Raw genomic sequence first — 227,990 nt, 5'->3', positions numbered from 1 at the left:
ACAGGAGCATAGGAGGCAGAGAAGGACTATGGGAACTGCGGTAGAGGGGGGCAGGTCCGGGCCTCGGTACGTGCAGATCGCGGACGAGATCGTGCAGCAGATCCGGGCGGGTGTGCTCAAGCCCGGTGACATGGTGCCGAGTGAATCGGAGCTGGTGGACCGCTACGGCGTGTCCGGTGGCACGATCCGCAAGGCCATGGTCGAGGTGCGGGCGAGCGGGCTGGTCGAGACCCGGCACGGCAAGGGGTCGATCGTGAAGGACCGGCCGCCGGTGCGGCACCGTTCCTCCGACCGTTTCCGGCGTTCGCTCCGTCAGGGCGGCAAGGCCGCGTACCTCGCGGAGTCCGCGCAGTCCGGAGCCACGGCCAAGGTGAGCGTCCTCTACATCGGGCCCATGGAGGCTCCCGCGGATGCCGCTCAGCGGCTCGGCGTTCCCGTCGGCACTCAGGTGCTCGCCCGGCGGCGCCTCTACTTCCGCAACGGCACCCCGGTCGAGACGGCCTCCTCCTACCTCCCGTGGGACGTCGTCAAGGACATCCCCGAGCTGTTCGCCGAGAACCCCGGCGGCGGTGGCATCTATGCCCGACTCGAAGACCATGGACATGAGTTCGCGGAGTTTGTCGAGACGCTGCAAGCTCGGCCGGCCTCCAAGGCGGAAGCGTCCGAGCTGGCGCTGAGCCCGGGTGCGCCGGTGGTTCATCTGATCCGGGAGGCTCGTACGACGGCTGGAGTCGTGGTGGAGGTCTGCGACACGCTCATGGCTGCTGACCAGTTCGTTTTCGAGTACCGGATCCCTGCCGCCGACTGACGCTCGCTCAAGTTCCCGCAACCCGTCGTGACTTCGATGTCGCGGCGGGTTGACTCATGTACAGGAGCGATGCACTCTTCTTCATGTAACTCATATACATGAGTGACGGAGTTCGGCATCTATAGAGGAGTGTTCTGCTGTGCGTCAGATCCCCGTCGACACCTCCGCCGCGACCGTGATGGTCGCTAAGACCCCGCAGCCCAAGGTGCGTGACCGCCGTACCGGCGAGATCGCCACCGACGCCGAGACCGGCGCGAAGCTGATGACCGTGGACGTGATGTTCGCGGCCAACGACGAAGTCGAGATCCTGTCCGTCACCGTCCCGGAGACCGGCATCTCCGGTGACCTGACCATGGGCACCCCGGCCGCGCTCACGGGGCTGGTCGCCCGGCCGTGGGAGAACGAGTTCAACGGCCAGAAGCGGCACGGCATCGCCTTCCGCGCGGTCGCCGTCACCTCGCTGGCCACCACGGGCACGGGCTCGAAGGCGGCCTGAGCCATGACGTGGCCGACGGTATTACTGCTGGTGGTCGTCGCCGCTGCGGGTCTCCTGCGGTGGCGGCGTCCCGCCTGGTACTGGCTGACCTTCGGGGTCACCTTCGCTGTCGTGCGAGTCTTGGTCCGCTACACCTCCGTCATGGAGGCCTGCGGGCTGACGGTCCCACCCTCGCGCTGGCGCCTCATGCTGGCCCGGATGACCAACCGCCCGGCGCCGGAGTCCCGCGCGCCGCGCATCCTGCGGCTGCGGCCCACCCACACCGGTCTGGTCCTGAGGCTCAAACTCCGACCGGGACAGGACGCCTTCGACGTCGCCGCCGCCTCGGACCGGCTGCGCCACTCCTTCGGGATGTACGGCGTCACCTCCCGTGAGCTGCGCTCCGGTGTGGTCGAGATCCGGATGACCGGCTACGACGTGCTCAAGCGGGTGCAGATGCCGGCCAAGACCGACACCCGACTGATGAGTGTCCCAGTCGCGCTGCGGGAGGACGGCTCGGTGCACTACCGCGACTACCGCGCCGTCCCGCACGGTCTGACCCTCGGCGCCACGGAGTCCGGCAAGTCCGTCTATCAGCGCAACCTCGTCGCCGGGCTCGCCCCGCAGCACGTCGCGCTGGTCGGCATCGACTGCAAGCAAGGGGTCGAGCTGTTCCCGCTGGCCCGCCGGTTCTCCGCGCTCGCTTACAACCCCGATACCGCGCTGGAGCTGCTGGAGGCGCTGGTGTCCCACATGCAGGACGTGTATCAGCTCATCCGCGCCGAGCAGCGGATCAGCGCTGCCGTGCCGGATGCGGAGATCGCCGCCGACATCTGGGATCTGCCCGAGGGCCTGCGGCCGGTGCCGGTCGTCGTCCTGGTCGACGAGGTCGCCGAACTCGCGCTCTTCGCCAGCAAGGAGGAAGAGAAGCGCCGGGACCGGATCATCACCGCCCTGGTCCGTCTCGCCCAGCTCGGCCGCGCGGCCGGCGTCTACCTGGAGATCTGCGGGCAGCGCTTCGGCTCCGAACTCGGCAAGGGCATCACCATGCTCCGCGCCCAGCTCACCGGCCGCACCGCCCACCGCGTCAACGACGAGACGTCCGCGAACATGGCCTTCGGCGACATCGCCCCGGACGCCGTCCTCGCCGCCATCCAGATTCCCGCCGAGACACGCGGAATCGCCATCGCCGGGGACTCCACCGGCGGCTGGCACCGCATCCGCGCCCCGCACACCACGCTGCGCCAGGCCGTGAACGTCTGCAACAAGCACGCCGACCGCACCCCCGAGCTGCCTGCCCTCGCGCCCTTCCGGCCTGCGGTCGCTTCGCTGCCCTCGGCCCGTGTGCCGCTGTCCAAGACAGCCCCCGCCACAGCCTGACCCCACCCCCCTCCCACGGCAGACGCGACCGTCCTTCGCGCCGGGTCCCTACCCCCGTCATGCCTGATCACAGGAAGGAGCCGTGATGGCTCGCCCCGCTCTCCGTATCGACGCCGTACTCGTTCAGGCCGTCATCGCCGGGGCGCTGTCCTTCGCCCACCTGCACGACCTCGCCGCCGCTGCCGGACAGACCGGCTGGAAGGCTTGGGCCTACCCCGTCTCGGTCGACCTGCTCCTGGTCGCCGCCTGGCGAAGGCTGCGTGCCGACGGACCGTCCCGGCTGGCCTGGTGCTGGTTCGTCATCGCGCTGGTCGCATCGCTCGGTGCCAACGTCGCTACGGCCGGGCTCCTCGACCTCGGCGACGTTCCGGCCTGGCTGCGCATCCTCGTCGCCGCCTGGCCCGCCCTGGCCTTCATGGGCGGCACCCTCCTCACCCACTCACCCGCGGACCCCGCCCCGGCTCCGCCGGCGCCCTCTGTCCCGGCTCAGGGCCCCGTTGTCCCGGCTCAGGGCCCCGCGCCCGATACGGCCGCCGCTGAGCCGGACTCGACGCCCGAACCTCCCGCCGTCCCGCGGGTCGAGGAAGCCCCTGCCCTGCCCACAGCCGTGCCGGTCCCGGCCGCGCTCGTCGACCACGCCCGCAAGGTCGCCGACGACCACCACGCACGCACCGGCGCCCCGATCGACACCGACACCCTCCGCGCCCGCCTCGGCGTCCCGCCGCACCTCGCCAACGCCATCGCCGCCCAACTCACCTGACCCGCCCGCACCCCGACAGGAGACCGGCTGACATGCCCGCCCGCGACTTCTTCCACTCCGTCATGCGGATCGGCCCCGTGCAGATCGGCACCCACCGCGACCGCCGAGGCCAGACCAAACACGCCGCCGTGTGCACCAACGACCGCTGCGGCTGGTCCGCCGACTACTCCAGCCAGTCCGCCGCACAGCTCGCCGCCCGCACCCACCGCTGCCGCGTCAGCTAGGAGGCCAACCGATGGACGTTCCGCTCTGGCTCGCGCTCCTCGCCGTCGGCTACCTCGGCGTCAAGCTCATCCGTCCGCCCTGGTGGCTCATCGCCGTACTGCTCCTCGGCGGCTTCCTCATCGCCGACAGCGTGCTGGCCCCCGTCGTCAACGGCTTCGTCAAGTAGCACGACCTGAAGGGAGAACACCGATGTTCCGCCCGAAGATCCCGACCAACCCCACGCCCGCTGGCCACCTCACGCCGCCCGTGCTCGTGGAGCCGACCGCCGTCGTGCCGAGTGCGCAGGTCCCGCCTCCAGCTCCGGTCGCTGCCGCGTCGTCCCGGCCCACGGTGCAGCTCACCCCCGGCACCGCCCTCGCCCTCGTCGGCGGCGGAACGGCCGTCGTCCTGGTCGTCGGCGCAGTTCTCGTCTCGCTGCTCCTGGCCGTCGCCATCACCGGCGCCTCGGTCGCCGTCTGCGCCCTGGTGATCCGCTCCCTCGTCCACGCCGACGCCAAGCGACGCTGACCGGCCCCCGGGCGGCCTCGATACCGCCAAGCATCCGCCGCCCGGGCGCCGTCCCCAACCGATCTCACAACCGGAAGGAAGCACCCAGCATGGCGCACCGCGCCCCGACCGCGCATGCCCCGCTGCTCGACCCGACCACCCTCGGCGACCTCCTCCGCGTCGCCTCGGCCCCCGACTACACCCGCTGGGAAGACCAGATCCGCCGCACCGGCGGCTGCTCCGACCCCATCCACCTCACCGGCTGGACCCTCCACAAGGACAAGACCACCGGCGAAACCCTCCACCACTACACCACCGCCGTGGAACCCGGCGGACGCCTCCGCCTTGCTTGCGGCAACCGCCGCGCCTCCCGCTGCCCCTCCTGCGCCTGGACCTACGCGGGCGACACCTACCACCTCATCCGCGCGGGCCTGGCCGGAGACGACCGCCGAGACGTCCCCACCACGGTCCGGGATCACCCGCGCGTGTTCGCCACGCTCACCGCTCCCTCCTTCGGCCCGGTCCACAACCGGCCCGACCACGGCGCCTGCCGCTGCGGCACCCAGCACGCCCCGGACGCCCCGGAACTGGGCACGGCCCTCGACCCGGCGACGTACGACTACGCGGGCGCCGTCCTGTTCAACAACCACGCTGGGCAGCTCTGGCAGCGGTTCACCACTCGCCTGCGTCGCGAACTCGCCGCCCGCGCCGGCCTCACCCGCCGGGAACTCGCCGACCGCGTTCGTGTCTCCTACGGCAAGGTCGCCGAGTTTCAGAAGCGCGGTGCCCTGCACTTCCATGCGGTGATCCGGCTCGACGGACCGGACGGACCAGGAACGCCCCCACCTGCCTGGGCAACGGTCGGCCTCCTCGCCGACGCCATCCATGCCGCTGCGGCGCACTCCTACACGTCCGTCTCCGTTCCGGCTACCGGGGACCAACCGGCCCGGTCCTTCCGCTGGGGCACACAGCTCGACGTCCGCCCGGTCAAGGCCTTCGGCGACGGCTCCGACATCACCGAACAGGCCGTCGCCTCCTACGTCGCCAAGTACTCCACCAAAGCCGCCGAGAACACCGGCGCGCTTGACCGCCGTATCGGCGAACTCGCGGAACTCGACCGCCATCAGGTCCCGGACCACACCCGCCGACTCATCACCGCATGCCGGGACCTGGACCGCCTCTACCCGGACCGGCGCCTCTGGGCCTGGGCTCACATGCTCGGCTTCCGCGGCCACTTCTCCTCCAAGTCCCGCCGCTACTCCACCACCCTCGGCGCCCTGCGCCAGACACGCGCCGACTACCGCGCCGCCCAGGAACACGCCGCCCTCGCCCTGGACGACCGCGAGCCGGACACCGTCCTCGTTCTCACCGACTGGCAGTACGCCGGACACGGCCACACCCCCGGCGAATCCGCCCTCGCCGCCACCATCGCCCGGGACCTCCAGCTCAACCGAGAAACCGCACGCGAAGCACTGCAAGACCAACTGGCCCTGGAAGGAGCCGCAGCATGACCGCCGCCACTGCCACCGCCGAGCTGCTGACCGTGCCGGAAGTCATGGCGCGTCTCAAGGTCGGGCGCTCGAAGGTCTATGACCTGATCCGCTCGCGTCGACTCGCCTCGATCAAGATCGATGGGGCGCGTCGTATCCCCGCTACCGCTGTTCGGGACTTCGTCCTCGGCCAGATCGAGGAGGCTGCCTGATGTCTGGTCCGCGCAAGCGCAATCCTAACGGCGCCGGCACCATCACCAAGCGCAAGGACGGCCGATACCAGTGCGCCGTGTACGTCCTTCAGCCGGACGGCACCCGCGCTCGCAAGTTCGCCTACGGCAAGACCTGGGCCGAGTGCGACGTCAAGCGCCGGGAGCTGCTGGCCAAAGTGGATCAGGGCGTGCCCGTGCCCACCAAGTCGGCCAAGCTCTCCGAGTGGTTGCCTTACTGGCTGGACAACGTCATCAAGCCTCGGCGGAAGCTCAGCACGTACGACAAGTACGAGGCGCACGTCCGGCTCTACCTCGTGCCGCTGCTCGGCGCCAAGCGGCTCGAATCCCTCGGCGTCGCCGACGTACGCCGCTTCCTCGTCCGCCTGGAGAAGCAGACGACTGCGGCGACCGCCAAGGAATCCCACCGCGTCCTGCGGTCGGCACTGTCTTCCGCCTGCCGTGAGGAACTGATCACGCGCAACGTCGCCAAGCTGGTCGAGCCACCCCGCACCGACAACCGCGAACTGAAGCCCTGGACCCTCGACGAGACTCTGGACTTCCTCGCGGCCTCCCGTAAGGACCCGCTGTACGCGGCCTTCGTGCTTGCCATCGCCATGGGGCTCCGCCGGGGAGAGATCATCGGCCTGCGCTGGTCGGACCTCGACCTCGACAGCCGCGTTCTCTACGTCCGCCAGCAGACGCAGCGCCGTCGGGGCGTCCTCTACGACGATGATCCCAAGAGCCGCCGTCGCCGAGCCGTCCCGCTGCCCGCCCTCTGCATCGCGCCCCTGCGCTGGCACCGGATGCGGCAGGCGGCTGCTCGGATCAAGGCGGGGGAGCAGTGGCAGGAGTCCGGCTACGTCTTCACCACTAGCACCGGCCGTCAGGTCGAGCCGCGGAACGTCTACCGCTCCTTCACCCGCGTCGCCGAGTCCGCCGGCCTCCGCGTCATCCGGCTGCACGACGCTCGGCATGGCACCGCCACGCTCCTCACAGCGGCCGGAGTCGCGCCCCGCGTCGTGATGGAGATCCTCGGGCACTCCCAGATCAGCATCACCATGGACGTCTACACGCACGTCGTCCAGGACACGCAGCGGGAAGCCATGAGCCACATGGACCGGCTGCTCAGGAAACGGCGTCCCAGCCGGGAGTGACCGCGCCCGTTGATGTCAGACGTGGATGTCAAAGGCCACCTACGAAAATCCGTAGGTGGCCTTTTCCCTGGTGCCCCCGGCAGGATTCGAACCTGCGACACCCGCTTTAGGAGAGCGGTGCTCTATCCCCTGAGCTACGAAGGCGTGGCGGCAAGGTGTGGTGCCGCCGTCGACAGTGTAGCGGTTGGTCAGGTGAGGGGGACCGGGCGGAAGCGGCCGGCGACGTGTAGGTCGGCCTCGATGTGGGCGGCGGTTTCGCGCAGGGGCGGGAGGATGTCCGTCACGCAGGCCGCTGCCGTGCGGCGGGCGGCGTGCATCGCCACGTTCACCGCGGCGACCACCCGGCCGTCCCGGTCGTGGACCGGGACGGCGAGGGAGCGCAGGCCGGCCTCCAATTCCTCGTCGATCAGGGCGTAGCCCGCCGACCGGGTCTCCGGGAGGGAGAGGAGGACGCGGCCCGGGGAGGTCGTCCGGGCGGGGAGGCGGGTGCCGACCGTGATCCGGGCGCTGAGCACGCGGCTCACTGATGCCCTGGCCGTGTACTGGATCTCCTCGCCCGAGTCGGACAGGACGGCCAGCGCGGTCGACTCGTGGACGCGGTCGGCGAGGGCGGTCAGGTGGGGCTGGGCGATCTGGGGGAGGGAGGTGCGGGAGAGGGGCGGGAAGCCGAGGGAGAGGACCCGGGGGGTGAGGGTGAAGGCGTGGTCGGGGGACTGTCGTACCAGGCCCGCGTGTTCGTGGGTGATCAGCGCCCGGCGGGCCGTCGCCCTGGCCAGACCCGTCGCCTTCGCGACCTCCGAGAGGGTCAGCTCCGGGCGGTCCTCGCCGAAGGCGGTCAGTACGGTGAGGCCGCGGGCCAGGGATTCGACGAAGTCCCGGCCGAGTTCCTGCTTCGACGCGCCCGTCCAGGTGGCCAGGCCGGCCGGGGGCGGACCCGGTTGCGGGGGCGGGGCGGCGCGCAGGTCGTCCTCCATCGACCGCACCGCCTCGCGGAGGCGGGGGAGCAGGGTCGTGCGCAGGTCGTCCGCCGTGTGGCGGCTGGTGTGGCTCACCACGCTCGCCACGCAGGATGGGGCGCCGGTGCGGGGGTCCCGTACGGGGACGGAGACCGCGACCAGGCCCGGTTCGATCAGCTGGTCGTCCAGGGACCAGCCGTCGGTCGCCGCCTTGGCCGTACGGTGCTCGAAGTCCTCGTGGGGTGTGGGGTGTTCGGTCGGGGGGACGGCCGGGAAGGCGCGGTCCCAGGGGTCCGCCGCTCTGCGGGCGCGCCAATGATGCCACTCGGCCTGTGACCACTGAGTGGCGAACAGCGGGCCCGGCGCGGTGCGTTCGGCGGGGAGGAGGTCGCCGATGCGGAAGCTGAGGGACATCGCGCGGCGGCGCGTGGCCTGGTGGATGAAGCGGATGCCGTCGCGGTCGCCGACCGCCAGGGACACCGACTCGTCCAGTTCGTCGGCCAGGGCGTCGGCGCGGGCGGACAGCAGGGCGGGGAGGCGGAGGGCGGCGAGGTAGGCGTTGCCCAGTTCCATCAGGCGGGGGGCGAGGGTCACGTCGCGGCCGTCGAGGCGGACGTAGCCCATGCGGGCGAGAGTGGCGGTGAGGCGGTCGACCGTGGAGCGGGCCAGGCCGGTGGCCTTCTCCAGGGCGCTGAGGCTGAGGGCGCCGTCGTTCGCGTCGGTCAGGTGACGGAGTACCGCGATGCCGCGCAGCAGGGGGGCGACCGCCTCGGCCGGTACGTCCGCCCGCCCGGACGGTGCGGCGGCGGACCCGTCCTGCGGGATGTCGTTCGTGATGTCGGCGGGCATCGGGTCTCCGGTACGGGGTCGCGGCGGGCCCGCCTACGGTAATGCCGCCGGAAGCAGGTGCCGGTCCTCACCTGCGGGTGACGCTCACCCGGTGGTCGCCCTTCGCGCCCGCTCCGGAAACCGCGATCGTGATGCCGTGGCGCGGGTCCTTGAAGGTCTCGCCGGGGGTGAAGGCCGCGTCCGACAGCTCCGCGTGGACGTTCGGGGCGCGGGTGCAGCCGCCGCTGTCCCGGCGGGAGTCGTAGACGGTCACCGGGCCCATGCCCGTGTCCACGTCCGCGTCGACCTTGTAGACCAGGACGCCGGGCCGGCACACCACCTCGTCGTTGCCCTCGCGGGTGCGCAGTTCGATCGCGTACCCGGACTCGGCGTCCACCGGGACGACCACCAGTTTGTCGCCGCCCTTGCGGGCCAGCGGGGTCAGTGTGTACTCCGTCGTCCCCGGTGCCGAGGCGCAGTGCACCTGGGTGCGGTCCAGCCAGCCCAGCTTCCACTTGTGCCAGCCCAGGAGGTCGTTGTTGGCGCCCCAGTCCTCGCTCATGATGTCCCAGTGGCCGACCGCGCCCCCGCCCTCCTGGGTGTAGAGGTCCGGGAGTCCGAAGACGTGGCCGTTCTCGTGGGGGAGGACGCGGTAGCCGGTCTCGTCGTAGGAGCCGGAGCCGTCGTCCTGGCGGGAGTAGACGAAGGAGGCGTTGGCGACCGGGACGCCGTCGGCGATCGGCGCCTCGTGGTTGCCGGCGAAGGTGACGGACAGGACCGTGTCCAGGGCGGAGGGGCCGGCGTTGGGGGTGACCAGCACGTTCAGGAGGTCGTACGCGCGGAAGTCGACCTTCGCGTCGGCCTGGGTGACCAGGTCCTCGACCAGTTCGCGGTAGCCGGGCTCAAAGGGCGCGCCGCGTTCTATGCCGTACTCGGCGAACGACTTCGGCATGCGCAGCCAGTCCCGGACCGGTGTCTCGGGACGGTAGTCGAGGCGGCCGTAGGAGCTGGTGCGGAACCACTCCTCGGTCTGCGGGAAGAACTCCGCGTACCGGTCGAGCGCCTTGCCCTCGCCGGGGGCGTCGGAGAAGTCGATCATCAGGGTGAGGGCGCGGACGGTGCCCGTGGAGCGGGCGTAGCCGGCGGAGGTGGGGACGCCCTCGGACATCTGGGTCTCGGGGCCGCCGCTGATCATGCAGGGGCCGTGCGCGGAGGAGCGGGAGAGGGGGGCCGGGCCGGGGCCCGCCGCGGTGGTGCCGGGGGCGAGCCGGCCGGTGCCCGCCGAGGTGCTGACCGCGAAGGTCACGGCGGTGACGGTCGCGATCGCGGCCAGTCTGCGCGGGCGTATGCGGCGGCTCGGCTGCGGCTGCATGCGGACCTCCCGGGCCACGGCAGCCGCCCGACTTCGGCTGCACCCTTGCGCTCACCCTGTGCCGAGGGGTGTGCGGGCGCGCGCTGGAGGAGCCGATCGTGGGTTTCTCGCCGGTAGCCGCCGACCGGGGGACTGCGGGACACTCCGGGGCCCTCGCGTGTGATCCAGGTCACGGAAAGTTTCTTCGGGGGCGGGAAATAACCGGGGATCGTTTCCCCGTTTAGCCATGTGTCCGAGCGAAACGGGGACTCCCTCCCCGGATCGCCAACCCAACGTCCGAGGAGTACGCCGTGCAGACCGCAACCCCCGAGCAGCGGAAGGCGACCCGGCCCCGCGCCGACGCCCTGCGCAATCGGGAGCGGATCGTCGCCGCCGCCCGGGAGATGTTCGTCGAGCACGGGCCCGACGTGCCGCTCGACGACGTCGCCCGCCGGGCCGGCGTCGGCAACGCCACGGTGTACCGCAACTTCCCCGACCGAGACGCCCTCGTCCGCGAGGTCGTCTGCTCGGTCATGGACCGCACGGCACGGGCGGCCGAGCTCGCGCTCGCGGAGACCGGCGACGCGTTCGAGGCGCTGGAGCGCTTCGTGCACGTCTCCGCCGACGAGCGGATCAGTGCCCTGTGCCCCATGGTGTCCAGCACGTTCGACCAGCACCACCCCGACCTGGAAGCGGCGCGCGAACGGGTCGAGCGGCTCGTCGCCGAGGTCATGGACCGGGCGAAGGCGGCCGGTCAGCTCCGCGCCGACGTGGGCGTGGGCGATCTGATGATCGCCGCGGCTCAGCTCAGCAGGCCCCCGGCCGGTACGGGGTGCCTGAGTGCCGACCGGTTCGTCCACCGCCACCTGCAGCTGTTCCTGGACGGGCTGCGGGCTCCAGCCCGCTCCGCCCTGCCGGGAACGGTCGTGACCATGGAGGATCTGCGCCGGCCCTGCGACCCGTAGTTCCGCGAGGATCCGCCCAGTGGTTCCGCGAGGAACCGCCCAGTGGTTCCGCGAGGATCCGCCCGATGGTTCCGCGGGGATCCGCCGTCCGACGCAGGTGCTGACGGCACGGAAGCCACAAGAACCACCGTCTGACGCAGGCGCAGACGGCACGGAAGTCAGAAGACCAACCGTCTGACACAAGCGCAGACGGCACAGAAGCCACAAGACCCACCGTCCGACCGGAGGACGGCGGCTCCCGCAGCCGTCGCCCCGGGTCCAGTCGTCCCTTTACTCACCTTTTTCCGTCACGAAGTCCCGAAGTGGGTATCCCCATGTCTCAAACAGCCGTCAAGGCCTCCGGCGTCACCGACGCCCCGGACGCCGGCCGCTGGAAAGCGCTCGTCTTCATCGCGCTCGCCCAGCTGATGGTCGTCCTCGACGCCACCATCGTGAACATCGCCCTGCCCTCCGCCCAGCAGGACCTCGGCATCTCCGACGGCAACCGGCAGTGGGTCGTCACGGCCTACGCCCTCGCCTTCGGCGGTCTGCTGCTGTTCGGCGGCCGGATCGCCGACCTGTGGGGCCGCAAGCGCACCTTCGTCGTGGGCCTGGCCGGCTTCGCCGTCGCCTCGGCGCTCGGCGGTGCGGCCACCAACGAGGCGATGATGTTCGGCTCCCGCGCCCTCCAGGGCGTATTCGGCGCCCTGCTCGCGCCCGCCGCGCTCTCCCTGCTCGCCGTGATGTTCACGGACGCCAAGGAGCGTGCCAAGGCCTTCGGCATCTACGGTGCGATCGCCGGTGGCGGTGGTGCCGTGGGTCTGATCCTCGGCGGTTTCCTCACCGAGTACCTGAACTGGCGCTGGACGTTCTTCGTCAACATCCCGTTCGCCGTGGTCGCCGCGGCCGGTGCCTACTTCGTCATCCGTGAGCCGAAGGGCGGCCGCAACCGTTCGCCGCTCGACATCCCCGGCGTGTTCCTCTCCACCCTCGGTCTGGTCGCGCTCGTCTACGGCTTCACCCGCGCCGAGTCCGAAGGCTGGAGCGACGCGGTGACGGTCGGCATGTTCGTCGGTTCCGCCGTGCTGCTGCTCGCCTTCGTGATCGTCGAGTCGAAGGTCAAGGCACCGCTGTTGCCGCTGCGCGTGATCACCGAGCGCAACCGGGGCGGGATCTACCTCTCGCTGGGCCTGGCGATCATCGCGATGTTCGGCCTGTTCCTCTTCCTGACCTACTACCTGCAGATCGTGAAGGGTTACACGCCGGTCAAGACCGGCTTCGCCTTCCTGCCGATGATCGCGGGCATGATCACGGGTTCCACGCAGATCGGCACCCGCCTGATGACCCGGGTCGCGCCCCGGCTGCTGATGGGCCCCGGCTTCCTGGTCGCCGCCGTCGGCATGCTGCTGCTGACCCAGCTGGAGATCGACACCTCGTACGCCGCGGTGCTGCTGCCCGGCATGCTGCTGCTCGGTCTCGGCATGGGTACGGCCTTCATGCCGGCCATGTCGATGGCCACGCAGGGCGTCGAGCCGCGGGACTCCGGTGTCGCCTCGGCGATGGTCAACACCTCGCAGCAGGTGGGCGGTGCGATCGGTACGGCGCTGCTGAACACCATCGCCGCCTCGGCCACCACGTCCTACATCGCCGACCACATCGGCGGTGCGGCCACCCGGTCCCAGCAGCAGCTGGTGCAGCTGGAGGGTCAGGTGCAGGGCTACACCAGCGCGATCTGGTTCGCCGTCGGCATCCTGGTCGTGGCGGCCGTGATCGCCCTGACCTTCGTCAACGCCGGGCGTCCGGGCGGCAGTGCCGTCACGGGTTCCGGTTCGGGCGACGCGGCCGAGGAGGAGCTGCCGGTGCCGGTCGTCGCCCACTGACGACCCGGACGCGGTACCCCTCGGGCCCCTGTTCCATCCGTGCGCAGGGGAGGGGACGCCCCTCGCGCACGGTTCCCGGGACCTGCCCCGGCCGCGCGTTCAGCGCAGCCAGGGCAGGTCCGCCCCCGCTTCGCGGGGCTGAAGTCCCTCGGCGACGATCCGCATGATCTCGCCGAGGGACTTCTGCTGTTCCGGGGTGAGCCGGTCGAACACGGCCTGGCGTACGGCGTCCACGTGGCCCGGCGCGGTCCGGCGCAGCACCTCGTGCCCCTCGTCCGTGAGGATGGCGAACTGGCCCCGCTTGTCGGAGGGGCAGTCCTCGCGGCGCACCCAGCCGTTCTTCTCCAGCCGGGCGACCGCGTGCGAGAGGCGGGAGCGGGTGATCTTGGCGTACCTGGCCAGCTCCGTCATCCGCAGCCGTCGGCGCGGTGACTCGGCGAGCTTGACCAGCAGGCCGTAGTAGACGTGCGGCATGCCCGCGTCGCGCTGGAGCTGGCGGTCGAGGTGGTCCTCCAGGAGGGTGGCCGCCTCGATGTACGAGCGCCAGACGCGCTGTTCCTCGGTGGTGAGCCAGCGGGGTTCGCCGGTGGAGGGCGGGATGGGTGCCGTGTTCATGTATCCCATCGTACGAGTCCTTGAACTTTAAACAAGGAACCCTTAAATTCGACGGTAGACAGCTTGAGATTTCAAGTAACTGGAGCCGTATCGTGCCCGCCACCGCCCAGGAGCGCATGCCCGCCCTATACCTCAGCCACGGCGCCCCGCCCCTCGCCGACGACCCCGTCTGGCCCGGCGAGCTCGCCGCCTGGGCCGCCGCCCTGCCCCGCCCCAAGGCGATCCTCGTCGTCTCCGCCCACTGGGAGGAGGCCCCGCTCGCCCTCGGCGCCACCCGGACCGTCCCCCTCGTCTACGACTTCTGGGGCTTCCCCGAGCACTACTACCGGGTGCGCTACGAGGCCCCCGGCGCCCCCGCGCTCGCCGAGTCCGTGCGCAAGCTGCTGCGCGCCCCCGGCACGCCGGTGCAGGACGTGCCCGACCGCGGCCTCGATCACGGCGCCTACGTGCCGCTGGTCGAGATGTATCCCGGCGCCGACATCCCGGTCCTCCAGGTCTCCATGCCGACCCTCGACCCGGCGCGGCTCATGGAGATCGGCCGCAGGCTCGCGCCGCTGCGCGACGAGGGCGTGCTGATCATCGGCTCCGGCTTCTTCACCCACAACCTGGCCGCGCTGCGCCAGGCCGGCGTGCCCTCCTGGTCCGCCGAGTTCGACGACTGGGGCCGGCGCGCGCTGGATGCCGGTGACGTGGACGCGCTGCTCGACTTCGCCCGCAAGTCGCCGGCGGGCACGCTCGCCCACCCGCGCACCGAGCACTTCGCCCCGCTGTTCGTGACGATGGGGGCGGCGGACGCGGCCGGCGAGCTGGATCTGCGGCGATCGGTGATCGACGGGTTCTGGATGGGGCTGGCCAAGCGGTCGGTGCAGTTCGGCTGAGCCCCGTCCGGGGAGCGGGGCTAGAGCGGCTTCTCGTACCAGGCCACGTCCCAGTACCGGCCGAACTTGCGGCCCACCTCGCGGTACGTGCCGACGTGCCGGAAACCGAAGCGCTCGTGCAGCCGGGCGGAGGCCTCGTTCGGCTGGGCGACGGCCGCGTACGCGCGGTGCAGGTCCTGGCCGGCCAGGGCCTCGAAGAGGGCCGTGTAGAGCAGGGTGCCGATGCCGCGGCGGCCGGCGTGCGGGGCGACGTAGACGGTGGTCTCCACGGAGGTGCCGTAGGCGGGCTTCGCGCGATAAGGACTGGATGTGGCGTACCCGAGGATTTCCTGTGACTCGGCGTCCGTGGCAACCCTGAGCGGGTACGGGCCGTCTTCAGGGTGGGAGAGCAGCCAGGGGCGGCGCTCCTCCGGGGTGAACGGCTCGGTGTCGAACGTGACGGGCGTCTCACGTACGTAGTGGTTGTAGAGGTCGGTGAGGGCCTCGAGGTCCTCCTCGATTCCCGCCCTGACCTGGACCTCCGTACGTCCCGACCGCATCACGCCTCCTCGTGTGGCGGCACAGGGTACTGCATGATCAGAAAAATCGGGGGGCAGGTTGGGAATTCTGTCCGGATTCCAGTCGTTGTTTCCATCGGATGCAGGGCACCCGAGGAGAGTCCCGGGAGAGGCCGGAGAGCAGTTCCGGGACCGGAGACAACGCCGGACGGTGCCGAACGTCCACGGACCACCCGCTGAACCACCATCGCAAGGGAGCACGCATGGCAACCCGTGCCGTCGCCCGTCGTAAGTCCGCCACCGGCGAGACGGCCGACGCGGCAACCAGCGTCCGCGCAGGCAGCGGCGAGCTCGCCGACCGCGATCTGGTCGGCATGTACCTCGACGAGATCGCACGGACACCGCTGCTCGACGCCGCCAAGGAGGTCGAGCTGTCCCAGACCATCGAGGCGGGTGTGTTCGCGCGGCAGGTCCTCGAAGGCTACGAGGAGACCGGGGCGGATGCCACCCGGGAGGAGCTCCAGGCCCTGATCGACGACGGCGAGCGGGCGAAGGACGTCTTCATCCGCTCCAACCTCCGCCTGGTGGTGGCGGTCGCCCGCCGCTACCCGCGCAGCGGCCTGCCGCTCCTCGACCTGATCCAGGAGGGCAACGCCGGCCTGGTCCGCGCGGTCGAGAAGTTCGACTACCGCAAGGGCTTCAAGTTCTCGACGTACGCCACCTGGTGGATCCGTCAGGCCATCACCCGCTCGATCGCGGACCAGTCGCGCACCATCCGGCTGCCCGTCCACCTCGTGGAGGAGCTGGGCCGCATCCGGCGCGTGCAGCGCGAGTTCAACCGCGAGCACGGGCGCGAGCCGGAGCCCGCGGAGATCGCCGCCGAGCTCGGTTCGACGCCGGAGCGCGTCACGGACGTCCTCGACTGGGCCCGCGACCCCGTCTCGCTGAACATGTCGGTGGACGACGAGGGCGAGACCCAGTTCGGCGACCTGCTGGAGGACACCTCCGCCGTGTCGCCCGAGCAGTCCGTGATGACGCTGCTGCGCAGCGAGGAGCTCGACGACCTCATCGGCCGCCTCGACCCGCGCACGGCCTCCATCATCAAGATGCGGTACGGCATCGAGGACGGCCGGGAGCGCACGCTGACCGAGGTCGGCAAGGAGCACGGCCTCACTCGTGAGCGCATCCGGCAGATCGAGAAGCACGCGCTGCTCGAGCTGAAGAAGCTGGCCCGCGACACCGGCTTCGAGGCGGCGGCGTAGGCGGCGCGGCGGGCCGGTGACCGGCCCGCCGTGATGAGGGGGCGTGACGTGACGCGTGGGGCGTACGCCGGTGGCCGAACCCCGCGCAAACATGGCCGTACAACGCTGCTTCAACAGGCGGGGGCCCGGGAACAAGACCTCCGGGCCCAGTGATTCGGCCCGGGGCACCCGCTCCGGACGGACCCTCCGCCCCTATGGACCACGTCCCGACGCACTCCCCCCGGCGCCGGGACTTTCCCGAGCCGGGCTCGGCGCCTCTCCCCCCCGGGGCGCCGCAGCCCGGCTCCTTCTGTTCCCTGAGCGCCTGAGCGCCTGAGCGCCCGACCGCCTCCGCCGCTGAGTGCGGGGGCCCGGCGCGTGGCGAAGGCCGAAGAAGGAGGCGGGGCACCCCGGACCTGAACCCCGGGGTGTCCCGCCGAATGGCAGATTCTGTCACAGCGGCATAATCTGCCGAAGTGAGCAGCACCACCCCGGCCTCTTCCGCGCCCGAATCGTCCACGCCCGGTGCCGGGCACGTCTCCCTGACGGAGCGGCGCAAGGCCGAGACCCGGATGGACATCGCCCGCGCGGCGGCCCGCCTCTTCGTGAGCCAGGGCCTGCGTGCGACCCGGGCGGAGGACATCGCCCGGACCGCCGGAATCGCCCCGCGCACCTTCTACCGCTATTTCGCGACCAAGGAGGAGGCCGTCGCCCCGCTCTACGCCCTCGGCGCCGAGCGCTGGGCCGAGGCGGTACGCGGGGCCCCGCCGGAGCTGTCCGTGCCCGACGCCCTGGAGCACGCCGCACGGCACACGCTGACGCCCGGCGCCGGGGTCTCGGCGCCGTCCTGGGAGTGGGCCCGCACCCTGATCCGCCTGGCCGCGACCAGCCCGGCGCTGCGCAAGGTGTGGGCGGAGGTGTGCATGACCGCCGAGCGCGGGCTGGTGGAGGCGCTGGCGGCGCGGCTGTCCGGGGGTGACGACAACGTTGCCGAGCGGCTGGCGGGCTCTCCCGAGCTGCGCTTCGCGGCCGCGGTGGCGGGGGCGGCGGTGCGGGTGGCGGTGGAGTACTGGGCGGACGGACCGGAGGGGGCGGGGAGCCCCGTCGAAACGGCGCTGCGGAATCTGGCGGGCGTGCGGGAGTTCGCCTGGGGGGAGTGCGGGGCGCCCGGGTGACGGGCCGGGCGGGGCGGGCTGTTGCCGACGGGCGGAGTTGCGGGGCTGCTCGCCGGCGGTCGGAGTGGAGCTGGCTGGGCTGCTCGCCGACGGTCGAGGTCGAGCGGGACGGGGCTGTTCGCCGACGGTCGGAACCGGGCGGCGGACGGAGGGTGCCGTGGTCCGAGGCCCGGCGGCGGCGATGTGCCGAACGCGTCCACCGGCACGGCGCGCGGTCACTCACCGCCCGCCGCGCTCGCCAGCCGCGCCCCCAACCCCCGTACGCACTCCACCAGTTCCGCCGGCTCCCGGACCCGGAAGTCCACGCCCAGCATCGCGAGGCGTACCGCCATCCAGTCCACCGAGTCGGAGACGGTCGCGCGCAGCACGCACGACGTGCCGTCGTCCGACGGCTCCGGGGGCCCGAGCCACCGCGGCAACCGAGCGGCGACGACGTCGGCCGGCGCGTCGAAGGCGACCTCGATGTCGTACGAGTCGCCGTGCCGTTGCATCGAGCGCCGCAGGTACTCCGCCGCGCTCCCGGTCGGCAACTCCCGGGGTGCGAACCGCGCCCCCGTCGCGAACGGCTCGCTCACCCGGTCGACCCGGAAGGTCCGCCAGTCCTCCCGGTCGAGGTCGTAGGCGATCAGATACCAGCGGCGTCCCGTCGAGACCAGCCGGTACGGCTCCGTCACGCGCCGGGACTCGGTGCCGTCCCCCGCCCGGTAGGCGAAGCGCAGCCGCTCGTGCCCGGCCACGGTGGAGGCCATGACGGTCAGCGTCTCGGGTGCGATGCTCGGTCCGTCCCCGCTGGTCAGCGGGGTCGTCGCGGCCTGGAGGGTGGCCACCCGGTGCCGCAGCCGCGACGGCAGCACCTGCTCCAGCTTGGCCAGTGCCCGTACCGACGCCTCGTCCAGGCCCTCGACCGCGTGCCCGGCGCCGGCGCGCAGGCCCACCGCGATCGCCACCGCCTCCTCGTCGTCGAGGACCAGCGGCGGCATCGCCTTGCCGGCCACCAGCCGGTAACCGCCGTCGGCGCCCATGGTCGCCTGCACCGGGTAGCCCAGCTCACGCAGCCGGTCGATGTCCCGCCGGACCGTGCGGCGTGAGACCCCGAGCCGCTCGGCGAGCTCGCCGCCCGGCCACTCGCGGGGGGTCTGGAGGAGGGAGAGGAGCGTCAGGAGCCGGGCCGGAGTGTCCGTCGTCATGGTGCCCAGGATGGCGCACCAGTAGGACCGGATCTGTCCTACTGGGGTCATAGCTTCACCGCCATGACCTCAACGCACACCCCGCACGCGTCACCGGCGGCGCCCGCCGCGGGCGACCGCCGTCGCTGGTACGCCCTCGCGATCGTGATGACCGCGGCGTTCATGGACCTGGTCGACGTCACGATCGTCAACATCGCGATCCCGTCGATCCGGCAGAACGAGGGCGCCTCCTTCAGCCAGATCCAGTGGATCACCGCCGGTTACGCCCTCGCCTTCGCGGCCGGCCTGATCACCGGCGGGCGGCTCGGCGACATCCACGGCCGCAAGCGGGTGTTCCTCATCGGTGTCGCGGGCTTCACCCTGGCGTCCGCGCTGTGCGGTCTCGCCGTGAACCCGGAGATGCTGGTCGCCTCGCGCATCCTCCAGGGCGCCATGGCGGCGCTGATGGTGCCGCAGGTGCTGTCGATCGTGCACGCCACCTTCCCGGCGCACGAACGCGGCAAGGTGTTCGGGCTGTTCGGCGCGATCGTCGGACTGGGCGCGGTCTCCGGCCCGTTGCTGGGCGCCCTGCTCACCGAGTGGAACCTCTTCGGGCTCGAGTGGCGGCCCATCTTCCTCATCAACCTGCCGGTCGGCATCGCGGCACTCGTGCTCGGCGGCCGTTTCATCACCGAGTCCAAGGCGCCGCGCGCCCTGCGGCTGGACCTGGTCGGGGTCGCCCTGGTCACCCTCGGTCTGCTGATGCTGGTCTACCCGCTCACCCGGGGGCGCGAGCTGGGCTGGCCGCTGTGGGGGCACCTGTCGATGGCGGGCGCGTTCGTCGTGCTCGCGGTGCTGGTGGCGTACGAGAGGCGGAAGAGCGCGCGGGACGGTTCGCCGCTGGTCGAGCTGTCGTTGTTCCGGGTGAAGAGCTTCGCCGCCGGTATCGCCGTGCAGACCGTCTTCGGGGTCGCGCTCGGCATCTTCTTCCTGGTGTGGACCCTGTACATGCAGGTGGGGCTCGGCTGGAGTCCGCTGCGGGCCGGGCTGACCGGTGTGCCGTTCTCGGTCGCCGTGTCGGTGGCGGCCGGGGTGTCGGTGCAGAAGCTGGTGCCGCGCTTCGGGCGCAAGGTGCTCCAGGCGGGCGCGCTGGTGATGACGGCGGGAGTCCTGCTCTACCTCTGGGAGTCCGAGCACTACGGGCTCGGCATCACCTCCTGGCACATGGCGCTGCCGCTCGTCGTCATGGGCGTCGGCATGGGGCTGATCGTCGCGCCGCTGACGGACGCGGTGCTGTCCCAGGTGCCGCGCGAGCACGCCGGGTCGGCGTCCGGGCTCATCAACACCGTGCAGCAGATGGGCAACGCGCTCGGGCTCGGTCTGGTCTCCGTGGTCTTCTTCGGCACGATGAGCGACGACCTGGCACCGGCCCGCATCGGCCCCGCCTACGCGGACGCCTTCCAGAACGCGCTGGGCTGGGTGGCGGCGGTACTGGCCGTCATCTTCCTGCTGATGTCCGCGCTGCCGAAGCGGCCGGCGCAGCACGTGGAGGGAGCCGCGGAGGAGGAGCAGGCGGGAGGCGCGACGGAGGGCGCGGCGACGGAGAAGGAGGCCGCGCTCGCCTGAGGCCGCCGTACGGCGAAGGGGAGGGCGGGTCCGGTGCGTCGGCACCGGACCCGCCCTCCCGCGCGCTTCCGGGGACCAGCCACAGGATGCCCGTTCACGCCCGGTCGTGCCCGAGTGGTTTTGAATTGGTCCGGTTACTTGTTTACATTCCGGAAAACCGGGCGTAGCCTCCGTGAGAAACCACAGGTTCGGGCATGGCTCGGTACAGGTCGGAGGCGAACGCGTCATGTACGCACCGGAGCGTCAGCAGGAGATCCTCCGGCTCGCGCGGGACGGCGGCCGGGTGGACGTGGTGTCGCTGGCGGAGGAGTTCCAGGTGACGGCGGAGACCATCCGCCGCGACCTCAAGGCCCTCGACCGGGCCGGTCTGCTCCGCCGCGTGCACGGCGGCGCGATCCCCGCCGGGCGGCTCGACTTCGAGCCGGACCTCGCCGAGCGCGAGTCCACCGCGGCCGACGAGAAGGACCGGATCGCCAAGGCGGCCCTGGCGGAACTGCCCGCCGACGGCACGCTGATCCTCGACGCCGGATCCACGGTGGCCCTGCTGGCCGCCGCGATCCCGCGGGAGGCCTCGCTCACCGTCGTCACCCACAGCCTGCCCATCGCGGCCCGCCTCGCCGACCACCCCGGCATCCAGCTCCACCTGGTCGGCGGGCGCGTGCGGCACCGTACGCGCGCCGCCGTGGACGCCTGGGCGCTGCGCGCGTACGGCGAGATCCGCGCCGACGTGGTGCTGGTGGCGGCCAACGGCTTCTCCGCCGAGCACGGCCTGACCACCCCCGACCTCGCCGAGGCCGCGGTCAAGCGGGCCGCCGTCGCCGCCGCCCGCCGCGTGGTGCTGCTCGCCGACTCCTCCAAGTACGGCCAGGAGCACTTCGCCCGCTTCGGCTCCCTCGACGACGTGGACCTGCTGATCACCGACAGCGGGCTGACCCCCGAAGACGCCACCGCCATCGAGCGCGACGGCACGGAAGTAGTACGCGCATGATCCTCACCGTCACCCCCAACCCGTCCCTGGACCGCACCTACGAGGTGCCCTCCCTCGACCGCGGCGAGGTCGTCCGCGCCAGGGGCGAGCGCGTGGACCCGGGCGGCAAGGGCGTGAACGTCTCCCGCGCGGTGACGGCGGCCGGCCGGCGCACCGTGGCGGTGCTGCCGCTCGGCGGCCCCTCCGGCGCGCTCGTCTCCGAACTGCTCGACGCCCAGGGCATCGAGGTCGCGCCGGTGCCCATCGCCGGCGTCACCCGGGCCAACATCGCGCTCGCCGAGGCGGACGGCGTCCTGACGAAGATCAACGCACCGGGCCCCGAACTGTCGGCGGCCGAGCGGGAACTGCTCCTGGAGACCGTACGGCGCCAGTCGCCCGGCGCGGACTGGATCGCCTGCTGCGGCAGCCTGCCCCGCGGCCTCGCCCCCTCCTGGTACGCCGACCTGGTCGCCCGGGCGCACGCCGCCGGTGTCCGCATCGCCCTCGACACCTCCGGTCCCGCCCTGCTCCAGGCCCTGCGGGAGCGGCCCGACGTGGTCAAGCCGAACGCCGAGGAGCTCGCCGAGGCCGTGGGGCGTCCCCTGGTCACGGTCGGCGACGCGGTGAAGGCGGCGGAGGAACTGCGGGAGCTGGGCGCCCGGTCCGTGCTCGCCAGCCTCGGCGCCGACGGGCAGCTCCTCGTGGACGACGCGGGCGCCTGGTTCGGCGCCGCCCGGGTGGACGCCGTGCGCAGCAACGTCGGCGCCGGTGACTCCTCCCTCGCCGGTTTCCTGGTCGCCGGGGGTGCGGGGCCGGGTGCCCTCGCCTCCGCCGTAGCGCACGGTGCCGCGGCCGTCCGGCTGCCCGGCAGTGTGATGCCGACGCCGGCCGACCTGGACCCGGGCGCGGTGACGGTCACGGCCGAGGTGCCGGTGGACCGCGTACTGAAGGAGCCGGCGTCATGACTTCCGCACACCGAGCCGTCGGCCCGCTCACCCGGGCCGTACCCGATCCCCACCGCAGTGCCCCCGTCCCCCTCCCCGTTTCCGCCCCCGCACCCCCGCGTTCCGGGCGATACGCGAGCTAAGGAGCCCGCGATGAGCGAGATGATCACCGCGGACCTGGTCGACCTCGACCTGTCCGCCGACACCAAGGAAGCGGCGGCGCGCGCCCTCGCCGAGCGGATGGTGGCCCTGGGCCGGGTGACCGACCTGGAGGGCTTCCTCGCCGACGTGGCGGCCCGCGAGGCGCAGATGCCGACCGGCCTCGACGGCGGCATCGGCATCCCGCACTGCCGCAGCGAACACGTCACCGAGCCGACGCTGGCCTTCGGGCGCAGCGCGGCGGGCATCGACTTCGGGGCGGCGGACGGCCCGGCCGACCTGATCTTCCTGATCGCCGCTCCGGCGGGCGCGGACGACGCCCACCTGACGATCCTGTCGTCCCTGGCGCGGCAGTTGATGAACTCCGAGTTCACCGACGCGCTGCGCTCGGTGGGCGCCGCGACGGCCGCCGCGGCGCTGATCCGCGGGGAGGAGCCGGACGGTGCCGAGGGCGTTTCGGAAGGCCCCGAGGACTCCGTGGCGGTCCCGGCGGCGGCCTCCGCCGGGACCGCCACGGGCAGCCCCGACGAGGCTCCCGGCGAGCCGGAGCGCCCCTTCCGCGTCGTCGCCGTCACCTCCTGCCCCACCGGCATCGCGCACACCTACATGGCGGCCGAGGCGCTGGAGAACGCCGGCCGCGAGGCGGGCGTCGAGGTGGTCGTCGAGACGCAGGGCTCGGCAGGGTTCACCCGGCTCGACCCGGCGGTGATCGCGGCGGCGGACGGCGTGATCTTCGCCCACGACGTGCCCGTACGCGACAAAGACCGCTTCGCCGGGAAGCCCACCGTCGACACCGGCGTGAAGGCGGCCATCAACCGGCCCGGCGAGCTGATCGGCGAGGTCCGCGGCAAGGCGGCCAGCGGCGAGGTCACGGCGGCCGGTGCGGCGGGTGACGGCGGCGCTGGCGGTTCCTCCGGTGCGACGCCGGTCGAGCGCGGCGGCGGGTCCGGGGACGGGTACGGGACGAAGCTGCGCGTCTGGCTGATGTCCGGCGTCAGCTACATGGTCCCGTTCGTCGCCGCGGGCGGTCTGCTCATCGCCCTGGGCTTCGCGATCGGCGGCTACGAGATCAACAAGGCGCCCTCGGTGATGGACCACTTCGTGTGGTCGCAGGCGGACAGCTGGGCGGCGCTGCTGTTCCAGATCGGCGGTGTGGCCTTCGCCTTCCTCGTCCCGGTGCTGGCCGGCTACATCGCCTACGGCATGGCCGACCGCCCGGGTCTCGTCCCCGGCTTCGTCGGCGGCTCGATCGCGCTGACCATCAACGCCGGATTCCTCGGCGGCCTGGCGGCGGGTCTGATCTCCGGTGCCGTGGTGATGGCGATCCAGCGGATGCGCATCCCTGCTGCGCTGCGCGGGATCATGCCGGTGGTGGTGATCCCGCTGATCTCCTCGGCGGTCGTCGGTTTCCTGATGTTCGTGGTGATCGGCAAGCCCATCGCGTCCGCGCAGAAGGCGATGACCGACTGGCTGAGCGGCCTGTCCGGCGCCAACGCGGTCCTGCTCGGCGCCCTGCTCGGCCTGATGATGTGCTTCGACCTGGGCGGCCCGGTCAACAAGGTCGCCTACGCCTTCGCCACGGCCGGCATCGCGGTCACCGACCCGAGCGACTCGGCGATGAAGATCATGGCGGCCGTCATGGCGGCCGGTATGGTCCCGCCGCTGGCGATGGCCCTGGCCACGACCGTGCGCGGCAAGCTCTTCAACGCCGCCGAGCGCGAGAACGGCAAGGCCGCCTGGGTGCTGGGCGCCTCCTTCATCTCCGAGGGCGCGATCCCGTTCGCCGCGGCCGACCCGCTGCGGGTCATCCCGTCCTCGATGGTGGGCGGTGCGGTCACCGGCGCCCTGTCGATGGCGTTCGGCGCCACGCTGCGCGCCCCGCACGGCGGCATCTTCGTCGTCCCGCTGATCGGCAACCCACTGCTCTACCTGGTCGCCATCGCCGCGGGCGTCTGCGTCACCACGGCCCTGGTGCTCGTCCTCAAGGGTCTGCGCAAGCCGGCGTCGGGAGCGGCTGCACCGGGAACCGGCGGCGCGGACCCGTCGGCCTCGGCACCGGGGGCGAAGCAGCCGGTGGCCGCGTAGGGGACGGTCGCCGTCAACGGTCCACGGGCCGGGTTCCGCACGGGACCCGGCCCGGCGGCGTTCCCGCCGGACAGAGCGGAACCCGGCGAACCACTACGGGGATACCTGCGCCGCGCGACGCTCCATCGCCCGGCGGGCGGTGTCCTCGCTGACGTAGACCTCGCACATGTGCCGCCCGTCGGGCGTGGCCGTGTGCTCGACCTCCCAGAGCGAGACCTCCGCGCCGTCGCGCAGCAGGAACGCGTGCTCGTAGAGCGAGAAGCCGATCCGGGCGCTGCGAGCGCGGCCGGGGCCGCCGAAGGCCTGGGTGATCCGGTGCGCGGACGCCGTCGCCAGCCGGGCGGCGAGGTCGGCGCCGGGCCGGTCCGGGTTCTCCGCGCGGCGCAGCAACCGGCGGGCGTGGTCCGCCGACGCGTCGGGGACGTAGCTGTGCCGGGGGGCGGGGGCCGGGGACAGCTGCACCTGCACCGGCAGTTCGAAGTCGGGGGTGTCCGGTGGCAGGGCCAGGCGTGCGGTGGCGGTGCGCAGCTCCTCCTCGTCGACGTACACCTCGTGCTGCGGTTCGCCGCCCGGGGTGGTGTTGTGGACGAGCTCCCAGAGCGTGACCGCCGAGCCGTCGGCGAGCAGCCAGGTGTGCCGGTACGTCTCGCGGTGCAGCCCCGCGCTGTGGTGCGCGGAGTGCAGTGAACCGTCGTGCGCCAGCGCGCAGTCCAGCTGCCGTATCGTCTCGTCGGGCAGTTCGAACGAGTTCAGGGCGCGACCCAGCAGTCGCATGAGGTGCTCCTCCGGAGACTCGGGCGACTCGGGTGGTTCGTACGCTGCCGTCTCGTACGGAACGCTCAAGGTTTCTCCCGGCGTTGCTGCATGTCACCTTGTGGGTGCATACCGTAGCCCCTCGGTCGGACATCATGTCCGGGAACCGAGAAAACGTACGCACGAAAAACGCGCGGGCCGCGCGAAATGTTCCCGCGCGGCCCGACGAACCGTCAAAATCCGCTGCTCAAGAGGCTGATCGGCCGATCAGGCGGCGCTCCCGGCGACCCACTCGCTCCACGCCATGTTCCAGCCGTTGAGCCCGTTGTCCGGCGCGATCGTGCCGTCCGGGGAGTTCTTGACGACCACGATGTCCCCGATGAGCGAGTTGTCGTAGAACCACTTGCCGTCGGTGGCGCCCTGCCCGCCCTGGACGTCCCGCAGCCCGACGCAGCCGTGGCTGGTGCCCTGGGCGCCGAAGGGCGGATTGCCCTTGTTGTACCAGTAGTTGCCGTGGATGAAGGTGCCGGACCGGCTCAGTCGCATCGCGTGCGGCACGTCCGGGATGTCGTACTCGCCGCCGAACCCGACCGTCGAACCGTCCATGTGCGTCTCCAGGGACTTCTCGGAGATCACCATCTGTCCGTTGTACGTCGGGTTCTCCGCGCTGCCCGCCGAGATGGGGAGCGACTTGAGCGTCTCGCCGTCCCGCACGACGGTCATGGTCTGGGTGTTCGCGTCCACCGTGGAGACCTGGGCGCGGCCCACGGTGAAGGTCACCGTCTTCTTCTGCACGCCGTGGACGCCGTTCGCGCCTTCCACGCCGTCCAGGTCGATCTTCATGGTGACCTTCGAACCGGCCTTCCAGTACTCCTCGGGCCGGAAGTCGAGCCGCTGGTCGCCGAACCAGTGCCCGACCACCTCCTGCCCGCTGCTGGAGGTGACCGAGATGTGCGACTGCACGGTCTTCTTGTCGCTGATCGCCTTGTCGAACGTGAACGACACCGGCATCCCCACCCCGACCGTGGTTCCGCCGTCCGGGGTGTACGTACCGATGAAGCTGTTGGCGGCGGAGACCGTGGTGAAGACCGAGTCGGCGGCGGAGGTACGACCGTCGGCGTCCTTCGCGGTCGCGTGGATCCGGTACTTGGTGCCCCGCTCCAGCTGCTCCTTCGGCTTCCAGGTGCCGCCGTCGGCGGAGACCGCGCCCGGTACGGCCGCGCCCGTCTCCGCGACGGTCATCCTCACCTCGGTGAGCCGGCCGTCACTGACCTTCACGCCGGTCGTGTTGATCGAGGCGCCGGTCGATCCGTCTTTCGCCGAGATCACGACCTTCGCGACCGAGGTCTTCGCGGAGTCCGCGCCACCGTTGCCGCCCTTCTCGTCGTCGGCGCTGGCGCTGCCGCCGCAGGCGGTGAGGGTGAGGGCGCCGACCACCAGGGCGGCACAGGCCCCCAGTACGCGCCGCGATGCTATGACCGGCCTTGTCACGAGCTGCTCCAGGATGAGGTGTTGTGCGGTATTACCTTCAACCCTGTAGAGGTGAGCGGAGGTCGACCGGGTTCCCGCCGACCGCCCGGAACCCCGACGCGTGACAGAACCGGGACAATCGCCCGCGCACGCGGCTCAACCGGCCCCCGACGCACGCCCGTACAGCTCCTCGTACGACGGCCACGCCCCGCCCGGCCCGTCCACCGGCCCGGCGGTCCGTACGGCGCGCACGATCGCCCGCGTCACCACGTCGGCGCCCGCCGCCAGCACCTCGTTCAGCGCGAGCGGCTGCCCCGCGTCGAGCGGACGCTCCCCGGTCGCCAGGGAGAACACCGTGTCCCCGTCACTGAGCAGGTGCACCGGCCGCACCGCACGCGCGATGCCGTCGTGCGCGGTGCCGGCCAGCTTCTGCGCCTGCGCCTTGGACAGGTCCGCGTCGGTGGCGACCACGGCGAGTGTGGTGTTGAGCGGGGGCGGCGCGTTCCTCGCCGCGACCTCGGCGAGCCGCCGCCCGGCGGCCTCGTGCACCTCCGGCGCCGGATACCGCACCCGCCCGCCCCGGAACAACTCCCCGTACAGCACCCCCGTCTCCGGGTCGGTCACCGACCCCGCCGCGTTCGCCACCACCAGTGCCGCCACCGTGATCCCCGAGTCCAGCACGGTGCTCGCGGTGCCCACCCCGCCCTTCAACGTGCCGACCACCGCTCCCGTGCCCGCGCCGACGCACCCCTCGGCCACCGGCGCACCCGGCGTGCTCGCGTGCGCCGCCTCCACCGCCGCCCGGCCGGTGGCCGCGTCCGGCCTGGCCCGGAAGTCGCCACCGCGCCCCAGGTCGAAGACGCAGGCGGCGGGCACCACCGGCACCACGTGCGCGGGGTCCGGGCCCACCCGTACGCCGCGGCCCCGCTCCTCCAGCCAGGCCATCACCCCGGACGCCGCGTCCAGCCCGTACGCGCTGCCGCCGGTCAGCACCAGCGCCTGGACCCGCTGCACCAGGTTGCGCGGATCGAGCGCGTCGGTCTCCTTCGTGCCGGGACCGCCCCCGCGCACGTCCACGGCGGCGACCGCCCCGGCCTCCGGCGCGAGCACCACCGTGGTGCCCGTCAGCCACCCGTCGCCCCTGCGCGTCGCATGCCCCACCAGAACTCCGGCGACATCCGTCAATGCGTCGACTGTCATGCCGTCAGTCTGGTCCAGGCACGTTGCCTTCGGGGGCGGACAGCACCGGTGGAGGGCGGACAGCACCGGTGGGGGACAACACCGCGCGTGGCGGAGCGGGCCGCTCTGAGCCACTGCGTCGACATGGCCACGCGCATGATCACGTAGCCGATGACGACGGCCGTCCAGTCGTGGTCCTCGAAGGCTCGGGAGACTCCGGCCGCGAGGACCAGCACGCCGGCGATCTGCACCAGGGTGACGATCCGGTAGGGCACGTCGTCGTTGTCGTAGGCCGAGGCGAACCAAGTGAAGTTCATCCACGCCCACCAGATGGCGAAGAAGACCATCGCGTAGTCGAGGATGCCTTCGCCGGCGTGGTTCTCGGCGACGGAGTGCACCAGCTGGACGCCCGCCTGGGCGATGGCGACGACGAAACAGAGATCGAAGAAGAGCTCCAGCGGCGTGGCCGCGCGGTGCGACTCGTGCCGGCCGCGGGCCGTCAGTCTGCGCAGCGGAGGCTGGACGTCGGGCGGACCGGAGGGGGCCCCTGCGGAGGCCGGACTGGACAGCATGGCTCCCAGCACAGCAGAGACGACGCGGATCTGCTTGCGGACGGCCCCGCCCGCCGGGGCGAGCCGGGCGGGCGGAGCACCGTTCACACAGCGGGCCGTACCCTGGAGACATGAGCAGCACCCCCGAACCCGAGCCCCGCGCGCCCAGGCCGGCGCTGGTCTTCGACGACCCGCTGGACCAGCAGAGCTCGGACGACACCGACCGCGGCTGGGGCGGGCGCTCCGAGGGCGACAGCGCGGCCGACCTGAAGCGCTTCCTCGACGAGAAGCCGCCCCACCACCTGTGAGCCGCGGGGTGCGGCGCCCCTACGGGCGGTCGTGCCCCGACCCGCGCTGTGCGACCAGCGCGTCGCGGATCTCCTTGAGCACCTCCAGCTCGGAGACCTCGATGACCTCCTCCGCGCCCTCCTTCGCCTTGCGTCGGGCCTCCTGCCGGGCCAGGTACTTCGACATGGGCAGGACCATCAGGAAGTAGACGACGGCCGCGGTGATCAGGAACGTGAGGGTGGCGCCCAGCACCGAGCCCCACAGGATCCGCACGCCCGTCGCGCTGTCGCCGGTACCGGTGCACGGACCCTTGAGGCAGGAGCTGTAGCTGTCCAGGCTCTGGGTGCCGAACGCACCGACCAGAGGGTTGATGACCCCCTTCACCACCGAGTTGACGATGTTGGTGAAGGCGGCGCCGATGACGACCGCCACCGCCAGGTCGATGACGTTTCCGCGCATCAGGAAGGCCTTGAAGCCATCCCAGACGCTCGGCTCCTTCTTCTCGCTCACCTCGGGGGCACTCCTTGACTGAACCGGGTGTGGAACAAAACGCTCCGCAACCTACGTCAGCGTTGGGCCACCCTGTCCAATCCGGCACCTCCAACGAGGGACTTGACGGGCTCAGCACAGCGTCACCGCGAGCCGTGCCGTGGCCGCCGCGCCGGCCAGCCGGTGGGCGGTCGCGCGGGGCACCGAGACCACGACCAGCGCCCCACCCGCGGCGTCCCCGTCCACGGGCTCCGGCACCTTCGTCACCCGCGCCCCGCGCGCGAGGACGGTCGCCTCGCCCGAGCCGCCGTCCGTGGCCGCGACGACGTCAACCCGGTCGCCGGGCCTGAGCAGGCGCACCGTGGCCGCGTCGGCGATCCGCACCGGCGCCGACACCGGCCGCGCGCCGTGCCGCTCGCGTACCGGCTCGGCCACCGGATGCCCGCGGGCCCGCTGGGCGCCCGGGGCGCCGGCTCCCGGATGCGGGCCCGCCGCCACCAGCGCCGCGGCGGTGACCGCGAGTCCGGCGGCGACGGCTCGTCGTCGGTGGCGCAGGAGCCGGTGCAGTCGGTGCCGTCCGCCGCGCACCCGCACCGGGGTGAAGTGCGGCACCTCGCAGGTGGGCGGGGCGTCGGTGCCGAGCGGCAGGGGGGAGGCGAGGGCGGAACGGGACACGGTGACCACCACCTGTGACGAGGGATCGGCTTGCGGGTCCACGATGAGGCTTTTCGCCGATGTCCGCCGGAGCCCGTGCGCTACCGACCGGTTGTGGACAACTCCGCCACCCGAACGTGCCGCTCCGCCCCCGCCGGGGGACTGCTCATGCACGGCTTCACACGGTCGCGCGCACGGGCCGCACGGGTCCCGCAGGCCGTACAGCTTCCGCAGGCCGCACAGCTCCCGCAGGCCCCGGCCCGCACCGCACACACCTTCCCGGCCCGCACCACACGCCCCCCCCGGGCCCCCAGCCCCCCGCCGCCCGCCGCCCGCCCCAGGCTCTACGGCAGCGCGATCCCCGGATCCATCCCGCCCAGCGCCGTCGCGCACAGGCAGTCCCGGTCGGCGGTCGGCGGCAGCGCGGCCACCGCGTCGAACAGGACGCCCCGCAGCCGGTCCACGTTCGCCGCGAAGACCCGCAGGACCTCCTCGTGGGAGACGCCCTCACCGCTCTCCGCACCGGCGTCGAGATCGGTGACGAGGGTCAGCGAGGTGTAACAGAGCTCCAGTTCACGGGCGAGCGCGGCCTCGGGGTGGCCGGTCATGCCCACCACCGACCAGCCCTGCGCCCGGTGCCACAGGGACTCCGCCCGGGTGCCGAAGCGGGGCCCCTCGACCACGACCAGTGTGCCGCCGTCCACCGGTTCCCAGTCCCGCCCCCGGGCCGCCTTCAGCGCGGCGGCCCGCCCGGTGGGGCAGTACGGGTCGGCCAGCGACACGTGCACCACGTTGGGCACCGTGCCGTCCGGCGTCGGCAGCCCGTCGAAGTAGGTCGAGGGCCGGGACCGCGTGCGGTCCACGAACTGGTCCGGCACCAGCAGCGTGCCCGGCCCGTACTCGGGGCGCAGGCCGCCGACCGCGCAGGGGCCGAGGACCTGGCGCACGCCGGCCGAGCGCAGCGCCCACAGGTTGGCCCGGTAGTTGATCCGGTGCGGCGGCAGATGGTGGCCGCGCCCGTGGCGGGGGAGGAAGGCGACCCGTCGGCCGGCGACCTCGCCGAGGAAGAGGGAATCGCTGGGCGGCCCGTAGGGGGTGTCCACCTGTACCTCGGTCACGTCGTCGAGGAACGAGTAGAAACCGGAGCCGCCGATCACGCCGATCTCGGCATTCACCTTGTTCGCCATGCCCGCACCCTAGCCGCCCCGGCCGACGCCGAGGACCCCGTCGTCGGTCGACGACGGGGTCCCGCGAGAAGCTGTGGAGGCCCTACGCGGCGGTGGTGCCGGCGGAGGAGCTGCCGGAGCCCGACGACGAGCCCGAGCCCGACGAGGAACCGGATTCCGAGGACGAGGAGGACGCCGTGGACGACGCCGACTTGGCCGACGACGCCGGCGAGCTGCTGGACGAGCTGCCGCGGCTGTCGTTGCGGTAGAAGCCGGAGCCCTTGAAGACAATGCCGACTGCCGAGAAGACCTTCTTCAGGCGGCCCTGGCAGTTGGGGCACTCGGTCAGGGCGTCATCGGTGAACTTCTGCACCGCCTCGAGGCCCTCGCCGCACTCGGTGCACTGGTACTGGTACGTCGGCACTTGTCTTCCTCCTGGCACTCTCACTCGATGAGTGCTAACGACGGTCCATAGTGACGCATTCCCCGGGATCAGTCCACTGCGGCGTGCTCGCGGTGACCGACGCCACGCGCGACCGTACGTCCGCGCGGCGGGGTCGCCAACCGCGAACGCAGTGCCAGCAGCGTCGCCAGCGCGAGCACCGTGCCACCCATCGGCACCAGGAACCCGGCGCCGCCCCAGAGCCGGTCCTCCAGCTGGCCGGAGACGGTGACGGCCGCCGCCTGGCCGAGCGCGACCGCGCCGGTCAGCCAGGTGAACGCCTCGGTGCGGGCGCCCGCCGGGACCAGGTCCTCGACCAGCGTGTAGCCGGTGACGAGGGCCGGTGCGATGCACATGCCGACCAGGAGGCCGAGACCGGCCAGTACGAGCACGGAGTGAGCGGCCCACAGGCCGGACGCGGTCACGGCGAGGGCGGTGTAGCCGATCAGGAGGCGCCGCTGCGGGGCCACCTTCCAGGCGATCGCCCCGCAGGCCAGGCCGGAGAGCATGTTGCCCGCGGCGAAGACGCCGTACAGGACGCCGTTCAGCCCGGGCTCGCCGATCGACTCGGTGAAGGCGGCCAGCGAGACCTGCATGCCGCCGAAGACGGAACCGATGCCCAGGAAGACCACGATGAGGACGCGCACCCCGGGGACACGCAGTGCCGAAACGTGCTCCACGCGCGCGTGCCCGTCGGCGGCACGGCCGACCGTCGGCTGGGTGCTCTTCTGCGCGGCGAACAGCAGACCGCCCACCAGGGTGAGCGCGGCCTCGGTGACCAGGCCCGCGGCCGGGTCCACGGCCGTGCACAAGGCGGTCGCCAGGAGCGGGCCGAGGACGAAGGTCAGCTCGTCGGTGACGGACTCGAAGGCGGCCGCCGTGCTCATCAGCGGGGAGTCCTTGAGCTTCACGCCCCAGCGGGCCCGCACCATGGGGCCGATCTGCGGAACCGAGGCGCCGGTGGGCACCGCGGCCGCGAACAGCGCCCACAGGGGTGCGTCCGCGAGCGCGAGGACGGTCAGGGTCAGACCGGACGCCGCGTGCACGAGCACGCCGGGGAGCAGGACCGCACGCTGCCCGTAGCGGTCGGCGAGCCGCCCGCTGTAGGGGGCGAACACGGCCATGGAGACGCCGGTGACGGCCGCCGCGGCGCCCGCGACGCCGTAGGAACCGGTGGTGTGCTGGACCAGCAGCACGATGGAGAGCGTCAGCATGGCGAACGGCTGGCGTGCCGCGAAGCCGGGCAGCAGGAACGTCCAGGCGCCGCGGGTGCGCAGCAGTCGGCCGTATCCGGCGCGGGCGGAGCGGGACCCGGTGTGCCGCGTCCCGTCCGGCGACTTCTTCGACGAGGTGACCGTGGATGCCACGGCCCGTGCCTTTCTGCCGCCTGGTAGCGCGGTCCGCCTCGCGGCTGTCGCCGTGCGGGAGCGCCGAGAGCTGTCCTCTTGCGCGGACTGCGGTAGATGCCGGAGCCCGCGCGGAAGAGGGGCGATCCGGCCGCCATACGGTCGCGCCAGCTCTGCTTCAGGCAGAGTTGGTTCGATCAGGTGCCGCATTCATCGTACAGGGGGGAAGACGGGCGCAACCTGTGAAAGCGCGCACCCTTCTCACGTTCACCTGCGATTTCCGCGCCCGCCGCCCACCTGAGGCTGCCGCGTCCGATCACCTGCGATCCCGCACTCGTCACCCGCGGCTGCCGCGCACTCGTCTACCGACGCCCCCGCACTCGTCACCCTGCGGCTGCCGCACTCGTCCACCTACGCCCCGCACTCGCTCACCCGCGGCTGCCGCACTCGCTCACCTGCGGCTGCCGTTCGCCTCACCCGTGCCCAGCCAGCCGGCCAGCTTGCCGCCGTGGCCGACCGCGCGCAGCCGCGCCTCGGCGGCGTCCCGGACGGGGTCGGTGGCGACCACGAGGAGTTCGTCCCCGCGCCGCAGTCCCGTCGTGGGCAGCGGCACGAACGACTTCCCGTCGCGCACGACCAGCGTCACGGCGGACCCGGCCGGCAGCCGCAGCTCGCTGACCTCCACGCCGTGCATCCTCGACCCCTCGGGGATCGTCACGGACAGCAGGTGCCCGCGCAGCCGCTCCAGGGGCGCCGACTCGACGCCGAGGTCGGCGGCCTCGTCCCCCTTGCCCAGGTGCAGCTTGCGGGCCAGCCAGGGCAGCGTCGGGCCCTGGACCAGGGTGTAGACGACGACCAGGACGAAGACGATGTTGAAGATGCGGCGGCTTCCCTCGACGCCCTCCACCATGGGGATCGTGGCCAGGATGATGGGCACGGCGCCGCGCAGCCCGGCCCAGGACATCAGCGCCTTCTCCTGCCAGGGCACCCGGAACGGCAGCAGGCACAGCACGACGCTCAGCGGACGCGCCACCATGGTCAGCACCAGCCCGATGATCAGGGCGGGCAGGATGTCGTCGCCCAGTTCGTGCGGGGTGACCAGCAGGCCGAGCAGTACGAACATGCCGATCTGGGCGAGCCAGCCGAGCCCGTCGGCGAAGCCCCGCGTGGCGGGCCAGTGCGGCAGCCGGGCGTTGCCCATGACCATCGACGCGAGGTAGACGGCCAGGAAGCCGCTGCCGTGGACCATGGCGCCGGCCGCGTAGGCGGCGACGGCGATCGACATGACGGCGATGGGGTAGAGGCCGGAGGCGGGCAGCGCGACGTGCCTGAGCCCGAGGGACCCGAGCCAGCCGACCGCGAGCCCGATGGCGGCGCCGATGGCCAGCTCCAGCGCGATCTCGCCCAGCAGCACGTACCAGTGCTCGATCGGGCCGGCCGTGGAGAAGGCGACCACCAGGATGACCACCGGTGCGTCGTTGAAGCCGGACTCGGCCTCCAGAGTGCCCGTTATGCGTGCGGGCAACGGGATTCTGCGCAGCACCGAGAACACGGCCGCCGCGTCCGTGGAGGAGACCACCGCACCGACGATCAGTGCCTGCCGCCACTCCAGCCCGGTCAGGTAGTGCGCGCCCGCAGCGGTCACGCCGACGCTGACCGCGACCCCGGCCAGGGCCAGTGCGGAGGCGGCCGGCAGGGCCGGTTTCGCCTCCTTCCACTTCGTACCGAGACCGCCTTCGGCCAGGATCACGACCAGGGCCGCGTATCCGATGACCTGGACCAGTTCGGCGTTGTCGAAGTGGATGTCGCCGATGCCGTCCTGGCCCATGGCGACGCCGATCGCCAGGTAGACGAGCAGGCTGGGGAGCCCGCTGCGCGAGGAGATCCGGACCGCCGCCACGGCGATGAGGAGGACGAGCGAGCAGACGAGCAGGAGCTGGTTGAGGTGGTGGACAGTCAGCGGCCGTTCCCTTCCCTGACGCACAGCACGGATCACACGCGGACCCCACGGGGCACGTACGGGTACGCACGGATACGTACCAGCGCATACGCCCCACATACGGACCACATGAGGCCCGCAGCGCGGACGAGCGCGCCACGCGGCGCGCGAAAACACACCCCCATGGCACACGAGACCGCAGTGCTCTGCGGACAACTACTTCGTTACCTTACCTAACTCTTGACGAGTTCTTGACGCTCGGCTTGGCAGGATCGAACGCCCGTGCGTGCCAGTACCCGACTCCGCGTCAAGGCGGAGCCGGGCCTGCGCCTACAGTTGCTCCAGCGCTCGGTCGCTCAGTACGAAGCACAGCCCGCCCCTGCCGCTCGTGTTAGGACAGCAAGGACAGCGATGCCCCCCACCACCACCGCCTCTACGGGTCAGCAGCCCGGCACGTCCGGCAGGAAGAAGGGGAAGAAGGGGCGCAAAGGCCGCCTGCTCGTCCTCGTCCTGGTCCTGGCCGTCATCGGCGGCCTCGTCTACGGCGGGTACTGGTCCGTCAGCACGGTCCGCGCGTCCTTCCCGCAGACCACCGGCTCGCTCACACTGAAGGGACTGTCCGGCCCGGTCGACGTCAAGCGCGACGGCTACGGCATCCCGCAGATCTACGCGTCCTCCGAGGAGGACCTGTTCATGGCGCAGGGCTACGTCCAGGCGCAGGACCGGTTCTACGAGATGGACGTGCGCCGCCACATGACCGCCGGGCGCCTGTCGGAGATGTTCGGCAAGAGCCAGGTGGACAACGACGAGTTCCTGCGCACCCTGGGCTGGCACCGGGTGGCGAAGAAGGAGTACGACGAGAAGCTGTCGGACTCCACCAAGAAGTACCTCCAGGCGTACGCCAAGGGCGTCAACGCCTACCTGGAGGGCAAGGACGGCGCGGACATCTCCCTGGAGTACGCCGCCCTCGGCTTCACCAACGACTACAAGCCCCAGGAGTGGACCCCGGTCGACTCGGTGGCCTGGCTGAAGGCGATGGCCTGGGACCTGCGCGGCAACATGCAGGACGAGGTCGACCGCGCCCTGATGACCAGCCGCCTCGGCCCGAAGCAGATCGCCGACCTGTACCCGGCCTACCCCTACGACCGGAACAAGGCGATCGTCCAGGAGGGCCAGTACGACGAGCTCACCGAGACGTTCGAGGGCGGCGGCGCGTCCGGCGGCGACGAGGGGACCGGCACGGGCACCGGGACCGGCACGGGCACGGGCACCGGAACCGGTACAGGCGTCGGAACCGGGACCGGCACGGGCACCGGCAACGCCCTGCAGAGCCAGCTCTCGGGCCTCCAGGACGTCCTGGACGACCTGCCCACCGCCGTCGGCGTGAACGGCAACGGCATCGGCTCCAACTCCTGGGTCGTCTCCGGCGAGCACACCATCACCGGCAAGCCGCTGCTGGCCAACGACCCGCACCTGTCGCCGTCGCTGCCGTCCGTCTGGTACCAGATGGGCCTGCACTGCCGCACCGTCTCCGACAAGTGCCGCTACGACGTCGCCGGTTACACCTTCGCGGGCATGCCCGGCGTGGTCATCGGCCACAACCAGGAGATCGCCTGGGGCCTGACCAACTCCGGAGTCGACGTCACCGACCTCTACCTGGAGAAGATCACCGGCGACGGCTACCAGTACGACGGCAAGGTGGTCCCCTTCGAGACCCGCGAGGAGACCATCAAGGTCGCCGGCGGCGAGTCCAAGAAGATCGTGGTCCGTGAGACCAACAACGGCCCCCTGCTCTCCGACCGCGACGACGAGCTGGTGAAGGTCGGCAAGAAGGCCACCGTCGAGACCGCCGCCCCTGACCGCGGCGACGGCTACGGCGTCTCGCTGCGCTGGACGGCGCTGGAGGCGGGCACCACCATGGACGCCGTCTTCGCGATGGACCGGGCGCAGAACTGGAGCGACTTCCGTGAGGCCGCCGCCCTCTTCGACGTCCCCTCGCAGAACCTGGTCTACGCCGACAGCGAGCACATCGGCTACACGCTGCCCGGCAGGATCCCGGTGCGCGCCAAGGACCACGACGGCTCGGTCCCGGCGCCGGGCTGGGACCCCGACTACCGCTGGACCGGCGAGTACATCGACGACGACGAGCTGCCGTACGAGTACGACCCGGAGCGCGGCTACATCGTGACCGCCAACCAGGCGGTCGTCGACGAGGACTACCCCTACACGCTCACCACGGACTGGGGTTACGGCACCCGCAGCCAGCGGATCACCTCCCTGATCGAACAGAAGATCAAGGACGGCGGCAAGATCTCCACCGACGACATGCGCCAGATGCAGCTGGACAACAGCAGCGAGATCGCGAAGCTGCTCGTGCCCCAGCTGCTGAAGATCGACGTCGAGGACAAGGACGTCCGCGAGGCGCAGAAGCTGCTGGAGGGCTGGGACTACACCCAGGACGCCGACTCGGCGGCAGCCGCCTACTTCAACGCCGTGTGGCGCAACATCCTCAAGCTCGCCTTCGGCAACAAGCTGCCCAAGGAACTGCGCGTCAAGGGCCAGTGCCTGTGGGTCGACCCGGTCAACACCACCGGCCCGGCCGACGAGACCAACAAGGTCCGCGAGTGCGGCCAGCGCGACGCCGACCAGGCGCAGCCGGACGGCGGCGACCGCTGGTTCGAGGTCGTGCGGCAGCTGATGGACAAGCCGAAGAGCGACTGGTGGACGACGCCGGCGAACGGCACCCGCAAGGGCGCCGACCACAACCGCGACGACCTGTTCAAGCGAGCCATGGTCGACGCCCGCTGGGAGCTGACCGCCAAGCTCGGCAAGGACATCGACACCTGGAACTGGGGCAGGCTGCACCGCCTGTTCCTGAAGAACCAGACCCTGGGCACCGAGGGCCCCGGCTTCCTGAAGTACGCCCTCAACCGCGGCCCGTGGAAGCTCAGCGGCGGCGAGGCAGCGGTCAACGCCTCCGGCTGGAACGCGGCCGGTGGTTACGGGGTGGTGTGGGTGCCGTCCATGCGGATGGTGGTCAACCTCGGTGACCTCGACAAGTCGCGCTGGATCAACCTCACCGGCGCCTCCGGGCACGCCTACAGCGCCCACTACACCGACCAGACCGACAAGTGGGCCGACGGTGAACTGCTGCCGTGGGCCTTCACGGAGAAGGCGGTCGACGAGAGCACGAGCGACACGCTGGTGCTCAAGCCGTAGTCGGCCCGTACCGGCAGACGAGAAGGGCCTCCACGCGCGCGTGGAGGCCCTTCTCGCGCGCTGCCCCCGATTCCGTCCCCGCGCGGTCAGCGGAACCGGCGTACCCCCGACGGCGTCACCACCGCGTCCACCGGCCGGTCGTGCGGCTCCTCGGGGACGTGCGCGACGACCTCCGCGTCGTAGAGCAGCACCAGCAGCGCGGGACGCGCGCCCGCCCGCTCCAGACGCGCCAGGACCCGGTCGTACGACCCGCCGCCGCGCCCCAGCCGCATGCCGCGCCCGTCGACCGCCAGCCCCGGCAGCAGCACCACGTCCGCCTCCGTGACGGCGTCCGGCCCCAGGCGCTCGCCGGCGGGCTCGGACAGGGGCATCCGCCCGCCGTGCCGCACGCGCGTGAGAGATCCCTCACCGGTGTACTCGCCCCAGTCCAGGTCGTTGTCGGGCAGCAGGGCGGGCAGCAGGACGCGCACGCCCCGCGCGCGCAGCGCGTCCAGCAGCGCGCGGGTCCCGGGCTCGGCGCCCACCGAGACGTACGCCGCCACGGCGCGCGCCCCCGCGACCTCCGGCATGGAGAGCGCCCGCCCGGCCAGCGCGTCCGCCGCTTTCCGCACGGCATCCGTGGTCAGCGCGTTCCGCGCCGCGAGGAACCCCCGCCGCAGGCTTCGCTTGTCGGACCCCGCCGCGGGTGCGTTGTGACTCATGGACCGCTCCTGTAACGTCTAGGATGCTCATATGAGCATCCGGTATCCGGAGTCACAGATTCTCCCCATAGGTACCGGATATGGTGGCGCGCATGACTCAGTCCCACCCCAGGATCAGCAAGGCTGTCATCCCAGCAGCCGGACTCGGCACCCGGTTCCTGCCGGCCACCAAAGCCACTCCCAAGGAGATGCTGCCGGTCGTCGACAAGCCGGCGATCCAGTACGTGGTCGAAGAGGCCGTGTCCGCCGGCCTCGGTGACGTCCTCATGGTCACGGGCCGCAACAAGCGCCCCCTGGAGGACCACTTCGACCGCAACTACGAGCTCGAGTCCGCCCTCCAGAAGAAGGGCGACGCGAGCCGGCTGGCCAAGGTCCAGGAATCCAGCGACCTCGCCATGATCCACTACGTCCGCCAGGGCGACCCCAAGGGCCTCGGCCACGCCGTGCTGTGCGCCGCGCCGCACGTCGGCGACGAGCCCTTCGCGGTCCTGCTCGGCGACGACCTGATCGACCCGCGCGACCCCCTGCTCCAGCGGATGATCGACGTCCAGGAGCAGCACGGCGGCAGCGTCATCGCCCTCATGGAGGTCGCCCCCGAGCAGATCCACCTCTACGGCTGCGCGGCCGTCGAGGCCACCGGGGACGACGACGTCGTCAAGGTGAGCGGACTGGTCGAGAAGCCGGACCCGGCCGACGCCCCCTCCAACTACGCCATCATCGGCCGCTACGTCCTCGACCCGCACGTCTTCGACATACTCCGCAAGACCGAGCCCGGCCGCGGCGGCGAGATCCAGCTCACCGACGCCCTCCAGCAGCTCGCCGAGGACGAGAAGGTCGGCGGCCCGGTGCACGGCGTCGTCTTCAAGGGCCGCCGCTATGACACCGGCGACCGCGGCGACTACCTGCGTGCCATTGTCCGACTCGCGTGCGAACGTGAAGACCTGGGCCCGGACTTCCGGACCTGGCTTCGCAGTTACGTAGCCGAGGAGATGTAACGACGTTGAGCAGCGCCGCGCACCGTGACACCGGCCACGAGCACGCCACCGCGGACTTCGGTCCGGACCGGCTGTGGTCGGTGCAGGACCACCTGGACGACATCCTCGCGACCGTCCGCCCCCTGGAACCCATCGAGCTGAACCTGCTCGACGCCCAGGGCTGTGTCCTGGTCGACGACATCACGGTGCCGCTCTCCCTGCCGCCGTTCGACAACAGCTCCATGGACGGGTACGCGGTGCGCGTCGCCGACGTCGCGGGCGCGAGCGAGGAGTTCCCCGCCGTCCTGGAGGTCGTCGGGGACGTCGCCGCCGGCCAGGCCGACCCGCTGTCGGTGGGACCGGGTCAGGCCGCCCGCATCATGACCGGCGCCCCGCTCCCGCCCGGCGCCGAGACGGTCGTCCCCGTCGAGTGGACCGACGGCGGGCTCGGCGCGGGCCCGGTGGCCGGCATGTCCGCCCGCAGCCTGGCCCCGGAGGGAGCCGAGGGGCAGGTGCACGTGTACCGCCCGGCCGAGGCCCGCGCCCACGTCCGCGCGAAGGGCAGCGACGTCGCCGCCGGCGACCGCGCCCTGGAGGCCGGTACGGTCCTCGGCCCGCCGCAGATCGCCCTGCTCGCCGCGATCGGCCGCGGCAGGGTCCGGGTGCGCCCGCGCCCGCGCGTGGTGGTGCTCTCCACCGGCAGCGAACTCGTCCAGCCCGACGAGGAACTGGCGCCCGGTCAGATCTACGACTCCAACAGCTTCGCCCTCACCGCCGCCGCCCGCGACGCGGGAGCCATCGCCTACCGCGTGGGCGCCGTCGCCGACGACGCCGAGACCCTGCGGTCCACCATCGAGGACCAGTTGGTGCGCGCCGACCTCATGGTCACCACCGGCGGCGTGAGCGTCGGGGCGTACGACGTGGTCAAGGAGGCGCTGGCGCACGTCGCCGACGAGGACGAGCCGGGCAGCGGCGTCGACTTCCGCAAGCTCGCCATGCAGCCGGGCAAGCCCCAGGGCTTCGGCTCCATCGGCCCCGACCACACCCCGCTCCTCGCCCTGCCGGGCAACCCGGTGTCGTCGTACGTCTCCTTCGAGCTGTTCGTCCGCCCCGCGATCCGCACCCTCATGGGGCTCGCCGACCTCCACCGCCCGACGACCACCGCGACCCTGGCCGCGGACAAGGCGCTGACCTCGCCCAAGGGCCGCCGCCAGTTCCTGCGCGGCACCTGCGCCGACGGCACGGTCACCCCGGTCGGCGGCGCGGGCTCCCACCTCGTGGCCGCCCTCGCGCACGCCGACGCGCTGATCGTCGTCCCCGAGGACACCGAGTCCGTGGAGCCCGGCGCCGAGGTCGAGGTGGTCCTGCTCGGCTGACCCCGGCCTGTTGGCGGTACCGTGTCGCGCACAGCAGGCCCGCGCGCCGCACCGCGCCGGGCCCGGACCGGGAGCGCCACACGAGCATGAGTACGCAGGACCGACCCCCGCACGACGGCCCGAGCGCGCAGGGCCCGCAGGACCGGCTGACGCACATCGACGAGGCGGGCGCCGCCCGTATGGTCGACGTCTCCGCCAAGGACGTGACCGCGCGCACCGCCCGCGCCAGCGGACGCGTCCTCGTCGCGCCCCGCGTGATCGAGCTGCTGCGCGGCGAGGGGGTCCCCAAGGGCGACGCCCTGGCCACCGCGCGGATCGCGGGCATCATGGGCGCCAAACGCACCCCGGACCTGATCCCGCTGTGTCACCCGTTGTCGGTCTCCGGTGTGAAACTGGACCTGTCGGTCGCGGACGACGCCGTGGAGATCACCGCCACGGTGAGGACGACGGATCGCACGGGTGTCGAGATGGAGGCGCTCACCGCGGTCTCCGTCGCCGCGCTCACCGTGATCGACATGGTGAAGGCGGTCGACAAGGGAGCGGTCATCACGGACGTGCGGGTGGAGGAGAAGACGGGCGGCAAGTCGGGCGACTGGAGCCGGTCATGACGCTGGACGCGTCGGCCGGTGGCGTCCCGCGCGCCCCGTACAGCGCCCTGGTGGTCACCGCGTCCAACCGCGCCGCCGCCGGGGTCTACGAGGACAAGGGCGGCCCGCTGATCGCCGAGGGCCTGCGCCGCTTCGGCTTCGCGGTGGACGGCCCGCGGGTCGTACCCGACGGGGAGCCCGTCGAGGCGGCCCTGCGCGCGGGCGTCGCGGCAGGCTACGACGTGATCGTCACCACCGGCGGCACCGGCATCTCGCCCACCGACCGCACCCCCGAGGCGACCTCGGCGGTGATCGACCGCGAGGTCCCCGGCATCGCGGAGGCGATCCGGGCGTACGGCCGGGACAAGGTGCCGACCGCGGCGCTCTCCCGGGGCCTGGCCGGAGTAGCGGGCGGCACGCTGATCGTCAACCTGCCGGGCTCCTCCGGTGGGGTGAAGGACGGCCTCGCCGTGCTGGAGCCGCTGCTGACCCACGCCGTGGACCAGCTCCACGGCGGCGACCACCCCAGACCCGCCAGTGGTGGGGGTGCGAGCTGAACAGCCCATCCTGGCCCGTGGAACTGGTGGACGGCGACATCGTCCTCAGGCCGATAAGACTGCGCGACCAGCGGGCCTGGCGCGAGGTCAACCGGCGCAACCGCGACTGGCTGCGGCCCTGGGAGGCGACCATCCCGCCGCCCACGCCCGCCGGTCCGCTCGCGCACCGGCCGACCTACCGCCAGATGGTGCGGCACCTGCGCTCCGAGGCCAACGCGGGCCGGATGATGCCGTTCGTCATCGAGTACCAGGGGCGGCTGGCCGGACAGCTGACGGTGGCCGGGATCACCTGGGGCTCGATGTGCTCCGGGCACGTCGGCTACTGGGTGGACGAGGCGGTGGCGGGCCGGGGGGTGATGCCGACGGCCGTGGCGATGGCGGTGGACCACTGTTTCCGCACCGTCGGACTGCATCGCGTCGAGGTCTGCATTCGCCCCGAGAACGCGCCCAGTCGCCGGGTCGTGGAGAAACTCGGATTCCGGGAGGAGGGCCTCAGGCCGCGTTATCTCCACATCGACGGAGCATGGCGCGACCACCTCGTCTTCGCGCTCACCGCGGAAGAGGTCCCCGAGGGCCTGCTGCGACGCTGGCACCGGTCACGGGACCGGAGCCCGCGGAACACCGGTAATTGAATAAACGTTCGAAATTGGCCGGGCTGCGACCGTACCGGAACGGTTAAATGCGCAACCTCGGCAGTCTGTTGATCGCATCGATCACAAGAAAAGTTCGAAATATCAGCCAGATCGTGCGACACACCGGCCCAATTGGCGGATGGCCCCACGCAAACCCCTCTACCGTGTGAGGCGTGAGCAGCAGCGGCCTCATCTACGCAGTCATTGTCGGGGCCTGGGCCGCCTACTTGGTGCCGATGTGGCTCCGTAGGCAGGACGAGCTGAACGAGGCCCGTCCGACGGAACGCTTCAGCACCGCCATCCGGCTCCTGTCCGGACGGGCGGGCATGGAGCGCCGGTACGCCAAGGACCTGCGGTCGCGCTCCGCCGACGAGGCGGGGCCCGACACCGACGACCCGGACGCCGTCACCGACTCGGTGGACGTCCGGGCCTTCGCCGTGTCCAGGACCCGTCGGCACACCCGCCCGGCGGCCGACGGACACGCACCCGGCGCCAGACGCGGACAGGCCGCGGAACCCGGACAGTCCCCCGAACCCGCGCAGGCCCAGCAAGCGGGGCGGTCCTCGGAACCGGGGCGGACCCCGGACGCCGGGCGGTCCGGCGGAGCCGGCGCGGCAGCCGCGCGCGGGCGGGTTCCGCAGGCTCGGCGCGCCCCCGTCTCGCCCAGCGCCGCGGCCCGTGCCCGGCGCAGCAAGGTACTCGCGCGCCGCCGGCGTACGACCGTGCTCCTCTTCCTGGCCTTCACGCTCGGTTCGGTCGTCGCCGCCGTCGGCGGGCTCGCGTTCCTGTGGGCGCCCGGGGTCCCCGCGGTGCTGCTCAGCGCCTACATCGCCTACCTGCGCGCGCAGGAACGCCGCCGGTTCGCCTTCCAGATGGACCGCCGCCAGGCCGAGGCCGCCGCGCAGCGGCTGCGGGACCGCGACCGGCGTCCGCGCCGGCGCACCCCCGCCGACCCCGCCGACACCGTCGGCGACCCCGACGCGGAGGAGCCGGACGAGGGACCCGAGGCGGAGCCCGACTCCGGGCTGTCGGCCCTCGCCGCGGACCGGCGAGCCCTGGTCGAGCAGACCGACCACGCCGAGTGGGTCGACCAGCAGCGCGAACGTCGGCGCCGGCCGCAGGGCGACAGCTGGGACCCGGTGCCGGTCCCCCTGCCGACCTACGTCACCGCACCCGTAGCCCCCCGTGCCACTCCTGACGTGGACCTCGGGTCGCCGGACGCGTGGAGTTCGGCACGCTCCAGCGCCGTCGACCCCCACCGGGAGGACGCGGCGGCCGACCCGGCACCGGACCGCCCCGCCGACCGCGCGGAGCGTCGCGCCGAGGAGCGCGCCGAGGAGCGCCCGGAGGCCCCGGGCCGCAGTGACGTCCGCCGCGCCGCCTCCGCCCGTCGCGCCCGCGAGCGCGGCCGGACACCGCTCTTCGACCAGTACGAGGACGGCGACCGCCCCCGAGCGGCCAACGAGTAGCCCTCGTCGCGGCCCGCCCGCCCGGGTGCCCGGGAAGCGATTTTTGAGCAGGCCGGTCGGGGTGCTAAAGTTTCACTCGTTGCAAGGGCCTGTGGCGCAGTCCGGTAGCGCACCTCGTTCGCATCGAGGGGGCCAGGGGTTCAAATCCCCTCAGGTCCACGCACATTGGCGAAGGTCCCGTTCGATCATCACGATCGAACGGGACCTTCGTCGTTCTCGGAAGGCAAGGCCACCCGCCCGCCGCCGTGCCATCGCCGCGGCGGCGGCCGGGTGGCCCGTGTCTACGGGACCTGGAGCGCCTTCGCGTAGCAGAGGCTCTCCTCGTGGAACCGGTAGTAGCCGAACTTCTCGCACGGCTCGTAGCCGCTGGACGTGTACAGGGCCACGGCCTCCGGCTGCTTGGTGCCGGTCTCCAGCACCATGCGCCTCCGGCCGGCCGCACGGGCGTCCTCCTCCAGGGCCGCCAGGATGCGGCGGGCCAGCCCCCGGCCACGCATCTGCTCGATGACGAACATCCGCTTGAGCTCGGCGTCCCCGTCGAGGTTCCCCTCGTCGTTGGCGTCCTGGCTGCGCCAGCCGCCGGAGGCGACCGGGACGTCGTTCTCGTCGTACGCGATCAGGTACAGGCCGCTCGGCGGCGCGAAGTCCGACGCGGCCAGCTCCGTGGCGTCACCGCCGTCGCCGTAGCGGACGTCGTACTCCGCCTGGACCTCGTCGTTGAGCTTCACGGCGTCGGGGTGGTCGAAGGGGACCCGGCGAATGTTCATGCTACCTACCGTATATCGATGCGGGATCCGGGATCGGGGCACCGTCCAGTGTGCCGGTATCGTGCCCTGGTGCTCACCGTGACCTCCGTGAATGTGAACGGTCTGCGCGCCGCCGCGAAGAAGGGCTTCGTGGAATGGCTCGCGGACACCTCCGCCGACGTGCTGTGCCTCCAGGAGGTGCGGGCCGAGCCCCAGCAGCTGCCCGAACACGTCCGCACCCCCGACGGCTGGCACGTCACGCACGCCCCCGCCGCCGCCAAGGGCCGCGCCGGCGTCTCCCTCTACACCCGCCGCGAGCCCGACCGCGTCCAGGTCGGCTTCGGGTCGACGGAGTTCGACGCCAGTGGCCGCTACGTCGAGGCCGACCTGCCCGGTGTGACGGTCGCCTCGCTCTACCTTCCCTCCGGCGAGGTCGGCACCGAGCGCCAGGACGAGAAGGTCCGCTTCATGGGCGAGTTCCTCGGCTACCTCAAGGAACTGCGCGAGCGGGCCGCCGCCGACGGCCGCGAAGTCGTCGTCTGCGGCGACTGGAACATCGCCCACCGCGAGGCCGACCTCAAGAACTGGCGCGCCAACAAGAAGAACTCCGGGTTCCTGCCGGAGGAGCGGGAGTGGCTGAGCAGGGTCCTCGACCCGGCCGAGGGCGGCTACGTCGATGTCGTGCGGGCCCTGCACCCCGACGTGGAGGGGCCGTACTCGTGGTGGTCCTACCGGGGGCGGGCTTTTGACAACGACAGTGGATGGAGGATCGACTACCAGCTGTCGACCCCGGGGCTGGCGGCCAAGGCCGTCAAGGGGTACGTCGAGCGGGCCGCCACGCACGCCGAGCGGTGGTCGGACCACGCGCCCGTGACGGTCGTCTACGACCGTTAGCCCTCGGGCAGCTGTTCCTCTCCGGCTTTCTTCCGTATCCGCCGGTCCATCGCCAGCGACAGTTCCGCCTCCACCACGCTGCGGGCCAGCGGGCGCAGGCGGTGGAGGTCCCCTTCGGGGGCGTGGCGGAGGATCAGGTCGGCGAAGAGGTCGGCGAGGGCGTCGGCGTGTTCGCGGACGCGGGCGCCGGCCTGGAGGACCTCACCGAGGGGGATGCCCTCGCGGACCAGTGCGGAGGAGACCTCCAGCAGGCGGTGGCTGATGTGGACGATCTCGTCGCCGTCGGTGCCGACGTAGCCGAGGTCCATGGCGGCGGCCAGGTTCTCGGGGGTGACCTGGCCCTCGAAGCGGGCGGCGAGTTCCTCGGGGGTGAGGCGGACCGGGGTCTCCTCGGTGGGCTCGCCGTAGCCGAGCAGGTCGCCGACGTCGCGGCCGTGGTCGAAGGCGTCGGCGAGTTCCGCGATGCCGCTGAGGGTGTGGCCGCGCTCCAGGAGGGCGGCGATGGTGCGCAGGCGGGCCAGGTGGTGGTCGTCGTACCAGGCGATGCGGCCCTCGCGGCGGGGCGGCGGGATCAGTTTGCGTTCGCGGTAGAAGCGCAGGGTGCGCACCGTGATGCCGGCCAGCCGGGCCAGTTCCTCCATGCGGTATTCGCGCTTCTCGGTCACGTCGTCGACCCTACGGCGTACCGCCGGTAACTTTCCTGGCTCGACCCCTACCCATGAGTACGGTGCTGCTCTACTCTCCCCATTGCGCCAGTGTTCACTGGCAGAGTTCTAGGCGATGCGTGGAGGCTTCGGGATGGCCGAGCACGAGCAGGTTCAAGAACACGTGCGGGTGGCGGTGATCGGGTCCGGCTTCGGCGGGCTGGGGGCCGCCGTGCGGCTGCGGCGCGAGGGGATCACCGACTTCGTCGTCCTGGAGCGGGCGGGGAGCGTCGGCGGGACCTGGCGCGACAACAGTTACCCCGGGTGCGCCTGTGACGTGCCGTCCCACCTCTACTCGTTCTCCTTCGCGCCCAACCCCGACTGGCCCCGTACCTTCTCCGGCCAGGAGCACATCCGCGCCTACCTGGAGCACGTGACCGACACCTTCGGGCTGCGCCCCCACATCCGCTTCGACTCGGAGGTGAAGCGGATGGCGTGGGACGGCGAGCAACTGCGGTGGGAGATCGAGACGGCGAGCGGAAACCTCACCGCCGATGTCGTCGTGTCCGCGAGCGGGCCGCTGTCCGACCCGAAGGTGCCGGACATCCCGGGGCTGGACTCCTTCCCCGGCAAGGTCTTCCACTCCGCCCGCTGGGACCACGAGTACGACCTCACCGGCAAGCGCGTCGCCATGATCGGCACCGGCGCCTCCGCGATCCAGATCGTGCCGTCCATCCAGCCGAAGGCCGGGCACCTCACCCTCTTCCAGCGCACCCCGGCCTGGGTGATGCCCCGCATGGACCGGGCGATCAGCGGCGCCGAGCGCGCCCTGCACCGGGCGCTGCCCGTCACCACCAAGCTGCGGCGCGGGCTGCTGTGGGGCATCCGCGAGCTTCAGGTGCAGGCCTTCACCAAGCACCCGAACGAGCTGGGCTTCGTCGAGCAGATCGCCAAGCGCAACATGGCCTCCGCCATCAAGGACCCGGCCCTGCGCGCCAAGCTCACCCCCGACTATCGGATCGGCTGCAAGCGCATCCTGCTGTCGAGCACGTACTATCCGGCGCTCGCCCAGCCGAACGTGGACGTCGTCGCCAGCGGGCTGAGCGAGGTGCGCGGCTCCACCCTCGTCGCCGCCGACGGCACCGAGACCGAGGCCGACGTGATCATCTTCGGCACCGGCTTCCACGTCACCGACATGCCGATCGCCGAGCGGGTCGTGGGCGCGGACGGGCGGACCCTCGCCGAGACCTGGAAGGGCGGCATGGAGGCCCTGCGCGGCGCCTCGGCGGCCGGCTTCCCCAACTGGATGACGATCATCGGGCCCAACACCGGCCTGGGAAATTCGTCGATGATCCTGATGATCGAGTCGCAGCTCAACTACATGGCGGACTACCTGCGCCAGCTGAACGTGCTCGGCGGCCGGGTCGCCCTCGACGCCCGCCCCGCAGCCGTGCGCAGCTGGAACCACCGGGTGCAGGAGCGCATGAAGCGCACGGTGTGGAACACCGGCGGCTGCACCAGCTGGTACCTGGACGCGAGCGGCCGCAACACCACGGTGTGGCCCGGCACCACCGCCGAGTTCCGGCGGGCGACCCGGCGCGTGGACCTGGCGGAGTACGAGGTCCTGCGCCCGGCCGCCGCCGGGGCGGTCACCGGCTCGGACGCGGACGCGAACGCCGAGGTGAGCGCGTGAGCCGCCTGATGCACGTCGCCGCCGGGCCGTACGCCCCGCCCGTCCCCGCCCGCGAGCTGACCGTCACCTCCGCGGACGGCGCCCGCATACACGTCGAGGTGCACGGCCCCGAGGAGGCGCCCGCGGTGGTCCTCGCCCACGGCTGGTGCTGCTCGACCGCCTTCTGGGCGGCGCAGGTCCGCGCGCTGGCCGCCGACCACCGGGTCATCGCCTACGACCAGCGCGGCCACGGCCGCAGCCCGGTCAACCCTGCCTGCGGCACCGAGCCCCTCGCCGACGACCTCGAAGCCGTCCTCGCGGCCACGCTCGCGCCGGGCGAACGGGCCGTGATCGCCGGGCACTCCATGGGCGGCATGACGGTGATGGCCGCCGCGTCCCGGCCCGGCGTGCGCGAACACGCCGCGGCGGTCCTGCTGTGCAGCACCGGCAGTTCGCGGCTGGTGGAGTCCGCGACCGTGCTGCCGTTCGGGGAGGGCCGGCTGCGGACCTGGCTGACCCGGCGGGTCCTCGGCTCCCGGGCGCCGCTCGGGCCGGTCACGCCGCTCGCGCGCAGGATCCTCAAGTACGGGACGATGGGCCCGGGTTCGGCGCCGGACATGGTCGAGGCGTGCGCCCGTATCGTGCACGCGTGCCCGAGCCGGGTGCGGCACGCCTGGTCCGAGGTGCTGGACGCGCTCGACCTCGACCACGGGGTGCGGGAGTTGAGGATGCCGGTGGAGATAGTGGTCGGCACCGCCGACCGGCTGACCCCGCCCGTGCACGCCCGCTCGCTGGCCGCCGCGCTGCCGAACTGCGTGGGCCTGACGGAACTTCCGGGCCTCGGCCACATGACGCCGGTCGAGGCGCCCGATCTGGTCACCGGCAAGATACGCGCCCTGGCCGCCGCCCACATATCCACCGACCGCACCGAACCCGCCGTACACGCCGAGGAGATCGCATGAGCAGGGTGAGCCTGGAAGGGCGCGTCGCCGTCGTCACCGGAGCCGCGCGGGGCGTCGGGGAGCTGCTGGCCCGCAAGCTGTCCGCCCGCGGGGTGAAGGTCGCCCTGGTCGGTCTGGAGCCGGACGCGCTCAAGCAGGTCTCCGCCCGGCTGCACAGCGAGAGCGACCACTGGCATGCCGACGTCACCGACCACGAGGCGATGGCGGAGGTGGCGGCGCAGGTCAAGGAGCGGTTCGGCCGGGTCGACATCGTCGTCGCCAACGCGGGTGTCGCCACCGGCGGTCCCTTCGTCGAGTCCGACCCGGAGTCCTGGCGCCGGGTGATCGAGGTCAACCTGATCGGGTCGGCGGTGACGGCCCGCGCCTTCCTGCCCGCGCTGCTGGAGAGCCGCGGCTACCTGCTCCAGATCGCGTCCCTCGCCGCCATCACGCCCGCGCCGATGATGTCGGCCTACTGCGCCTCCAAGTCCGGTGTGGAGGCGTACGCGCACAGTCTGCGCGGCGAGGTCGGCCACCGGGGTGTGAAGGTCGGCGTCGGCTACCTGTCGTGGACCGACACGGACATGGTGCGCGGCGCCGACCAGGACGACGTGATGCGCGAGCTGCGGCAGCGGCTGCCCTGGCCGTCGAACAAGACCTACCCGCTGGGTCCGGCGGTGGACCGGCTCGTGGAGGGCATCGAGCGCCGCTCGGCGCACGTCTACGGGCAGTGGTGGCTGCGCGGCATGCAGGGCGTGCGCGGTTACCTGCCGGCCCTCATCGGCACCGTCGGGCAGCGCGAGATGCGGCGCTTCGGGGACCGGCTGGACGGGGTGCGCGTCGGCCTGGTCGGCGCGGGCGGAGCCGCCGACGAACAGCGGCGATCGGGGTCGGCTACGGTCCGTGATTGATCGACATGCGCACGGTCACCGCCCGTGTGAATCTGATCGAGCGCCCGGCCGATCCGGTCGGGCCCGATCACCACAGGAGTGAACCCACATGGGTATCAAGGACCAGTTCCAGGACAAGGCCGAGCGCATGCAGCAGCAGGGCAAGCAGCGTGCCGACCAGGCCAGGGAGCAGATGCCGAACCGCGACGACCGCGACCGCGACCGCCGCCGCGACGAGGACGAGATGGACCCCTCCTCGCGCCGCCGCCGCGACGAGGACGAGCGCTTCGAGAGCAGCTACGACGCCTGACGCGCTGCCGCTGAGCTGAAGGGGCGCCCCCCTGCCGGGAGGGCGCCCCTTTCGCGTGGGCTCGCGGTGCCTCAGGTCCTGGGCGGCAGCGGCGGACGGGACCGGTCGGGCACCGCGTCGTAACCGGGGGGCGTCGCGGGCGGGTTGGTCTCCAGCAGCTCCAGCGCCAGCCGGACCGCCTCGTCCAGCACCGGGTAGCGGCCCTCGGCCCAGTCCAGCGGGGTGCGCAGCGCCTCGACGTCGGGGGTGACGCCGTAGTTCTCCACGGACCAGCCGTAGGCGTCGAACCAGGCCGCGTTCATCGGCACGGTGATCACCGTGCCGTCGCCGAGGCGGTGCCGGCCGGTCATGCCGACCACGCCGCCCCAGGTGCGCTGCCCGACCACCGGGCCGAGCCGCAGCAGTTTGAACGCGGCCGTGATCATGTCGCCGTCGGAGGACGTCGCCTCGTCCGCGACCGCCACGACCGGCCCGCGCGGGGCGTTGGAGGTGTACGACACCGGCTGGGCGTCGCGCGTCAGGTCCCAGCCCAGGATGGTGCGGGTCAGCTTCTCGATGACCAGCTCGCTGATGTGCCCGCCCGCGTTGCCGCGCACGTCCACGATCAGCGCGGGCCGGGACACCTCCATGCGCAGGTCCCGGTTGAACTGCGCCCAGCCGGAGCCGCCCATGTCGGGGATGTGCAGGTAGCCGCAGCGCCCGCCGCTCAACTCCCGCACCACCTCGCGCCGTTTGGCCACCCAGTCCTGGTAGCGCAGGGGGCGCTCGTCGATCAGCGGCACGACGGCGACCCGGCGGGACGGTCCCGGGGCGTCGACCGAGGGCGCGAAGGTCAGCTCCACCGTCGTACCGCCCGCGCCCGCCAGCAGCGGGTACGGTCCCGTCACCGGGTCCACCGGCCGGCCGTCCACGTGGGTCAGCACCGCCCCCTCGCGGATCCCGGTGCCGGCCAGCGGGGAGCGGGCCCTGGAGTCGGAGGAGTCGCCGGGCAGGATGCGCTTGACCACCCAGTGGCCGTCCCGGCACACGAAGTTGGCGCCGAGCAGGCCCTGCCAGCGCTGGTAGTGCGCCGGGCCCTCGTTGCGGCGGGCGGCGGCGACGTAGGCGTGCGAGGTGCCGAGTTCGCCGAGCACCTCGCGCAGCAGGTCGGCGAACTCGTCGGGCGAGGCGACCCGTTCGACCAGCGGGCGGTACTGGTCCAGCACCGCGTCCCAGTCGATGCCGCACATGCCGGGGTCCCAGAAGTAGGCGCGGATCAGCCTGCCGGCCTCGTCGTACGCCTGGCGCCACTCGGCGGCCGGGTCGACCTCGTGCAGGATGCGGCGCAGGTCGATCCAGGTGGTCGAGTCGCTGTCGCCGGCCTCGGTGGCGGGTACGGCGCGCAGGTCGCCCTCGTCGAGCACGACCAGGCGGCTGCCGTCGCCGCTGACCCGGAACCAGTCCAGGTGGTCGACGAGTTCGGACTTCCTCGCCTTGGCGAGGTTGAAGTGCTCCAGGGTGGGCCGCTCGCTCGGGTCGGCCGGGTTGGCGAAGGTCTCGCCGAGCGCGCCCGAGATCGGCCAGCGCAGCCAGACCAGTCCGCCGCCCGCGACCGGGCACAGCGCCGAGTACTTGGAGGCGGTGACCGGGAACGGGGTCACCCGGGACTCCAGCCCCTCGATCTCGACGGTCACCGCGCCGCCCTCACCGGATTCGTCGTCCAGCGGGTCCAGACCGCCGGCGGCGGGACGGCCCTCCGGGTTCAGCGCGAAGGGGGAGGGGGTCGCGGAGGACAGCGGTACGAGGTAGGGGCGGCAGCCCAGCGGGAAGGACAGGTCGCCGGTGTGCACGTCGTAGACCGGGTCGAAGCCGCGCCAGGACAGGAAGGCGAGGTAGCGGCCGTCCCGGGTGAAGACCGGGTTCTCGTCCTCGAAGCGTCCGTCGGTGACGTCGACGACGAGCGGGCCCTCCTGGCCGTTCTTCCCGTCGATGCGGGCCATCTTGATCTGCCGCAGGGAACGTCCGATGCCCGGGTGGGACCAGGTGAGCCAGCTGCCGTCCGGGGAGAAGGCGAGGTCGCGGACGGGGCCGTTGACGGAGCGGATCAGCTCCATCGCCTCACCGGTCCGGCCGACGGGTGCCTCGGCCTCCGTGCCCTTCGTTCCCTCCGTCTGCTCCGTCTGCTCCGCGCCCGCGAGCGCCTCGGCGACCTCCGCGTCCTCGTCCGGCACGTCGAGGAGCAGCAGCCGGCCGTCGTGCGAGGCGATGGCCAGCCGCTCGCCCGCCGGGTCGGAGACCAGCTCCAGCACCCGGCCCAGTTTCCCGGAGGCCAGCCGCCGAAGGGCACGGGCGCCGGTCGCCCGGGGCAGGTGGCCGATCTCCACGGCGTCCTCGCCCTCCGCGTCCGTCACGTAGGCGATCCGCCCGCTCGCCCCGAGCATCTCCGGCAGCCGGACCCGTACTCCGGGTGCGTCGGCGAGGGTGCGGGCGGGGCCGTCGCGGTGGGTGAGCCAGTACAGGCTGCCGCGTACGACGACGGCGCTCGCCCGGCCCGTCTCGTCGACGGAGATGCCGCCGACGTGCTGGGCGGCCGGCACCTGGTACGTACGCCGTCCCGCGCGCGGCCCGCTCAGCCTGACGTCGAGCCGGCGCGGTGCGGAGCCCGGCGACAGGTCCTCGACGATCCACAGGTCGCCCGCGCACTGGTACACCACCCGGGTGCCGTCGCTCGCCGCGTGCCGGGCGTAGCAGGCGTCGTGGTCGGTGTGGCGGCGCAGGTCGGAGCCGTCGTGGGCGCAGGAGTAGAGGTTGCCGACGCCCTCGTGGTCGGAGAGGAAGGCGATCCGGCCGCCGACGAACATGGGGGAGTGCAGGTGGCCCTGGAGGTCGGGCAGCAGCCGCTCGCCGTGCAGCCAGAGCCGGCCCGTGGCGCCGCCCCGGTAGCGCTTCCAGGAGGCGGGTTCGTGGGGCGGGGTGCCGGTGAGGAGGAGGGTCTTGCGCTCGCCGTCGAGGTCGGCGGCCTGGATGTCGGTGACCGGCCCCCAGGGGAGCTTGCGGCCGGGGTCGCCGTCGGGGGTGATCTTGTAGGCCCAGGTGAGGTGGGAGAAGGGCTCGCCGTGCGAGGCGACGGCGAGGACGGCGGTGGTGCCGTCGGGGTCGGGTGGCGACCAGCCGCACACCCGGGTGTCGAGCCCGCCCCAGTGGGTGAGCCGCCACCCCGGACCGCCGTCCACCGACACGAGGTGGACCTCCGGCACCAGGCTCCGCCAGCTGGTGTACGCGATCTGGCGGCCGTCGGGGGAGAAGCGGGGGTGGCCGGTCTTGGCGCGGTCGACGGTGAGCCGCCAGGCGCGGCCGGGGCCGTCGAGGGGCGCGAGCCAGAGGTCGTCCTCGGCCACGAAGCACAGCTGGTCGCCGCTGAGGTGCGGAAGGCGCAGATAACTCACCCACCCCATGCTTTGCCGGTGACCGTGGCCCGGCAACTTATGGGTAACCGACAACCGTGACCCACACCACGAACGAAACCGTTTCGTTTCGCTAGGGGTGGGGGTACATTGGGCGTGTACGAAACGGTGTCGTTCCCGAGCGGAGCGACCGGAGAAGGAGAGGAGTGAGCGAGATGACCGAGGCCACCACCGCGCGTCGCAGCCGGATCACTCCCGAGCGCGAGGCCGAGCTGTACGAGGCCGTGCTCGACCTGCTCCGGGAAGTCGGCTACGACGCCCTCACCATGGACGCCGTGGCCGCCCGCACCCGGTCCAGCAAGGCGACGCTCTACCGCCAGTGGGGCGGCAAGCCCGAGCTGGTCGTCAAGGCCATCCGGCACAACAAGCCCGGCGAGATCGGCGACGTCGACACCGGGTCGCTCCGCGGCGACCTGCACGCCCTGCTGGCCCGCGAGGACGACTGCACCATGGAACAGAACTCCGCGCTGATGCGGGGTGTGGCCATGGCGCTCCATCAGAACCCGGACCTGCGCCAGGCGTTCCGGGACCAGCTCATCGACCCGGAGATGGCGGAGTTCCGCCGGGTGCTGCAACGCGCCGTCGACCGGGGCGAGATCAGAGCCGACTGTCCGGCGCTGGACTTCCTCGTCCACATGATGGTCGGCGGTTTCGCCACCCGCACGCTGCTCGACGACCAGCCGCCCACGCGGGCGTTCCTCGTCTCCTACATCGACGCCGTGATCCTCCCCGCCCTCGGCGTCTCCACCACCCCCTGACACGTCCCTGCAGCTGAGCCCCACCTGACGTCACCGCTCACGTCGTCGTCGGGCTGATCACCCCTGCCCTGAAGACCCCACGACCTGACCGGGAGTACGCCCCCGTGGCCACGTTCCTCTACAAACTCGGCCGGCTCGCCTTCCGCCGACGGCACTTCGTCGCCCTCATATGGGTGGCCCTGCTGACGCTCGCCGGCGTCGGCGCCGCCAGTGCCCCGCCCGCCGGCACCACCTCCTTCTCCATCCCCGGCACCGAGGCCCAGAAGGCCTTCGACCTGCTGGAGGAACGCTTTCCCGGCGCCGCCGCCGACGGGGCGACCGCACGCGTCGTCTTCAAGGCGCCGGACGGCGAGAAGATGACGGACCCCGACAACAAGGCGGCCGTCGAGAAGACCGTCGCCGACCTGGCCGACGGCTCCGAGGTCGCCTCGGTCGCCGACCCGTACACGGGCAACGCGGTCAGCAAGGACGGCACGATCGCCTACGCCTCGGTGAAGTACGACGTCTCCGGCATGGAGCTGGAGGACTCCACCAAGGACGCCCTGGAGGACGCCGCCCAGCAGGCGCGCGACGCCGGGCTGACCGTGGAGATCGGCGGTGACGCGCTCCAGGCCGTCCCGCACACCGGCACCACGGAGATCATCGGCATCGCGGTCGCCGCCGTGGTCCTCGTCATCACCTTCGGCTCGCTGGTCGCGGCCGGACTGCCGCTCCTGACCGCCCTGATCGGCGTCGGCATCGGCGTCTCATCGATCACGGCACTGGCCAGCGCGCTGGAACTCGGCTCCACCACCTCCATCCTGGCGATGATGATCGGCCTCGCGGTCGGCATCGACTACGCCCTGTTCATCGTCTCCCGCTACCGCGCGGAACTCGCCGAGGGCCGGGAGCGCGAGGAGGCCGCGGGACGGGCGGTCGGCACCGCGGGCTCGGCGGTCGTCTTCGCCGGCCTCACGGTCGTCATCGCCCTGGTCGGCCTCGCGGTCGTCAACATCCCGATGCTCACCAAGATGGGCGTCGCGGCCGCCGGCACCGTCGCCATCGCCGTCGTGATCGCCCTGACGATGGTCCCCGCGCTGCTCGGCTACGCCGGCCGCCGGGTCAAGCCGGCCGGCGCGAAGGGCAAGCTCCTGGGCCGCGGCCGCAAGAGCGCCGACCGGGCCGCGGAGAAGACCGGGGGCGCTCAGCCCAAGGCCAACCTCGGCACCCGCTGGGCGCGCTTCGTCGTCCGCCGTCCGCTCGCCGTGCTCCTGCTGGGCGTCATCGGACTCGGCGCGGCGGCCGTCCCCGCGGCCTCCCTCGAACTGGGCCTGCCCGACGACGGCTCCCAGCCGACGTCCACCACCCAGCGCCGCGCCTACGACCTGCTCTCGGAGGGCTTCGGCCCCGGCTTCAACGGCCCGCTGATGGTCGTGGTGGACGCCAAGGGCAGCGACGCGCCGCAGCAGGTGTTCACCGACGTCTCCGACGAGATCAAGGGCCTCGACGACGTCGTGGCGGTCACCCCGCCCCAGCCCAACAAGGGCGGCGACACCGCGACGATCACCGTCGTCCCGGACTCCAAGCCGTCCTCCGTGCAGACCGAGGACCTGGTGCACGCCATCCGCGACGCGGGCGCCGGCATCGAGGCGGACACCGGCGCGGAGACCCTGGTCACCGGCTCGACGGCGATGAACATCGACGTCAGCCAGAAGCTCAACGACGCGCTGCTGCCCTACCTGGTCCTGGTCGTCGGCCTGGCCTTCCTCCTGCTGATCGTGGTCTTCCGCTCGATCCTGGTCCCGCTGAAGGCGGCCCTCGGCTTCCTGCTCTCCGTCATGGCGGCGCTCGGCGCGGTCGTCGCGGTCTTCCAGTGGGGCTGGCTGTCCGGCCTGATGGGCGTCGAGGAGACCGGCCCGGTCATGTCGATGATGCCGATCTTCATGGTCGGCGTGGTCTTCGGCCTGGCGATGGACTACGAGGTCTTCCTGGTCACCCGCATGCGGGAGGCCTACGTCCACGGCGAGCAGCCCGACCAGGCCGTCGTCACCGGCTTCAAGCACGGCGCCCGGGTCGTCACGGCCGCGGCGGTCATCATGATGGCGGTCTTCGCCGGCTTCATCGGCTCCAGCGAGTCGATGATCAAGATGATCGGCTTCGGCCTCGCGATCGCCGTCTTCTTCGACGCGTTCGTCGTCCGCATGGCCATCGTCCCGGCGGTCCTCGCCCTGCTCGGCAAGAAGGCCTGGTGGCTGCCGAAGTGGCTGGACCGCGCGCTGCCCAACGTGGACGTCGAGGGCGAGGGCCTGCGCGACCTCGGCGACGACGACAAGGACGAGGACCGGGCGCTGGTACGCACCTGACCCGCCACCTCTGACAGGAGGACACAGACCAGCCGGTGAGGGCTCCGTGGGGACGGGGCCGCCCTCACCGGCTTCCTGTCGTCCGGACGTCGCGCGCGGCCCGTAACCCGGTCGCCCGCGGGCCGCACGTGCCGCTACGGTGCCGACCATGACGACCACCGACGACACCTCCGGAGCCTTCGCCGCCCACCCCCGTTTCGCCGCGGCCCTGCGCGAACTCGGCCTCGGGGACCTCATCGCCGAGGTGCGGCGCTTCCCGGAGGCCACCCGTACCGCCGCCGAGGCCGCCGCCGCGATCGGGTGCGAGCTGAGCCAGATCTGCAAGTCGCTGATCTTCGCCGCCGACGGCGTACCCGTGCTGGTCCTCATGGACGGCGCCTCCCGCGTCGACGTCGAGCGGGTCCGCGAGGAACTGGGCGCGCGGAAGGTGACGCGGGCCAAGGCCGACGTCGTACGGGAGACGACCGGATACGCCATCGGGGGCGTGCCGCCCTTCGGGCACCGGGAGCGGACCCGGGTGCTCGCCGACCGTTCCCTGCTCGCCCACGAGGTCGTCTGGGCCGCCGCGGGCACCCCGTACGCCGTCTTCCCGATGGAGCCCAAGGACCTCGTCGCCACCGCCGGCGCCACCCTCGTGGACGTGCGCGAGCGCTCCGCGTGACCCCGCTGGTCACCGGCGCCGTCCTGCTCGCCGCCGTGACGCACGCCGCCTGGAACGCCATCGCCCACCGGATCACCGACAAGCTGACCGGCTTCGCGCTGATCTCGGGCGGCGGCATGATCGTCGGGCTCGTCCTGCTGCCGTTCACGGCGTTCCCCGCGGCCGGCGCGTGGCCGTACCTCCTCGCCTCCGCCGCGATCCACATCGCGTACTACGCGCTGCTGATGCGGTCCTTCCGGCTGGGCGACTTCGGGCAGGCGTACCCCATCGCGCGCGGCAGCGCGCCGCTGCTGGTGACCGTCCTCGCCGCCGTCTTCGCCCACGAGGTGCCCGACGGCTGGGCCGCCACCGGCGTCCTGCTGTCCTGCGCGGGCCTGACCGGCGTCGCCCTGTGGGGACTGCGCGGGCGCCGGCCCGACTGGGCGGCGATCGGCGCGGCCCTGGCGACCGGCGTGACCATCGCCGCGTACACGGTCGTCGACGGGCTCGGCGTACGCGCCTCGGGCTCCTCCCTCGGGTACATCGCCTGGCTGATGGCCGTGCAGGGGACGGTCCTGCCCGCGTACTTCCTCTACCGCCACCGCGCCGGGGCGTGGACGCTGCTGCGCCCGCACGCCCGGCTCGGGCTGCTCGGCGCGGTGCTGTCCGTCGCCGCGTACGCGCTGGTCCTGTGGGCGCAGACCCGCGCCGAACTCGCCCCGATCGCCGCCCTGCGCGAGTCCTCGATCCTGGTCGGCGCGGCGATCGGCGCCCTCTTCTTCAAGGAGCGGTTCGGCGCGCCCCGGCTCGCGGCGGCGGGCCTCCTCGTCGTCGGCATCGGGCTGATGCTGCACACGGGTTGAACCGGACCGGCGGGATGATGCGTACGGCGCCCGCGAGGAGCACCCTGGAAGGAGGTGTTCCGGAGGTGATCGTCATGATGCACACCGCAGTGGGATGGCATGTCGAGCTGGAGTTCATGGAGGACGACCAGCACACGCGGGCGGTCGCGATGGTGCGGCTCCCCGACGGCACCGAGGTCCGCGCGCACGGCCACGCCAGCCGCCACCGCGTGGACCCCCAGCAGCCGAGGGTCGGCGAAGAGGTCGCCGGCGCACGCGCGTTGAACGAGCTGGCGATGCAACTGCTCACCAAGGCGCACGACGAGATCGACGCGGCGTCCGGGAGGACGTCCCACCCGATCCACGTGTGAACCGGGGCGGGTCCGTCAGCCGTCCGCGCCGAGCGACGTCCGCACCGCCCGCACCAGCGCCTGCGCCCGCGGGTCGGCGGTCACGGTCTTGCGGAAGCCGTTGGTGACGTAGCCGAAGGCGACACCGGCCTCCGGGTCGGCGAAGCCGAGCGCGCCGCCGCGGCCCGGGTGGCCGAAGGAACCCGGCGACAGGAACGGCGACGCGCTGCCGTGCAGCATGTAGCCGAGGCCGAAGCGGGTGCCGACGACCAGGACCCGGTCGGGGCCGGACGACTCCTCGGCGCGGGCCCGCCGCGTCGTCGCCGGGTCGAAGAGCCGCGGGTGCCGGGTCACGCCGTCGACCCCGCCGATCAGCGCCGCGTAGAAGCGGGCCAGCCCGTCCGCCGTCGCGATGCCGTTGGTCGCCGGGAGGGCCGCCGCGCGGTACGCGGGGTCGTTCTGGTCGGGGAACGGCGTGATCGCGGCGAAGGCGCGGCGGGTGAGGGAGTCCGGGTCCGCGTAGGCCTCGGTGACGGCGCGCTTGGGACGCAGGCGCGGCCCGCTGCCCGACGGCTCGGGGTCCTGGAGGCGCCCGACCCTTCCGGTCCGGCCCGCTGCCTCCTCCTCGGCCGGCAGCCCGAGCCAGAGGTCCAGGCCGAGCGGGCGGGCGATCTCGTCCGCGATCCACTCACCGGTGCTCCGGCCGCCCGTCACCCTGCGGACCAGCTCGTCCAGGAGCCAGCCGTAGGTGAGCGCGTGGTAGCCGTGGTCGGTGCCCGGCTCCCAGACGGGTGCCTGCGCGGCGACCGCCTCGGGGCCGCGCAGCGGGTCCAGCGCCTCCTGGGGGGTGAGCGGGCGATCGAGGACCGGCAGGCCGGCCTTGTGGTTCAGCACGTGCCGGACCAGCACGCGCTCCTTGCCGTGCGCCTTGAACTCGGGCCAGTACTCGGCCACCGGCGCGTCCAGGTCCAGCTCCCCGCGCTGGTGCAGCAGCAGCGGTACGGCGGCGGCGACGCCCTTCGTGGCCGAGCGGACCACCTGCGCGGTGCCCCGGCGCCACGGTTCGGTGCCGTCGACGTCCCTCGTGCCGCCCCACAGGTCGACGACCTTGCGCCCGTCCCGGTAGACGGCGACCGCCGCGCCCCGGTCCCCGAGCGCGGTGAAGTTCCGTGCGAACGCGTCCCTGACCGGCTCGAACCCCTCGGCCACCGTTCCGTGCACGTCCACGTCCGCGCTCACTTCTCCACCCGTCCCTTCGGATCGCCTGCGACAGTGGGTGCAACCGCCGGCGGCCACCTGCGATTCCTCAGCGCTCGCGCGGGCGCCGGTACCGACGGGCAGACGTGACATGCACCCCAAAAGGCATGAAAGGGAAAATATGGGACATTTGAGTGGGGGCGGAACGCACGGCTTTCGCACAGGTCACAGAGCGCTAGGGGCGATCCGATGTCCGTGGTCGAACAGTACGCACGAGCCCACATCCTGACCGACGCGGACCTCCCGGACTGGGACGACGGCGGAGCGATACCCGTCGTACTGCGCTACGACCCCGACCGCGACCCCCGCTCGGTGTGCGTCGCGCTGCCCGCGCGGGGACGCGCCCCCGCCTCCCGCGAATGGACCTTCTCCCGTGCGCTGCTGGAGCAGGGCCTGCGCGCGCCCGCCGGGACCGGCGACGTGCGGGTGTGGCCGTGCGGGCGGGTCCAGGCGGTCGTCGAGTTCCACTCCCCGCAGGGCTGCTCGGTGGTGCAGTTCGAGACCAAGGCGCTCATGCGGTTCCTGCGCCGCACCTACACGGCGGTGGCCCAGCCGGTGGCCCACTGAGCCACCGGCCGGTGACGCCCGTCAGCCCGCGTTCTTGAGCAGCGCCGCCACGATCGGGCCCGCGCTCTCGCTGCCGTGGCCGCCCTGCTGGACCACGCCCGCAGCGGCCAGGTCGCCCTTGTACGCGGTGAACCAGCCGTTCGGCTTCTCCTGGCCGTCCACCTCCGCCGAGCCGGTCTTCGCCCCGGCGTCACCGCCGACGCCGGCCATCGCCTCCGCAGCGGTACCGGCGGCCGCCGTGTAGGACATCATCTCGCGCAGTTGCGCCAGCGTGGACGCCGACATGGTGCGGGAGGCGGTGGCCAGCTCGCGCCCGTCGACCGACGGGGAGACCAGGTACGGCTGGTGGAAGGAGCCGGACTTCACGGTCGCCGCCACGGACGCCATGTTCAGCGGGTTCATCCGCACCCCGCCCTGACCGATGAGGGAGGCGGCCATCGGGGCGGCGCTCTGCACGGGCACCGAGCCGTCGAAGGTGGGCACGCCGACGGACCAGTTGTTCATGGACAGGCCGAACACTTCCTTGGCCTGCTTGGTCAGGTCGTCGTTCTCCAGCTCCGGGGCCTGGCTGATGAAGGCGGTGTTGCAGGAGCGGGCGAAGCTCGCCTTGAAGGTGCCGTCCTTGATCTCGAACTCGTCGTCGTTCTGGAACTTCCAGCCGCCGTAGCTGAAGTACTTCGGGCACGGGTGCTTCTCGTCCATCGACGCCAGGTTCTTCTCGATCAGCATCGAGGCGGTGACGACCTTCATCGTGGAGCCGGGCGCCAGGGAGCCCTGGAAGGCGGTGTTGAAGCCGTGGCCGCCGTTGGCGACGGCGAGGATCTCCCCGGTGGAGGCGCGCAGCAGCACCACCGACGCCCGCGCCTTGCCGGCCACCTGCTGTTCGGCGGCGGCCTGGAGGGCGGGGTCCAGGGTGGTCTTCACGGTGCCGGGCGTGCCCTCGCTCAGCTCCAGCAGGGTCTTGTCGGAGGCCTTCGCCGCCTTGGACTCCTTGCCGCGGACCACGCGCAGCTCGATGCCGGGGGTGCCGCCGGCCTTCTCGCCGTACTTCTCGCGCAGGCCGTCCAGGACGGTGCCGAGGGAGGGGTACTTCGCGGCGGTGAGCTCCGTGCCGTCCCGGTCCAGCGCCTTGACCGGCGGGTCCCCGGCCTCCCCGGTGACCAGCCTGTCGCCGTCCTTCAGCTCCGGGTGGACGACGGCGGCGTGCCAGTCGACGCGGGGCTCGCCGTCGCCGGCCCGGCGGACGACGGTCAGCGCGCTGTCGTACGCCAGCGGCTTGCTGGTCTCCTCGTGGGCGACGGTGGCCTTCACGGAGAACGGGACCCTCTCCCCGGCCGGGGTGCCCGGGGTGAGCGTGACGTCCTTGACGCGGGCGTCCTTGGTGTAACCGGTCAGCAGGGCCTTCGCGGCCTCGGCGTCGTCGGTGGCGGCGGCGGCGCCGGCCACGTCACCCTTCTGCCACGCGGTGAGGAAGCGTTGGGCCGTCGAGGTGACCTCGGCCGCCGTCAGCGGGCCGGACTTCACCTTCTCCCCGGCCGCGGCGGACGTGGTCCGGTCGGTGTCCCCGCCGCCGGCGCCGTACATCGCGTAGGCGCCGAATCCGGCACCGGCCACGACCACGGCGGCCACACTGCCGATCACGGCGGGTCTCGTCCTGCGCCGCTCGGCGGCGGCCCTTCTGCTGCTCACTGCGTCCCGTTCCTTCGCGCTGCCCGTCGGTGTCCCGGCCGTTGCTGTCGCACTGCCGCGCCTGCAACGACGGTGACCACCCTAGGGCCGGTTCCGGGCCCCCCGTCCGCGCCCGGGGGTACGCACCCTCGCCGTGCGGAAGGCGGAGGACCCGGAACACGCCGAGTCCCCGGCGGAGTCCCGCCGGCCCGGTTCAGCCGCCGGCGCGCAGCACGTCCGCGACGATCGGGCCGGCCGCGTCACCGCCGTGGCCGCCCTGCTGGACCATGGCCGCCGCCGCGACGTCACCGCGGAAGCCGGTGAACCAGCTGTCGGAGGTGGCGTTTCCGTCGACCTCCGCCGATCCGGTCTTCGCGCCGATGTCGCCGCCGAGCCCGGACATGGCCGCGGCGCCGGTGCCCTGGGTGGCGGTGAGCCGCATCATCTGCTTCAGCTGGGCGGCGGTGCTCTGCGGCAGGCCCTTGGCGGTGGCCAGCTGCCGGCCGTCCAGGTCGGGGGAGACCAGGTAGGGCTGGCGGAACTCACCGGTGATCGCGGTCGCCGTCACCGAGGCCATGTTCAGGGGGTTCATCTGGACCTGGCCCTGGCCGATGGCGTTGGCCGCGCGGTCCGGGCCGCCGGACGCGGGGACGCTGCCGTCGAAGGAGACGATGCCGGTCTGCCAGTCGTCGCGGCCCAGCCCGAAGCGCTCCTCGGCCTCCGTCGTCAGCGAGGAGTCGGTGAGCGGTTCCTCGTCGATGAGTTTGATGAAGCCCGTGTTGCAGGAGCGCAGGAAGGTGTTGGCGAGCGTGGCGCCCTCGTCGGGCTCCATGCCGGTGAGGTTCTTGAAGGTCTGGCTCTGCCAGGTCGCCGTGTTCGGGCAGGGCGCCGGGCCGTTCATCGAGGTCACGCCGTTGTCGATGAGCATGGCGGCGGTGATGATCTTCATGGTGGAGCCGGGGGCGACCCGCCCCTGGAACGCCGCGTTGAAGCCGTCCGCCCGGTTGTTCGCCACGGCCAGCACCTCGCCGGTGCTCGGCTCGACCGCGACCACGGAGGACTCGCCGTACCGCTTCACGGCCTTCTCGGCCGCCGCCTGCACGCTCGCGCTGAGCGTCGTCTCCAGCTTGCCCGGCTCGCCCTGGGTCAGGGTCAGCAGCGGGGTGTCGGGGGTGTTCGCGGCCGTGTGCCGGACCACCAGTTCGACGCCGGGGGTGCCGCCCGCCTGGTCGCCGTACTTCTCCCGCAGGGTGGCCAGGACCGGGCCGAGGGAGGGGTACTTCTCCTTGGTCAGCACGGTGCCGTCGCGGCCGACCGCCTGGATCTGCGGGGTCGCCGACTCCTCGGTGACCAGGGTGTCGCCGTCCTTCAGCTCCGGATGGACGACGGACGGCCGCCAGTCGACCAGCGCCCGCCCGGTGGTCTCCCCGCGCACCACCGTCAGCTCGCTCTTGTACGTCAGCGGCTTGCTCGCGCCCTCGTACGACACCTTCGCCTTCACCGTGAACGGCACGCTCGTGCCGGTCGCCGTGCCGGGCGTGATGTCCACGTCGGTGATGTGCGCCGCCTCGCCGTACGCCGTGAGCAGCGTCCCGGCCACCGAGGCGTTGTTCGTGTACGACGCCGCGGTGGCCGCGTCGCCCTTCTCCCAGGCCGTGAAGAACTTCTCGGTCGTCTCCCCGACCTCGTCCTCGCCGGGCGGCCCGCTCTTCTTCGCCGTACCGGCGCTTTCCGAGCCGCCCCCGCCGTCCAGCGCGGACACGATGTTGTAGGCGCCGTATCCGGCCCCGCCCACCATCACGGCGAACACGCCGCCTATGACGGCGGCCTTCACCCCCCTGCCCATCGGCAGTCCCCTCCCCGTCAGACCTTCCGCCCGCCTTCTTGAACGCGTTCAGAAGCAGTTGTGGGTTGCACTCTAGGTGCAGAGAGTGAACAGAGGTACGGATGTTTCCGTTTGGTGGCCCAAAGGAGACCCGCAGGACCCCTCAGACCCACGTGTCCAGCCACATCCGCGACCGCCAGTCCTCCATCGGGATCGCCGTCCCCGTGTAGAGCGGCCAGAAGTAGATGAAGTTCCAGGCGATCAGCAGCACCAGCACGCCCGCGCCCGTCGCCCCCGCGACCCGCCGGGCGTCGCCGCAGCCCGGCCGGCCGATGATCGCCCCCAGCAGCATCGCCACCGCCAGGCACAGGAACGGCAGGAAGACGACGGCGTAGAAGAGGAAGATCGTGCGCTCCTGGTACAGGAACCACGGCAGATAGCCGGCCGCGACACCGCACGCGATGGCGCCCGCCCGCCAGTCCCGGCGGAACGCCCAGCGCCACAGCACGTACAGCAGCGCGAAGCAGCCCACCCACCACAGCAGCGGCGTGCCCAGCGCCAGCACCTCGCGGGCGCACTTCTCGCCCGCGTCGGCCGGGCAGCCGTCCGAGCCGGGCGAGGGCGACTCGTAGAAGTAGGAGACCGGGCGGCCCAGCACGATCCAGCTCCACGGATTGGACTGGTACGTGTGCGGCGAGGTGAGGTGCGTGTGGAACTCCAGCACCTGCGTCTCGTAGTGCCACAGGCTGCGCCACCAGTCCGGGAACAGCCACGACCAGGAGCTGTTCCTGCCGTCGGTCGCCGCCCAGTCCCGGTAGTAGCCGCCGGTGCCGTCGGCAGGGGAGAGGATCCAGCCCAGCCAGGACAGCAGGTAGGTGCCGAGGGCCACCGGCACGGTCGAAAGGAACGCCCAGCCCAGGTCGTACCTCAGGACCGACAGGTGCGGCCGGTGCGCGCCCGCGACCCGGCGGGTGCCCACGTCCCACAGCACGGCCATCACGCAGAACGCCGCCATGATGTACAGGCCGTTCCACTTGGTGGCCGCCGCCAGGCCCAGCATCAGCCCCGCCGCCAGCCGCCAGGGCCGCCACCCGAACCGGAACGTCTCGGCGATGTCCGCGTCCGGACGGACCCGGCCGTCGGCGTCCACGGGCAGCGCGGCGGCGAGTCTGCCGCGGGCCCAGTCGCGGTCGGCGACCAGGCAGCCGAAGGCCGCCAGCACGAAGAACATCAGCACGCTGTCCAGCAGCGCGGTGCGGCTCATGACGAAGTGCAGCCCGTCCACCGCCATCAGGGCGCCCGCCAGGCACCCCAGGAACGTGGAGCGGAACAGGCGCCGGCCGATCCGGCACAGCAGCAGCACCGACAGCGTGCCGAGCAGCGCGGTCATGAACCGCCAGCCGAACGGGTCGAACCCGAACAGCAGCTCGCCGAGCCCGATGACGTACTTGCCGACCGGCGGATGCACGACGTACGCCGCGTCCGTCGGGATCGGCACGTCGCCGCCGGAGTTCAGGATCAGGTCGTTGGCGTCCTTGTCCCAGTTGACCTCGAAACCCCGGTGGATGAGCGCCCACGCGTCCTTGGCGTAGTACGTCTCGTCGAATATCACCGCCTTCAGGCTGCCCAGGTTCCAGAACCGCAGCACGCCCGCCAGCAGCGCCACCAGCAGCGGCCCGCCCCACGCCGACCAGCGCACCAGCCGCTCGGCGCGGGTCTTCGACAGGCCGAGGAAGACCCACAGACGCGGACCGGGGCGCGTGTACGGGGGCACCAGCCGGTCGCGGACGTCGTCGGCCGCGGGCGGCGCCGTGTAGCCGAAGCGGCGCAGCCGCTGCTGCCAGGCGGGCCGCTGCTCGTGCGGGGCCTGGTCCTGCCGGGTGTCCGTGGAGGACGCGGTACTGGTCACCGCGCCATCGTAGGGAACCGCGCTGTGCACGTCCCGCGCATGCCCCGGACCGGTCCTGACGCGTCCCTGGGAGGATGGGGGAGTGACTGGAACCCTTGTACTGGCGGGCACCCCCATCGGCGACGTGCGCGACGCGCCGCCCCGGCTCGCCGAGGAACTGGCCGGCGCCGACGTCGTCGCCGCCGAGGACACCCGGCGGCTGCGCCGGCTCACCCAGGCGCTGGGCGTCACCCCGCGCGGGCGTGTCGTGTCGTACTTCGAGGGCAACGAGTCCGCCCGCACCCCCGAGCTGGTCGAGGAGCTGGCGGGCGGCGCGCGCGTGCTGCTGGTGACCGACGCCGGGATGCCGTCCGTGTCCGACCCCGGCTACCGGCTGGTCGCCGCCGCCGTCGAACGGGACGTCCGGGTCACCGCCGTGCCCGGCCCGTCCGCCGTGCTCACCGCGCTCGCCCTGTCCGGGCTGCCCGTCGACCGGTTCTGCTTCGAGGGCTTCCTGCCCCGCAAGGCCGGCGAACGGCGGGCGCGGCTGCGCGAGGCGGCCGGCGAGCGCCGGACCCTCGTGTACTTCGAGGCCCCGCACCGCCTCGACGACACGCTCGCCGACATGGCCGAGGCGTTCGGCGCCGAGCGGCGGGCCGCCGTCTGCCGGGAGCTGACCAAGACGTACGAGGAGGTCAGGCGCGGCGGGCTGGGCGAGCTGGCCGCGTGGGCCGCCGAGGGCGTGCGCGGCGAGATCACCGTCGTCGTCGAGGGCGCCCCGGACCACGGCCCCGAGGAGGTCGACGCGGCGGAACTGGTGCGCCGGGTCCGGGTGCGCGAGGAGGCGGGGGAGCGGCGCAAGGAGGCCATCGCGGCCGTCGCCGCGCAGGCGGGCCTGCCCAAGCGGGAGGTCTTCGACGCGGTGGTGGCGGCGAAGAACGCGGGGTGACGCGGAGCGGCCCTTTCCGGCCGCGCTTGACTCGTTCCTGACGATTCGGCCCCAGCGCCAAGGGCGGCCCAAATCGGCTCAAACACTCGGCAGATCCAGTGCTTTCCCCCTGGTGGAGGAGTCCACTGGAGGAGGCAGCAGTCAGACGCCGAGCGAGCGGAGGAGCCGGAATGGGCATCAGTGAGAGCACGGCGCGGACCGGACTGCGCGCGGGCGCCACCGACGTCGTCCACGAGTCGTACTCGTTCGCGTGCATGCGCTGCGGGCACGGCTGGGAGCAGTCGTTCGAGATCGAGCACCACAGGGACGCCGACGGCCGCGAATTCGTGCTCTACGTCACGGACGGCCGCGTCGTACCCTCCCCGCTGACCCGGCCGACCTGCGCCAACTGCGACAACCACGTCGTGCGGATCATGCGGCCGGGGCGGGTCGCCTCGGTGCGCGGCGCCTCCGACGGCCTGCACCGGGTGCCGCCCGCCGGGCCCCTGGAGGTGCCGCGGGTGCCGGCCGGCCAGGTGGTGCACGAGGCGCCGGGACCGGGAGCGCCGGGCCTGACCGCAGGGCGCGGGCACCGGCACCTGGGCGGCCTCCTGCACGCCCTCCACCTCCACCGCGGGGCGAGCTGACCCCGCCGGAGCCCCGCGGGGCGTTCGCAGGGCTTTCGTAGGATCGAGGCATGCCTTCGAACGCCTCCGGCCGCTCCGACAAGAACGACGCGCCGCCGCTCCCCGAACCCCTGCGGGTACCGGTCGCCGACTCCCACACCCACCTCGACATGCAGGCGGGCACGGTGGCGGAGGGCCTCGCCAAGGCCGCGTCGGTCGGCGTCACCACGGTCGTCCAGGTCGGCTGCGACCTCGCCGGCTCCCGCTGGGCGGCCGAGACGGCGGCGGCCCACGACGCCGTCCACGCCACCGTCGCCCTGCACCCCAACGAGGCGCCGCGCATCGTCCACGGGGACCCCGACGGCTGGTCGAGGCAGGGGGCGCGCGAGCCCGGCGGGGACGCGGCGCTCGACGAGGCGCTGGCCGAGATCGACCGCCTAGCGGCACTCCCGCAGGTCAAGGGCGTCGGCGAGACGGGACTGGACTACTTCCGCACGGGCCCCGAGGGCAAGGAGGCCCAGGAGAGGTCCTTCCGCGCCCACATCGAGATCGCCAAGCGGCACGGCAAGACCCTGGTCATCCACGACCGCGACGCCCACGCCGACGTTCTGCGCGTCCTCAAGGAGGAGGGCGCACCCGAGCGCACCGTCTTCCACTGCTACTCCGGCGACGCCGAGATGGCCGGGATCTGCGCGAGCGCCGGCTACTACATGTCCTTCGCCGGGAACGTCACCTTCAAGAACGCCCAGAACCTCCGCGACGCCCTCGCGGTCGCCCCGCGGGAGCTGATCCTGGTGGAGACCGACGCGCCGTTCCTGACGCCGGCGCCCTACCGGGGCCGGCCCAACGCCCCCTACCTGATCCCGGTCACCGTCCGCGCCATGGCCGCCGTACGGGGCGTCGACGAGGACACACTGGCGACGGCACTGGCCGCGAACACCGCACGCGCCTTCGGCTACTGAGCCCCCCCCGCACTCGTTCGCCACGCTGGGTGTCCGCGCGACTTTGGAGAGTGACGGGCGCTCCGCTAGGTTCTGGTGGCCCGATCCGGACCCCTGGAGCGTGTCGGCGTGAGCGGAACGAAGACCGAGACCCACGAGAGCCGGGCGCCGTACGGCACCCGGGCGCCGTACGGCACGGAGGAGACGTACGACGTCCACAGCGCGCCGACCCTGCCGTACGGCGGCACCTACCGCCCCGCGCCGCCCCGGCAGGGCGGCGGTCCGGTGCCGGTCCCCGCACCGCGGGGCGCCCGTCCGGTGCCGGTCCCCGCACCGCAGGGCGGCCGGGCCGCGCGTCGGCGCCGGGAACGCCGCCCCGGACCCGCGGACGGCTCCCTGCGCCGGCTGGTGCCGCGCGCCCTGGTCCTGGCGTTCCTCGCGGGCGGCACCACCGCCTTCGTCGCCGAGGACAAGGCCGTCGAGCTGACCGTCGACGGCACCCCGCGCACCCTGCACACCTTCGCCGACGACGTGACCGAACTGCTCGCCGACGAGGGCGTCCGGGTGGGCACCCACGACGTGATCACGCCCGCCCCAGGCACCCGGCTGAGCAGCGGCGAGGAGGTCACCGTCCGGCGCGCACGCCCCCTCCTGCTCACCCTCGACGGCCGGCGCCACCAGGTGTGGACGACCGCGGACACGGTGGAGGAGGCGCTTCGGCAACTCGGCGTGCGCGTCCAGGGCGCGTACCTCTCCGCCCCCGCCTCCCGCCGCATCGGGCGCGAGGGCCTGGCCCTGGACGTGCGCACCGAGCGCGTGGTGACCGTCATGGCGGACGGCCGGGCCCGCACCGTCCGCACCAACGCCGCCACCGTGCACCGGGCCGTCGAAGAGGCCGGGGTCACGCTGCACGGCGAGGACACCACCTCCGTCCCCGGCACCGGCTTCCCCCGCGACGGGCAGACCGTCACCGTGCTGCGGATCACCGGCTCCCAGGAGGTCCACGAAGACCCGATCCCCTTCGCCGTACGCCGCTCCGAGGACCCCACCCTCTACCGGGGCACGGAGGTCGTCGACCAGGCCGGACAGCCCGGCCTGCGCCGGACCACGTACGCCGTGCGCACCGTCAACGGCGTCCGGCAGAGACCGCGCACGCTCCGTACCGAGCTGGTGCGCGAGCCCCGCCCGCAGATCGTCCGGGTCGGCACCCGCGCCCGGCCCGCGTCCGTGCGGGGCGCCGACCACCTGGACTGGCAGGCCCTCGCCGCCTGCGAGTCGGGCGGCCGCCCGCACGCCGTCGACCCGTCCGGCACCCACGGGGGCCTCTACCAGTTCGACACCGCCACCTGGCGCGGCCTCGGCGGCGAAGGACGCCCCGAGGACGCGACGCCCGCCGAGCAGACGTACCGGGCGAAGAAGCTCTACGTGCGCAGCGGCGCCGACGCCTGGCCGCACTGCGGCGCACGCCTGCGGGGCTGACCGGCGACGACCCCGCCGGCTCCGGGAGCGCCCCCGATCGGCCCGGACCGGCCCGCGCCCGCCCCCGGCTACCCTTGCGGGGTGAGCAGCCCCACCCCCGACGCCCTCCTGGGTCCCGCCGACGTCCGCGAACTCGCGGCGGCCCTCGGCGTACGCCCCACCAAGCAGCGCGGCCAGAACTTCGTCATCGACGCCAACACGGTCCGCCGTATCGTCCGCACCGCCGAGGTACGCCCCGACGACGTGGTGGTCGAGGTGGGACCGGGTCTCGGCTCGCTCACCCTGGCCCTGCTGGAGGCCGCCGACCGGGTCACCGCCGTCGAGATCGACGACGTCCTCGCCGCCGCCCTGCCGGCCACCGTCGCCGCCCGCATGCCCGAGCGCGCCGACCGGTTCGCGCTCGTCCACTCCGACGCGATGCACGTCACCGAGCTGCCGGGCCCCGCCCCGACCGCGCTGGTCGCGAACCTGCCCTACAACGTCGCCGTGCCCGTCCTCCTGCACATGCTCGACACCTTCCCGACCATCGAGCGCACCCTCGTCATGGTCCAGGCCGAGGTCGCCGACCGCCTCGCCGCCGGGCCCGGCTCGAAGGTCTACGGCGTCCCCTCCGTGAAGGCGAACTGGTACGCCGAGGTCAAGCGGGCCGGTTCCATCGGCCGCAACGTCTTCTGGCCCGCGCCCAACGTCGACAGCGGACTCGTGTCCCTCGTCCGGCGTACCGAGCCGCTGAAGACCACCGCCTCCAAGCGTGAGGTCTTCGCCGTCGTCGACGCCGCGTTCGCCCAGCGTCGCAAGACCCTGCGGGCCGCCCTGGCCGGGTGGGCCGGTTCGGCCGCCGCCGCCGAGGCCGCCCTCGTCGCCGCAGGCGTGTCGCCGCAGGCGCGCGGAGAGGCGCTGACCGTGGAAGAGTTCGCGCGTATCGCCGAACACAAGGAGTGACGAGCAAGTGAGCGTGACGGTCCGCGTCCCCGCCAAGGTCAACGTCCAGCTCGCGGTCGGCGCCGCCCGCCCCGACGGCTTCCACGACCTGGCCAACGTCTTCCTCGCGGTCTCGCTGTACGACGAGGTCACCGCGACCCCGGCCGCCGGTGGACTCCGCGTCACCTGCGAGGGCCCGGACGCCGACCAGGTCCCCCTGGACCGCACCAACCTCGCCGCCCGCGCGGCACTCGCCCTCGCCGAGCGGTACGGCCGCACGCCCGACGTGCACCTCCACATCGCCAAGGACATCCCCGTCGCCGGCGGCATGGCGGGCGGCAGCGCGGACTGCGCCGGCGCGCTGGTCGCCTGCGACGCCCTGTGGGGCACCGGCGCCTCGCGCGAGGAGCTGCTGGAGATCTGCGCCGAGCTGGGCAGCGACGTGCCGTTCAGCCTGGTCGGCGGGGCGGCGCTGGGTACCGGGCGGGGCGAGAGGCTGACGGAGCTGGAGGTCGGCGGCGACTTCCACTGGGTGTTCGCGCTGGCCACGCGGGGGCTGTCCACGCCGGCCGTCTTCCGTGAGTTCGACCGGCTGGGGGAGGGCCTGGACATTCCGGAGCCGGTCGCCGACCAGGCGGTGCTCGACGCCCTCGCCAAGGGCGACCCGGCCGCGCTGGCCGTGGCCGTCTCCAACGACCTCCAGCCGGCCGCGCTCTCCCTCTTCCCCGAACTGGGCGACACCCTCGCGGCGGGGCGGGCGGCGGGGGCGCTGGCGGCGCTGGTCTCGGGCTCGGGGCCGACCACGGCCTTCCTCGCCACGGACGCCGGGTCCGCGTCGGACATCGCCGGGGTGCTGCGGGCCTCGGGGACGTGCCGGGACGTGCGTACGGCGGTGGGGGCGGCGGCGGGGGCGTCGGTGGTGTGAGGAGCTACTGCCCGCCGAGCGCCGACAGATCGATGCCGATGGCGTAGGGGTGGTCCACCTTGAGGACGTCTCGATGCAGACCCGTGTGCACGTACGCCTTGGTCCTCGGTTCCAGCTCATAGACATGGACGACAGGCCCGCCGTTCGCCCCGCCCCGCTCGACGCGCCAGAAGCTCGGAATGCCGGCGGCCGCGTACTTGTGCGGCTTCGTCGTGCGGTCGGGGGACTCGGACTCCGGGGACACGACCTCGACGGCGAGGAGGACGTCTTCGGCCCGGAAACTGGTCTGATCCATTCCGGTGACCGTGTCGGCTCGCACCACGCTGATGTCGGGTTCGGGTCCATTGCGGTCGTCGAGGAGAACGGTCGTCTCCCGTTCGACGCTGAATTCCGGGGGCAGCGAGTTGCGCGGCCCGTTGAACAGTAGGTCGATCACCAGGTGTGGAAACGGCGCTGCGGACTCACGAAAACCAGGCTCCCGTCGATCAGCTCTGTGTGCGGCGGGAGATCCGGCAGCGTGAACAGGTCGTCCACGGTGTATCCGTCCTGCGGCGGCACCGGCCAGCGCGGGCGGCGGTGCTCTACGGACTCGGCGGTCATGGTTCCTCCCATGGGCGGGGTCCTGCTGCCTGCCTCCAAGGTAGCCGGACGGTCCGACACACGTCATCACAAAGAGTGACGACCCCCGTCCGCGTCACCCCACCCCCCGGAGGGCCTACGCTTGAAGGCTGATCGTCCCCCAGGCAGGAGAGAAATGGCCGTCAACCTGGTCAATGTCGAGAACGTCAGCAAGGTGTACGGCACCCGTGCACTCCTCGACGGCGTGTCCCTCGGCGTCTCCGAAGGGGACCGCATCGGTGTCGTCGGCCGCAACGGCGACGGCAAGACGACCATGATCCGGATGCTGGCCAGGCTGGAGGAGCCCGACACCGGCCGGGTCACCCACTCCGGCGGGCTGCGCCTCGGCGTCCTCACCCAGCACGACTCGCTGGACCCCGAGGCGACCGTCCGCCACGAGGTCATCGGCGACATGGCCGACCACGAGTGGGCGGGCAACGCCAAGGTCCGCGACGTACTGACCGGGCTGTTCGGCGGGCTGGACATGCCGGGCTTCCCGCAGGGGCTGGACACCGTCATCGGGCCGCTCTCCGGCGGTGAGCGGCGCCGGATCGCGCTGGCCAAGCTGCTCATCGAGGAGCAGGACCTGATCGTCCTCGACGAGCCCACCAACCACCTCGACGTCGAGGGCATCGCCTGGCTGGCCGGGCACCTGCGCGAGCGGCGCTCCGCGCTCGTGTGCGTGACGCACGACCGCTGGTTCCTCGACCAGGTCTGCACCCGCATGTGGGACGTGCAGCGCGGTGACGTGTACGAGTACGAGGGCGGCTACTCCGACTACGTCTTCGCCCGCGCCGAGCGCGAGCGCATCGCGGCCACCGAGGAGACCAAGCGGCAGAACCTGGTCCGCAAGGAGCTGGCGTGGCTGAGGCGCGGGGCGCCCGCCCGCACCTCCAAGCCGCGCTTCCGCGTCGAGGCCGCCAACGAGCTGATCGCCGACGTGCCGCCGCCCCGGGACAGCAGCGAGCTGATGAAGTTCGCCTCGTCGCGGCTGGGCAAGACCGTGTTCGACCTGGAGGACGTGACCGTCCAGGCGGGCCCCAAGGTCCTGCTCAAGCACGTCACCTGGCAGCTCGGCCCCGGCGACCGCATCGGCCTGGTCGGTGTCAACGGCGCCGGCAAGACCACCCTGCTGCGGGCCATGGCCGAGGCCGCCCGCAGCGAGGGCGAGCAGCAGCCGGCCGGCGGGCAGGTGCGCGTGGGCAAGACCGTCAAGCTGGCCTACCTCTCCCAGGAGGTCGCCGAGCTGGACCCGAACTGGCGGGTGCTGGAGGCCGTGCAGCGCGTCCGCGAGCGCGTCGACCTGGGCAAGGGGCGGGAGATGACCGCCGGGCAGCTGTGCGAGACCTTCGGTTTCGGCAAGGAGAAGCAGTGGACGCCGGTCGGGGACCTCTCCGGCGGTGAGCGGCGCCGGCTCCAGCTGCTGCGGCTCCTCATGGACGAGCCCAACGTCCTCTTCCTCGACGAGCCCACCAACGACCTCGACATCGAGACCCTGACCCAGCTCGAGGACGTGCTCGACGGCTGGCCCGGGTCGATGATCGTCATCTCCCACGACCGCTTCTTCATCGAGCGGACCACCGACCGGGTCTTCGCCCTGCTCGGCGACGGCGCCCTGCGGATGCTGCCGCGCGGCATCGACGAGTACCTGGAGCGGCGGCGGCGGATGGAGGAGGCCGCCGCGTCGAGCGCCCCGGCCGTGGCGGCCAAGCCCGCCGCCGCCGTGCCCGAGAAGAGCGCCGCCGACGTGCGTGCCGCGAAGAAGGAACTCCAGAAGATCGAGCGGCAGCTGGACAAGGTCTCCGAGAAGGAGACCAAGCTGCACGCACGGATCGCCGAGAACGCCACGGACTTCGCGAAGGTGGCCGAACTCGACGCCGAGCTGCGCGAACTGGCCGGTCAGCGCGAGGAGCTGGAGATGCGCTGGCTGGAACTGGCCGAGGACGCCTGAGCCCTGCGCGCAGAGGGCGCGCGTGGCGTGAAGAGGGCGTGAAGGCGCGTAACGGAGGCATCACGGGCCGGTCCTCCCTTGGGAACAGGGGAGGGCGCGGCCCGGTGTGCGCTTCGGCCCGGGTGATAGAAAGGCCGTCTGAGAACTGTCTGAACGACTGCCGTGAAACGACTCCGGGGCCAGCGCGTACCTCGGGACGTGGCTAAAAATCAGTGAGTCATAAGGGGGAACGCGCTGATGAGCCAGCCGCCCAACCAGCCGCCGCAGGGTGGCTTCGGAGCGCCGCAGGATCCACCGCCGGGAGGCTTCGGGGCACCGACCCCGCCGCCCCCGCAAGGTCAGCCGCAGACGCCGCCGCCCCCGCAGGGCGCGCCGTCCGGCCCGCCGCCGCAGCAGCCGGGGTACGGATACCCGCAGCAGCAGCCCGGTCAGCCGGGACCGTACGGGCAGCCCGGCCAGCCGGGTCCCTACGGCCAGCCCGGACCGTACAACTCCGGCCCGTACGCCCAGCCGCAGCAGCCCGGCCCGTACGGCCAGCCCCAGCAGCCCGGCCAGCCGGGATACGGCTACCCGCAGGCGCAGTTCCCGGGCGCGCCCGGCACCCCGCCGCCCGGTGGCCCGGGGTCCCGCAACCCCTTCAAGGGCAAGCCGGCCCTGGCGATCGGTGCCGCGGTCGCCGCCCTGCTCGTCATCGGCGGCAGCGTCTGGGCGGTCACGTCGACCGGCGGCGACGACAAGGACAAGAAGCCGGTCGCCGGCAAGAGTGACGACCCCAAGCCCTCCGGCTCCGGCGGCGGCGCCCCGGTCAACCCGGGTGACGGCAGCGGTGACGGAGGCGAGGACCCCGAGGACCTCAACGAGGGCCGCCAGGCGGGCGAGTCCAAGGTCCTCTGGTACAAGGAGGCGCCCGACGCCCCCGGTTCCGGTGCCGACGCCGACGGCATGTGGATCACCGACAAGGCGGCGGTGAAGGCGGCCTACAAGCAGGTCTTCGCCTACGACGTCGGCGACGGCAAGCCCAGCTGGGACCCGATCACCTTCCCCGAGAAGATCTGCGCGGTCACCCCGGAGAAGACGGCCGACGACAAGATCGTCGTCGCCTACATGAGCGGTTCCAGCGACCGCGCCAAGTGCAACAAGCTCCAGGAGATCGACCTCGCCACCGGCCAGAAGGGCTGGACGGAGGAGGTCGAGGACGGCGAGCTGTTCGACTCCACGCTCTCCGTCGAGCTCACCGTCAGCGGCAAGACTCTGATGGTCGGCCGCTCGCAGTCCGGCACCGCGTACGACGTCACCAGCGGCAAGAAGCTGTACGACAAAAAGAAGTACGGCGACGCCTGCTTCCCCGCCGGATTCGCGGGCAGCGCGAGCAAGCTGGTCCAGGTCGCCTCCTGCGGCGCCGGCGGCAACAACGCGCACGACGAGCTCCAGGGTCTCGACCCGAAGACCGGCAAGGTCCTGTGGACCTACAAGTACGAGAAGGGCTGGCGGGTCGGCCGCGCCTACTCCGTCGACCCGCTCGTCGTCTACGCCACCGACGAGGAGAAGAAGGTCTGGAACATCTCCACCTTCACCTCCGGCGGCAAGGTCCAGGAACAGGTCGGCGTCGACGAGGACTTCGCCCCCGAGTGCGGCTGGGCGATCCTCGAGCGCGACCTCCAGGGTTGCGAGGGCGTCGCCGTCGGCGGGGGGACCCTCTACCTGCCGACCGAGGCGACCACCGGTGCCAACGAGATCGTCGCGATCAACCTGAGCACCGGCAAGGAGAAGTGGCGCGCGAAGTCCCCCGCGGACGAGTCGATGATGCCGATGAAGGTCGAGGGCGACCAGCTCATCGCGTACGTCCAGCCGTCCTACGACGCGGGCGGCCAGGTCGTGTCGATCCCGACCGGCGGCAGCGACCACAAGCCGGCCGAGCTGCTGCGGAACCCGCAGGCCGTGGCGGACATCGAGAACAGCTTCTACTCCAAGGACATCGACTGGGTCGACGGGCGGTTCTTCATCTCCAGCACCCGCCTGACCGGGAACGACGAAGCGAAGGAGAAGTTGATGCTCGCCTTCGGCAAGTGACCTTCTTCTTCCCCTCGTTCCCGACGCCCTCCGTCGTCCCCGTCCCCGCTCCCGAGGTACTCACGCCATGACCCAGCCGCCGCCCCCGCCGCCCAACCAGCCCCCGCAGGGGGGCGGTTTCGGCCCGCCGCAGAACCAGCCGCCGCAGCCGCCCACCCCGCCGCCCGGCGGGCCGAACCTCGGCAAGACGCCCGAGCCGGGCTACGGCTACCCGCAGACGCCCCCGGCGGCCCCCCAGACGCCCCCGCAGACGCCCCCGGCGGCCCCGCCGTCCGGGCCGACGCCTCAGCCCGGGTACGGGTATCCGCAGACCCCGCCGCAGCCGCAGCCCGGTTACGGCTACCCCGGACAGCAGCAGCCGGGCGCGTACGGCCAGCAGCCGACGCCTCCGTACGGGCAGCCCGGGCAGCCGGGTCAGTACGGGCAGCCGGGTCAGTACGGGTACGGCTACCAGCCGCCGACCATGCCGATGCAGCCCCAGGCCGGCGGGCCGGGCGGCGGCGGCCGGAAGTTCAACGCCCAGATGGCGATCATCGTGTCGGCCGTCGTCGCGATCGCGCTGATCGTCGGCGGAGGTGTCTGGTACGCCAACTCCTCCGGCGACGACGGAGGCAAGGACGACACCGCGAGCTCCGGCGGCAAGGACGGTACGGACGGGAAGGGCGGCTCCGGCGGCAAGTCCTCCGGCGGCGAGGAGAAGGTGCCCTCGGACCCGTCGTCCAAGGTGCTCTTCCAGGTCCCGGCGCCCGCCGTCCCCAAGGACTCCTCGAGCATCCCCACCACCGGCTCCTGGCTCACCGACAAGGTGTACGCCAAGACCGGCATCGCGGAGGTCGTCGGCTACGACCGGGACAAGGGCGGCAAGGCCTGGACGATCGACCTGCCCGGCCCGGTGTGCGAGGCCACCCACCGGATCACCGAGGACGACAAGACGGCGATCATCTACAAGCCCGCCATGCCGACCAAGACCGAGCCGCAGTCCTGCTCGCAGATCGCCGTGCTCGACCTGGCGGCGGGCAAGACCGCGTGGACCAAGCCCGTCGAGACGGGCGGCCGGCCGATGTCCCTGGACAACGTGACCCTGAGCGGGGGCACCGTCGCCGTGGGCAGCACCGACGGCGGCATCGCCTGGGACATCGCCACCGGTGACGTGCTCTGGTCCCCCAAGCCCACCGACACCTGCTACGACGCCGGCTACGGCGGCGGCGAGAAGCTGGTCGCGGTGCGCAAGTGCGGTTCGTACGACGCCCGGCAGCTGAACATCCAGACCATCGACCCGAAGAGCGGGAAGGTGATCTCCGAGTACAAGATGGCCAAGGGCATCGAGTACGCCGCCGTCGTCTCCACCGAACCGCTCGTCGTCGCCGCCGACATCGGCGACTCCGCCGGCGACGGAAGCGGCATCTCGGACTTCTTCTCCATCGACAACAAGACCGGCAAGCTCCTGAACCGCATCTCCGCGCCGGGCGACGACTTCGGCGCCAGCTGCGAATCGATCACCGAGGTCGAGGACTGCCGTGGTCTGGCGGTCGGCAACAACCGGCTCTACATCGCGACCGAGGAGCACGAGAGCGGCGGCGAGTCCTACAGCCGCACCAACGAGGTCGTCGCCTTCGACCTGACCACCGGGAAGCAGACCGGTGAGCGCGCCGACGCCGGCGACGGCTACACCATCACCCCGCTGCGCATGGACGGCGGCAACGTGATCGCGTACAAGCGGCCGCCGTACGACAAGGGCGGCCAGGTCGTGAGCATCGACGGCGGGACGTTCAAGCAGACGACCCTGCTGGAGAACCCGGCGACCGAGGCGGTGCGGGACGTGGAGTCCAGGATGTCGCCGGACTACTCCGAGATCCGGTACGCGCAGGGCCACCTGTACATGTCGCAGGTGTACGCCAGCGAGCCGTCCAGTGCGGACGACAAGGAGTACCTGGCGATCGCGTTCGGCACGAGCGGCTGAGTTCCGCTGCCCGCACGGCCCCGCTCCCGACCCGGGAGCGGGGCCGTGTTGCATGGATTTTCGGTGATCCGGGGCGGTTCTTGCCGGTAGGGGCAGCGCGACGGAGCCCCAGCGTGTAGCTTCCGGGGGACTGGGGAGGGTGACTGGGGGGTTGCTCGATGGGTGTACGACTCATGGTGGTCGACGATCACCGATTGCTCGCCGAGGCGTTGGCCTCGGCGTTGAAGTTGCGGGGGCATCGGGTGCTCGCCGCGGCGGCGCCGGCGGCGGGGGCGGCGGAGCTGGTGATCAGCCGGGCGCCGGAGGTGTGCCTGATGGGCACGGCGACACCGGCCGAGCCGGGGATCTTCGATCCGGTGGTGCGGGTCAAGCGTGAGCGTCCGCAGGTGGCGGTGCTGGTGCTGGGCCCGGTGCCGAGCCCCCGCGGGATCGCGGCGGCGTTCGCGGCCGGGGCGTCGGGGTACGTGCGGCACGACGAGCGGATAGAGGGCGTCGAGCGAGCGATCATGAAGGCGCGGGCCGGGGAGGCGGCGGTGGCGCCGGCGCTCTTGCAGGGGGCGTTCGGCGAGCTGCTGAACCCGGCGGCCCAGCCCGACGACGAGGGGCAGCGGCTGTTGCAGATGCTCACGCCGAGGGAGGTGGAGGTGCTGGTGCGGGTCGCGGAGGGCGAGGACACCCGGCTGATCGCGGCGGGCATGGGCATCGCGCCGTCCACGGCCCGGACGCATGTGCAGCGGGTACTGATGAAGCTGGGCGTGGGGTCGAGACTGGAGGCGGCTGCGTTGGCGGCCAGAACGGGCTTGCTGGACCGGGCGGGCGCCTCCGGCGGTTGAGCGGGCGCCTCCGGCGATCGGCCGGGGCGCCTGCGGGGTGCCTGCGGCACACCTGCGGACGGCCGTCATGCCGCCGCACCCCCGTAGCTGCTGGCAGCGGCCATGCCGCCGCACCTCCGTAGCTGCGGGCAGTCGTGCCGCTGGGGCGGCACGGGTGGGCGCAGCGGCACCCCGTCACGCCGGGCTGCGCGACGCCCCCCCTGGCCCACACCCACGCCGGGTGCGGAGGAAACGCCGGGCAGCGCACCCAGCGCCCCCCCGGCACCCGCGCCCCCGGCACCCGCACCCCAGAGGCACGCGCCCCCGGGGCACCCGCACCCCCGTTCACGCCACCCGCGTCACTCCCCCGCCCCCTCCTCGCCAGAGGGCGGCGGCGGAGCCGTGGGCCGAAGCTTCAGCCACGCCAGGAAGAACAGCCCCAGCACCAGCATCCCCAGCCCGGTCCACAGGTTGATGTTCACCCCCTGCGCCTTGTCGATCTCGTCGTCGGACGCCACGAAGCCCGCGATCGTCACGATGACGCCGTAGACCACGAACAGCCCGCCGATGATCCGCCGGATGTCGAACAGCCGCGCGGCGGTGACGGACTTGGTCTCCAGCTCGGAGACCTCGTCCTGGACGTTCTTGTCGGAGTAGGAATCAGACATGCTCTCTCAATCCTCCCGCGATCAGAACGAGAACGGGACGTAGCAGGCGGCGGCCAGCACGACCGCTCCCCAGCCCAGCAGCGCCGGCTTGCGGTACCACGCGTCGTCGCCCTTGGCGGGCGCCTCGGACATGCCGGGGGAGGTGGTGCCGTAGACCAGGCCCTGGAGTTCGGCGGTGGGCTTCGGTGCGGTGAACAGGGACACGGCGACCATGACCACCGCGCCGGCCACGAAGCCCGCGATGGCGGAGACGAAGTTGGCGCCCTGGTCGGAGGGGATGTCGATGATGCCCTGCTTGTAGATGACGAAGTAGTTCACCATCGCGGCCGTGGTGCCCGCGATCAGGCCCCAGAAGCCGGACTTCATGGACGCCCGCTTCCAGAACATGCCGATGATGAAGACGACGAACATCGGCACGTTGAAGAAGGAGAAGAGCGTCTGGAGGTAGCTCATGATGTTCGAGAACGACGACGCCAGGAAGGCCGTGCCGATGGACGCGAGGACGCCGATCACGGTGATCAGGCGGCCGAAGCGCACGTAGTAGTCGTCCTCCCGGCCCTTGACGACGTACCGCGCCCAGATGTCGGTGGTGAAGACCGTGTTGAAGGACGACACGTTGGCCGCCATGCCGGCCATGAACGCGGCCAGCAGGCCGGTCACCGCGATGCCGAGGACGCCGTTGGGCAGCAGCTGCTGCATCAGGTACGGGATCGCGTCGTTGTACTGGAGGTCGGAGCCCGGCGTGCCGATCTTGGGGACGAGGACCGCCGCGACCAGGCCCGGGATCATGACGACGAAGACGATGAAGATCTTCGGGAAGGCGGCGATGAGCGGCGTGCGCTGGGCCGCCGAGAGGTTCTTCGCGGACAGGGCGCGCTGCACCTCGGCGAAGTTGGTCGTCCAGTAGCCGAAGGAGAGGACGAAGCCGAGGCCGAGCACGATGGTCAGCCAGTTGGCGCCGAGCGGGTTGTCGCTGCCGATGCCCGTGCCGCCCCACGCGGTCATGAAGTCGCCGCCGTGGCTCTTGGTGAGGGAGTCGGACAGGCCGTCCCAGCCGCCGACCTTCTTCAGGCCCAGGATCGTGATCGGGATGAGGCCGGCCAGGATCACGAAGAACTGGAGGACCTCGTTGTAGATCGCCGAGGACAGACCGCCCAGCGTGATGTACGCCAGGACGAAGAAGCCGGCGACCACGATGGCCACCCACTGCGGCCAGCCGAGGAGGGCCTCGACGACGATCGCGAGGGCGTAGAGGTTGACGCCGGCGATCAGGATGGCCGCGACCGCGAACAGGACCGAACTCAGCAGGTGCGACGCCTTGTCGAAGCGCAGGAGCAGGAACTCCGGCACCGAGCGGACCTTGGAGCCGTAGTAGAACGGCATCATCACCAGGCCGAGGAAGACCATCGCCGGGATGGCGCCGATCCAGTACCAGTGGGTCGTGTAGACGCCGTACTGGGCGCTGTTGGCGGCCATGCCGAGGATCTCGGTGGCGCCCAGGTTGGCCGCGACGAAGGCGAGGCCGGTGACCCAGGCGGGCAGCGAGCGGCCGGACAGGAAGAAGTCCAGGCTGGTCTTGACCGATCGGCGGGCGGCGAAGCCGATGCCGAGCACGACGACGAAGTAGATCCCGAGGATCGTGTAGTCGAGCCAGTTGGTCGGGAGTCGAAGCTCCGCGGCCAGATGTGTGGGGGTATGCATACGAACTCGCTTCGTTGCGCGAACTGATCCGCAGCGGAACCTACGCCTCCGCGTTCAGAAATTGAACACTTTTGGTGATGTTCTTTGTTTGATTGTGATGATCGGGCTGCTGGTTGGTTGTGAAGTGTTATGTTTGATTGTGTTGGATGATTGAGTGTGGGTACGGAGGAGTGCGGCTGTGAAGAAGACCTCGACCCGGCTGGCCGACGGTCGCGAGCTCGTCTACTACGACCTGCACGACGACGCGGTGCGCGACGCCGTGGACCGGCGTCCGCTGGAGCGGACCGTCACCACCTCCGAGGTCCGCCGCGACCCGCTGCGGGGCGACTCGGTCGCCATCGCCTCCCACCGCCAGGGCCGCACCTACCACCCGCCCGCCGACCAGTGCCCGCTGTGCCCGTCCCACGGGGAGCGGCTGAGCGAGATCCCGGACTCGTCGTACGACGTGGTGGTCTTCGAGAACCGTTTCCCCTCGCTGGCCGGCGACTCCGGCCGCTGTGAGGTCGTCTGCTTCACCTCCGACCACAACGCCTCCTTCGCCGACCTGAGCGAGGAGCAGGCCCGGCTGGTGCTCGACGCCTGGACCGACCGCACGTCGGAGCTGTCGCATCTGGCCTCCGTGGAGCAGGTGTTCTGCTTCGAGAACAGGGGTGCCGAGATCGGGGTGACGCTGGGTCACCCGCACGGGCAGATCTACGCCTACCCCTTCACCACGCCCCGCACCGCCGAGATGCTCCGTTCGCTCGCCGCGCACAAGGACGCGACCGGCGGGGAGAACCTCTTCGACGCCGTGCTGGAGGAGGAGCTGGCGGGGGAGCGGGTCGTCCTGGAGACCGAGCACTGGGCGGCCTTCGTGCCGTACGCCGCGCACTGGCCGTACGAGGTGCACCTCTACCCCAAGCGGCGGGTGCCCGACCTGCTCGGACTCGACGAGGCGACCCGCACGGAGTTCCCCCAGGTCTATCTGGAACTCTTGAGGCGCTTCGACCGGATCTTCGGGGAGGGTGAGCCTCCGACGCCGTACATCGCGGCCTGGCACCAGGCCCCGTTCGGACAGCTGGAGGACTTCGACGGCGTGGCGCGGGACGACTACGCGCTTCACCTGGAGCTTTTCACTATTCGCCGTACGTCCGGCAAGCTGAAGTTCCTCGCGGGCTCCGAGTCCGGCATGGACGTGTTCATCAACGACGTGCCCCCGGAGCGCGCGGCCGAGCGACTGCGAGAGGTAGCGAGTTCATGAGCGGGAAGTACCTGGTGACGGGCGGGGCCGGCTATGTCGGCAGCGTGGTCGCCCAGCATCTGCTGGAGGCGGGCCACGAGGTCGTCGTCCTCGACAACCTGTCGACGGGCTTCCGGGAGGGCGTCCCGGCGGGCGCCTCCTTCATCGAGGGCGACATCCGCGACGCCGCCAAGTGGCTGGACGCGTCCTTCGACGGCGTCCTGCACTTCGCCGCCTTCTCCCAGGTCGGCGAGTCCGTCGTGAAGCCCGAGAAGTACTGGGACAACAACGTCGGCGGCACCATGGCCCTCCTGGAGGCCATGCGCACGGCCGGCGTCCGCAGGCTCGTCTTCTCCTCCACGGCCGCCACGTACGGCGAGCCGGAGCAGGTCCCGATCGTCGAGACCGCGCCGACGAAGCCCACGAACCCGTACGGCGCCTCCAAGCTCGCCGTCGACCACATGATCAGCGGCGAGGCGGCGGCCCACGGCCTGGGCGCGGTGTCGCTGCGCTACTTCAACGTCGCCGGTGCCTACGGCGCGTACGGCGAGCGCCACGACCCCGAGTCCCACCTGATCCCCCTGGTCCTCCAGGTGGCGCAGGGCCGCCGCGACGCCATCTCCGTCTTCGGCGACGACTACCCGACGCCGGACGGCACCTGCGTGCGCGACTACATCCACGTCGCCGACCTGGCCGAGGCCCACCTGCTGGCCGTCGCGGCCGCTGTCCCCGGCGAGCACCTCATCTGCAACCTGGGCAACGGCAACGGCTTCTCCGTCCGCGAGGTCGTCGAGACCGTCCGCCGCGTGACGGGCCACCCGATCCCCGAGGTCGTGGCCCCGCGCCGGGGCGGCGACCCGGCGGTCCTGGTGGCGTCGGCGGACACCGCAAAGGAGAAACTGGGCTGGAACCCGTCCCGCGCGGACCTCGCGGGGATCGTGGCGGACGCGTGGGAGTTCGCGCAGCGGCGCGCGGGCTAGAGGACTGGACGAAGGGCGAGGGATCAGGGCATGGGCGAGGCTGTGGCGGAGGCCGTCGGCGAGCGGTTCCGGGAGCTGTACGGCGCGGAGCCGGAGGGGATCTGGGCCGCACCCGGCCGCGTCAACCTCATCGGCGAACACACCGACTACAACGACGGCTTCGTCATGCCGTTCGCCCTGCCCCACACCGTTGTCGCGGCCGTCTCCCGCCGGGACGACGGCATCCTGCGCCTGCACTCGGCCGACATCGACGCCGGTGTCGTCGAGCTGCGGGTGGCCGACCTGACCCCCGAGTCGGACAGGTCCTGGACCGCGTACCCCTCGGGCGTGGTCTGGGCGCTGCGCGAGGCCGGCCACGAGCTGACCGGCGCCGACATCCACCTGGCCTCGACGGTCCCCTCCGGCGCGGGCCTGTCCTCCTCGGCGGCCCTGGAGGTCGTCCTCGCCCTCGCCCTGAACGACCTCTACTCCCTCGGCCTGCGCGGCTGGCAGCTGGCCCGCCTGTGCCAGCGCGCGGAGAACGTCTACGTCGGCGCCCCCGTCGGCATCATGGACCAGACCGCCTCCGCCTGCTGCAAAGCGGGCCACGCCCTCTTCCTCGACACCCGCGACCTCTCCCAGCGCCAGATCCCCTTCGACCTCGCGGCCGAGGGCATGCGCCTCCTCGTGGTCGACACGCAGGTCAAGCACTCCCACAGCGAGGGCGAGTACGGCAAGCGCCGCGCCGGCTGCGAGAAGGGCGCCGCCCTGCTGGGCGTCGACGCCCTGAGGGACGTGCCGTACGCCGAACTCGACGCGGCACTGGAACGCCTGGCCGACGACGAGGAGGTCAGCCGCCTGGTCCGGCACGTCGTCACGGAGGACGAGCGCGTGGAGCGGGTGGTGGCACTCCTCGAATCCGGCGACACCCGCGCCATCGGCCCCGTCCTGGTCGAGGGCCACGCCTCCCTGCGCGACGACTTCCGCATCTCCTGCCCCGAACTGGACCTCGTCGTCGACACCGCCCTCACCTCCGGCGCCCTCGGCGCCCGCATGACCGGCGGCGGCTTCGGCGGCTCGGCGATCGTCCTGGCGGACGCGTCCGACGTCGACGCCATCACCAAGGCGGTCGAGGAGTCCTTCGCGGCAGCCGGCTTCACGGCACCGCGCGTCTTCGAGGCGGTGCCTTCGGCGGGGGCCCGGCGGCTGGCCTGAGCCGGCTACGCCAACCGCTTCACCAGCGTGTACTCCGTGACCCCGGGCGGATAGTCCGGGATCACGCACACCACCTCGTACCCCCGCCGCCGGTAGAAGTCCGGTGCCTGGAAGTCCCACGTCTCCACGCGGGCCGCGGCGCACGCCCGTTCGTCGCGGGCCGTTCGTTCCGCCTCGGCCAGGAGCGCGGAGCCCAGGCCGGTGCCCCGGTAACGGTCGTCCACCCACAGGTACGTCACGTGCAGCCAGGTCGCCCAGGTGTGGCCGACGAGGCCGCCCGCCAAGGCGCCCCTCTCGTCGAGGACCCAGACGTGCAGCGGGAATTCGCGTTCGTGAGGGGTGTCGCGCAGCGAGCGCAGGACGGAGGAGGCCGTCGTGTTCGTCTCCCGGAGGCGGGTGCGCAGCAGATCGCGCCGTGTCCTGTCCACTTCTGTCACGAGACGAAACATGCGGCACACCATAAACGCGCAGGGCTGTCAGTTCTGCAAATAGCCTTCCGCTCCCGGCGCCCGCCCGTACTCTGATGAACAGCACCGGTGGGGGCCGGTGCCGTTCAGGGGGCGAGACAGCCGGGTACGGCGCCCGGGGCGGGGGTGGCGGTACTGCACGGCGGCGGCCGTGCGGCTGCGGCGACCCGTCCCGGAGTACCGAGTGCACAGGTGGATACGGGGCTTCGGGCGTCGTACCCGTGCCGGTGTCGTCTTCCGAGGACGGACAGCCGATGGGTACCCCTGCTCCTTCGGGAGCTTGGGGGAGGGGGTTTCGTTCCGTGGTGCGTATCCGAGTCCTGGTCGTCGACGACCATCGCATCTTCGCCGAGTCGCTCGCCGCCGCCCTGGCGGCCGAGCCCGACGTGGAGGTCTCCGCGGCCGGCAGCGGCCCGGCCGCACTGCGCTGCCTGGAGCGGGCCGCTGCCGAGGGGGGGCGGTACGACGTGCTGCTGGTCGACGCCGACCTGGGAGGGCGTGTGCCCGGCGCGCGGCCCGCCGTCCCGGTGCGGGAGGGCGACGAGGACGGGCTGGTGGACGGGATCTCCCTGGTCACCGGGGTGCGCACGGCGCAGCCGGGGGTGCGGATCGTCGTCCTCGCAGAGAAGGACGATCCCCGGCGGGCGGCCCTCGCGCTGGGGGCCGGGGCCTCGGGCTGGGTGGCGAAGGACTGCTCGCTGTCGCGGCTGCTCAGTGTGATCCGGGGTGTGCTGCGGGACGAGACGCATCTGCCGCCCGCCCTGCTGACCGGCGTCCTGCGCGAGCTGACCGCCGCCCGCAAGCACCGCAGCGAGAGCGAGCGGCTGGTGGAGTCGCTGACCCCGCGGGAGCGGGAGGTACTGCGCTGCATGGTCGCCGGGCTCGGGCGCAAGGCCGTCGCCGAGCGGCTGTACCTGTCCCCGCACACCGTGCGGACGCACATGCAGAACGTGCTGGGCAAGCTGGGCGTCCACTCCACCCTCGCGGCCGTGGCACTGGCCAGGCGGGCGGGGGTGGGCCCGGCGGACCTAGCCGGGGATGTTGTCGAACGGGGCGGTCAGCTGGCGTAGCAGGGCGGCCAGCTCGCTGCGCTGGGCGCGGGAGAGCTCGGCCAGGATCGCGCGCTCCTGCGCGAGGAGGCCCGCCAGTGACCGGTCGGCGCGGTCCCGGCCCTCGTCCGTGAGCCGGACCAGCACGCCCCGCCGGTCGCTGGGGTCGGGCAGGCGTTCCACCAGGCCCTTCTTCGCGAGCCGGTCGATGCGGTTGGTCATCGTGCCGGAGGTGACCAGGGTCTGGGTCAGGAGCTGTCCGGGCGAGAGCTGGTACGGGGTGCCCGCGCGGCGCAGCGCCGTCAGGACGTCGAACTCCCAGGGCTCCAGGTTGTGTTCGGAGAAGGCGAGACGGCGTGCGCGGTCCAGGTGCCGGGCGAGCCTGCTGACCCGGCTCAGCACCTCGAGCGGTTCCACGTCGAGGTCCGGGCGCTCCCGGCGCCACGCTGCGACCAGCCGATCGACCTCGTCCTCCATGACGATCAGTGTAGTGGTTGTGTCGACGTGAAGTCTCTTGATGTCGACTGTCTTGACGTCGAGATAGTGGCGGGTGACGCTGGGTACCCGGCCCGGACAGCCAGCCCCTGGAGGCCCCATGCCCGCCACCGCCCCCACCTGGGACCCCGCCCAGTACCTGCGTCACGCAGGCCCCCGCACCCGCCCCTTCACCGACCTCCTCGCCCGCGTACCCGACCTCCCCGCACCCGCACCCCGCATCGCCGACCTCGGCTGCGGCCCCGGCAACGTCACCGCCCTCCTCGCCGACCGCTGGCCCACCGCCCGCATCACCGGCTACGACAACTCACCCCACATGCTCGAACGGGCCGGCCGGCACGCCGGCCCCACCCCCGGCGGCGGCCACGTCGACTTCGCCCCCGCCGACGCCCGCACCTGGAGCCCCGCCGAACCCCACGACCTCGTCATCAGCAACGCCACCCTCCAGTGGGTCCCCGACCACGTCGCACGCTTCCCCGACTGGATCGCGGGCCTCGCCCCCGGCGGCACCCTCGCCTTCCAGGTCCCCGGCAACTTCGCCGCCCCCAGCCACCGCCTGATGCGCGAACTCGCCGACTCCCCGCGCTGGCGAGGACGCCTCGCCGGCGTCCTGCGCCACGACGACGCCGTCCTCACCCCCGAGGCCTACCTCGCCCACCTCACCGCCGCCGGCTGCACCGCCGACGTCTGGGAGACGACGTACGTCCACCTGCTGCCCGGCGAGGACGCCGTACTGGACTGGGTGAAGGGCACCGGACTGCGGCCCGTGCTCACCGCCCTCGACGACGACCCCGAGGCCCGCGACGCGTTCGTCGAGGAGTACCGCACCGTCCTGCGCGCCGCCTACCCGGCCGGACCGCACGGCACCCCCTTCCCCTTCCGGCGGATCTTCGCCGTCGCCCGGAAGGCGGCCGACCGGTGATCACCGCCGTCGACCACGTGCAGCTCGCCGCCCCGCCCGGGACGGAGGGGGCGCTGCGCGCCTTCTACGCCGGCGTCCTCGGCCTGACCGAGATCCCCAAGCCGCCCGCGCTCGCGGCCCGCGGCGGCTGCTGGTTCGGGACGGGGACCGTCCAGCTCCACCTGGGCATCGAGACGACCGGCTTCCGGCCGGCCCGCAAGGCCCACCCCGGGCTGCGGGTCACCGGGATCGAGGCGTACGCCGCCCGGCTGGAGGCCCGGGGCACGCCCGTGACCTGGGACGACGAACTGCCCGGCCACCGCCGCTTCTACTGCGCGGACCCGGTCGGAAACCGCCTGGAGTTCCTGGAACCGGACGGACGCGAGCGGCCCTGACCCCGGCGGGCGGGCGCACTCACGCCACCCCCTCCGCGACCAGCACGTCGATCTCGTCCCCGGACAGGCCCAGCTCGCCGAGGATCGCGCGGGTGTGCTCGCCCAGCGCCGGGACCGCCTCCATGCGGGGCGCCGCACCCGTCGGGCCCGGCGGCGCGAACGCCGGCACCGGACCGGCCGGCGTGGGCACCTCGTACCGGCGCCCCCGCGCCGCCAGCTGCGGGTGCTCCCACACCTCGGCGAGCGTGCTCACCCGCGCGTTGGCCACCGGCACCGCACCGAGCAGCTCCAGCGCCTCGGCACCGGTCAGCTCCGCGAACCGGGCCGCGATCAGCGCGCCCAGCTCCTCCCGGTGCGCGTTGCGGTCCGCGTTGGTGGCGTAGTGGGGGTGTCCGGCCAGGTCGGGGCGGTTCAGGAAGCGCGCGCAGAAGGCCTGCCACTCCCGTTCGTTCTGGATCGCCATCATGACGACGCTGCCGTCCCCCGCCGTGTAGGGGCCGTACGGGTGGATCGTCGCGTGCGCGGCCCCGGCCCGGGGCGGCGGCTCGGCGCCGTCCAGGGCGTAGTACAGCGGGAAGCCCATCCACTCCACGGTGGCCTCCAGCATCGACACGTCCAGATGCGTGCCCCGCCCCGTGCGGCCGCGCTCCAGCAGCGCGGCCAGGACCGAGCTGTACGCGTACATCCCGGCGGCGATGTCCGACACCGAGACGCCCACCTTCGCCATCTCCTCGGGCGTGCCCGTCACCGACAGCAGCCCCGCCTCGGACTGCACCATCAGGTCGTACGCCTTGCGGCCCTCGTAGGGGCCGGGGGAGCCGTAACCGGAGATGTCGCACACGATCAGCGCCGGGTGCCGCTCCCGCAGCTCGTCCGCGCCGAGCCCCGCGCGGGCCGCCGCGCCGGGCGCCAGGTTCTGCAGGAACACGTCGGCACCCGCGATCAGGCGGCGCAGCACGTCCATGCCGCGCGGGTCCTTGATGTCCAGGGTGAGTGATTCCTTGTTGCGGTTCACCCACACGAAGTGCGAGCTCAAGCCGCGCGCCCGGGTGTCGTAGGCGCGGGCGAAGTCACCCGTCCCCGGACGCTCCACCTTGATCACCCGCGCACCGAGATCGGCGAGCTGACGGCTCGCGTAGGGAGCGGCGACCGCCTGTTCGAGCGAGACGACGGTGATTCCGCGCAGCGGCTGCATACGAAGCGACTCCCGGTACGGCGCTAGCTCTTGCGGTGCCCTATCAGGCGCGGCTTCGGCTCCAGGCCGTCGAGCCCGTGCCAGGCCAGGTTCACCAGGTGCGCCGCCACCTCCGCCTTCTTCGGCTTGCGCACGTCCAGCCACCACTGCCCCGTCAGCGCCACCATGCCGACCAGCGCCTGCGCGTACAGCGGGGCGAGCTTCGCGTCGAAACCGCGGCTCTTGAACTCGCGGCCCAGGATGTCCTCCACCTGGGTGGCGATGTCCGAGATGAGGGAGGCGAAGGAACCCGTCGACTGCGGGATCGGGGAGTCGCGGACCAGGATGCGGAAGCCGTCCGTGTACTCCTCGATGTAGTCCAGGAGCGCGAACGCGGCCTGCTCGCACAGTTCGCGGGGGTGGCCGGCGGTCAGGGAACTGGTCACCATGTCCAGCAGCCGCCGCATCTCGCGGTCCACCACCACCGCGTACAGCCCCTCCTTGCCGCCGAAGTGCTCGTACACCACCGGCTTGGACACCCCGGCCTTCGCCGCGATCTCCTCCACCGACGTGCCCTCGAAACCTTTCGCCGCGAAGAGCGTGCGACCGATCTCCAGCAGCTGTTGGCGGCGCTCGGCACCGGTCATCCGGGTGCGGCGTGCGCGCCGGGGCTTCTCATTGCTCGGGGTGCTGCTGGAGTCGGTCGCCACGCGACCATCATGCCGCCTCGACGGTTTCCTTCCGGCGCCGGGAGGAACCTTGGTCCGTGTTGCGGCGGGAATCGATACGCGAGCGTGACGGCCACCGCACGTCGTACGCCCACCCGAACTGCTCGAACCAGCGGATCAGCCGGGCGGAGGAGTCCAGCTGGCCGCGCATCACACCGTGCCGCGCCGACGTCGGGTCGGCGTGGTGCAGGTTGTGCCACGACTCACCGCACGACAGGATCGCCAGCCACCACACGTTGCCCGAACGGTCCCGCGACTTGAACGGGCGCTTGCCGACCGCGTGGCAGATCGAGTTGATCGACCACGTCACGTGGTGCAGCAGAGCCACCCGGACGAGTGAACCCCAGAAGAAGCCGGTGAACGCGCCCCACCAGGACATCGTGACCAGCCCGCCGATCAGGGCCGGCAGGGCCAGGGACACCGCCGTCCACAGGACGAACTGGCGGGAGATCGCACGCAGCGCCGGGTCCTTGATCAGGTCCGGTGCGTACTTGTCCTGCGGCGTCTGCTCCTCGTCGAACATCCAGGCGATGTGGGCCCACCACAGACCCTTGATCAGAGCCGGCACCGTCTCGCCGTACCGCCACGGCGAGTGCGGGTCACCCTCGTCGTCGGAGAACCGGTGGTGCTTGCGGTGGTCCGCCACCCAGCGCACCAGCGGCCCCTCCACCGCCATCGAGCCCGCGATCGCCAGCGCGATCTTCAGCGGACGTTTCGCCTTGAAGGAACCATGGGTGAAGTGCCGGTGGAAACCGATGGTGATGCCGTGGCACCCCAGGAAGTAGAAGAACACCAGCAGGCCCAGATCCAGCCAGCTCACGCCCCACCCCCACGCCAGCGGCACCGCCGCCACCAGCGCCAGGAAGGGAACGGTGATGAACAACAGCAGCGTGATCTGCTCGATGGACCGCTTCTGCTCACCCCCCAGCGTCGCGGAGGCGGCGGCATCGCCGTCGTCGGGGGGTTTCGGAGAGTCGGCGATCACATCGGAACTCGTGGTCATGCGCGTCCCCTGTGGGGTCGAGGATTGTGTCCGGTGCCGGGCCGCGGGAACCGTTCACACTTTCCTACGGTTCCGTAACCTACGGCGACGTAAGTATGGCAGTGCGTCGTCCCGCGGCAAGAGCCCGACAGCCTGCGCGTCCTGCCCGACACCTATCCTGGGAGTCGGTCGGACAGCGCGGTCCGCTCGGAATACTTCCCGGACGTCCGGCTCCGTAAGCGGCGCCCGCCGCGCGAGACGCCGTCCGGGTGCCCTCCCAGACGAGCTTCAACACTGCAAGGAGCCGCACCTGTGAGCAGTGCCGACGACCAGACCACCACGACGACCAGCAGCGAGCTGCGTGCCGACATCCGCCGGCTGGGTGACCTCCTCGGAGAGACCCTCGTACGGCAGGAAGGCCCCGAGCTGCTGGAACTCGTCGAGAAGGTCCGCCGACTCACCCGAGAGGACGGCGAGGCCGCCGCCGAGTTGCTGCGCGGCACCGAACTGGAGACCGCCGCCAAGCTGGTGCGCGCCTTCTCCACCTACTTCCACCTGGCCAACGTCACCGAGCAGGTCCACCGCGGCCGCGAACTCGGCGCCAAGCGCGCAGCCGAAGGCGGACTGCTCGCCCGGACGGCCGACCGCCTCAAGGACGCCGACCCCGAGCACCTGCGCGAGACGGTCCGCAACCTCAACGTGCGCCCCGTCTTCACCGCGCACCCCACCGAGGCCGCCCGCCGCTCCGTCCTCAACAAGCTGCGCCGCATCGCCGCCCTCCTCGACACCCCGGTCAACGAGTCCGACCGCCGCCGCCTCGACACCCGCCTCGCCGAGAACATCGACCTGGTGTGGCAGACGGACGAACTGCGCGTCGTCCGCCCCGAGCCCGCCGACGAGGCCCGCAACGCCATCTACTACCTGGACGAACTGCACCTCGGCGCCGTCGGCGACGTCCTGGAGGACCTGACCGCCGAACTGGAACGCGCCGGCGTCAAGCTCCCCGACGACACCCGCCCCCTCACCTTCGGCACCTGGATCGGCGGCGACCGCGACGGCAACCCCAACGTCACCCCCCAGGTGACCTGGGACGTCCTCATCCTCCAGCACGAACACGGCATCAACGACGCCCTGGAGATGATCGACGAACTGCGCGGCTTCCTCTCCAACTCGATCCGCTACGCGGGCGCCACCGAAGAACTCCTCACCTCCCTCCAGACCGACCTGGAGCGGCTCCCGGAGATCAGCCCCCGCTACAAGCGCCTCAACGCCGAGGAGCCCTACCGGCTCAAGGCCACCTGCATCCGGCAGAAGCTCGAGAACACCAAGCAGCGCCTCGCCAAGGGCACCCCTCACGAGGACGGCCACGACTACCTCGGCACCGCCGAACTCCTCGCCGACCTGCGCATCATCCAGACCTCCCTCAGGGAGCACCGCGGCGGCCTCTTCGCCGACGGCCGCCTCGCCCGCACCATCCGCACCCTGGCCGCCTTCGGCCTCCAGCTCGCCACCATGGACGTCCGCGAACACGCCGACGCCCACCACCACGCCCTCGGCCAGCTCTTCGACCGGCTCGGCGAGGAATCCTGGCGCTACGCCGACATGCCCCGCGAGTACCGGACCAAGCTCCTCGCCAAGGAACTCAGGTCCCGGCGTCCGCTGGCCCCCACCCCCGCCCCCGTCGACGCGGCCGGCGAGAAGACCCTCGGCGTCTTCCAGACCGTCAAGCGCGCCCTGGAGGTCTTCGGCCCCGAGGTCATCGAGTCCTACATCATCTCCATGTGCCAGGGCGCCGACGACGTCTTCGCCGCCGCCGTCCTCGCCCGCGAGGCCGGTCTCATCGACCTGCACGCCGGCTGGGCCAAGATCGGCATCGTGCCGCTCCTGGAGACCACCGACGAGCTCAAGGCCGCCGACACCATCCTCGAGGACCTCCTCGCCGACCCCTCCTACCGGCGCCTGGTCGCCCTGCGCGGCGACGTCCAGGAGGTCATGCTCGGCTACTCCGACTCCTCCAAGTTCGGCGGCATCACCACCAGCCAGTGGGAGATCCACCGCGCCCAGCGCCGCCTGCGCGACGTCGCCCACCGCTACGGCGTACGCCTGCGCCTCTTCCACGGCCGCGGCGGCACCGTCGGCCGCGGCGGCGGCCCCACCCACGACGCGATCCTCGCCCAGCCCTGGGGCACCCTCGAAGGCGAGATCAAGGTCACCGAACAGGGCGAGGTCATCTCCGACAAGTACCTCATCCCGAGCCTCGCGCGGGAGAACCTGGAACTGACCGTCGCCGCCACCCTCCAGGCCTCCGCCCTGCACACCGCACCCCGCCAGTCCGACGAGGCCCTCGCCCGCTGGGACGCCGCCATGGACGTCGTCTCCGACGCCGCCCACACGGCCTACCGCAAGCTGGTCGAGGACCCCGACCTGCCGACGTACTTCCTGGCCTCCACGCCGGTCGACCAGCTCGCCGACCTGCACCTGGGCTCGCGGCCCTCCCGCCGTCCCGGCTCGGGCGTCTCGCTCGACGGACTGCGGGCCATCCCGTGGGTGTTCGGCTGGACCCAGTCCCGGCAGATCGTCCCCGGCTGGTACGGCGTCGGATCCGGCCTGAAGGCACTGCGCGAGGCCGGGCTGGACACCGTCCTCGACGAGATGCACCAGCAGTGGCACTTCTTCCGCAACTTCATCTCCAACGTCGAGATGACCCTCGCCAAGACCGACCTGCGCATCGCCCAGCACTACGTCGACACCCTCGTCCCGGACGAGCTCAAGCACGTCTTCGACGCCATCAAGGCCGAACACGAGCTCACCGTCGCCGAGGTCCTGCGCGTCACCGGAGAGAACGAACTGCTGGACGCCGACCCCGTCCTCAAGCAGACCTTCACCATCCGCGACGCCTACCTGGACCCCATCTCCTACCTCCAGGTCGCCCTCCTCGGCCGCCAGCGCGAGGCCGCCGCCGCGGGCGAGGAACCCGACCCGCTCCTCGCCCGCGCCCTGCTCCTCACGGTCAACGGCGTCGCCGCGGGCCTGCGCAACACCGGCTGACGACCCCCACAACCGCACAACGACGGTGCTCCGGGCTCACCACAGCCCGGGGCACCGTCACGTCGTACACACGGCGACACTCACACCACGAGGAACGCCGCCGTCAGCAGCGCCACGCCCGCACCCGCCATCCCCCACGCCACCCGAGTCCGCCGCAACCCCCCGGCGACCACCACGGACGCCAGCAGCAAAGCCCCGCCCAACGGCACCCACGCGTACAGCACCCCGGCCGGACCCGAACGCACCACGTCGTCGCCGCCGGGCTTCACCACCACCGAGTACGTCCGCCCCTTCGCCACGGCGACCGAGTCCTCGATGACGACCCGCTCCCGCGCCTGCGACCCCGCCGACACCGGCGAATACGGCCCGCTGCACACACCCCCGCCGCACCGGGACACCTCGACGGTCCCCTGCTCACGCCCCTTCGTCAGCATCACGTGCTGCGCCGTGCCCCACGACGCCCACACCCCGGCGATCAGCAGCAGCACCGCCACCGTGCCCATCAACGCGACCCGGCCGAACCCCAGGACGGCACGCGAGAGCCGGCGGGGACGAGCAGCGGAAGCGGCGACGGCTGAGGCAGGCATGGCCGGGATCATTGGCCATGCCTGTGCGGCCGGTCAACTCACCGGACGGACAAGTCAGGAGTTGTACGTACTCTGCGCCCGCTCCAACCCCTCGATCACCAACGCCTCCACCGCGTCCGCCGCCCGGTCCACGAAGTAGTCCAGCTCCTTGCGCTCCGCCGACGAGAAGTCCTTCAGCACGAAGTCCGCCACCGGCATCCGCCCCGGCGGACGCCCGATCCCGAACCGCACCCGGTGATAGTCGGAACCCAGCGACCTCGTGATCGACTTCAGCCCGTTGTGCCCGTTGTCCCCGCCGCCCAGCTTCAGCCGCAGCACCCCGTAGTCGATGTCCAACTCGTCGTGCACCGCCACGATGTTGGCCACGGGCACCTTGTAGAACTCACGCAGCACCGTCACCGGACCGCCCGACACGTTCATGTACGACATCGGCTTGGCCAGGATCACCCGCCGATTCGCCGGCCCGGGCGGCCCGATCCGCCCCTCCACCACCTGCGCCTGCGTCTTGCCGTGCCGCTTGAACCGCGCCCCCATCCGCTCCGCCAGCAGATCCGCCACCATGAAACCGACGTTGTGCCGGTTCGCGGCGTACTCGGGGCCCGGATTACCGAGACCGGCCACCAGCCAGGGCGCACCCGCGTCCGTCGTCACGTCCCTGTCTCCTTCGCGTCCTTCAAGACCGTCCGCCATGAGTCCCTCATGACCGTCCACACATACGCGTCGGCCGCTGCCCCCGCACGGGAACAGCGGCCGACCACACGATTGACCGTAAGGGAGAGGATCAGGCCTCGGCGGCCTCTTCGCCCTCACCCGCGCCCTCGGCCGCGGGCTCCTCGGCCTGCGCGGCCAGGACCTGCAGCACCACGGTGTCGTCCTCGACGGCCAGCTTCACACCGGACGGCAGCTTGATGTCCTTGGCGTGGATCGAGGCACCGGCCTCCAGACCCGCGACGGACACGGTGACCTGCTCCGGGATGTGCGTGGCCTCGGCCTCGACCGGCAGCGCGTCCAGGACGTACTCCAGCAGGTAACCGCCCGGGGCCAGCTCGCCCTCGGCCTGCACCGGAATCTCGACGGTCACGGTCTCGCCGCGCTTCACCAGCTGAAGGTCGACGTGCTCCAGGAAGCCCTTGATCGGGTCACGCTGCACCGACTTCGGGATCGCCAGCTCGTTGGTCTTGCCACCGTCGATGTCCAGCGCGATCAGGACGTTCGGCGTACGCAGCGCCAGCAGCAGGTCGTGGCCCGGAAGGGTCAGGTGCAGCGGGTCGGAACCGTGGCCGTACAGAACACCGGGAACCTTGTCGTCACGGCGGATGCGGCGGGCGGCACCCTTGCCGAACTCGGTGCGCGTCGCGGCGGCGATCTTCACCTCGGACATGATCACTCCTCGTAGAGAGAGAAACGGACGTGGTCACCCGGCCACGAACGGCCTGCTACGAAGAGCGCGTCGATAACGGACCGCCGTACACACGCCTTGGAAAAGACGAGTACGGCCTCCCTCGCCGAGCAACTTCAGCAGTCTACTCGGAGAGGGAGGCCGCACCCAAAACGATCAGGGACCACACCCTGCAGAACGGTTACTGCAAGATGCTCACTGCTCGTCGAACAGGCTCGTCACCGAACCGTCCTCGAACACCTCACGCACCGCACGCGCGATCGTCGGCGCGATCGACAGCACCGTGATCTTGTCCAGCTCCAACTCGTTCGGCGTCGGCAGCGTGTTCGTGAACACGAACTCGCTCACCTTCGAGTTCTTCAACCGGTCCGCCGCCGGACCCGACAGCACACCGTGCGTCGCCGTCACGATGACGTCCTCCGCACCGTGCGCGAACAGCGCGTCCGCCGCGGCGCAGATCGTGCCGCCCGTGTCGATCATGTCGTCGACGAGGACGCAGATGCGGCCCTTCACGTCACCCACGACCTCGTGCACCGTGACCTGGTTCGCCACGTCCTTGTCCCGGCGCTTGTGCACGATCGCCAGTGGCGCGCCCAGACGGTCGCACCAACGGTCCGCCACCCGCACCCGGCCCGCGTCCGGAGACACCACCGTCAGCTTCGAACGGTCCACCTTCGCACCCACGTAGTCCGCCAGCAGCGGCAGCGCGAACAGGTGGTCCACCGGCCCGTCGAAGAAGCCCTGGATCTGATCCGTGTGCAGATCCACCGCCAGGATCCGGTCGGCACCCGCGGTCTTCATCAGATCCGCGATCAGACGCGCCGAGATCGGTTCACGTCCCCGGTGCTTCTTGTCCTGCCGCGCGTAACCGTAGAACGGCACGATGACGGTGATGGAGCGAGCCGACGCACGCTTCAACGCGTCGATCATGATCAACTGCTCCATGACCCACTTGTTGATCGGAGCGGTGTGGCTCTGGATCAGGAAACAGTCCGCACCTCGCGCCGACTCCTGATACCGCACGTAGATCTCGCCATTGGCGAAGTCGAAGGCCTTCGTCGGGACGACCCCGACACCCAACTGCTGGGCGACCTCCTCGGCAAGCTCGGGGTGGGCGCGGCCGGAGAAGAACATCAACTTCTTCTGGCCGGTCGTCTTGATCCCGGTCACAGCACTTTCTCCTCAGAGGTTCGCAGCTGAGCGTCACGCGCGCTGTCCCGCTGGCCGCGGGGGCGTCTCAGCTGGTGGGGTGCGGATGTGCACTTATCACGGTACGCCCAGTTCGACGCACCGGTTTCCGGTCAGCCTTCGCCACCGGCCTCCGGAGTCACCGCCTCGGCCGCCTTCGCCGCCGCGCTCCCCGGACGCTTACGAGCCACCCAACCCTCGATATTCCGCTGCTGGCCACGGGCCACGGCCAGCGAACCGGGCGGCACATCCTTCGTGATCACCGAGCCGGCGGCGGTGTAAGCACCGTCCCCGACAGTGACAGGAGCCACAAACATGTTGTCCGAACCCGTACGGCAATGAGAGCCGACGGTCGTGTGGTGCTTGTCCTGCCCGTCGTAGTTCACGAACACGCTCGCCGCACCGATGTTGGTGTACTCACCGATCGTCGCGTCACCCACGTAGGAGAGGTGCGGGACCTTCGTGCCCTCCCCGATCGACGCGTTCTTCGTCTCCACGTACGTACCGACCTTCGACTTCAGGCCGAGACGCGTACCGGGACGCAGGTACGCGAACGGGCCCACGGACGCCTCGGGGCCGACGTCGGCACCGAGCGAGACGGCGTTGTCGACGCGGGCGCCCGCGCCCACGCGCGTGTCGGTGAGCCGGCTGTTCGGCCCGACCTCGCAGCCCTCGGCCAGATGCGTGGAGCCCTGCAACTGCGTACCCGGGTGCACGACGACGTCCTGCTCGAACGTCACGGTCACATCCACCCACGTCGACGCCGGGTCGACCACCGTCACGCCGGCCAGCATCGCCCGCGTCAGCAGCCGGTCGTTGAGAATCCGGCGGGCCTCGGCGAGCTGCACCCGGTTGTTGATCCCCGCGATCTCCCGGTGGTCACCGGCAACCGACGCGCCGACGCGGTGACCGGCCTCGCGCAGAATCCCGAGCACGTCCGTCAGGTACTCCTCGCCCTGACTGTTGTCCGTCCGCACCTTGCCCAGCGCATCGGCGAGCAGCCGCCCGTCGAACGCGAACACACCCGAGTTGATCTCACGGATCGCCCGCTGCGACTCCGACGCGTCCTTGTGCTCCACGATCGCCGTCACGGCACCCGAAGCCCCGTCCCGCACGATCCGCCCGTACCCCGTCGCGTCCGGCACCTCCGCCGTCAGCACGGTCACGGCGTTCCCGTCCGCGGAGTGCGTCGCCGCGAGGGCCTGAAGCGTCTCACCGGTCAGGAGCGGAGTGTCACCGCAGACGACCACGACCGTGCCGTCCACGGCACCGCCCAGCGCCTCCAGCCCCATCCGCACCGCGTGACCGGTGCCCTTCTGCTGCTCCTGGACGGCGGTACGGACGTCGGGAGCCACCCCGGCGAGGTGCGCGGTGACCTTCTCGCGGGCGTGCCCGACGACGACGACCAGGTTCTCGGGGTCCAGCTCACCGGCGGCGGCGAGTACGTGCCCGACGAGGGAACGGCCGCACAGCTCGTGGAGGACCTTGGGTGTGGCCGACTTCATACGGGTGCCCTCACCCGCTGCGAGAACGACGACGGCTGCCGGGCGAATGGCGCTCACGGGATGCCCTTCGGCTTTGAGGGGGTGGGGGTGGACATCCGCAGGATACCGGGGTGGTTTGTGGGGGGTATGAGTGCGGGCCCTGACGTCAGCGTCAAGGCCCGCGCAAGAGCTCCCCCATCAGGATTTGAACCTGAACTTAAGGGACCAAAACCCTCAGTGCTGCCTGATTACACCATGGGGGATGGAACTCGGCTGAACCGGACAATCGGTCAGGTCGCCAAGTCGGCACCCAACACTATGCCGTACCAAGAGGCTTCGACGCGACGGTACAGGTCGGCGCTCTCGGGGACTTCGATCGCGAGGTGTCCGCGAGGGGAGTCCTCCGTGTTCTGGCGCACCCCGGGCGTCGAATGGCGAAGGGTTCACCAGTTCGAGGGATATCGCGTCCTATCGTTTGTCGAAAGTCACCGGAAAAGGGGCGCCTCGCGCCCGTAGGCTGGAGGCATGACCACGACGGGGGAAGACCACGCACCGGCCCGGGGTGGGCCTTGGTGGTGGGGCAGGCGGCGCGGTGCGGTGCTCGATGTGAGCCTCGGGGCTGTGTCCGCGTTGGAGTGCGCGGCGGAGGGGGTTCCGTTCGCGCGTGATGCGGGGATCCCGTTGGCGGCGGGGGTCGTCTTCGGGGCGTTGGCCGGTTCGGTGCTGGTGCTGCGGCGCAGGTATCCGATCGCGGTGGTGCTGGTGGCGATCGCCGTCACGCCGGCGCAGATGGGGATGCTGATGGGCATCGTCGGCCTGTACACGCTGGCGGCTGCGGAGCTGCCGCGGCGGATCATCGGTGCGTTGGCCGGGATGTCGTTGCTGGGGACGTTGATCGTGACGTTCGTGCGGCTGGGGCAGGACGCGTCGCAGAAGGAGTTGCAGTTCGGGGAGTGGTTCCTGCCGTTCGCGTCGATCACGATGTCGTTGGGGGCGACGGCGCCGCCGTTGCTGCTGGGTCTGTACGTGGGGCAGCGGCGGCGGTTGATGGAGAGTCTGCGGGAGCGGGCGGACAGCCTGGAGCGGGAGCTCCAGTTGCTGGCGGAGCGTGCGGAGGAGCGCGCTCAGTGGGCGCGTAATGAGGAGCGGACCCGGATCGCGCGGGAGATGCATGACGTGGTGGCGCACCGGGTGAGTCTGATGGTGGTCCATGCGGCGGCGTTGCAGGCGGTGGCGCGGAAGGATCCGGAGAAGGCGGTGAAGAACGCCGCGCTGGTGGGGGACATGGGGCGGCAGGCGCTGACGGAGTTGCGGGAGATGCTCGGGGTGCTGCGCAGCGGTGGGGACGGTGCGCGGGCGGAGCGGGCGGCGGTGCCGTTGGCGGCGGTGGGGGTGGCCGCTGCGGTGGCGGCTTCGCGGGCGGCGGACGACGGTGAGCGGTCGGGCGAGGGGCCGTGTCTGTCGGAGCTGGACGAGTTGATCGGGCAGTCCGAGGCGGCCGGGATGGTCGTGGATCTGTCGGTGGAGGGGGAGGAGCGGTCGTATGCGGCGGTGGTGGAGTCGACGGCGTTCCGGGTGGTGCAGGAGGCGTTGACGAACGTGCACAAGCATGCGGCGGGTGCGAAGACGTACGTGCGGTTGGCGCACCGGGTGTCGGAGATCGCGATGCAGGTGGAGAACGAGCCGCCGCCGGCGGTGTCGTCGGAGGAGTCGGGGGCGCGGTTGCCGTCGGGTGGTAACGGGTTGGTGGGGATGAAGGAGCGGGTGGCCGCTCTGGGGGGTGTGTTCGTGTCGGGGCCGACGGACGCGGGGGGTTTCCGGGTGTCGGCGGTGATTCCGGCGTCGTAGCCGGGGTGCGGTCGGCGGGGGTCAGCCTGTGGTGAGGCGGGTGGGCTGGGTGCCGGCGACCAGGGTGGCGAGGGCTTGGTCGATGTCGGGGCCGAGGTACCAGTCGCCGGTGTGGTCGAGGGCGTAGACGCGGCCTTCGGTGTCGATGGCGAGGAGGGACTGGCTGTCGGTTTCGGTGCCGAGGGGGCAGGTCTGGGTGTCGAGGGCGCGGCCGAGGTCGCCGAGGGTGCGGGCCATGTGGAGGCCGTGGAGGGGGTCCAGGTGGAGCGTGGCGGGGGCGATGTGGCGGCCGGGGCCGGTGGGGGTGATGTGGAGGCCGCCGAATTCGGCCCAGGCTTCGACGGCGGCGGGGAAGACGGTGTGCCGGTGTCCTGCGGGTGAGGTGTGCTCGCGCAGGGTGTCGGCCCAGATCTCGGCCTGTTTGATGTCCCAGCGTCCGGGTTGCCAGCCGGCGTCGCGGAGGGCGGCGTCGACGGGGACGGGGAAGCGGGTGGTGGAGGTGCGGTCGGCTTGCATCTGCCCTTGGTTCGTTTCGGTCGGCTCTGGCGGCTCGGTCGTCGGCGTGGAGGGCCGGCGGGTCAGTCGTCGGTGGTGGGGTCGACGATGCGGATGCCGAAGTGGGCGCTGAGGGCAGTGCAGGCGCGGCAGGGGGTGGCGAAGCTGCCGTGGAGGGGGTCGCCGTCCTCGCGGATGCGGCGGGTGGTGAGTTTGGCGTGTTTGAGCGCTTTGCGGGCTTCGCCGTTGGTCATGGGTTTGCGTGAGGCGCGTTTGCTGCGGGCGGCGTCGGCGGTGGCGAGGTGGCGCGAGATGAGGATGGTTTCGGCGCAGCGGCCGGTGTAGCGGTCGCGTTGGCCGCTGGTGAGGGTGTCGAGGAAGTCCTGTACGAGGTGGTGCAGGGCGGGGGGCGTGTCGGCGCGGGTGGCGGTGCCGGTGAGGGTGGTGCCGCGGACGGAGAGGGCGGCGGCGACGGTGGGGAGAATGCCGTCGCGGCGGTGCAGCAGGGTGGGGGTTCGGCGGGCGTCCGCGCTGCTCCAGCCGATGCGGGGGTCGCCGCCGCGGGGGTCGTCGGACCGCCTGGTGTGGGGTCCCGCTTGTGTCGCACTCATGATCAATGTCCCCTCCTGAGCATCCCCCCGGAGGTCACAGAGTGCCAAATCGGGTGGCTGCTGCGGAAGCTGGGGCGTGGTGACACGCCCGGTTATGGGCGTTCCGTCACGGCAGGGTGACGTCTGGTCACGGAAGCGGAGGGGGGTGTGTCGGGTGCGGGGTCCGGGGCCGGTGACCGGTGTCGTCGTACCGCATAGGCTGTCGGCACCGCGATCGCATGCGGTGACCGAACAGTGCAGACAGACAGATCAGACAGACGCCGCAGGGGGCAACCGCCATGACGACAGGTCGGCTCGGGCAAGCGGCCGCGCCGCCGAACGCGGCCTATGCCGGGCAGGTCGTGCATTTCCCGGATCCGGTGCGGGCGGCCCGTCACCCGAGAGGGGTACGGGTGGACGAGGGTGGTTACCCCGTGTTCTCGCCGTACGCCCGTGCGGTGGCGGAGATCGCTGATCCGCCGGAGGGTTTCGGCGTCGACGAGTTGCGGTTGACGGATTACGTGTCGGCGAACGCGGCGTTGTCGGCGTCGGGGCACGAGTTGTGGGACACGGTGCCGGCGGTGGCGACGCCGCACGGTTGGACGTGGCATCACGTGGCGGGGTCGCGGCGGATGGAACTGGTGCCGGTCGAGGTGAAGGCGCTGCTGCGGCATCACGGCGGCATCGCGACGGCGGCGGTGGACCAGGGCAAGCGTGGTACGCGGCCGTTGCAGGAGACGCGTCCGGCGCATTTCGGGCTGCCGAAGTCGGGTGTGGCGGTGACGGAGCAGCAGGTGCAGGGGGTCGAGGAGGATCTCGGGTACCGGCTGCCGGGCGCCTACCGGTCGTTCCTGAAGGCGGCGGGTGGCTGTGCGCCGGTGGGTACGGCGCTGGACGCGGAGCTGGGGCTGCTGGTGGACCAGCCGTTCTTCACGGTGCGTGAGGAGGCGGCGGTCAACGATCTGGTCTATGTGAACAAGTGCCTGCGGGACCATCTGACGAAGGACTACCTGGGCGTCGCGTTCGTGCAGGGTGGTCTGCTCGCGGTGAAGGTGAAGGGCGAGCGGATCGGTTCGGTGTGGTTCTGCGCGTACGACGACGTGCGGGACGTGGACCCGTCGTTGGCGCCGGCGGAGCGGGTGGAGCGGTTGCTGCTGCCGTGCGGTGAGGATTTCGACGCGTTCCTGTCGCGGCTGGCGGGTTCTCCGCCGGAGTTGGAGACGGTGGCGAACCTGATGGTGGACGGCGGTTTCGCGCGTGCGGTGCCCGCGTCGGCGTCGGTAGGGGAGTGAGCTGGCGATGGTGACGTTCGCGCAGGCGCAGGAGCGCGCGGAGGAGTGGGTCAACGGCGAGCTGCCGGCGTATCAGCACCGTGAGGTGCGGGTGCGGGAGTTCGAGCTCGGGTTCGTGGTGTGGGCCGAGGACCGTGCGGAGGGGCCGCGTTCGGACGGGGGCGCGCAGCGGCTGGTGATCGCACGGGACAGTGGTGAGGCGACGTTGTGGCCTTCGCTGCCGGTGGGTGAGGTGATCCGCCGGTACGAGGAGGAGTACGGCCGTCCGGAGGAGGCCGCGGAGCCGGTGCCGGCGCCTGCGGCTCGGGTGGATCTGAATCAGACGTCGTTCTTGTTGAGTCCGCCGGAGTGGTTGCAGGAGGCGGCGGACAAGCTGGGGATTCCGGATCGGCGGGGGGATCGCGACGGTGCCGCTGCCGGGGCCGGGGCGGGTGGTTCGGCTACGGGATTGGCCGAGACGCAGGCCGGGGTTCCGTCGGATCCCGCGGCTCCGGCTGCCCCTGCGGCTCCGGCCGCTTCGGGCGGTGGCCAGGGGAGCGGCGCGGGGTGGCCGGCCGCCGGGGCGAGCGGTGCCGGTGGCCCTGGCGCGGGCGAGGGTGCCTCCGGTGCGCCGGGCGCGCCCGCGGGGGCGACGCCGTGGGCGGGGACGGACACCAACGCGGACGCCGGTGAGGACCGTTCCGTACCGCTGCCCCAGACGGTTTTCGCGCCGCCGTTGGGCAGTGCCGACGACGGCACGCCGCCGCCCTCGGCGACGCCGGACGCCAAGACGGCGCTGATGTCGGGCGGCAGTCAGCTTCCGCCGACGGCGCTCGCGCCGGCGATCGGCGACCCGAACGCGCCGGCCCCGTCCCCGGGGGCGGGTACGCCGCCGCCCGTGCCGCCGGCGCAGGCCGGTCCGGAGGGCTCCGGTTCCGGCACGCCCGCCCGGCCGCTCGCGCCGGACGCCGGGGACATCGCGGACGCCGCGACCAGCAAGGCGACGCCTCCGCCGCGCCGTGGCGGTGGTGCCGCCACGCCTCCGCCGCCGAGTGCCCCGGGTGCGCCGGGCGCGCGGCCGGGTGCCACGCCTCCGCCGTCGGGGCCGGCCGGTCCGGGTGGGCCGGGGACTCCGGCGGGTGGCTATGTGCCGACGCAGTTGGTGTCGTCGCTCGGGCCCGAGGGGCCGGGCGGTGGTCCCGGGACGCCGCCTCCGCCGAGCGTGCCGCAGCCGTCGGCCGGCCAGGGGGTGCCCGGTGCTCCGGGTACGCCGCCTCCGCCGAGTGCTCCGGGTACGCCGCCTCCCCCCAGCGCTCCGGGTACGCCGCCTCCGCCGAGTGCCCCTGGGGGGACGCCTCCGGGCGGGGTGCACCATGCCGCCACGATGCTGGCCGATCCGGGCCGGACGGGCGGCGGGGCGCCCCAGCCTCCCGGTCCGCCCGCGCCGCCGGCGCCTCCCGGTCCTCCGGGTGCCCCTGGGGTGCCCGGTGTCGGGCCGGGTACGCCGCCGCCCCCCGCCGCTCCCGGAGGAGCGGGTGGGAGGGGCACGCCGCCGCCTCCCGCTGCTCCGGGTGTGCCCGGCGCGCAGGGTTCGGCGGGTGGTGCGGGCGGTGCCGTCCACCACGCGCAGACCGTGCTGGCCGCGCCCCCGGTGGGCGGTCCCGGCACGCCTCCGCCGCCTCCGGGCGCTCCGGGTGTCCCCGGTGCTCCGGGCGTCGCGCAGCCCATGCCGCCCGGTGCCGTGCCTCCGCCCGGTGCCGTGCCTCCGCCCGGCGGGCCGGTGCCCGGTGCGCCGCCGGCGTACGGCTATCCGCAGCCGCCCGCCGGACTGCCGACCGTCGGCCCGGGCTACCAGGCCGTGCTGCGCTACCGCGCGCAGGACGGTTCCGAGCAGCAGCTGATCCGGCGTTCGGCACCGGGCACGCCGCACCCGGAGTGGCAGATCTTCCACGAGCTGCGGGCCATGAACGTGCCGCCGGACCAGGTGCTGGAGCTGCACACCGAGTTGGAGTCGTGCGAGCTGCCGGGCGCCTACTGCGCGCGGATGATCCGGGAGCAGTGGCCGCAGGCGCGGATCACCTCCATCGCGCCGTACGGCACGGATCACGCGAGCCGGCAGCAGGGCATGCGGCAGTTGCTGGAGCATCAGGGCGAGCTGCACCAGGTGGCCGACGGGCCGGCCCGTCCGGCTCCGGTGCGTGCTCCGCTGCCGCAGGTGCAGCCGGTGCCGCCCGTTCCGCCGGAGGCGATCGGGCAGGAGCTGGCCGGGGCCTTCGGGCCGGGTGTGTTCCGGTTCGAGCAGGCCGCGGTGTCCCGGCAGGGCGTGCCGCCGGTGGTGGCGCACACGCTGGTGGCGGCGGGTCTGCCGATGGACATGGGCCCGTTCTTCTGGGCGCAGGCCCAGCCGGGGCGGCCGGTGCCGACGCTGGCGGAGCTGGCGGCGGAGCGCGGGGTGCAGCCGGCGTCGGACGCGGGTTCGTACCTCGTCGTGGGCAGTGACTTCGGCCGGGCGATCTGCGTGCAGTACGGAACGGCGAACATCGTGGCCGTGCCGGTGGAGGCGGGACCGGGCGGTGCGCCGGTGCCGCCGCAGTTCGTGAACACCGGTCTGCCGGAGTTCGCGCGCTGCCTGGCGCTGCTGGGCCGGATGTGGCGGCTCAGGTTCGGTCTGAACCAGGAGCAGGCGGGCCGCTGGACGGTGGACTTCCAGGCGCAGCTGGCCGCGTTGGACCCGGCCGCGCTCGGGTCGCCGGAGAGCTGGTGGTCGGTGCTGCTGGAGCAGATGTGGGACGGGCTGCTGTGAGACGGCGGCGCAGCTGACGTACGCGACGGGTGGGGCCCGGTCGGCCGGTGAGGCGACCGGGCCCCACCCTTTTGCGTGCCGTCTGCGTGGTCGGGCTGGGCGTGATACGGACGGTGTGTCGCATTATGTGGGCTTACATCCGATCCATAAAGTCGGTTAAGTCCATTTACTGCGGCAGGTTCCCCACAGGGGTGATGAGCATGACCAGCGCATCGGCGTCCCCCCACGGCTTCGTGACCGTACGCGGGCGCGAGCGCGGCTACCGTCCGGACCAGGTGGAGGAGTTGGCCGCGGCCCTCTCCGAGGAGCGGGACGCGGCCTGGGAGCGGGCCGCCCGGCTCACCGTGCTCGCCCGCGAGATGGGCACGGAACTGGAGCGGCTGCGGGAGGTGGTGGCGCGGCTCGCTCCGCAGGACTACGAGGCGCTCGGGGAGCGTGCGCGGGCCCTGTTCCGGCTCGGCCGGGAGGAGGCGGAGGCCGTACGGGAGAGGGCGCGGGCCGAGGCGGACGGGCTGCTGGAGGAGGCGCGGGCGTACGCGGCCGGTGTGCGCGAGGCGGCGCGGGCGCATGCCGACGACGTACGCGCGGAGGCCGACGAGCGGGCCCGGCAGCGGCTGCTCGCGGCGCGGGCGGAGGCCGACGAGGCGCGGATCGAGGCACGGCGCGAGGTGAAGGCCGGGCGCGGGGAGGCGCTGGCCGCGCTGCGCGAGATGCGCAGGCGGACCACCGGGATGCTCGCCGAGCAGAGCAGGGAGCACGCCGAGCGGTGGGCCGCGCAGGAACGTACGGAGGAGGAGGCGTCGCGGACGGTGGACGCGCACCACGCGGAGCTGGTGGCGCGTGCCGAGCAGGACCTGTGCGAGGCGAAGGAGGCCTTGGCCGAGGCGGAGGTGGCGGCCGCGCGGTGGCGGGAGGAGGCCCGGGCGCGGGCGGCCGAGGTGGTCGCCGGGGCCCGGGACCGTCAGGAGCGGATCGCCCGTGAGACGGAGCGGGTGCTGCGCGAGCACGGGGAGCGGTGGGACGAACTCCAGGCCCACGTGGCGTCCGTACGCAGCAACCTCAGCTCGCTGACGGGCCGGGCGGTGGAGTGACGCCGCACCGCCGGCCTCGTCGTCACTCCCCTCTGCGTACCGCCCCCGCCAGGATCCAGCCCTCCACGGCCTCGTAGTGGCGGCGCTGCTCCTCCGCCTTGCGCCGGCCGGAGAGCATGGTGCCCAGCCAGCCGCAGGCGAAGCCGAGGGGGATGGAGACCAGGCCGGTCGTGGTGAACGGGAACCAGTTGAAGTCGGCGTCGGGGAAGGCCGAGACGGGTGAGCCGGAGACCAGGTTGGTGCCCGGCATCAGTACCAGGACGGCGAGCGAGCCGCCGATGAGGGTGCTGAGCAGCCCGGCGCGGGTGTAGCGGCGCCAGAAGAGGCCGTAGACCAGGGCAGGGGCGATGGCCGAGGCGCCCAGGCAGAAGGACAGGGTGACCAGGGGCTGGAGGCTGTGGTGCTGGACGAGGGTCGCCAGGACGATCGCGGGGATGCCGACGGCCAGCGCGGACAGGCGGGCCAGCGTCATCTCGCGGCGCGGTGACAGCTCCTGCACGCGGGTGGCGAAGACGTCGTGGGCCAGGGAGTTGGCGCAGGCCAGGATCATGCCGCCGACGGAGGCGAGCAGGGTGAGGAAGACGGCCGTGGTGACGGTCGTGAACAGGAAGGTCTCCGCCGTGGAGACCTCCGCGCCGAACGCGGCCTGGGAGCCGAGCAGATAGGCGGTGTTGCCCTGCGGGTCGATGCCGGCGATGACCGCCCGCCCCACCAGTGCCGTCGCGCCGAAGCCGATCACCGTGATGACCAGCACGAACAGGGCCACGCTGGAGACCGCCCAGGACATGGAGCGGCGCACCTGGCGGGCGGAGGACGCGGTGTACATGCGCATGGTGACGTGGGGGAGGCAGGCGCCGCCCAGGACTACGGTCAGTTGCGAGGTGATCATGTCGGCCCCGGGGTGGGGTCCGCCCGCGAACTGGAGCCCCGAGTTCAGGAACGCCGGCCCCGCGCCGCTGTTGTCGGCCGCCGCGTCGAACAGGGCGCCCGGGTCCCAGTCGAAGCGGTCGAGGACGAGTACGGCGATCACGGCGCCCGAACCGAGCAGCATCACCATCTTGAGGATCTGGATGAGGGCGGTGCCCTTCATGCCGCCGATCGCCGCGTAGCTGATCATCAGGACGCCCAGCCCGATGATGCAGCCGGTCTCCAGGGACTCGCCGGAGAAGCCGAGGACGAAGGCGAGCAGTTGGCCGGTGCCCGCGAGCTGCACCAGCATCATGGGCAGCAGGGCGGCGATGGTCACGGCGCAGGCCACGATGCGCACCGCGCGTCCGGGCATCCGGCGGGCGAGCGCGTCGCCCATGGTGAACCGGCCGGCGTTGCGTAGGGGTTCGGCCAGCAGGAACATCAGCAGCATCAGCGACAGGGCGGTGCTGAGCGCCAGCACGACGCCGTCGTAGCCGAACAGGGCGATGACGCCGCCGGTGCCGAGGACGGTCGCCGCGGAGATGTAGTCGCCGGCGATCGCCAGGCCGTTGCGCATGGGGGACAGGGAACCGTAGCCGGTGTAGAACTCGTCGAGGTCGTCCCGGTCGGGGCCGGTCATCACGCACAGGAGCAGGGTGATGGTGGCGACGGTGGTGAAGCCGACCAGGGCCATCGTCTGGGCGTTGCCGCTGAACTCCGTCATCGTCCCGCCCCCCGCCGGGCGTCCAGTTCGGCCTCTTTGCGGATGCGGTCCGCGAGCGGGTCGACGTGCCGGCGGGCGGTGTGCTCGTACAGCGCGATCGCCAGCCAGGTGACCGGGAGTTGGAGCAGGGCGAGCAGCAGTCCGGTGGGCAGGCCGCCGACGGGGGAGGTGCCGGTCATGAAGCCGGGTGCGTACGCGGACAGGAACAGGAAGAGCGTGAAGTAGCCGAGTGCGGTGAGGGTGGCGGTGCGCCGCTGCCAGCGGTAGGCGGTGCGCAGGACCCGCAGGTCGCTGTGGTGGCCGAGCGGGGGGCGGCGCGGTGCCCGGTGGGGGGTGGGGGTGGCGTGTCCGAACGGGGGCGGTGGGGGTTGGTGCGGCGGTGGTGGGGGTTGGTCGTACGGGGCTCGGTGCGACGGTGGTGGGGGCTCGTGCGGCGGTGGCGGCGGCCGGTGCGGGTGCGACGGAAACGGGTCGTAGGACATCCCGGTGCTCCTTGCGCGGCTCGGGTCCGGTGCGGCGGACCGCAGGGAGGTGGGGGGTGGGAGCCACGCACGCTACTCGCCGGTCACGTGGGGCGCTGCCTTTTGGCCGAACTGATCGGTCGGTATGCGCTTGCTGCGTCGTTCCGAGGGTGTTACCCGCGTTAACCAGGGGCTTTGCCAGGCGCGGCGGCCCGCGAGTTCAGTCCCGGAGCACCGGGAACCGGCGCGGCGCCACCAGCAGCAGCACCAGGAACGCCAGCGCCGCCGCCCCCGCCGCGCCCAGATAGACGGCGTGCACGGCGTCGGCGATCGCCCGCCGTACGGACTCCCCGGCGGCGCCCGGATCCAGCGCCCGGGTCACGGAGTCGAGGTCCCCGGTGCCGTGGCCGCCCGTGCCGCCGAGCCGTGCGGCCAGCACCCCGTTGGCGATCGCGCCGAAGGCCGCCGCGCCGACGGTCTGCCCGGTCTGACGGCAGAAGAGCACGGACGCCGTCGCCGTGCCCCGCTCCGACCAGCCGACCGTGGACTGGACGCCGACGATGAGCGGAAGCTGGAACAGGCCGAGCGCGCCGCCGAGCAGCAGCATCAGCAGGGCCGGCTGCCAGGCCTCGCCGGGGTAGGGGAGGAAGGGGAAGGCGAACAGGAGCAGGGACGCGGCGCCGATGCCGAGCATCGCCGTGTTGCGGAAGCCGATCCTGCGGTACACATGCTGGCTCAGGGCCGCCGACACCGGCCAGCTCAGCGTCCACACCGAGAGCACGAAACCGGCGGCCACGGGTGCCAGGCCCAGCACCGACTGGGCGTAGGTGGGCAGGAAGACGGTCGGCGCCACCATGAGCACGCCCAGGGCGCCGAGGGCGAGGTTCACCGCGGCGATCGTGCGGCGGCGCCACACCCAGCCGGGGATGATCGGCTCCACCGCGCGGCGCTCGATCACCACCACGGCCGCCAGCAGGACGAGGCCGGCGGTGAACAGGGCGAGCGAGGGCGCCGACAGCCACGGCCAGGCCACCCCGCCCTGCACCAGGGCGGTGAGCAGCACGCCGCCACAGGCGAACACGGCCACCGCGCCCGCCCAGTCGACACGCGCGCGCGTGCCGCCCGCCTTCCGCGGCGGCTCGTGCAGGTGACGGACGATCAGCCACAGGGCGAGCGCGCCGACCGGCAGGTTGATGAGGAAGATCCAGCGCCAGTCGGCGTACGCGGCCAGCACGCCCCCCAGGCCGGGCCCCGCGATGGCGGACACCGCCCACACGGTGGAGAGCCGGGCCTGGATCCTGGGCCGTTCCTCGAGCGGGTACAGGTCGGCGGCGAGGGTCTGCACCGTGCCCTGAAGGGCGCCGCCGCCCAGGCCCTGGAGGATGCGGAAGGCGATGAGCGCGGCCATGTTCCAGGCCAGTGCGCACAGCAGCGAACCGAGGAGGAACAGCGCGGCGCCCACCACCAGGACCGGCTTGCGCCCGAAGGTGTCGGAGAGCTTGCCGTACACGGGCAGCGTGACGGTGACGGCCAGCAGGTAGCCGGAGAAGAGCCAGGAGAAGAGGGAGAACCCGCCGAGGTCGCCGACGATCTGCGGTACGGCGGTGGAGACGATGGTGGCGTCGAGCGCCGCCAGTGCCATCGCGAGCATCAGGGCGGCGACGACGGCACCGCGCCGGTCCGGGCCCGCGCCGGGTGCGGCCCCGCCCACCGCGGGTCTGGTGCCGTCCACGCCCTCCACGCCGTCCACTCGGATGCCCCTCCTTTTGTGTTCCCCTTGCATCCATCCGCCGGGATCAGCTTCCCACTTGACCCTGACGCCGCGGGAGGGTGGACGCTCGGTGCGTCCCGGGTCGGAGGGCCACCCTGAGGTCGGCTCCACCTATGGGTGGACTGCCCCTAGGGGTACCTCCGTACTACGGGTCGGGGTGGGTTCGTACCGACGGAGGACGAGAGGGACCCGGCGATGTCCTTAACCTGGCTTTACGCCGCTGGGGGGCGGCAAACCGGACCCGTGGGGGTGGGGTTTTCCCCAGCAGAAGAGTGCGCTGTACCTCAGCGCGCTCGGCACCTGCTTCCGGCCAGACTCTTCGAGTAGCCGCGGCACGTTCCAGCGCACGACCAGTTCCAGAGCTGTTGCAGGCCGGTCGCGGACCGGCTGCGGACCAGTTGCACGGCCAAGCGGTACCGCTCAGCGTTCACCGCCGGCACCGGCGGCTCAGGTGATGACCGACATAGGAGAATTGACATGACATCGGCCGTAAGTATTCCCGCACACGGGAACACGGGAGGACGTACGGCCGTTGCCGCGCGGGCGCGGCAGGTCGTGAAGGCGTACGGGGCGGGGGAGACCCGGGTGGTCGCCCTGGACCACGTGGACGTGGACATCGCCCGGGGCCAGTTCACCGCGATCATGGGGCCGTCGGGCTCCGGCAAGTCCACGCTGATGCACTGCCTGGCGGGCCTGGACACCGTCACCAGCGGGCAGATCTACCTCGACGAGACCGAGATAACCGGCCTGAAGGACAAGAAGCTCACGCAACTGCGCCGGGACCGGATCGGGTTCATCTTCCAGGCGTTCAACCTGCTCCCGACGCTGAACGCGATCGAGAACATCACGCTGCCCATGGACATCGCCGGCCGCAAGTACGACCGGGCGTGGCTGGACCGGGTGGTGGAGACCGTCGGGCTCGCCGGGCGGCTCAAGCACCGGCCGACCCAGCTCTCCGGTGGTCAGCAGCAGCGTGTCGCCGTGGCGCGGGCGCTGGCCGCCCGGCCCGAGATCATCTTCGGTGACGAGCCGACCGGAAACCTCGACTCGCGCGCCGGCGCCGAGGTCCTGGGCTTCCTGCGCCGGTCGGTGGACGAGCTGGGCCAGACCATCGTGATGGTCACCCACGACCCGGTGGCCGCCAGCTACGCGGACCGGGTGCTGTACCTCGCCGACGGCCGGATCGTCGACGAGATGCACAGGCCGACCGCGGAAGCCGTCCTCGACCGCATGAAGGACTTCGACGCCCGGGGGCGCACGTCATGACCGTCGTCAAGACCTCGATGCGCAACTTCTTCGCGCACAAGGGCCGAATGGCGCTCTCGGCGGTGGCGGTGCTGCTGTCGGTCGCCTTCGTGTGCGGGACCCTGGTGTTCACGGACACCATGAACACCACCTTCGACAAGCTCTTCGCGGTCACCTCGTCGGACGTGACGGTCGCCCCCAAGGACGCCGAGGCCGAGGACACGCCGCAGAACGGGGTGCCCGAGTCGCTGCCGGCGACCACGCTGGAGCAGATCCGCTCGGCCGACGGCGTGGCATCGGTCGAGGGCGCGGTCGTCTCGATGAACGTGACCGTCGTCGACGCCGACAACGACAACGTGGGAGCCACCAACGGCGCCCCGACCCTCGCCGGGAACTGGACCAAGAACGACCTGCGGTCCATGGAGATCACCTCGGGGCACGCGCCGCGCGGCCCGACCGAGACGATGGTCGACTCCGACACCGCCGACAAGCACGACCTGAAGATCGGCGACGAGCTGCGCACCATCGCGCAGACCGGCGACTTCAAGGCGAAGATCGTCGGCATCGTCTCCTTCACCGTCACCAACCCCGGTGCCGCGGTCGTCTACTTCGACACCCCCACCGCCCAGCGCCAGCTGCTCGGCGGCGAGGGCCGCTTCAGCCAGTTCAACGTCACCGCCGCGTCCGGCGTCACCGACGCACAGCTCAAGCAGAACGTCTCCCAGGCCCTGGACGGCGGCTCCTACAAGGTCCAGACCGCCAAGGAAGCGTCCGACGAAGGCCGCGCGGACGTCGGCGAGTTCATGAACGTCATCAAGTACGCCATGCTCGGCTTCGCCGGGATCGCGTTCCTGGTCGGCATCTTCCTGATCATCAACACCTTCTCCATGCTGGTCGCCCAGCGCACCCGCGAGATCGGCCTGATGCGGGCCATCGGCTCCTCCCGCCGGCAGGTCAACCGCTCCGTGCTGGTCGAGGCGCTGCTCCTCGGCATCGTCGGTTCCGTCCTCGGCGTGGCGGCCGGTGTCGGAATCGCCGTCGGCCTGATGAAGCTGATGTCGGCTGCGGGCATGAACCTGTCCACCGACGACCTGACCATCAAGACGGCGACCCCCGTGGTGGGCCTGGTCCTCGGCGTAGTGGTGACCGTCCTGGCCGCCTACCTCCCGGCCCGTCGCGCCGGGAAGATCTCCCCGATGGCCGCCCTGCGCGACGCCGGTACGCCGGCCGACGGCAAGGCCGGCCGGATACGCGGCCTGATCGGCCTGGTCCTCACCGGTGCCGGCGCCGCGGCCCTGTTCACGGCCGCCGCCGCCGACAAGGCGAGCGAGGGATCGATGATGCTCGGCGCGGGCATCGTGCTGACCCTCATCGGCTTCGTCGTCATCGGCCCGCTGCTCGCCGGCTTCGTGGTGCGGGTGATCAGCGCGGTGCTGCTGCGGGCCTTCGGCCCGGTGGGCCGCCTGGCCGAGCGCAACGCCCTGCGCAACCCGCGCCGCACCGGCGCCACGGGTGCCGCCCTGATGATCGGCCTCGCGCTGGTGGCCTGCCTGTCCGTCGTCGGCTCCTCCATGGTCGCCTCGGCCACGAGCGAGCTGGACAAGACGGTCGGCGCGGACTTCATCGTCCAGGGCAACCAGCGGATCGTGCCGCAGGCCGAGAAGGCGATGCAGGACACGCCCGGTCTGGAGCACGTCACCCGCTACAAGATGCTCGACGCCGAGCTGACCTCGCCCGACGGCAAGACCGACGACGACGGGGTCACGGCCGCCGACCCGACCTACGCCGAGGACGTGCGCCGCACGACGACGGAGGGAGAGCTCTCCGCCGCCTACGGCACGGACGCCATGTCGGTCGGCTCGGACTACGCCGAGAAGCACGGTGTGCACGTCGGCGACACGATCTCCGTCGCCTTCAAGGGCGGCGAGACCGCGAAGCTCAAGGTCGCCGCGATCACGAGCGACGACGTCGCCATCGACCAGGGCGCGCGGTACATCAGCATCGAGACGATGCGGAAGTACCTGCCGGCCGAGAGCGTCCCGCCGAACACGATCATGTTCGCCAAGGCCGAGGAGGGCCAGGCGGACCAGGCGTACGCGGCGCTGAAGAAGTCCCTGGACGCCTACCCGCAGTACCAGGTGGCCGACCAGACCGACTACAAGCAGGAGCTGAAGGACCAGGTCGGCCAGCTGCTGAACATGGTCTACGGCCTGCTCGCCCTGGCGATCATCGTCGCCGTCCTCGGCGTGGTGAACACGCTGGCCCTGTCGGTGGTCGAGCGGACCCGCGAGATCGGCCTGATGCGGGCGATCGGCCTCTCCCGACGCCAGCTGCGCCGGATGATCCGCATGGAGTCCGTCGTCATCGCCCTCTTCGGTGCCCTGCTGGGCCTGGGGCTGGGCATGGGCTGGGGCGCCACGGCACAGAAGCTGCTCGCCCTGGAGGGACTGAACGTCCTCGACATCCCCTGGCCGACGATCATCGGCGTCTTCGTCGGCTCGGCCTTCGTGGGTCTGTTCGCGGCCCTGGTCCCGGCCTTCCGGGCCGGCCGCATGAACGTCCTGAACGCGATCGCGACGGAGTAGCACCCGACCCGACAGCCACCGCACACGGGGGTTGCGGGGGAAGGGCCCGGCGCCGGATGCCTCACCGCATCCGGCGCCGGGCCGATTGCGTTCGCCTTGCGGCCCACCGAACCGGGTGGTGGACGGGCACAGGCCGGGGGCCAGGGGGTGAGCCCCCTGGTACGGCCACCGTGGCGCCGGCCACCACGCCCCGGCGTCATCCGCGGCACCCGGCGCCGTCCACAGCCCCCGGCGCACGCGAGCGCAGCGTCGTACGCTGGACACCCCCGGCCCTCACCCCGCCGGGCTACTCGTGTTGTCCACCCCAGCACCCAGGACGGAAGCGCCCCCTCCATGAGCCTGCACGGTCTGCTCGACGCCGTCGTCAAGGACACCGCCCTCGCGGAAGCGATCACGGCGGCCGCAGACGGCAACCGCATGCACGTCGACCTGGTCGGCCCGCCCGCCGCCCGCGCCTTCTCGGTCGCCGCGCTGGCCCGGGAGACCGGCCGCACCGTGCTGGCGGTGACCGCGACGGGCCGCGAGGCGGAGGACCTGGCCGCCGCCCTGCGCTCCCTGCTGCCCCCGGAGGGCGTCGTCGAGTACCCCTCCTGGGAGACCCTCCCGCACGAACGGCTCAGCCCCCGCAGCGACACCGTCGGCCGCCGCCTCGCCGCCCTGCGCCGCCTGGCCCACCCCCGCCCCGACGACCCCGAGACCGGCCCGGTCTCCGTCGTCGTCGCGCCCGTACGCTCCGTGCTCCAGCCGCAGGTCAAGGGCCTCGGCGACCTGGAGCCGGTCGCCCTGCGCACCGGACAGACCGCCGATCTGAACGAGGTCGTCGAAGCCCTCGCGGCCGCCGCGTACGCACGCGTGGAGCTGGTGGAGAAGCGCGGCGAGTTCGCCGTACGCGGCGGGATCCTGGACGTCTTCCCGCCGACCGAGGAGCACCCCCTCCGCGTCGAGTTCTGGGGCGACGACGTCGAGGAGATCCGCTACTTCAAGGTCGCCGACCAGCGTTCCCTGGAGGTCGCCGAGCACGGCCTGTGGGCCCCGCCCTGCCGCGAGCTGCTGCTGACGCCGGACGTGCGGGAGCGGGCCGCCGCCCTCGCCGAGGACCACCCGGAGCTGGGCGAACTGCTCGGCAAGATCGCCGAGGGCATCGCGGTGGAGGGCATGGAGTCCCTGGCCCCCGTCCTCGTCGACGACATGGAGCTGCTCCTGGACGTGCTGCCCAAGGGCGCCATGGCCGTGGTCTGCGACCCGGAGCGGGTGCGTACCCGCGCAGCCGACCTGGTCGCCACGTCGCAGGAGTTCCTCCAGGCTTCCTGGGCGGCCACCGCCGGCGGCGGCGAGGCGCCGATCGACGTCGACGCGGCTTCCCTGTGGTCCATCGCGGACGTCCGGGACCGGGCCCGCGAACTGGACATGATGTGGTGGTCGGTCTCCCCCTTCGCCGCCGACGACGCGCTCGAGGAGGCCGACACCCTCAAGCTCGGCATGCACGCCCCCGAGACCTACCGCGGCGACACCGCGAAGGCGCTGGCGGACACCAAGGGCTGGCTCGCCGACGGCTGGCGCGCGGTCTACCTCACCGAGGGCCACGGCCCGGCCGCCCGCACCGTCGAGGTCCTCGGCGGCGAGGGCATCGCGGCCCGACTCGACAACGACCTGGACACGCTCAGCCCCTCCGTCGTCCACGTCTCCTGCGGCTCGATCGACCACGGTTTCGTCGACCGGGCGCTCAAGCTCGCCGTGCTCACCGAGACCGACCTGACCGGGCAGAAGGCCGCCGGCCGCGAGGGCGCCCGGATGCCGGCCCGGCGCCGCAAGACCATCGACCCGCTCACCCTGGAGGCAGGCGACTACATCGTCCACGAGCAGCACGGCGTCGGCCGCTACATCGAGATGGTCCAGCGCACCGTGCAGGGCGCCACCCGCGAGTACCTGGTCGTCGAGTACGCCCCCGCCAAGCGCGGCCAGCCCGGCGACCGCCTCTACATCCCCACCGACCAGCTGGAGCAGATCACCAAGTACGTCGGCGGCGAGGCCCCCACCCTGCACCGCCTGGGCGGCGCGGACTGGACGAAAACCAAGGCCCGCGCGAAGAAGGCGGTCAAGGAGATCGCCGCCGACCTGATCAAGCTCTACAGCGCACGGATGGCGGCGCCCGGTCACGCGTTCGGCGCGGACACCCCCTGGCAGCGCGAACTGGAGGACGCGTTCCCCTACGCGGAGACGCCCGACCAGCTGACCACGATCGCCGAGGTCAAGGAGGACATGGAGAAGACGGTCCCCATGGACCGCCTGATCTGCGGCGACGTCGGTTACGGCAAGACGGAGATCGCGGTCCGCGCCGCGTTCAAGGCGGTCCAGGACGGCAAGCAGGTCGCCGTTCTCGTCCCGACGACCCTGCTGGTGCAGCAGCACTTCGGTACGTTCAGCGAGCGGTACGCGCAGTTCCCGGTGAGCGTGAAGGCGCTGTCCCGGTTCCAGAGCGACACCGAGGCGAAGGCGACCCTGGAGGGCCTGCGCGAGGGCTCGGTGGACATCGTCATCGGCACCCACCGCCTGTTCTCGTCCGAGACCAAGTTCAAGGACCTGGGCCTGGTCATCGTCGACGAGGAGCAGCGCTTCGGCGTCGAGCACAAGGAGCAGCTGAAGAAGCTCCGCGCCAACGTCGACGTCCTGACCATGTCCGCCACCCCGATCCCGCGCACCCTGGAGATGGCGGTCACCGGCATCCGCGAGATGTCGACGATCACCACCCCGCCGGAGGAGCGCCACCCGGTGCTGACCTTCGTCGGCCCCTACGAGCACAAGCAGATCGGCGCCGCCATCCGCCGCGAGCTGCTGCGCGAGGGCCAGGTCTTCTACATCCACAACCGGGTCGAGTCCATCGACCGCGCGGCGGCCAAACTCCGCGAGATCGTCCCCGAGGCGCGGATCGCCACCGCCCACGGCCAGATGTCGGAGCAGGCGCTGGAGCAGGTCGTCGTCGACTTCTGGGAGAAGAAGTTCGACGTGCTGGTCTCCACGACCATCGTCGAGTCCGGCATCGACATCTCCAACGCCAACACCCTCATCGTCGAGCGCGGCGACAACTTCGGCCTCAGCCAGCTCCACCAGCTGCGCGGCCGGGTCGGCCGTGGCCGTGAGCGCGGCTACGCCTACTTCCTCTACCCGCCGGAGAAGCCGCTGACGGAGACCGCGCACGAGCGCCTGGCGACCATCGCCCAGCACACCGAGATGGGCGCGGGCATGTACGTGGCGATGAAGGACCTGGAGATCCGCGGCGCGGGCAACCTGCTGGGCGGCGAGCAGTCCGGCCACATCGCGGGCGTCGGCTTCGACCTGTACGTGCGGATGGTCGGCGAGGCGGTCGCCGACTACCGGGCCTCCCTGGAGGGCGGCGTGGAGGAGGAGCCGCCGCTCGAGGTCAAGATCGAACTGCCCGTCGACGCGCACGTCCCGCACGACTACGCCCCCGGCGAGCGGCTGCGGCTCCAGGCGTACCGGTCCATCGCCTCCGCCAACAGCGAGGAGGACGTCAAGGCCGTACGCGAGGAACTCGTCGACCGGTACGGCAAGCTGCCGGAGCCGGTGGAGAACCTGCTCCTGGTAGCGGGCCTGCGCATGCTCGCGCGGGCGTGCGCCGTCGGCGAGATCGTGCTCCAAGGCAACAACATCCGCTTCGCGCCGGTGGAGTTGCGCGAGTCCCAGGAGCTGCGGCTCAAGCGGCTCTACCCTGGTTCCGTCATCAAGGCGGGCACGCACCAAGTCCTCGTGCCGCGTCCGAAGACCGCGAAGGTGGGCGGCAAGCCGCTGGTCGGGCGTGAACTGCTCGGCTGGGTGGGGGAGTTCCTGACCTCGATCCTGGGGTCCTGAGCCGGGGCGCGGCCGCCGGGAAAGCCGCGAAGCCAAGGAGCCGAGGAAGCCGAGGAAGCCGAGGAAGCCGAGGAAGCCGAGGAAGCCGAGGAAGCCGAGGAAGCCGAGGAAGCCGTCCACGGGGACAGGTCCCGCGGACGGCTCCACTGTGTGCGGGGGAGCAGATTACTGCTGGTCCGGCCGGTTGCCTCCGCCCTCACGCCCGAAGCCGAGCCTGTCCTCGGCCTGCTTCTGCGCGGCGTCGACCTGCTTCTCGTACTTGCCGCCGGTCCTCTGGTTGACCTGGCGTTCGGCCGTGTCGGACATCTTCCTGGACCTGTCCTTGTCCTTGCCGGCCATGCTCTTCATCTTGTCGAGGATGCCCATGCAGAGCTCCTTCCGGGACGTGACTCACTGTCGACCGTACGACAGATATGTCCGGCATGCCCACTGAGGCCCCCTATGGTCTGAACCTCTTCCTGGCTACCGTGGTACCTGCGAACGGCAAGGGGAGGGGCGCTCATGAGGCGGCACGGCAGGATCCGTAACGGCTGGGCCGCGGGCGCGGCCCTCGCGCTGGCCCTGGTCACCGGATGCGAAGGGCTGGAGGGCGAGGGAGCCGCACCGCCGGGTGACGGGGGCGCGGCGCCGGCCGCGGGACGGGCCGTCAGCCCGCTGCGCAACCCGGACGGCACCGCACCCGGCCTCGCCCCTGTCACGGGCGACACCGGCGAGGCGAGCGCCCGCGAGCTCATCGAAGGGCTGAAGACCAAGGGACGCGGCCCCAGGACGGGGTACGATCGCGAAGAGTTCGGCTACGCCTGGATGGACACGGCCGACGGCGTACCGCTCGCGAGGAACGGGTGCGACACCCGGAACGATCTTCTGCGTCGTGATGGCCGGGACCTCCGTTTCCGAGCCGGCTCGGACTGCGTCGTCATCGCCATGACGCTGGACGACCCGTACACCGGGACGACCATCGAGTGGCGCAAGCAGAAGGCCGCAGAGGTCCAGATCGACCACGTGGTGCCGCTGTCGTACAGCTGGCAGATGGGTTCTTCGCGCTGGTCGGAGAGCAAGCGCGAGCAGATCGCCAACGACGTGCTCAACCTGATCCCGGTCCAGGGGCGGGCCAACTCGGCCAAGGGCGACTCCGGCCCCGCGGCCTGGCTGCCGCCCGACAAGCGGATCAGGTGCGCCTACGCGGTCCGCTTCGCCCAGGTCGCCGTCAAGTACGAACTGCCGGTCACGGCCCCCGACAAGGAGATGATGCTGAAGCAGTGCGGCGGCTGAGGAGGGCCGAGGAGGCCGCCGACGTGAGGGAGCCGGAGCGGCGGCGACGCCCGTCGGTCCCGGATTCGTTCCGGACGGGTTCGCCGACGGGAGCCGATCGGGGGGGAACCCGGTCCCGAAGGAGCCGTACGGCGGCGAAAAGCGCTTCCCGGTCACCTGCTCCGCTGCCTACGGTGACCGCATGGAGCTGAAGATATCGAACCTCGCCGAGCGCCCGGAGATGCTGGACCGGGTCCGGGAGATGGCCGACAGCTGGCCCGCGTTCGCCGTCGAGGACCTCTCGGGCAACGCCCACTACCCGCGCATCGCCGTCGAGCTGCCGCAGTACGTGCAGTTCGCCGAGGACGAGCACGGCGAGGTCGTCGCCCACGGGCACAGCGTGCCGTTCGCCCTGCACACCGAGTGGCGCGGCACGCTGCCCGCCCGGGGCTGGGCCGAAGTGCTCGTCTGGGCCTTCAGCGACCTGCGCCACGGGGTGCGCCCCGACACCGTCAGCGCCATCTCCGTCACCGTCGCCCCGCACGCCCAGAGGCGCGGACTGTCCGGCAGGATGCTCGCCGCGATGCGCGACAACGCCCGCGCCCTCGGCTTCCGCGAGGTCGTCGCCCCCGTCCGCCCCAGCGCCAAGCACCTCGAACCCCACGCCCCCATCGAGGAGTACGCCCGCCGCCTGCGCCCGGACGGCCTGCCCCACGACCCCTGGCTGCGCGTCCACGCGCGGGCCGGTGCCACCGTCGACTCCGTGGCCCCGGCCTCCATGACCGTCTCCGGCTCGCTGGACCAGTGGCGGAACTGGACGGGCCTGCCCTTCGACACCGCCGGGGACGTCGAGGTCCCGGGCGCCCTGGTGCCGGTGCGCTGCGAACCGGAACGCGGGTACGCGGTGTACGTCGAGCCCAACGTGTGGATGCGGCACCCGCTGTGACCGCCCGGGGCGAGGGTGTTCAGGACGGGTGCCGCACGTGCCGTCACGGGCGGGCCGGCTCGTCGCGCGCCGGCAACGGTGCTCAGGCGTCGAGTCCGTTCATCGCGTCCAGGTCGATGACGTCCCCGGTGGGCGCGTCGGCGGGCACCGGCTCGTCGTAGTCGCCGAAGGTGAGGGCGCCCGCGCCGGCCTCGGACTCGTCCTCGTAGCGCAGCAGGTAGGGCTCGCCCTCGGAGGCGATGTAGAGCGTGCTGCGGTCCGGGCCGTCCGTCTCCCGCAGGATGATCGCCGGTGTGCCGTCGACCGTGGTGGCCTTGCCGCGGGTCACCGTCGGTTCACCGTCCCCGCTGTCGTCGTCGGCGCCCTCCAGCATCGTGTCCAGGTCGCAGAAGGTCGTCATGTCCTTCGCGTCCGGGCCGGTCGCCGACATCTTGGTCCACCGGCCGGCCAGCAGCGACACGAGGGCCTCCGTGTCCGCCTGCGGCTGTCCCTCGCTCTGCGCCCTCAGGAACCGCTCGTCGTACTTGAGGTAGACGGTGTCGCCGGTCTTGATCAGCTCGGCCTCGCCCTGGCCGTCCATGCTCATCGTGCCGGCGCACTCGCCCTTCCGGTCCAGGGCGAGGTCGACCCGTATGGTGCCGCCGCTCTCCTCGTCCGGGACGTCGCCGGTCACGCGCAGCGAGCGGGCTCCGGTGGTGGCCTTGAAGGCGCGCTCGGAGATCTCCGCGGCGCTCAGGCCGGCGAACGGTTCCGCCGACGCGGGTGCCGAACCCGTCGCCGCGGAGGCCGGATCCGTCGAGGACTTCGCCGCGTCCGTGTCCGACTTCGACCCGGAAGCGGGCCGCGAGGCGGGCGCCGTGGCTCCGGTCCCGTCGGTCCCGCCGGTGTCGTCCTGACCGGACTGGCATCCGGTCAGGCTCGCGGTGGCCACTGCGGCGAGGAAGAGAGCGGTGAACGTGGTGCGGCGTGCGGGCCGGCGCATGGCGGAGTCCCCCCAGGAATTCCAACGAGTGGTGACTGATGAGTGGTGACTGATGAGTGGTGAGTGGTGATCGGTGGCGCGTTCGTGGGCCGTGCGTGGAGTGATGACGGCAGCGATACGCCGCTTGCGTGGCGGAGCCGGAGACGGTGGTCGACGGCGGCGGCCGCCGACGATGACGTGAAGGAGCCGCCGTACGCTCAGAAGTTGCCGTTGCCGAGCAGTTCGCCGTCGGCATCGTAGATGGTCACGAGGCCGTTCTCGCTCTGCTTCCAGTCGGCGAACGCGGAGGCGATGAGCTTGGCGGGGCCCGTGCCCTCGCCCATGATGCCGCCGGTGAAGTCGGTGTAGACGTCGGCGGCGTCGAGGATGTCGTTCTGCTCCTCGGCTCCCTGCACCTTGGTGACGTGGGAGACCGCCTCCTTCTCCGACGGCGTCCCGTTCTTCTGTACGAAGTCCTTGAACTGGTCGGCCTGGGACGCCTTCTCGGCGGCCTTGTCCTCGGCCGGCTTCGCGTCGGGCGCACCGTCGCCCTTCGTGCCGCCGGGCTTCTCCTCGGCGCCGGCGGAGGTCCGGTTGTCGCTCTTGGCCTCGCCGCCTCCGTCGCCGGAGTTGGCCGACACCGCGCCGATGACGGCGACCCCCACCACGGCGCCCAGCGCGATCTTGGTCTTCATGCCCATGACTGTGTCCCCTCCCGGTGCGGCAACCGCCAGCCGATCGGCGGTTGCTCGTTGGCGGGGTCAATGAGACCAGAGTCCGTGAACCGAGTCAACCAAGTTCACGTCGTGCGGTGTGTACACGGTCGTGAATCCGGCTCGGCGAGTACGTCGGTATGCTCGGCGTCACACATGTGACGAGGGGAGCCGCGCCGGTGCAGGACAACGCGACTGAAGTGACCGCCGCCGGGATCGCGAGGCTCGCCGGCGTCGGCCGGGCCGCCGTGAGCAACTGGCGGCGCCGCCACGCGGACTTCCCCAAGCCGGTCGGCGGCACCGAGACCAGCCCCTCCTTCGCCCTCGCCGAAGTCGAGGGCTGGCTGCGCGCCCACAGCAAACTCGCCGAGGTGCCCCTGAGGGAGCGGGTCTGGCAACAGGTCGTCGGCCACCCCGAGGGGCCGGTCACCGCGCTCACCCACGCCGGCTGCGCCCTCCTGCTCATCCACGACCGCCCCACCCTCTGGCTGGAGGTGAGCGCCGGCTCCGACGAACGGCTCGCCGCGATGCTCCCCGAAGCACTGGACCAGGTGCTGACCCCGCGTTTCGGGACGGTGCGCCCGGGACGCCGCAGCCGGGGAGGACGGGCGAAAGCGGCTGCCCGCGCCGGAACGCCGACCGGTACGTCAACCGCTGTGAACCCACCCGCCGGCGACCGTGCGACCCCCGCTGTTCACACGGAACCCGCCGTCAACACCCCCGCCCTCCAGAACCTCACCGGTCCCGCCGCCCTCGCCTCCGCCCCCCTCCTGCGCGGCACCGCCGAACTCGCCGCCGAACTCGGCGCCCGGCAGGCCTTCGAGTTCCTGCTCGGCCGCCACCTCGACGCCAACCCGCGCCAGTACACGCTCACCCCCGCCGACCTGGCCGACCTCATGGCCGACCTGGCCGGCCCCGCCCGCACCGTCCTCGACCCCGCCTGCGGCACCGGCGCCCTCCTGCGCGCCGCCGCGCCCGACGGCCCGGCCCCCCGCCCCGAGCAGGACGGCCTGCGCCTCCACGCCCAGGACGGCGCCCCCGACCTCGCCGCCCTCACCGCGCTCCGGCTCGCCCTGCACACCCGCGCCACCGTCCGGGCCGCCGCCGGCGACACCCTGCGCGCCGACGCCTTCCCCGACCTGCGCGCCGACGCCGTCCTGTGCCACCCGCCGTTCAACGAACGCAACTGGGGGCACGACGAACTCGCCTACGACGCCCGCTGGGAGTACGGCTTCCCGGCCCGCACCGAGTCCGAGCTGGCCTGGGTGCAGCACGCCCTCGCCCGCCTGCGCGACGACGGCACCGCCGTCCTCCTCATGCCGCCCGCCGCCGCCTCCCGCCGCTCCGGCCGCCGCATCCGCGCCGACCTGCTGCGCCGAGGCGCGCTGCGGGCCGTGATCGCGCTGCCGGCCGGCGCCGCACCGCCGTACAGCATCCCGCTCCACCTGTGGGTACTGCGCCGCCCCGGGAAGGCGCCCGCACAGCCCGAGGTGCTGCTCGCCGACGCGGGGCAGTTCACCGGCGAGGGGCGCGGCGGGCCGGACTGGCGGGCCGTGCGGGACGCCGTACTCGGCGCCTGGCGGGACTTCGACCGGGCCGGGCACCTCGACGAACGCCCCGGCCTGGCCCGCTCCCTGCCCGTCATCGAACTCCTCGACGACGACGTCGACCTGGCCCCCGCCCGCCACCTGCCGCCCCCCGCCGCGGACGGCCCCGGACGGCTCGCGGACGTACGCGAACGCCTCGGCGAGACGCTGCGCCTGACCGCCGACCTCACCCCCGTGGCGGCCGACTCCGCGCAGACCGCGCCCCGCTGGCCGCTCACCACCGTCGGCGAACTCGCCCGCGGGGGCGCCCTGCTGCTGCGCTCCGGCGGGACCAGCGGCCGCGTGCGCGTGCCGGTACTCACCGACCACGACGTGCTCGCCGGCACCACCCCCTCGGGCACCCTCCCCGAGAGCGACGAGGAGCCCGTGCTCACCGAACCCGGCGACGTCGTCGTCCCGGTCCTCGGCGGCGGCTCCGTGGCCCGCGTCGTCGACGACGCCACCGCCGGCGCCGCCCTGGGGCGCAACCTCGTCCTCCTGCGCCCCGACCCCGCCGCGCTCGACCCCTGGTTCCTCGCCGGGTTCCTGCGCGGCACCGCCAACAACCGCCAGGCCAGCAGCTACGCCTCCACCGCCACCCGCCTCGACGTCCGCCGCCTCCAACTGCCCCGGCTCCCGCTCGACGCCCAGCGCCGCTACGGCGACCGGTTCCGCGCCCTCGACGAGTTCGAGCGCGCGCTCAGGCTCGCGGGCCGCCTCGGCGAACAGCTCGTACGGGGCATGTACGACGGGCTCACGGACGGCTCCGTGGCTCCGGACTGAGGGACCGCGCGTCGCCGAGCGATCGGTACGACAACGGTTCGGTACAACCCGTGACCCGTTGTCCGTGTCGGCCTATACGCTCGGACTTTGTATCGGACTTCGTAATCGGACTTCGTATCGGGCTTCGCGGTCGTCCGACCCGTCTCGACAGGCATTCGGGAGCAGCCATGCACGGCCAGGGTTATCGGCCGCCTCCACCGTCACCACGTCGGCCCTCGACCGTGGTGCTGGTCGTGCTGCGCGTCGTCTTCGTGGCCCTGCCGCTGCTCAGCATCGGGTTCCTCGCGTGGGTCTCCACCCTGTGGGCGGCCATCGTGACCCGCAGGGCGCGCGAGTGGTGGGTCTTCGCGGCGACGGTCGCCGCCCTGGTGACCAGCTTCAGCTTCCTCGCCCAGGACGACACGGACGACTTCAGCACCCCGGCCGGCACCACCGGCATGATCATCCTGCTGCTCAACGCCTGCGTCTGCGCCGGCTGGTTCCTGTACGCGGACGTCCGGCACTACCAGAGGCCGTACTACCCGATCCCCGTGGCGCCCTACCCCCCGGCGGCCGGGTACGCCTACGCGCAGCCCACGCAGCCCGCGCAGCCCCCGCGCCCGTACGGCCCGGTTCCCCCGCAGGCCCCGGTACCCCAGCCTCAGTCAGCGTCGATGCCGCAGATCCCGCAGCCCCCGCAGGCTCCCCTCCCGCAGACTCCCGTCCCGCCGCCCCCGCAGCACCCCGCCCCCGCCCGCATCGACCAGGTCCGCGCCGAACTCGACGAGCTCAGCGACTACCTGCGCCGGCACGGCGGCAGCGGCGGCAGCGGCACCCCCGAGGGCGGAAGGTGACCGTGGCGACAGGACGCGTCGTCGCCGGCCGGTACGAACTGGCCACGCTCATCGGGCAGGGCGGCATGGGACAGGTCTGGACGGCCTACGACGGGCGCCTCGACCGGCGCGTGGCGGTGAAGCTGCTGCGCCCCGACAAGGTGGCCGGCCAGGAGGCCGACGAACTGCGCCGCCGCTTCGTGCGCGAGTGCCGGGTGACCGCACAGGTCGACCACCCCGGCCTGGTCACCGTGCACGACGCGGGCAGCGAGGGCGAGGAGCTGTTCCTCGTCATGCAGTACGTCGACGGCGCCGACCTCTCCGACCACCTCGCCGAGAACGACCCCTACCCCTGGCAGTGGGCGGTCGCCGTGGCGGCCCAGCTGTGCGCCGTACTGAGCGCCGTGCACGCCGTGCCGATCGTCCACCGCGACCTCAAGCCGCGCAACGTGATGGTGAAGCAGGACGGCACCGTCACCGTCCTCGACCTCGGTGTCGCCTCCGTCATGGACGCCGACACCACCCGCCTCACCCACACCGGCACCCCCATCGGCTCGCCCGCCTACATGGCACCCGAGCAGGCCATGGGCGGCGCGGTCGGCCCGTACACCGACCTGTACGCACTCGGCGTACTCCTGCACGAACTGCTCAGCGGCGACGTCCCGTTCGCGGGTTCGACGGCCCTCGGTGTGCTCCACCGGCACCTCTACGAACCGCCGCTGCCCGTACGCCGCATCCGCCCCGAGGTCCCCGAGGCACTCGAGAACCTGGTCCTGCGCCTGCTCGCCAAGGACCCGCAGCACCGCCCCGCCTCCGCCCAGGAGGTCTACGAGCACCTGGCACTCCTGCTCCCCGCGCGCGGCATGCCCACCGGCGGCCCCCTCGACCCCACCCGCCCCTTCGTGCGCCCGCACGCCCCCTGGCCCGACCGCGCCCGCACCCCCGCGCCCCAGCCCGCACCCGTGCCGCCCGCCGCCGAGGCCGAGAAGCCCGACGTCGCCCGCGCCGTCGACGACGTCAAGCGCCTCCTCGGAGAGGGCCGCATCACCCAGGCCGTCGACATCCTCGGCGCCATCCTGCCCGCCGCCGCCGAACAGCACGGCGAGCGTTCCCCGGTCGTGCGCACCCTGCGCAAGCAGTACGCGGCCACCCTCATGGACGACGGCCAGTACCGGCGCGCCCTGCCCGAACTGCGCCGCCTCGCCGACGAACGCGCCGCCGAGGCCGGCCGGGCCGACCCCCAGTCCCTGCGCCACCGCTACGACGCCGCCCAGTGCCTGGAGCAGCTCGGCGAACCGGCCGCCGCCCTCGCCGAGTACCGCGCGCTGCTGCCGTACTACGAGAACCAGTACGTCGACCCCGACCCGGACCTCGCCCACGACGTCCGCCGCCGCATCGGCCACCTGCTCCTCGCCCTCGGCGACCGCGCGGCGGCCCACGAGACGCTGGCCCGGCTGCTGCACGACGTGGAGCGCCTGCACGGCCCGGGCCATCCACTCGCCGCGGAGATCCGGCGCACCCTGACGTGGCTCGGACAGGTGCGCGGCTGACGCACGCCCCTTGCGCGGGGACGGCGCGGCGGTGCCCGAAGTCCCGGTGAATCGTTGGTCGAATGGGTTGGCCAGAGCCGGGCCACTGCCTACCATCGATCATCGCAAGACCTTGTGCACCGTCGCACAATCTCCAACGGGAGGTTCACTTGCACCGCCGCCGTCGCACCGCGCTCCTGTTCACCGCCGCGATCGCCGCCGCGGCGCCCCTGCTCACCGCGTGCGGCAACGACGCGCACCCGGGAGCCGCCGCCGTGGTCGGCGACCAGCGGATCACCGTCGCCCAGCTGGAGAACCGCGTCGACGAGGTGCGTGACGCACAGCGGGCCGCCGTCCCCGACGACACCCAGTACCAGCAGGTCCTCGCCAGGACCGGCAGCCTCACCCGCGACACCCTGCACGGCATGGTCCTCGACCGGGTGCTGCACCGGGCCGCCCAGAACGCGGGCGTGACCGTCAGCCGCAAGGAGGTCCAGGACCTGCGCGCGGGCCTGGAGGAGCAGGCCGGCGGCCCCGAGCAGCTCGAGACGGCCTGGCTGCAGCAGTACGGCGTGGCCCCCGACCGCCTGGACGACAACCTCCGCGTCCAGCTGGAGGCCCAGAAGCTCGCGGAGAGCCTCGGCACCGACACCAGCCGGCCCGAGTTCTGGCAGGCCCTCTCCAAGGCCTCCGACCAGCTCGACATCGACCTGAACCCGCGCTACGGCGACTGGGACGTCCAGAAGAGCAGCCGCGTCGACACCAAGACCCCGTGGTTGCGGGAGATCACTGCGGCACAGACCCAGCAAACGGCGTAGCAGACCGCGTAACGGTCCTGCCGTCCTGCCGTCCTGCCGTCCCGCCGTCCTGCGGGACGCGCGGGACCCGCCGGACCGCGGCCCGCCCCCTGTGGACAAGCCGGCAGCACAGCCCCCTGTGGACAACTCGGGGGGCTGTCCGTCGCGTGCGTTACGTTCTGAAGGTGAACGCAACCACCGCCGACACCACCCCCGGCACCACCCCCCACCCGGGCCGCATCGTCCTGCTGACCACCAGCCACCGCGTCGCCCCCGGCCTGCTGTCCTGGCCCGCCTGGCAGGCCCTGCGCACCGCCGACCGCGTGCTGTGCGCCGACGGCGCCCACCCGCAGCTGCCGTACCTGCGCGAGGCCGGCATACGGGTCGACGAGGCCGCCCCGACCGCCGAGGAGCTGGTCGCCGCCTGCGCCGGGGGTCGCACGGTGGTGGTCGTGGCCACGGGGGAGGGCGATCCCGGCCTGACCGACGGACTGGCCCGCCTCGCCGGCTCCGGCCGCGTCTCCATGCCGGACCTGGAACTGCTCCCCGCCTCCTACGACCTCCCCGGCGCCCGTCTGCTCGACCTCGTCCAGGTCATGGACCGCATCCGCGTCGAATGCCCGTGGTCCTCGCAGCGCACCCACAAGGGCCTGGCCAAGTACGCCATCGAGGAGGCGTACGAACTCGTCGAGGCGATCGAGGACGGCGACCGCGACGAGCTCCGCGAGGAACTGGGCGACGTCCTCCTCCAGGTCGTCTTCCACGCCCGCATCGCCGAGGAGGACCCCGACGCCCCGTTCTCCGTCGACGACGTGGCCGCCACCATCGTCGCCAAGCTCATCCACCGCCACCCGCACGTCTTCGGCGACGAGACGGCGACCACCCCCGAGGAGGTCAGGGAGCACTGGCTGCGCACCAAGGCGGCCGAGAAGCAGCGCGCCTCGGTCACCGACGGCGTCCCCCTCGGCCAGCCCGGCCTGGCCCTCGCCGCCAAGCTCGCCTCCCGGGTCCGCACGGCCGGCCTCCCGGTCGCCCTGCCCTCCGGCGAGGGCATCGGCTACGAACTGCTCGCCCTCGCCGCCCGCGCCGAAGCAGAGGGCACGGACCCCGAGGCGGCCCTGAGAGCCGCGGCCCGTGCCTACCGGGACGCGATCAGGGAGGTCGAGGGATGACCGGCCACCCGCCCGGCACCGGCCACTCACCCGGCCCCGGCCACCCCCTGCCCGCAGTTCCCGCCCCCGAGCTGTTCACCTGGGAGTTCGCGGCCGACCCGTACCCCGCCTACGCCTGGCTGCGCGAGCACGCCCCCGTGCACCGCACCCGGCTGCCCAGCGGAGTGGAGGCCTGGCTGGTCACCCGGTACGCGGACGCCCGGCAGGCCCTCGCCGACCCGCGGCTGTCCAAGAACCCGGCCCACCACGACGAGCCCGCGCACGCCAAGGGTAAGACCGGCATTCCGGGGGAGCGGAAGGCCGAGCTGATGACCCACCTGCTGAACATCGACCCGCCGGACCACACCCGGCTGCGCCGGCTGGTGAGCAAGGCGTTCACTCCCCGCAGGGTCGCCGAGTTCGCGCCCCGGGTGCAGGAGCTGGCCGACGACCTCATCGACCGGTTCGCCGCCACCGGCAGTGCCGACCTGATCCACGAGTTCGCCTTCCCCCTGCCCATCTACGCCATCTGCGACCTGCTCGGCGTCCCCCGCGAGGACCAGGACGACTTCCGGGACTGGGCGGGCATGATGATCCGTCACGGCGGAGGACCGCGGGGCGGGGTCGCGCGGTCGGTGAAGAAGATGCGGGGCTACCTCGCCGACCTCATCCACCGCAAGCGCGCCGCGCTGCCGCCCGAGCCCGGCCCCGGCGAGGACCTCATCTCCGGCCTCATCCGCGCCTCGGACCACGGCGAGCACCTCACCGAGAACGAGGCCGCGGCGATGGCCTTCATCCTGCTCTTCGCAGGCTTCGAGACCACCGTCAACCTCATCGGCAACGGCACGTACGCCCTGCTCACCCACCCCGATCAGCGGACCCGTCTGCAGACGTCCCTCGCCGTCGGCGAGCGGGCCCTGCTGGAGACCGGCGTGGAGGAACTCCTGCGCTACGACGGCCCGGTGGAGATGGCCACCTGGCGCTTCGCCACCCGCCCGCTCACCATCGGCGGGCAGGACATCGCGCCCGGCGACCCCGTCCTCGTCGTCCTGGCCGCCGCCGACCGCGACCCGGAGCGCTTCACGGAACCGGACACCCTGGACCTCGCCCGCCGGGACAGCCAGCACCTGGGATACGGCCACGGCATCCACTACTGCCTCGGCGCCCCGCTCGCCCGGCTGGAGGGACAGACCGCGCTCGCCACGCTCCTCACCCGCCTCCCGGACCTGCGCCTGGCCGCGGAACCGGACGAACTGCGCTGGCGCGGCGGCCTCATCATGCGAGGTCTGCGCACGCTGCCCGTCTCCTTCACACCCGTTGCGCGGTCGGCCGGTAATGGTCCGTCCTTGAAGTAAACGTGACACGCGTTCAACTTTGTGATCTTCACGTGATCTGCGCGGCATGAACTTGTGACAAGCGATCATCTGCCTATACGTTCACGGATCAGCGTGGCCTGAGCATCACCGCCGCGCGGTCCCCGCTGTCTCGTGAAAGGTCGTCGCATGCTCTCCGGGAACGGTCGTCACCGCCGCCCCCGCCAGGCTCCCGCCCTGGTCGTCGCCGCCGGAGTGACCGGCTCCGCCATTGCGATCCCTCTCCTCGGCGCCACGGGTGCCCACGCGGCCGACGGTGCGAACTGGGACCGGGTCGCCGAGTGCGAGACCGGCGGCGCCTGGAGCCAGAACAGCGGCAACGGGTACTACGGCGGCCTTCAGCTGTCCCAGGAGGCCTGGGAGCAGTACGGCGGCCTCGCGTACGCGCCGAGCGCCGACCAGGCCAGCCGCTCCCAGCAGATAAGAATCGCCGAGAAGATGCATGCGGACCAGGGCATCGCCGCCTGGCCGACCTGCGGTCTGCTGGCGGGGCTGGGCAACGACTCGGGGATCGTGAGCGGCGGTACGGGTTCGTCCGGTGACGGGGCGTCGGAGAGCGGGGAGCCGTCGCAGGTGCCCACCGCTCCGGAAGCGGCCGACTCATCCGGCTCGGCCGATTCGACCGACTCGTCCGGCTCCACGGGCTCGTCCGGCTCGACCGGCTCGGGCGAGGGGTCCGAGCCGACTTCCGGGGCGTCGCCTTCGACGTCTCCTTCGCCGACTTCTGACCCTTCGTCGGCCGACGAGGACGAAACGTCCAAGTCGGGCACTTCGTCCGAATCCGACGCTTCGGCGAGCGTCGACCCGCAGGAATCCGGCAGCCCGTCCGCAGGTACCACCAAGACCGATGAATCGGACAAGGTGGGGCCGAGTGACGGTTCGTCGGAGGCCGCCGGGAGCGGCGAGTCCGGTGCGGGACGGCATCGCGGCGGCAGTGCCGACGAGAGTGCGACGGACGGCCGTACGGACGCCTCTTCGGGGCGGCACGCCTCGCGCGACGACAGGGGGGCGCGGGAGGTCGCGGACGGCTCGTACACGGTCCGTTCCGGCGACAGCCTCTGGGGCATCGCCGACTCCCTTGACCTCGACGGCGGGTGGCGTTCGCTCTACGCCGGCAACGAGGAGGTCGTCGGGGCCGACCCGGACCACATCCTCCCCGGTCAGACGCTCACGGTCACGGGCGAATCGGGCGAAAAGTAGGGGGAGTTCGCGTCACGGTTAGAGACCGTATGTCCGTTTTGGATCTCGTGAGAGATAGGTCTCAGAAGCCGTGATCGTCTTTGAAAATCCGTGGAGCGCGTGTCTACGGTCATGACCGCTCGCCACCGCGGGCCCCGGTTGCCGCAACGCCGAATCCTGCCAGCGGCCGTCCGGGAACAGTCGTCGCTTCGAGCGCCGCAGGCAGGAGCGGGGGACCCAAGGTAAGTGCCGAACCGGGCAGTTGAGCCGGGGAGGCTAGGGGTGAAGCCGAGTTCCGCGAGGAACCCGGCCGGGCAACTCAACCGGCCCGAACCCGACAGCTCACCTCGCAGGCGTCGGTGAGGGGATCAACCATGCTGTTTTCCGGCAAGGGCAAGCACCGCCGTCCGTCCAAGGCCACCCGTGTCATCGCCGTCGCCGGCGTCACCGGTGCCGCCGTCGCCGCCCCGCTGATGGCGGCCGGCAACGCCTCCGCCGCCACCGCGTCCGAGTGGGACGCCGTCGCCCAGTGCGAGTCCGGCGGCAACTGGTCCATCAACACCGGCAACGGTTACTACGGCGGTCTGCAGTTCTCCGCCTCCACCTGGGCCGGCTACGGCGGCACGCAGTACGCCGCGACCGCCGACCAGGCGACCAAGGCGCAGCAGATCGAGATCGCCGAGAAGGTGCTCGCGGGCCAGGGCAAGGGCGCCTGGCCGGTCTGCGGCACCGGCCTGTCGAACGCCGCGTACACCGGCGGCGGCTCCGAGAGCCAGGACAGCGGCTCCTCGCAGTCCTCCGGCAGCTCCGAGAGCGGCCAGGGCTCGCAGAGCCAGAGCACCGGCTCCACCGCCGACCGCTCCACCGAGCAGAAGGCCTCCCGCTCCGACGAGCGCCCGGCCGCCAAGAAGGAGACCGTCACCACCCCGACCGGCAAGAAGGTCGAGAAGGGTGACGGCGAGTACAAGGTCGTCAAGGGCGACACCCTCAGCTCGATCGCCGAGGAGCACGACGTCAAGGGCGGCTGGGCGAAGCTGTTCAAGCTGAACGACGACATCGTCGACGACGCCGACCTGATCTACCCGGGCCAGCAGCTGCACCTGAAGTAAGCGGCGGCGGCCCCCGCGACTCCCGCCCCGGTGCGTGTTCCCCCGTACGCACCGGGGCGGGTTTTTTCACGCCCCCGATCCGAACGGATTCTCGGAAACGTCTTTGTTCCGTTCGGAAACAATTTACTCTCGGTTCTGTCCACCGGGTGGGCGATCGGCTGGCCGATCGCCCGGAGCCGGTTAGGCTCGGACCCGCAGAGCCGCCGCGGTCCTCGGACCCGCGCGTCACACCGAAGCGTCACATTGAAGAAGGAGATGCTCGTGCCGTCCATCGACGTCGTCGTAGCCCGGGAAATCCTGGACTCCCGAGGCAACCCCACGGTCGAGGTCGAGGTCGGCCTCGACGACGGCAGCACGGGTCGTGCCGCCGTTCCCTCCGGTGCCTCCACCGGCGCCTTCGAGGCCATCGAACTCCGTGACGGCGATGCGGGCCGTTACCTGGGCAAGGGCGTCGAGAAGGCCGTCCTCGCCGTCATCGAGCAGATCGGCCCGGAGCTCGTCGGCTACGACGCCACCGAGCAGCGCCTGATCGACCAGGCGATGTTCGACCTGGACGCCACCGACAACAAGGGCTCGCTGGGCGCCAACGCCATCCTCGGCGTCTCCCTCGCCGTCGCGCACGCCGCCTCCGAGGCCAGCGACCTGCCGCTCTTCCGCTACCTGGGCGGCCCCAACGCGCACCTGCTGCCGGTGCCGATGATGAACATCCTGAACGGCGGCTCGCACGCCGACTCCAACGTGGACATCCAGGAGTTCATGATCGCCCCGATCGGCGCGGAGTCCTTCTCCGAGGCCCTGCGCTGGGGCGCCGAGGTCTACCACACGCTGAAGAAGGTTCTGAAGAGCAAGGGCCTGGCCACCGGCCTCGGCGACGAGGGCGGCTTCGCCCCGAACCTCGGCTCCAACCGCGAGGCCCTCGACCTCATCCTCGAGGCCATCAAGGAAGCCGGCTACACCCCCGGCGAGCAGATCGCCCTCGCCCTCGACGTGGCCGCGTCCGAGTTCTACAAGGACGGCGCCTACACCTTCGAGGGCAAGACGCGCTCCGCCGCCGAGATGACCGAGTACTACGCCGAGCTGGTCGACGCGTACCCGCTGGTCTCCATCGAGGACCCGCTGTTCGAGGACGACTGGGAGGGCTGGAAGACCATCACCGACAAGCTCGGTGACAAGGTCCAGCTCGTCGGCGACGACCTGTTCGTCACCAACCCCGAGCGCCTGGCCCGCGGCATCGAGGAGGGCGCCGCCAACGCGCTCCTGGTCAAGGTGAACCAGATCGGCTCGCTGACCGAGACCCTGGACGCCGTCGAGCTGGCCCAGCGCAACGGCTTCAAGTGCATGATGTCCCACCGCTCCGGCGAGACCGAGGACGTCACCATCGCCGACCTGGCCGTCGCCACCAACTGCGGCCAGATCAAGACCGGCGCCCCGGCCCGCTCCGAGCGCGTCGCCAAGTACAACCAGCTGCTGCGCATCGAGGAGATCCTCGACGACGCCGCGGTGTACGCCGGCCGCAGCGCCTTCCCGCGCTTCAAGGGCTGACCCGCACCCCTGTAGGCAGCGTCGTACGTACGTCCCCGTACTCGGTCCCGTACCGTGTGCGGGGACGTACGCACGTGTGGACGGGAGGCGGGGACAGACATGGCGGTGAAGGACCGGGACCGTTTCTCCACCGCGACCAGGATCCGGATCATCGGGGAACAGACCGCGGCCCGGGTCTACCGCTCGCAGACCAAGCGCCAGGCCCGCCGTTCCCGGCTGACCGGCCGGGCCGCGCTGCTGGCGATGGTGCTCTGCTCGCTCGTCGTGGCGCTCGCCTACCCGATACGGCAGTACGTCGCCCAGCGCGCCGAGATCGCCGACCTGCGGCGGGAGCAGCAGGAGACCCGGGACCGGGTCGAGGAACTGCGCGACCTCAAGGCACGCTGGCAGGACGACGCCTACGCCGAACAGCAGATCCGGCTGCGGCTGCACTACGTGATGCCGGGGGAGACGGGCTTCATCGTCGTCGACCCGGACGCGGCCCGGCAGGCCCGCGCCGAGGCGGGTGCCGCCGACCGTCCCTGGTACCGGAACGTCTGGGACGGGATCGACAAGGCCGACGCCGCCGCCGGCCGGCAGTGACCGGTGGCGCCGGCCGTGAACCGACCGTGCCGGCAGTGACTCAACAGGAAGACCAGCAGAAGACAGTCATGCAGACTCCCCCGCCGACCACCGAGCGCACCGAACCCACCGACGCGGACGTCGAGGCCTTCAAGCAGCAGCTCGGGCGTCCCCCGCGCGGCCTGCGCGCCATCGCCCACCGCTGCCCCTGCGGGCAGCCGGACGTCGTGGAGACGGCCCCGCGGCTGCCGGACGGCACCCCGTTCCCCACGCTGTACTACCTGACGTGTCCGAAGGCGGCCTCCGCGATCGGCACGCTGGAGGCGAACGGCGTGATGAAGGAGATGACCGAACGCCTCGCCACCGACCCGGTGCTCGCCGCCGCCTACCGGGCCGCGCACGAGGACTACATCCGGCGCCGCGACGAGATCGAGGAGCTGACCGGCTTCCCCAGCGCGGGCGGCATGCCCGACCGCGTGAAGTGCCTGCACGTCCTGGTCGCCCACTCGCTGGCCGCCGGCCCCGGCGTCAACCCGCTGGGCGACGAGGCGATCGCGATGCTGCCCGAGTGGTGGCGCAAGGGGCCGTGCGTGACGCTCGGCGAGAGCTGTGGGGAGGATGCCAAGTGACCCGTGTCGCCGCCATCGACTGCGGTACGAACTCGATCCGGCTGCTGGTCGCCGACGTCGACCCGGCCACCGGTGAGCTGACCGACCTGGACCGCCGCATGACCATCGTGCGGCTCGGACAGGGCGTCGACCGCACCGGGCGGCTGGCGCCCGAGGCGCTGGAGCGTACCTTCGCCGCCTGCCGCGAGTACGCCGCGGCCATCAAGGAGCACGGCGCCGAGCGGCTGCGCTTCGTGGCGACCTCAGCCTCCCGGGACGCGGAGAACCGGGACGTGTTCGTGCGTGGGGTGCTGGACATCCTCGGGGTGGAGCCGGAGGTCATCACCGGCGACCAGGAGGCCGAGTTCTCCTTCACCGGGGCCACCAAGGAGCTGGCGGGACGGGACCACCTCGACAAGCCTTACCTGGTCGTCGACATCGGCGGCGGCTCGACCGAGTTCGTCGTCGGCGACGACCACGTGCGCGCCGCCCGTTCCGTGGACGTCGGCTGCGTGCGGATGACCGAGCGGCACCTGGTGCACGACGGCACGGTGACCGATCCGCCGACCGAGGCGCAGGTCGCGGCGATGCGGGCCGACATCGAGGCGGCCCTCGACCTGGCCGAGGAGACGGTGCCGCTGCGCGAGGCGCGCACGCTGGTGGGGCTGGCCGGTTCGGTGACGACGGTGTCCGCGATCGCGCAGGACCTTCCGGAGTACGACTCGGCCGCCATCCACCACTCCCGGGTCTCCCGCGCCCGGGTCCGGGAGATCAGCGACTGGCTGCTGCGCTCCACCCACGCCGAGCGCGCGGCCGTCCCCTCCATGCACCCGGGCCGCGTCGACGTGATCGGGGCGGGCGCGCTGGTACTGCTGGCGATCATGGAGCGGACGGGCGCCGAGGAGGTCGTGGTGAGCGAGCACGACATCCTCGACGGGATAGCTCACAGCTGCGCCGCCGAGGCGCGCTGAGCGGCACTGCCAGGCGGTGCCGGCACCGGGCGGGGCGTCACACGTTGCGGTAGACGTCCCGCCGGTCGCCCACCTTGACCACGAGGACGACGAGTTCACCATCGTTGACCTGGTAGGCGACTCTGTAGCTTCCGACCCGGAGCCGGTAGAGGCCCGACGGGCCGGTGAGCTTCTTGACGTCGGCGTCCTGGCGGTACGGGTCGTCACCGAGTGCGGTCAACGCGGTCAGGATGCGCATGGCGTCGGGGCGGCTGATGGCCCGGAGTTGCCGCTGTGCCGCCGCGGTGAACCGGAAGGCGTACTTCACGCCGCCTCACCGTCGTGCTCGGTGAACAGGTCCGCCAGTAGCTCCGCCATGGTGACGGTGGTGCCGCCCTCGGCCAGCACCGCCTCGGCCTCGCGCGCCAACATCACGTCTGCGGCTTCCTCCAACGCTTCGAAGTCCGAGATCGGGACCACGGCTGCCACCGGGGCGCCGTTGCGCGTGATGACGGTCGGGACACCTTCCTCGGCCCGGTTGATGTGATCGGCGAGGTGCGCGCGGGCTTCCCGTACGGTCACGGTGTTCTCAGTCATGAACTCAGTGTACGCATGTGCGTGTACACGGCGCATCCGAAGGGGGAAATCGCGGCCGTGCGCGTCCCCGAAGGCGTCGCGTGGTCACTGGCATAGGCCTCCGCGGTCGCGGTCTGAGCAGTGCGGACGACGATTGAGCGGCTTCCGGAGGGCCTGCGGGGCCCTCCGGTGACGTCCTGTCGGGAAACTTCGTGAAGTTCTTCACAAGGAATTGGGCCCGGTCGGGCGGCGAAAGCGCGCCGGTTGACCCTTTTGGGGGTTCAACTGCCCTTTGAACGTGTTCAGGACGGTGTCCCGGAGGGGTGCCGACGGGGGTGTCCGGGGGACTGGTTCAGCGTCCCCGACGGGGCGGAGGGGCAGCTCACGCGGCATTGACAACGGGGTCCGGTACACGGTGGTTCCGCTGCGCGCCATGATCTCCGTCACTTGGGCGGCGGATGGTAACACAGCCCTCACATGAGCTTGTGAAGGGGCGCACGATCGACCCCCCTGGGGCGGGTGGATACTCGATGGCATGAGCACCACGGAGCGTCCCAGGATCCTCGTAGTAGGCGGTGGGTACGTAGGCCTGTACGCAGCTCGACGCATCCAGAAGAAGATGCGTTACGGCGAGGCGACCGTCACCGTCGTCGACCCGCGGTCGTACATGACCTACCAGCCCTTCCTCCCCGAAGCCGCCGCCGGCAACATCTCCCCGCGGCACGTCGTCGTCCCCCTGCGGCGCGTGCTTCCCAAGGCGGAGGTCCTCACCGGCCGGGTCACCACCATCGACCAGGACCGCAAGGTCGCCACGATCGCCCCGCTGGTGGGCGAGGCGTACGAGCTGCCCTTCGACTACCTGGTCATCGCCATGGGCGCGGTCTCCCGCACCTTCCCGATCCCCGGCCTCGCCGAGCAGGGCATCGGCATGAAGGGCATCGAGGAGTCCATCGGCCTGCGCAACCACGTGCTGGAGCAGCTGGACAAGGCCGACTCCACCACCGACGAGGAGATCCGCCGCAAGGCGCTCACCTTCGTCTTCATCGGCGGCGGCTTCGCCGGCGCGGAGACCATCGGTGAGGTCGAGGACATGGCCCGCGACGCGGCCAAGTACTACCGGAACGTCTCCCGCGAGGACATGCGGTTCATCCTCGTCGACGCCGCCGACAAGATCCTCCCCGAGGTCGGTCCCAAGCTCGGCCAGTACGGCAAGGAGCACCTCGAGGGCCGCGGTGTCGAGGTCTACCTGTCCACCTCCATGGACTCCTGCGTCGACGGCCACGTGGTGCTGAAGAACGGCCTGGAGGTCGACTCCAACACCATCGTGTGGACGGCCGGCGTCAAGCCGAACCCGGCGCTGTCCCGCTTCGGCCTGCCGCTCGGACCCCGCGGTCACGTCGACTGCGAGCCGACCCTCCAGGTCAAGGGCACCGACTACATCTGGGCCGCGGGCGACAACGCCCAGGTCCCGGACCTCGTCGGCCGCAAGGCGGGCAACGAGAACGCCTGGTGCCCGCCGAACGCCCAGCACGCGCTGCGCCAGGCCAAGGTCCTCGGCGACAACGTCGTCTCCGGCATGCGGGGCTTCCCGCAGAAGGAGTACAGCCACGCCAACAAGGGCGCGGTGGCGGGCCTCGGCCTGCACAAGGGCGTCGCGATGATCGTCATGGGCAAGATGAAGATCAAGCTCAAGGGACGTCTCGCCTGGTACATGCACCGCGGCTACCACGGTCTCGCGATGCCGACCTGGAACCGCAAGATCCGCGTCTTCGCGGACTGGACGCTCGGCATGTTCCTCAAGCGCGAGGTCGTCTCCCTCGGCGCGATGGAGACGCCGCGCGAGGAGTTCTACGAGGCCGCCAAGCCGGCGCCGGCCGCCGCGCCGAAGGCCGCCGACAAGGGCGAGGCCAAGTCGGAGAAGACCGAGGAGAAGGCCAAGGCCTCCTGACCTCCGGTCGACCGCGCCTGTAGTACCCCTGTAGTACCTGTAGTACCTGTAGTACCCCGAAGGGGCCGCCTGCCATCCGTGGTGCGGGCGGCCCCTTCGCGTTGCCCTCGCCCCGCGGGCCGCAAGACCCGTGGTGTGTACAAGTATTTTGCCCAGTCGTAACGCGCGCCGGGGACTGTGCGGCGGGCCTCCAGGTGTTTACGTGGTGTCGGACATTTCCGGGATCGCTCGTCACGGAGGTACGCCATGGCTGATGCCGCGCTGCGGCTGCAGAACCTCTTCGAACAGTTGCTGGGAGCGCCCCTCCCGGTGCGTCTCGGCGCCTGGGACGGTTCGCAGGCGGGTCCGCCGGGCGCCCCGACCCTCGTCGTCCACAACCGCCGGGCCCTGCGCCGGCTGCTGTTCAAGCCGGGCGAACTGGGCCTGGCCCGCGCCTGGGTGGCCGGCGACCTCGACATCGACGGAGACCTCTACACCGCCCTCGACCTGATGTCCGGCCTCGTCTGGGAGCGCGGCGAGGACGCCCGCACGCTCGCCGGGGCGCTGCGCGACCCCGAGGTGCGGGCCGCCGTACGCGGCCTGGTCAAGCTCGCCGGCCCGCCGCTGCCGCCCGCCCCGCCGCCGGAGGAGGTCCGCAGGACCCGCGGCCACCTGCACACCAAGCGCAGCGACCGACGGGCCATCAGCCACCACTACGACGTCGGCAACGACTTCTACGAGATCGTCCTAGGCCCCTCCATGGTCTACTCCTGCGCCTACTGGCAGGCCCCCGAGGCCGAGGGCGGCACCCTGGAGGACGCCCAGCGCGACAAGCTCGAACTGGTCAGCCGCAAGCTCGGCCTGAGCCCCGGTCAGCGGCTGCTGGACGTGGGCTGCGGCTGGGGCTCCATGGCGATCCACGCGGCCCGCGAGCACGGCGTGAGCGTCGTCGGCGTCACCCTCTCCCAGGAGCAGGCCGCCTACGCCCGCAAGCGCGTCGCCGACGAGGGCCTCACCGACCGGGTGGAGATCCGCGTCCAGGACTACCGGGACGTCGCCGACGGGCCGTACGACGCCATCTCGTCGATCGGCATGGCCGAGCACGTCGGTGCCGAGCGCTACCTGGAGTACGCGGGCGACCTGTTCCGGCTCCTCAAGCCCGGCGGACGGCTGCTGAACCACCAGATCGCGCGCCGCCCCCGGCGGGACGAGTCCGCCTACAGCGTGGACGAGTTCATCGACGCCTACGTCTTCCCCGACGGCGAACTCGCCCCCGTCGGCACCACCGTGACCCAACTGGAGCGCGCCGGGTTCGAGGTGCGCGACGTGGAGTCGATCCGCGAGCACTACGCGCTCACCCTGCGCCGCTGGGTCGCCAACCTGGAGTCCGACTGGGCGACGGCACTCCGGCTGGTCAGCCCCGGCCGGGCCCGGGTCTGGCGGTTGTACATGGCCGCCTCGGCGCTCGCCTTCGAGCACAACCGCATCGGCGTCAACCAGGTCCTGGCGGTGAGGACCCCGGACTCGGGCGACTCCGGACTGCCGCTGCGCACCCGCACCTGGAACTGATCTCCGCCCACGACGCCGAAGGGCCCCGCTCCGGACGGAACGGGGCCCTGCTCGTACGTACCGGCTGCCGCGCCGTGTACCGGCTACTCCGCCTTGATGGCCTGGAGCATGTTCAGCCGCGCCGCCCGACGGGCCGGCCACAGCGCCGCCAGGACGCCCACGGCGGCGGCCAGCAGCAGGAACACGCCCATCCGGCCCCAGGGCAGGACCAGCTCGTACGTCGCGATCGTCGAGCCCATCAGCTCACCGGCGGCCCAGCCGAAGAACACGCCCAGGCCGATGCCGAGCACCCCGCCGAACAGGGAGATCACCAGGGACTCCAGGCGGACCATCCGCTTGATCCCCTTGCGGTCCAGGCCGATGGCCCGCAGCATCCCGATCTCCTGGGAGCGCTCGAAGACCGACATGGCCAGGGTGTTGATGACACCGAGGACGGCCACGATCACCGCCATGGCCAGCAGGCCGTAGAGCATGTTCAGCATCATGGTGAACATCTTGGCGACCTCGTTGGAGATGTCCTTCTTGTCCTGGATCTTGATCGCCGGGTTGGTGTCGAGCGCCTGCTGGAGGCTGTCCTTGGCGGCCGAGGAGGCCCCGTCGGACATCTTCACCATGACCTGCATGTCGACCGGGTCCGTCATGTGCGGGGTGAGGACGGAGTTGTCGAGCATGATGCCGCTGAGCATGTCGTTGCCCTCGTAGACACCCGCGACGGTGAGCCGCTGCTTCTCGCCGTCCTCGTAGGCGACGGTGAAGTCCGAACCGGCCTTCCAGCCGTTCTCCTTCGCGGTGTCGCCGTCCACGACGACCTTGGTGCCGCCGACCTCGAAGGCGCCCTGCTCGACCTTCAGGTCGGTCAGCCCGGCGATCGTGGAGCCGTTGACGCCGGTGAGGTACTCGGTGTCGCCGTCGATGCGGGCGGCGGAGTTGCGCAGCGGGCTGATGGCGGTGACGCCGTCGGTCCCGCCCAGCTTCTCGCCGACGTCGGGGGAGAGGTAGTTGCCGTTGGCCATGGAGACGACGTAGTCGGCCTCGATCGCCGCCGACGCCATCTTGTCGATCGACTTCTGCAGGCTGCCCGCCATCACCGTCATGCCGGTGATCAGGGTCAGGCCGATCATCAGCGCGGAGGCGGTGGCGGCGGTGCGGCGCGGGTTGCGCACCGAGTTCTGCCGGGCGAGCTTGCCGGAGACACCGAACACGCGCAGTACGGGAGCGGCGGCCGCGATCAGCGGGCGGGACAGCAGCGGCGTCAGGATGAACACGCCGATGATCAGCAGGACCGCGCCCAGACCCATCGGGGCCTGCCCGTCCGTGCCGCCCATCGTCGTCGCCGCGAGGACGACCGCGATGCCGGCGGCCGAGACCAGCGCGCCCAGCGTGTTGCGCAGCACCAGCGACTTGGCCGTGGCCTTGGCGTGCACGCTGCTCATCGCCGCGACCGGCGGGATCTTCGCCGCCCGGCGGCCGGGCAGCCAGGCGGCCAGCATGGTGACCAGGACGCCGACCGCGAGGGCCGCGACGATCGTGCCGGTCGAGACGACCAGCGGCCCGTCGGGCACGACCTCGCCCATCGAGCTCATGAGGGCGCGCATCCCGGCCCCGATGCCGATGCCCGCGAGCAGACCGGTCACCGCGGCGACGACGCCGACCACGAACGCCTCGATCAGCACCGACCGCGTGACCTGCCGGCGGGAGGCGCCGACCGCCCGCATCAGGGCCAGCTCCTTGGTGCGCTGGGCGACCAGCATCGTGAACGTGTTGGCGATGATGAAGGTGCCGACGAAGAGCGCGATGCCGGCGAAGACCAGCAGGCCCTGCTTCATGCCGCTCATCGACGCGGCGATCGCCTCCGCCTGGTCGTCGGCGAGCTTCTCGCCGGTGGTGGTCTCGACCAGGCCCTTCGGCAGCGCCTTGTCCAGCTCGGCCTTCAGCGCGGCCTGCGTGACGCCGGCCTTCGCCTCGACGTCGATCTCGTCGTACGTGCCCGCCTTGCCGAACACCTTCTGCGCCGTCGCCGTGTCGAACAGGGTGAGGCTGCCGCCGGCCGCGACACCGCCGTCGTCGGTGGTGAAGACGCCGACGACCTTCGGGCTGATGACCGGACCGTCGACGGACATCCGCACGGTGTCCCCGACGCCGTAGCCGGTGCGCTCGGCGGTCTTGGAGTCGATGAGGATCTCGCCCTCACCCTTGGGGGCGCGCCCGTCGGTCAGCGGGTACCGGGGGTCCTTCTCCCCCCAGTAGTTGCCGCCCTTGGTGCTCCAGCCGTCGCCGATCAGGTCGCCGTCCTTGTCGGCGACGGCGGTGAAACCGGAGACCACGCCGATGGCGGAGGCCGCGCCGGGCACCCGGGCGCTGTCGTCGACGAGGGCCTGCGTCAGCTCGGGCTCCTCGCCGACCTTGTCGCCCTCGGCCTTCTGGAACTCGGGCGTCACCGCCACGTCGACGTGGTCGAAGCCCTTGGCGGAGCTGTTCTGGAGGGCGTCGGAGATGGTGTTGGTGAAGACCAGGGTGCCGGACACGAACGCCACGCCGAGCATCACGGCGAGCACGGTCATCAACAGCCTGGCCTTGTGCGCGAGAACGTTGCGCAAGGCGGTACGGAACATGGGTCTTCTCTGTCCAGACGTACGGGGGAGGCGGGCGGGACGTCAGCTGGTGCGGCCCTTGGCGTCGAACCGCTTCATGCGGTCCAGCACCGAGTCGGCCGTCGGCCCGTACACCTCGTCGACGATGCGTCCGTCCGCGAGGAAGACCACCCGGTCCGCGTAGGCGGCGGCCACCGGGTCGTGCGTCACCATCACCACCGTCTGCCCGAGCTCGCGCACCGAGTTGCGCAGGAAGCCCAGCACCTCGGCGCCCGAGCGGGAGTCGAGGTTCCCGGTCGGCTCGTCACCGAAGATGATCTCCGGCCGGGAGGCCAGCGCCCGGGCCACGGCCACCCGCTGCTGCTGGCCGCCGGAGAGCTGCGAGGGCCGGTGGCCGAGTCGCCCCGACAGTCCGACCATCTGGATCACGGAGTCCAGCCACTGCTTGTCCGGCTTGCGGCCCGCGATGTCCATCGGGAGGGTGATGTTCTCCAGGGCGGTGAGCGTCGGCAGCAGGTTGAACGCCTGGAAGATGAAGCCGATCTTGTCCCGGCGCAGCTTGGTGAGCTGCTTGTCCTTGAGGGAGCCCAGTTCGGTGTCGCCGATGCGCACCGAACCGGAGGAGAAGGTGTCCAGACCGGCGACGCAGTGCATCAGCGTGGACTTGCCGGAGCCGGAGGGGCCCATGATCGCGGTGAACTCGGCCTGCCGGAAGTCGACGGAGACCCGGTCCAGGGCGACCACCTGGGTCTCACCCTGGCCGTAGATCTTGGAAAGCTCCGTGGCGCGCGCGGCCACGGTGGTGGACCGGTCGGCGATGGGTGCGGTGGTCACGGGAAGGGCGCTCCTGTCGGTACGGCGTGTGTTCGGGGACGTTCTCCATCCTTCCGGCCGCGGGACGCCGTGTAGTCAGCCGCTGTTCCGGTTCCGAGGGGCGACTTCGGTCGGACGGCGAGAGCGGGTGTACTACCTGAGGATGACGGTCGACCCTGACCCGCCGGGCGCCGCGGACTGGGTACCGGAACGGGGCGGGCGCCCTTGTAGAGACGGTGAAATTCCGTCATTCCGCATGCGCGGCCGAGCGTCACGGGCAAGGCTGTTGGCAAGTGAGGATGGCCCGGCCCCGGAGCTGATGCCCCCTCAGGCGCCAATAAAATAAGACAACATCGGGACGCCCGCCCCCTGTTCGGGGGACGTGCCCCGATAGGCTCGGAGGACTCGACGCGGAGCCCATGGCCTGCCCGGATGGTGGAATGCAGACACGGCGAGCTTAAACCTCGCTGCCCCTTCGCGGGCGTGCCGGTTCAAGTCCGGCTCCGGGCACCACCGCGTACTGCGGCATGGCGCAGGCGCAGAGCGGATCGGGGGCGGCACTCGCGCCCGAGTCACGGGGGTGCAGCGCGAGCGCGGCGTCTCGGAGGCCCCCGGACGGGGTGCGGTCGCGGCCCGCCCGCCCGGGATCGAGGCGCTGCCTGGCGTCCGGAGTCACCGACGCATCGGTCCGGACCGTTTCTACCCGGTGGCAATGCTGTCGGCCGACAAGGAAGGCGGCTGCGGCGCGAGAGCGGCGATGCCTGCTCGATTCACCTTTGAATCCGAGATGCTCCCTGAGATGTCTTCTCGGGGCCGTTCCATTCTGATTGCGGGCGTCACGCGGAATGGTCTCGGGTCGGAGTTGCCGATGCGGCGGCCGGTCGGTGCACCGTGCCGGCCCGGGGTCCACCGGGCTGCCCCCCCGCCGGGCAGGGGCGTAGGTCGCCGGCGGGCCGACAGGTGCTGCGGACCGGCCCGTGCTCAGCCTGAGTCCGGCGTGGGTACCGCTCCCGGAGCGTGAGACTTCTCCTACCGCATCCGGGGCTGTGCAGGGGGCCGGCGGCGCCATGAAGGCCGCGGGTCGGAAGCCCTCGTTCCCGCCGACTCGATGGCAGATGTCCGCGACTTGGCGTTTCACGTGCTCAAAGGCACACCGCCCTCCTGTGGCCCCGTCTGCGGGGCCGTCACCGGCGGCTACGGAGCCATGACTCAGGTCACATGACTCGTCCAGTCCCTCAAGGCGAGGTGTCGGACTTGCGTCTAACACGTGAACTGTTTGTCGGTGTATGGTGCCTCATCTGTCAACCGCGCGCCTGTCCGTGAAGCCGTTCGGGTGACGAAAACTCAAGAGCCGGACCCGGCACCCGACCCGGACAGCGAACCGGCGGGGTCGAAGGATTGGAAGAGCAAGGCGTGTCGAAGCCGCGAATCAGTGTGATTGTGCCGATTTATCAAGTGCAGTCCTTCTTGCGGGAGTGCCTTGATTCCGTCCTTGAGCAGTCCTTCCGTGACATCGAGGTAATCGCTGTCAACGACTGCTCGCCCGATCGCTGCGGAGAGATCGTCGACGAGTACGCCGAGGCCGACGAGAGGGTCCGGGCGCTTCACCTGCCCGAGAACGTGGGTCTGGGACGGGCGCGGAACGCGGGTATGGAGATGGCTCGCGGCGACTACCTCTTCTTCCTCGACAGCGATGACACGCTTACGCCTGACTCGCTGCAGCTCATAGCCGACCGACTGGCACAGACCTCCGACCCGGACGTGCTGATCTTCGACTACGCGCGCACATTCTGGTGGGGTGGGGAGACCCGCAACAGCCTGGCCTCGGTCTTCCGGACGGAGGGGCCGGAGGTCTTCACGGCGAAGCAGCGGCCTGAATTCCTCAACCTCATCATGGTGGTGTGGAACAAGGTCTACCGGCGCGAATTCGTCGAACAGCGCGGGTTCCAATTCCCGCCGGGATACTACGAAGACACTCCCTGGACCTTCCCGGTCCTGATGTCGGCCGAACGGATGGCCGCCCTCGACCATGTCGTCGTCCACTACCGCCAGCGGCGCCAGGGCAACATCCTGCGCACGGTCAGCCGCAAGCACTTCGACATCTTCGACCAGTACCAGCGGGTCTTCACCTTCCTCGACAGCGACCCGGCTCTCGCGTCGTGGCGGCCCTGGCTCTTCAACAAGATGATCGACCACTTCATCGCCATCCTGGCGAAGCCCAACCGGGTGCCCAATGAACTGCGGGCCGAGTTCTTCGCCATGGCGCATCGCCACTACCGCCGTTACCTGCCCGCGGACTACGTCCGGCCCGAGGGAGAGACCGGCATCCGGCACGCACTGATCGCGCGCGGCGCCTACCCGGTCTACCAGACTCTGAAGGTGGCCAACCAAGGCCGACGCAAGGTCCGCAAGACCGTCCGTGCCACGCGGAAGAAGGTCGCGGGCAAGCGCATGGACCGCCTGTACGAAGCCGCCCTCAAGGAGCCGATCGACCAGAATCTGGCCGTCTACTCGGCTTACTGGGGCCGGGGTTACGTGTGCAACCCCGCTGCGCTGCATGCCAAGGCCAAGGAGATAGCCCCCCACATCAAGGGTGTGGTGGTCGCCAAGCAGGAGGAAGTGAAGAAGCTCCCGCCCGGCACCGATTACGTGATACCCGGGACCGCCAGGTACTGGGAGGTCATGGCGCGCGCCAAGTACTTCTTCAACAACGTCAATTTCGAGGACCGCTTCGTCAAGCGGCCCGGCACCGTCCACGTGCAGACACAGCACGGTACGCCGCTCAAGCACATGGGCATCCACATGCTGGCCCACCCGGTCGCCGCCAAGGGCATGAACTTCAAGAACCTCCTGCAGCGCTCGGACCGGTGGGATTTCTGCATCGCCTCCAACCGCTTCTCGTCGGAGATCTGGGAGCGGGCCTTCCCGTGCTCCTTCGCCCCGCTGGAGAGCGGTTACCCCCGCAACGACATCTTCTACACGGCGACCGGCGAGGACGTCCGCCGCCTGCGGGACGAGCTCGGCATTCCGGAGGGGAAGATCGCGGTCCTCTACGCGCCGACCCACCGGGACTACACCACGCGCTTCGTCCCCCAGCTCGACGTCGACCGCCTCGCCGAAGCGCTCGGCGACGACTACGTGGTGCTGATGCGAGGACACCACTTCTACGAGCGGGCGTCGGAACTGCGAGGTTCGGAGGCGTCGGCCCGCATCATCGACGTCACCTCCCACACGTCCTCGGAGGAACTGCAGCTCGCCGCGGACGTGCTGCTGGCGGACTACTCGTCCATCATGTTCGACTACGCCAACCTCGACCGGCCGATCGTGATCTACGCCAACGACTGGGACGCGTACAAGGCCGCTCGCGGTGTGTACTTCGACCTGATGGAGGAGCCGCCCGGCCACGTCGCACGCACCCAGGACGAACTGCACGACATATTCGTCAGCGGTGCCTGGAAGGACGGGCGGTCCGATACTCTGCGGGACGCCTTCCGCCGCAAGTTCTGCGAGTACGACGACGGCATGGCGGCCGAGCGCGTCATACGGCAGATCATCCTGGGCGAGCCGGCGGAGAACCTGCCGGTCGTGCCGTTGGACGAGCGCACGCCGGCTCCCTCGCCGACGGCCGTCCGGACGGGGGACGCCAAGGAGCCCGTGGCCGGGGGAGTCAAGGCCGCGTAGATCACCGGCCGGAGCGTCGGCGCCGCCCCGTGGAGGAGCGCGTGCCGACGCTCGGACCCCGGGGCGTCGAGACCCTGGTACGCGCGTGCACAGACCCGTCCTGCCACCCTCGAGGAGCCGGACGGCACCGAGCGGACTGGCTCCGCTGCTTTGCCTGACCTCTCGCCTCCCTCAGGGGTGGGAACCATGACAGGAAGACGAAGAGAAGGTGGCCATGCAAGCCAGCGCCGGGGTGCGGTCCCACGCCGAAATAAGTCGGGTCTGGCCGCGCGACGGCCACATCCGCATCCTCGGGACGGTCATGGTCGGCGGAGTGTCGGACGACGTCCCAGTGGACAAGTCGTGGACGTTGCGCCTCACGTCCCGGGAACGCCCCGAGCTCCCCGTCGTGACCGGTGTCCAGCGGTTCAAGGACAGGCTCAGGCACACCGTCACCCGCACGTCGCCGCCCACCCCGCGGCAGCTGCACTTCCCCGTCGTCAACGACGGCGCGCGCTTCGAGGCCGTCGTGCCCGTCAGTGACCTGGCCGTCTGGGACGCGCTGCCCCGCGAGCACTGGGACCTGCATCTCCTCGCGACGCGAGGCGGCAAGAAGCTGGTCCTCCGCGTCGGCCGTCACCTCGACGACATGCCGGGCAAGAAGCAGATCGTGAAGTTCCCCGAGCAGTACAGGGCAGGAGTCGCCGTGCTGCCGTACTACACCGATGGCGACGACCTCTCCATACGCTGCGCCCGACGCGACGACGCCAACCGGAGCGCCACATGAAGCTGACCTACCTGATCTACAACGCGTTCGGCGTCGGTGGCACTGTCCGTACCGTGTTCAACCAGGCCAACGCCATGGTCGAGCGGGGCCACGACGTCGAGATCGCGACGATGCTGCGCTACCACGAGGAGCCGCCCTTCCCGCTGGATCCGCGGGTGAAGGTGACCGCGCTCATCGACAACCGATCCGGTTCGTACGTGGACTGGGACGGGTACGAGGGCCCGGAGGACACCTCCTGGCACGACCGGTTCCCGGCAGGCCTCTCCAAGAACGTGGACAGCCGTCGCCGCATCGGCGCGATGATCCGCTTCCTCAAGGGGCTGGAGGACCGGATCGTGGTCGGCACCCGGCCCACGATCAACCTGGTCATCGCCGAGTTCACGGACCCGTCGCTGGTCCGGGTCGTCCAGGAGCACGCGGGTCTGTCCACGCACAAGGGCGAGTGGCGCGAGGCCATCGACGCCGCCTACGTGAAGATGGACGCGCTCGTCTGCCTCACCGAGGCCGACCGCGCCGCCTACGCCGAGGCGTTCCCCCAGGTCCGCGTCGAGCGCATCCCGAACGCGCTGCACTCCCTGGACGTCCCGCGCAGCGACCTCTCCCGGCCCATGGTCGTCAGCGCCGGACGGCTCGACGGCAACAAGGGCGTCGACAAGCTGATCGAGGCGTTCGGCCGAGTGGTGGAAACCCACCCGGACTGGACCCTGCGCGTCCACGGCGACGGCCCGGAGCTGGAGGCCCTGCGCAAACTCATCCGCACCAGGCACCTGTACAACCACGTCTTCCTCATGGGCCCGACGCGCAAGCTCGACGAGGAATTCGCGAAGGGCTCCGTCTTCGCGATGAGCTCCAAGTCCGAGGGCTTCGGCATGGTGCTGCTGGAGGCCATGAACTGCGGCCTTCCCGTGGTCAGTTTCAACTGCCCGGTCGGCCCCCGGGAACTCGTCGCCGACGGCGTGGACGGCCTGCTCGTCCCCGAACTCGACGTGGAAGCCCTGGCCGCGGCCATCGTCCGCCTCATCGAGGACCGGGAGCTGCGCCGCAGGCTCTCCCGGGCGGCCCTGCAGAAGGCCGCTGAATACGGCCCCGAGGTCGTCACCAAGTCCTGGGAGAGCCTCTACGAGGACCTGACCGCCGCGAAGTGAAGAGCGGGTGTGCCGGGTCCCGCCCCGAGTCCGGCTCGGTAACGCTTCCCCGTGAACGGCGCCGACCAGCCAGACGGCTGGTCGGCGCCGTGACGTATGCGCACCTCGCACCGCCTGACCTCAAGCAGACGGGCCGTGGAGCAACTGCGGCAGGTTCTTCGCCGAACTGCACACGGTCACCCTGCGTGACACGGTCAGCTTCCCCGGCGGTCCACCCGCCCGGTGGTCCGCGGCGACTTGGCCGCTGACCGTTGACAGCGGCGTCCTGCGGTCGGAGACTCAGCCGAGCGCTTGGTGAAGGAAAGTTCACTACGCGAACAGACGACTCGGCAACGACGCCAATCGAAGGGAACGACCGATGCGCACCACCGTCGGCATCATCGGGGCCGGCCCCGCGGGGCTCCTCCTCGCCCGCCTGCTCCACAACGCGGGGATCGAATCGGTCGTCCTGGAGAGCCGCGACCGCGCCTACGTCGAGCGGCGGCAGCGCGCCGGGATCCTGGAGCAGGGCACCGTGGACGTGCTGCGCGCGGCCGGGGCGGCGGAGCGGATGGACCGCGAGGGGCTGCGTCACGACGGCATCGAGCTGCGGTTCGACCGGCGCCGCCACCGAGTCGACTTCCCCGCGCTCACCGGCGGCAAGTCCGTCATGGTCTACGCCCAGACCGAGGTGTGCAAGGACCTCATCGCCCTCCAGCTCAAGGAGGGCGGCCCGCTCCTCTTCGAGGCCGAGGCGCTGGCCGTGGAGGGCGCCGAGACGGACCGCCCGCGCGTCCGCTTCCGGCACGAGGGTGTCGAGGACGTGCTGGAGTGCGACTACGTCGTCGGCTGCGACGGATTCTGGGGAGTGGCCCGGGCGGCGGTCCCGGCGGGGCTGGGCAGCACCTTCGAGCGGACGTACCCGTTCGGCTGGCTGGGCATCCTCGCCGACGTCCCGCCCTCGCACGACGAGCTGGTCTACGCCCGCCACGACCGCGGCTTCGCCCTGCTCTCCATGCGCTCCCCGTCCGTCTCCCGCCTCTACCTCCAGGTGCCCGGGGACACGGACGCCGACAGCTGGAGCGACGAGGAGATCTGGACCGAGCTGGAGCGCCGCTTCGAGACGGACGACGACTGGACGCTCCGGCGCGGGCCGATCACCCAGAAGTCGGTCACCCCGATGCGCTCCTACGTCCACGAGCCCATGCGGCACGGCCGCCTCTTCCTGGCCGGCGACGCCGCGCACATCGTGCCGCCCACCGGCGCCAAGGGCCTCAACCTCGCCGTCGGGGACGTCGTCACCTTCGCGCGCGCCCTGACGCACCGGCGGGAGACGGGGTCCGCCGAACTGCTCGACGCCTACTCCGCCACCTGCCTGCGCCGTGTCTGGCAGGCCGAGCGGTTCTCGTACGACATGACGACGCTCCTGCACCGCGCCCCCGACGCCACCCCCTTCGAGGACCGGCTCCAGCTGGCCCGCCTGGAGCGGATCGCCTCCTCCCGCGCCGCCGAGACCGACCTCGCCGAGGCCTACACCGGATTCCCGATCGGGTGAGCGGCGCGGGGCCGCCCGACCGACCCCGGCCGTGAGGGGAATCACTGATCCGCGTAGCGTGTTGACCCGCAGGAGCAGGGAAAGATCCTCCCCAAGCAGTAGGGTCATTCCTTTGCCGTTCCATTACTCTTGAGCCAAGGCTGCGCAGTGTGGCCATGGAGGAGTGAAATGAGGAGCAGAAACCCGGTCTTCTCGCGACGGGGGTTCAGCCGCGACAACGGCTACGCGGGCTTCAACACCGCGCCGCAGGCCGGGGGCCCCGCTGTCGCCACCCAGGGCAACCCGTACGCGCAGGGCAACCCGTACGCCCAGCCCACGGGCGCCAACCCGTACGCGCAGAACCCGTACGCCCAGCAGGACCTGCAGCACGGCGCGCCGCCGCAGGCGCCTGCCGGCACCGGCCGGATGACGATGGACGACGTCGTCATCCGCACCGCGAGCACGCTCGGCACGCTCATCGTGACCGCCGCGCTCGCCTGGGCGCTGCTGCCCGTGGACGACGCCAACATCGGCCGGTCCTACGGCATCGGTATCGGTGCCGCGCTGATCGGCATGGTCCTGGCGCTCGTCCAGTCCTTCAAGCGCAAGGCGTCGCCCGCGCTGATCCTGACGTACGCGGCGTTCGAGGGTGTCTTCCTCGGCGTCGTCTCCAGCGTCGTGGACAACCGCATCGCCGACGGCGCGGCCATGCAGGCGGTGATCGGCACGATGGCGGTCTTCGCCGGTGTGCTGATCGCGTACAAGGCCGGCTGGATCCGCGTCAACCGCCGCTTCTACGGCTTCGTCATGGCGGCCGCGCTCGGCTTCGTCTTCCTGATGATGGTGAACCTGCTGTTCGCCGTCTTCGGCGGCGGTGACGGCCTCGGCTTCCGCAGCGGTGCGCTCGGTGTCGTCTTCGGCATCGTCGGCATCATCCTCGGCGCCTGCTTCCTGGCCATGGACTTCAAGCAGGTCGAGGACGGCCTGGCCTACGGCGCCCCGCGCGAGGAGGCCTGGCTCGCCGCCTTCGGCCTCACGCTGACGCTGGTGTGGCTGTACCTGGAGTTCCTGCGGCTGATCGCGATCCTGAACAGCAACGATTAGCGGTCGGTCCGCGACGGCGGACGCAGGTCGACAGTGAAGGGCCCCGGGCTTGCCGCCCGGGGCCCTTCGTCGTCGTGGTGGCGGCGCGCGCTCAGCCGAGCCTGCGCGCGGCCCTTCTCAGGTCGTACTCGTGGATGATCGCCTTCGCGTGGCCGTACGCGAGGTTGTGTTCGTGGCGGAGCCAGCTGACCTTCTCCTCGAAACGGAGGAGGGCGGGGCCGTCGTCGACGGCGCGCAGCCAGTCGGAGATCTCACGACCGGTGCAGTGGGGGATGCGGGCGAGCATGTTGCGATGGGTCTCCTCGGAGAAGACTTGGGACATCGGCGCCTCCGGGCGAAAGGGGATGTAAGCCGGTCCTTCAGGTCACCGTGCCTGAGCGTTCGCCCGTTGGCAACAGTCCCGGAGGGGCGCGTACGCTCGCGCCGTGGTTGATACGACGCCTTTGACCCGTGCCGTGGACGACTTCGCCGACCGGTTGCGGGCCGCCCCGCAGAGCCGGCTGCAACGCGGGGCCGCCGCCGAGGCGCTGGAGCTGGCCAGGGAGCTGGCCCGGCGCGCCCAGCTCGTGGAGGAACCGGGGACGGAGCCGAGGGAGATGCCGGACGCGGGGATGTTCGCCGCCGCCGACCAGATCGCCGTCGCCGCACACGACTTGGCCCTCGTACTGACGGACGAGGGCCAAGTGGAAGAGGCGGTGCGGCTGGTGGAGGAGGCCCGCAAGCGGGCCGGGGTCTGACGTCCGGCCCCCGGACCCCGGACGCCCGGAGCGGCTAGAGGGACGCGATGACCCGGTCCGCCAGGATGTAGACGTTCTCCTCGCCGCAGGCGAAGGTGAGCGTGTAGGCGCCGGAGATCCCCGAGCCGCCCAGCAGGTACGGCGTCTTGCCCGCGACCAGCGCGGCGGCCAGGCGCTCCGCGGTCTCGCGGTGGCCCGGGGTCATGCACAGCGTGGTCCCGTCGGCGAAGACGTACACGTCCAGCGTGCCCAGCGGGCCCGGGCGGACGTCGGCCAGCGCGACACTCGACTCGGCCAGTTCCTCGAGGGTGGCGACAGTGCTCTCGTGGTCGCCCACGGCCGGTGACGGATTCGGTACGAAGTCCGGGTGCGAGGGGTGCCTGCGGCGGGCGGCGGCCAGCTCGGCGGACTCCAGCGACCCCGCGTCCTGCGTGGCCGCCTCGTCGCTGTCCGTCCCCGGCTCGGCCACGGGCTCCATACCCACGAAGTCGGTCTGGCGGGGCAGGAACAGCTCGCTGTCGGCCAGACCGAGCAGCAGCGGCGCGTCGGAGGCGTCCCGGGACTCCTGGGCGGCCCAGAAGGCCCGCGCCTCGGCGAGCTCCCGCTCCCGCTCCTCGGCGAGCGCATCCGCGACGGCGGCGCGTATCTCCTCGGCGTCGGCGGTGGTGCGGGCGGCGGGCACGCGGCCCCGCGTGGCGGCGGCGCGGCTCTCGGCCAGCTCGGTGCGCAGGGCCGTCACCTGCCGGCGCAGCACCAGAATGCTGCGCAGCACGGCGACGCCCACGGCGCCGGTGGCGGCCGTGGTGAGCAGCAGGGCGATCGGCATGGCGCTCACTGACGTACTCCCGGTTCAAAGTCGACCCCCGACTTCCTACATCAGCTTGAAGGGAGGACTAACCGTCTGTCAGTGCGTAACGTCACGAAACGGACAGGACTTTGGACCCGGAAGGGAGGGGTGTGGCTGGTCTGACCTGCGTAAATCAAGGGGGCGGGAGAGGTAGGTCACATCCTGAGGGAGATTGGGTCACAAAACGGCCCAGAACCCCGGGCGAACAGGGTTCCGGGCCGCCGTGTCACGCTGGGTCCCACGGGTGCTACTGACGGTGCCTCAGTCGGTGCGCCGGGGCGGTCAGCTCAGGCGCTCGATGACCATGGCCATGCCCTGGCCGCCGCCGACGCACATGGTCTCCAGGCCGAACTGCTTGTCGTGCCACTGGAGGGAGTTGATCAGCGTGCCGGTGATGCGGGCGCCGGTCATGCCGAAGGGGTGGCCGACGGCGATCGCGCCGCCGTTGACGTTCAGCTTCTCCAGCGGGATGCCGAGGTCGCGGTAGGAGGGGATGACCTGCGCGGCGAACGCCTCGTTGATCTCGACCAGGTCGATGTCGTCGATGGTCAGCCCGGCGCGGGACAGGGCCTGCTTGCTCGCCTCGACCGGGCCCAGGCCCATGATCTCGGGGGAGAGGCCGGAGACGCCGGTGGAGACGATGCGGGCGAGCGGGGTCAGGCCCAGCTCGCGGGCCTTGGTGTCGCTCATGATCACGAGGGCGGCGGCGCCGTCGTTGAGCGGGCAGCAGTTGCCGGCGGTGACCAGGCCGTCGGGGCGGAAGACGGGCTTGAGGCCCTGGACGCCCTCCAGGGTCACGCCGGCGCGGGGGCCGTCGTCCTTGGAGACGACCGTGCCGTCGGGCAGCGTGACCGGGGTGATCTCGCGCTCCCAGAAGCCGTTCTTGATGGCCTCCTCGGCGAGGTTCTGCGAGCGGACGCCGAACTCGTCCATGTCCTGCCGGGTGATGCCCTTGGCGCGCGCCAGGTTCTCGGCGGTCTGGCCCATCGCGATGTACGGGTCGGGGACCAGGCCGTCCTCGCGCGGGTCGTGCCAGGTGGTGCCCTCCTGCTGGGCGACGGCGGCGGTACGGGCCTCCGCCTCGGCGAAGATCGGGTTGCGCGTGTCCGGCAGGCTGTCGGAGTTGCCCTTGGCGAACCGGGAGACCATCTCGACGCCGGCCGAGATGAAGACGTCGCCCTCGCCTGCCTTGATGGCGTGCAGAGCCATGCGGGAGGTCTGCAGGGACGAGGAGCAGTACCGGGTGATGGTGCAGCCGGGCAGGTGGTCCATGCCCATCTCGACGGCGACGATCCGGCCGAGGTTGTTGCCCTGCTCGCCGCCGGGCAGGCCGCAGCCGAGCATCAGGTCGTCGATGTCCCGGGGGTCCAGCTCGGGGACCTTGGCGAGGGCGGCCTGGACGATCGTGGCGGCGAGGTCGTCGGGGCGCAGGTCCTTCAGGGAGCCCTTGAAGGCGCGGCCGATGGGGGAGCGGGCGGCAGAGACGATCACGGCTTCGGGCATCACGGCTCCAGTGGCGAGGGGTTGTGGCGGCTGCTGGGGAAGTTACCCGGACGTATGGCTTGGGTCACGGGTGCGACGGTGTGACATGGACCGCAACTTTCTAAGCGCTTGCTTGGCTTGCTGGCCCGGTCGCGGACAGTCGTGCCTCCCTCAGTGACCGAACGCCCTGGGAGACCCCCGAAGGGCGGCACGGGCGGGCGCAGCGGTACCCGGCAGCGCCGGGCGGCGCCACGCCCCTACCTCGGCTGAACCGACGGCGCCGGCTCGGCCTCCGAAACCCTCCGGCGCCTCCGGCGCTTCAGCAGCGCCCAGGGTCCCCGCGGCCCCGACGGCATCGCGGCCGCGACCTCCGTGCCGGCCTCCGACGCCGCCTCCGCCGCCGCGCGTGCCACCGGCAGGAAGCCCTCGCGGCGCAGCGCGTCGGGGCGCTCCTCCTCGGCCGGCCACAGGCCGAGCGCGGCGCACACCGACGGCAGTACCGCCATCGCGGCGGTGGCGTACCCCTCGGCGGAGGGGTGGTAGTTGTCCGGCCCGAACAGCTCCCGGGGGTTCTCGGCGAACTCCGGGCCCAGCAGGTCGCCCAGCGACACCGTGCGCCCGCCCTGCTCCACGACGCCGATCGTCTGCGCCGCCGCCAGCTGCCGCGAGGCGCGCCGGGCCAGCCAGCGCAACGGCTGCCGCACCCGCTCGATGGTCCCCAGGTCGGGGCAGGTGCCGACCACCACCTCCGCGCCGGCCGTGCGCAGCCGCCGTACCGCGGCCGACAGGTGACGGACCGAGCGGGTGGGCGGCATCCGGTTGGTGACGTCGTTCGCCCCGATCATGATCACGCAGATGTCGGGGGTGCGGCCCGGATCGGCGAGCACCAGGGCCACCTGCCGGTCCAGGTCGTCCGAGCAGGCGCCCGGCAGCGCGACCGAGCCCAGCTCCACCGGCCGCTCCGCCACAGCCGCGAGCCCCGAGGCGAGTAGCGCGCCCGGGGTCTGCCCGGCCCGGCGCACGCCCTGCCCGGCGGCCGTGGAATCGCCCAGCATCATCAGCCGCAGGGGCGGCTCACCGGCCGTCGGCAGGCCGCCGCCGTACAGGCCCCGCGCGTTCGGCACCCGGTCGGGTCCCCCGATGCCGACCCGGCGCCTGGCCAGCTGCACCTCCGCCAGCAGCAGACCGACCGTGGCCGCACCGGCCAGTCCGATGCCGCCGCCGCCGTACGCCGCGCCGGCCGCGATCCGCCGGGCCACCCGCGCCCTCGACATGCTCGTCATACGTCGCCGCCACCTCCTCCAACCCGTACACCCACTCCTTGCCCCGTACGGACGGTCGCCCAATCTCAACAGGGAGTGAACGGGGGAGTGAAAGACCGTCACGGGGCGCGGGCGGTCGGGCAGGCCATAGGCTGGCCGGACCGATAAACGACCACATCCTTTGCGGCATCCGGAGACCACGGTGCAATTCCACGACTCGATGATCAGCCTCGTCGGCAACACCCCGCTGGTGCGGCTCAACAGCGTGACCAAGGGCATCAGGGCCACCGTCCTGGCCAAGGTCGAGTACTTCAACCCGGGCGGCTCGGTGAAGGACCGCATCGCCCTGCGCATGATCGAGGCCGCGGAGCAGAGCGGAGAGCTGAAGCCCGGCGGCACGATCGTCGAGCCGACCAGCGGCAACACGGGCGTGGGCCTGGCGATCGTGGCCCAGCAGAAGGGCTACAAGTGCGTCTTCGTCTGCCCTGACAAGGTGTCCACCGACAAGATCAACGTGCTGCGCGCGTACGGCGCCGAGGTCGTCGTCTGCCCCACGGCGGTCGACCCCGAGCACCCGGACTCCTACTACAACGTCTCCGACCGCCTGGTCCGCGAGACGCCGGGCGCCTGGAAGCCGGACCAGTACTCCAACCCGCACAACCCGCTCTCCCACTACCACTCCACCGGCCCCGAGCTGTGGGAGCAGACGGAGGGGAAGATCACCCACTTCGTCGCCGGCGTCGGCACCGGCGGCACCATCTCCGGCACCGGCCGGTACCTGAAGGAGGTCAGCGACGGCGCGGTCAAGGTGATCGGCGCGGACCCCGAGGGCTCGGTCTACTCGGGCGGTTCCGGCCGCCCGTACCTCGTCGAGGGCGTCGGTGAGGACTTCTGGCCGACGGCGTACGACCGTACCGTCGCGGACGAGATCGTCCCCGTCTCCGACAAGGACTCCTTCCAGATGACCCGCCGCCTCGCCAAGGAGGAGGGCCTGCTGGTGGGCGGCTCCTGCGGCATGGCGGTCGTCGCGGCGCTGGAGGTGGCCGAGCGGCTCGGCGAGGACGACGTGGTGGTCGTACTCCTCCCGGACAGCGGGCGCGGTTACCTCAGCAAGATCTTCAACGACGAGTGGATGGCCGACTACGGCTTCCTGGAGGACGCCGGCCCGAGCGCCCGCGTCGCCGACGTCCTGAACCACAAGGAGGGCGGCCACATCCCCTCCCTCGTCCACATGCACCCGGACGAGACCGTCGGCCAGGCCATCGAGGTGCTGCGCGAGTACGGCGTCTCGCAGATGCCGATCGTCAAGCCCGGCGCCGGCCACCCGGACGTGATGGCCGCCGAGGTCGTCGGCTCGGTCGTGGAACGCGAACTGCTGGACGCCCTGTTCGCCAAGCGGGCCTCCCTGGAGGACCCGCTGGAGAAGCACATGTCCTCCCCGCTGCCGCAGGTCGGCTCCGGCGAGCCCGTCGCCGACCTGATGTCGGTGCTCGGCGCGGCCGACGCGGCGATCGTCCTCGTCGAGGGCAAGCCGACCGGTGTGGTGAGCCGTCAGGACCTGCTGTCCTTCCTGGCCAAGGGGAACTGAGAACCGGTGGTGGCCGCACGGTGAACGGCCGGTTCCGGGTGCCGGGCCGGCCTGTTCGGTGATCTTCGTGGACTTCGCGGAAGTGGTACGTGCGCGACATGTTCACGCAGCAGTGGCTTAACACGGGACCGGCACAGTAGTGGGTGTCGGCAGGGAACGGGAGCGGCTCCCCGGTCCCGCCGGCGCCGTACGGCGTCACGGACCTTCCGGAGCGGCTCCCGGACCTCCAAGGACGCCACGGACGCGCCGCCCGGCCGCGAGGCCCGGCACCGCGCGCGTCCACCGCGGGGACCGCCGTCGTCCCGCCCCCCAGTGATGGGGGTGCGGCGGTCCCCGCGCAGTCTTTTGTCGGCCCGTCGGCCCGTCGGCCCGTCGGCCCGTCGGCCCGTCGGCCCGTCAGGTTCTCGGGCTTCGGGCCTTTACTCGTCCCAGGTCTCGCCCTTGCTCTCGGCACGGCGGCGGCCCGAGAACAGGCCCGGGTTGGTCCGTGCCACCTGGACGACGTTGACCCCGACGATGCCGGCCCAGGCGACCAGCAGCCCGGGGAGGTCGGCGACGCCGCCGCCGATCGCGGACAGCGGGACCGCGAGCACCAGCGAGACGATGCCGAAGCCGAAACGCTCCCCGAAGGAGTCCGTCGGCCTCGGCGACCGGCTGTCGCGGGCCGCCGCCATCTGCTGCTCGGCCAACTGCCGCCGCACCCGGCGTTCGACCGCTCCGTCGATGCGCTGGTCGACCTTCTCCAGGAACGAGTCGACCAGCGCGGACTCGTACTCCTCCCCGAGCTCCCTGCGGGTCTGCAGGGTGGCGTCGAGTTCCTTCTTGAGGTCGGTGTCCCGCCCGTCCATTCCGGTCATGACCCCACGGTAGGGAGCCGGGGCGCCGGCGGCACTGGGGTTAGCCCCCGTTTCCGGCGGGGGCGGGCGGGAGGGGCGCCGCACGTCGTGCCGGACGCCGTCTCGCCGTATAGCTGTATAACGGTATGCAGGAATCGGGGTACCTGAATAGGGATGAAATAGGGCGAGGGGGAGCACCTCATGAGCGGGACCAGCGGCACCGGTGGCAACGGCACCGACAGCCCGGCCGTGCGGCTGCAGGCGCTGTTCGAGGGGCACCGGCTGACGCCGACCCAGCGGCGCATCGCGCACAGCATGGTGCGCCGCGCCTCCGAGGTGCCCTTCCTGTCCAGCGTGGAACTGGCCGAGCTGGCCGGGGTCAGCCAGCCGTCCGTGACCCGCTTCGCCGTCGCCCTCGGCTTCGACGGCTACCCGGCGCTGCGCCGCCACCTGCGGGAGGTGGCCCCTGCCGAACCGGTGGCGGAGTCCGGCTCCTGCAACGAGTACCAGCAGGCCGTCGAGGCCGAGATCGAGAACCTGCGTCACCTGGCGGAGGCGCTCGCCGACCCCGGGCCGGTGCGGGAGGCGGGCCGGACCCTCGCCGCGAGCCGGCCCCTGCCGGTGCTCGGACTGCGGGCGGCGGCGGCTCAGGCGCGCGGGTTCGCCTACTTCGCCGCCAAGGTCCACGCGGACGTCCGGCTCCTGGACGAGGGCGGCACGATGCTCCACGACCGCATCGACGCCGCCGTCCGGGCCGGGGCGAGCGCCCTGCTCTGTTTCGCCCTGCCCCGCCACCCGCGCGAGGTCGTCGACGCGCTCTCCCACGCGAAGGAGGCGGGGCTGACGGTGGTGACCGTCGCCGACTCGGCCTTCGCGCCGGTCGCCAAGGTGTCCGACCTGCTGCTGCCCGCCGCCGTCGGCACCGGGCTCGCCTTCGACACCGCCTGCGCGCCGATGCTGCTGGGCCGGGTGCTGCTGGAGAGCATGTGCGACGACCTGCCGGACGCCCAGGCGCGATTGGAGGAGTTCGACACGAAGGCGGCGGCGCGGGGGCTGTTCGTCGACTGAGTCGCGCGGAGGCGTGGGGCGCGGGCGTGGGGGGCGCGGGGGTGCCAGGGTGTGGCGGCGCGTGGGCGTGGCGGCGCGACCCGGAGCCCGCACCGGTGGCCGTTGTGGAGGCCCGGAGCCCGCACCGTGGCCGTGTTCTCAGACTCGTCTCAGCTTCTCCCGTTAATCTGCGTCGCCGCACACCCTTCAGACGCATCGCAGACAGCAGAACGGGACAGGAGGCCGGACGTGGCGCGCGGAGGACAGGGGCTGGCTCGGGTCGCCGTCGTCGTACGGGCGGGAGCGGCGCCGTTGTGGTGGCTGGGCGTGTTCGCGGCGGGCATCGGGGTGCTGGTGCCGGGGCTGACCGGGCGGCGGATCGGTGGCCTGGCCGGTGCCGCGCTGTTCGTCGTCGCGACGGCCGTCGTCGCCACCGCACGCCGCAAGCGGTACACCGCCCTGGCCGGCTCGGCCGCCCGCGCGGGCAAGCACGACGTGCTCCAGGACCGCGCGGTGACCGTGCGCAACTGGCGCCGGGGTCATCGCTGGTGGCTGCTCCTCGCCTTCCTCGCCGCCCTGGGCAGCGGCTTCGCCGTCCCCGCCGCCGCCGGACTGCTGATGGCCGGCTGCGGCGTGGGCCTGTGGCTGAAGTCCGCCTGGATCGGCCGCCGCGAACAGGCCGGGGAAGCCCTCCTGTGGGTCCGCGTCGACTGGCTCGTCCGGGGCGCCGGCCGCCCTGCGGGGAAGGCGGTCAAGGCCTACCGCAGCACGGGCATCGCGGCGGGCGACGCCGCCCCGGGCGGGGCGCGGCGGAAGGCGGCGGCGCTGGTCTGACGGGCGGTCGGCACACCGCCCCACTAGGGGCGCGGGGCGGTGTCCTTCGCGGCCGTGCGGGTGAGCGCGGGCCTGCCGCGACGTACCGGCGGGTGGGCGCGGTTACCGGGCCTCCCGCCGCGCCGACGTCAGCGCGTCGACGTGTGCCCCTCCCGCCTCGGCCACGATCTCCTCCACGGCCTGGGGCTCCCGCACGGTCGCGAAGCCGACACCCCCGGGGCCGCCGGTCACGAACCCGTACACCCCGGGACGCGCCAGCGAGTTGTACGCGTAGTGGTGCGCGAAGTAGTACGCCCCCGTGTCCAGCGCCGCCGCGTAGTCCCCCTGCTCCAGCAGCGGCAGCGCACGCCCTGTCGCCAGGAGGTCGCCCGCGAAGCACGCCGGCCCCGCCACGTCCTGCACCACGTCCGCCCCCGCCTTCGGCAGCCCCTTGCCGTCGTACGCGGCGATCCGCAGCGGCCACGCCCCGGGCGCGTACACCGTCCGCGTGGCGACCTGCACGCCCGCGTGCGTCACCGCGACCGGCCGGCCCCCCGCGCTCTTGGCGTACTCGACGCGTGCCACCACCGTGCCGTGCTTGGCCAGCAGTGACCGCCCGAACTCGGTGACCAGCCCGTACCGCCCGTCGAAGAGTCCCGGCACCGCGTCGCGCAGCACGCGCGCGTACTCGGCGTAGGTCGGGGTCGTCTCGTCCGAGGAGAAGTTCACCGGCAGTCCGCCGCCGATGTCGAGGGTGTCGACCTGCCGGCGCCCGGCCCGCTCGTTGATCTCCTCGGCGAGCGCGTACGTCTCGGCCGCGCCCTCGGCCATCAGCGTCAGCGGGATGCCCTGGGAGCCGGTGTGCGCGTGCAGCCGGGTCAGCCACGGCCGGTCCAGGTACGCCCGTATCACCCACTCGCGGGCGCCCTCGTCGCGCAGCGCCACCCCGAACTTCGAGGTCGCCGTCGCCGTCGACAGCGCCTCGATGGAACCGCCGCCGACCTGCGGGTTGACCCGGATTCCCAGCGGGGAGCGGCTCGTCCCCCCGGCCATCAGGGCGTCGATGCGCGCCAGCTCCTGCGGGTTGTCCGCGTTGACCGCGATGCCCAGCGCCAGCGCCTCCCGCAGCTCGCCCGGCGTCTTGGCGGGCGAGTCCAGCACCGTCCGCTCCGGGGGAACCCCGGCCGCCCGGGCCAGGGCCAGCTCGCCCGGGCTCGCGACCTCGGCGCCGACACCCTCCTCGTGCAGCAGCCGCAGCACCGGTACCAGGGGCGTCGCCTTCACCGCGAAGGCGTGCAGCACCGGCGTCCCGGGCGCCGTCACCGCGTCGAACGCCGCCCGCAGCGCCGCCGCCGACTCCCGGATGCCCGCGACGTCCAGCAGCCCGACGATCGGGGTGTCGGGCCCCAGGAGGCCCTGCTCCACAGCCGCCCGTACCGCCTCGTCCCGCCGCGCGGCCCGCTGCTCCTCGGTGCCGCCGACGTCCCCGCTCCTGTCCGTGCCGTCGCTCACGTGATCCTCCGTCCCCTCGCTGCCTGCCCACACATCCGTACATCCAGCCAAACACCCGCGACGCGCCCGCGCCGGGACACGAACGTATTGACTAGTTCTATTCACGAGGCGAGTATGTGAATATCCGCAGTAACAATCCGCCGGGAGCAAGCCACCAGGAGGCAGACCATGTCCGGACCCCGCCCCGTTCGCGCGCCGCGCGGTACGACGCCGAGCGCCTTGGGCTGGCAGCAGGAGGCCGCCCTGCGGATGCTCCAGAACAACCTGGACCCGGAGGTCGCCGAGCACCCGGACAAGCTCGTCGTCTACGGCGGGACGGGGAAGGCCGCCCGCGACTGGCGGTCCTTCGACGCCATGGTCCGCACCCTGGAGACCCTCAAGCAGGACGAGACGATGCTCGTCCAGTCCGGCCGCCCCGTCGGCGTCATGCAGACCCACGAGTGGGCCCCGCGCGTCCTCATCGCCAACTCCAACCTCGTCGGCGACTGGGCCAACTGGGAGGAGTTCCGCCGCCTGGAGGCCCTGGGCCTCACCATGTACGGCCAGATGACGGCCGGCTCCTGGATCTACATCGGCACCCAGGGCATCCTCCAGGGCACCTACGAGACCTTCGCCGCCGTCGCCGCCAAGAAGTTCGGCGGCACCCTCGCCGGGACCATCACCCTCACCGCAGGCCTCGGCGGCATGGGCGGCGCCCAGCCGCTGGCCGTGACGATGAACGACGGCGTCGCCATCTGCGTCGACTGCGACCCGCGCGCCATCGACCGCCGCATCGAGCACCGCTACCTCGACGTCAAGGCCGACTCCCTCGACCACGCCCTCCAGCTCGCCACCGAGGCCCGCGACCGGCGCAAGCCGCTGTCCATCGGCGTCCTCGGCAACGCCGCCGAGCTGGTGCCGCAGCTGCTCGCCATGGGCGCCCCCATCGACATCGTCACCGACCAGACCTCGGCCCACGACCCCCTGGCCTACCTGCCCACCGGGATCGCCTTCGAGGACATGGCCGACGCCGCCGCCAAGGACCCGGCGGGCTTCACCACCCGTGCCCGCGAGTCCATGGCCCGGCACGTCGAGGCCATGGTCGGCTTCCAGGACGCCGGCGCCGAGGTCTTCGACTACGGCAACTCCATCCGCGGTGAGGCCCAGCTCGCCGGGTACGACCGCGCGTTCGCCTTCCCCGGCTTCGTACCGGCGTACATCCGCCCGCTCTTCTGCGAGGGCAAGGGCCCCTTCCGCTGGGCCGCCCTCTCCGGCGACCCCGCCGACATCGCCAGGACCGACAAGGCGATCCTCGACCTCTTCCCGGAGAACGAGTCGCTGGCCCGCTGGATCAAGATGGCCGGTGAGCGCGTCCACTTCCAGGGCCTGCCCGCCCGCATCTGCTGGCTCGGTTACGGCGAGCGCGACAGGGCCGGCGAGCGGTTCAACGACATGGTCGCCAGCGGCGAGCTGGCCGCGCCGATCGTCATCGGCCGCGACCACCTCGACTGCGGCTCCGTCGCCTCCCCCTACCGCGAGACCGAGGCGATGCTCGACGGCTCCGACGCCATCGCCGACTGGCCGCTGCTCAACGCCATGGTCAACGTCGCCTCCGGCGCCTCCTGGGTCTCCCTCCACCACGGCGGCGGCGTCGGCATGGGCCGCTCCATCCACGCCGGGCAGGTCACCGTCGCCGACGGCACCGCGCTCGCCGGCGAGAAGATCCGCCGAGTCCTCACCAACGACCCCGGCATGGGCGTCATCCGGCACGTCGACGCCGGCTACGACATCGCGGAGACCGTCGCCGGGGAGCGGGGCGTGCGGGTGCCGATGCGCGAGGGCGGCGCGACGCCCGAGGCGCACGAGGGTGGCGACGCGTGAGCTTCCACAGCATGTGGGCGGAGCTGCTGCCGGTCGGCCGCAGCTCCGCCTCCGGCGGCTACCGGCGCTACGCCTGGACCGGGGCCGACGCCGACTGCCGGGCCTGGTTCCGGCAGCAGGCCGAGGCGCGCGGGCTGGCCTACGAGGTCGACCGCAACGGCAACCAGTGGGCCTGGCTCGGTGACCCGGCCGCCGGGAACGCCGTCGTCACCGGCTCCCACCTGGACTCCGTCCCCGACGGCGGAGCCTTCGACGGCCCCCTCGGCGTCGTCTCCGCCTTCGCGGCCCTGGACGAGCTGCGCGGCAGGGGAGCGCAGCTCACCAGGCCGCTGGGCATCGTCAACTTCGGAGACGAGGAGGGCGCCCGCTTCGGCCTCGCCTGCGTCGGCTCCCGGCTCACCGCGGGCGCGCTCACCGTCGAACAGGCCCACCGCCTGACCGACGGCGACGGCGTCACGCTCCCGCAGGCCATGGAGGCCGCCGGGTACGACCCGGACGGCATCGGTCCCGACCCCGAACGGCTCTCCCGCATCGGCGCCTTCGTCGAACTCCACGTCGAACAGGGCCGGGCCCTCGACCTGTCCGGCGACCGCGTCGGCATCGCGTCCGCCATCTGGCCGCACGGACGCTGGCGCTTCGACTTCCGGGGCGAGGCCAACCACGCCGGCACCACCCGACTCGCCGACCGCCGCGATCCCATGCCGTCCTACGCCGAGACCGTCCTCGCCGCCCGCCGCGAGGCCGAACTCGCCGGTGCCGTGGCCACCTTCGGCAAGATCGCGGTCGAGCCCAACGGCGTCAACGCCATCCCGTCCCTCGTCCGGGGCTGGCTCGACTCCCGAGCCGCCGACCAGGCGAGCCTGGACACCGTGGTCACCGCCATCGAGAAGGCGGCCCGCGAGTACGCCGCCGCCCACGGCGTCGACCTCACCGTCGAGCGCGAGTCCTTCACCCCCGTCGTCGAGTTCGACCACGCCCTGCGCGACGAACTCGCCCGCATCCTGGGCAGCGACACGGAGCTGAAGGTCCCCGTGCTCGGCACCGGCGCCGGACACGACGCCGGGATCCTCTCCGGACGCGTCCCGACCGCCATGCTGTTCGTACGCAACCCCACCGGCGTCTCGCACTCCCCGGCCGAGCACGCCACCGAGGACGACTGCGTGGCCGGGGTGACCGCACTCGCCGACGTACTGGAAGGGCTGGCCCGCACGTGACGACCACCGACCGGACCCGGACGTACTGGCTGGAGCACGCCTGGCTCGGCACCCATGTCGAGCCGGGAGTCGCCGTGGACGTGGGCGACGGCCGCATCGCCGCCGTCCGCACGGACGTCCCCGCCCCGCCCCCGGGCGCCGAGGTCCTGCGCGGACTGACCCTCCCCGGGCTGGCTGACGCCCACAGCCACGCCTTCCACCGCGCCCTGCGCGGCACCGTCCAGGTCGGCAGCGGCACCTTCTGGACCTGGCGCGAGGTGATGTACTCCGTCGCCGACCGACTGACCCCGGAGACCTACCTCGACCTCGCCCGCGCGGTGTACGCCGAGATGGCCCTGGCCGGCATCACCACCGTCGGCGAGTTCCACTACGTCCACCACACCCCCGGCGGCACCCCCTACGCCGACCCCAACGCCATGGGGGAGGCCCTGATCCAGGCCGCCGCCGACGCCGGCATCCGCATCACCCTCCTCGACACCTGCTACCTGTCCTCCGGCTTCGGGCAGCCCCCGAACCCCCACCAGCGCCGCTTCTCCGACGGGACGGCGGAAGCCTGGGCGCAACGCTGTTCAGTTCTCAAGGAACGGGATCACGCACGGATCGGGGCGGCGATCCACTCCGTACGGGCCGTGCCCGCCGACCAGTTGGCGACCGTGGCGCACTGGGCCGAGGAGCGGCGGGCGCCGCTGCACGTGCACCTGTCCGAGCAGACCGCCGAGAACGACGCCTGCCGCGACGCCCACGGCTGCACCCCCACGCGGCTCCTCGCCGACCACGGAGTCCTCGGACCCCGCACCACCGGCGTCCACAACACCCACCTCACCGACGAGGACATCGCCCTGCTCGGTGGCAGCCGCACCGGCACCTGCATGTGCCCCACCACGGAGCGGGACCTCGCCGACGGCATCGGCCCGGCGGCCGCCCTCCAGCGGGCGGGCTCCCCGCTCTCCCTCGGCTCCGACAGCCACGCCGTCGTCGACCTGCTGGAGGAGGCGCGCGCCATGGAGCTGAACGAACGCCTGCGCACCCGCACCCGCGGCCACTGGACCGCCGCCGCCCTGCTGCGCGCCGCGAGCGCCGACGGGCACGCCGCCCTCGGCTGGGACGACGCCGGCACCATCGAGGCCGGGGCCCGCGCCGACCTCGCCACCATCGCCCTCGACTCGGTCAGAACGGCGGGGCCGCTGCCCAGGCTCGGCGCCGAGACGGCCGTCTTCGCGGCGACCGCGGCGGACGTACGGCACACGATCGTGGGCGGACGGCACGTCGTGCGCGACGGGGTCCACACCCTCGTCCCCGAAGTGCCGCAGACCCTCGCGCGGGCCGTGGAAGCCCTGCGCGCCCAGTAACGAACGCCCGCTCCCGCCCCCACGAGGACGTCACGGACACCATGAGCAGCAGCACCGTCATCACCAACATCGCCGCACTCGTCACCAACGACCCCTCCCTCGGTGACAACTCCCCCCTCGGACTGGTCCGGGACGCGGCCGTCGTCATCGACGGCGACCGCGTCGCGTGGACCGGTGAATCAAGCAAAGCACCCGCCACTGACAATCGGGTCGACGCCGGCGGCCGGGCCGTCCTCCCCGGCTTCGTCGACTCCCACTCCCACCTCCTCTTCGGCGGCGACCGAACCGAGGAGTTCAACGCCCGCATGTCCGGCCGCCCGTACAGCGCCGGCGGCATCCGCACCACCGTCGCCGCCACCCGCGCCGCGAGCGACGCGGAACTGGAGGCGGGTCTCACCCGTTACCTCGAAGAGGCCCTGCGCCAGGGCACCACGACCTTCGAGACCAAGTCCGGTTACGGCCTGACCACCGCCGACGAGTCCCGCGCCCTGCGCGTCGCCGCCCGCCACACCGACGAGGTGACGTTCCTCGGCGCCCACATCGTCGCGCCCGAGCTGGCCGACGACCCCGCGGCCTACGTCGCGCTCGTCACCGGCGAGATGCTCGACGCCTGCGCCCCGCACGCCCGTTGGATCGACGTCTTCTGCGAGAAGGGCGCCTTCGACGGCGACCAGGCCCGCGCGATCCTCACCGCGGGCAGGGCGAAGGGCCTGCACCCCCGCATCCACGCCAACCAGCTCTCCTACGGCCCCGGGGTGCAGCTCGCCGTCGAACTCGACGCCGCCAGCGCCGACCACTGCACCCACCTCACCGACGCCGACGTCGACGCCCTCGCGAACAGCCGCACCGTCGCCACGCTGCTGCCCGGCGCCGAGTTCTCCACCCGCGCCCAGTGGCCCGACGCCCGCCGCCTGCTCGACGCGGGCGCCACCGTCGCCCTGTCCACCGACTGCAACCCGGGCTCCTCCTTCACGTCCTCCGTGCCCTTCTGCATCGCCCTCGCGGTGCGGGACATGGGGATGACGCCGGACGAGGCGGTCTGGTCGGCCACCGCGGGCGGCGCCGCGGCCCTGCGCCGCGACGACGTCGGCCGCCTGACCCCCGGCGCCCGTGCCGACCTGACCCTCCTCGACGCCCCGAGCCACGTCCACCTGGCCTACCGGCCGGGTGTCCCGCTGGTCCGGGGGGTGTGGCGGCGGGGCGTACGGGTCGTCTGAGCCGCTGAGCCCCTGAGCCCCTGAGCCGCTGAGCCCCTGAGCCTCTGAGCCCAGCCCTCGGGCCCTCCAAGTCCTCTCTATCCCCTGAGCCCCTCCGGAACGGCTCAGCCCGCCGCCCCCGCCCGCCACCGCTGGTCGGTCCGCCCTGCGTCCGCCCCGACGAGTACCACCGGCGCGCCCCCGCCCGGCGTCACCGCCCGCCCGGGGGCGATGCCGGGGTGGATCACCCCGCGCCCGTCCACCGTGAACCGCAGGTTCTGGCCGTTGCGCCCGTCGACCGAGTCGCACTCCCAGATGCCGACGCCCTTGTCGACGGAGCCGCGGCTGTCCAGGCAGTAGTCGTCGTCGGCGTACGACTGGACCACCCCGCGCCCGGCGTCGACCCGCCACAGCTGGGTGGGGGAGGAGGCACAGGGTGCCGTCACGACGTCCGTGCCCTTCTCCAGGCCGCCGCCGATGTCCAGGCACCGGCCCGAGGCGACGTTCACCACCTGGGCGTACCGGCCGTCCGGCGCCCGGTACGGCGGTGCGGGCGGCGTCGGCGTGGGCGACGGCAGCGCGGTGCGTGACGGCGTCGGACTCGGCGAGGCGGAGGGGGACGCGGAGGCGACCGGGGGCGAGGGCGCGGGGGAGGAGGACGGCGCCGCGGGGACCGTGGCCGTCACCGTCACCGGCGGCGGTACGGCCGGGGAGCGCGAGGAGGCGTTCGCCGCCGGACGGGACGGGGCGTCGTCCGGCGACAGCAGCATGAAGAGCAGCGGCGCCAGGGCCACGCCCAGGGCCGCCGAAGCCAGGGCGAGGCGGCGGGAGGGAGGCCATGGCCCCGGCAGTGCGAGCGGGACATCGGCGCCCGGCCCTCCCGGCTCCCGCGCCGCGTACGCCGTGCCCGCCCACGGCAGCAGGCCCTCGGCCAGGGCGGTGCGCGGGGCGTCGCGCAGGGTGCACTGCTCCTCGTAGGCCGCCGTGCAGTGCGGACAGTGGGCCATGTGGGCGTGCAGATCGGGACTGTCCCGGGGAGTGTCGGGTCGTACCGACTCCTCGATGAGGCGCCGGAAGTCCACGCAGCGGGGATCGTCGGAGGCGGCCAGCCGGGACCGCAGGCAGGCCTGCGCCAGTGACTGGAGCGCGGGGGCCGTGCCGTACGCGACGTCCTGGCCGCCGAGGCCGAGCAGCGCGGCGGTGCGGTCGGTGGGCTCCCGGTCCACCACGTCGTACCAGAGCAGGCCCTGGGCGCGGGACGGCAGCGAACGGAAGGCCGCGAGCAGGGGCGGGACCGGGCAGCCGGAACCCCCGGTGTTCAGGACGAGGAGCAGGCCCGGGTCGAGTCCGGCGGAGCGCTCGTCGGCCGCCCACTCGGCCGCGACCTCCCCGGTGAGCAGCAGCAGACGGTGCCGCCACGGGCCGCCGGCGTCGGTGCCGCGGACGGCCTGACGGGCCGCCAGCGTGAAGGCGCTCGCGGCCAGTTGCCGTGCCGACGACTCCCCGGCCGCGCACAGGCGGGCGTAGGCGAGGACCGACTGCTGGTGGCGCGCGCGGAGTTCGCGGAGTGCCGGGTAGGCGGTGGGGGTGTCGGCGTGGAGCAGTTCGGTCAGCCGCGTGTCGGAGGCGCCGGCGCACATGTCCTCCCCGGCCCGGTCGCCGCTGTCGGTCCTGTCGCCCCGCGCCATTCGCCCGCCTCCTCGCACCGTGCCGCACCACTGCGCCGGTGCTGACGTACCGGCCAGTTTGGAGGGTGCTCATAGTGGTGGAAGGGGGCCCGGGAGGAAAGTGGTGTCCCCGGGTAACAGGCGGTGGTTCCGGCCGCGAGCCGGATCCGCGCCGGCAACCCGAAGGGGGGCGGCCCGACTTCGGACCGCCCCCCTGGAGGACAAGCGTCACCCGATGAGGACTACTCCTCGACCGTGAGCCCCTTGCGCAGCTTGACGAGTGTCCGCGACAGCAGGCGCGAGACGTGCATCTGGGAGATGCCGAGTTCCTCGCCGATCTCCGACTGGGTCATGCCCGCGACGAAGCGGAGGGAGAGGATCTTCCGGTCCCGGGAGGGGAGTTCGGCGATCAGCGGCTTCAGCGACTCGACGTACTCGATGCCCTCGAGCCCGTGGTCCTCGTAACCGATCCGGTCGGCCAGCGCGCCCTCGGCGTCGTCCTCCTCCGGCTGGGCGTCCAGCGAGGAGGCGGTGTAGGCGTTGGACGCCGCCATGCCCTCGACGACCTCGTCCTTGGACAGACCGAGGTGCTCGGCCAGCTCGGACACCGTGGGGGCGCGGTCGAGGCGCTGGGCCAGCTCGTCACCGGCCTTGGCCAGGTCGAGGCGCAGCTCCTGGAGGCGGCGCGGGACGCGCACGGACCACGAGGTGTCCCGGAAGAAGCGCTTGATCTCGCCGATGATGGTCGGCATCGCGAACGTGGGGAACTCCACACCGCGCGACAGCTCGAAGCGGTCGATCGCCTTGATCAGGCCGATGGTGCCGACCTGGATGATGTCCTCCATCGGCTCGCTGCGCGAGCGGAAACGGGAGGCGGCGAACTTGACCAGCGCGAGGTTGAGCTCGACGAGCGTGTTGCGTACGTACGCGTACTCGTGGGTGCCTTCCTCCAGCGACTCGAGTCGCTCGAAGAGGGTCTTGGACAGGGCCCGGGCGTCCGCCGGAGCAACCTCGTCGTACGCGGGGATGTCCGGAAGCCCGGCGAGTGCGTCGTCGTCGTGTTCGACGACCGCGTCGTGCTGCTCGATGGGATCCAGATGTTCCGGAGGGAGTGTCGACGTCGCTTCTTGGGTACGCGATCCGTCGAGCCGGGGTGACATGATGTCCTCCATCGTTCTCGGCATACGGCTGCCGAAGCCAGATACGTGCACTGCGGTGTGCGGCGCCTCCAAAGCCGGCCGTGTCGGTTTACGTGTCCTACTAGCCCTACCGGGTTTACCGAGCCCACCGCAAGTGTGTTCTGTGCGGGTATGTCCGTTTGTGTGCGGTTGTTCGGGTGTCGGAGTGCGGTGGGAAGGCGTAGTGTTCGAGGGCGTCAGCAAGCAGTCACGACCTCGGGAGAGAGAAACGGCATGGACCGCGGGACGGTCGGCAGTGCCCAGTCGGGCCGGCTACTGGTGGAGGTGCGGGAAGAGGGCCCCAGTGCCGTCGTGACTCCGGCGGGTGAGTTGGATCACCACACCGCCGATCTGTTGCGCGAGCCGCTGGAGGACTGTCTCGCCAAGGGATTCAACCGGCTCGTCGTCGACTGCTCGCGCCTGGAGTTCTGCGACTCCACGGGACTCAACGTCCTGCTCGGCGCACGGTTGAAGGCGGAGGCCGCGGGGGGTGGAGTGCATCTGGTGGCCATGCAGCCGGTAGTGGCTCGCGTGTTCGAAATCACGGGGGCCGAAGCGGTCTTCACCCTCCATGACACGCTCGAGGCCGCGCTGGCCGATCCGTCCGACTGAGCCGCTCCTTGTCCGGCCGTCGGCGGGTTTCGTGCGCTCCCAGGGGCGGGTGGGGACGGGTGTTCGCACGCCGTCCCGAGTTCCGTGCCGAATACAGGGGTGTTCGAACGGTCCGGTCGGGCAGGAGACTCCCTGAACTGACTGTGTATGACGAACGACTTTGAAACGTGAACTGGTGAATCGGTGAGGTGAAGCGCTGATGAGCACCACCCGGCCCTACTCGCCGGGCGACCGCGGTCCGGAGCCCAGCGGCGCTTCCGGGGTGTCCGAGGGCGGCGCGCCCGGGCCCGGGGGGCCCGAGGAGGGCGTGTCCGCGGGGCAGGCCGCCATGATCGGCGCGTCCGGGGCGGCCACGCCGTCCCCGTCCGCCGGGGCCGCCGCGGGCGGCGGTGGCAGGCAGGTACGCCGGCTGAGCTTCGACGACCAGAGCGGGGTGGTCCCGCTCGCTCGTGACTTCACCCGCCAGGCGCTGTACGCCTGGGGCTGGCTGCCCTCCGCCACCGCGGACCAGCGGGCCGCCGCCGAGGACGTACTGCTCGTGGTGTCCGAACTGGTCACCAACGCGTGCCTCCACGCGGAGGGACCGGACGAGCTGAGGATCACCTGCGAGAAGAAGGTGATCCGGCTGGAGGTCTCCGACCGGGGGACCGGCCAGCCGGCGCCGCGCACGCCGCACCGGGCCGGGCGTCCCGGCGGCCACGGCATGTTCATCGTGCAACGGCTGTGCCTCGACTGGGGCGTGGTGCGGACGCCGGGGGTCGCCGGGAAGCGCGTGTGGGCTGAGTTGGGGGCGCCGGGGTAGCGGGCGTCGGGGTTCCGGCTTCTTCGCCTGCCCGTCCCCCCCGCCTCGGTCGGCCGGGCGGTGACCGTCGCCGGGGCTCCGTCCTCGACTCCGGGGTCTTCTCGCCACCCGTCCCGGGCGGACCGGCCGTGACCTTCGCCGGGTTCCGCCTTGCCTCGAACCGCCGGTGCTCTCTCCTGCGGCCGTCCGTTGGTTCCTTCCCCAGCCTCGTCGGGCCCGCTCGTTGCTCCGGCTCTCTCAGCCTTGCCCAGCCCCGGCGCCTGGCTCCCTCGCGCTGCATTCAGGCCCCTTGCTCCTGTGTCTGGCTCCGCCGCTCCGGTTCCCGGTGGCCTTGCCGGTGCGCCTGACTCCATCGCTCCGGCTCCAGTGTCCCTGCGTCTGCGCCTGACTCCGTCGCGCCGGTTTCCAGCGGCCCCGCGCCCGTCCTGGCCCCGTCGGTCACCGTCCCTGCCCGCATCGCCAGAGCCGGCCAGTGAGCCCCCGCCCCGCCCGGCTGCCCCCCGAAAACGCCCGAAGGGCCACCGCACCCACCAGGGATGCGATGACCCTTCTCAAGCGATGACGCCGGGCCGGCAGGCCTCAGCGGACGTCGCCCATGAGTTCCTTGACGCGCTTGCGGTACATCCAGATCGCGACACCGGCGAGGACGGCCAGGGCGGCCTCCGCGGCCACGATGCCCGTCTTGTTGAGGTCGACGCCGGCGATGGAGAGCAGGCCGGTCGTGGCGTCACCGGCGGTGACGGCCAGGAACCAGACGCCCATCATCTGCGAGGCGTACTTCACCGGCGCCATCTTCGTGGTGACCGACAGGCCGACCGGGGAGAGCATCAGCTCACCGCAGGTCTGGACGAAGTAGATCGCCACCAGCCACAGCGCGGCCGCCTTGTGGCCGCCGTCCGCGATGGCCAGCGGGGCCAGGAAGAGGAAGAAGGACGCGCCGACCAGCACCAGGCCGAACGAGAACTTCACGATCGTGCTCGGCTCCTTGCCGCGGCGGGCGAGCGCCAGCCACAGCGTGGCGAAGACCGGGGCCAGGGCCATGATGATGACCGGGTTCACCGACTGGAACCAGGAGACCGGGAAGTCCCATCCGAGGACGCTGGTGTTCGTCGAGGAGTCGGCGAAGATCGCCAGGGTCGAACCGCCCTGGTCGTAGATCATCCAGAAGACGGCCGCGGCGACGAAGAACCAGATGTACGCCGACATCTTGGACTGCTCGGCGCGGTCCAGCGACTTGTCGCGCTTGATGCGGGTCAGCACCAGCACCGGGATGATCACGCCGAGCAGCGTCAGCGGAACCAGGATCCAGTTCAGGGTGTAGACGCCGGAGAAGCCCACGATCGCGTAGAAGACGGCGGCGAGCGCGGCCCAGAACGCGGCCTTGCGCAGCGTGGAGGTCTTCTCCTCCACCGACAGCGGCTTCGGGACGACGCTGGAGTGCGGGGCCAGGTGGCGGCTGCCGATCAGGAACTGGATGACGCCCAGACCCATGCCGACCGCGGCGAGCGCGAAGCCCAGGTGCCAGTTGACGTTCTCACCGATGGTGCCGATGATCAGCGGCGCCGCGAAGGCACCGAGGTTGATGCCCATGTAGAAGACGGTGAAGCCACCGTCGCGGCGCGGGTCGTCGGGGCCGTCGTAGAGCTGGCCGACCATCGTCGAGATGTTGGCCTTCAGCAGACCCGAGCCGATCGCGACCAGGCCGAGGCCCGCGAAGAACGTGCCGGAGGACGGCAGCGCCAGCGTGAGGTGGCCGAGCATGATCACACCGCCGGCGACGGCGACGGTCTTGCGGGGACCCCAGACACGGTCACCGAACCAGCCGCCCGGCATCGTCAGCAGGTACACCAGCGACAGGTACACCGAGTAGATCGCGGTGGCGGTGCCGGCGTTCATGCCGAGGCCGCCGGGGGCCACCAGGTACAGCGGGAGCAGAGCCCTCATGCCGTAGTAGGAGAAACGCTCCCACATCTCGGTCATGAAGAGAGTGGCCAGTCCGCGGGGGTGGCCGAAGAAGGTCTTCTCGGATCCGGGGGTGCCCGGAGTGACCGAGTCCTTCGTCAGGCTGGACGCCATGGTCGATCCTTGCTGGTCGGGACGCGCTCATGAGGCGATGCGCGCCCGGTGGGGGGCGGCCGGCACCGGCGGCCTTCCCCGCCCGTCCCACGCCTGAGGGATTCCGCTCCGGATTACGGAGCGCTGGGCGGCGGCCACCGGGATCCACGCCTCGCGTACGTCACTGCACGCGGTGAGGCCCGGCCACAGGTCATTCCTTTCAAGGCCGGCCGTGGGGGCCGGCCCGCACACAAAAGAGACCTTCAGCGTCGAACTGTCGCCAAAGGTCCTCTGGGTGCTACAGGCGCTGATTCACCATACGGCAGGACACCGCCCGGTATGGAAGGACTTGAGACGCGGATCACAGGTAAGACTGGAACCGCGAACGATCATTCGAAGGTCCATCACAGGATGGCACCCCGTACCCGCAGGCCGCGCAACGGGGTCGGCCGGCCCGCTCGCCGGGCGGGTGTCCGCCTTGTCCACAGGTGGGGCGGGGCGCGGGAGCCTTGGGAGGATCACGGCCCGGGCCCTGCTCCGGGCGGACTACCATCAGTTCATGACCCGTGTACTGCTCGCCGAGGACGACGCGTCCATCTCGGAGCCGCTGGCCCGCGCCCTGCGCCGGGAAGGGTACGAGGTCGAGGTGCGTGAGGACGGACCCACCGCACTCGACGCCGGGCTGCAGGGCGGCATCGACCTGGTCGTGCTGGACCTGGGCCTGCCGGACATGGACGGGCTGGAGGTCGCCCGCCGGCTGCGCTCCGAGGGGCATGCCGTGCCGATCCTCATCCTGACCGCGCGCGCCGACGAGGTGGACACCGTCGTCGGCCTCGACGCGGGCGCCGACGACTACGTCACCAAGCCCTTCCGCCTCGCCGAGCTGCTCGCCCGGGTCCGTGCCCTGCTGCGGCGCGGTGCCGTCGAGCCGCCGCAGCCGCCCGCCACGCACGGCGTGCGCATCGACGTCGAGTCGCACCGGGCCTGGATGGGCGAGGAGGAGCTCCAGCTCACCGCCAAGGAGTTCGACCTGCTGCGGGTACTGGTGCGCGACGCCGGCCGGGTCGTCACGCGCGACCAGCTGATGCGCGAGGTCTGGGACACCACCTGGTGGTCGTCCACCAAGACCCTCGACATGCACATCTCCTGGCTGCGCAAGAAGCTGGGGGACGACGCGGCGAACCCGCGCTACATCGCCACCGTGCGCGGCGTGGGCTTCCGCTTCGAGAAGAACTGACCCGCCGACAACGACCCAAGGCCTGGCCGGGTAAGAGGACATGCGCCGTCGACTGATCCAGTCCACGCTCGCCGTGGTGCTCGTCGTGATCGCCGTCTTCGGCGTCTCGCTCGTCATCGTCGAGACCCGCACGATCAGCAGCACCGCCCAGGAGCGGGTCGACCTGGAGGCCGTGCGGCTGGCCAGCATCGTCGACAGCCGGCTGCTCGGCGCCGGGTCGGTCGACGCCAAGTTCCTGCGCGAGCAGATCCGGGACGCCCGGTACGCCGAGATCCGGATCCCCGGCAAGCCGGTCATCGAGGTCGGCAGCCGGCCGACCGGTGAGGTCATCCGCGGCAAGGCCACCGGCGAGGAGGGGGAGACGGTCCTCGTCGAGGAGCCCAGCTCCTCGGTGACCCGCGAGGTCGGCCGGACCCTGCTGATCATCGGGCTGGTGGCGCTGCTCGCGGTGGTCGCGGCGGTGCTGCTGGCGATCCGGCAGGCCAACCGCCTCGCCTCCCCGCTCACCGACCTCGCCGAGACCGCCGAACGCCTCGGCTCCGGCGATCCGCGCCCCCGCCACAAGCGCTACGGCGTCCCCGAGCTGGACCGGGTCGCGGACGTGCTGGACTCCTCCGCCGAGCGCATCGCGCGGATGCTCACCGCCGAACGGCGACTGGCCGCCGACGCCTCCCACCAGCTGCGCACACCTCTGACCGCGCTGTCGATGCGGCTGGAGGAGATCACCCTCACCGACGAGCCGGAGACGGTGAAGGAGGAGGCGACGATCGCGCTGTCGCAGGTGGAGCGGCTGACGGACGTCGTGGACCGGCTGCTGACCAACAGCCGCGACCCGCGCAGCGGCTCCGCCGTCACCTTCGAACTGGACGACGTCATCCAGCAGCAGATCGCCGAGTGGCGCCCCGCCTACCGCAGCGAGGGACGGGCGATCGTCAGCTCCGGCAAACGGCACCTGACGGCCGTGGGCACCCCGGGCGCGGTGGCGCAGGTGCTGGCCGCGCTGATCGAGAACTCCCTGATGCACGGCGGCGGCACGGTGGCCCTCAGGACCCGGGTGACCGGCAACCAGGCGGTGGTCGAGGTCACCGACGAGGGCGCCGGTGTGCCCGGCGATCTGGGGGCGCGGATCTTCGAGCGGGCGATCAGCGGGCGGAACTCGACGGGTATCGGCCTGGCCGTGGCCCGCGACCTGGCCGAGGCGGACGGCGGCCGGCTGGAGCTGCTCCAGGGCCGGCCCCCGGTCTTCGGCCTGTTCCTCTCCCGTACGCCGCCGCCGAAGAAGTCGTCCGGGGACTCGGACGGAACGGTGCGCTAGCCGCCCCTCGGAAGCCGGAAGCCGGAAGCCGGAAGCCGGAAGCCGGAAGCCGGAAGCCGGAAGCCGGAGCGCGGGTCAGCGGCGGGCCGCCGGGGCGCCGTCCGTGGCGCGCACCGTCGTCGGGTGCTCGTGCTCCAGGAAGGTCTCCGCCCGCGTGACCGGCTCCCGGGCCGGCAGCGTGCGGAAGACCCAGGTGCGGTACGACCAGAAGCGGAACAGCGTGCCGATCCCGATGCCGAGGAACTTGAAGATGTTGCTCTGCAGCGGGCTGTCCCAGCCGAAGCCGTACGTCGCCGTGTAGAGCACGCCGTTCTCGATCACCAGCCCGACCGCGCTGAACAGCAGGAACAGCGACATCTCGCGGGTGCGGTGGCCCTTGTCGCGGTCCCGGTAGGTGAAGTAGCGGAAGCCCAGGTAGTTGAAGACGATCGCGACGACGGTCGCGATGATGCTGGCCCGGACCACCGCGAGGTCGGTCACGTGCCGCACCAGGTTGAAGACCAGCAGGTTGACCAGCACTCCCGCGCCGCCCACCGCACCGAACTTCACGACCTCACGGACCAGCCGGTCGATCCGCTCCCGCAGCGTGCCGCGGGGTGCGGGGGCAGTCGGGGGAGCCGTATGAGCACCCGAGGAACCATGTCCCATGGTCGTGCAGGCCCCCGTCCGTCGGTTGGCGTCAATCCGTTCATGCTAACCACCCGGACGCGCGATCTTCCTGCGGACGACCTCGGGGCGACGGCGGCGGACCCCGGGACGGGCGGGGAAACGGCCGGTAAACATGTGGGCCCCGCGCGGCCGATACGCTAGGGGTGTGACGTTCCCGGTAGTCGGCATGGTCGGCGGTGGCCAGCTCGCTCGTATGACACACGAGGCGGGCATCCCGCTGGGCATCAGGTTCAAGCTTCTCAGTGACACTCCCCAGGACTCTGCGGCGCAGGTCGTGAACGAAGTCGTCGTCGGCGACTATCGCGATCTGGACACGTTGCGCGAGTTCGCGCGCGGCTGTGACGTGATCACCTTCGATCACGAGCACGTGCCGACCGAGCACCTCAAGGCCCTGGAGGCGGACGGCATCCCCGTGCGCCCCGGTCCTGACGCGCTCGTGCACGCCCAGGACAAGGGCGTGATGCGCGCGAAACTCGACGCGATCGGCGTGCCCTGCCCGCGGCACCGGATCGTGCGCGATCCGGCCGACGTGGCCGCCTTCGCGGACGAGGGCGACGGATTCCCCGTCGTCCTCAAGACCGTGCGCGGCGGGTACGACGGCAAGGGCGTGTGGGTCGTGGACTCCGTGGAGGAGGCCGCCGAGCCCTTCCGGGCCGGGGTCCCCGTGCTGGCGGAGGAGAAGGTGGACTTCGTCCGCGAACTCGCCGCCAACGTGGTCCGCTCCCCGCACGGCCAGGCGGTGGCCTACCCCGTCGTCGAGTCCCAGCAGGTCAAGGGCGTCTGCGACACGGTGATCGCGCCCGCCCCCGACCTGGAGGAGAGCCTGGCCCTCCAGGCCGAGGAGATGGCGCTCAGCATCGCCAAGGAACTGGACGTCGTCGGCCACCTGGCCGTCGAGCTGTTCCAGACCCGCGACGGCCGCATCCTCGTCAACGAGCTGGCGATGCGCCCGCACAACTCCGGCCACTGGTCGATGGACGGCGCGATCACCTCGCAGTTCGCCAACCACGTCCGCGCCGTCCTCGACCTCCCGCTCGGCGACCCGCGCCCGCGCGCCAAGTGGACGGTCATGGTCAACGTCCTCGGCGGCGACTTCCCCGACATGTACTCCGCGTACCTGCACTGCATGGCCCGCGACCCGCAGCTCAAGATCCACATGTACGGCAAGGACGTGAAGCCCGGCCGCAAGGTCGGCCACGTCAACACCTACGGCGACGACCTCGACGACGTGCTGGAGCGCGCCCGTCACGCTGCCGGCTACCTGAGAGGGACGATCACCGAATGAGCCAGGCCAGCCCGGTCAGTCCAGTCGTCGGCATCGTCATGGGGTCGGACTCCGACTGGCCCGTCATGGAGGCCGCCGCCAAGGCCCTCGACGAGTTCGAGATCCCCTACGAGGTCGACGTCGTCTCCGCGCACCGCATGCCGCACGAGATGATCGCGTACGGCGAGCAGGCCGCCGGACGCGGACTGAAGGCGGTCATCGCGGGCGCGGGCGGTGCCGCCCACCTGCCCGGCATGCTCGCCTCCGTCACCCCGCTGCCGGTCATCGGCGTGCCGGTGCCGCTGAAGTACCTGGACGGCATGGACAGCCTCCTGTCCATCGTGCAGATGCCCGCCGGCGTGCCGGTCGCGACCGTCTCGGTCGGCGGCGCCCGCAACGCCGGTCTGCTGGCCGCCCGCATCCTCGCCGCCCACGACGAGGAGCTGCTGGCCCGGATGCGCGAGTTCCAGCAGGAACTGAACGACCAGGCCACCGAGAAGGGCAAGCGGCTTCGCAACAAGGTCGCGGGCTCGGCGGCCGGCTTCGGCTTCGGGAAGTGACCCGGATGACCTCCCTCGACCGGGCCCGGGAGCTGCTGCGCGAGTTCCCCGTCGTCGACGGCCACAACGACCTGCCCTGGGCGCTGCGCGAGCAGGTCCGCTACGACCTCGACGCCCGCGACATCGCCGCCGACCAGTCCGCCCACCTGCACACCGACCTGGCCCGGCTGCGGGCCGGCGGCGTCGGCGCGCAGTACTGGTCGGTGTACGTCCGCTCGGACCTGCCCGGCGCGGTGACGGCGACGCTGGAGCAGATCGACTGCGTACGGCGGCTGATCGACCGGCACCCGGGGGAGCTGCGGGCCGCGCTGACCGCCGCCGACATGGAGGCCGCCCGCACCGAGGGCCGTATCGCCTCCCTCATGGGCGCCGAGGGCGGTCACTCCATCGACAACTCGCTGGCCACCCTGCGCGCCCTGTACGCGCTCGGCGTGCGCTACATGACCCTCACCCACAACGACAACGTCGCGTGGGCGGACTCGGCGACCGACGAGCCCGGCGTCGGCGGCCTGTCGGCCTTCGGCCGCGAGGTCGTGCGGGAGATGAACCGCGAGGGCATGCTCGTCGACCTCTCGCACGTCGCGGCGACGACGATGCGCGACGCGCTGGACACCTCCACCGCGCCGGTGATCTTCTCCCATTCCTCCTCCCGGGCCGTCTGCGACCACCCCCGCAACATCCCGGACGACGTGCTGGAGCGGCTGCCCGCGAACGGCGGCGTGGCGATGGTGACGTTCGTGCCGAAGTTCGTGCTCCAGGCCGCGGTGGACTGGACGGCCGCCGCCGACGAGAACATGCGGGCGCACGGCTTCCACCACCTCGACAGCAGCCCCGAGGCGATGAAGGTCCACGCCGCCTTCGAGGAGCGCGTCCCCCGCCCGGTCGCCACCGTCTCCACGGTCGCCGACCACCTCGACCACATGCGCGAGGTCGCCGGCGTCGACCACCTCGGCATCGGCGGCGACTACGACGGCACGCCCTTCACCCCCGACGGCCTCGGCGACGTCTCGGGCTACCCGAACCTCATCGCCGAACTCCTCGACCGCGGCTGGTCCCGGGCCGACCTGGCCAAGCTGACCTGGAAGAACGCGGTCCGGGTGCTGGGCGACGCGGAGGACGTGGCCCGCGGGCTTCAGGCGACGCGGGGGCCGTCCAACGCGTCGTTGGAGGAGCTGGACGGCTGAGCCGTCTCCTCCACGGAGGCTTCGAGGGCGGGGTAGTCGGTGTAGCCGGTCGCCCCGCCCACGTACATCAGGTACCGGTCCCGCACCTGGTTCAGCGGCGCGCCCAGCCGCAGCCGCTCCACCAGATCGGGGTTGGCGAGGAAGGGCCGCCCGAGGGCGATCAGGTCGGCCCCGGCCGCCAGCAGCCGCTCGGAGGCGCTGCGCACGCCGTCCGCGGTGAGCTCCTCGCCCAGCACCGGGTTGGCGATCAGCACGCCCGGCCACCCGGCGCGGATCTTCCCGAAGACCGGGGCGTCCGGGTCGGCGAGGACCAGGTGCAGGTACGCGAGCCCGAGCCCGCCGAGCCGCGCCGAGAGCGCCGGGTAGATCTCCTGGGTCCCGCCCTCCGCGATCCCGTTGACGGTGTTGCCGGGGGAGACGCGCAGCCCCACCCGCTCGGCGCCGACCTCCGCGGCCACCGCCTCGACCACCTCGGCCGTGAACCGGATGCGCGCGGCGATCGAGCCGCCGTAGCCGTCGGTGCGGCGGTTGGTGTTGGCGGCGAGGAACTGGTGCAGGAGGTGGCCGTTGGCGGAGTGCACCTCCACCCCCTCGAACCCGGCGTCGAGCGCGTTCCGCGCGGCCCGCGCGAAGTCGGCGACGGTGGTGCGGATGTCCAACTCGGTCATCTCCCTCGGGAAGACGGCCGGACGGTGCCCCCCGGGCGTGAAGATCGTCTCGGGCAGTGGCACCGGCGACGGCGCGAGGGGCGTCAGCCCGCTGGTCGCCGGATGACCGACCCGGCCCCCGTGCTGGAGCTGGAGGAACATCCGCCCGCCCGCCTCCCGCACGGCGTCGGTGACCTGCCGCCAGCCCGCCACGTGCCGGGCGCTGTGGACGGCGGTGATGTTCGGGTACGTCTGCCCGACCGCGTTCGGGGTCGCGGCCTCGGCGATGATCAGCCCGGCCGAGGCGCGCTGGGCGTAGTACGTGGCCATGAGCGGGGTCGGGGTGCCGTCGGCCTCGGCGCGGTTGCGTGTCAGCGGGGCCATCACGAGCCGGTTGGGGAGGGTGAGCGGTCCGAGCGGGGCGGATGCGAAGAGCTCTGTTGTGTTCGACATGCCCGTACGCTAGAACCTGACATCAGTGTCAGAATCAAGTCCCCGAGTCGAGTCCCGAGGTGACGGCATGCGGATCGGCGAACTGGCCCGCCGCACGGGCGTCAGCGAACGCTCGCTGCGCTACTACGAGAAGCAGGGGCTGCTCGCGGCCGAGCGTACGCCCGGCGGGCACCGCGAGTACGCCGAGGCGGCCGTCGACCGGGTCGTCCGCATCCAGGAACTGTTCGCGGCCGGGCTGTGCAGCAGCAAGATCGCCGAGCTGCTGCCGTGCATGCGGGACGGGGACGGCGGCCCCTCGGCCGTCGCCACGCCGAAGCTGGTCGCCGACCTCACCGCCGAACGCGCCCGCATCGACCGGATGATCACCGACCTGCTCCGTTCCCGGGACACCCTGGACGAGGTGATCGACGCGGCCCGGGGCTGAGCCGCGTACCCCCGAACGCCCCACCCACCAGGAAGCCCTTTCCGCTCCGTGCCACCGTGGCCGTAACGCACGACGACCGTACGGAGCCCGCCATGGCAGACCTCCAGGACGACCTGCACACCGGCACCGAGGCCGCCGGGCTCGACGACCTGCCCGTGTCGTCCGCCGCCGAGGTCTTCCCACCGGAGCCCTACGCGCCCGTGTCCGACCCCGGCGACGAGCCGTTGACCCGGGCCCACGCCGTGCTCGCCGCCCACCCCGTCGCCGACGGCTACAGCGGCCTGCCCTGGGCGCTCAAGCACCTGCCCTGGTACGACCTGGAGCTCGGCGAGAGCGCCGTCGACACCGACGTGCCGCGGCTGCGCGAAGGCCACGTGGGCGCCTTGTTCTGGTCGCTGCACCTGCCCGACGCCGTTGACGGGGACCGGGCCGTCGGCGCGACCCTGGAACAGCTGGACCTGATCAAGACGGTCGTGCGCGCCCACCCGGAGGGCCTGCGCCTCGCCCACGACGCCGGGGAGGCCATCGACGCCCGCAACTGCGGCCGGGTCGCCGTGCTGCCGGGCCCCGCCGGCGCCGCCGCCATCGGCGACTGCCTCGGCATCCTGCGCTCCCTGCACGCCCTCGGCCTGCGCGTCCTCACCCTGACCGGCGCGAGGTGGGCGAGCGAGGCGGGGCTGACCCGGTTCGGCGAGGAGACCGTCCGGGAGATGAACCGGCTCGGCGTCATCGCCGACCTCTCCGGCGCCTCCGCGGAGACCGTCCGCCGCACCTTCGCCGTCTCCAAGGCGCCCGCGCTGTGCACCCGCTCCGCCGCCCGCGCCCTGCGCCCCCACCCCGCCAACCTCCCCGACGACCTGCTCGTGGAGCTGCGCGCCGCCGGCGGCCTGTGCATGGTGCCGCTGACCGCCGAGCAGACCGGCCCGACCGTCCGGGACGTCGCCGACCACCTCGACCACGTCCGCTCGGTGGCCGGCCCGCAGAGCGTCGGCCTGTCCGGCACCTACGACTCCGGCACGGCACACCCGCTGGAACTCAGCGACGCCTCCTGCTACCCGCGGCTCATCGCCGAACTGCTGCGCCGCGGCTGGGACGAGGCGGACGTGGCCCTGCTGACCTGGGGCAACGTCCAACGGGTCCTGCGCGGCGCCGCCTTCACCGCCCGCGCGGCCCAGCTGCGCCGGGAGCCGTCGACCGCGACCATCGCCGACCTCGACGGCTGACCGACCGCGGTCCCCGAGAGATGTCCGACAGCCGGCCTCGACGGACGACCGCGAGCCGGCCTCGACGGACGACCGTCAGCCGACCCCGACGGCCGACGGTCATCCGCACGGTCACCCGTGCTCGATCCGGCACAGGCAGAACGGATGCCCCGCCGGATCGGCGTACACCATGAAGTCCTTCTTCTCCCGGTCCTCCAGGTCCAGCGGCCGGGCACCCAGCGCGAGCACCCTGTCGTGCGCCGCGTCCATCTCCGCCCAGGTCGCCCCGCCGTCGAAGTCCAGGTGGAACTGCTGGGCGTTGCGGTCGGAGCGCGGCCACTCCGGCGGGGTGAGCCCCGGCGCCCGCTGGAAGGACAGCCGCGGCCCGCCGGGCACGTCGAGCACCACCCAGTCGGGGTCCCGTTCGTCGGGGGTGCCGCCCCCGACCTGCGCGTAGAAGCGGGCCAGCTCGGCCGGCTCGGGACAGTCGACGACGACGGAACGGAAACGTGCCACGGGTGCCATCAGGTTCCTCCCGGTGCTATCGGCCGGCTTCAGCAGGCACAGAGGCAGAACGGGTGCCCGGCCGGGTCCGCGTAAACCCGGAAGGAACGCGCGCGGTCCTCCGCGTCCAGCGGCTTCGCGCCCAGCTCCAGCACCGCCTTCTCCGCCGCGTCCAGGTCCTTCACGTCCAGGTCCAGGTGGAACTGCTGCGCCCCGTCGGGCCCGGGCCACTTCGGCGGTACGTATCCGGGGGCGCCCTGGAAGGCCAGCGTCTGCCCGCCGGGCAGATTGAGGTCGACCCACTCGTCCTGGCCGTCGCTCTTGTCCTCGACGGTGCCGCCGAGCACGTCGGCGTAGAAACGGGCCAGTGCGTGGGGATCGGGACAGTCCAGGACGACGACGCCCAGTTCGGCGACAGCCATGACTTCCTCCTTGAAGTCCGCGGTCTGGGTAACCGGCTACCGGTTACCTGCAAAGCCCGGGTAACCGGTAACGGTTACTCCATGCTCCCGTATTGGCGGTAACGTCGCAAGCATGAGTGACAGATCGCCCGCGCCGGGAGGCCTGGAGCTGGTCGAGAAACTGGTGAACACGATCGACCTCGAAACCGGCGCCGACTCGCTGGACACGGCCGAGGGCCGGGCGCGTCTCGGGCTCACGGAGGACGACGTGCCCGGGGCCCGGGAGCTGCGCGAGTCCCTTCGCGTGGTCCTGCTCGCCCACGCCGGCCACCCGCCGCACCGCACGGTGACCCCCCTGGGCGAACTGCTGGCCGCCGCCCCGCTGGTGGTGACCGTCGACCCGGCCGACGGCGCCGCCGCCCTCGCCCCGGCCGGGGGCGGCACGCTGACCGCCCGCGTCGCCACCGCCGTCGCCGAGGCACTGGTGGCGGGCACGTGGACCAGGCTCAAGGCCTGCGAGGCCGTCGACTGCCACTGGGCGTACTACGACCGCAGCCCGGCCGGACGCGGCCGCTGGTGCTCGATGCGGGTGTGCGGGGCACGCGCCAAGATGCGCCGCTACCGGGCCAAGGAGACGTGACCGCAGGGGATTAACCGGCCGCGGGACCGCCCCCTGGTGCAGAATGCGGACGACGCCGGTTCGGCCGACTGAGCCTCGGCCGAACCGGCGTCACCCCTTTCGGCGCGCGCTCGCTAGGCCGTCGGACGGCCCATCGCCCGGTACGTCCAACCGGCCTTCCGCCAGACCACCGGGTCCAGGGCGTTGCGCCCGTCCAGGATCACCCGGGCGGACACGGCCTCGCCCAGCGCCTCCGGGTCCAGCTCCCGGAACTCCCGCCACTCCGTCAGGTGCAGCACCACGTCGGCGCCCCGCACCGCCTCCAGCGCGGACCCGGCGTACCCGAGCGTCGGGAACAGCCGCCGGGCGTTCTCCATCCCCTTGGGGTCGTACACCGTCACCTGGGCGCCCTGGAGGTGGACCTGCCCGGCGACGTTCAGCGCGGGGGAGTCCCGCACGTCGTCCGAGTCGGGCTTGAAGGTGGCGCCGAGCACCGCGACCCGCTTGCCGAGGAACGGGCCGCCGCCCAGCGCCTGCCGGGTCAGCTCCACCATCTGCCCGCGCTGGCGCATGTTGATCGAGTCGATCTCGCGCAGGAAGGTCAGCGCCTGGTCGGCGCCCAGCTCACCGGCGCGCGCCATGAACGCCCGGATGTCCTTCGGCAGACAGCCGCCGCCGAAGCCGATCCCGGCCCGCAGGAACTTCTTCCCGATCCGGTCGTCGTAGCCGATCGCCTCCGCCAGCTTGGCCACGTCGCCGTCGGCCGCCTCGCACACCTCCGCCATCGCGTTGATGAAGGAGATCTTGGTGGCGAGGAAGGAGTTCGCGGAGGTCTTCACCAGCTCGGCCGTCGGGAAGTCGGTGACGACGAAGGGCGAGCCCTCCCCGATCGGCGTCGCGTACACCTCGCGCAGCACCTTCTCCGCCCGCTCGCTGCGCACGCCGACCACGATCCGGTCCGGGTGCAGCGTGTCCTTCACGGCGAAGCCCTCGCGCAGGAACTCCGGGTTCCAGGCCAGCTCCGCCTCGTCCCCGGCCGGCGCGTGCTCGGCGAGGTAGGCGGCCAGCCGGTCGGCGGAGCCCACGGGCACGGTCGACTTGCCGACGACCAGCGCGGGCCCCGTCAGGTGCGGGGCCAGCGAGGCCAGCGCGGACTCGACGTAGGACATGTCACAGGCGTACTCGCCGTGCTTCTGCGGCGTGTTCACACACAGGAAGTGCACGTCGCCGAAGGCCGCGACCTCGGCGAAGTCGGTGGTGAAGCGCAGCCGGCCGCTGGACCCCTCGATCCCCGCGACGTGCTTGCCCAGCAGCTCCTCCAGCCCCGGCTCGTACATCGGGACCTCGCCCCGCTGGAGCATCTCGATCTTCTCGGGCACCACGTCCAGGCCCAGCACCTCGAAACCGAGCTCGGCCATGGCCGCCGCATGGGTCGCGCCGAGATAACCGGTGCCGATCACGGTGATCTTGAGGGCCATGGGTGCTCCAGACGTACGGCGTGGGGTGCGCGCCCGAGCATATCCGGGGCGCGGCGAAAGCCTGCCGACCGGCTGTCGTCAAGCTCACCTATCCACGAACGCGGACGACGCTCTAAAATTTGGGTTACTTAACGGTAGTTAGCGTGCCCAGCATCACAGCGTTTTGGAGCGTGAGAGACCTTGGCCGGATCGGCTGACTTCGACCTGTACCGCCCGTCCGAGGAGCACGACATGCTCCGCGACGCCGTCCGCTCCCTGGCCGAGGCGAAGATCGCGCCGTACGCCGCCGCGGTGGACGAGGAGGCCCGTTTCCCGCAGGAGGCGCTGGACGCGCTGACCGCGAACGACCTGCACGCGGTCCACGTCCCCGAGGAGTACGGCGGCGCGGGCGCCGACGCCCTCGCCACGGTGATCGTCATCGAGGAGGTCGCCCGCGCCTGCGCCAGCTCCTCCCTCATCCCCGCCGTGAACAAGCTCGGCTCGCTCCCGGTGATCCTCTCCGGCTCCGAGGAGCTGAAGAAGAAGTACATGACCCCGCTCGCCAAGGGCGACGGCATGTTCTCCTACTGCCTCTCCGAGCCCGACGCGGGCTCCGACGCGGCCGGCATGAAGACCAAGGCCGTCCGCGACGGCGACCACTGGATCCTCAACGGCGTCAAGCGCTGGATCACCAACGCCGGCGTCAGCGAGTACTACACGGTGATGGCCGTCACCGACCCCACCAAGCGCTCCAAGGGCATCTCCGCCTTCGTCGTCGAGAAGTCGGACGAGGGCGTCTCCTTCGGCGCCCCGGAGAAGAAGCTCGGCATCAAGGGCTCCCCGACCCGCGAGGTCTACCTCGACAACGTCCGCATCCCCGCCGACCGCATGATCGGCGAGGAGGGCACCGGCTTCGCCACCGCGATGAAGACGCTGGACCACACCCGCATCACCATCGCCGCCCAGGCCCTCGGCATCGCCCAGGGCGCCCTCGACTACGCCAAGGGCTACGTCCAGGAGCGCAAGCAGTTCGGCAAGCCGATCGCCGACTTCCAGGGCATCCAGTTCATGCTCGCCGACATGGCCATGAAGATCGAGGCCGCCCGCCAGCTGACGTACGCCGCCGCGGCCAAGTCGGAGCGCGGGGACAGCGACCTCACCTTCCAGGGCGCCGCCGCCAAGTGCTTCGCCTCCGACGTGGCCATGGAGGTCACCACGGACGCCGTCCAGCTCCTCGGCGGCTACGGCTACACGCGCGACTACCCGGTGGAGCGCATGATGCGCGACGCGAAGATCACCCAGATCTACGAGGGCACCAACCAGGTCCAGCGCATCGTGATGGCGCGCAACCTGCCGTAACCGGCACGCGCGCGCCCGAGGCGTCCGGGAGGACTCAGTCCTCGTACCCCTCCGCCACCCGCCGCTCCCGCAGTTCCATGATCGCGCGGCGGCGGGCCAGGCGGTGGGTGCGGCGGATCTGGGCCTCCTGGTAGCGGCGCTTGTCCTTCTCGGTCTCGGGGATGACCGGCGGGACCGTGCGGGGCTTGCCGTCCGCGTCCACCGCGGCGAAGACCAGGTAGGCCGAGCCGACCTGGGTGGCGGGGGCGGACTCGTTCCAGCGCTCGGCCATGACCCGCACGCCGACCTCCATCGAGCTGCGGCCGGTCCAGTTGACCTGGGCCTTCACATGGACGAGGTCGCCGACGCGGACCGGTTCGAGGAACGCCATCTCGTCCATGGACGCGGTGACGGCGGGGCCGCCGGAGTGCCGTCCGGCCACGGCGCCCGCCGCGTCGTCGACGAGCTTCATGATCACTCCGCCGTGCACCGTGCCCAGCAGGTTGGTGTCGCTGTGGGTCATGATGTGGCTGAGGGTGGTACGGGACGCCGAGGTCGGCTTGCCCGGGATCTCCGGAGCAGCCGACTGTGCGGCCGAGGCCTGTTCTGCCTGGTCTGTCATGGCCTCCACCTTATGCCGGGACGACAGGCGCGTAATTTGTGTCAGCTTCGCAACAGCGCCGCCCCTATTTTCCGACGACCCTTGTATGGCCGTCGGGGCGGACCTGCACACTGGTGCGCATGAATGATTGGCCCGAGGGATGGTCCGGTGACAACCGCGGCGGCGGGTACGGACGCGGCAGCGCGAGCGCGCGGCCCGAGCGCGCGCGTGTGATGCGTCAGGTCCGTCGCGGCGCGCCGCCGCCCGGCCCGGGCCCGTCGGCCCCGCCGTACGGCGCCGGGGTGCCGCAGCAGCCGTCGTACGTGGACGGCCAGGGCCACGGCGGTCACGACGGCTACGACAGCGGCTACAACACCGGCCAGGTCTACGGCAGCCCCGGCGGCCGTGGCCCCGCGGGGCCGGGCCCGCGTCCGGGGCGGCCCGCGCCGGACTGGCGGCGCCGGATCAAGTGGACCGCGATCACTGTGGTGACCGCGCTGGTCGTGACCACCGTCGGCACCTACTTCTGGGCCGACTCCAAGCTCAACCGCGAGGTCGACCTCTCGAAGGTCATCGAGCGGCCCGAGGCCGGCGAGGGCACGAACTACCTGATCGTCGGCTCCGACAGCCGCGAGGGCATGACCGACGAGCAGAAGAAGGACCTGCACACCGGTTCCGCCGAGGGCAAGCGCACCGACTCGATGATGATCCTGCACACCGGGGACAACGGGTCGACGCTGATCTCCCTGCCCCGCGACTCCAACGTGGAGATCCCGAGCTTCGTCGGCTCCGAGTCCGGCAAGAAGTACCCGGGCACCGGCCGGCAGGTGAAGCTGAACGCCGCCTACGCGGAGGACGGGCCCGAGCTGCTGGTCCGCACCGTCGAGCACAACACCGGGCTGTACATCGACCACTACGTCGAGATCGGCTTCGCCGGCTTCGCCAACATCGTGGACGCGGTCGGCGGCGTCGAGATGGACATCCCGCAGGACATCAAGGACACCAAGTCCGGCGCCGACCTCAAGAAGGGCAAGCAGACCCTGAACGGCGAGGAGGCCCTCGCCTTCGTCCGCACCCGGTACTCGCTGGCCGCCTCCGACCTGGACCGGACGAAGAACCAGCAGAAGTTCCTGTCGGCGCTGGCGAACCAGGTGGCCACCCCGTCGACGGTCCTGAACCCCTTCAAGCTGTACCCGACCATGGGCGCCGGCCTGGACTCCCTCGTCGTCGACAAGGACATGGGCCTGTTCGACCTGGCGAGCATGTTCTGGGCGATGAAGAGCGTCAGCGGGGGCGACGGCACGTCGATGAACATGCCGATCTCGGGCAGCGTGGGCGGCAACCTGAAGTGGGACGACGCCAAGGTGAAGCAGCTGGTCGAGCAGTTGAAGAACGACGAGAAGGTCACCGTCTCCGGCAACTGACGCGGCACCGCGTCACTGCTTCCCGCAGACCACCTCGTCGCCCCGCACCACGGTGCCCGACTCCTGCGGCGGGTCGGCCGGCTTCACCTCCACGACCTTCTCGAAGCCGGCGCCCGCGACCACCTTCAGCGTCGGGCCCTGGCCCTCGACCGGCCGCAGCTCGCTGCCGGGCAGCGCGGCGGCCAGCGACTTCGCCGAGCGGTCCCAGCGGGGGTCGAAGGCGACCACGGTCCGCTCGACCGCCCGGTCAGTGGCGTTCCTGGGCGCCTTGGTGGTGCGGAAGCCGGTCGCGGCCAGCGCGTCGTCCACCCGCTTGCCGAGGCCGGGGGTGCGCGTGCCGTTCTCCACCTGGACCCGGATCTGCTTCGGGTCCACCGGCACCCGTACCGGCGCCGGGCCCTTCGGCTTCGGCGTGGGCCCGGCCAGCGGCTCGTCCTCGCGCAGGGCGTCGAAGATCCGCTCGGACTCCGCGGGGTCCCACTTGAGGGTCGAGCCGACGCCCTTGACGGCGTAGCCCATCTGCCCGATCGGCACGGTGGTGAACTCGGAGGACGAGGGCGAGAAGTTCCGCATCGCCCGGCCGAGCGCCAGCATCTCGTCGGTGCCGAAGCCCTTGTCGGCCCGTACCGAGCCCAGCACCGCCTGGGTGACGTCGCGGAACTTCAGCGGGTTCAGCAGCAGCCCCGAGGACGTCGCCCGGTCGATCAGGGCGGCCAGGAAACGCTGCTGGCGCTTCATCCGGCTCAGGTCGGAGGCCCCGTCCAGGTGCCGGGCGCGGACGTACTGCAGTGCCTGCCCGCCCATCAGCGTGTGCGTGCCGGCCGGCAGGTCGAGCCCGGTGTGGCTGTCCTTGAGCGGCTCGGCGGTGCAGATCTTCACGCCGCCGAGCACGTCCACGGTTTTCATGAAGCTGGTGAAGTCGACCTCCAGGTAGTGGTCGATCTTCACCCGGGTCATGTTCTCGACCGTGCGGATGGTCAGCTGCGGGCCGCCCTCGGCGTAGGCCGCGTTCAGCTTGAGCGGGTGCCCCTCGTGGTGCTCGCCGGTGGTGCGGTCGGTGTGGTCGGGCGTCTCGGCGTAGGAGTCGCGCGGGAGGCTGACCACGCTGGCGCGTTCTCGGTCCTCCGAGATGTGCACGATCATGATCGTGTCGGTGCAGTGGCAGGGAGCGCCGCCCAGCCGGTACTTCTGCCGCTGCTCCTCGCTGATCCGGTCGCGGCCGTCGGTGCCGACCAGCAGGACGTTCATGCCGTCGCCCGCGCGGGGCCGGTTCTTCATGTCCTTGAAGGCGTCGACCCGCGCGATGTCCGAGTCCAGGCCGGAGAGCACCGCGTGCCCGATCCCGGCCGAGGCCAGCACCACCACCGACAGGGCGGTCACCGCCCGCATGGCCCAGCGCGGGCGCTTGCGCCGTACGGGGGGCCGGGGCGGGCGTCCGGAGGCTCCGCGCTGCGGGGGCGGGACGCCCCGGGACGTGGCGGCCGGGACCCGGGGGGAGCGGGGCGGCGTGGGCAAGGTGACACCTCCGCGGGGTACGGGCCGTGCGGCCGGACGTGCGATCCGTGAGCACCGTAGGCCCATACGATCTGCGGCCCGGGGCTGTGACCCCCGCGGCGCGCACCCGTGTCCCCCGTTCGCGGTAACGTGAGCACCGATGAACGCCAAGTCCGACGTGCGGCTGCCCGCCGTTTCCGTGATCATGCCCGTCCTCAACGAGGAACGGCATCTGCGCGGCTCCGTCCGCGCCATCCTCGCCCAGGAGTACGCCGGCGAGATGGAGGTCGTGATCGCCCTCGGTCCCTCGACGGACCGCACGGACGAGATCGCCGCCGAACTCGTCGCCGAGGACCCCCGCGTCCACACCGTGCCGAACCCCACCGGCCGTACGCCCGCCGCGCTGAACGCCGCGATCAAGGCGTCCCGCCATCCGGTCGTCGTGCGCGTCGACGGTCACGGCATGCTGTCGCCGAACTACATCGCCACGGCCGTACGGCTCCTGGAGGAGACCGGCGCGCAGAACGTGGGCGGCATCATGCACGCCGAGGGCGAGAACGCCTGGGAGGAAGCCGTCGCCGCCGCGATGACGTCGAAGATCGGCGTGGGCAACGCCGCCTTCCACACGGGCGGCGAGGCCGCCCCGGCCGAGACGGTGTACCTGGGTGTCTTCCGCCGCGAGGCGCTGGAGCAGCAGGGCGGGTACAACGAGGAGTTCATCCGCGCCCAGGACTGGGAGCTGAACTTCCGTATCCGCGAGGCCGGCGGTCTGATCTGGTTCTCGCCCGAGCTGCGCGTCTCCTACCGGCCCCGCCCGTCCGTGCGGGCGCTGGCCAAGCAGTACAAGGACTACGGCCGCTGGCGGCACGTCGTCGCCCGGTACCACGCCGGCTCCATCAACCTGCGCTACCTCGCCCCGCCGACCGCCGTGTGCGCCATCGCCGCCGGTGTCGTGGTGGGTGCGGTGCTGACCCCGTGGGGCTTCGTCGTACCCGGTGGTTACCTGGCGGCCATCGTCGCCGGGTCGCTCCCGGCGGGCAAGGGGCTGGGGCTGAAGGCGCGGGCGCAGATCCCGGTGGCGCTGGCGACCATGCACATGTCCTGGGGCTGGGGCTTTTTGACCAGCCCGCGGTCGCTGGCGCGCAAGGTGATCGCGAGCCGACGCCCGGCGGTGCGGGCGGACACGGACGCCGCAGGCGCGCGCTGACGAGTTCCGGCTCCAGCCGAGCGCCGTCCAGCAGGATGAGGTGCGGCAGGACGGACGACCGACGAGACCCCCGAGCAGCGTGATCGAGACGTCAGACATTTCGATCAACAGCCCGGGGGCCTGTTCGGCAGATCGGCGTCAGCCGCAGTGGACGCCGTAGTTGATGCGCGTGTAGTTGGACTCGGCACGGCCGCCCCAGTCGATGCACGTGCCGGGGGCGTAGAGGTAGAGAGGCCCGGCGTAGTAGTTGAAGACTCCGTCGTCCTCCGTGCCGCTCGGCCATGAGGTGGAAGTGTTGTGGCGCCGCAGGTTGGCCCCCAGGATCTGGGGCGTCCCCGGGGCGTCGCCTACGGTCACGACGCAGTTGTAGCCGGTGGAGCTGTTGTAGGTCAGGAACGTGTTGCCTTCACCTACATCCATCGAGTCGATCACTCTGTAACCGGATCCGCAGGCGCTGTTGTAGGACGCCGCCTCGGCGGTGCCGACCGTGAGGGCCATTCCGGCGGTGGTGAGGCCGAGAACTGTCGCGGCGGAGACGAGTCGTCGGGGTACGCGCATGAGTGAATTCCTGTCAGGCTCGTGTTGGTGCCTACCGGGAGACCCGGGGGCGGGGACCGTCAACCGCAGTGGAAGTAGCCGCTGTAGGGCACGTGGTCCTGGATGATGTTGTTGCCGTTGAAGTTCCACATGTCGGTCTCGACCGCGACGCAGCGGCCCTTCCCGTAGAACTTGTAGTTGGCGTAGTAGAGGTAGTGGCCGTCGTCTTCGCCTACGTAGCCGTCGACATTGGTCCATGCCTGCACGCTGATGCGTGAGGACTTGCCGTAGTACTCACCACGCTTCACGGCCGCGACACAGTTGTACGTGCCGTCCCAGAACAGGTAGGTCGTCGCGTAGACCTTCCCGGAAACGGTGTTGTTCCAGCTGTCGATCTGGGATCCGTTGCAGCCGTAGGTGGCCGCGCTCGCGGCCGGAGCGGTGGCGAGCGAGTAGCCTGCGATGCTCGACAGCATGAGTCCGATGGATGCGGCGGCTCTGCCGAACCGGGTCTTGAACCTCAACGCTTCCTCCTGCAGCACGATGTGTGGCGTTCATGAACGCCGAAACGGAAAAGATCTTCACATGATCTGACCATGACAGTAAGTCGTGTGCGGTAGGTGGGCCGAAAGTCGTGGCAGTGGCCGAAAAGTATGCGTCGCGGTGCGCCTCTGCCCCTCCGACCCGCGATCGGCGCACGTGTCCGATCGCCCTGAAGGCTCGCCCGGGGCGTCCCGGGCGAGCCTGTCGGTGTCGGATCAGCCGCAGGAGTGCGGGCCGATCTGCCCGACGAACGCCTGGGTTCCCCCCGGGCTGTAGACGTCGAGCATCTCGACCACGCAGGTGCGGGGCGCCTTGATCTTCACCGGGCCCGCGTAGCTGCTGAAGTTGCCCGAGTCCTCGTCGTAGGTGCCGTCGTTGGGCTCCCGGTAGATCGACAGCGTGAGCCAGCTGGGAGTCCCCGCCCACGCGGACTTGACGAAGACGGAGCAGTTGTAGGTTCCGTCGAAGTAGTCGTAGACGGTACCGAGCTTGCCGGAGTAGCCGTTCCGGTTGCCGTACACGGCCTTGGAGTACGACAGATCGCCGGCACAGCCGTAACCGGCGGCCGAGGCGGGCGCGGCGGTGACGACCGGCCCGACGACGGCGACGCCGACCAGCGTCGCGGCGGTCGTCGCCCACCGGGTGAAATGGGAAAGCTTGCGCATCCTGTTGGTCCCCGTCCTGTAGGTCAGCCGCAGTTGTGCGGCGGAGCGGCCTGACCGAAGAAGATCTGCGTGCCGCTGGGATTGTCCATGACGAGCATCTCGCTCACGCACGAGCCCGGGGCCTTGATCCTCACCGGGCCCGCGTACTGGGAGAAGGCGCCGGTGTCGTCGTCGAACGTACCGTCGTCCTCCTTGTAGATGGAGAAGTTCATCTGCGTGGGCGTGCCCACGTACGCCGACTTCACGAACACCGAGCAGTTGTAGGTGCCGTCGTAGTACGACTGCACGGTGCCGATCTTGTTGGTGTAACCGTTCCGGTTGGCGTACACCGACTTCGTGTAGACCAGGTTGCCGGCGCAGCCGTAACCGGCGGCCGAGGCGGGCGCGGCGGTGACGACCGGCGCGACGACCGCGACGCCGACCAGTGTGGCGGCCGTGGCCGCCCACTGGGTGAGCTTGGTGAGCTTGCGCATGGTGGTGGTCCCCATTCCCCGGGTCAGTCGCAGTTGTGCTTGCCGTAGTGACGATCACGGCGCCGATCGTCGCTCATCCTGGCAGAAACATGTCAGATGATTACCCGCTCGATCACGGTGGCGATGATCACTGGGCAAGAAACTTGACGAGTCGTCAAGTCAAGGTCTACCGAAGGGAATTGGGCTCGCAGACCGGCAGCTGTTGGGCCCGGGAACGCCCCCCGCGTTCCCCTACCAGCGATACGGCTCGTACACGTCCATGCACTTGTCACTGTCCTCGGCGCCGTTGAGCGCGTCCGAGCTCTCCGGCAGATCGCCGGCCTGCGGCTTCGACTGCTTCGGGTACGTCGTGCCCTCACGCCAGTCGGCGCCCACCACCACGGTCACACCGGAGACGTCGGTCGACCTCTTGACCGAACTCAACGGGATCCCCAGCGACTTGGCGACCCGCTGGGCGTCCCCCTCCAGCTCGGCGCTGGGGTAGCGCACCAGAGTCCGCTCCTCGGCGTACGAGCCCGAAGTGTCGGCCGCAGCGCGGGCGAAGCCCTGCTGTACCAGCGCCTGGGAGACCGTGTTCGCCCGGCCGTTGACAACGCCGAGGGACTCGGAACGGGTGGCGTTCTGCACCAGCACGCCGATCTTGTCGTCGGGGGCGGCAGGGTCGTTGGACACCTTCTCCGCGGGCTTCTTGTCGGACGGCTTGCTCGTGCCCTTCTTGTCGAAGGGCACGTCGTCGCGGAGCATCGCCCACATCTTCTCCGCGTCGTCGCCGTCCGGGAGCAGGTGGTTCCTGTTCTGGTGGTCCTGGACGGTGGGCAGCGTTGTCATGGTGATGCGGTCCGTCGGCACCGTCTTCAGCTGCATGCCCAGGTCGTAGAGCTTCTTGGGCGTGCCGATCTCCTCGGAGACGGACAGGGACTTCGTGGCCGCGTCGGCCAGGTCCATCAGCCGGCCGGTGTCGGTGAAGACGTTCTGGTCCTTCAGGGTGCGGATCATCGAGTTCATGTACATGTGCTGGGCGCGGGCCCGCAGCGGGTCGCTGCCCCAGGCGTGGCGGGTGCGCAGCCACTGCAGGGCCTGCTTGCCCTTGACCTTGTGCGGCCCCTCCGTCATGTACAGGCCAGAGCCGCCCTCCCGGCCGGGCTTCGGACGGTCGTCGACGTTCTGGTTGACGCAGACCTCGACCCCGCCGATGGCGTCCGCCATCGAGACCACGCCCGCGAAGTCGATCGTCATCCAGTGGTCGATGTAGACCCCGGTGAGGTTCTCCCAGGTGGCGAGCGTGCAACCGGCGCCGCCGCGGCCCAGGGACGCGTTGATGATCGTGTTGGTCGCCGGGAACTTCTCGCCGGTCTTCGGGTCCGTGCACGCGGGGATGTCGACCCGGGTGTCGCGGGGGACACTCACCACGGCGGCGCTCTTGCGGTCGGCGGACAGGTGGATCAGCATCTGCACGTCGCCCAGCGGCGGGTTGTCGCGGGTGTCCTTGCCGCCGCCCAGGGCCACGTTGGCGTCGGAGGCGCGGCTGTCGGAGCCGATCAGCAGGATGTTCAGGGGCGTCTGGCCGGCCGCGTTCGGCTCGGTCTTGTGCGCCTTGGAGTCTCCGCTGTTGCGCTCGCCCTTCTCGATGTTGTCGCTGAGGTGCTGGTAGTAGAGGTATCCGGCGCCGGCCGTGCCGAGTATCAGGAGCGCGAGGGTCGTCGCCGACCACCGGAGCACCCGGTGCTTGCGCGGAGACCGACGTCTGGCGCGTCGGCGCGGTCCCGCTGCGTGCGCAGGCGGTGCGCCGCCACCGTCCTGCTCACCGGCATCCGGTGCCGTCGCGACGGGCCCGCCCCCCGGGCCCGCACCCTCTTCGTGCGCGCTGTTCTGCGTCACGTCTCCGTCCTCCCCACCCCATCACCGACGAACGGGCTTGCCGTCCGTCAAGTGAGACGCACGACAGGCCCGTTCGGTGGCGTTTCGATTTCAGCTGGCGCACTGCACCTTGTCGGCCGTGGTCTTTTCCTTCACGTCGATCTTCGCCGGACCCGTCAGCGGGATCCCCGCCCCCTTGAAGTCCTTGCCCAGGGTCAGCGTCATCATCGGCAGCCCTTGGGAGTTGGTCACGCTCTTGCCCGGCTTCATCGCCGCACCGGACAGCCCCATGATCGCGGCGAGGGTGCGGGCCTGGTCCGCCTGCTCGGGCGCGTACTCGAGCGTGGTCTTCGGCAGGTCGGCGGGCGCGTTGCCGCCGTTCTCCGACTTGGTGACACCCTTCTCCAACTGGAGCCAGTTGAGCGTTTCCTGCGCGGAGCCGTCGGCCGCACCGCCGTTGAGCACCTGCGTCCGCACGTCGGCGGCGGGAGCCTTGGTGCCCTTCAGACGGGCCGCGACGGCCGCCTTCTCCTTCTGCTCCTTCTGCTTGACGTCTGTGAAGGAGACGTCACCCTTGATGGCGTCGAAGATCGGGCCCGCCTTGGCCTCGTCCACCACGACGGTCACATGAACCGTCTCGGCCGGGTTGTCATTCACCGGAACCGTGAGGAAGGAGATGTTCTTCGTCGGCACCTTCTTCAGCTCGAGGGCGACGTCCTTGAGCGTGCCCACCTTGCCGATCGCCTTGTCGACGGTGAGCGCTTCGGTGGCCGCCTCCGCCAGCTTCATCAGCTTCGTCGGGCTGGTGAGGGTGTCGCCGGAGGACATCTTGCGCATCAGCGAGGCGAGGAACTGCTGCTGCACCTTGATGCGGTCCAGGTCGCCCTCGTTGCCCCAGGCATGCCGGGTCCGCACGAACGCCAGCGCCTGTTCGCCCTGGATCGTAGAGGGTCCCGCGGGCAGGTTCAGGCCGGACTTCTTGTCGTTCACCGGCTTCTCGACGCACACGTCGACGCCGTCCACCGCCGTGGTCAGGGTCTTGATGGCGTTGAAGTCGGCCATCATGAAGTGGTCCGGCTTGATGCCGGTCACCTCATGGACGGTGCGCATGGTGCAGCCGGCGTCACGGCCGCTGACGCCCAGGCTGTAGCCGAAGCGGTCGTGGACGCCCGGGATCGTCTTGAAGGAGCCGTCCTCCTGCTTGGTTTCGCAGTCGGGGATGTCCACGACCATGTCCCGCGGGATGCTCAGCACGGTCGCGTTCGAACGGTCCTTGGCTACGTGCAGCAGCAGCGTGGTGTCGGCGTGCCCGGTGGTGTTCGCTTTGTCGCCGTAGCTCTCGTTGCCCTCGCCGGTGCGCTTGTCCGTGCCGATCAGCAGGATGTTGAAGGCCTCGTCCTTGCGGAAGCTGCTCGCGCCGGCGGTGCCGACGTCCGTCGTGTCGACGTTGCCTTCGAGGTGCTTGAGGTACAGATAGCCGCCCCCCGCGACGGCGACCAGGATCAGCGCCATGCTGCCGCCGGTCCACATCACGGCCTTCTTGGCCTTGCCGCCCTTCTTCGCCGGGCGACGCCCACGCCGTCCCGGCACCTGCTCCTCGGGTGCCGTACGGCGCCGGCGCGGTGGCGGCACATCGCGGCCGGGCGCCTCGGGTGCGACGCGCCCCCGCGTGCCGGTGCGGGAGCGGACCGCGCCCTCGGCGCCGTGGGCGGCTCTGCGTGGACCCGGTACGGCCGACTGTTGCGGGGCGGAATCGCCCAGTTGCAGTTCGTATTCTCCGGTGTTCGGATTGAACACCCACTGGTCTGCGGGGTCGACGTTCTCCGCCCGCCCACGGCCTTGCGCGTCCACGGTTGTCCAAATCCTCCGTCGGGGCCACGCGGCGCCTTCCCCCTCAAAGGCGCTCGGGTCTCGTACAAATAGTGCACGACCCGGGCCTGGGACCGGTCAGACCTCTGAGCCGGGGCACCGGAAGCGCTCACACTATCTGCCTAGTTCAGCGTGGAGCGACGACAGTGACAAGTTCCACGTCCCTACAACCGGGCAATACCGCCCATTTCTTTGAGCTGTGTTCGTCCCGGCGCGCCGACGTGGGGGTGCCTTTACCCGCAGTCGTGCGCGGCAGCGGTGTTTCCCTGGAAGGTGGGGGCAAGGGGGGAGCCTGTATCGCCGGACTCTGTGTGACCGGGTGGCTCCGTATTCGTATCGCCCCGTGCGGCGGAATTCCGCGGAACCTCCTTGGCGACCGTGACGGGTTGGTCCGTGCGGAGGCGGGCGAACAGCTTCTCCGCGTCGGGCTCCACGAGTTGGTCGCGATTGGCGTCGCCCGCGTACGCCTCCCGGGGGACGGTCAGGAACTGCACGCGCTCGGTGGGAATTCCGCGCATCCCGCGTACGAGGTCGTACAGACCCCGCAGACTCGCCAGGGCCGGATCGGTCGTGAGGGACGAGGTGGCCGCGTCCAGGACGGGATAGAGCTTCACCGGGTTCAGCAGGACGTCATCGCTCTGCACCTTGCTGACGAGCGCCCCCAGAAACCGCTGCTGCCGGTCCATCCGGTCGGTGTCGCTGCCGTCGCCGAGCGACTTGCGGGCGCGGACGTACCCGAGGGCCTGTTCCCCGTTCAGCGTCACGCGGCCGGCGGGCAGCTTCAGCTTGGCGTCCTTGTCGTCGACCGGCTCGCGCAGGCACACCTCGACGCCGTCGAGCGCGTCGACCATCCGCTTGAAGCCCTCGAAGTCGACGACCACGTGATGGTCGATCCGGACGTCGGTGAGCTTCTCCACCGTCCGGACCGTGCACGCCGAGCCGCCCGCCTCGTAGGCGTAGTTGAACTGCGCGAACACCGGCTGCGTGCGCGAGCCGTCCGGGCGGCGGCAGCCGGGCACGTCCACCATCAGGTCGCGGGGGAGGGAGACGGCGGTGGCGCTGTCCCGGCCCGCGGCCAGGTGCAGCAGGATCGTGGTGTCCGACCGCTCGGTCCCGTCGTTGCGCCCGTAACGGGCATTGCCGTCACCGGAGCGGGTGTCCGACCCGATCACCAGGACGTTCTGCGCGCCGCGGACCAGCGCGGTGGGCCGCTCCTTCTCGTACCGGGCGAGTTCGGCGGCCGCCGCCTCGTCGGCGGTGATGTTGCCGTTCAGCTTGGCGTAGAGGGCCCATCCGCCCCCCACGGCACCGGCGGCCAGCGCGGCGACCCCGACCCCGGCCCACCCCAGCCGTCGCCTCCGACGCCGCCGCCGCAGTCCGTCCCCGGTCGCGGACGCCCCGGCGCCGGGCCCGGGGCCACCGAGGGGCGTGCCCGCGTCGTCGTCGCTCACGTCTCCCTCCGTCCCGCACACGTGCGCTCCTACGACCATGACCCGAGCGGACGCCGAAGACGGAACGGGACTGCTCCGAACGGGGCGCGGCACAGCGCCCCCGCCCCCACCGGCCCAGCACCGACCGGTCCGCGCCCGGGCACGCTGTCCCCCGCCCAGCCTGCGGGGCAGGCACGCCGCCCTCGCCCGGCCTGCGGGGCAGGCACGCCGCCCCACTCCAGCCCAGACCCAGCCTGCGGGCATTCGTGCCGCCTAGGGCGGCACGGGTGGGCGCAGGCGGCACCCCGTCAGCGCCGAGCCGCGCGCCTTACCCCCGACGCCCACCCCCGCGCCGGTGCCCACTCAACGCCGGTGCCCGCTCAGCCCCTCACCTCGACGCGGGCACGCCCCGCCCCCCCCAGCAGAAACCTCACCGCGCCGTAGCCGACACCCGCTCCGCCTCGATCCGCTGATCCAGCACCCCGTCCGCCGCCCGCTCCAGGTGCCGGCACAACACCACCGACCCCCCACTCGCCAACGGCCCGTACAACCCCGCGCTCAACCCCTCCCACGTGTCGTACGGCAAGCCCGACAGAATCCGCGCCCCCGGCCCCGTGAGCCCCAGCCCCGACGCCTCCGCCCGAGCCCGCTCCACGACCTCCGCCCCGCTGAACTCCCGCCCGGCCACGATCAGCGCGGGTGCCTCCGGATCCACCGGCACGTACGGCACGAACCGGTCGCCCTGCCCCGGCACCTCCACCGCGTAATCCGCGAACCCCTCCGGCGCCGCCGGCACGAACCGCCCCCCGAGCGGCCGCAGCGCCAGCGCGACCCGCGGCCCCGAGCACGCCCGCGCCGCCTCCAGCGACTCCGGCTCCGGACCGCTCACCACCACGTCCGCAGCCGAGGGATCACCGGCCACGTCGGCGACCACCCCGACCGACGCGCACGCCAGCAGCCACACCGCCGTCTGCCAGTGCGCGGGCAGCAGCAGCGCGACCCGGTCGCCGGGTTCGACGGACAGTTCGTCCTGGAGCAGATTCGCGGTCTTGGCCACCCAATTGGCGAAGGTGGCCACGGACAGTTCGACGCGTTCGCCGGTGGCGTCGTCGTAGAAGGTCACCAGGGGACGTCCCGGGTCCGCGGCGAGCGCGGAACTCAGCAGGTCGGCAGGGGTGCGGTCGGTCGCGTTCATCCGCGCAAGCCTACGCGGGCCCACGGGCGCGCACCGGGCGTACGGCGTACCGCGCCACCACCGGATCGGACGAAAACGCCCTACAGGACGTCAGTTCACAAATGGACAGTTTCGTACCCGGATGTCCACGATCCGTTGCATGCGTGGATTCCTTGCTTCCTCGATCGGTGTCACGTGCGCGGCGGCCCTGGCCCTCCCGCTCACCCCGCCAGCGTCGGCGGCAACCACCTCCGCGGCCCGGCCCTCGACCCCGCGGGCGGCCTCGCCCGCGGCCCAGGGGGCGGCGTGGAGCGAGGCGCACGTCACCGGCAGCACCCAGTCGCTGCCCCTCGCCCCCCTCGGCCCGGACCGCGCCCCCGGCGCCGAACAGGGCGTCCCCCGCCGGGACGTCCAGCACTTCTCACTGGTCGGCGTCGTCTGGGACGACCCGGCCACCGAACTGCACGGCCAGGTCCAGGTCCGCACCCGCGCCACCGCCACCGGCGCCTGGTCCGCCTGGCAGGAACTGGAGACCCACAACGCCGACCACGCCGCCGACCCGGACACCCCCGAGAGCACCTCGGGCCGCGTCCGCGGCGCCACCGCCCCGCTGTGGGTGGGCGAGTCCGACGGCGTCGAGGTCCGCGTGCGGGCCCAGAGCGCGCCGGACTCCGCCCGAACCGCCCCGGACGCCCACGGCACCGCCGGGCACACGGACTTCGCGCTGCCCACCGGCATGCGCCTCGAACTCGTCGACCCCGGCGAGGGCACCCCGCCCGCAGCCGCCCCGGCACCAGGGGGCGGCCCCCGCACCACCGCCCTGACCGACCGGTCCACGGAGGCCGTCACCGCCTCCGCCGCCAACGCCCACCTTGCCCCGCTCGGCGCCGCCGAGATCCCGGCGGAGCGGCAGCGGGCCAAGCCGTACGTCGGCCCACGCCCGAGCATCACCACGCGCCGCGGCTGGGGCGCCGACGAGAAGCTGCGCGAGAAGAAGTTCGTGTACACGAAGAAGGTCAAGGCGGCCTTCGTGCACCACTCGGCCACCGGCAACAACTACAGCTGCTCACAGGCCCCGTCAGTCATTCGCAGTATCTACCGCTACCACGTCAAGAGCATGGGCTGGCGCGACATCGGCTACAACTTCCTCGTCGACAAGTGCGGAAAGATCTACGAGGGGCGGGCCGGGGGAGTGAGCAAGGCCGTCCTGGGCGCGCACACCTACGGCTTCAACTCCAACAGCATGGGCATCGCCGTACTCGGCACCTACAGCTCCAAGAAGCCGTCGTCGGCCGCCGTGAAGGCGATCGCCCGGCTCACCGCGTGGAAGCTCGGTCTCTACGGCATGAATCCGCGCGGAAAGACATACCTGAAGTCCGGTGGTGGCAATCTCTACCCAAAAGGTAGGAACGTACGACTGAACGTCATCTCCGGGCACCGCGACGGCTTCGCCACCAGCTGCCCCGGCAAGAAGCTCTACGGCAAGCTCGGTACGGCCCGCTCGACGGCGGCGAAGTACCAGGGCCGCTGAGGGCGGCACACCGCACGACCACGCACGACCACCGAAGGCGTCAGGGAACGGTCTGCATACACTGGCCGGCCGAAAGACAGTTCGGCCGGTCCCGGCAGGAAGCAGAGACGACGGTGACAGAAGCGATCCTCCTGGTCGGCGGCAAGGGCACGCGGCTGCGTCCGCTGACGGTGCACACGCCCAAGCCCATGGTCAGGGCGGCGGGGGTGCCGTTCCTCACGCACCAGCTGGCGCGGGCCAAGGCCGCGGGCGTCGAGCACATCGTCCTCGCGACGAGCTATCTGGCCGAGGTCTTCGAGCCGTACTTCGGCGACGGCTCGGCTTTGGGGCTCCACATCGAGTACGTCACGGAGGAGGAGCCGCTGGGCACCGGCGGCGCCATCCGCAACGTGGCGTCCCGGCTGCACTCCGGTCCCGAGGACCCGGTCCTGATCTTCAACGGCGACATCCTGACGGGCCTGGACATCGGGGCGCTGGTCCGCACGCACGAGACGACGGGCGCGGACGTCTCCCTGCACCTGACGCAGGTGACCGACCCCCGGGCGTACGGGCTGGTCCCGACGGACGACTCGGGGCGGGTGCTGGCCTTCCTGGAGAAGCCCCAGACGCCGGAGGAGATCGTCACCGACCAGATCAACGCGGGCGCGTACGTCTTCCGCCGCTCGGTCATCGACACGATCCCGGCGGGCCGCCCCGTCTCGGTCGAAAGGGAGACCTTCCCGGAACTCCTCGCCACCGGAGCCCACCTCCAGGGCATGGTCGACTCCACGTACTGGCTGGACCTGGGCACGCCGGCGGCCTTCGTGCGCGGCTCGGCCGACCTGGTCCTCGGCCGCGCCCCGTCCCCGGCGATACCGGGTCGCTGCGGCGACCGTCTCGTCCTGCCCACGGCCCGGGTGGCACCCGACGCCAAGCTGGCCGGCGGCACGGTGGTCGGCGAGGGCGCCTTCGTGGCGGAGGGCGCGCGGGTGTTCGGCAGCACGATCCTTCCGGGCGCGGTCATCGAACCCGGCGCGGTGATCACCGACTCCCTCATCGGCACGCGCGCCCGCGTCGGCACCCGCTCGGTCCTCACGGACACGGTCATAGGGGACGGCGCGGTCATCGGCGCCGACAACGAACTCCGCTCCGGCGCCCGCATCTGGTGCGACGCCCACATCCCGCCCGCAGCCCTGCGCTTCTCCTCCGACGCGTAGACCTCCGGCGGACGGACGGGCGGGCTGCCGACGGTACAGCCCCGGGAGCCGCCCTGCCGCCGTAGCTGCGGGCAGCCACGCCCACATAGCTGCGGGCAGTCGTGGCTCCCCAGTGCCTCGACGGCCTGGGAGGTGCCCCCAGGGGCGGCACGGGTGGGCGGTGGCGGCACCTCCCGCTCGAGCGAAGCCGAGAGTGGGGGAGGCACCCCGCAACGTCGGGCCGCGCCACCCACCCCCGGGTGACACGGAGGCGCCGGGCGACGTCGTCCCCGGCCTTCCCCACCCCGGGCACCACGTCACCCCCGCCGCATCACAACCGCTCGATCCCCCGCGGAGCCATCCGCGGCGCCCGCCTCCCCGGCACCCGCCCGCTCAGCAACACCAACCGAGCCGCCCGATGCCGCTGCCCGGCATACGGCTCCAGCAGCCGCAGCATGACGGAGTCGTCCGCGTACCGGTCCCCGCCCAGCGCGAACCCCACGATCCCCGGCAGATGCAGATCCCCCACCGTCACCGCGTCCGGCGCACCGTGACTGCGCTGCACGGTCTCCGCGGACGTCCACGGCCCGATCCCGGACACGACCTCCAGCCGCTCCTGCGCGGCCGCCGGCTCCATCCCGGCCGCCTCCTCGAGCCGCGCGGCGACCCGCACCGCCCGCAGGATCGTCGACGCCCGCTTGTCGTCGACGCCGGCCAGATGCCACTCCCAGGACGGGATCATCGCCCACGTCCGCGCCGTCGGCATGACGTACATCCGCCCGGGCGCGGGCCCCGGCGCCGGCTCCCCGTACTTCCGCACGAGAAGTCGCCACGCCTGGTACGCCTCCAGCGTCGTGACCTTCTGCTCCAGGATCGAGGGGATCAGCGACTCCATCACCAGCCCGGTCCGCGTCAGCCGCAGACCCGGCCGCCGATGCGCCGTGAAGGCCAGCAGCCTGTGCCGCGGCACGAACGCGGACGGGTCGTCGTCGGCGCCCAGCAGCCGCGGCAACTGGTCCAGCAGCCACTCCGCCCCCGGCCCCCAGGCCTCGCCCCGCACCGCCCCGCCGCGCGCGGTGACCCGCAGCGTGCCCGGTCCGGCGGGCGTCCGGCTGGCCCGCCACACCGATCCGTCCGGCATCGTCCGGAACGTCGGATCGCCCGGCCCGCGCCGCAGCGGACCGAGGACCAGCCCCAGCTCCAGCGGCCCGTCCGGCACCCACACGCGCACCTTGCCCGGTGCGGCGGCCTGCCGGGGCACGACCGTCTCCCCGCCGCGCACCGTGGTGCGCGTGGGGCGGGGAGCGAAACGTCCTGCCACTGGTGAGGTCCTCGGGAGGAGGGAGAAGGGAGCCCCTACGAGGGTAGAGGCTCGGCCGGCCGCCTCACCGCACCTCGATGAACGACCCCGCGTCCCGCTCCGGCCGCGCCTTCGGCTCCTCGGCGGGATGACCGACCGCGACCGCGCCCATCGGGTCCCAGTCGTCCGGCAGTCCCAGCACCTCCCGCACGACGTCCCGGCAGAACATCGTCGAGGAGACCCATGCGGAGCCGAGCCGCTCCCCGGCGAGCGCGACGAGCAGGTTCTGCACGCCCGCGCCGGTGGCGACCACGAACATCTCCCGCTCGGCCGAGTCGCGCCGCTCGTCGCCGTAGGTGTGCGAGCCGTCCATGACCAGGCACGGGACGACCAGGTACGGCGCGTTGCGCAGGACGTCGCCGCGCCTGATCCGCTTGGCGATGGATTCCTCGGTCTTGCCGTCCCGCCTGAGGTCGGCGATCCACGCGTCCCGCATCGCGTCCAGCAGGCGGGTGCGGGAGTCGGCCGACTCCAGCAGGACGAAACGCCACGGCGTCGTGTGGTGCGGCGCCGGCGCGGTCACCGCCGCCGCCACCGCGCGGCGCACGGCTTGGGGGTCGACCGGCTCGTCCGTGAAGGCCCGCACCGTACGGCGCTGGGTGACCGCCTGGCGCACCGCCTCGGAGGTGCCCAGCCGGAACATGTCGTCGCGCGCGCCGCGGACCATCGCGCGGGCGCCCTCTCCGTCGTCCTCGGACACCACCTGCGGGAGCCCCCGGACGACCGCCACCGGCAGTCCCGCGGCCTTGCCCTTGACCAGGTCGCCCGCGGCGGCCAGCTCGTCGGCGGTGGCCACGACGGTGGCGCCGAGCGCGTTCCCGTGCGCGTCCGTGCCGCCGCGCAGGTCGTCCAGGACCCGCACGCCGGCGGCACCGATCGCCACGTCCGTGAGACCGGCGCGCCAGGGGCGACCGAAGGTGTCCGTGACGACCACGCCGACGTCGACGCCCAGTGCGTCGCGCAGGCCCTCGCGGACGGCGCGGGCGGAGGCGTCCGGGTCCTCGGGGAGCAGCAGGACCGTGCCGGACGGGGTGTTGGAGGCGTCCACCCCGGCCGCGGCCATGACCAGGCCCTGGCGGTTCTCCACGATGCGCAGCGTGCCGCGCCGGGCCACCACCCGCACCGTCTCCGCGTCGATCGCGGCCTCCCGGTCGTCGGCCTGGACGACGCGGCCCTCGGCCTTGGACACGATCTTGGACGTGACGAGCAGCACGTCTCCGTCGGCGAGGGCGGGCTCGGCCGCCGCGATCAGCTTGGCCAGGTCGTCGCCCGGCGCCACCTCGGGCAGGCCGGGGACGGCCCAGACCCGGTAGCCGGGGGCTGCGTCGGTCATGCCTCGCGCACCTCCTCCGCCAGCGTCAGCGCCTCCCGGGCCATCCGCGCGGTCGCGTCGAGGTCGGTCATCATCAGCGGGACGGCACGGCAGAGGATGCCGGCCGCCTTCACGCGCGTGACGGACTCCGCGTCGACCGTGTCGACCAGCCAGCCGTCGAGCAGTCCCGAGCCGTAGTGCTCGGCGACCGCGGCGGCGGTGGACTCCACGCCGACCGCGGCGAGGACCTTGTCGGCCATCCCGCGCACGGGGGCGTCGCCGACGATCGGGGAGAGGCCGACCACCGGTACGCCGGCGTCGGCGATCGCCTCCCGGATGCCGGGCACGGCGAGGATCGTGCCGACCGAGACGACCGGGTTGGAGGGCGGGAAGAGGATCACGTCCGCCTCCGCGATGGCCTCCAGCACACCGGGCGCCGGCTTGGACTGCTCGGCGCCCACCGGCACGACCGCCTCGGCGGGGACCGACGCCCGCAGCCGCACCCAGTACTCCTGGAAGTGGACCGCCTTGCGCTCGCCGTCGAGCTCGACAGCCACGTGGGTCTCCACGCGGTCGTCGGTCATCGGGATCAGGCGCACCCCGGGCTTCCAGCGGTCGCACAGCGCCTCGGTCACCGCGCTCAGCGGATATCCGGCGGTGATCATCTGCGTCCGCACGATGTGCGTGGCGAAGTCACGGTCGCCCAGGCCGAACCACTCGGGCCCGATGCCGTACGCCGCGAGCTCCTCCTTGAGGTGGAAGGTCTCGTCGGCCCGGCCCCAGCCCTGCTCCTCGTTGATGCCGCCGCCGAGCGTGTACATCACCGTGTCGAGGTCCGGGCAGACCTTCAGCCCGAAGAGGTGGATGTCGTCCCCGGTGTTGCCGATGACCGTGATGTCCGCGTCCGGCGCGGCCTGCTTCAGACCACGCAGGAACCGGGCACCGCCGATGCCGCCTGCCAGAACCACAATGCGCATGGTCCCAGTCTCGCAGGCGGGTACGACAGAGCGTCAGGCAGTCGTCAACGCGCCGGTGTCCGTCCCGCGCGCGGTCGTGGCCGAGCACCGCGCGGAGTGCATGGGCATGTCGGTGAGGGCGGGGAAGTAGACGTGCAGGCTGACCGCCGGCTCCAGCGTGTCGTTGACCACCTCGTGCGCGTGCCCCGGGGCGAACACCTTCTGCGTCCCCGGCCGCAACGCGCGCGTGCCGCGCTCGGTGTGCTCGGTGAGGGTGCCCTCCAGGACGGTCCACACGCCGGAGGAGGGGCCGTGGTCGTGGCGTCCGCTGCCCTGGCCGGGGAGCCAGGACAGGAGCCAGACCTCGTAGCCGGGTCCGGTGCGCAGCCGGTGGTACCAGCGTGTCGTCGCGTCGTACCGGACGAGGTGCCGCCAGGCGGAGGGGTCGGCGGCCAGGGAACGGACCAGGCCGGCGAACTCGGCGACGGTGGCCGGGTGCTCGCGCGGTGCCTGGAGGAGGTGGGGGACTTCGAGGATGTCGCCGGCGATCTGGAGGTCGCTGTCGCTGTTCATGGGTGCGGTGGTTCCTCGGCGGAAGAGTGCGGGGAGGAGCGGGTTGGCGAAGAGCGCCCTGGTGGGGCGGGAAGAGACAGGCGTCCGGGTCGCGTGGACCCGGGAAACGGCCGGAGCGCGGTGGGCTCAACAGCCGGAACAGCAACAACAGCTGCGGCGAACGTGGGCAGCACCGTGGGACCCGGCGGTGCGGGTCGAGGTGAGTGCCAAGTTCGCGAGCATGCCCACAAGGACAGCGGTTCACACCGGCACTGTCAACTCGATGCCCGTTATGTGGGACATGGTTCACCTCATCCGGTTCATCTGGCAGGTGAAAGGTTTGCTCATGCGGCTTCCGGGACACATGGCGCACAAGCCGGGCGCACAACCCCCGTTGCGATCCCGTGATCCGAATGTGATCAGCTTCGCTTCGGCGTGTGTATCGGAACGGGATCGAACGCCTGGACGTCCTTCCTGGTGCGGGCTCTGCGCGGGGTGGGTGCCCTGGCGAGTCTCGTCGGTATGCCGAGGTTTATGCCGATTTGAACACTTTCCGCAGGGCCTTGGTTCCGCAGAGTGAATAAGGGGCCCAATAGCAGATCCCGGCTTGACTCGCCCGGAGCAGCACACTTGTAATTTCACTCGTGTCGTTCAGCCGGAATCGATAACGGCTGGATCACGGGGACGCGAAAGACAGACGAGGGGCGCACATGACCGAGCTGGTGCAGCAACTGCTGGTCGACGACGCGGACGAGGAGCTCGGCTGGCAGGAGCGCGCACTGTGCGCCCAGACCGACCCCGAGTCCTTCTTCCCCGAGAAGGGCGGCTCCACCCGGGAGGCCAAGAAGGTCTGCCTCGCCTGCGAGGTCCGCTCCGAGTGCCTCGAGTACGCCCTTGCCAACGACGAGCGCTTCGGCATCTGGGGCGGCCTGTCCGAGCGGGAGCGCCGTCGGCTGAAGAAGGCCGCCGTCTGACCCGACGGCAGGGACTGCGGGCAGTACCGGAAGGAAGAGCGGGACAGCGGGCCCGGCAGGACCGCCGGAGCGGCGGTGAACTGCGCTGACGGCCCCTCACGGGTGGGTTGTCCACAGGCGGCGGGCCCTCCTTGTGCCCAGCCGATAGTGTGGGCGCTCGTCCGAGACGCCCCGCCACCCCCAACAGGCACGGGCGTCCACCGCAGTCCACCGAACCGGGGCCCGTACCTCGATGTCCGTGCACAGCCACACGGCAGCCCAGCAAGACCTCGCTGCCACACCTGAGTTCCCGCGTCACGTCGTGACCGCGGTCCTCGTCGCCCACGACGGAGCCCGCTGGCTGCCCGACGCGCTCGCCGGGCTGCTCGGCCAGGAGCGCCCCGTCCAGTTCGCCGTCGCCGCCGACACCGGCAGCGCCGACGACTCCGCCCGGCTCGTCACCGATGCCCTCGGCGACGACCACGTGCTCCACCTCGCCCGTCGCACCGGCTTCGGCCAGGCCGTCGAGGAGGCCGTCCGCATCGCGCCCGTCCTCACTCCCGAGGACCTGCCGTACCTGAAGCGGCCCAGCGGCTGGGACCCCGTCACGCGCACCTGGCGCGACGACGCCTACGACATGCCGGAACTTCCCCACGGAGAACCGGTGCAGTGGCTGTGGCTGCTGCACGACGACTGCGCCCCCGAGCCCGACGCCCTGGCCCAGCTGCTGCGCGTCGTGGACAACGAGTACGAACTCGGGCGTGACGACGTCGCCGTCGTCGGCCCCAAGCTCCGCGGCTGGTACGACCGCCGGCAGCTGCTGGAGGTCGGCGTCTCCATCGCCAACTCCGGCCGCCGCTGGACCGGCCTGGACCGCCGCGAACAGGATCAGGGTCAGCACGACCACGTGCGGTCCGTCCTGTCGGTCTCCTCCGCCGGCATGCTGATCCGGCGTGACGTCTTCGAACGGCTCGGCGGGTTCGACCGCCGGCTGCCGCTGATGCGCGACGACGTCGACCTGTGCTGGCGCGCGAACGCCGCCGGAATGCGCGTCCTCGTCGCCCCCGAGGCGGTCGTGCGCCACGCCGAGGCGGCCTCCCGCGAGCGCCGCACCGTCGACTGCGCCGGCCGCACCACCGCCTCCCCGCACAAGGTGGACAAGGCGGGCGCCGTCCACACCCTCCTCGTCAACACCCGCACCGCCGCGCTGCCCTGGGTGCTGCTGCGCATCGTCCTCGGCACCCTGCTGCGGACCCTCGCCTACCTCGTCGGCAAGGTTCCCGGCCAGGCCCTCGACGAGATCCGCGGCCTGCTGGGCGTCCTGCTGCGACCCGAGCGCATCCTCGCCGCCCGGCGCGAACGCGGGCGCCCGCAGGTCGATAAGGACGAACTGCGCCCCCTGTTCCCGCCGCCCGGCGCGACCATCCGCGTCACCGTCGAACAGGTCGCCGGCAACCTCGTCGGCGCCTCCGACGCCGAGGCGGCCGCGGGCGCCGGACGGCACGGCGGCGCCATCGAGTCCGGGCCGGGCGGCGACGACGCCGACTTCCTCGAGGTCGAGCAGTTCTCCCGCCTCAAGCGGGTCGCCCGCAAGCCCGGGCCGGTGCTCTTCCTGCTGCTGCTTTTCGTCTCCCTGTTCGCCTGCCGCGCCCTGTTCGGCGGCGGTGCCCTGGCGGGCGGCGCGCTGCTGCCCGCCCCGGCCGGCGCCGGCGAGCTGTGGTCGCGGTACGCGGACGCGTGGCACACCGTGGGCACCGGCGGCACCGCCTCCGCGCCGCCCTACCTCGCGATCGTCGCCGTACTCGCCTCGGTGCTGCTCGGCTCCACCGGGCTCGCGGTCACCCTGCTGCTGGTCTGCTCGGTGCCCCTGGCCGGTGCCACCGCGTACTTCGCCTCCCGCCCGCTCGTCCCCTCCCGGCTGCTGCGCGCGTGGGCGGCCGTCGCCTACGCCTTCCTGCCCGCCGCCACCGGCGCCCTCGCCGGCGGACGCATCGGCACCGCCGTCCTCGCCGTGCTCCTCCCGCTCATCGCCCGCGCGGGCGCCGCGGCGGCCGGCCTGACGGGCTCCTCCGCCGCTCGCGGCAGCTGGCGCGCCACCTGGGCGTACGCCCTGCTGCTGACGATCACCACCGCCTTCACGCCCGTCGTGTGGCCCATCGCGCTGCTCCTCGGGGCCGGCGTCCTGGTGCTGCGCCGCGGCGACGTCACGGCGTACGGACTGCGCTTCCTCGCCCAGCTCGGCACCCCCCTGCTGCTCCTCGCGCCCTGGTCCCTGTCGCTGCTGCCGTTCGGCTTCTTCGACGAAGCGGGCCTCGACCACGGCACCTCGGCCGCCTCCGCCCTCGACCTGCTCGGCGCGAGCCCCGGCGGCCCGGGCACCGTCGGCGGGCTGGTCCTCATCGGCATCGTGCTGGCCGCACTCGCCGCCCTGCTGCGCTCGGAACGGCAACTGGGCATCCGCACGGCCTGGGCCGTCGCCCTGGTCGCCCTGGTCTTCGCGGTCCTCTCCAACCGCTCCGCCTGGGCCGGACCCGCCACCCTCGTCTACGGCATCGCCCTCCTGGCCGCCGCGACCCTCGGCGCCGACGGGGCACGCTCGCGCGTGGCCGAGCAGAGCTTCGGCTGGCGCCAGCCGGTCGCCGCGCTGATCGCCCTCGCCTCGGCCGTCGGCCCGCTGATCGCCGCCGCCGGCTGGATGATCGGGGGCGCCGACGGCCCCCTGGAGCGACGCGACCCCGTCCAGGTGCCGGCGTTCGTCGCCGAGGAGAGCCACACCCGCGACCAGGCCCGCACCCTCGTCCTCGACAGCGACTCCGCTGCCCACGTGAGCTACATGCTGGTCCGCGGTTCCGGCGCCCGACTCGGCGACGGTGAACTGGCCGCCGGTGACGGCGGGAACAGCCGCCTCGACAAGATCGTCGCCAACCTGGTGGCCGGCTCCGGCGCCGACCAGGCCGACCAGCTCGGCGGCTTCGCCGTGCGTTACGTCCTCGTCCACAAGGGCGCGCCCCGCGAGGTCACCCGCGTCCTGGACGCCACGCCAGGTCTGAGCCGGCTCAGCCAGCAGGACGGCAGCGGGCTGTGGCGAGTGGACCAGGAAGTGGCGCGCGCGACCATCGTGTCCGGCGCGGGTGCCGAGGACGGCGCCGACGGCGGTGACGGTGAGCCGCAGCCCGTGGCGGCCGGCCCCGTCGAGATCCACACCGAGGTCCCGTCCGGCTCCGAGGGCCGCGTGCTGCGCCTCGCCGACACCGCCGCCGAGGGCTGGACGGCCACCCTGGACGGCAAGCCGCTCACCCGCACCACGGTCGACGGCTGGGCCCAGGGCTTCGAACTCCCCGCCGCGGGCGGGAAGCTGGACGTCACCTACGACGCCCCCTTCACCCACACCGTCTGGCTGTGGGCCCAGGGCCTCCTCGCCGTCGTCCTGGTCGTCCTCGCCCTGCCCGGCAGGCGCCGTGACGTCGACGACGACCTGCCCGAGGAGCCGCTCGTCCCGGAGCCGGCCGTCGAGGGCGAAGGACGCCGGGCCCGGCGACTGAGGGCCCAGGCCGAGGCGGAGGCGGCGGCCGAGACCGACGCGGTGACCGGGGCGGCGGACGAAGAAGGCGCCGTCACGCCCTTGCAGGCCCCGGTGCCCGTCCCGCAGCAGCAGAGCTACGGCGACTGGGACCAGGAGGCGTACGCCCCAGCCGAGTACGACTCCTACGGCGCGTACGGCGGCGAGCAGCACCAAGGCGCCCCGCAGCACTACGACGCGGGCGCCTACGGACAGCAGCAGTACCAAGGGGACCCGTACCAGGCGAACGCCTACCAGGGCGGCCAGGACGGCCAGGGCGGTGGATTCGAGACGGGCCAGTACGACCCGTACGCCGCCTACGGCGATCCGTCCGACCCGTCCCGGGCCGGCGCGTACGACCCCGCCTACGGCCAGGCGTACGGCCAGGGCGGGTACGACGCGTCGTACGACCCCTCCCAGCCCCGACACCCCCACGGCACCGGCAGTGAGCGTCCCGACGGGAGCCAGCAGTGAAGCGCACCACCCTGTCCCTGTTCGCGGGCGCCACGGCGCTCGCCGCCGTCACCGGATTCGCGGCCGTCTCGGCACCCGGCGACTCCGGCGCGGTCACCACCGAGCCGGCCGCCACACTGCCCGTGGAGCGCACCGGCCTGCTCTGCCCGGCGCCCAGCAACTCCGACCTCGCCGAGACGTCATACACCTCCTTCACGCCCGTCACCAAGGGCGCCGACGAGAAGGGCACGGCCGCACTCGAGGCGGCGACGGCCGAGTCGGAGGGCGAGAAGGACGACAAGGGGGAGGAGAAGGACGACAAGGGGGAGAAGTCCGGGGACAAGACCGGCGAGCCCGTCGTACAGCCCAAGGAGCCCGGCACGCCTGCCACCGGCAAGACCTCCGGCGGCGACGCGCCCGCGCTGATCGGCACCGCCGCCGGAAGCCACGCCCCCGGCTGGACCGTTCAGCAGACCACCGAGGTCGCCGCCGGGACGGGCCGCGGACTGCTGGGCCTCAACTGCACGGCACCGGACACGGAGTTCTGGTTCCCGGGCGCCAGCACGGCGGCCGGCCGTACCGACTACGTGCACCTCACGAACCCCGACGACTCCGCGGCCGTCGTCGACATCGAGCTCTACGGCAAGGACGGCACCCTGAAGTCCACGGTGGGGGAGGGCATCACCGTCCCGCCGAACTCCAGCGAGTCCCTCCTGCTGTCCACGCTCAGCGACGTGGAGGAGACCGACGTGACCGTGCACGTCGGCGTGCGCAGCGGCCGGCTCGGGGCCGCGGTCCAGGCCCTGGACGACAAGACCGGCGGCGACTGGCTGACCGCCGCCGCGGATCCGGCGAGCGATCTGGTGCTGCCGGGCATCCCCAAGGACGCCACATCCGTACGCCTGGTGCTGTTCACGCCCGGTGGCAGCGACGCCGACCTGAAGGTGCGGCTCGCCTCGCCGTCCGGGCTGATCACTCCCGCCGGGCACGAGACGGTGCACGTCAAGGCGGGCATGACGACCGGCGTCGACCTCGGCGAGATCACGCGCGGCGAGGCGGGGTCGCTCGTGCTGACGCCGACGAGCGGTGCGGTGCCGGTCGTGGCCGCGGTCCGGGTGGTCCGGGGCAAGGGCGGCGAGCAGGAGTCGGCGTTCATCCCGGCCTCCGACCCGGTCGCCGCCCGCGCGACGTCCGCGGACAACCGGGCCAAGAGCACGACGCTGTCCGTCGCCGCGCCGGACCGGACCGCGAAGGTCAAGGTCACGGCGTCGGCGGGCACCGAGGGCGGGACGACGGCGACCAAGACGTTCACGATCAAGGGCGGGACGACCCAGAACGTCGAGGCACCGGTCCCGGCCGGACTCGAGGGCACCTACGCCCTGACGGTCGAGACGGTCTCGGGCGGCCCGGTGTACGCCTCCCGCACCCTGACCGGCGAGGACGACGACGTGGCGTCCTTCACGGTCCAGACCCTGCCGGACGACCGGGGCATGGTCTCGGTACCGAAGGCGGAGGAGGACCTGTCGGTCCTCCAGAAGTAGGCGAACCCTCACACAGCCACAGCCACAGCGATCCGCCGTCCCGCCGTGGCTGCGCCACCCGCCCCCGCGGGCCGAAGGCCCCGCTCAATCCTCCCCGTACCGCGGATCCACCGTCTCCGGCGTGAGCCCCAGCAGATCCGCCACCTGCTCCACGACGACCTCGTGCACCAGCGCCGCCCGCTCGTCCCGCCCCTTGGTCCGGATCTCGACCGGTCGCCGGTACACGACGACCCGTCCGCGCCGCCCGTCCCGCGAGGGCACCGCCCCGCCGAGCGGCACGGCCTCGTCGCTCCACGCGTCCGCGGCCCCACCGCCGTCCAGGCGCGGCACGTCGAGGACGAGGAAGTCGATGTCGGCGAGCTGCGGCCACCGCCGTTCCAGGCGCTCCACGGAGTCCTGTACGAGGTCCGCGAACACCTCGCCGCGGCTCGCGGCGAGCGGTACCTGAGGGGGCGCGATCGGGCCGCGCATGCCCCGGCCGTGGCGATCACGGCGGCGGGGCCCTGGTCGGTCGGCGTCACGGGGCGTCACGGGGTTGTCCATCACTGGTGAAGGGTAGTCCTCGCCGGTTCGGCGTGCGGGACCGCACACGCACACCGGGGCGCGCCGTGGCCCACCGCGCGGTCTTCCGCAGCGAGTGTCGCCGAATGACCATTCCAGCCAAGCTTGGGCTCGATTCCGTATCTCTCCGCGACCGCCGAACTCAAGGCAAATGTCACTGTTCGCATCGTTTAGTGACCGCTCATGAACCCGTCCGGTATCCCGTACCAGGTCGTCCGTGCAGGTCAATGAGGGGCGCCCGGAGGGGCATGTGTGCCGTTTCACACCACGACACGGTGGTGTGACCTGGTGGAGAGTCGTCGCGGCCCGCTCAAGAGTGCGGTACCGTCCAACATCGTGAGCCCTGTACGTCGCTGTTCGCGCACCGCCTGCGGCCGTCCCGCCGTCGCGACGCTGACGTACGTCTACGCCGACTCGACCGCGGTCCTCGGCCCGCTCGCCACCTACGCCGAACCCCACTGCTACGACCTGTGCGCCGAGCACTCCGAGCGCCTCACCGCGCCGCGCGGCTGGGAGGTCGTCCGGCTCCTCGACGGCTCGGCCCCGGCCCGCCCCAGCGGTGACGACCTGGAGGCGCTCGCCAACGCGGTCCGCGAGGCGGCCCGTCCCCAGGAGCGGGCGGCGGAGGCCGGCGGCGGTCGCCGCACGGCCGACCCGATGGAGGTCGCTCGCCGCGGCCACCTGCGCGTCCTGCGCTCGCCGGACAACTGACCTACCCCCGGTCCCCTCCGCGCCGAACCGTTGCTGCAGATCCGTTTACTGCACACCCATTGACGCGACCTTGTCGCGGACACGACCATTCCGGGAGCCGCGAGAAATCGCTTTCGCATGGCGGAATCCGGGGAGGCGCCCGTGTACGTCCAGGAACTGGAACCCGTCGCCGGCTCGCTCGGCCTGTCGGCGCTGGTGGCGGCCCTGCCCCTGGTGATCGTCCTCGTCCTGCTGGGCGGCGTCCGCATGAAGGCGCACCTGGCGGGCCTCACCGGCCTCCTGGCGGCCGTGCTCGTCGCCTGGCTCGCCTACGGCATGCCACTGGACCAGACGGCCTCCAGCGCCGTACAGGGCGCCGTGTTCGGCATCTTCCCCATCCTGTGGATCGTCGTGAACGCCCTGTGGGTCTACCGGATGACCGTCCGCACCCGGCACTTCGACATCCTGCGCCGCTCCTTCGGGCGGTTGTCCGACGACCCGCGCATCCAGGCCCTGGTCGTCGCCTTCTGCTTCGGCGCCCTCCTGGAGGCCCTCGCCGGGTTCGGGGCTCCCGTCGCCATCTGCTCCGTCATGCTCGTCGCGCTCGGCTTCGACCCCGTGCGAGCGGCGGTCGTCGCGCTCGTCGCCAACACCGCCCCGGTCGCCTTCGGCGCGATGGGCACTCCCGTGGTGACACTGGCCCAGGTCACCGGGCTGCCCTTGGACGACGTCGCCTCCGTGGTGGGCCGGCAGACGCCGCTGCTGGCCCTCGTCGTGCCGCTGCTGCTGGTCGCCCTCGTGGACGGACGGCGCGGGCTGCGCGAGACCTGGGTGCCCGCGCTGGCCTGCGGCGTGGCCTTCGCCGTCGCCCAGTTCGTCGCCGCCAACTACGTCTCCGCCCAGCTCGCCGACATCGGCGCCGCGCTCCTGGGGGCCGGCGCCCTGGTCGCCGTGCCGCAGGCCCGCCGGCCCGCGGCCGAGCCCGTACGCGCGGCCGTCCTCACCGGCGTACGCAGCGAGGAACTGGACGAGCGGGACCCGCGCCGGGAGATCGTGCGCGCCTACGCGCCCTACGCGCTGATCGTCGCCGTCTTCTCCGTCGCGCAGATCCCGGCGGTCAAGGACTGGCTGGCGAAGGCGACCCAGACGTACGACTGGCCGTTCCTGGACGTCGCCGACCCCGAGGGGAATCCGGTCGGCGGCAACGTCTTCTCCCTGCCGGTCGTCTCCACCGGCGGCACGCTCGTGCTGTTCGCCGGCCTCGCCACGGCCGTCGTCCTCGGCGTGCACGCGCGCGTGGCGGTCAGGGAGTGGCTCGCGACCGTGCACGAGCTGCGGTTCGCGATCCTCACCGTGACCTCCGTACTGGCCCTCGCCTATGTCATGAACCTCTCCGGGCAGGCCGCCACCATCGGTCACTTCGTCGCGGCGGCCGGTGCCGGACTCGCCTTCCTGTCGCCGGTGCTGGGCTGGTTCGGTGTCGCCGTCTCCGGCTCCGACACCTCCGCCAACGCGCTCTTCGGCGCCCTCCAGGTGACCGCCGCGCGGGAGTCGGGCCTGTCCCCGGAGCTGCTCGCCGCCGCGAACAGTTCGGGCGGTGTCCTCGGCAAGATGATCTCCCCGCAGAACCTCACCATCGCCTGCGCGGCCGTCGGCCTCGCGGGCCGGGAAGGGGACCTGCTGCGCAAGGTGCTGCCGTGGAGCCTCGGCCTGCTTCTGGTCATGTGCCTGATCGTGGTCGGACAGTCCACGCCGGTTCTGGGCTGGATGCTGCCCTGACCTCGCCCTGCCTCTGCCCCGATCTTGCCCTGCCCCTGTCCCCGACCTTGCCCTGACCTTCGGGAACCGCCCGGCGCCCGGTCGGTGGTTGCGGGTAGTTTGTGGGCACTGACAGGACTTTCAGGAAGGTTGGCCGTGGCTGCTGATCTGTCGCAGATCGTGAAGGCGTACGACGTACGCGGTGTGGTCCCGGACCAGTGGGACGAGTCGCTGGCCGAGCTGTTCGGCGCGGCCTTCGTCGAGCTGACCGGCGCGGGCGCCGTCGTGGTCGGCCACGACATGCGGCCCTCCTCGCCCGGCCTGTCCGGCGCCTTCGCGCGCGGGGCGGCGGCCCGCGGCGCCGACGTCACCGAGATCGGCCTGTGCTCCACCGACCAGCTCTACTACGCGTCCGGCGCGCTGGACCTGCCGGGTGCCATGTTCACGGCCTCGCACAACCCGGCGCAGTACAACGGCATCAAGCTCTGCCGCGCGGGCGCCGCACCCGTCGGCCAGGACACCGGCCTCGCCGAGATCCGCACGCTCGTCGAGCGCTGGAGCGAGACCGGCGCCCCGGAGCCGGCCGCCCGCCCCGGCACGGTCACCCGCCGCGACACCCTCGCCGACTACGCCGCCCACCTGCGCTCCCTCGTCGACCTCACCGCCATCCGCCCCCTGAAGGTGGTCGTCGACGCGGGCAACGGCATGGGCGGCCACACCGTCCCCTCCGTCTTCGCCGGACTGCCCCTCGACCTCGTGCCGATGTACTTCGAGCTGGACGGCACCTTCCCCAACCACGAGGCCAACCCGCTCGACCCGGCCAACCTCGTCGACCTCCAGAAGCGCGTCCGCGAGGAGGGCGCCGACCTCGGCCTCGCCTTCGACGGCGACGCCGACCGCTGCTTCGTCGTCGACCAGAACGGCGACCCGGTCTCCCCGTCCGCGGTGACCGCCCTCGTGGCCGCCCGCGAGCTCGCCCGCAACGGCGGCAAGGGCACCGTCATCCACAACCTGATCACCTCCTGGTCGGTGCCGGAGGTGGTGCGGGAGAACGGCGGCACGCCCGAACGCACACGCGTGGGCCACTCCTTCATCAAGGCCGAGATGGCCAGGACCGGCGCCATCTTCGGCGGCGAGCACTCCGCGCACTACTACTTCCGCGACTTCTGGAACGCCGACACGGGCATGCTGGCCGCCCTCCACGTCCTCGCCGCCCTCGGCGGCCAGCCGGGCACCCTGTCCGCCCTGGTCGCCCAGTACGACCGCTACGCGGGCTCCGGCGAGATCAACTCCACCGTCGCCGACCAGACCGACCGCCTCGCCGCGATCAGGGCCGCCTACGAGGGCCGCGACGACGTCACCCTGGACGACCTCGACGGCCTCACCGTGACGTCGGCCGACTGGTGGTTCAACGTCCGCCCGTCCAACACCGAGCCCCTGCTCCGCCTGAACGCGGAGGCTCGCGACGAGGCGACGATGACGAAGGTGCGCGACGAGGCCCTGGCCATCATCCGCGCCTGACACCCCAACCGCCCTGCCGCCGTAGCTGCGGGCAGTCGTGCCTCCCCCAGTGCCTGAACGGCCTGGGAGGTACCCCCAGGGCGGCACGGGTGGGCGGTGGGGGTCCCCCCGCTCGAGCGAAGCCGAGAGTGGGGGAGGCACCCCGCAGCGCCGGGCAGCGCGCCCCCCGGCCCGCACCGACGCCCGGGCACCCCGCAGCGCCGGGCCGCCGCCCCACCCGGCCCCACCCACGCCGGTGCCCGCCCAGCCCGCTCCGTACCCACGCACCCGCCCCCACACCGGCGGTACCCTGACCAGCACATCCACACAAGCCCAACCGCCCCCGAAGGGAACCCCCATGCCGCTCGAAGCCGGCCTCCTGGAGATCCTCGCCTGCCCGGCCTGCCACGCCCCCCTCAAGGAGCAGGACGCCGAGCTGATCTGCACCGGCCAGGACTGCGGCCTGGCGTACCCGGTGCGCGACGGCATCCCCGTCCTCCTCGTCGACGAGGCCCGCCGCCCCGAGTAGCCGGACGGTCCGCCGCCATCCCGCCGCGCACCCCGACGAACGCTCCCGGCGATCGGAGACAGCCGCCATGCTCGACGAAACGCTCCTCGACTCCCCGGAGCGCCTCACGGACGCCGACCGCCGCGGCCTCCTGCGCGGCGCCGCCGAGGCCGGTGCCCGCGTACGCACCGCCGCCCGGCACGCCGCCGAGGCCGGCGTCGGCAACCTCAAGCCGGACGGCCGCCCCCGCGCCGTCCTCATCGCCGGACCCGGCGCCGCCGCCACCCACGCCGCCGACCTCCTCGGCACCCTCGCGGGCGCCGGCAGCCCCGTCACCCGCCTCGCCCCCACCGGCGTCGCCCCCGCCGCGGGTGCCCTGCGCTGGGAACTGCCCGGCTGGACCGGCTCCGTCGACCTCCTGCTCATCGCCACCCCCGACGGCACCGAGCCGGGCCTCGCCCTCCTCGCCGAACAGGCCTACCGCCGGGGCTGCACGGTCGTAGCCGTAGCCCCCGCCCGCTCCCCGCTCAGCGAGTCGGTGAGCGCCTCGCACGGCCTGTTCATCCCCATGGCGACCGCGCCCTACGACCACGACGAACCCCTCGCCGGCGCCGCCCCCGGCGTGCTGTGGGCGCTGCTCACCCCGCTCCTCGCGCTGCTCGACCGCACCGGCCTGCTCGAAGCGCCCCCCGAAGCCGTCGAGAAGGTCGCCGACCGACTCGACCGCATCGCCGAGCGCTGCGGTCCGGCCATCGTGACCTACAGCAACCCCGCCAAGACCCTGGCCGCCGAGCTGGCCGACTCCCTCCCGGTCATCTGGACCGAGGGCACCTCCGCCGGACCGGCCGGCCGCCGCTTCGCCGCCGCGTTGGCCGAGCTGTCCGGCACCCCCGCCGTCGTGTCCGAACTCCCCGAGGCGCTCGACGCGCACAGCACCCTGCTCGCCGGCCGGCTCGCCGCCGGCGCCGACCCCGACGACTTCTTCCGCGACCGCGTCGAGGAGACACCGGCCCTGCACGCGCGCGTGGTGCTCCTGCGCGACCGCCCCATCGGCGGCCTCACCGCCGCCCCCGCCGCCCGTGACCTGGCCCTCGGCCACGACACGCCGATCAGCGAGCTGGAACCCGAAGCGGGCGGCGAACTGGAGACCCTCGCCGAACTGATCGCCATCACGGATTTCGCCGCCGTTTACCTGGCGCTCGCCTCGGGCGCCTGATCTCGTACGCACCACCGCGTACACCCCCGTACGCCCAGGACACGCACCGGCAGAGAGAGCCCATGGACCGCCTCGACAACACCGTCCGCCCCTACGCCTGGGGCTCCACCACCGCGATCCCGGCCCTGCTCGGGACCGAGCCGACCGGCGAACCGCAGGCGGAGATGTGGATGGGCGCCCACCCCGGCGCCCCCTCCCGCACCGACCGGGGCACCCTCGCCGACGTCGTCGACGCCGACCCCGAGAAGGAACTGGGCGCCGCCTCCACGGCCAAGTTCGGCCCCCGGCTGCCCTTCCTCCTCAAGCTCCTCGCCGCCGGCGCCCCGCTCTCCCTCCAGGTCCACCCCGACCTGGCGCAGGCCCGGGCCGGCTACGAGGACGAGGAGCGCCGCGGCGTCCCCCTGGACGCCCCGCACCGCAACTACAAGGACGCCAACCACAAGCCCGAACTGATCTGCGCCCTCACCGAGTTCGACGGCCTGTGCGGCTTCCGCCCGCCCGCCGAGACCGCCGACCTCCTCGACGGCCTGGGCATCGCCTCCCTCAAGCCCTACGTCGACCTGCTGCGCGCCCATCCCGAGGACGCCGCCCTGCGCGAGGTCCTCACCGCGATCCTCACCGCCGACCCCGAGGAGATGTCCCGCACCGTCGCCGAGACCGCGGCCGCCTGCGACCGCCTCGGCGGCCCCTACGCGCCCTACGCCGACATCGCCCACCACTACCCGGGCGACCCCGGCGTCCTCGCCGCCATGCTCCTCAACCACGTCCGGCTCCAGCCCGGTGAGGCCCTCTACCTCGGCGCCGGCATCCCGCACGCCTACCTCGACGGCCTCGGCGTCGAGATCATGGCCAATTCCGACAACGTCCTGCGCTGCGGCCTCACCCCCAAGCACGTCGACGTCCCCGAACTGCTGCGCATCGTCCGCTTCGAGGCCGGCGACCCCGGCGTCCTGCGCCCGGAGGCGTCCCCCGACGGCGAAGAGGTCTACGACACCCCGATCGACGAGTTCCGTCTGTCCCGGTACGTCCTCCCCGAGGGCGCCGCCACCCACGACCTCACCCTGCCCACCCCGCAGATCCTGCTCTGCACGGCGGGCACCGTACAGGCGGGCGAACACGAACTGCTGCCCGGCCGTTCCGTCTTCGTCCCGGCAGGTGAAAAGGCCGACGTGTCCGGAACCGGCACGCTCTTCCGGGCGACCGTGCGCCTCTGACACGGGGTCCGTTGCGTGTCTGAGGAGCGCTCGACGGGGCATCCGGCACGTCGAGGCCCGCGCGGGCTGCAACAATGGCGCACCGCAAAGGTGGGGCAAAGCCGATCACCGGCCGCGCCCCCACCGGCGTACGGACGCAGACGAAGCAGATGAAGGCGAAGGGACAACGCGACACATGAGCGCGTCAGGCGGGACCAAGGCGATCGTGGCGGCACTGCTCGCCAACCTCTCGATCGCGGTAGCGAAATTCGTGGCCTTCGTCTTCAGCGGGTCGTCGTCGATGCTCGCGGAATCCGTGCACTCCCTCGCCGACTCCGGCAATCAGGGACTGCTGCTCCTCGGCGGCAAGCGCGCCCAGCGCGCCGCCACCCCGCAACACCCCTTCGGTTACGGCCGAGAGCGCTACATCTACGCCTTCCTCGTCTCCATCGTCCTCTTCTCGGTGGGCGGCATGTTCGCCCTCTACGAGGGCTACGAGAAGATCAAGCACCCGCACGAGATCGAGCACTGGTACTGGCCGGTGGGCGTCCTGGTCTTCGCGATCATCGCCGAGACCTTCTCCTTCCGGACCGCCATCAAGGAGTCCAACGCCCTGCGCGGGAAGAAGTCCTGGAAGGAGTTCGTCCGCCACGCCAAGGCCCCCGAGCTGCCGGTCGTCCTCCTGGAGGACCTCGGCGCCCTCGTCGGCCTGATCCTCGCCCTCGGCGGCGTCGGCATGGCCCTGCTCACCGGTGACGGCGTCTGGGACGGCATCGGCACCCTCTGCATCGGCGTGCTGCTCATCCTCATCGCGCTGGTCCTGGCCGCCGAGACCAAGTCCCTGCTGCTCGGCGAGGCCGCGGGCACCGAGGCCGTCCAGCAGATCGAGGCGGCGATCGTCGCGGGCGACACCGTCACCGGTGTCATCCACATGCGCACGCTCCACATCGGCCCCGAGGAACTGCTCGTCGCCGCCAAGATCGCCGTCCGTCACGACGGCACGGCCACCGAGATCGCCGCCGCCATCGACGCCGCCGAATCCCGCATCCGCGAGGCCGTCCCGATCGCCCGCGTCATCTACCTGGAACCGGACATCTACAGCGAGACCGAGGCCGCCAAGGGCCCGGACCGCGAGGCCACCCCCGGCGGCCCGAGCACGCCCCCCGCCGCCCACTGACCTCGCGCCTCCCGCACCACCGGGCCCGCCGATCCACTCGGCGGGCCCGTCGGCTTTCCTCCCCAGCACAGTCCCGTCACCCTTCGTGAACGTCCTGAAGTGTTCGGAGGCGGACTGGGGACGGCGGGCGCCACCGGTGTAGCTTGGGACGGAGCCAGACGTCGCTGCTGATGGCGGTCGGGCGGTCCGGACACGGGCCGGCCGAGGGAGAGAGGGCCTCCGACGGACTGCGCTGCGCGTACGCGGGCATGCCTGTGTCCTCTTCTGGGCACCCCTGTGTCCGCCGCCGCGCAGGTCAGCCGTACCCACCTCGACCCAACCCCGAGGAGCAGCTCGCAATGACGACTGTCGACAACCGACAGGACTTCAAGGTCGCCGACCTCTCCCTGGCCGCCTTCGGCCGCAAGGAGATCACCCTCGCCGAGCACGAGATGCCCGGCCTGATGGCGATCCGCAAGGAATACGCCGAGGCCCAGCCCCTCGCCGGCGCCCGCATCACCGGCTCCCTGCACATGACCGTGCAGACCGCCGTGCTCATCGAGACCCTGGTCGCCCTCGGCGCCGAGGTCCGCTGGGCCTCCTGCAACATCTTCTCCACCCAGGACCACGCCGCGGCCGCCATCGCCGTCGGCCCGAACGGCACGCCCGACAACCCGCAGGGCGTCCCGGTCTTCGCCTGGAAGGGCGAGACGCTCGAGGAGTACTGGTGGTGCACGGAGCAGGCCCTGACCTGGCCGAACACCCCCACCGGCGGCCCGAACATGATCCTGGACGACGGCGGTGACGCCACCCTCCTGGTCCACAAGGGCGTCGAGTACGAGAAGGACGGCAAGGTCCCCTCGGTCGACACCGCCGAGTCCGACGAGCACCGCGTCATCCTCGAACTCCTCACCCGCACGGTAAGCGAGAGCCCGCAGAAGTGGACCCAGCTGGCGTCCGAGATCCGCGGCGTGACCGAGGAGACCACGACCGGCGTCCACCGCCTGTACGAGATGCATCGCGACGGCACCCTGCTGTTCCCGGCGATCAACGTCAACGACGCGGTGACGAAGTCGAAGTTCGACAACAAGTACGGCTGCCGCCACTCCCTGATCGACGGCATCAACCGCGCCACCGACGTCCTCATCGGCGGCAAGACCGCGGTCGTCTGCGGCTACGGCGACGTGGGCAAGGGCTGCGCGGAGTCGCTGCGCGGCCAGGGCGCCCGCGTGATCGTCACCGAGATCGACCCGATCTGCGCGCTGCAGGCGGCGATGGACGGCTACCAGGTCACGACGCTGGACGAGGTCGTCGACAAGGCCGACATCTTCGTCACCACGACGGGCAACAAGGACATCATCATGGCCTCGGACATGGCCAAGATGAAGCACCAGGCGATCATCGGCAACATCGGCCACTTCGACAACGAGATCGACATGGCCGGCCTCGCCAAGATCCCCGGCATCGTCAAGGACGAGGTCAAGCCGCAGGTCCACACCTGGACCTTCCCCGACGGCAAGGTCCTCATCGTGCTGTCCGAGGGCCGCCTGCTGAACCTGGGCAACGCGACCGGCCACCCGTCGTTCGTGATGTCCAACTCCTTCGCGGACCAGACCCTGGCCCAGATCGAGCTGTTCACCAAGCCCGACGAGTACCCGACCGACGTCTACGTGCTGCCCAAGCACCTGGACGAGAAGGTCGCCCGCCTCCACCTCGACGCCCTCGGCGTCAAGCTGACCACGCTCCGTCCGGAGCAGGCCGAGTACATCGGCGTCAAGGTCGAGGGCCCGTACAAGGCGGACCACTACCGCTACTGAGCCCTACCGAGCCCCGACGGCACCTCCGAGACAGGCCCCCGCACCCCCGTGCCGGGGGCCTGCCCCGTTGGCGCCTCAGCGGCCGGACCAGCAGCCCGTCACCACTCAGGACCTCCATGCCCCGCGGCCGATATTCGCTCCACGATCCGCACGACCACACCCCCCTCGCGGAAGAACACTTCCAGTGCGCCCCCGGCCCCTCCGGCTGGCGCTACGTATCCCGGCTGACCACGCCCACCGGCGACCACCACGGCTCCGTCGATCTCGCCCTGGACGAACTCGGCCGCCCCATCCGCCTCGAACTCCACGCCGCGGACTGGCAGGTCCGGGGCGCCGCCATCGACGGCGTCACCTGGGTCCGTACCGACCCCACCGGAGTCCACGCCACCGAAGGCAATGCGCGCGCCCACGCCTTCACCGGCACCTCCCCGGCCTTCCTCGTCGCCGTCACCCGTCTCCTGCGCCTCACCCCCTCCGCCGCGGCCACCCGCGTACGCCTCGTCGCCCTCACGGATCCGGTCCTCGCCCCCCGCACCGTGGACCAGTCCTGGGCCCTGGTGAACAGAGAAGCACACGCCACTGACAACGGCCCCCTCACCGTGGACGAATACCAGGTCACAGCCCTGGACACGGGAGAGCAGCACGCCGTGCACATCGCCGGTGACGTCGTACTCGCGGCCCCCGGCATCGAGTTGGAGGACCTGGAGTCGCCGCCGACCGTCTTCCCGTGAGCCCCTCGGACGCCACCGCTGCGGCACCACCCGAAGACACCCGCACCGCCCACTACGCCGGTGGCACGAACCCCGTACCGGACCGACCGTCCGAAGCCGTGTCCCGCGACGCCTCGGGCCCGGCCGGCCGCGAAGGAGCGCTCGGCGGCGCCGCGGGAGGCGCTGCCGTCGGCGGAACCGGCGGCGTCATCGGGTAGGCGGCCGACGGGGCAGAAGCCGCGGGCTCCGTCACCGGCGGTCCCCCGGCCGCGGGCGCACCCCCGACCGGCTGCGCACTCCCGAAGGTCCGCCGGGCCTCCCGAGCCTGCCGCTCGTGCATCATCGCCGCCAGATACGCGGCCGGCGGTACCTCCCGCGGCGCCGGAGCCCCCGTCCGGGCCGCCACGTCCGCCGCGAGCCGCTCCGCCATCGCCCAGCCGACCCGGGGATCCAGCTGCCCCATGCGCGTCAGGTACTGACGCACGGCAAGCCACAGATCGTCGGGCACCGCGGACAGGTCGAGCCCCGAGAACCGCCCGGCCAGCCAGGGCGGAGGCGGCGGCATGAAGCCCACCGCCGGAACCGGAACCCGCTCCCGAACGACCAGGGTCCCCGCGAAAACGTCCCCGAGCCGCCGTCCCCGCGCCGACACCAGCGAAGCGATACAGGCGACGACACCGAACGTCATGAGGATCTCGATCACCCCGATCAGGCCCCGCACCAGCGCGTGCCGGAACCGGATCGGCCCGCCGTCGTCCCGCACCACCCTGAGCCCGCAGGCCATCTTCCCTAGCGACCGCCCGTGGCTGAGCGTCTCCACCGCGATCGGCCCGCCCACCAGGACGAGGACGAAGGCCGCGATCGACAGCGCGGTCTGCGCCGCCACGTCCAGGGATGCGGTGGAAGCCACCAGCACGATGGTCACCGCCACATAGACGGCCACCGCCACCGCCAGGTCGAGCAGGACGGCCAGCGCCCTGCTGGGCAGCCTGGCGGGACGCAGCTCCAGCGCCACCGCCTCGCCCGTCACCAGCTCACTCACGCCTGCCGCCCTTCCCCTGACCGCCCCCGTCCCCGCCAGTCTGCCAAGCTGAGGACGCGCCACGCCGCAGTACGACAAGCTGATCCACGACGAGCCGCCGACGATAGCCGAGGAGCAGGCACACCGATGGACCTCGACGTCTTCGTCTCCGCCCACCGCGCGGAGTGGGACCGCCTCGACGCCCTGCTCCGGCGCCGGCGTCGACTGACCGGCGCCGAGACCGACGAACTCGTCGCCCTCTACCAGCGCACCGCCACCCACCTGTCCCTCATCCAGTCCAGCGTCCCGGACCCGCAGCTGACCGGCCGGCTCAGCCAACTGGTGGCCCGCGCGCGCAGTGCCGTGACCGGCACCCGGCGGGCCTCCTGGCGCGACGTCACCCGCTTCCTCACCCAGCAGTTCCCGGCCGCCGTCTACCGGGCCCGTCACTGGTGGGTCCCCACCGCTCTCCTGTCGACCGCCGTCGCGGCGCTCCTGGGCTGGTGGATCGGCACGCACCCGGAAGTGCAGTCAACGATCGCGGCCCCCAGCGAACTGCGCGAACTCACCCGCCCCGGTGGCCAGTACGAGACGTACTACTCGAGCCACCCCGCGGCCTCCTTCGCCGCACAGGTCTGGACGAACAACGCCTGGGCGGCCGCGCTCTGCCTGATCCTGGGCGTCTTCCTGGGCCTGCCGGTCATCTGGATCCTGTTCCAGAACATGCTCAACCTCGGCATCGGCTTCGGCCTCATGTCGTCGGCCGGCCGTCTCGACACCTTCCTGGGGCTCGTTCTCCCGCACGGCCTGCTCGAACTGACCGCGGTCTTCGTGGCCGCCGGCACCGGCCTCCGCCTCGGCTGGACGCTCATCGACCCCGGCCCCCGGACCCGACGCGCCGCACTGGCGGAGGAGGGCCGGGCCGCCATCGGCATGGCGATCGGACTCGCCCTGGTCCTGTTCGTCTCCGGCGCCATCGAAGGTTTCGTCACTCCCTCCGGCCTGCCGACCTGGGCCCGCATCACCATCGGAGTCGTCGCCGAGCTGGCGTTCCTCGCCTACGTCTATGTCGTGGGCGGACGTGCCGCGCGGGCCGGCGACACGGGCGACGTCGAGGCGTTCGAGCGCAGCGCCACCGTGCCCACGGCCGCCTGATGTGCATCCGGACCCAGTGAGCTGCTACTGTCCTCTTCGTTCCCGCAAGAGCCGTTGACACGGAGCGAGCGGGGAGGTAGATTCGAACAGTTGCCTGTAGAGGGGTTCGCCCCCGCAGAGGGCAACGGTGAGAAACTATCGGCTTCCTCCGGATCACAGAATCCGGCGAAGCACTCTCCCGATGAATCGGAAATGAACGGCCGGTCAGACCGGCTCCGAACTTCTGATAAAGTCGGAACCGCCGGAAAGGGAAACGCGAAAGCGAGAACCTGGAAAGCACCGAGGAAATCGGATCGGAAAGATCTGATAGAGTCGGAAACGCAAGACCGAAGGGAAGCGCCCGGAGGAAAGCCCGAGAGGGTGAGTACAAAGGAAGCGACCGTTCCTTGAGAACTCAACAGCGTGCCAAAAGTCAACGCCAGATATGTTGATACCCCGACCTGATCGGTTCGATCGGGTTGAGGTTCCTTTGAAAAACACAGCGAGGACGCTGTGAACGTCGGGACTATTCCTCCCGGCGTTCCGCTCTCGTGTGTGTGCACCGGATTACCGGTAAACATTCACGGAGAGTTTGATCCTGGCTCAGGACGAACGCTGGCGGCGTGCTTAACACATGCAAGTCGAACGATGAACCACCTTCGGGTGGGGATTAGTGGCGAACGGGTGAGTAACACGTGGGCAATCTGCCCTGCACTCTGGGACAAGCCCTGGAAACGGGGTCTAATACCGGATACTGACCCTCGCAGGCATCTGCGAGGTTCGAAAGCTCCGGCGGTGCAGGATGAGCCCGCGGCCTATCAGCTAGTTGGTGAGGTAATGGCTCACCAAGGCGACGACGGGTAGCCGGCCTG

General features: G+C 71.9%; 196 protein-coding genes, 3 tRNA genes, 1 rRNA gene, 2 pseudogenes and 1 riboswitch (2 of these 203 cut by a window edge). Of the genes and pseudogenes, 122 read left to right on the top strand and 80 right to left on the bottom strand.

Going from position 1 to position 227,990, the window contains the following annotated elements; genetic code table 11:
• Positions 1–10 carry the start of an NUDIX hydrolase gene (locus ACLIN4_RS14875; protein WP_411575873.1) on the bottom strand. It extends 455 nt beyond the left edge of the window, so only the first 10 of its 465 coding nucleotides appear in the window; its start codon is at positions 8–10; its stop codon lies beyond the left edge, outside the window.
• A gap of 18 nt (positions 11–28) precedes the next feature.
• Here ACLIN4_RS14875 and ACLIN4_RS14870 point away from each other — a divergent pair, with 18 nt between their 5' ends.
• The 10 genes from ACLIN4_RS14870 (at position 29) to ACLIN4_RS14825 (ending at position 6,990) form a co-directional block, all read left to right on the top strand.
• On the top strand, positions 29–808 hold the full coding sequence (locus ACLIN4_RS14870) for a GntR family transcriptional regulator (RefSeq protein ID WP_054102946.1): 780 nt from the start codon (positions 29–31) through the stop codon (positions 806–808).
• A 139-nt stretch (positions 809–947) separates the two neighbouring features.
• Positions 948–1,304 (top strand): hypothetical protein, encoded by a 357-nt coding sequence (locus ACLIN4_RS14865; protein WP_003950171.1) that lies wholly within the window; start codon positions 948–950, stop codon positions 1,302–1,304.
• 3 nt (positions 1,305–1,307) lie between these two features.
• Positions 1,308–2,663 (top strand): FtsK/SpoIIIE domain-containing protein, encoded by a 1,356-nt coding sequence (locus ACLIN4_RS14860; protein ID WP_411575872.1) that lies wholly within the window; start codon positions 1,308–1,310, stop codon positions 2,661–2,663.
• A gap of 85 nt (positions 2,664–2,748) precedes the next feature.
• Positions 2,749–3,423 (top strand): DUF2637 domain-containing protein, encoded by a 675-nt coding sequence (locus tag ACLIN4_RS14855; RefSeq protein ID WP_411575871.1) that lies wholly within the window; start codon positions 2,749–2,751, stop codon positions 3,421–3,423.
• A gap of 32 nt (positions 3,424–3,455) precedes the next feature.
• Positions 3,456–3,647 carry a mobile element transfer protein gene (locus ACLIN4_RS14850; RefSeq protein ID WP_007388789.1) on the top strand — a complete coding sequence of 64 codons (192 nt, stop codon included), beginning with the start codon at positions 3,456–3,458 and terminating at the stop codon, positions 3,645–3,647.
• Between the two features lie 11 nt (positions 3,648–3,658).
• Positions 3,659–3,814, top strand: coding sequence for a hypothetical protein (locus ACLIN4_RS14845; protein WP_003950175.1), 156 nt, complete (start codon positions 3,659–3,661; stop codon positions 3,812–3,814).
• Between the two features lie 23 nt (positions 3,815–3,837).
• The gene (locus ACLIN4_RS14840) at positions 3,838–4,155 is read left to right on the top strand and encodes a hypothetical protein (RefSeq protein WP_003950176.1); all 318 of its coding nucleotides are present in this window, start codon (positions 3,838–3,840) and stop codon (positions 4,153–4,155) included.
• Between the two features lie 89 nt (positions 4,156–4,244).
• Complete coding sequence (gene repSA / locus ACLIN4_RS14835; protein WP_411575870.1) at positions 4,245–5,645, top strand: replication initiator protein RepSA; 1,401 nt, start codon at positions 4,245–4,247, stop codon at positions 5,643–5,645.
• On the top strand, positions 5,642–5,836 hold the full coding sequence (locus tag ACLIN4_RS14830) for a helix-turn-helix domain-containing protein (protein ID WP_411575869.1): 195 nt from the start codon (positions 5,642–5,644) through the stop codon (positions 5,834–5,836). Before repSA ends, ACLIN4_RS14830 begins: the two co-directional genes overlap by 4 nt.
• Complete coding sequence (locus ACLIN4_RS14825; protein ID WP_411575868.1) at positions 5,836–6,990, top strand: tyrosine-type recombinase/integrase; 1,155 nt, start codon at positions 5,836–5,838, stop codon at positions 6,988–6,990. The genes ACLIN4_RS14830 and ACLIN4_RS14825 overlap by 1 nt, the downstream gene beginning before the upstream one ends.
• Before the next feature lie 68 nt (positions 6,991–7,058).
• Here ACLIN4_RS14825 and ACLIN4_RS14820 read toward each other — a convergent pair.
• The 3 genes from ACLIN4_RS14820 to ACLIN4_RS14810 form a co-directional block, all read right to left on the bottom strand.
• Positions 7,059–7,134 (bottom strand) — tRNA-Arg (locus tag ACLIN4_RS14820).
• 44 nt (positions 7,135–7,178) lie between these two features.
• Entirely contained in the window at positions 7,179–8,795 is a 1,617-nt protein-coding gene (locus ACLIN4_RS14815) for an IclR family transcriptional regulator domain-containing protein (RefSeq protein WP_411575867.1), read from the bottom strand.
• Positions 8,796–8,862: 67 nt separating this feature from the next.
• Entirely contained in the window at positions 8,863–10,146 is a 1,284-nt protein-coding gene (locus tag ACLIN4_RS14810) for a M6 family metalloprotease domain-containing protein (RefSeq protein WP_411575866.1), read from the bottom strand.
• A gap of 290 nt (positions 10,147–10,436) precedes the next feature.
• Between ACLIN4_RS14810 and ACLIN4_RS14805 the strand changes: the two genes are divergently transcribed.
• Positions 10,437–11,090: a TetR/AcrR family transcriptional regulator gene (locus ACLIN4_RS14805; RefSeq protein WP_179342751.1), complete on the top strand. Its 654-nt coding sequence runs from the start codon at positions 10,437–10,439 to the stop codon at positions 11,088–11,090.
• 314 nt (positions 11,091–11,404) lie between these two features.
• Positions 11,405–12,949: an MFS transporter gene (locus tag ACLIN4_RS14800; protein WP_107480054.1), complete on the top strand. Its 1,545-nt coding sequence runs from the start codon at positions 11,405–11,407 to the stop codon at positions 12,947–12,949.
• Positions 12,950–13,048: 99 nt separating this feature from the next.
• Here the strand turns inward: ACLIN4_RS14800 and ACLIN4_RS14795 are convergent, their stop codons facing one another.
• A complete protein-coding gene (locus tag ACLIN4_RS14795; RefSeq protein ID WP_179342752.1) occupies positions 13,049–13,573 on the bottom strand; it encodes a MarR family winged helix-turn-helix transcriptional regulator in 525 nt (174 codons plus the stop codon).
• Positions 13,574–13,680: 107 nt separating this feature from the next.
• Here ACLIN4_RS14795 and ACLIN4_RS14790 point away from each other — a divergent pair, with 107 nt between their 5' ends.
• A complete protein-coding gene (locus ACLIN4_RS14790) occupies positions 13,681–14,442 on the top strand; it encodes a dioxygenase (protein WP_289908971.1) in 762 nt (253 codons plus the stop codon).
• 20 nt (positions 14,443–14,462) lie between these two features.
• Here ACLIN4_RS14790 and ACLIN4_RS14785 read toward each other — a convergent pair whose 3' ends face one another.
• The gene (locus tag ACLIN4_RS14785; RefSeq protein WP_107480055.1) at positions 14,463–14,981 is read right to left on the bottom strand and encodes a GNAT family N-acetyltransferase; all 519 of its coding nucleotides are present in this window, start codon (positions 14,979–14,981) and stop codon (positions 14,463–14,465) included.
• Between the two features lie 221 nt (positions 14,982–15,202).
• Between ACLIN4_RS14785 and ACLIN4_RS14780 the strand changes: the two genes are divergently transcribed.
• On the top strand, positions 15,203–16,201 hold the full coding sequence (locus ACLIN4_RS14780; RefSeq protein WP_107480056.1) for a sigma-70 family RNA polymerase sigma factor: 999 nt from the start codon (positions 15,203–15,205) through the stop codon (positions 16,199–16,201).
• 455 nt (positions 16,202–16,656) lie between these two features.
• Positions 16,657–17,355: a TetR/AcrR family transcriptional regulator gene (locus tag ACLIN4_RS14775; protein WP_411575865.1), complete on the top strand. Its 699-nt coding sequence runs from the start codon at positions 16,657–16,659 to the stop codon at positions 17,353–17,355.
• A 215-nt stretch (positions 17,356–17,570) separates the two neighbouring features.
• Here ACLIN4_RS14775 and ACLIN4_RS14770 read toward each other — a convergent pair whose 3' ends face one another.
• The gene (locus tag ACLIN4_RS14770) at positions 17,571–18,542 is read right to left on the bottom strand and encodes a helix-turn-helix transcriptional regulator (RefSeq protein ID WP_100049775.1); all 972 of its coding nucleotides are present in this window, start codon (positions 18,540–18,542) and stop codon (positions 17,571–17,573) included.
• 63 nt (positions 18,543–18,605) lie between these two features.
• Between ACLIN4_RS14770 and ACLIN4_RS14765 the strand changes: the two genes are divergently transcribed.
• The 4 genes from ACLIN4_RS14765 to ACLIN4_RS14750 all read left to right on the top strand — a co-directional run bounded on the left by ACLIN4_RS14765 (position 18,606) and on the right by ACLIN4_RS14750 (position 24,302).
• On the top strand, positions 18,606–20,147 hold the full coding sequence (locus ACLIN4_RS14765) for an MFS transporter (protein WP_307652673.1): 1,542 nt from the start codon (positions 18,606–18,608) through the stop codon (positions 20,145–20,147).
• A 226-nt stretch (positions 20,148–20,373) separates the two neighbouring features.
• Positions 20,374–21,135 carry a DeoR/GlpR family DNA-binding transcription regulator gene (locus tag ACLIN4_RS14760; protein ID WP_100048441.1) on the top strand — a complete coding sequence of 254 codons (762 nt, stop codon included), beginning with the start codon at positions 20,374–20,376 and terminating at the stop codon, positions 21,133–21,135.
• On the top strand, positions 21,132–22,079 hold the full coding sequence (gene pfkB / locus ACLIN4_RS14755) for a 1-phosphofructokinase (protein ID WP_100048440.1): 948 nt from the start codon (positions 21,132–21,134) through the stop codon (positions 22,077–22,079). Before ACLIN4_RS14760 ends, pfkB begins: the two co-directional genes overlap by 4 nt.
• Before the next feature lie 132 nt (positions 22,080–22,211).
• Complete coding sequence (locus ACLIN4_RS14750) at positions 22,212–24,302, top strand: PTS fructose transporter subunit IIABC (RefSeq protein ID WP_381941616.1); 2,091 nt, start codon at positions 22,212–22,214, stop codon at positions 24,300–24,302.
• A gap of 93 nt (positions 24,303–24,395) precedes the next feature.
• Here the strand turns inward: ACLIN4_RS14750 and ACLIN4_RS14745 are convergent, their stop codons facing one another.
• From ACLIN4_RS14745 to ACLIN4_RS14730, 4 genes and pseudogenes are all read right to left on the bottom strand, one after another.
• Complete coding sequence (locus ACLIN4_RS14745; protein ID WP_179342795.1) at positions 24,396–25,145, bottom strand: DUF6227 family protein; 750 nt, start codon at positions 25,143–25,145, stop codon at positions 24,396–24,398.
• Between the two features lie 177 nt (positions 25,146–25,322).
• Positions 25,323–26,546 carry a L,D-transpeptidase gene (locus tag ACLIN4_RS14740; protein ID WP_307652675.1) on the bottom strand — a complete coding sequence of 408 codons (1,224 nt, stop codon included), beginning with the start codon at positions 26,544–26,546 and terminating at the stop codon, positions 25,323–25,325.
• Between the two features lie 135 nt (positions 26,547–26,681).
• Complete coding sequence (locus ACLIN4_RS14735; protein ID WP_289908902.1) at positions 26,682–27,725, bottom strand: P1 family peptidase; 1,044 nt, start codon at positions 27,723–27,725, stop codon at positions 26,682–26,684.
• An 89-nt stretch (positions 27,726–27,814) separates the two neighbouring features.
• Positions 27,815–28,276, bottom strand: a pseudogene (locus ACLIN4_RS14730) (low temperature requirement protein A); the annotation flags it as partial.
• A 110-nt stretch (positions 28,277–28,386) separates the two neighbouring features.
• Between ACLIN4_RS14730 and ACLIN4_RS14725 the strand changes: the two are divergent.
• Positions 28,387–28,563, top strand: coding sequence for a hypothetical protein (locus tag ACLIN4_RS14725; RefSeq protein WP_100048435.1), 177 nt, complete (start codon positions 28,387–28,389; stop codon positions 28,561–28,563).
• Positions 28,564–28,582: 19 nt separating this feature from the next.
• On the opposite strand, the gene mscL is transcribed toward ACLIN4_RS14725, so the two are convergent.
• The 6 genes from mscL to ACLIN4_RS14695 form a co-directional block, all read right to left on the bottom strand.
• Entirely contained in the window at positions 28,583–29,053 is a 471-nt protein-coding gene (gene mscL / locus ACLIN4_RS14720; RefSeq protein ID WP_107480343.1) for a large conductance mechanosensitive channel protein MscL, read from the bottom strand.
• A 111-nt stretch (positions 29,054–29,164) separates the two neighbouring features.
• On the bottom strand, positions 29,165–29,644 hold the full coding sequence (locus tag ACLIN4_RS14715) for a hypothetical protein (protein ID WP_307653576.1): 480 nt from the start codon (positions 29,642–29,644) through the stop codon (positions 29,165–29,167).
• 386 nt (positions 29,645–30,030) lie between these two features.
• Positions 30,031–30,873, bottom strand: coding sequence for an S-methyl-5'-thioadenosine phosphorylase (locus ACLIN4_RS14710; RefSeq protein ID WP_043372111.1), 843 nt, complete (start codon positions 30,871–30,873; stop codon positions 30,031–30,033).
• A gap of 82 nt (positions 30,874–30,955) precedes the next feature.
• Positions 30,956–31,276 carry an FmdB family zinc ribbon protein gene (locus tag ACLIN4_RS14705; protein ID WP_107479704.1) on the bottom strand — a complete coding sequence of 107 codons (321 nt, stop codon included), beginning with the start codon at positions 31,274–31,276 and terminating at the stop codon, positions 30,956–30,958.
• 68 nt (positions 31,277–31,344) lie between these two features.
• The gene (locus ACLIN4_RS14700) at positions 31,345–32,661 is read right to left on the bottom strand and encodes an MFS transporter (RefSeq protein WP_290012573.1); all 1,317 of its coding nucleotides are present in this window, start codon (positions 32,659–32,661) and stop codon (positions 31,345–31,347) included.
• 430 nt (positions 32,662–33,091) lie between these two features.
• The gene (locus ACLIN4_RS14695) at positions 33,092–34,699 is read right to left on the bottom strand and encodes a potassium/proton antiporter (protein ID WP_373420353.1); all 1,608 of its coding nucleotides are present in this window, start codon (positions 34,697–34,699) and stop codon (positions 33,092–33,094) included.
• Positions 34,700–34,990: 291 nt separating this feature from the next.
• On the opposite strand from ACLIN4_RS14695, the gene ACLIN4_RS14690 reads away from it, so the two are divergent.
• The gene (locus ACLIN4_RS14690; RefSeq protein ID WP_289908905.1) at positions 34,991–37,798 is read left to right on the top strand and encodes a penicillin acylase family protein; all 2,808 of its coding nucleotides are present in this window, start codon (positions 34,991–34,993) and stop codon (positions 37,796–37,798) included.
• Positions 37,799–37,884: 86 nt separating this feature from the next.
• Here the strand turns inward: ACLIN4_RS14690 and ACLIN4_RS14685 are convergent, their stop codons facing one another.
• Entirely contained in the window at positions 37,885–38,499 is a 615-nt protein-coding gene (locus ACLIN4_RS14685) for a 5-formyltetrahydrofolate cyclo-ligase (protein WP_307652677.1), read from the bottom strand.
• 92 nt (positions 38,500–38,591) lie between these two features.
• Between ACLIN4_RS14685 and galU the strand changes: the two genes are divergently transcribed.
• The 7 genes from galU (at position 38,592) to ACLIN4_RS14650 (ending at position 44,253) form a co-directional block, all read left to right on the top strand.
• On the top strand, positions 38,592–39,494 hold the full coding sequence (gene galU, locus ACLIN4_RS14680; RefSeq protein WP_073729798.1) for a UTP--glucose-1-phosphate uridylyltransferase GalU: 903 nt from the start codon (positions 38,592–38,594) through the stop codon (positions 39,492–39,494).
• Positions 39,495–39,499: 5 nt separating this feature from the next.
• Positions 39,500–40,849 carry a gephyrin-like molybdotransferase Glp gene (gene glp, locus ACLIN4_RS14675; RefSeq protein WP_373420352.1) on the top strand — a complete coding sequence of 450 codons (1,350 nt, stop codon included), beginning with the start codon at positions 39,500–39,502 and terminating at the stop codon, positions 40,847–40,849.
• A gap of 86 nt (positions 40,850–40,935) precedes the next feature.
• The gene (gene moaC, locus ACLIN4_RS14670; RefSeq protein WP_107479702.1) at positions 40,936–41,457 is read left to right on the top strand and encodes a cyclic pyranopterin monophosphate synthase MoaC; all 522 of its coding nucleotides are present in this window, start codon (positions 40,936–40,938) and stop codon (positions 41,455–41,457) included.
• Positions 41,454–41,993, top strand: a complete 540-nt coding sequence (locus ACLIN4_RS14665) for a MogA/MoaB family molybdenum cofactor biosynthesis protein (protein ID WP_411575864.1) — start codon at positions 41,454–41,456, stop codon at positions 41,991–41,993. The genes moaC and ACLIN4_RS14665 overlap by 4 nt, the downstream gene beginning before the upstream one ends.
• A 26-nt stretch (positions 41,994–42,019) precedes the next feature.
• On the top strand, positions 42,020–42,625 hold the full coding sequence (locus ACLIN4_RS14660; RefSeq protein WP_100049761.1) for a GNAT family N-acetyltransferase: 606 nt from the start codon (positions 42,020–42,022) through the stop codon (positions 42,623–42,625).
• 173 nt (positions 42,626–42,798) lie between these two features.
• Positions 42,799–44,094 (top strand): gephyrin-like molybdotransferase receptor GlpR, encoded by a 1,296-nt coding sequence (gene glpR, locus ACLIN4_RS14655; RefSeq protein ID WP_411575863.1) that lies wholly within the window; start codon positions 42,799–42,801, stop codon positions 44,092–44,094.
• Positions 44,095–44,179: 85 nt separating this feature from the next.
• Positions 44,180–44,253: transfer RNA gene (locus ACLIN4_RS14650), tRNA-Ala, on the top strand.
• Positions 44,254–44,375: 122 nt separating this feature from the next.
• On the opposite strand, the gene ACLIN4_RS14645 is transcribed toward ACLIN4_RS14650, so the two are convergent.
• The gene (locus ACLIN4_RS14645; protein ID WP_107478493.1) at positions 44,376–44,861 is read right to left on the bottom strand and encodes a GNAT family N-acetyltransferase; all 486 of its coding nucleotides are present in this window, start codon (positions 44,859–44,861) and stop codon (positions 44,376–44,378) included.
• Between the two features lie 69 nt (positions 44,862–44,930).
• On the opposite strand from ACLIN4_RS14645, the gene ACLIN4_RS14640 reads away from it, so the two are divergent.
• Positions 44,931–45,734 (top strand): exodeoxyribonuclease III, encoded by an 804-nt coding sequence (locus ACLIN4_RS14640; protein WP_382086569.1) that lies wholly within the window; start codon positions 44,931–44,933, stop codon positions 45,732–45,734.
• Here ACLIN4_RS14640 and ACLIN4_RS14635 read toward each other — a convergent pair.
• Entirely contained in the window at positions 45,731–46,399 is a 669-nt protein-coding gene (locus tag ACLIN4_RS14635; RefSeq protein WP_107478491.1) for a MerR family transcriptional regulator, read from the bottom strand. The genes ACLIN4_RS14640 and ACLIN4_RS14635 overlap by 4 nt on opposite strands.
• A 133-nt stretch (positions 46,400–46,532) precedes the next feature.
• Here ACLIN4_RS14635 and ACLIN4_RS14630 point away from each other — a divergent pair, with 133 nt between their 5' ends.
• The 4 genes from ACLIN4_RS14630 (at position 46,533) to ACLIN4_RS14615 (ending at position 50,191) form a co-directional block, all read left to right on the top strand.
• Positions 46,533–48,071, top strand: coding sequence for a flavin-containing monooxygenase (locus tag ACLIN4_RS14630; RefSeq protein ID WP_411575862.1), 1,539 nt, complete (start codon positions 46,533–46,535; stop codon positions 48,069–48,071).
• Positions 48,068–49,012, top strand: coding sequence for an alpha/beta fold hydrolase (locus ACLIN4_RS14625; RefSeq protein ID WP_289908909.1), 945 nt, complete (start codon positions 48,068–48,070; stop codon positions 49,010–49,012). Before ACLIN4_RS14630 ends, ACLIN4_RS14625 begins: the two co-directional genes overlap by 4 nt.
• A complete protein-coding gene (locus tag ACLIN4_RS14620) occupies positions 49,009–49,902 on the top strand; it encodes an SDR family oxidoreductase (RefSeq protein WP_107478488.1) in 894 nt (297 codons plus the stop codon). The genes ACLIN4_RS14625 and ACLIN4_RS14620 overlap by 4 nt, the downstream gene beginning before the upstream one ends.
• Positions 49,903–49,990: 88 nt before the next feature.
• Positions 49,991–50,191, top strand: a complete 201-nt coding sequence (locus ACLIN4_RS14615) for a hypothetical protein (RefSeq protein ID WP_100045047.1) — start codon at positions 49,991–49,993, stop codon at positions 50,189–50,191.
• 71 nt (positions 50,192–50,262) lie between these two features.
• On the opposite strand, the gene ACLIN4_RS14610 is transcribed toward ACLIN4_RS14615, so the two are convergent.
• Positions 50,263–53,625: a S41 family peptidase gene (locus ACLIN4_RS14610; protein ID WP_411575861.1), complete on the bottom strand. Its 3,363-nt coding sequence runs from the start codon at positions 53,623–53,625 to the stop codon at positions 50,263–50,265.
• A gap of 164 nt (positions 53,626–53,789) precedes the next feature.
• Between ACLIN4_RS14610 and ACLIN4_RS14605 the strand changes: the two genes are divergently transcribed.
• The 5 genes from ACLIN4_RS14605 (at position 53,790) to ACLIN4_RS14585 (ending at position 58,587) form a co-directional block, all read left to right on the top strand.
• Positions 53,790–54,392, top strand: coding sequence for a TetR/AcrR family transcriptional regulator (locus ACLIN4_RS14605; RefSeq protein WP_107478496.1), 603 nt, complete (start codon positions 53,790–53,792; stop codon positions 54,390–54,392).
• A gap of 104 nt (positions 54,393–54,496) precedes the next feature.
• On the top strand, positions 54,497–56,734 hold the full coding sequence (locus ACLIN4_RS14600; RefSeq protein WP_289908911.1) for an MMPL family transporter: 2,238 nt from the start codon (positions 54,497–54,499) through the stop codon (positions 56,732–56,734).
• 148 nt (positions 56,735–56,882) lie between these two features.
• Complete coding sequence (locus ACLIN4_RS14595; protein WP_289908912.1) at positions 56,883–57,395, top strand: YbaK/EbsC family protein; 513 nt, start codon at positions 56,883–56,885, stop codon at positions 57,393–57,395.
• Positions 57,392–58,237: a DMT family transporter gene (locus tag ACLIN4_RS14590; protein WP_100045052.1), complete on the top strand. Its 846-nt coding sequence runs from the start codon at positions 57,392–57,394 to the stop codon at positions 58,235–58,237. Before ACLIN4_RS14595 ends, ACLIN4_RS14590 begins: the two co-directional genes overlap by 4 nt.
• A 74-nt stretch (positions 58,238–58,311) precedes the next feature.
• The gene (locus ACLIN4_RS14585) at positions 58,312–58,587 is read left to right on the top strand and encodes a DUF1876 domain-containing protein (RefSeq protein WP_100045092.1); all 276 of its coding nucleotides are present in this window, start codon (positions 58,312–58,314) and stop codon (positions 58,585–58,587) included.
• Positions 58,588–58,602: 15 nt separating this feature from the next.
• Here ACLIN4_RS14585 and ACLIN4_RS14580 read toward each other — a convergent pair whose 3' ends face one another.
• Positions 58,603–59,793: a serine hydrolase domain-containing protein gene (locus ACLIN4_RS14580; RefSeq protein WP_382022602.1), complete on the bottom strand. Its 1,191-nt coding sequence runs from the start codon at positions 59,791–59,793 to the stop codon at positions 58,603–58,605.
• 219 nt (positions 59,794–60,012) lie between these two features.
• Here ACLIN4_RS14580 and ACLIN4_RS14575 point away from each other — a divergent pair, with 219 nt between their 5' ends.
• Positions 60,013–60,390 (top strand): SsgA family sporulation/cell division regulator, encoded by a 378-nt coding sequence (locus ACLIN4_RS14575; RefSeq protein WP_107478485.1) that lies wholly within the window; start codon positions 60,013–60,015, stop codon positions 60,388–60,390.
• A gap of 21 nt (positions 60,391–60,411) precedes the next feature.
• On the opposite strand, the gene ACLIN4_RS14570 is transcribed toward ACLIN4_RS14575, so the two are convergent.
• From ACLIN4_RS14570 to ACLIN4_RS14560, 3 genes are all read right to left on the bottom strand, one after another.
• Entirely contained in the window at positions 60,412–62,079 is a 1,668-nt protein-coding gene (locus ACLIN4_RS14570) for a penicillin-binding transpeptidase domain-containing protein (RefSeq protein ID WP_257101682.1), read from the bottom strand.
• 193 nt (positions 62,080–62,272) lie between these two features.
• Entirely contained in the window at positions 62,273–63,904 is a 1,632-nt protein-coding gene (locus ACLIN4_RS14565) for a penicillin-binding transpeptidase domain-containing protein (protein WP_382051723.1), read from the bottom strand.
• 142 nt (positions 63,905–64,046) lie between these two features.
• Positions 64,047–65,792: a dolichyl-phosphate-mannose--protein mannosyltransferase gene (locus ACLIN4_RS14560; protein ID WP_411575860.1), complete on the bottom strand. Its 1,746-nt coding sequence runs from the start codon at positions 65,790–65,792 to the stop codon at positions 64,047–64,049.
• 82 nt (positions 65,793–65,874) lie between these two features.
• On the opposite strand from ACLIN4_RS14560, the gene rsmI reads away from it, so the two are divergent.
• The 6 genes from rsmI (at position 65,875) to ACLIN4_RS14530 (ending at position 71,591) form a co-directional block, all read left to right on the top strand.
• Entirely contained in the window at positions 65,875–66,720 is an 846-nt protein-coding gene (gene rsmI / locus ACLIN4_RS14555) for a 16S rRNA (cytidine(1402)-2'-O)-methyltransferase (protein ID WP_043372157.1), read from the top strand.
• A 170-nt stretch (positions 66,721–66,890) separates the two neighbouring features.
• Entirely contained in the window at positions 66,891–67,346 is a 456-nt protein-coding gene (locus ACLIN4_RS14550; protein ID WP_411575859.1) for a hypothetical protein, read from the top strand.
• Positions 67,347–67,396: 50 nt separating this feature from the next.
• On the top strand, positions 67,397–68,287 hold the full coding sequence (locus ACLIN4_RS14545; protein ID WP_107478482.1) for a TatD family hydrolase: 891 nt from the start codon (positions 67,397–67,399) through the stop codon (positions 68,285–68,287).
• A gap of 108 nt (positions 68,288–68,395) precedes the next feature.
• Positions 68,396–69,745, top strand: a complete 1,350-nt coding sequence (locus ACLIN4_RS14540; RefSeq protein WP_411575858.1) for a ubiquitin-like domain-containing protein — start codon at positions 68,396–68,398, stop codon at positions 69,743–69,745.
• Positions 69,746–69,826: 81 nt separating this feature from the next.
• Positions 69,827–70,687 (top strand): 16S rRNA (adenine(1518)-N(6)/adenine(1519)-N(6))-dimethyltransferase RsmA, encoded by an 861-nt coding sequence (gene rsmA, locus ACLIN4_RS14535; protein ID WP_290012588.1) that lies wholly within the window; start codon positions 69,827–69,829, stop codon positions 70,685–70,687.
• Between the two features lie 7 nt (positions 70,688–70,694).
• Positions 70,695–71,591: a 4-(cytidine 5'-diphospho)-2-C-methyl-D-erythritol kinase gene (locus ACLIN4_RS14530; RefSeq protein WP_411575857.1), complete on the top strand. Its 897-nt coding sequence runs from the start codon at positions 70,695–70,697 to the stop codon at positions 71,589–71,591.
• Positions 71,592–71,595: 4 nt separating this feature from the next.
• Here the strand turns inward: ACLIN4_RS14530 and ACLIN4_RS14525 are convergent.
• Positions 71,596–72,191 (bottom strand): annotated as a pseudogene (locus ACLIN4_RS14525) (Uma2 family endonuclease).
• A 154-nt stretch (positions 72,192–72,345) separates the two neighbouring features.
• On the opposite strand from ACLIN4_RS14525, the gene ACLIN4_RS14520 reads away from it, so the two are divergent.
• The 4 genes from ACLIN4_RS14520 (at position 72,346) to ACLIN4_RS14505 (ending at position 79,023) form a co-directional block, all read left to right on the top strand.
• Positions 72,346–74,160, top strand: a complete 1,815-nt coding sequence (locus ACLIN4_RS14520) for an ABC-F family ATP-binding cassette domain-containing protein (RefSeq protein WP_289908920.1) — start codon at positions 72,346–72,348, stop codon at positions 74,158–74,160.
• Positions 74,161–74,397: 237 nt separating this feature from the next.
• Entirely contained in the window at positions 74,398–76,230 is a 1,833-nt protein-coding gene (locus ACLIN4_RS14515) for a PQQ-binding-like beta-propeller repeat protein (RefSeq protein WP_289908921.1), read from the top strand.
• A gap of 67 nt (positions 76,231–76,297) precedes the next feature.
• Positions 76,298–78,190: a PQQ-binding-like beta-propeller repeat protein gene (locus tag ACLIN4_RS14510; RefSeq protein WP_411575856.1), complete on the top strand. Its 1,893-nt coding sequence runs from the start codon at positions 76,298–76,300 to the stop codon at positions 78,188–78,190.
• 158 nt (positions 78,191–78,348) lie between these two features.
• Positions 78,349–79,023, top strand: coding sequence for a helix-turn-helix transcriptional regulator (locus ACLIN4_RS14505; RefSeq protein ID WP_290012592.1), 675 nt, complete (start codon positions 78,349–78,351; stop codon positions 79,021–79,023).
• A gap of 338 nt (positions 79,024–79,361) precedes the next feature.
• On the opposite strand, the gene ACLIN4_RS14500 is transcribed toward ACLIN4_RS14505, so the two are convergent.
• Together ACLIN4_RS14500 and ACLIN4_RS14495 are read right to left on the bottom strand one after the other, a co-directional pair.
• A complete protein-coding gene (locus ACLIN4_RS14500) occupies positions 79,362–79,670 on the bottom strand; it encodes a hypothetical protein (protein WP_100045064.1) in 309 nt (102 codons plus the stop codon).
• 21 nt (positions 79,671–79,691) lie between these two features.
• Positions 79,692–81,371 (bottom strand): sodium:solute symporter family protein, encoded by a 1,680-nt coding sequence (locus ACLIN4_RS14495; RefSeq protein WP_369178533.1) that lies wholly within the window; start codon positions 81,369–81,371, stop codon positions 79,692–79,694.
• 178 nt (positions 81,372–81,549) lie between these two features.
• On the opposite strand from ACLIN4_RS14495, the gene galT reads away from it, so the two are divergent.
• The 3 genes from galT to galK are packed head-to-tail and all read left to right on the top strand — an operon-like array spanning position 81,550 to position 84,764.
• A complete protein-coding gene (gene galT / locus ACLIN4_RS14490; RefSeq protein WP_290012593.1) occupies positions 81,550–82,611 on the top strand; it encodes a galactose-1-phosphate uridylyltransferase in 1,062 nt (353 codons plus the stop codon).
• The gene (gene galE / locus ACLIN4_RS14485; RefSeq protein WP_107479954.1) at positions 82,608–83,570 is read left to right on the top strand and encodes a UDP-glucose 4-epimerase GalE; all 963 of its coding nucleotides are present in this window, start codon (positions 82,608–82,610) and stop codon (positions 83,568–83,570) included. Before galT ends, galE begins: the two co-directional genes overlap by 4 nt.
• Before the next feature lie 30 nt (positions 83,571–83,600).
• Positions 83,601–84,764 (top strand): galactokinase, encoded by a 1,164-nt coding sequence (gene galK, locus ACLIN4_RS14480; RefSeq protein WP_411575855.1) that lies wholly within the window; start codon positions 83,601–83,603, stop codon positions 84,762–84,764.
• 5 nt (positions 84,765–84,769) lie between these two features.
• On the opposite strand, the gene ACLIN4_RS14475 is transcribed toward galK, so the two are convergent.
• Positions 84,770–85,225, bottom strand: coding sequence for a GNAT family N-acetyltransferase (locus ACLIN4_RS14475; protein ID WP_411575854.1), 456 nt, complete (start codon positions 85,223–85,225; stop codon positions 84,770–84,772).
• Positions 85,226–85,533: 308 nt separating this feature from the next.
• Here ACLIN4_RS14475 and ACLIN4_RS14470 point away from each other — a divergent pair, with 308 nt between their 5' ends.
• Positions 85,534–86,301: a LuxR C-terminal-related transcriptional regulator gene (locus ACLIN4_RS14470; RefSeq protein ID WP_411575853.1), complete on the top strand. Its 768-nt coding sequence runs from the start codon at positions 85,534–85,536 to the stop codon at positions 86,299–86,301.
• Here the strand turns inward: ACLIN4_RS14470 and tamR are convergent.
• Positions 86,260–86,757: a MarR family transcriptional regulator TamR gene (gene tamR / locus ACLIN4_RS14465; RefSeq protein WP_100045074.1), complete on the bottom strand. Its 498-nt coding sequence runs from the start codon at positions 86,755–86,757 to the stop codon at positions 86,260–86,262. The two genes, ACLIN4_RS14470 and tamR, sit on opposite strands and share 42 nt — an antisense overlap.
• Positions 86,758–86,875: 118 nt before the next feature.
• Here tamR and ACLIN4_RS14460 point away from each other — a divergent pair, with 118 nt between their 5' ends.
• Both ACLIN4_RS14460 and ACLIN4_RS14455 read left to right on the top strand, forming a co-directional pair.
• On the top strand, positions 86,876–87,697 hold the full coding sequence (locus tag ACLIN4_RS14460; protein WP_289908925.1) for a trans-aconitate 2-methyltransferase: 822 nt from the start codon (positions 86,876–86,878) through the stop codon (positions 87,695–87,697).
• A complete protein-coding gene (locus tag ACLIN4_RS14455; RefSeq protein ID WP_107479209.1) occupies positions 87,694–88,071 on the top strand; it encodes a VOC family protein in 378 nt (125 codons plus the stop codon). The genes ACLIN4_RS14460 and ACLIN4_RS14455 overlap by 4 nt, the downstream gene beginning before the upstream one ends.
• A 19-nt stretch (positions 88,072–88,090) precedes the next feature.
• Here ACLIN4_RS14455 and ACLIN4_RS14450 read toward each other — a convergent pair whose 3' ends face one another.
• From ACLIN4_RS14450 to ACLIN4_RS14440, 3 genes are read right to left on the bottom strand one after another with little or no spacing between them, the layout of a single operon-like run.
• Positions 88,091–89,266, bottom strand: coding sequence for a CaiB/BaiF CoA transferase family protein (locus tag ACLIN4_RS14450; RefSeq protein WP_411575852.1), 1,176 nt, complete (start codon positions 89,264–89,266; stop codon positions 88,091–88,093).
• Between the two features lie 23 nt (positions 89,267–89,289).
• Positions 89,290–89,955: a TetR/AcrR family transcriptional regulator gene (locus ACLIN4_RS14445; RefSeq protein WP_100045078.1), complete on the bottom strand. Its 666-nt coding sequence runs from the start codon at positions 89,953–89,955 to the stop codon at positions 89,290–89,292.
• A 7-nt stretch (positions 89,956–89,962) separates the two neighbouring features.
• A complete protein-coding gene (locus ACLIN4_RS14440) occupies positions 89,963–90,976 on the bottom strand; it encodes an acyl-CoA desaturase (protein WP_289908928.1) in 1,014 nt (337 codons plus the stop codon).
• Positions 90,977–91,267: 291 nt separating this feature from the next.
• Between ACLIN4_RS14440 and ppc the strand changes: the two genes are divergently transcribed.
• Positions 91,268–94,003: a phosphoenolpyruvate carboxylase gene (gene ppc, locus ACLIN4_RS14435; RefSeq protein ID WP_100045080.1), complete on the top strand. Its 2,736-nt coding sequence runs from the start codon at positions 91,268–91,270 to the stop codon at positions 94,001–94,003.
• An 80-nt stretch (positions 94,004–94,083) separates the two neighbouring features.
• On the opposite strand, the gene ACLIN4_RS14430 is transcribed toward ppc, so the two are convergent.
• The 5 genes from ACLIN4_RS14430 to glmU form a co-directional block, all read right to left on the bottom strand.
• Positions 94,084–94,602, bottom strand: a complete 519-nt coding sequence (locus ACLIN4_RS14430; protein WP_100045081.1) for a hypothetical protein — start codon at positions 94,600–94,602, stop codon at positions 94,084–94,086.
• 42 nt (positions 94,603–94,644) lie between these two features.
• Complete coding sequence (gene pth, locus ACLIN4_RS14425; RefSeq protein WP_107479211.1) at positions 94,645–95,280, bottom strand: aminoacyl-tRNA hydrolase; 636 nt, start codon at positions 95,278–95,280, stop codon at positions 94,645–94,647.
• Between the two features lie 91 nt (positions 95,281–95,371).
• Complete coding sequence (locus tag ACLIN4_RS14420) at positions 95,372–95,971, bottom strand: 50S ribosomal protein L25/general stress protein Ctc (RefSeq protein ID WP_100045083.1); 600 nt, start codon at positions 95,969–95,971, stop codon at positions 95,372–95,374.
• Positions 95,972–96,184: 213 nt separating this feature from the next.
• Positions 96,185–97,159 carry a ribose-phosphate diphosphokinase gene (locus ACLIN4_RS14415; RefSeq protein ID WP_100045084.1) on the bottom strand — a complete coding sequence of 325 codons (975 nt, stop codon included), beginning with the start codon at positions 97,157–97,159 and terminating at the stop codon, positions 96,185–96,187.
• A 131-nt stretch (positions 97,160–97,290) separates the two neighbouring features.
• Complete coding sequence (gene glmU / locus ACLIN4_RS14410; protein ID WP_411575851.1) at positions 97,291–98,739, bottom strand: bifunctional UDP-N-acetylglucosamine diphosphorylase/glucosamine-1-phosphate N-acetyltransferase GlmU; 1,449 nt, start codon at positions 98,737–98,739, stop codon at positions 97,291–97,293.
• 447 nt (positions 98,740–99,186) lie between these two features.
• On the opposite strand from glmU, the gene ACLIN4_RS14405 reads away from it, so the two are divergent.
• Positions 99,187–100,509: a sensor histidine kinase gene (locus ACLIN4_RS14405; protein WP_289908930.1), complete on the top strand. Its 1,323-nt coding sequence runs from the start codon at positions 99,187–99,189 to the stop codon at positions 100,507–100,509.
• A gap of 21 nt (positions 100,510–100,530) precedes the next feature.
• On the opposite strand, the gene ACLIN4_RS14400 is transcribed toward ACLIN4_RS14405, so the two are convergent.
• Positions 100,531–101,025, bottom strand: a complete 495-nt coding sequence (locus tag ACLIN4_RS14400; RefSeq protein WP_107479214.1) for an SUKH-3 domain-containing protein — start codon at positions 101,023–101,025, stop codon at positions 100,531–100,533.
• 62 nt (positions 101,026–101,087) lie between these two features.
• A complete protein-coding gene (locus ACLIN4_RS14395; RefSeq protein ID WP_107479215.1) occupies positions 101,088–101,615 on the bottom strand; it encodes a YwqJ-related putative deaminase in 528 nt (175 codons plus the stop codon).
• A gap of 278 nt (positions 101,616–101,893) precedes the next feature.
• Here ACLIN4_RS14395 and ACLIN4_RS14390 point away from each other — a divergent pair, with 278 nt between their 5' ends.
• The 3 genes from ACLIN4_RS14390 to ACLIN4_RS14380 all read left to right on the top strand — a co-directional run bounded on the left by ACLIN4_RS14390 (position 101,894) and on the right by ACLIN4_RS14380 (position 106,759).
• Positions 101,894–102,886 (top strand): SMI1/KNR4 family protein, encoded by a 993-nt coding sequence (locus ACLIN4_RS14390; RefSeq protein ID WP_100045089.1) that lies wholly within the window; start codon positions 101,894–101,896, stop codon positions 102,884–102,886.
• 7 nt (positions 102,887–102,893) lie between these two features.
• Positions 102,894–105,668, top strand: a complete 2,775-nt coding sequence (locus tag ACLIN4_RS14385; protein ID WP_411575850.1) for an SUKH-4 family immunity protein — start codon at positions 102,894–102,896, stop codon at positions 105,666–105,668.
• Positions 105,669–105,868: 200 nt separating this feature from the next.
• Entirely contained in the window at positions 105,869–106,759 is an 891-nt protein-coding gene (locus ACLIN4_RS14380) for a cellulose-binding protein (RefSeq protein ID WP_381912579.1), read from the top strand.
• A gap of 22 nt (positions 106,760–106,781) precedes the next feature.
• Here the strand turns inward: ACLIN4_RS14380 and ACLIN4_RS14375 are convergent, their stop codons facing one another.
• From ACLIN4_RS14375 to ACLIN4_RS14365, 3 genes are all read right to left on the bottom strand, one after another.
• On the bottom strand, positions 106,782–108,392 hold the full coding sequence (locus ACLIN4_RS14375) for a cation acetate symporter (protein WP_307652699.1): 1,611 nt from the start codon (positions 108,390–108,392) through the stop codon (positions 106,782–106,784).
• A complete protein-coding gene (locus tag ACLIN4_RS14370) occupies positions 108,389–108,874 on the bottom strand; it encodes a DUF485 domain-containing protein (RefSeq protein ID WP_411575849.1) in 486 nt (161 codons plus the stop codon). Before ACLIN4_RS14370 ends, ACLIN4_RS14375 begins: the two co-directional genes overlap by 4 nt.
• 199 nt (positions 108,875–109,073) lie before the next feature.
• Complete coding sequence (locus tag ACLIN4_RS14365) at positions 109,074–110,585, bottom strand: MFS transporter (RefSeq protein WP_411576754.1); 1,512 nt, start codon at positions 110,583–110,585, stop codon at positions 109,074–109,076.
• Positions 110,586–111,101: 516 nt separating this feature from the next.
• Between ACLIN4_RS14365 and ACLIN4_RS14360 the strand changes: the two genes are divergently transcribed.
• From ACLIN4_RS14360 to mfd, 3 genes are all read left to right on the top strand, one after another.
• Positions 111,102–111,890: an ABC transporter ATP-binding protein gene (locus ACLIN4_RS14360; RefSeq protein WP_107479600.1), complete on the top strand. Its 789-nt coding sequence runs from the start codon at positions 111,102–111,104 to the stop codon at positions 111,888–111,890.
• Positions 111,887–114,454 (top strand): ABC transporter permease, encoded by a 2,568-nt coding sequence (locus ACLIN4_RS14355; RefSeq protein WP_411575848.1) that lies wholly within the window; start codon positions 111,887–111,889, stop codon positions 114,452–114,454. Before ACLIN4_RS14360 ends, ACLIN4_RS14355 begins: the two co-directional genes overlap by 4 nt.
• A gap of 333 nt (positions 114,455–114,787) precedes the next feature.
• Positions 114,788–118,321 (top strand): transcription-repair coupling factor, encoded by a 3,534-nt coding sequence (gene mfd / locus ACLIN4_RS14350; RefSeq protein ID WP_411575847.1) that lies wholly within the window; start codon positions 114,788–114,790, stop codon positions 118,319–118,321.
• Positions 118,322–118,486: 165 nt separating this feature from the next.
• On the opposite strand, the gene ACLIN4_RS14345 is transcribed toward mfd, so the two are convergent.
• Positions 118,487–118,687 carry an antitoxin gene (locus tag ACLIN4_RS14345; protein ID WP_107479603.1) on the bottom strand — a complete coding sequence of 67 codons (201 nt, stop codon included), beginning with the start codon at positions 118,685–118,687 and terminating at the stop codon, positions 118,487–118,489.
• Positions 118,688–118,822: 135 nt separating this feature from the next.
• On the opposite strand from ACLIN4_RS14345, the gene ACLIN4_RS14340 reads away from it, so the two are divergent.
• Positions 118,823–119,593, top strand: a complete 771-nt coding sequence (locus ACLIN4_RS14340; RefSeq protein ID WP_307652701.1) for an HNH endonuclease family protein — start codon at positions 118,823–118,825, stop codon at positions 119,591–119,593.
• Positions 119,594–119,774: 181 nt separating this feature from the next.
• Complete coding sequence (locus tag ACLIN4_RS14335; protein WP_411575846.1) at positions 119,775–120,518, top strand: N-acetyltransferase; 744 nt, start codon at positions 119,775–119,777, stop codon at positions 120,516–120,518.
• Positions 120,519–120,600: 82 nt separating this feature from the next.
• Here ACLIN4_RS14335 and ACLIN4_RS14330 read toward each other — a convergent pair whose 3' ends face one another.
• Together ACLIN4_RS14330 and ACLIN4_RS14325 are read right to left on the bottom strand one after the other, a co-directional pair.
• Entirely contained in the window at positions 120,601–121,500 is a 900-nt protein-coding gene (locus ACLIN4_RS14330; RefSeq protein WP_307652702.1) for a hypothetical protein, read from the bottom strand.
• Between the two features lie 197 nt (positions 121,501–121,697).
• Positions 121,698–122,180 (bottom strand): hypothetical protein, encoded by a 483-nt coding sequence (locus ACLIN4_RS14325; RefSeq protein ID WP_411575845.1) that lies wholly within the window; start codon positions 122,178–122,180, stop codon positions 121,698–121,700.
• A 191-nt stretch (positions 122,181–122,371) separates the two neighbouring features.
• On the opposite strand from ACLIN4_RS14325, the gene ACLIN4_RS14320 reads away from it, so the two are divergent.
• From ACLIN4_RS14320 to ACLIN4_RS14265, 12 genes are all read left to right on the top strand, one after another.
• Entirely contained in the window at positions 122,372–124,561 is a 2,190-nt protein-coding gene (locus ACLIN4_RS14320; RefSeq protein WP_411575844.1) for an N-6 DNA methylase, read from the top strand.
• Between the two features lie 221 nt (positions 124,562–124,782).
• Positions 124,783–125,394, top strand: a complete 612-nt coding sequence (locus ACLIN4_RS14315; RefSeq protein WP_289908941.1) for a hypothetical protein — start codon at positions 124,783–124,785, stop codon at positions 125,392–125,394.
• 38 nt (positions 125,395–125,432) lie between these two features.
• Positions 125,433–126,923, top strand: a complete 1,491-nt coding sequence (gene pkaE / locus ACLIN4_RS14310) for a serine/threonine protein kinase PkaE (RefSeq protein WP_268252966.1) — start codon at positions 125,433–125,435, stop codon at positions 126,921–126,923.
• A gap of 149 nt (positions 126,924–127,072) precedes the next feature.
• Complete coding sequence (locus ACLIN4_RS14305; RefSeq protein WP_269955614.1) at positions 127,073–127,720, top strand: SurA N-terminal domain-containing protein; 648 nt, start codon at positions 127,073–127,075, stop codon at positions 127,718–127,720.
• 164 nt (positions 127,721–127,884) lie between these two features.
• On the top strand, positions 127,885–128,871 hold the full coding sequence (locus tag ACLIN4_RS14300) for a nucleoside triphosphate pyrophosphohydrolase (RefSeq protein WP_100048024.1): 987 nt from the start codon (positions 127,885–127,887) through the stop codon (positions 128,869–128,871).
• Complete coding sequence (locus ACLIN4_RS14295; protein WP_257101653.1) at positions 128,868–130,205, top strand: cytochrome P450 family protein; 1,338 nt, start codon at positions 128,868–128,870, stop codon at positions 130,203–130,205. The genes ACLIN4_RS14300 and ACLIN4_RS14295 overlap by 4 nt, the downstream gene beginning before the upstream one ends.
• Positions 130,206–130,352: 147 nt before the next feature.
• A complete protein-coding gene (locus ACLIN4_RS14290) occupies positions 130,353–131,423 on the top strand; it encodes a transglycosylase family protein (RefSeq protein WP_411575843.1) in 1,071 nt (356 codons plus the stop codon).
• A gap of 216 nt (positions 131,424–131,639) precedes the next feature.
• A riboswitch (cyclic di-AMP (ydaO/yuaA leader) is annotated at positions 131,640–131,773 on the top strand.
• A 3-nt stretch (positions 131,774–131,776) separates the two neighbouring features.
• A complete protein-coding gene (locus tag ACLIN4_RS14285; protein WP_289908944.1) occupies positions 131,777–132,511 on the top strand; it encodes a transglycosylase family protein in 735 nt (244 codons plus the stop codon).
• A 261-nt stretch (positions 132,512–132,772) separates the two neighbouring features.
• Entirely contained in the window at positions 132,773–134,053 is a 1,281-nt protein-coding gene (gene eno, locus ACLIN4_RS14280) for a phosphopyruvate hydratase (protein ID WP_100048375.1), read from the top strand.
• 99 nt (positions 134,054–134,152) lie between these two features.
• On the top strand, positions 134,153–134,635 hold the full coding sequence (locus ACLIN4_RS14275; RefSeq protein WP_100048362.1) for an FtsB family cell division protein: 483 nt from the start codon (positions 134,153–134,155) through the stop codon (positions 134,633–134,635).
• A 68-nt stretch (positions 134,636–134,703) separates the two neighbouring features.
• A complete protein-coding gene (locus ACLIN4_RS14270) occupies positions 134,704–135,243 on the top strand; it encodes a DUF501 domain-containing protein (RefSeq protein ID WP_100048363.1) in 540 nt (179 codons plus the stop codon).
• Positions 135,240–136,193, top strand: a complete 954-nt coding sequence (locus ACLIN4_RS14265) for a Ppx/GppA phosphatase family protein (RefSeq protein ID WP_107478210.1) — start codon at positions 135,240–135,242, stop codon at positions 136,191–136,193. The genes ACLIN4_RS14270 and ACLIN4_RS14265 overlap by 4 nt, the downstream gene beginning before the upstream one ends.
• 37 nt (positions 136,194–136,230) lie before the next feature.
• Here the strand turns inward: ACLIN4_RS14265 and ACLIN4_RS14260 are convergent, their stop codons facing one another.
• Both ACLIN4_RS14260 and ACLIN4_RS14255 read right to left on the bottom strand, forming a co-directional pair.
• Entirely contained in the window at positions 136,231–136,500 is a 270-nt protein-coding gene (locus ACLIN4_RS14260; RefSeq protein WP_107478211.1) for a type II toxin-antitoxin system RelE family toxin, read from the bottom strand.
• Positions 136,497–136,769: a type II toxin-antitoxin system Phd/YefM family antitoxin gene (locus ACLIN4_RS14255; protein WP_107478212.1), complete on the bottom strand. Its 273-nt coding sequence runs from the start codon at positions 136,767–136,769 to the stop codon at positions 136,497–136,499. Before ACLIN4_RS14255 ends, ACLIN4_RS14260 begins: the two co-directional genes overlap by 4 nt.
• 514 nt (positions 136,770–137,283) lie before the next feature.
• Here ACLIN4_RS14255 and ACLIN4_RS14250 point away from each other — a divergent pair.
• Together ACLIN4_RS14250 and ACLIN4_RS14245 are read left to right on the top strand one after the other, a co-directional pair.
• A complete protein-coding gene (locus ACLIN4_RS14250) occupies positions 137,284–138,696 on the top strand; it encodes an NAD(P)/FAD-dependent oxidoreductase (protein WP_071528720.1) in 1,413 nt (470 codons plus the stop codon).
• A gap of 246 nt (positions 138,697–138,942) precedes the next feature.
• Positions 138,943–140,244: a class I SAM-dependent methyltransferase gene (locus tag ACLIN4_RS14245; RefSeq protein WP_411575842.1), complete on the top strand. Its 1,302-nt coding sequence runs from the start codon at positions 138,943–138,945 to the stop codon at positions 140,242–140,244.
• A gap of 83 nt (positions 140,245–140,327) precedes the next feature.
• Here ACLIN4_RS14245 and ACLIN4_RS14240 read toward each other — a convergent pair whose 3' ends face one another.
• Complete coding sequence (locus ACLIN4_RS14240; protein ID WP_107478214.1) at positions 140,328–142,856, bottom strand: ABC transporter permease; 2,529 nt, start codon at positions 142,854–142,856, stop codon at positions 140,328–140,330.
• A 42-nt stretch (positions 142,857–142,898) separates the two neighbouring features.
• On the bottom strand, positions 142,899–143,669 hold the full coding sequence (locus ACLIN4_RS14235) for an ABC transporter ATP-binding protein (protein WP_073729216.1): 771 nt from the start codon (positions 143,667–143,669) through the stop codon (positions 142,899–142,901).
• A gap of 405 nt (positions 143,670–144,074) precedes the next feature.
• Here ACLIN4_RS14235 and ACLIN4_RS14230 point away from each other — a divergent pair.
• The 6 genes from ACLIN4_RS14230 (at position 144,075) to ACLIN4_RS14205 (ending at position 151,857) form a co-directional block, all read left to right on the top strand.
• Positions 144,075–144,161: transfer RNA gene (locus tag ACLIN4_RS14230), tRNA-Leu, on the top strand.
• A 942-nt stretch (positions 144,162–145,103) separates the two neighbouring features.
• Positions 145,104–147,329 carry a bifunctional glycosyltransferase/CDP-glycerol:glycerophosphate glycerophosphotransferase gene (locus ACLIN4_RS14225; RefSeq protein WP_373420304.1) on the top strand — a complete coding sequence of 742 codons (2,226 nt, stop codon included), beginning with the start codon at positions 145,104–145,106 and terminating at the stop codon, positions 147,327–147,329.
• Positions 147,330–147,543: 214 nt separating this feature from the next.
• Entirely contained in the window at positions 147,544–148,095 is a 552-nt protein-coding gene (locus ACLIN4_RS14220; RefSeq protein ID WP_289908947.1) for a hypothetical protein, read from the top strand.
• Positions 148,092–149,240 (top strand): glycosyltransferase family 4 protein, encoded by a 1,149-nt coding sequence (locus ACLIN4_RS14215; RefSeq protein ID WP_107478216.1) that lies wholly within the window; start codon positions 148,092–148,094, stop codon positions 149,238–149,240. Before ACLIN4_RS14220 ends, ACLIN4_RS14215 begins: the two co-directional genes overlap by 4 nt.
• A 358-nt stretch (positions 149,241–149,598) precedes the next feature.
• Complete coding sequence (locus ACLIN4_RS14210) at positions 149,599–150,774, top strand: 4-hydroxybenzoate 3-monooxygenase (RefSeq protein WP_381941523.1); 1,176 nt, start codon at positions 149,599–149,601, stop codon at positions 150,772–150,774.
• 168 nt (positions 150,775–150,942) lie between these two features.
• Entirely contained in the window at positions 150,943–151,857 is a 915-nt protein-coding gene (locus ACLIN4_RS14205) for a Bax inhibitor-1/YccA family protein (RefSeq protein ID WP_107478218.1), read from the top strand.
• 91 nt (positions 151,858–151,948) lie between these two features.
• Here the strand turns inward: ACLIN4_RS14205 and ACLIN4_RS14200 are convergent, their stop codons facing one another.
• Positions 151,949–152,179, bottom strand: a complete 231-nt coding sequence (locus ACLIN4_RS14200; protein WP_100048370.1) for a DUF4287 domain-containing protein — start codon at positions 152,177–152,179, stop codon at positions 151,949–151,951.
• 133 nt (positions 152,180–152,312) lie between these two features.
• Here ACLIN4_RS14200 and ACLIN4_RS14195 point away from each other — a divergent pair, with 133 nt between their 5' ends.
• Positions 152,313–152,594, top strand: coding sequence for a hypothetical protein (locus tag ACLIN4_RS14195; protein WP_179342498.1), 282 nt, complete (start codon positions 152,313–152,315; stop codon positions 152,592–152,594).
• Positions 152,595–152,628: 34 nt separating this feature from the next.
• Here ACLIN4_RS14195 and ACLIN4_RS14190 read toward each other — a convergent pair whose 3' ends face one another.
• The 3 genes from ACLIN4_RS14190 to ACLIN4_RS14180 form a co-directional block, all read right to left on the bottom strand.
• Entirely contained in the window at positions 152,629–153,429 is an 801-nt protein-coding gene (locus tag ACLIN4_RS14190) for a hypothetical protein (protein ID WP_307652708.1), read from the bottom strand.
• A gap of 294 nt (positions 153,430–153,723) precedes the next feature.
• Positions 153,724–154,944, bottom strand: coding sequence for an acetyl-CoA C-acetyltransferase (locus ACLIN4_RS14185; protein ID WP_307652709.1), 1,221 nt, complete (start codon positions 154,942–154,944; stop codon positions 153,724–153,726).
• A gap of 236 nt (positions 154,945–155,180) precedes the next feature.
• A complete protein-coding gene (locus tag ACLIN4_RS14180) occupies positions 155,181–156,206 on the bottom strand; it encodes an SGNH/GDSL hydrolase family protein (RefSeq protein WP_100048373.1) in 1,026 nt (341 codons plus the stop codon).
• A 181-nt stretch (positions 156,207–156,387) separates the two neighbouring features.
• On the opposite strand from ACLIN4_RS14180, the gene ACLIN4_RS14175 reads away from it, so the two are divergent.
• A complete protein-coding gene (locus ACLIN4_RS14175) occupies positions 156,388–157,773 on the top strand; it encodes a cystathionine beta-synthase (RefSeq protein ID WP_107480444.1) in 1,386 nt (461 codons plus the stop codon).
• 419 nt (positions 157,774–158,192) lie between these two features.
• Here ACLIN4_RS14175 and ACLIN4_RS14170 read toward each other — a convergent pair whose 3' ends face one another.
• The gene (locus tag ACLIN4_RS14170) at positions 158,193–158,621 is read right to left on the bottom strand and encodes a hypothetical protein (protein ID WP_107489154.1); all 429 of its coding nucleotides are present in this window, start codon (positions 158,619–158,621) and stop codon (positions 158,193–158,195) included.
• A gap of 189 nt (positions 158,622–158,810) precedes the next feature.
• Between ACLIN4_RS14170 and ACLIN4_RS14165 the strand changes: the two genes are divergently transcribed.
• Positions 158,811–159,677, top strand: a complete 867-nt coding sequence (locus ACLIN4_RS14165; RefSeq protein ID WP_107480443.1) for a MurR/RpiR family transcriptional regulator — start codon at positions 158,811–158,813, stop codon at positions 159,675–159,677.
• Between the two features lie 228 nt (positions 159,678–159,905).
• Positions 159,906–160,490: a hypothetical protein gene (locus tag ACLIN4_RS14160; RefSeq protein WP_382052145.1), complete on the top strand. Its 585-nt coding sequence runs from the start codon at positions 159,906–159,908 to the stop codon at positions 160,488–160,490.
• A 102-nt stretch (positions 160,491–160,592) separates the two neighbouring features.
• Here the strand turns inward: ACLIN4_RS14160 and ACLIN4_RS14155 are convergent, their stop codons facing one another.
• Positions 160,593–161,981: a diaminopimelate decarboxylase gene (locus ACLIN4_RS14155; protein WP_290012618.1), complete on the bottom strand. Its 1,389-nt coding sequence runs from the start codon at positions 161,979–161,981 to the stop codon at positions 160,593–160,595.
• 168 nt (positions 161,982–162,149) lie between these two features.
• On the opposite strand from ACLIN4_RS14155, the gene hutU reads away from it, so the two are divergent.
• Genes hutU through hutI form a run of 4 tightly spaced genes read left to right on the top strand, consistent with a single transcriptional unit; the run spans position 162,150 to position 167,621 of the window.
• Entirely contained in the window at positions 162,150–163,841 is a 1,692-nt protein-coding gene (gene hutU / locus ACLIN4_RS14150; protein ID WP_107478312.1) for a urocanate hydratase, read from the top strand.
• A complete protein-coding gene (locus tag ACLIN4_RS14145; RefSeq protein WP_411575841.1) occupies positions 163,838–165,055 on the top strand; it encodes an allantoate amidohydrolase in 1,218 nt (405 codons plus the stop codon). Before hutU ends, ACLIN4_RS14145 begins: the two co-directional genes overlap by 4 nt.
• The gene (locus ACLIN4_RS14140; protein ID WP_290012621.1) at positions 165,052–166,404 is read left to right on the top strand and encodes a formimidoylglutamate deiminase; all 1,353 of its coding nucleotides are present in this window, start codon (positions 165,052–165,054) and stop codon (positions 166,402–166,404) included. Before ACLIN4_RS14145 ends, ACLIN4_RS14140 begins: the two co-directional genes overlap by 4 nt.
• 41 nt (positions 166,405–166,445) lie before the next feature.
• Positions 166,446–167,621 carry an imidazolonepropionase gene (gene hutI, locus ACLIN4_RS14135; protein ID WP_100047779.1) on the top strand — a complete coding sequence of 392 codons (1,176 nt, stop codon included), beginning with the start codon at positions 166,446–166,448 and terminating at the stop codon, positions 167,619–167,621.
• Between the two features lie 104 nt (positions 167,622–167,725).
• Here the strand turns inward: hutI and ACLIN4_RS14130 are convergent, their stop codons facing one another.
• A complete protein-coding gene (locus tag ACLIN4_RS14130) occupies positions 167,726–169,288 on the bottom strand; it encodes an RICIN domain-containing protein (RefSeq protein ID WP_411575840.1) in 1,563 nt (520 codons plus the stop codon).
• A gap of 221 nt (positions 169,289–169,509) precedes the next feature.
• Complete coding sequence (locus ACLIN4_RS14125) at positions 169,510–170,439, bottom strand: RNA polymerase sigma factor SigF (protein WP_179342510.1); 930 nt, start codon at positions 170,437–170,439, stop codon at positions 169,510–169,512.
• A gap of 240 nt (positions 170,440–170,679) precedes the next feature.
• Between ACLIN4_RS14125 and ACLIN4_RS14120 the strand changes: the two genes are divergently transcribed.
• Together ACLIN4_RS14120 and ACLIN4_RS14115 are read left to right on the top strand one after the other, a co-directional pair.
• Positions 170,680–171,057, top strand: coding sequence for an STAS domain-containing protein (locus ACLIN4_RS14120; RefSeq protein WP_100047781.1), 378 nt, complete (start codon positions 170,680–170,682; stop codon positions 171,055–171,057).
• Between the two features lie 199 nt (positions 171,058–171,256).
• On the top strand, positions 171,257–171,859 hold the full coding sequence (locus ACLIN4_RS14115; RefSeq protein ID WP_107478309.1) for an ATP-binding protein: 603 nt from the start codon (positions 171,257–171,259) through the stop codon (positions 171,857–171,859).
• Between the two features lie 579 nt (positions 171,860–172,438).
• Here ACLIN4_RS14115 and ACLIN4_RS14110 read toward each other — a convergent pair.
• A complete protein-coding gene (locus tag ACLIN4_RS14110; RefSeq protein WP_100047783.1) occupies positions 172,439–173,935 on the bottom strand; it encodes an oligopeptide:H+ symporter in 1,497 nt (498 codons plus the stop codon).
• A 538-nt stretch (positions 173,936–174,473) separates the two neighbouring features.
• On the opposite strand from ACLIN4_RS14110, the gene ACLIN4_RS14105 reads away from it, so the two are divergent.
• Both ACLIN4_RS14105 and draK read left to right on the top strand, forming a co-directional pair.
• Positions 174,474–175,151, top strand: a complete 678-nt coding sequence (locus ACLIN4_RS14105; RefSeq protein ID WP_019329973.1) for a response regulator transcription factor — start codon at positions 174,474–174,476, stop codon at positions 175,149–175,151.
• Positions 175,152–175,191: 40 nt separating this feature from the next.
• Complete coding sequence (draK, locus tag ACLIN4_RS14100) at positions 175,192–176,466, top strand: two-component system sensor histidine kinase DraK (RefSeq protein WP_411575839.1); 1,275 nt, start codon at positions 175,192–175,194, stop codon at positions 176,464–176,466.
• Positions 176,467–176,541: 75 nt separating this feature from the next.
• On the opposite strand, the gene ACLIN4_RS14095 is transcribed toward draK, so the two are convergent.
• The gene (locus tag ACLIN4_RS14095; RefSeq protein ID WP_107478306.1) at positions 176,542–177,114 is read right to left on the bottom strand and encodes a GtrA family protein; all 573 of its coding nucleotides are present in this window, start codon (positions 177,112–177,114) and stop codon (positions 176,542–176,544) included.
• A gap of 166 nt (positions 177,115–177,280) precedes the next feature.
• Between ACLIN4_RS14095 and ACLIN4_RS14090 the strand changes: the two genes are divergently transcribed.
• From ACLIN4_RS14090 to ACLIN4_RS14080, 3 genes are read left to right on the top strand one after another with little or no spacing between them, the layout of a single operon-like run.
• Entirely contained in the window at positions 177,281–178,420 is a 1,140-nt protein-coding gene (locus ACLIN4_RS14090) for a 5-(carboxyamino)imidazole ribonucleotide synthase (protein WP_179342509.1), read from the top strand.
• A complete protein-coding gene (gene purE / locus ACLIN4_RS14085) occupies positions 178,417–178,959 on the top strand; it encodes a 5-(carboxyamino)imidazole ribonucleotide mutase (protein ID WP_029394366.1) in 543 nt (180 codons plus the stop codon). The genes ACLIN4_RS14090 and purE overlap by 4 nt, the downstream gene beginning before the upstream one ends.
• Positions 178,960–178,964: 5 nt before the next feature.
• A complete protein-coding gene (locus ACLIN4_RS14080) occupies positions 178,965–180,143 on the top strand; it encodes a dipeptidase (protein ID WP_289908957.1) in 1,179 nt (392 codons plus the stop codon).
• Here the strand turns inward: ACLIN4_RS14080 and ACLIN4_RS14075 are convergent.
• Positions 180,092–181,243, bottom strand: a complete 1,152-nt coding sequence (locus ACLIN4_RS14075; RefSeq protein ID WP_411575838.1) for an alkene reductase — start codon at positions 181,241–181,243, stop codon at positions 180,092–180,094. The genes ACLIN4_RS14080 and ACLIN4_RS14075 overlap by 52 nt on opposite strands.
• A gap of 67 nt (positions 181,244–181,310) precedes the next feature.
• Here ACLIN4_RS14075 and ACLIN4_RS14070 point away from each other — a divergent pair, with 67 nt between their 5' ends.
• Together ACLIN4_RS14070 and ACLIN4_RS14065 are read left to right on the top strand one after the other, a co-directional pair.
• Positions 181,311–181,667, top strand: a complete 357-nt coding sequence (locus ACLIN4_RS14070) for a MerR family transcriptional regulator (protein ID WP_100047788.1) — start codon at positions 181,311–181,313, stop codon at positions 181,665–181,667.
• Positions 181,668–181,759: 92 nt separating this feature from the next.
• Positions 181,760–182,890: a dipeptidase gene (locus ACLIN4_RS14065; RefSeq protein ID WP_411575837.1), complete on the top strand. Its 1,131-nt coding sequence runs from the start codon at positions 181,760–181,762 to the stop codon at positions 182,888–182,890.
• A gap of 111 nt (positions 182,891–183,001) precedes the next feature.
• Here ACLIN4_RS14065 and ACLIN4_RS14060 read toward each other — a convergent pair whose 3' ends face one another.
• Both ACLIN4_RS14060 and ACLIN4_RS14055 read right to left on the bottom strand, forming a co-directional pair.
• A complete protein-coding gene (locus ACLIN4_RS14060) occupies positions 183,002–183,394 on the bottom strand; it encodes a VOC family protein (protein ID WP_107478301.1) in 393 nt (130 codons plus the stop codon).
• 29 nt (positions 183,395–183,423) lie between these two features.
• Entirely contained in the window at positions 183,424–183,795 is a 372-nt protein-coding gene (locus ACLIN4_RS14055; RefSeq protein ID WP_100047791.1) for a VOC family protein, read from the bottom strand.
• Between the two features lie 112 nt (positions 183,796–183,907).
• Between ACLIN4_RS14055 and ACLIN4_RS14050 the strand changes: the two genes are divergently transcribed.
• A complete protein-coding gene (locus tag ACLIN4_RS14050) occupies positions 183,908–184,414 on the top strand; it encodes a CGNR zinc finger domain-containing protein (protein ID WP_107478300.1) in 507 nt (168 codons plus the stop codon).
• A gap of 113 nt (positions 184,415–184,527) precedes the next feature.
• On the opposite strand, the gene ACLIN4_RS14045 is transcribed toward ACLIN4_RS14050, so the two are convergent.
• Entirely contained in the window at positions 184,528–185,871 is a 1,344-nt protein-coding gene (locus ACLIN4_RS14045; RefSeq protein ID WP_107478299.1) for a UDP-glucose dehydrogenase family protein, read from the bottom strand.
• 180 nt (positions 185,872–186,051) lie between these two features.
• On the opposite strand from ACLIN4_RS14045, the gene ACLIN4_RS14040 reads away from it, so the two are divergent.
• On the top strand, positions 186,052–187,209 hold the full coding sequence (locus tag ACLIN4_RS14040; protein WP_100048701.1) for an acyl-CoA dehydrogenase: 1,158 nt from the start codon (positions 186,052–186,054) through the stop codon (positions 187,207–187,209).
• A 34-nt stretch (positions 187,210–187,243) separates the two neighbouring features.
• On the opposite strand, the gene ACLIN4_RS14035 is transcribed toward ACLIN4_RS14040, so the two are convergent.
• Positions 187,244–187,810, bottom strand: a complete 567-nt coding sequence (locus ACLIN4_RS14035; RefSeq protein WP_043372306.1) for an acyl-CoA thioesterase — start codon at positions 187,808–187,810, stop codon at positions 187,244–187,246.
• A 119-nt stretch (positions 187,811–187,929) separates the two neighbouring features.
• On the opposite strand from ACLIN4_RS14035, the gene ACLIN4_RS14030 reads away from it, so the two are divergent.
• Positions 187,930–189,213, top strand: a complete 1,284-nt coding sequence (locus tag ACLIN4_RS14030; RefSeq protein WP_411575836.1) for an LCP family protein — start codon at positions 187,930–187,932, stop codon at positions 189,211–189,213.
• Between the two features lie 12 nt (positions 189,214–189,225).
• Here the strand turns inward: ACLIN4_RS14030 and ACLIN4_RS14025 are convergent, their stop codons facing one another.
• A complete protein-coding gene (locus tag ACLIN4_RS14025; protein WP_289908974.1) occupies positions 189,226–190,602 on the bottom strand; it encodes an LCP family protein in 1,377 nt (458 codons plus the stop codon).
• 265 nt (positions 190,603–190,867) lie between these two features.
• Between ACLIN4_RS14025 and ACLIN4_RS14020 the strand changes: the two genes are divergently transcribed.
• Positions 190,868–191,914, top strand: coding sequence for a glycosyltransferase family 2 protein (locus tag ACLIN4_RS14020; protein ID WP_100048698.1), 1,047 nt, complete (start codon positions 190,868–190,870; stop codon positions 191,912–191,914).
• Positions 191,915–192,052: 138 nt separating this feature from the next.
• On the opposite strand, the gene ACLIN4_RS14015 is transcribed toward ACLIN4_RS14020, so the two are convergent.
• The 8 genes from ACLIN4_RS14015 to ACLIN4_RS13980 all read right to left on the bottom strand — a co-directional run bounded on the left by ACLIN4_RS14015 (position 192,053) and on the right by ACLIN4_RS13980 (position 200,483).
• Positions 192,053–192,472, bottom strand: coding sequence for a spore-associated protein A (locus ACLIN4_RS14015; protein WP_100048697.1), 420 nt, complete (start codon positions 192,470–192,472; stop codon positions 192,053–192,055).
• 59 nt (positions 192,473–192,531) lie between these two features.
• Entirely contained in the window at positions 192,532–192,975 is a 444-nt protein-coding gene (locus ACLIN4_RS14010; protein ID WP_143657598.1) for a hypothetical protein, read from the bottom strand.
• Positions 192,976–193,209: 234 nt separating this feature from the next.
• Positions 193,210–193,659 (bottom strand): hypothetical protein, encoded by a 450-nt coding sequence (locus ACLIN4_RS14005; protein ID WP_107479557.1) that lies wholly within the window; start codon positions 193,657–193,659, stop codon positions 193,210–193,212.
• Between the two features lie 23 nt (positions 193,660–193,682).
• The gene (locus ACLIN4_RS14000) at positions 193,683–194,147 is read right to left on the bottom strand and encodes a hypothetical protein (protein WP_100048694.1); all 465 of its coding nucleotides are present in this window, start codon (positions 194,145–194,147) and stop codon (positions 193,683–193,685) included.
• Between the two features lie 216 nt (positions 194,148–194,363).
• Positions 194,364–196,010: an LCP family protein gene (locus ACLIN4_RS13995; RefSeq protein WP_290012626.1), complete on the bottom strand. Its 1,647-nt coding sequence runs from the start codon at positions 196,008–196,010 to the stop codon at positions 194,364–194,366.
• Between the two features lie 90 nt (positions 196,011–196,100).
• Positions 196,101–197,840: an LCP family protein gene (locus ACLIN4_RS13990; RefSeq protein ID WP_289908962.1), complete on the bottom strand. Its 1,740-nt coding sequence runs from the start codon at positions 197,838–197,840 to the stop codon at positions 196,101–196,103.
• Positions 197,841–198,091: 251 nt separating this feature from the next.
• A complete protein-coding gene (locus ACLIN4_RS13985) occupies positions 198,092–199,348 on the bottom strand; it encodes an LCP family protein (RefSeq protein WP_373429036.1) in 1,257 nt (418 codons plus the stop codon).
• A gap of 370 nt (positions 199,349–199,718) precedes the next feature.
• The gene (locus ACLIN4_RS13980) at positions 199,719–200,483 is read right to left on the bottom strand and encodes a TIGR03089 family protein (protein ID WP_100048690.1); all 765 of its coding nucleotides are present in this window, start codon (positions 200,481–200,483) and stop codon (positions 199,719–199,721) included.
• A gap of 139 nt (positions 200,484–200,622) precedes the next feature.
• Here ACLIN4_RS13980 and ACLIN4_RS13975 point away from each other — a divergent pair, with 139 nt between their 5' ends.
• Both ACLIN4_RS13975 and ACLIN4_RS13970 read left to right on the top strand, forming a co-directional pair.
• Positions 200,623–201,993 carry a peptidoglycan recognition protein gene (locus ACLIN4_RS13975; protein ID WP_382052156.1) on the top strand — a complete coding sequence of 457 codons (1,371 nt, stop codon included), beginning with the start codon at positions 200,623–200,625 and terminating at the stop codon, positions 201,991–201,993.
• Positions 201,994–202,106: 113 nt separating this feature from the next.
• Entirely contained in the window at positions 202,107–203,189 is a 1,083-nt protein-coding gene (locus ACLIN4_RS13970) for a nucleotidyltransferase family protein (protein ID WP_100048688.1), read from the top strand.
• A gap of 310 nt (positions 203,190–203,499) precedes the next feature.
• Here the strand turns inward: ACLIN4_RS13970 and ACLIN4_RS13965 are convergent, their stop codons facing one another.
• From ACLIN4_RS13965 to ACLIN4_RS13950, 4 genes are all read right to left on the bottom strand, one after another.
• Complete coding sequence (locus ACLIN4_RS13965; protein ID WP_289908965.1) at positions 203,500–204,489, bottom strand: DNA-3-methyladenine glycosylase family protein; 990 nt, start codon at positions 204,487–204,489, stop codon at positions 203,500–203,502.
• 64 nt (positions 204,490–204,553) lie between these two features.
• Entirely contained in the window at positions 204,554–205,861 is a 1,308-nt protein-coding gene (locus ACLIN4_RS13960) for a coenzyme F420-0:L-glutamate ligase (protein ID WP_107479539.1), read from the bottom strand.
• A complete protein-coding gene (gene cofD / locus ACLIN4_RS13955) occupies positions 205,858–206,817 on the bottom strand; it encodes a 2-phospho-L-lactate transferase (RefSeq protein ID WP_100049688.1) in 960 nt (319 codons plus the stop codon). The genes ACLIN4_RS13960 and cofD overlap by 4 nt, the downstream gene beginning before the upstream one ends.
• Before the next feature lie 33 nt (positions 206,818–206,850).
• Positions 206,851–207,369, bottom strand: coding sequence for a cysteine dioxygenase (locus ACLIN4_RS13950; RefSeq protein WP_411575835.1), 519 nt, complete (start codon positions 207,367–207,369; stop codon positions 206,851–206,853).
• Positions 207,370–208,058: 689 nt separating this feature from the next.
• Here ACLIN4_RS13950 and ACLIN4_RS13945 point away from each other — a divergent pair.
• From ACLIN4_RS13945 to ACLIN4_RS13935, 3 genes are all read left to right on the top strand, one after another.
• Positions 208,059–208,322, top strand: a complete 264-nt coding sequence (locus ACLIN4_RS13945) for a WhiB family transcriptional regulator (protein WP_003975777.1) — start codon at positions 208,059–208,061, stop codon at positions 208,320–208,322.
• Between the two features lie 232 nt (positions 208,323–208,554).
• Positions 208,555–212,334, top strand: coding sequence for a glycosyltransferase (locus ACLIN4_RS13940; protein WP_411575834.1), 3,780 nt, complete (start codon positions 208,555–208,557; stop codon positions 212,332–212,334).
• A complete protein-coding gene (locus tag ACLIN4_RS13935) occupies positions 212,331–213,854 on the top strand; it encodes a DUF5719 family protein (protein ID WP_411575833.1) in 1,524 nt (507 codons plus the stop codon). The genes ACLIN4_RS13940 and ACLIN4_RS13935 overlap by 4 nt, the downstream gene beginning before the upstream one ends.
• A gap of 84 nt (positions 213,855–213,938) precedes the next feature.
• Here ACLIN4_RS13935 and ACLIN4_RS13930 read toward each other — a convergent pair whose 3' ends face one another.
• Positions 213,939–214,325 carry a metallopeptidase family protein gene (locus tag ACLIN4_RS13930; protein WP_043377019.1) on the bottom strand — a complete coding sequence of 129 codons (387 nt, stop codon included), beginning with the start codon at positions 214,323–214,325 and terminating at the stop codon, positions 213,939–213,941.
• A gap of 378 nt (positions 214,326–214,703) precedes the next feature.
• Between ACLIN4_RS13930 and ACLIN4_RS13925 the strand changes: the two genes are divergently transcribed.
• The 9 genes from ACLIN4_RS13925 (at position 214,704) to ACLIN4_RS13885 (ending at position 224,984) form a co-directional block, all read left to right on the top strand.
• Positions 214,704–215,126, top strand: coding sequence for a DUF3499 domain-containing protein (locus ACLIN4_RS13925; protein ID WP_043372338.1), 423 nt, complete (start codon positions 214,704–214,706; stop codon positions 215,124–215,126).
• 141 nt (positions 215,127–215,267) lie between these two features.
• A complete protein-coding gene (locus tag ACLIN4_RS13920; protein ID WP_290012637.1) occupies positions 215,268–216,884 on the top strand; it encodes an L-lactate permease in 1,617 nt (538 codons plus the stop codon).
• A gap of 135 nt (positions 216,885–217,019) precedes the next feature.
• A complete protein-coding gene (locus tag ACLIN4_RS13915; protein WP_107479536.1) occupies positions 217,020–218,384 on the top strand; it encodes a phosphomannomutase/phosphoglucomutase in 1,365 nt (454 codons plus the stop codon).
• 337 nt (positions 218,385–218,721) lie between these two features.
• Positions 218,722–218,892, top strand: coding sequence for a Trm112 family protein (locus tag ACLIN4_RS13910; RefSeq protein ID WP_007450268.1), 171 nt, complete (start codon positions 218,722–218,724; stop codon positions 218,890–218,892).
• A gap of 67 nt (positions 218,893–218,959) precedes the next feature.
• Positions 218,960–220,087, top strand: coding sequence for an SIS domain-containing protein (locus ACLIN4_RS13905; RefSeq protein ID WP_289908968.1), 1,128 nt, complete (start codon positions 218,960–218,962; stop codon positions 220,085–220,087).
• Positions 220,088–220,149: 62 nt separating this feature from the next.
• Positions 220,150–221,301 carry a mannose-6-phosphate isomerase, class I gene (gene manA / locus ACLIN4_RS13900; RefSeq protein WP_411575832.1) on the top strand — a complete coding sequence of 384 codons (1,152 nt, stop codon included), beginning with the start codon at positions 220,150–220,152 and terminating at the stop codon, positions 221,299–221,301.
• 175 nt (positions 221,302–221,476) lie between these two features.
• The gene (locus tag ACLIN4_RS13895; RefSeq protein ID WP_269957665.1) at positions 221,477–222,457 is read left to right on the top strand and encodes a cation diffusion facilitator family transporter; all 981 of its coding nucleotides are present in this window, start codon (positions 221,477–221,479) and stop codon (positions 222,455–222,457) included.
• A 338-nt stretch (positions 222,458–222,795) separates the two neighbouring features.
• Entirely contained in the window at positions 222,796–224,253 is a 1,458-nt protein-coding gene (ahcY, locus tag ACLIN4_RS13890) for an adenosylhomocysteinase (protein ID WP_100049659.1), read from the top strand.
• Between the two features lie 116 nt (positions 224,254–224,369).
• A complete protein-coding gene (locus ACLIN4_RS13885; RefSeq protein WP_107480145.1) occupies positions 224,370–224,984 on the top strand; it encodes a hypothetical protein in 615 nt (204 codons plus the stop codon).
• A 52-nt stretch (positions 224,985–225,036) separates the two neighbouring features.
• Here the strand turns inward: ACLIN4_RS13885 and ACLIN4_RS13880 are convergent, their stop codons facing one another.
• Complete coding sequence (locus ACLIN4_RS13880; protein WP_382024002.1) at positions 225,037–226,005, bottom strand: RDD family protein; 969 nt, start codon at positions 226,003–226,005, stop codon at positions 225,037–225,039.
• Between the two features lie 126 nt (positions 226,006–226,131).
• On the opposite strand from ACLIN4_RS13880, the gene ACLIN4_RS13875 reads away from it, so the two are divergent.
• Both ACLIN4_RS13875 and ACLIN4_RS13870 read left to right on the top strand, forming a co-directional pair.
• Entirely contained in the window at positions 226,132–227,139 is a 1,008-nt protein-coding gene (locus ACLIN4_RS13875; RefSeq protein WP_411575831.1) for a stage II sporulation protein M, read from the top strand.
• A gap of 559 nt (positions 227,140–227,698) precedes the next feature.
• A 16S ribosomal RNA gene (locus ACLIN4_RS13870) occupies positions 227,699–227,990 on the top strand (it continues 1,236 nt past the right edge of the window).

Source organism: Streptomyces mutabilis (genome assembly GCF_046628145.1).
In the GTDB taxonomy this organism is placed as follows: domain Bacteria; phylum Actinomycetota; class Actinomycetes; order Streptomycetales; family Streptomycetaceae; genus Streptomyces; species Streptomyces mutabilis.
The sequence above is the reverse complement of the archived record's forward strand: the minus strand, read 5'-3'. Positions and strand labels throughout refer to the sequence as shown.

What these genes read in the sequence shown, in the direction of transcription:
- ACLIN4_RS14870 (WP_054102946.1), top strand. Translation starts at nt 29, where the DNA reads ATGGGAACTGCGGTAGAGGGGGGCAGGTCCGGGCCTCGGTACGTGCAG.
- ACLIN4_RS14860 (WP_411575872.1), top strand. Translation starts at nt 1,308, where the DNA reads ATGACGTGGCCGACGGTATTACTGCTGGTGGTCGTCGCCGCTGCGGGT.
- ACLIN4_RS14855 (WP_411575871.1), top strand. Translation starts at nt 2,749, where the DNA reads ATGGCTCGCCCCGCTCTCCGTATCGACGCCGTACTCGTTCAGGCCGTC.
- ACLIN4_RS14850 (WP_007388789.1), top strand. Translation starts at nt 3,456, where the DNA reads ATGCCCGCCCGCGACTTCTTCCACTCCGTCATGCGGATCGGCCCCGTG.
- ACLIN4_RS14845 (WP_003950175.1), top strand. Translation starts at nt 3,659, where the DNA reads ATGGACGTTCCGCTCTGGCTCGCGCTCCTCGCCGTCGGCTACCTCGGC.
- ACLIN4_RS14840 (WP_003950176.1), top strand. Translation starts at nt 3,838, where the DNA reads ATGTTCCGCCCGAAGATCCCGACCAACCCCACGCCCGCTGGCCACCTC.
- repSA (WP_411575870.1), top strand. Translation starts at nt 4,245, where the DNA reads ATGGCGCACCGCGCCCCGACCGCGCATGCCCCGCTGCTCGACCCGACC.
- ACLIN4_RS14830 (WP_411575869.1), top strand. Translation starts at nt 5,642, where the DNA reads ATGACCGCCGCCACTGCCACCGCCGAGCTGCTGACCGTGCCGGAAGTC.
- ACLIN4_RS14825 (WP_411575868.1), top strand. Translation starts at nt 5,836, where the DNA reads ATGTCTGGTCCGCGCAAGCGCAATCCTAACGGCGCCGGCACCATCACC.
- ACLIN4_RS14815 (WP_411575867.1), bottom strand. Translation starts at nt 8,795, where the DNA reads ATGCCCGCCGACATCACGAACGACATCCCGCAGGACGGGTCCGCCGCC.
- ACLIN4_RS14810 (WP_411575866.1), bottom strand. Translation starts at nt 10,146, where the DNA reads ATGCAGCCGCAGCCGAGCCGCCGCATACGCCCGCGCAGACTGGCCGCG.
- ACLIN4_RS14800 (WP_107480054.1), top strand. Translation starts at nt 11,405, where the DNA reads ATGTCTCAAACAGCCGTCAAGGCCTCCGGCGTCACCGACGCCCCGGAC.
- ACLIN4_RS14795 (WP_179342752.1), bottom strand. Translation starts at nt 13,573, where the DNA reads ATGGGATACATGAACACGGCACCCATCCCGCCCTCCACCGGCGAACCC.
- ACLIN4_RS14790 (WP_289908971.1), top strand. Translation starts at nt 13,681, where the DNA reads ATGCCCGCCCTATACCTCAGCCACGGCGCCCCGCCCCTCGCCGACGAC.
- ACLIN4_RS14785 (WP_107480055.1), bottom strand. Translation starts at nt 14,981, where the DNA reads ATGCGGTCGGGACGTACGGAGGTCCAGGTCAGGGCGGGAATCGAGGAG.
- ACLIN4_RS14780 (WP_107480056.1), top strand. Translation starts at nt 15,203, where the DNA reads ATGGCAACCCGTGCCGTCGCCCGTCGTAAGTCCGCCACCGGCGAGACG.
- ACLIN4_RS14770 (WP_100049775.1), bottom strand. Translation starts at nt 18,542, where the DNA reads ATGACGACGGACACTCCGGCCCGGCTCCTGACGCTCCTCTCCCTCCTC.
- ACLIN4_RS14765 (WP_307652673.1), top strand. Translation starts at nt 18,606, where the DNA reads ATGACCTCAACGCACACCCCGCACGCGTCACCGGCGGCGCCCGCCGCG.
- ACLIN4_RS14760 (WP_100048441.1), top strand. Translation starts at nt 20,374, where the DNA reads ATGTACGCACCGGAGCGTCAGCAGGAGATCCTCCGGCTCGCGCGGGAC.
- pfkB (WP_100048440.1), top strand. Translation starts at nt 21,132, where the DNA reads ATGATCCTCACCGTCACCCCCAACCCGTCCCTGGACCGCACCTACGAG.
- ACLIN4_RS14750 (WP_381941616.1), top strand. Translation starts at nt 22,212, where the DNA reads ATGAGCGAGATGATCACCGCGGACCTGGTCGACCTCGACCTGTCCGCC.
- ACLIN4_RS14735 (WP_289908902.1), bottom strand. Translation starts at nt 27,725, where the DNA reads ATGACAGTCGACGCATTGACGGATGTCGCCGGAGTTCTGGTGGGGCAT.
- ACLIN4_RS14725 (WP_100048435.1), top strand. Translation starts at nt 28,387, where the DNA reads ATGAGCAGCACCCCCGAACCCGAGCCCCGCGCGCCCAGGCCGGCGCTG.
- ACLIN4_RS14710 (WP_043372111.1), bottom strand. Translation starts at nt 30,873, where the DNA reads ATGGCGAACAAGGTGAATGCCGAGATCGGCGTGATCGGCGGCTCCGGT.
- ACLIN4_RS14695 (WP_373420353.1), bottom strand. Translation starts at nt 34,699, where the DNA reads ATGTGGGGCGTATGCGCTGGTACGTATCCGTGCGTACCCGTACGTGCC.
- ACLIN4_RS14690 (WP_289908905.1), top strand. Translation starts at nt 34,991, where the DNA reads ATGCCCCCCACCACCACCGCCTCTACGGGTCAGCAGCCCGGCACGTCC.
- ACLIN4_RS14685 (WP_307652677.1), bottom strand. Translation starts at nt 38,499, where the DNA reads ATGAGTCACAACGCACCCGCGGCGGGGTCCGACAAGCGAAGCCTGCGG.
- galU (WP_073729798.1), top strand. Translation starts at nt 38,592, where the DNA reads ATGACTCAGTCCCACCCCAGGATCAGCAAGGCTGTCATCCCAGCAGCC.
- moaC (WP_107479702.1), top strand. Translation starts at nt 40,936, where the DNA reads ATGAGTACGCAGGACCGACCCCCGCACGACGGCCCGAGCGCGCAGGGC.
- ACLIN4_RS14665 (WP_411575864.1), top strand. Translation starts at nt 41,454, where the DNA reads ATGACGCTGGACGCGTCGGCCGGTGGCGTCCCGCGCGCCCCGTACAGC.
- ACLIN4_RS14645 (WP_107478493.1), bottom strand. Translation starts at nt 44,861, where the DNA reads ATGAACATTCGCCGGGTCCCCTTCGACCACCCCGACGCCGTGAAGCTC.
- ACLIN4_RS14630 (WP_411575862.1), top strand. Translation starts at nt 46,533, where the DNA reads ATGGCCGAGCACGAGCAGGTTCAAGAACACGTGCGGGTGGCGGTGATC.
- ACLIN4_RS14620 (WP_107478488.1), top strand. Translation starts at nt 49,009, where the DNA reads ATGAGCAGGGTGAGCCTGGAAGGGCGCGTCGCCGTCGTCACCGGAGCC.
- ACLIN4_RS14615 (WP_100045047.1), top strand. Translation starts at nt 49,991, where the DNA reads ATGGGTATCAAGGACCAGTTCCAGGACAAGGCCGAGCGCATGCAGCAG.
- ACLIN4_RS14610 (WP_411575861.1), bottom strand. Translation starts at nt 53,625, where the DNA reads ATGGGGTGGGTGAGTTATCTGCGCCTTCCGCACCTCAGCGGCGACCAG.
- ACLIN4_RS14605 (WP_107478496.1), top strand. Translation starts at nt 53,790, where the DNA reads ATGACCGAGGCCACCACCGCGCGTCGCAGCCGGATCACTCCCGAGCGC.
- ACLIN4_RS14595 (WP_289908912.1), top strand. Translation starts at nt 56,883, where the DNA reads ATGACGACCACCGACGACACCTCCGGAGCCTTCGCCGCCCACCCCCGT.
- ACLIN4_RS14585 (WP_100045092.1), top strand. Translation starts at nt 58,312, where the DNA reads ATGATGCACACCGCAGTGGGATGGCATGTCGAGCTGGAGTTCATGGAG.
- ACLIN4_RS14575 (WP_107478485.1), top strand. Translation starts at nt 60,013, where the DNA reads ATGTCCGTGGTCGAACAGTACGCACGAGCCCACATCCTGACCGACGCG.
- ACLIN4_RS14565 (WP_382051723.1), bottom strand. Translation starts at nt 63,904, where the DNA reads ATGGGCAGGGGGGTGAAGGCCGCCGTCATAGGCGGCGTGTTCGCCGTG.
- ACLIN4_RS14550 (WP_411575859.1), top strand. Translation starts at nt 66,891, where the DNA reads ATGGGCATCAGTGAGAGCACGGCGCGGACCGGACTGCGCGCGGGCGCC.
- ACLIN4_RS14545 (WP_107478482.1), top strand. Translation starts at nt 67,397, where the DNA reads ATGCCTTCGAACGCCTCCGGCCGCTCCGACAAGAACGACGCGCCGCCG.
- ACLIN4_RS14520 (WP_289908920.1), top strand. Translation starts at nt 72,346, where the DNA reads ATGGCCGTCAACCTGGTCAATGTCGAGAACGTCAGCAAGGTGTACGGC.
- ACLIN4_RS14515 (WP_289908921.1), top strand. Translation starts at nt 74,398, where the DNA reads ATGAGCCAGCCGCCCAACCAGCCGCCGCAGGGTGGCTTCGGAGCGCCG.
- ACLIN4_RS14510 (WP_411575856.1), top strand. Translation starts at nt 76,298, where the DNA reads ATGACCCAGCCGCCGCCCCCGCCGCCCAACCAGCCCCCGCAGGGGGGC.
- ACLIN4_RS14505 (WP_290012592.1), top strand. Translation starts at nt 78,349, where the DNA reads ATGGGTGTACGACTCATGGTGGTCGACGATCACCGATTGCTCGCCGAG.
- ACLIN4_RS14500 (WP_100045064.1), bottom strand. Translation starts at nt 79,670, where the DNA reads ATGTCTGATTCCTACTCCGACAAGAACGTCCAGGACGAGGTCTCCGAG.
- ACLIN4_RS14495 (WP_369178533.1), bottom strand. Translation starts at nt 81,371, where the DNA reads ATGCATACCCCCACACATCTGGCCGCGGAGCTTCGACTCCCGACCAAC.
- galE (WP_107479954.1), top strand. Translation starts at nt 82,608, where the DNA reads ATGAGCGGGAAGTACCTGGTGACGGGCGGGGCCGGCTATGTCGGCAGC.
- galK (WP_411575855.1), top strand. Translation starts at nt 83,601, where the DNA reads ATGGGCGAGGCTGTGGCGGAGGCCGTCGGCGAGCGGTTCCGGGAGCTG.
- ACLIN4_RS14475 (WP_411575854.1), bottom strand. Translation starts at nt 85,225, where the DNA reads ATGGTGTGCCGCATGTTTCGTCTCGTGACAGAAGTGGACAGGACACGG.
- tamR (WP_100045074.1), bottom strand. Translation starts at nt 86,757, where the DNA reads ATGGAGGACGAGGTCGATCGGCTGGTCGCAGCGTGGCGCCGGGAGCGC.
- ACLIN4_RS14460 (WP_289908925.1), top strand. Translation starts at nt 86,876, where the DNA reads ATGCCCGCCACCGCCCCCACCTGGGACCCCGCCCAGTACCTGCGTCAC.
- ACLIN4_RS14450 (WP_411575852.1), bottom strand. Translation starts at nt 89,266, where the DNA reads ATGCAGCCGCTGCGCGGAATCACCGTCGTCTCGCTCGAACAGGCGGTC.
- ACLIN4_RS14440 (WP_289908928.1), bottom strand. Translation starts at nt 90,976, where the DNA reads ATGACCACGAGTTCCGATGTGATCGCCGACTCTCCGAAACCCCCCGAC.
- ACLIN4_RS14430 (WP_100045081.1), bottom strand. Translation starts at nt 94,602, where the DNA reads ATGATCCCGGCCATGCCTGCCTCAGCCGTCGCCGCTTCCGCTGCTCGT.
- pth (WP_107479211.1), bottom strand. Translation starts at nt 95,280, where the DNA reads ATGGCGGACGGTCTTGAAGGACGCGAAGGAGACAGGGACGTGACGACG.
- ACLIN4_RS14420 (WP_100045083.1), bottom strand. Translation starts at nt 95,971, where the DNA reads ATGTCCGAGGTGAAGATCGCCGCCGCGACGCGCACCGAGTTCGGCAAG.
- ACLIN4_RS14405 (WP_289908930.1), top strand. Translation starts at nt 99,187, where the DNA reads ATGACCACGACGGGGGAAGACCACGCACCGGCCCGGGGTGGGCCTTGG.
- ACLIN4_RS14400 (WP_107479214.1), bottom strand. Translation starts at nt 101,025, where the DNA reads ATGCAAGCCGACCGCACCTCCACCACCCGCTTCCCCGTCCCCGTCGAC.
- ACLIN4_RS14395 (WP_107479215.1), bottom strand. Translation starts at nt 101,615, where the DNA reads ATGAGTGCGACACAAGCGGGACCCCACACCAGGCGGTCCGACGACCCC.
- ACLIN4_RS14390 (WP_100045089.1), top strand. Translation starts at nt 101,894, where the DNA reads ATGACGACAGGTCGGCTCGGGCAAGCGGCCGCGCCGCCGAACGCGGCC.
- ACLIN4_RS14385 (WP_411575850.1), top strand. Translation starts at nt 102,894, where the DNA reads ATGGTGACGTTCGCGCAGGCGCAGGAGCGCGCGGAGGAGTGGGTCAAC.
- ACLIN4_RS14380 (WP_381912579.1), top strand. Translation starts at nt 105,869, where the DNA reads ATGACCAGCGCATCGGCGTCCCCCCACGGCTTCGTGACCGTACGCGGG.
- ACLIN4_RS14375 (WP_307652699.1), bottom strand. Translation starts at nt 108,392, where the DNA reads ATGACGGAGTTCAGCGGCAACGCCCAGACGATGGCCCTGGTCGGCTTC.
- ACLIN4_RS14370 (WP_411575849.1), bottom strand. Translation starts at nt 108,874, where the DNA reads ATGTCCTACGACCCGTTTCCGTCGCACCCGCACCGGCCGCCGCCACCG.
- ACLIN4_RS14360 (WP_107479600.1), top strand. Translation starts at nt 111,102, where the DNA reads ATGACATCGGCCGTAAGTATTCCCGCACACGGGAACACGGGAGGACGT.
- ACLIN4_RS14355 (WP_411575848.1), top strand. Translation starts at nt 111,887, where the DNA reads ATGACCGTCGTCAAGACCTCGATGCGCAACTTCTTCGCGCACAAGGGC.
- mfd (WP_411575847.1), top strand. Translation starts at nt 114,788, where the DNA reads ATGAGCCTGCACGGTCTGCTCGACGCCGTCGTCAAGGACACCGCCCTC.
- ACLIN4_RS14345 (WP_107479603.1), bottom strand. Translation starts at nt 118,687, where the DNA reads ATGGGCATCCTCGACAAGATGAAGAGCATGGCCGGCAAGGACAAGGAC.
- ACLIN4_RS14340 (WP_307652701.1), top strand. Translation starts at nt 118,823, where the DNA reads ATGAGGCGGCACGGCAGGATCCGTAACGGCTGGGCCGCGGGCGCGGCC.
- ACLIN4_RS14335 (WP_411575846.1), top strand. Translation starts at nt 119,775, where the DNA reads ATGGAGCTGAAGATATCGAACCTCGCCGAGCGCCCGGAGATGCTGGAC.
- ACLIN4_RS14330 (WP_307652702.1), bottom strand. Translation starts at nt 121,500, where the DNA reads ATGCGCCGGCCCGCACGCCGCACCACGTTCACCGCTCTCTTCCTCGCC.
- ACLIN4_RS14325 (WP_411575845.1), bottom strand. Translation starts at nt 122,180, where the DNA reads ATGGGCATGAAGACCAAGATCGCGCTGGGCGCCGTGGTGGGGGTCGCC.
- ACLIN4_RS14295 (WP_257101653.1), top strand. Translation starts at nt 128,868, where the DNA reads ATGACCGGCCACCCGCCCGGCACCGGCCACTCACCCGGCCCCGGCCAC.
- ACLIN4_RS14290 (WP_411575843.1), top strand. Translation starts at nt 130,353, where the DNA reads ATGCTCTCCGGGAACGGTCGTCACCGCCGCCCCCGCCAGGCTCCCGCC.
- ACLIN4_RS14285 (WP_289908944.1), top strand. Translation starts at nt 131,777, where the DNA reads ATGCTGTTTTCCGGCAAGGGCAAGCACCGCCGTCCGTCCAAGGCCACC.
- ACLIN4_RS14275 (WP_100048362.1), top strand. Translation starts at nt 134,153, where the DNA reads ATGGCGGTGAAGGACCGGGACCGTTTCTCCACCGCGACCAGGATCCGG.
- ACLIN4_RS14270 (WP_100048363.1), top strand. Translation starts at nt 134,704, where the DNA reads ATGCAGACTCCCCCGCCGACCACCGAGCGCACCGAACCCACCGACGCG.
- ACLIN4_RS14255 (WP_107478212.1), bottom strand. Translation starts at nt 136,769, where the DNA reads ATGACTGAGAACACCGTGACCGTACGGGAAGCCCGCGCGCACCTCGCC.
- ACLIN4_RS14250 (WP_071528720.1), top strand. Translation starts at nt 137,284, where the DNA reads ATGAGCACCACGGAGCGTCCCAGGATCCTCGTAGTAGGCGGTGGGTAC.
- ACLIN4_RS14245 (WP_411575842.1), top strand. Translation starts at nt 138,943, where the DNA reads ATGGCTGATGCCGCGCTGCGGCTGCAGAACCTCTTCGAACAGTTGCTG.
- ACLIN4_RS14240 (WP_107478214.1), bottom strand. Translation starts at nt 142,856, where the DNA reads ATGTTCCGTACCGCCTTGCGCAACGTTCTCGCGCACAAGGCCAGGCTG.
- ACLIN4_RS14220 (WP_289908947.1), top strand. Translation starts at nt 147,544, where the DNA reads ATGCAAGCCAGCGCCGGGGTGCGGTCCCACGCCGAAATAAGTCGGGTC.
- ACLIN4_RS14215 (WP_107478216.1), top strand. Translation starts at nt 148,092, where the DNA reads ATGAAGCTGACCTACCTGATCTACAACGCGTTCGGCGTCGGTGGCACT.
- ACLIN4_RS14210 (WP_381941523.1), top strand. Translation starts at nt 149,599, where the DNA reads ATGCGCACCACCGTCGGCATCATCGGGGCCGGCCCCGCGGGGCTCCTC.
- ACLIN4_RS14205 (WP_107478218.1), top strand. Translation starts at nt 150,943, where the DNA reads ATGAGGAGCAGAAACCCGGTCTTCTCGCGACGGGGGTTCAGCCGCGAC.
- ACLIN4_RS14200 (WP_100048370.1), bottom strand. Translation starts at nt 152,179, where the DNA reads ATGTCCCAAGTCTTCTCCGAGGAGACCCATCGCAACATGCTCGCCCGC.
- ACLIN4_RS14185 (WP_307652709.1), bottom strand. Translation starts at nt 154,944, where the DNA reads ATGCCCGAAGCCGTGATCGTCTCTGCCGCCCGCTCCCCCATCGGCCGC.
- ACLIN4_RS14180 (WP_100048373.1), bottom strand. Translation starts at nt 156,206, where the DNA reads ATGACGAGCATGTCGAGGGCGCGGGTGGCCCGGCGGATCGCGGCCGGC.
- ACLIN4_RS14170 (WP_107489154.1), bottom strand. Translation starts at nt 158,621, where the DNA reads ATGGACGGGCGGGACACCGACCTCAAGAAGGAACTCGACGCCACCCTG.
- ACLIN4_RS14165 (WP_107480443.1), top strand. Translation starts at nt 158,811, where the DNA reads ATGAGCGGGACCAGCGGCACCGGTGGCAACGGCACCGACAGCCCGGCC.
- hutU (WP_107478312.1), top strand. Translation starts at nt 162,150, where the DNA reads ATGTCCGGACCCCGCCCCGTTCGCGCGCCGCGCGGTACGACGCCGAGC.
- hutI (WP_100047779.1), top strand. Translation starts at nt 166,446, where the DNA reads ATGAGCAGCAGCACCGTCATCACCAACATCGCCGCACTCGTCACCAAC.
- ACLIN4_RS14130 (WP_411575840.1), bottom strand. Translation starts at nt 169,288, where the DNA reads ATGGCGCGGGGCGACAGGACCGACAGCGGCGACCGGGCCGGGGAGGAC.
- ACLIN4_RS14125 (WP_179342510.1), bottom strand. Translation starts at nt 170,439, where the DNA reads ATGGAGGACATCATGTCACCCCGGCTCGACGGATCGCGTACCCAAGAA.
- ACLIN4_RS14120 (WP_100047781.1), top strand. Translation starts at nt 170,680, where the DNA reads ATGGACCGCGGGACGGTCGGCAGTGCCCAGTCGGGCCGGCTACTGGTG.
- ACLIN4_RS14115 (WP_107478309.1), top strand. Translation starts at nt 171,257, where the DNA reads ATGAGCACCACCCGGCCCTACTCGCCGGGCGACCGCGGTCCGGAGCCC.
- ACLIN4_RS14110 (WP_100047783.1), bottom strand. Translation starts at nt 173,935, where the DNA reads ATGGCGTCCAGCCTGACGAAGGACTCGGTCACTCCGGGCACCCCCGGA.
- ACLIN4_RS14105 (WP_019329973.1), top strand. Translation starts at nt 174,474, where the DNA reads ATGACCCGTGTACTGCTCGCCGAGGACGACGCGTCCATCTCGGAGCCG.
- draK (WP_411575839.1), top strand. Translation starts at nt 175,192, where the DNA reads ATGCGCCGTCGACTGATCCAGTCCACGCTCGCCGTGGTGCTCGTCGTG.
- ACLIN4_RS14095 (WP_107478306.1), bottom strand. Translation starts at nt 177,114, where the DNA reads ATGGGACATGGTTCCTCGGGTGCTCATACGGCTCCCCCGACTGCCCCC.
- purE (WP_029394366.1), top strand. Translation starts at nt 178,417, where the DNA reads ATGAGCCAGGCCAGCCCGGTCAGTCCAGTCGTCGGCATCGTCATGGGG.
- ACLIN4_RS14080 (WP_289908957.1), top strand. Translation starts at nt 178,965, where the DNA reads ATGACCTCCCTCGACCGGGCCCGGGAGCTGCTGCGCGAGTTCCCCGTC.
- ACLIN4_RS14075 (WP_411575838.1), bottom strand. Translation starts at nt 181,243, where the DNA reads ATGTCGAACACAACAGAGCTCTTCGCATCCGCCCCGCTCGGACCGCTC.
- ACLIN4_RS14070 (WP_100047788.1), top strand. Translation starts at nt 181,311, where the DNA reads ATGCGGATCGGCGAACTGGCCCGCCGCACGGGCGTCAGCGAACGCTCG.
- ACLIN4_RS14065 (WP_411575837.1), top strand. Translation starts at nt 181,760, where the DNA reads ATGGCAGACCTCCAGGACGACCTGCACACCGGCACCGAGGCCGCCGGG.
- ACLIN4_RS14060 (WP_107478301.1), bottom strand. Translation starts at nt 183,394, where the DNA reads ATGGCACCCGTGGCACGTTTCCGTTCCGTCGTCGTCGACTGTCCCGAG.
- ACLIN4_RS14055 (WP_100047791.1), bottom strand. Translation starts at nt 183,795, where the DNA reads ATGGCTGTCGCCGAACTGGGCGTCGTCGTCCTGGACTGTCCCGATCCC.
- ACLIN4_RS14050 (WP_107478300.1), top strand. Translation starts at nt 183,908, where the DNA reads ATGAGTGACAGATCGCCCGCGCCGGGAGGCCTGGAGCTGGTCGAGAAA.
- ACLIN4_RS14045 (WP_107478299.1), bottom strand. Translation starts at nt 185,871, where the DNA reads ATGGCCCTCAAGATCACCGTGATCGGCACCGGTTATCTCGGCGCGACC.
- ACLIN4_RS14035 (WP_043372306.1), bottom strand. Translation starts at nt 187,810, where the DNA reads ATGACAGACCAGGCAGAACAGGCCTCGGCCGCACAGTCGGCTGCTCCG.
- ACLIN4_RS14030 (WP_411575836.1), top strand. Translation starts at nt 187,930, where the DNA reads ATGAATGATTGGCCCGAGGGATGGTCCGGTGACAACCGCGGCGGCGGG.
- ACLIN4_RS14025 (WP_289908974.1), bottom strand. Translation starts at nt 190,602, where the DNA reads ATGCGGGCGGTGACCGCCCTGTCGGTGGTGGTGCTGGCCTCGGCCGGG.
- ACLIN4_RS14020 (WP_100048698.1), top strand. Translation starts at nt 190,868, where the DNA reads ATGAACGCCAAGTCCGACGTGCGGCTGCCCGCCGTTTCCGTGATCATG.
- ACLIN4_RS14015 (WP_100048697.1), bottom strand. Translation starts at nt 192,472, where the DNA reads ATGCGCGTACCCCGACGACTCGTCTCCGCCGCGACAGTTCTCGGCCTC.
- ACLIN4_RS14005 (WP_107479557.1), bottom strand. Translation starts at nt 193,659, where the DNA reads ATGCGCAAGCTTTCCCATTTCACCCGGTGGGCGACGACCGCCGCGACG.
- ACLIN4_RS14000 (WP_100048694.1), bottom strand. Translation starts at nt 194,147, where the DNA reads ATGGGGACCACCACCATGCGCAAGCTCACCAAGCTCACCCAGTGGGCG.
- ACLIN4_RS13985 (WP_373429036.1), bottom strand. Translation starts at nt 199,348, where the DNA reads ATGGTCGTAGGAGCGCACGTGTGCGGGACGGAGGGAGACGTGAGCGAC.
- ACLIN4_RS13980 (WP_100048690.1), bottom strand. Translation starts at nt 200,483, where the DNA reads ATGAACGCGACCGACCGCACCCCTGCCGACCTGCTGAGTTCCGCGCTC.
- ACLIN4_RS13975 (WP_382052156.1), top strand. Translation starts at nt 200,623, where the DNA reads ATGCGTGGATTCCTTGCTTCCTCGATCGGTGTCACGTGCGCGGCGGCC.
- ACLIN4_RS13960 (WP_107479539.1), bottom strand. Translation starts at nt 205,861, where the DNA reads ATGACCGACGCAGCCCCCGGCTACCGGGTCTGGGCCGTCCCCGGCCTG.
- cofD (WP_100049688.1), bottom strand. Translation starts at nt 206,817, where the DNA reads ATGCGCATTGTGGTTCTGGCAGGCGGCATCGGCGGTGCCCGGTTCCTG.
- ACLIN4_RS13950 (WP_411575835.1), bottom strand. Translation starts at nt 207,369, where the DNA reads ATGAACAGCGACAGCGACCTCCAGATCGCCGGCGACATCCTCGAAGTC.
- ACLIN4_RS13945 (WP_003975777.1), top strand. Translation starts at nt 208,059, where the DNA reads ATGACCGAGCTGGTGCAGCAACTGCTGGTCGACGACGCGGACGAGGAG.
- ACLIN4_RS13940 (WP_411575834.1), top strand. Translation starts at nt 208,555, where the DNA reads ATGTCCGTGCACAGCCACACGGCAGCCCAGCAAGACCTCGCTGCCACA.
- ACLIN4_RS13930 (WP_043377019.1), bottom strand. Translation starts at nt 214,325, where the DNA reads ATGCGCGGCCCGATCGCGCCCCCTCAGGTACCGCTCGCCGCGAGCCGC.
- ACLIN4_RS13910 (WP_007450268.1), top strand. Translation starts at nt 218,722, where the DNA reads ATGCCGCTCGAAGCCGGCCTCCTGGAGATCCTCGCCTGCCCGGCCTGC.
- ACLIN4_RS13905 (WP_289908968.1), top strand. Translation starts at nt 218,960, where the DNA reads ATGCTCGACGAAACGCTCCTCGACTCCCCGGAGCGCCTCACGGACGCC.
- manA (WP_411575832.1), top strand. Translation starts at nt 220,150, where the DNA reads ATGGACCGCCTCGACAACACCGTCCGCCCCTACGCCTGGGGCTCCACC.
- ACLIN4_RS13895 (WP_269957665.1), top strand. Translation starts at nt 221,477, where the DNA reads ATGAGCGCGTCAGGCGGGACCAAGGCGATCGTGGCGGCACTGCTCGCC.
- ahcY (WP_100049659.1), top strand. Translation starts at nt 222,796, where the DNA reads ATGACGACTGTCGACAACCGACAGGACTTCAAGGTCGCCGACCTCTCC.
- ACLIN4_RS13885 (WP_107480145.1), top strand. Translation starts at nt 224,370, where the DNA reads ATGCCCCGCGGCCGATATTCGCTCCACGATCCGCACGACCACACCCCC.
- ACLIN4_RS13875 (WP_411575831.1), top strand. Translation starts at nt 226,132, where the DNA reads ATGGACCTCGACGTCTTCGTCTCCGCCCACCGCGCGGAGTGGGACCGC.